Source organism: Pseudoalteromonas sp. GutCa3 (assembly GCF_002836155.1).
GTDB classification, from domain to species: domain Bacteria; phylum Pseudomonadota; class Gammaproteobacteria; order Enterobacterales; family Alteromonadaceae; genus Pseudoalteromonas; species Pseudoalteromonas arctica.
Window position 1 is genome coordinate 57,672 of sequence record NZ_PJBK01000067.1, and the last position, 230,686, is coordinate 288,357.

At 38.4% G+C, this 230,686-nt stretch carries 207 protein-coding genes and 4 pseudogenes (2 of these 211 only partly in view); 76 read left to right on the forward strand and 135 right to left on the reverse strand.

All coding sequences use genetic code 11. The features are described from left to right. A protein-coding gene (locus tag CXF64_RS10215) for a cytochrome c/FTR1 family iron permease (protein ID WP_101217058.1) crosses the window boundary here: on the forward strand, positions 1-1,600 show its 3' portion. 257 nt of this gene lie to the left of the window's left edge; 1,600 of the gene's 1,857 nt are visible here — the last part of the coding sequence; its start codon lies off the left edge, out of view; the stop codon is at positions 1,598-1,600. A gap of 112 nt (positions 1,601-1,712) precedes the next feature. Here the strand turns inward: CXF64_RS10215 and CXF64_RS10220 are convergent, their stop codons facing one another. Next, complete coding sequence (locus tag CXF64_RS10220) at positions 1,713-1,949, reverse strand: hypothetical protein (RefSeq protein ID WP_101163489.1); 237 nt, start codon at positions 1,947-1,949, stop codon at positions 1,713-1,715. A gap of 419 nt (positions 1,950-2,368) precedes the next feature. Between CXF64_RS10220 and hisG the strand changes: the two genes are divergently transcribed. The 10 genes from hisG to CXF64_RS10270 all read left to right on the forward strand — a co-directional run bounded on the left by hisG (position 2,369) and on the right by CXF64_RS10270 (position 10,300). Continuing rightward, positions 2,369-3,268, forward strand: coding sequence for an ATP phosphoribosyltransferase (gene hisG / locus CXF64_RS10225; RefSeq protein ID WP_007580644.1), 900 nt, complete (start codon positions 2,369-2,371; stop codon positions 3,266-3,268). Positions 3,269-3,273: 5 nt separating this feature from the next. Further along, entirely contained in the window at positions 3,274-4,575 is a 1,302-nt protein-coding gene (gene hisD, locus CXF64_RS10230; protein ID WP_007580646.1) for a histidinol dehydrogenase, read from the forward strand. Continuing rightward, complete coding sequence (gene hisC, locus CXF64_RS10235; RefSeq protein ID WP_101216942.1) at positions 4,565-5,674, forward strand: histidinol-phosphate transaminase; 1,110 nt, start codon at positions 4,565-4,567, stop codon at positions 5,672-5,674. The genes hisD and hisC overlap by 11 nt, the downstream gene beginning before the upstream one ends. After that, a complete protein-coding gene (gene hisB, locus CXF64_RS10240) occupies positions 5,671-6,732 on the forward strand; it encodes a bifunctional histidinol-phosphatase/imidazoleglycerol-phosphate dehydratase HisB (RefSeq protein WP_007580650.1) in 1,062 nt (353 codons plus the stop codon). The genes hisC and hisB overlap by 4 nt, the downstream gene beginning before the upstream one ends. Next, complete coding sequence (hisH, locus tag CXF64_RS10245; RefSeq protein ID WP_002960265.1) at positions 6,729-7,319, forward strand: imidazole glycerol phosphate synthase subunit HisH; 591 nt, start codon at positions 6,729-6,731, stop codon at positions 7,317-7,319. The genes hisB and hisH overlap by 4 nt, the downstream gene beginning before the upstream one ends. A gap of 33 nt (positions 7,320-7,352) precedes the next feature. Beyond that, positions 7,353-8,087: a 1-(5-phosphoribosyl)-5-[(5-phosphoribosylamino)methylideneamino] imidazole-4-carboxamide isomerase gene (locus CXF64_RS10250; RefSeq protein ID WP_010552951.1), complete on the forward strand. Its 735-nt coding sequence runs from the start codon at positions 7,353-7,355 to the stop codon at positions 8,085-8,087. Continuing rightward, positions 8,069-8,848, forward strand: coding sequence for an imidazole glycerol phosphate synthase subunit HisF (hisF, locus tag CXF64_RS10255; protein WP_024611092.1), 780 nt, complete (start codon positions 8,069-8,071; stop codon positions 8,846-8,848). Before CXF64_RS10250 ends, hisF begins: the two co-directional genes overlap by 19 nt. After that, on the forward strand, positions 8,839-9,453 hold the full coding sequence (gene hisIE / locus CXF64_RS10260; RefSeq protein ID WP_007580656.1) for a bifunctional phosphoribosyl-AMP cyclohydrolase/phosphoribosyl-ATP diphosphatase HisIE: 615 nt from the start codon (positions 8,839-8,841) through the stop codon (positions 9,451-9,453). The genes hisF and hisIE overlap by 10 nt, the downstream gene beginning before the upstream one ends. Positions 9,454-9,572: 119 nt before the next feature. Next, entirely contained in the window at positions 9,573-10,109 is a 537-nt protein-coding gene (locus CXF64_RS10265) for a hypothetical protein (RefSeq protein WP_101216943.1), read from the forward strand. A gap of 2 nt (positions 10,110-10,111) precedes the next feature. After that, positions 10,112-10,300, forward strand: a complete 189-nt coding sequence (locus tag CXF64_RS10270) for a DUF1289 domain-containing protein (protein ID WP_002960277.1) — start codon at positions 10,112-10,114, stop codon at positions 10,298-10,300. Positions 10,301-10,347: 47 nt separating this feature from the next. On the opposite strand, the gene CXF64_RS10275 is transcribed toward CXF64_RS10270, so the two are convergent. Continuing rightward, the gene (locus tag CXF64_RS10275) at positions 10,348-10,881 is read right to left on the reverse strand and encodes a gluconokinase (protein ID WP_101216944.1); all 534 of its coding nucleotides are present in this window, start codon (positions 10,879-10,881) and stop codon (positions 10,348-10,350) included. Positions 10,882-11,031: 150 nt separating this feature from the next. On the opposite strand from CXF64_RS10275, the gene gntU reads away from it, so the two are divergent. Beyond that, positions 11,032-12,375, forward strand: a complete 1,344-nt coding sequence (gene gntU, locus CXF64_RS10280; protein ID WP_101216945.1) for a gluconate transporter — start codon at positions 11,032-11,034, stop codon at positions 12,373-12,375. Positions 12,376-12,453: 78 nt separating this feature from the next. Here the strand turns inward: gntU and gntR are convergent, their stop codons facing one another. The 4 genes from gntR to CXF64_RS10300 form a co-directional block, all read right to left on the reverse strand. Next, positions 12,454-13,464: a gluconate operon transcriptional repressor GntR gene (gntR, locus tag CXF64_RS10285; RefSeq protein ID WP_101216946.1), complete on the reverse strand. Its 1,011-nt coding sequence runs from the start codon at positions 13,462-13,464 to the stop codon at positions 12,454-12,456. Between the two features lie 205 nt (positions 13,465-13,669). Continuing rightward, on the reverse strand, positions 13,670-15,286 hold the full coding sequence (locus CXF64_RS10290) for a M56 family metallopeptidase (RefSeq protein WP_101216947.1): 1,617 nt from the start codon (positions 15,284-15,286) through the stop codon (positions 13,670-13,672). A gap of 11 nt (positions 15,287-15,297) precedes the next feature. Further along, entirely contained in the window at positions 15,298-15,678 is a 381-nt protein-coding gene (locus CXF64_RS10295; protein WP_002960288.1) for a BlaI/MecI/CopY family transcriptional regulator, read from the reverse strand. A gap of 257 nt (positions 15,679-15,935) precedes the next feature. Beyond that, complete coding sequence (locus CXF64_RS10300; protein ID WP_101216948.1) at positions 15,936-17,207, reverse strand: O-acetylhomoserine aminocarboxypropyltransferase/cysteine synthase family protein; 1,272 nt, start codon at positions 17,205-17,207, stop codon at positions 15,936-15,938. A 342-nt stretch (positions 17,208-17,549) separates the two neighbouring features. On the opposite strand from CXF64_RS10300, the gene CXF64_RS10305 reads away from it, so the two are divergent. From CXF64_RS10305 to CXF64_RS20805, 3 genes are read left to right on the forward strand one after another with little or no spacing between them, the layout of a single operon-like run. Next, positions 17,550-18,206 (forward strand): AbiU2 domain-containing protein, encoded by a 657-nt coding sequence (locus tag CXF64_RS10305; protein ID WP_024591073.1) that lies wholly within the window; start codon positions 17,550-17,552, stop codon positions 18,204-18,206. 29 nt (positions 18,207-18,235) lie between these two features. Then, positions 18,236-18,826 carry a DUF6338 family protein gene (locus tag CXF64_RS10310; RefSeq protein ID WP_024591074.1) on the forward strand — a complete coding sequence of 197 codons (591 nt, stop codon included), beginning with the start codon at positions 18,236-18,238 and terminating at the stop codon, positions 18,824-18,826. 14 nt (positions 18,827-18,840) lie between these two features. After that, on the forward strand, positions 18,841-19,008 hold the full coding sequence (locus CXF64_RS20805; RefSeq protein WP_165783609.1) for a hypothetical protein: 168 nt from the start codon (positions 18,841-18,843) through the stop codon (positions 19,006-19,008). Positions 19,009-19,135: 127 nt separating this feature from the next. Here CXF64_RS20805 and CXF64_RS10315 read toward each other — a convergent pair whose 3' ends face one another. The 3 genes from CXF64_RS10315 to CXF64_RS10325 all read right to left on the reverse strand — a co-directional run bounded on the left by CXF64_RS10315 (position 19,136) and on the right by CXF64_RS10325 (position 25,463). Continuing rightward, positions 19,136-21,307, reverse strand: coding sequence for a S46 family peptidase (locus CXF64_RS10315; RefSeq protein ID WP_101216949.1), 2,172 nt, complete (start codon positions 21,305-21,307; stop codon positions 19,136-19,138). 98 nt (positions 21,308-21,405) lie between these two features. Next, a complete protein-coding gene (locus tag CXF64_RS10320) occupies positions 21,406-23,496 on the reverse strand; it encodes a bifunctional diguanylate cyclase/phosphodiesterase (RefSeq protein WP_101216950.1) in 2,091 nt (696 codons plus the stop codon). A gap of 179 nt (positions 23,497-23,675) precedes the next feature. Further along, positions 23,676-25,463, reverse strand: coding sequence for a M61 family metallopeptidase (locus CXF64_RS10325; protein ID WP_024609154.1), 1,788 nt, complete (start codon positions 25,461-25,463; stop codon positions 23,676-23,678). Positions 25,464-25,667: 204 nt separating this feature from the next. Between CXF64_RS10325 and CXF64_RS10330 the strand changes: the two genes are divergently transcribed. The 6 genes from CXF64_RS10330 (at position 25,668) to CXF64_RS10355 (ending at position 32,763) form a co-directional block, all read left to right on the forward strand. Continuing rightward, positions 25,668-27,203, forward strand: a complete 1,536-nt coding sequence (locus CXF64_RS10330; RefSeq protein ID WP_101216951.1) for a GGDEF domain-containing protein — start codon at positions 25,668-25,670, stop codon at positions 27,201-27,203. 65 nt (positions 27,204-27,268) lie between these two features. After that, positions 27,269-28,612 (forward strand): nucleotide 5'-monophosphate nucleosidase PpnN, encoded by a 1,344-nt coding sequence (ppnN, locus tag CXF64_RS10335; RefSeq protein WP_007580678.1) that lies wholly within the window; start codon positions 27,269-27,271, stop codon positions 28,610-28,612. Between the two features lie 10 nt (positions 28,613-28,622). Beyond that, a complete protein-coding gene (gene xni / locus CXF64_RS10340) occupies positions 28,623-29,396 on the forward strand; it encodes a flap endonuclease Xni (protein ID WP_007580680.1) in 774 nt (257 codons plus the stop codon). 69 nt (positions 29,397-29,465) lie between these two features. Continuing rightward, entirely contained in the window at positions 29,466-29,849 is a 384-nt protein-coding gene (locus CXF64_RS10345) for a DUF3192 domain-containing protein (protein ID WP_024591078.1), read from the forward strand. Between the two features lie 11 nt (positions 29,850-29,860). Next, positions 29,861-31,549, forward strand: coding sequence for a hypothetical protein (locus CXF64_RS10350; RefSeq protein ID WP_101216952.1), 1,689 nt, complete (start codon positions 29,861-29,863; stop codon positions 31,547-31,549). Between the two features lie 206 nt (positions 31,550-31,755). Continuing rightward, a complete protein-coding gene (locus CXF64_RS10355) occupies positions 31,756-32,763 on the forward strand; it encodes an isocitrate dehydrogenase (protein WP_007580684.1) in 1,008 nt (335 codons plus the stop codon). A gap of 66 nt (positions 32,764-32,829) precedes the next feature. Here the strand turns inward: CXF64_RS10355 and CXF64_RS10360 are convergent, their stop codons facing one another. Continuing rightward, positions 32,830-35,844, reverse strand: coding sequence for an immune inhibitor A domain-containing protein (locus CXF64_RS10360; RefSeq protein WP_101216953.1), 3,015 nt, complete (start codon positions 35,842-35,844; stop codon positions 32,830-32,832). A gap of 490 nt (positions 35,845-36,334) precedes the next feature. Between CXF64_RS10360 and CXF64_RS10365 the strand changes: the two genes are divergently transcribed. Together CXF64_RS10365 and ilvN are read left to right on the forward strand one after the other, a co-directional pair. Then, positions 36,335-38,059 (forward strand): acetolactate synthase 3 large subunit, encoded by a 1,725-nt coding sequence (locus CXF64_RS10365; protein WP_101216954.1) that lies wholly within the window; start codon positions 36,335-36,337, stop codon positions 38,057-38,059. After that, positions 38,059-38,556, forward strand: coding sequence for an acetolactate synthase small subunit (ilvN, locus tag CXF64_RS10370; RefSeq protein WP_007580691.1), 498 nt, complete (start codon positions 38,059-38,061; stop codon positions 38,554-38,556). The genes CXF64_RS10365 and ilvN overlap by 1 nt, the downstream gene beginning before the upstream one ends. A gap of 92 nt (positions 38,557-38,648) precedes the next feature. Here ilvN and CXF64_RS10375 read toward each other — a convergent pair whose 3' ends face one another. From CXF64_RS10375 to CXF64_RS10445, 15 genes are all read right to left on the reverse strand, one after another. Next, positions 38,649-38,924, reverse strand: a complete 276-nt coding sequence (locus tag CXF64_RS10375) for an HU family DNA-binding protein (RefSeq protein WP_002962474.1) — start codon at positions 38,922-38,924, stop codon at positions 38,649-38,651. Between the two features lie 210 nt (positions 38,925-39,134). Beyond that, complete coding sequence (locus CXF64_RS10380; protein WP_010552971.1) at positions 39,135-39,674, reverse strand: DUF3833 domain-containing protein; 540 nt, start codon at positions 39,672-39,674, stop codon at positions 39,135-39,137. A gap of 1 nt (position 39,675) precedes the next feature. Further along, complete coding sequence (locus CXF64_RS10385; protein WP_010552972.1) at positions 39,676-40,164, reverse strand: chalcone isomerase family protein; 489 nt, start codon at positions 40,162-40,164, stop codon at positions 39,676-39,678. Between the two features lie 54 nt (positions 40,165-40,218). Continuing rightward, entirely contained in the window at positions 40,219-40,719 is a 501-nt protein-coding gene (locus tag CXF64_RS10390; protein ID WP_007580697.1) for a DUF2878 domain-containing protein, read from the reverse strand. After that, positions 40,697-41,959, reverse strand: a complete 1,263-nt coding sequence (locus tag CXF64_RS10395; RefSeq protein ID WP_101216955.1) for an SAM-dependent methyltransferase — start codon at positions 41,957-41,959, stop codon at positions 40,697-40,699. The genes CXF64_RS10390 and CXF64_RS10395 overlap by 23 nt, the downstream gene beginning before the upstream one ends. A gap of 37 nt (positions 41,960-41,996) precedes the next feature. Further along, positions 41,997-42,734, reverse strand: a complete 738-nt coding sequence (locus CXF64_RS10400; protein ID WP_101216956.1) for a DUF1365 domain-containing protein — start codon at positions 42,732-42,734, stop codon at positions 41,997-41,999. Further along, the gene (locus CXF64_RS10405; RefSeq protein ID WP_007580703.1) at positions 42,727-43,983 is read right to left on the reverse strand and encodes an NAD(P)/FAD-dependent oxidoreductase; all 1,257 of its coding nucleotides are present in this window, start codon (positions 43,981-43,983) and stop codon (positions 42,727-42,729) included. Before CXF64_RS10405 ends, CXF64_RS10400 begins: the two co-directional genes overlap by 8 nt. Further along, positions 43,980-44,690 (reverse strand): SDR family NAD(P)-dependent oxidoreductase, encoded by a 711-nt coding sequence (locus CXF64_RS10410; protein ID WP_007580704.1) that lies wholly within the window; start codon positions 44,688-44,690, stop codon positions 43,980-43,982. The genes CXF64_RS10405 and CXF64_RS10410 overlap by 4 nt, the downstream gene beginning before the upstream one ends. Positions 44,691-44,692: 2 nt before the next feature. After that, positions 44,693-45,121, reverse strand: a complete 429-nt coding sequence (locus CXF64_RS10415; RefSeq protein ID WP_024592207.1) for a nuclear transport factor 2 family protein — start codon at positions 45,119-45,121, stop codon at positions 44,693-44,695. Position 45,122: 1 nt separating this feature from the next. Then, positions 45,123-46,517, reverse strand: a complete 1,395-nt coding sequence (gene phrB / locus CXF64_RS10420) for a deoxyribodipyrimidine photo-lyase (RefSeq protein WP_101216957.1) — start codon at positions 46,515-46,517, stop codon at positions 45,123-45,125. Further along, positions 46,517-47,470, reverse strand: a complete 954-nt coding sequence (locus CXF64_RS10425) for a YbgA family protein (protein WP_007580711.1) — start codon at positions 47,468-47,470, stop codon at positions 46,517-46,519. The genes phrB and CXF64_RS10425 overlap by 1 nt, the downstream gene beginning before the upstream one ends. A gap of 8 nt (positions 47,471-47,478) precedes the next feature. Beyond that, complete coding sequence (locus tag CXF64_RS10430; RefSeq protein ID WP_024591091.1) at positions 47,479-48,159, reverse strand: ChrR family anti-sigma-E factor; 681 nt, start codon at positions 48,157-48,159, stop codon at positions 47,479-47,481. Continuing rightward, a complete protein-coding gene (locus tag CXF64_RS10435) occupies positions 48,152-48,775 on the reverse strand; it encodes a sigma-70 family RNA polymerase sigma factor (protein ID WP_010552978.1) in 624 nt (207 codons plus the stop codon). Before CXF64_RS10435 ends, CXF64_RS10430 begins: the two co-directional genes overlap by 8 nt. Positions 48,776-48,843: 68 nt before the next feature. Continuing rightward, positions 48,844-49,422 (reverse strand): LON peptidase substrate-binding domain-containing protein, encoded by a 579-nt coding sequence (locus CXF64_RS10440; RefSeq protein ID WP_010552979.1) that lies wholly within the window; start codon positions 49,420-49,422, stop codon positions 48,844-48,846. Between the two features lie 235 nt (positions 49,423-49,657). Further along, entirely contained in the window at positions 49,658-49,930 is a 273-nt protein-coding gene (locus CXF64_RS10445; RefSeq protein ID WP_101216958.1) for a hypothetical protein, read from the reverse strand. Between the two features lie 298 nt (positions 49,931-50,228). Between CXF64_RS10445 and CXF64_RS10450 the strand changes: the two genes are divergently transcribed. After that, on the forward strand, positions 50,229-51,920 hold the full coding sequence (locus CXF64_RS10450) for an alkaline phosphatase D family protein (protein WP_101216959.1): 1,692 nt from the start codon (positions 50,229-50,231) through the stop codon (positions 51,918-51,920). Between the two features lie 60 nt (positions 51,921-51,980). Here CXF64_RS10450 and CXF64_RS10455 read toward each other — a convergent pair whose 3' ends face one another. The 3 genes from CXF64_RS10455 to CXF64_RS10465 form a co-directional block, all read right to left on the reverse strand. Then, positions 51,981-53,465 carry a cellulase family glycosylhydrolase gene (locus tag CXF64_RS10455; protein ID WP_101216960.1) on the reverse strand — a complete coding sequence of 495 codons (1,485 nt, stop codon included), beginning with the start codon at positions 53,463-53,465 and terminating at the stop codon, positions 51,981-51,983. Positions 53,466-53,851: 386 nt separating this feature from the next. Continuing rightward, complete coding sequence (locus tag CXF64_RS10460; RefSeq protein WP_101216961.1) at positions 53,852-54,202, reverse strand: hypothetical protein; 351 nt, start codon at positions 54,200-54,202, stop codon at positions 53,852-53,854. Between the two features lie 88 nt (positions 54,203-54,290). Next, positions 54,291-56,642: a TonB-dependent receptor gene (locus CXF64_RS10465; RefSeq protein WP_101216962.1), complete on the reverse strand. Its 2,352-nt coding sequence runs from the start codon at positions 56,640-56,642 to the stop codon at positions 54,291-54,293. A 219-nt stretch (positions 56,643-56,861) separates the two neighbouring features. Between CXF64_RS10465 and trhA (CXF64_RS10470) the strand changes: the two genes are divergently transcribed. After that, complete coding sequence (gene trhA, locus CXF64_RS10470) at positions 56,862-57,491, forward strand: PAQR family membrane homeostasis protein TrhA (protein ID WP_024591098.1); 630 nt, start codon at positions 56,862-56,864, stop codon at positions 57,489-57,491. Positions 57,492-57,625: 134 nt separating this feature from the next. On the opposite strand, the gene CXF64_RS10475 is transcribed toward trhA (CXF64_RS10470), so the two are convergent. Further along, entirely contained in the window at positions 57,626-60,151 is a 2,526-nt protein-coding gene (locus CXF64_RS10475) for a metallophosphoesterase family protein (RefSeq protein WP_101216963.1), read from the reverse strand. A 252-nt stretch (positions 60,152-60,403) separates the two neighbouring features. Between CXF64_RS10475 and trhA (CXF64_RS21065) the strand changes: the two are divergent. The 5 genes and pseudogenes from trhA (CXF64_RS21065) to CXF64_RS10500 all read left to right on the forward strand — a co-directional run. Further along, positions 60,404-60,757: pseudogene (trhA, locus tag CXF64_RS21065) on the forward strand (PAQR family membrane homeostasis protein TrhA); the annotation flags it as partial. Between the two features lie 263 nt (positions 60,758-61,020). Further along, complete coding sequence (locus tag CXF64_RS10485; protein WP_101216964.1) at positions 61,021-61,602, forward strand: hypothetical protein; 582 nt, start codon at positions 61,021-61,023, stop codon at positions 61,600-61,602. 260 nt (positions 61,603-61,862) lie between these two features. Next, complete coding sequence (locus CXF64_RS10490) at positions 61,863-62,051, forward strand: hypothetical protein (protein ID WP_101216965.1); 189 nt, start codon at positions 61,863-61,865, stop codon at positions 62,049-62,051. Next, on the forward strand, positions 62,044-62,526 hold the full coding sequence (locus CXF64_RS10495) for a hypothetical protein (protein WP_101216966.1): 483 nt from the start codon (positions 62,044-62,046) through the stop codon (positions 62,524-62,526). Before CXF64_RS10490 ends, CXF64_RS10495 begins: the two co-directional genes overlap by 8 nt. A gap of 331 nt (positions 62,527-62,857) precedes the next feature. Continuing rightward, on the forward strand, positions 62,858-63,793 hold the full coding sequence (locus CXF64_RS10500) for an HNH endonuclease (protein WP_101216967.1): 936 nt from the start codon (positions 62,858-62,860) through the stop codon (positions 63,791-63,793). Between the two features lie 254 nt (positions 63,794-64,047). On the opposite strand, the gene CXF64_RS10505 is transcribed toward CXF64_RS10500, so the two are convergent. Both CXF64_RS10505 and CXF64_RS10510 read right to left on the reverse strand, forming a co-directional pair. After that, complete coding sequence (locus tag CXF64_RS10505; protein ID WP_024598125.1) at positions 64,048-64,353, reverse strand: MGMT family protein; 306 nt, start codon at positions 64,351-64,353, stop codon at positions 64,048-64,050. Continuing rightward, positions 64,343-65,245 carry a LysR family transcriptional regulator gene (locus CXF64_RS10510; RefSeq protein WP_101216968.1) on the reverse strand — a complete coding sequence of 301 codons (903 nt, stop codon included), beginning with the start codon at positions 65,243-65,245 and terminating at the stop codon, positions 64,343-64,345. The genes CXF64_RS10505 and CXF64_RS10510 overlap by 11 nt, the downstream gene beginning before the upstream one ends. A gap of 122 nt (positions 65,246-65,367) precedes the next feature. On the opposite strand from CXF64_RS10510, the gene CXF64_RS10515 reads away from it, so the two are divergent. Both CXF64_RS10515 and CXF64_RS10520 read left to right on the forward strand, forming a co-directional pair. Then, positions 65,368-66,450, forward strand: a complete 1,083-nt coding sequence (locus CXF64_RS10515) for an efflux RND transporter periplasmic adaptor subunit (protein WP_024591780.1) — start codon at positions 65,368-65,370, stop codon at positions 66,448-66,450. A gap of 2 nt (positions 66,451-66,452) precedes the next feature. Beyond that, positions 66,453-69,521, forward strand: a complete 3,069-nt coding sequence (locus tag CXF64_RS10520) for an efflux RND transporter permease subunit (RefSeq protein ID WP_101216969.1) — start codon at positions 66,453-66,455, stop codon at positions 69,519-69,521. A 109-nt stretch (positions 69,522-69,630) separates the two neighbouring features. Here CXF64_RS10520 and CXF64_RS10525 read toward each other — a convergent pair whose 3' ends face one another. Then, positions 69,631-69,963: a PBPRA1643 family SWIM/SEC-C metal-binding motif protein gene (locus CXF64_RS10525; RefSeq protein WP_010552992.1), complete on the reverse strand. Its 333-nt coding sequence runs from the start codon at positions 69,961-69,963 to the stop codon at positions 69,631-69,633. Positions 69,964-70,204: 241 nt separating this feature from the next. Between CXF64_RS10525 and CXF64_RS10530 the strand changes: the two genes are divergently transcribed. Next, positions 70,205-70,462, forward strand: a complete 258-nt coding sequence (locus CXF64_RS10530) for a MetJ regulator of methionine regulon (RefSeq protein WP_101216970.1) — start codon at positions 70,205-70,207, stop codon at positions 70,460-70,462. 59 nt (positions 70,463-70,521) lie between these two features. Continuing rightward, on the forward strand, positions 70,522-71,106 hold the full coding sequence (locus CXF64_RS10535) for a hypothetical protein (RefSeq protein WP_101216971.1): 585 nt from the start codon (positions 70,522-70,524) through the stop codon (positions 71,104-71,106). A gap of 22 nt (positions 71,107-71,128) precedes the next feature. Here the strand turns inward: CXF64_RS10535 and rluF are convergent, their stop codons facing one another. The 10 genes from rluF to CXF64_RS10585 all read right to left on the reverse strand — a co-directional run bounded on the left by rluF (position 71,129) and on the right by CXF64_RS10585 (position 86,724). Next, on the reverse strand, positions 71,129-72,166 hold the full coding sequence (rluF, locus tag CXF64_RS10540; protein WP_101217059.1) for a 23S rRNA pseudouridine(2604) synthase RluF: 1,038 nt from the start codon (positions 72,164-72,166) through the stop codon (positions 71,129-71,131). Positions 72,167-72,252: 86 nt separating this feature from the next. Continuing rightward, positions 72,253-73,323, reverse strand: coding sequence for a DUF418 domain-containing protein (locus tag CXF64_RS10545; protein ID WP_101217060.1), 1,071 nt, complete (start codon positions 73,321-73,323; stop codon positions 72,253-72,255). Between the two features lie 30 nt (positions 73,324-73,353). Beyond that, complete coding sequence (locus CXF64_RS10550) at positions 73,354-74,568, reverse strand: EAL and HDOD domain-containing protein (RefSeq protein ID WP_101216972.1); 1,215 nt, start codon at positions 74,566-74,568, stop codon at positions 73,354-73,356. An 89-nt stretch (positions 74,569-74,657) separates the two neighbouring features. Continuing rightward, positions 74,658-76,193, reverse strand: a complete 1,536-nt coding sequence (locus CXF64_RS10555) for a glycogen synthase (RefSeq protein WP_101163453.1) — start codon at positions 76,191-76,193, stop codon at positions 74,658-74,660. An 81-nt stretch (positions 76,194-76,274) separates the two neighbouring features. Then, a complete protein-coding gene (gene glgC / locus CXF64_RS10560; protein WP_002958601.1) occupies positions 76,275-77,576 on the reverse strand; it encodes a glucose-1-phosphate adenylyltransferase in 1,302 nt (433 codons plus the stop codon). Positions 77,577-77,590: 14 nt separating this feature from the next. After that, on the reverse strand, positions 77,591-80,128 hold the full coding sequence (locus CXF64_RS10565; protein WP_101216973.1) for a glycogen/starch/alpha-glucan phosphorylase: 2,538 nt from the start codon (positions 80,126-80,128) through the stop codon (positions 77,591-77,593). Then, positions 80,121-82,184, reverse strand: coding sequence for a glycogen debranching protein GlgX (glgX, locus tag CXF64_RS10570; RefSeq protein WP_101216974.1), 2,064 nt, complete (start codon positions 82,182-82,184; stop codon positions 80,121-80,123). Before glgX ends, CXF64_RS10565 begins: the two co-directional genes overlap by 8 nt. Beyond that, positions 82,177-84,417, reverse strand: a complete 2,241-nt coding sequence (glgB, locus tag CXF64_RS10575) for a 1,4-alpha-glucan branching protein GlgB (RefSeq protein ID WP_101216975.1) — start codon at positions 84,415-84,417, stop codon at positions 82,177-82,179. Before glgB ends, glgX begins: the two co-directional genes overlap by 8 nt. Beyond that, on the reverse strand, positions 84,418-86,412 hold the full coding sequence (malQ, locus tag CXF64_RS10580) for a 4-alpha-glucanotransferase (protein WP_101216976.1): 1,995 nt from the start codon (positions 86,410-86,412) through the stop codon (positions 84,418-84,420). It lies immediately after the preceding gene. A gap of 9 nt (positions 86,413-86,421) precedes the next feature. Next, a complete protein-coding gene (locus CXF64_RS10585) occupies positions 86,422-86,724 on the reverse strand; it encodes an isoamylase early set domain-containing protein (protein WP_007580752.1) in 303 nt (100 codons plus the stop codon). A gap of 383 nt (positions 86,725-87,107) precedes the next feature. On the opposite strand from CXF64_RS10585, the gene CXF64_RS10590 reads away from it, so the two are divergent. Beyond that, positions 87,108-88,040, forward strand: coding sequence for a hypothetical protein (locus CXF64_RS10590; RefSeq protein ID WP_101216977.1), 933 nt, complete (start codon positions 87,108-87,110; stop codon positions 88,038-88,040). A 59-nt stretch (positions 88,041-88,099) separates the two neighbouring features. Here CXF64_RS10590 and CXF64_RS10595 read toward each other — a convergent pair whose 3' ends face one another. Both CXF64_RS10595 and CXF64_RS10600 read right to left on the reverse strand, forming a co-directional pair. Then, entirely contained in the window at positions 88,100-89,269 is a 1,170-nt protein-coding gene (locus CXF64_RS10595) for a cache domain-containing protein (protein ID WP_101216978.1), read from the reverse strand. A gap of 609 nt (positions 89,270-89,878) precedes the next feature. Beyond that, the gene (locus CXF64_RS10600; RefSeq protein WP_002958609.1) at positions 89,879-90,307 is read right to left on the reverse strand and encodes an Lrp/AsnC family transcriptional regulator; all 429 of its coding nucleotides are present in this window, start codon (positions 90,305-90,307) and stop codon (positions 89,879-89,881) included. Between the two features lie 194 nt (positions 90,308-90,501). Here CXF64_RS10600 and CXF64_RS10605 point away from each other — a divergent pair, with 194 nt between their 5' ends. From CXF64_RS10605 to CXF64_RS10620, 4 genes are read left to right on the forward strand one after another with little or no spacing between them, the layout of a single operon-like run. Beyond that, entirely contained in the window at positions 90,502-91,707 is a 1,206-nt protein-coding gene (locus CXF64_RS10605; protein ID WP_101216979.1) for an aspartate aminotransferase family protein, read from the forward strand. 50 nt (positions 91,708-91,757) lie between these two features. After that, positions 91,758-92,792: an arginine N-succinyltransferase gene (astA, locus tag CXF64_RS10610; RefSeq protein ID WP_007580762.1), complete on the forward strand. Its 1,035-nt coding sequence runs from the start codon at positions 91,758-91,760 to the stop codon at positions 92,790-92,792. Positions 92,793-92,799: 7 nt separating this feature from the next. Next, positions 92,800-94,266, forward strand: coding sequence for a succinylglutamate-semialdehyde dehydrogenase (astD, locus tag CXF64_RS10615; RefSeq protein WP_101216980.1), 1,467 nt, complete (start codon positions 92,800-92,802; stop codon positions 94,264-94,266). Positions 94,267-94,302: 36 nt separating this feature from the next. Further along, the gene (locus CXF64_RS10620) at positions 94,303-95,106 is read left to right on the forward strand and encodes a DUF1338 domain-containing protein (protein ID WP_007580767.1); all 804 of its coding nucleotides are present in this window, start codon (positions 94,303-94,305) and stop codon (positions 95,104-95,106) included. Positions 95,107-95,177: 71 nt separating this feature from the next. On the opposite strand, the gene CXF64_RS10625 is transcribed toward CXF64_RS10620, so the two are convergent. Further along, positions 95,178-96,458 (reverse strand): flavohemoglobin expression-modulating QEGLA motif protein, encoded by a 1,281-nt coding sequence (locus tag CXF64_RS10625; RefSeq protein WP_101216981.1) that lies wholly within the window; start codon positions 96,456-96,458, stop codon positions 95,178-95,180. A 146-nt stretch (positions 96,459-96,604) separates the two neighbouring features. Here CXF64_RS10625 and CXF64_RS10630 point away from each other — a divergent pair, with 146 nt between their 5' ends. The 7 genes from CXF64_RS10630 (at position 96,605) to CXF64_RS10660 (ending at position 103,386) form a co-directional block, all read left to right on the forward strand. Then, a complete protein-coding gene (locus CXF64_RS10630) occupies positions 96,605-96,862 on the forward strand; it encodes a DUF3081 domain-containing protein (protein ID WP_101216982.1) in 258 nt (85 codons plus the stop codon). Continuing rightward, positions 96,862-97,167 (forward strand): hypothetical protein, encoded by a 306-nt coding sequence (locus tag CXF64_RS10635; RefSeq protein ID WP_007580773.1) that lies wholly within the window; start codon positions 96,862-96,864, stop codon positions 97,165-97,167. Before CXF64_RS10630 ends, CXF64_RS10635 begins: the two co-directional genes overlap by 1 nt. 409 nt (positions 97,168-97,576) lie before the next feature. Then, positions 97,577-98,152 carry a transcriptional regulator BetI gene (gene betI, locus CXF64_RS10640; RefSeq protein ID WP_101216983.1) on the forward strand — a complete coding sequence of 192 codons (576 nt, stop codon included), beginning with the start codon at positions 97,577-97,579 and terminating at the stop codon, positions 98,150-98,152. A gap of 1 nt (position 98,153) precedes the next feature. Then, a complete protein-coding gene (gene betB, locus CXF64_RS10645) occupies positions 98,154-99,617 on the forward strand; it encodes a betaine-aldehyde dehydrogenase (RefSeq protein WP_101217061.1) in 1,464 nt (487 codons plus the stop codon). 11 nt (positions 99,618-99,628) lie between these two features. Continuing rightward, positions 99,629-101,296, forward strand: a complete 1,668-nt coding sequence (gene betA / locus CXF64_RS10650; RefSeq protein WP_101216984.1) for a choline dehydrogenase — start codon at positions 99,629-99,631, stop codon at positions 101,294-101,296. 158 nt (positions 101,297-101,454) lie between these two features. Next, positions 101,455-102,672 (forward strand): BCCT family transporter, encoded by a 1,218-nt coding sequence (locus tag CXF64_RS10655; RefSeq protein ID WP_024592192.1) that lies wholly within the window; start codon positions 101,455-101,457, stop codon positions 102,670-102,672. Positions 102,673-102,681: 9 nt separating this feature from the next. Beyond that, positions 102,682-103,386, forward strand: a complete 705-nt coding sequence (locus CXF64_RS10660) for a TorF family putative porin (RefSeq protein WP_007580783.1) — start codon at positions 102,682-102,684, stop codon at positions 103,384-103,386. 79 nt (positions 103,387-103,465) lie between these two features. Here the strand turns inward: CXF64_RS10660 and CXF64_RS10665 are convergent, their stop codons facing one another. The 4 genes from CXF64_RS10665 to fdxA form a co-directional block, all read right to left on the reverse strand. Next, positions 103,466-105,376 (reverse strand): putative bifunctional diguanylate cyclase/phosphodiesterase, encoded by a 1,911-nt coding sequence (locus CXF64_RS10665; RefSeq protein WP_101216985.1) that lies wholly within the window; start codon positions 105,374-105,376, stop codon positions 103,466-103,468. 211 nt (positions 105,377-105,587) lie between these two features. Beyond that, a complete protein-coding gene (locus CXF64_RS10670) occupies positions 105,588-106,046 on the reverse strand; it encodes an Sbal_3080 family lipoprotein (RefSeq protein WP_007580787.1) in 459 nt (152 codons plus the stop codon). A 26-nt stretch (positions 106,047-106,072) separates the two neighbouring features. Then, positions 106,073-108,316, reverse strand: coding sequence for a carbohydrate binding family 9 domain-containing protein (locus CXF64_RS10675; RefSeq protein WP_101216986.1), 2,244 nt, complete (start codon positions 108,314-108,316; stop codon positions 106,073-106,075). A 136-nt stretch (positions 108,317-108,452) separates the two neighbouring features. After that, a complete protein-coding gene (fdxA, locus tag CXF64_RS10680; protein WP_007580791.1) occupies positions 108,453-108,776 on the reverse strand; it encodes a ferredoxin FdxA in 324 nt (107 codons plus the stop codon). Positions 108,777-108,970: 194 nt separating this feature from the next. Between fdxA and CXF64_RS10685 the strand changes: the two genes are divergently transcribed. Further along, positions 108,971-110,578, forward strand: a complete 1,608-nt coding sequence (locus tag CXF64_RS10685; protein ID WP_101216987.1) for an NAD(P)/FAD-dependent oxidoreductase — start codon at positions 108,971-108,973, stop codon at positions 110,576-110,578. Between the two features lie 95 nt (positions 110,579-110,673). Beyond that, a complete protein-coding gene (locus CXF64_RS10690; RefSeq protein ID WP_101216988.1) occupies positions 110,674-112,173 on the forward strand; it encodes an amidase family protein in 1,500 nt (499 codons plus the stop codon). A 31-nt stretch (positions 112,174-112,204) separates the two neighbouring features. On the opposite strand, the gene CXF64_RS10695 is transcribed toward CXF64_RS10690, so the two are convergent. The 21 genes from CXF64_RS10695 to dapA all read right to left on the reverse strand — a co-directional run bounded on the left by CXF64_RS10695 (position 112,205) and on the right by dapA (position 130,753). Then, positions 112,205-113,509: a DEAD/DEAH box helicase gene (locus CXF64_RS10695; protein ID WP_002958629.1), complete on the reverse strand. Its 1,305-nt coding sequence runs from the start codon at positions 113,507-113,509 to the stop codon at positions 112,205-112,207. Positions 113,510-113,599: 90 nt separating this feature from the next. Next, positions 113,600-114,829: a beta-ketoacyl-ACP synthase gene (locus CXF64_RS10700; RefSeq protein ID WP_024591754.1), complete on the reverse strand. Its 1,230-nt coding sequence runs from the start codon at positions 114,827-114,829 to the stop codon at positions 113,600-113,602. Then, on the reverse strand, positions 114,829-115,554 hold the full coding sequence (gene fabG / locus CXF64_RS10705; protein ID WP_007580797.1) for a 3-oxoacyl-ACP reductase FabG: 726 nt from the start codon (positions 115,552-115,554) through the stop codon (positions 114,829-114,831). The genes CXF64_RS10700 and fabG overlap by 1 nt, the downstream gene beginning before the upstream one ends. Then, positions 115,551-116,006: an ApeP family dehydratase gene (locus CXF64_RS10710; RefSeq protein WP_024591752.1), complete on the reverse strand. Its 456-nt coding sequence runs from the start codon at positions 116,004-116,006 to the stop codon at positions 115,551-115,553. Before CXF64_RS10710 ends, fabG begins: the two co-directional genes overlap by 4 nt. Beyond that, entirely contained in the window at positions 115,999-117,168 is a 1,170-nt protein-coding gene (locus tag CXF64_RS10715; protein ID WP_101216989.1) for a beta-ketoacyl-ACP synthase, read from the reverse strand. The genes CXF64_RS10710 and CXF64_RS10715 overlap by 8 nt, the downstream gene beginning before the upstream one ends. Beyond that, positions 117,165-117,725, reverse strand: a complete 561-nt coding sequence (locus CXF64_RS10720; protein ID WP_101216990.1) for a DUF3261 domain-containing protein — start codon at positions 117,723-117,725, stop codon at positions 117,165-117,167. Before CXF64_RS10720 ends, CXF64_RS10715 begins: the two co-directional genes overlap by 4 nt. Then, positions 117,713-118,951 (reverse strand): NAD(P)/FAD-dependent oxidoreductase, encoded by a 1,239-nt coding sequence (locus tag CXF64_RS10725; protein ID WP_101216991.1) that lies wholly within the window; start codon positions 118,949-118,951, stop codon positions 117,713-117,715. The genes CXF64_RS10720 and CXF64_RS10725 overlap by 13 nt, the downstream gene beginning before the upstream one ends. A gap of 1 nt (position 118,952) precedes the next feature. Next, complete coding sequence (locus CXF64_RS10730) at positions 118,953-121,193, reverse strand: MMPL family transporter (RefSeq protein ID WP_101216992.1); 2,241 nt, start codon at positions 121,191-121,193, stop codon at positions 118,953-118,955. A gap of 46 nt (positions 121,194-121,239) precedes the next feature. Then, positions 121,240-121,749: an outer membrane lipoprotein carrier protein LolA gene (locus CXF64_RS10735; RefSeq protein WP_101216993.1), complete on the reverse strand. Its 510-nt coding sequence runs from the start codon at positions 121,747-121,749 to the stop codon at positions 121,240-121,242. Positions 121,750-121,772: 23 nt separating this feature from the next. Further along, a complete protein-coding gene (locus tag CXF64_RS10740; protein ID WP_007580812.1) occupies positions 121,773-122,201 on the reverse strand; it encodes an acyl-CoA thioesterase in 429 nt (142 codons plus the stop codon). Then, positions 122,194-123,738 carry an HAL/PAL/TAL family ammonia-lyase gene (locus tag CXF64_RS10745; RefSeq protein ID WP_101216994.1) on the reverse strand — a complete coding sequence of 515 codons (1,545 nt, stop codon included), beginning with the start codon at positions 123,736-123,738 and terminating at the stop codon, positions 122,194-122,196. The genes CXF64_RS10740 and CXF64_RS10745 overlap by 8 nt, the downstream gene beginning before the upstream one ends. Continuing rightward, a complete protein-coding gene (locus tag CXF64_RS10750) occupies positions 123,731-124,699 on the reverse strand; it encodes an LpxL/LpxP family acyltransferase (protein WP_101216995.1) in 969 nt (322 codons plus the stop codon). The genes CXF64_RS10745 and CXF64_RS10750 overlap by 8 nt, the downstream gene beginning before the upstream one ends. Then, positions 124,689-125,438: a glycosyltransferase family 2 protein gene (locus CXF64_RS10755; protein WP_101216996.1), complete on the reverse strand. Its 750-nt coding sequence runs from the start codon at positions 125,436-125,438 to the stop codon at positions 124,689-124,691. Before CXF64_RS10755 ends, CXF64_RS10750 begins: the two co-directional genes overlap by 11 nt. Continuing rightward, complete coding sequence (locus CXF64_RS10760; RefSeq protein ID WP_024606158.1) at positions 125,431-125,796, reverse strand: ApeI family dehydratase; 366 nt, start codon at positions 125,794-125,796, stop codon at positions 125,431-125,433. Before CXF64_RS10760 ends, CXF64_RS10755 begins: the two co-directional genes overlap by 8 nt. After that, positions 125,780-127,144, reverse strand: coding sequence for an AMP-binding protein (locus CXF64_RS10765; RefSeq protein ID WP_101216997.1), 1,365 nt, complete (start codon positions 127,142-127,144; stop codon positions 125,780-125,782). Before CXF64_RS10765 ends, CXF64_RS10760 begins: the two co-directional genes overlap by 17 nt. Continuing rightward, positions 127,137-127,703 (reverse strand): hypothetical protein, encoded by a 567-nt coding sequence (locus CXF64_RS10770; RefSeq protein ID WP_101216998.1) that lies wholly within the window; start codon positions 127,701-127,703, stop codon positions 127,137-127,139. The genes CXF64_RS10765 and CXF64_RS10770 overlap by 8 nt, the downstream gene beginning before the upstream one ends. A 4-nt stretch (positions 127,704-127,707) precedes the next feature. After that, complete coding sequence (locus CXF64_RS10775; protein ID WP_002958648.1) at positions 127,708-127,953, reverse strand: acyl carrier protein; 246 nt, start codon at positions 127,951-127,953, stop codon at positions 127,708-127,710. Between the two features lie 21 nt (positions 127,954-127,974). After that, on the reverse strand, positions 127,975-128,232 hold the full coding sequence (locus tag CXF64_RS10780; protein ID WP_007580830.1) for a phosphopantetheine-binding protein: 258 nt from the start codon (positions 128,230-128,232) through the stop codon (positions 127,975-127,977). Continuing rightward, positions 128,229-129,011 (reverse strand): lysophospholipid acyltransferase family protein, encoded by a 783-nt coding sequence (locus CXF64_RS10785; RefSeq protein WP_198551137.1) that lies wholly within the window; start codon positions 129,009-129,011, stop codon positions 128,229-128,231. Before CXF64_RS10785 ends, CXF64_RS10780 begins: the two co-directional genes overlap by 4 nt. Continuing rightward, positions 129,004-129,717, reverse strand: a complete 714-nt coding sequence (locus CXF64_RS10790) for a beta-ketoacyl synthase chain length factor (RefSeq protein ID WP_182196527.1) — start codon at positions 129,715-129,717, stop codon at positions 129,004-129,006. The genes CXF64_RS10785 and CXF64_RS10790 overlap by 8 nt, the downstream gene beginning before the upstream one ends. A 118-nt stretch (positions 129,718-129,835) precedes the next feature. Beyond that, complete coding sequence (dapA, locus tag CXF64_RS10795) at positions 129,836-130,753, reverse strand: 4-hydroxy-tetrahydrodipicolinate synthase (protein ID WP_024591739.1); 918 nt, start codon at positions 130,751-130,753, stop codon at positions 129,836-129,838. 171 nt (positions 130,754-130,924) lie between these two features. Between dapA and CXF64_RS10800 the strand changes: the two genes are divergently transcribed. Both CXF64_RS10800 and CXF64_RS10805 read left to right on the forward strand, forming a co-directional pair. Continuing rightward, positions 130,925-131,578, forward strand: coding sequence for a DUF6058 family natural product biosynthesis protein (locus tag CXF64_RS10800; protein ID WP_101217064.1), 654 nt, complete (start codon positions 130,925-130,927; stop codon positions 131,576-131,578). 103 nt (positions 131,579-131,681) lie between these two features. Beyond that, the gene (locus tag CXF64_RS10805) at positions 131,682-132,542 is read left to right on the forward strand and encodes a delta-class carbonic anhydrase (protein ID WP_101216999.1); all 861 of its coding nucleotides are present in this window, start codon (positions 131,682-131,684) and stop codon (positions 132,540-132,542) included. A 76-nt stretch (positions 132,543-132,618) separates the two neighbouring features. On the opposite strand, the gene CXF64_RS10810 is transcribed toward CXF64_RS10805, so the two are convergent. From CXF64_RS10810 to CXF64_RS10850, 10 genes are all read right to left on the reverse strand, one after another. Then, positions 132,619-133,383, reverse strand: a complete 765-nt coding sequence (locus CXF64_RS10810) for a 2-keto-4-pentenoate hydratase (RefSeq protein ID WP_101217000.1) — start codon at positions 133,381-133,383, stop codon at positions 132,619-132,621. A 138-nt stretch (positions 133,384-133,521) separates the two neighbouring features. After that, positions 133,522-133,926: a hypothetical protein gene (locus CXF64_RS10815; protein WP_002958658.1), complete on the reverse strand. Its 405-nt coding sequence runs from the start codon at positions 133,924-133,926 to the stop codon at positions 133,522-133,524. Positions 133,927-134,035: 109 nt separating this feature from the next. Continuing rightward, complete coding sequence (locus CXF64_RS20810) at positions 134,036-134,194, reverse strand: hypothetical protein (protein WP_007378675.1); 159 nt, start codon at positions 134,192-134,194, stop codon at positions 134,036-134,038. A 188-nt stretch (positions 134,195-134,382) separates the two neighbouring features. Then, positions 134,383-134,727, reverse strand: coding sequence for a hypothetical protein (locus CXF64_RS10820; RefSeq protein WP_002958659.1), 345 nt, complete (start codon positions 134,725-134,727; stop codon positions 134,383-134,385). A gap of 95 nt (positions 134,728-134,822) precedes the next feature. After that, entirely contained in the window at positions 134,823-135,044 is a 222-nt protein-coding gene (locus tag CXF64_RS10825; protein WP_007580848.1) for a hypothetical protein, read from the reverse strand. 98 nt (positions 135,045-135,142) lie between these two features. Then, positions 135,143-135,433, reverse strand: a complete 291-nt coding sequence (locus CXF64_RS10830; RefSeq protein WP_101217001.1) for a hypothetical protein — start codon at positions 135,431-135,433, stop codon at positions 135,143-135,145. Positions 135,434-135,540: 107 nt separating this feature from the next. Then, positions 135,541-135,951 (reverse strand): hypothetical protein, encoded by a 411-nt coding sequence (locus tag CXF64_RS10835; protein WP_101217002.1) that lies wholly within the window; start codon positions 135,949-135,951, stop codon positions 135,541-135,543. Between the two features lie 342 nt (positions 135,952-136,293). Then, the gene (locus tag CXF64_RS10840; RefSeq protein ID WP_101217003.1) at positions 136,294-136,581 is read right to left on the reverse strand and encodes a putative quinol monooxygenase; all 288 of its coding nucleotides are present in this window, start codon (positions 136,579-136,581) and stop codon (positions 136,294-136,296) included. 79 nt (positions 136,582-136,660) lie between these two features. Then, the gene (dkgB, locus tag CXF64_RS10845; RefSeq protein ID WP_024591732.1) at positions 136,661-137,476 is read right to left on the reverse strand and encodes a 2,5-didehydrogluconate reductase DkgB; all 816 of its coding nucleotides are present in this window, start codon (positions 137,474-137,476) and stop codon (positions 136,661-136,663) included. Between the two features lie 463 nt (positions 137,477-137,939). Continuing rightward, a complete protein-coding gene (locus CXF64_RS10850; protein ID WP_101217065.1) occupies positions 137,940-139,067 on the reverse strand; it encodes an MFS transporter in 1,128 nt (375 codons plus the stop codon). Between the two features lie 116 nt (positions 139,068-139,183). Between CXF64_RS10850 and CXF64_RS10855 the strand changes: the two genes are divergently transcribed. Beyond that, positions 139,184-140,071, forward strand: coding sequence for a LysR family transcriptional regulator (locus CXF64_RS10855; RefSeq protein ID WP_101217004.1), 888 nt, complete (start codon positions 139,184-139,186; stop codon positions 140,069-140,071). 22 nt (positions 140,072-140,093) lie between these two features. On the opposite strand, the gene CXF64_RS10860 is transcribed toward CXF64_RS10855, so the two are convergent. Beyond that, a complete protein-coding gene (locus CXF64_RS10860; RefSeq protein WP_101217005.1) occupies positions 140,094-140,573 on the reverse strand; it encodes a hypothetical protein in 480 nt (159 codons plus the stop codon). Between the two features lie 169 nt (positions 140,574-140,742). Here CXF64_RS10860 and CXF64_RS20960 point away from each other — a divergent pair. Further along, positions 140,743-140,990, forward strand: a pseudogene (locus CXF64_RS20960) (LysR family transcriptional regulator); the annotation flags it as partial. A 264-nt stretch (positions 140,991-141,254) separates the two neighbouring features. After that, entirely contained in the window at positions 141,255-142,295 is a 1,041-nt protein-coding gene (locus tag CXF64_RS10870; RefSeq protein ID WP_101217006.1) for a metal-dependent hydrolase, read from the forward strand. Between the two features lie 74 nt (positions 142,296-142,369). Here CXF64_RS10870 and CXF64_RS10875 read toward each other — a convergent pair whose 3' ends face one another. Next, complete coding sequence (locus tag CXF64_RS10875) at positions 142,370-143,332, reverse strand: sensor domain-containing diguanylate cyclase (protein ID WP_024593037.1); 963 nt, start codon at positions 143,330-143,332, stop codon at positions 142,370-142,372. A 328-nt stretch (positions 143,333-143,660) separates the two neighbouring features. Next, positions 143,661-143,930 carry a hypothetical protein gene (locus CXF64_RS10880; protein ID WP_007580861.1) on the reverse strand — a complete coding sequence of 90 codons (270 nt, stop codon included), beginning with the start codon at positions 143,928-143,930 and terminating at the stop codon, positions 143,661-143,663. 241 nt (positions 143,931-144,171) lie between these two features. Here CXF64_RS10880 and CXF64_RS10885 point away from each other — a divergent pair, with 241 nt between their 5' ends. Together CXF64_RS10885 and ykgO are read left to right on the forward strand one after the other, a co-directional pair. Further along, positions 144,172-144,438, forward strand: a complete 267-nt coding sequence (locus tag CXF64_RS10885) for a type B 50S ribosomal protein L31 (protein ID WP_007580864.1) — start codon at positions 144,172-144,174, stop codon at positions 144,436-144,438. Next, positions 144,435-144,569, forward strand: coding sequence for a type B 50S ribosomal protein L36 (ykgO, locus tag CXF64_RS10890; protein ID WP_002958669.1), 135 nt, complete (start codon positions 144,435-144,437; stop codon positions 144,567-144,569). The genes CXF64_RS10885 and ykgO overlap by 4 nt, the downstream gene beginning before the upstream one ends. A 63-nt stretch (positions 144,570-144,632) precedes the next feature. Here ykgO and CXF64_RS10895 read toward each other — a convergent pair whose 3' ends face one another. Further along, on the reverse strand, positions 144,633-145,019 hold the full coding sequence (locus CXF64_RS10895) for an OsmC family protein (protein WP_024591728.1): 387 nt from the start codon (positions 145,017-145,019) through the stop codon (positions 144,633-144,635). An 83-nt stretch (positions 145,020-145,102) separates the two neighbouring features. Beyond that, entirely contained in the window at positions 145,103-145,492 is a 390-nt protein-coding gene (locus tag CXF64_RS10900; RefSeq protein ID WP_101217007.1) for a cytochrome b562, read from the reverse strand. A 556-nt stretch (positions 145,493-146,048) separates the two neighbouring features. Between CXF64_RS10900 and CXF64_RS10905 the strand changes: the two genes are divergently transcribed. Both CXF64_RS10905 and CXF64_RS10910 read left to right on the forward strand, forming a co-directional pair. After that, positions 146,049-148,889: a TonB-dependent receptor plug domain-containing protein gene (locus CXF64_RS10905; RefSeq protein ID WP_101217008.1), complete on the forward strand. Its 2,841-nt coding sequence runs from the start codon at positions 146,049-146,051 to the stop codon at positions 148,887-148,889. Between the two features lie 548 nt (positions 148,890-149,437). Continuing rightward, positions 149,438-152,278 carry a TonB-dependent receptor domain-containing protein gene (locus CXF64_RS10910; RefSeq protein ID WP_101217009.1) on the forward strand — a complete coding sequence of 947 codons (2,841 nt, stop codon included), beginning with the start codon at positions 149,438-149,440 and terminating at the stop codon, positions 152,276-152,278. 60 nt (positions 152,279-152,338) lie between these two features. Here CXF64_RS10910 and CXF64_RS10915 read toward each other — a convergent pair whose 3' ends face one another. The 17 genes from CXF64_RS10915 to CXF64_RS10990 all read right to left on the reverse strand — a co-directional run bounded on the left by CXF64_RS10915 (position 152,339) and on the right by CXF64_RS10990 (position 167,579). After that, positions 152,339-154,117 carry a sugar phosphorylase gene (locus CXF64_RS10915; protein ID WP_101217010.1) on the reverse strand — a complete coding sequence of 593 codons (1,779 nt, stop codon included), beginning with the start codon at positions 154,115-154,117 and terminating at the stop codon, positions 152,339-152,341. Positions 154,118-154,172: 55 nt separating this feature from the next. Next, positions 154,173-155,393, reverse strand: coding sequence for a glycosyl transferase (locus tag CXF64_RS10920; RefSeq protein WP_002958673.1), 1,221 nt, complete (start codon positions 155,391-155,393; stop codon positions 154,173-154,175). After that, positions 155,386-157,131: an HAD-IIB family hydrolase gene (locus tag CXF64_RS10925; protein WP_101217011.1), complete on the reverse strand. Its 1,746-nt coding sequence runs from the start codon at positions 157,129-157,131 to the stop codon at positions 155,386-155,388. The genes CXF64_RS10920 and CXF64_RS10925 overlap by 8 nt, the downstream gene beginning before the upstream one ends. A 145-nt stretch (positions 157,132-157,276) precedes the next feature. Continuing rightward, the gene (locus CXF64_RS10930; RefSeq protein ID WP_007580880.1) at positions 157,277-158,515 is read right to left on the reverse strand and encodes a uracil-xanthine permease family protein; all 1,239 of its coding nucleotides are present in this window, start codon (positions 158,513-158,515) and stop codon (positions 157,277-157,279) included. Between the two features lie 9 nt (positions 158,516-158,524). Beyond that, the gene (upp, locus tag CXF64_RS10935) at positions 158,525-159,154 is read right to left on the reverse strand and encodes a uracil phosphoribosyltransferase (protein ID WP_101217012.1); all 630 of its coding nucleotides are present in this window, start codon (positions 159,152-159,154) and stop codon (positions 158,525-158,527) included. Between the two features lie 146 nt (positions 159,155-159,300). Further along, on the reverse strand, positions 159,301-160,257 hold the full coding sequence (locus CXF64_RS10940; protein ID WP_101217066.1) for a phosphotransferase: 957 nt from the start codon (positions 160,255-160,257) through the stop codon (positions 159,301-159,303). A 666-nt stretch (positions 160,258-160,923) separates the two neighbouring features. Then, positions 160,924-161,529 (reverse strand): DUF998 domain-containing protein, encoded by a 606-nt coding sequence (locus CXF64_RS10945; RefSeq protein WP_024591784.1) that lies wholly within the window; start codon positions 161,527-161,529, stop codon positions 160,924-160,926. 122 nt (positions 161,530-161,651) lie between these two features. Beyond that, entirely contained in the window at positions 161,652-162,002 is a 351-nt protein-coding gene (locus CXF64_RS20815) for a hypothetical protein (protein ID WP_165783608.1), read from the reverse strand. 111 nt (positions 162,003-162,113) lie between these two features. Further along, on the reverse strand, positions 162,114-162,902 hold the full coding sequence (locus tag CXF64_RS10950) for a trypsin-like serine protease (protein WP_101217013.1): 789 nt from the start codon (positions 162,900-162,902) through the stop codon (positions 162,114-162,116). Between the two features lie 89 nt (positions 162,903-162,991). Next, a complete protein-coding gene (locus CXF64_RS10955) occupies positions 162,992-163,474 on the reverse strand; it encodes a GNAT family N-acetyltransferase (protein ID WP_101217014.1) in 483 nt (160 codons plus the stop codon). 94 nt (positions 163,475-163,568) lie between these two features. Continuing rightward, positions 163,569-164,171, reverse strand: coding sequence for a DUF998 domain-containing protein (locus tag CXF64_RS10960; RefSeq protein ID WP_165783611.1), 603 nt, complete (start codon positions 164,169-164,171; stop codon positions 163,569-163,571). Between the two features lie 112 nt (positions 164,172-164,283). Continuing rightward, on the reverse strand, positions 164,284-164,655 hold the full coding sequence (locus CXF64_RS10965; RefSeq protein WP_101217015.1) for an energy transducer TonB: 372 nt from the start codon (positions 164,653-164,655) through the stop codon (positions 164,284-164,286). Between the two features lie 83 nt (positions 164,656-164,738). Further along, a complete protein-coding gene (locus CXF64_RS10970; RefSeq protein WP_101217016.1) occupies positions 164,739-165,251 on the reverse strand; it encodes a hypothetical protein in 513 nt (170 codons plus the stop codon). Positions 165,252-165,323: 72 nt separating this feature from the next. After that, entirely contained in the window at positions 165,324-165,650 is a 327-nt protein-coding gene (locus CXF64_RS10975; protein WP_133120268.1) for a hypothetical protein, read from the reverse strand. Positions 165,651-165,834: 184 nt separating this feature from the next. Next, positions 165,835-166,242, reverse strand: coding sequence for a hypothetical protein (locus CXF64_RS10980; protein WP_101217018.1), 408 nt, complete (start codon positions 166,240-166,242; stop codon positions 165,835-165,837). 104 nt (positions 166,243-166,346) lie between these two features. Beyond that, on the reverse strand, positions 166,347-166,931 hold the full coding sequence (locus tag CXF64_RS10985) for a M23 family metallopeptidase (protein WP_101217019.1): 585 nt from the start codon (positions 166,929-166,931) through the stop codon (positions 166,347-166,349). 117 nt (positions 166,932-167,048) lie between these two features. Then, positions 167,049-167,579: a hypothetical protein gene (locus CXF64_RS10990; RefSeq protein ID WP_101217020.1), complete on the reverse strand. Its 531-nt coding sequence runs from the start codon at positions 167,577-167,579 to the stop codon at positions 167,049-167,051. Between the two features lie 243 nt (positions 167,580-167,822). Between CXF64_RS10990 and CXF64_RS10995 the strand changes: the two are divergent. Continuing rightward, positions 167,823-168,503, forward strand: a pseudogene (locus CXF64_RS10995) (integron integrase); the annotation flags it as partial. A gap of 279 nt (positions 168,504-168,782) precedes the next feature. Continuing rightward, positions 168,783-169,049 (forward strand): annotated as a pseudogene (locus CXF64_RS11000) (tyrosine-type recombinase/integrase); the annotation flags it as partial. A 190-nt stretch (positions 169,050-169,239) separates the two neighbouring features. On the opposite strand, the gene CXF64_RS11005 reads toward CXF64_RS11000, so the two are convergent. From CXF64_RS11005 to CXF64_RS11025, 5 genes are all read right to left on the reverse strand, one after another. After that, complete coding sequence (locus tag CXF64_RS11005; protein ID WP_024592148.1) at positions 169,240-171,495, reverse strand: acyl-CoA dehydrogenase; 2,256 nt, start codon at positions 171,493-171,495, stop codon at positions 169,240-169,242. A 339-nt stretch (positions 171,496-171,834) separates the two neighbouring features. Continuing rightward, positions 171,835-172,863, reverse strand: coding sequence for a zinc-binding dehydrogenase (locus CXF64_RS11010; RefSeq protein ID WP_101217021.1), 1,029 nt, complete (start codon positions 172,861-172,863; stop codon positions 171,835-171,837). A 10-nt stretch (positions 172,864-172,873) separates the two neighbouring features. Further along, positions 172,874-174,286 carry a TolC family protein gene (locus CXF64_RS11015; protein WP_101217022.1) on the reverse strand — a complete coding sequence of 471 codons (1,413 nt, stop codon included), beginning with the start codon at positions 174,284-174,286 and terminating at the stop codon, positions 172,874-172,876. Further along, positions 174,279-177,431 carry an efflux RND transporter permease subunit gene (locus CXF64_RS11020; protein WP_002958688.1) on the reverse strand — a complete coding sequence of 1,051 codons (3,153 nt, stop codon included), beginning with the start codon at positions 177,429-177,431 and terminating at the stop codon, positions 174,279-174,281. Before CXF64_RS11020 ends, CXF64_RS11015 begins: the two co-directional genes overlap by 8 nt. A gap of 9 nt (positions 177,432-177,440) precedes the next feature. Next, complete coding sequence (locus tag CXF64_RS11025) at positions 177,441-178,610, reverse strand: efflux RND transporter periplasmic adaptor subunit (RefSeq protein ID WP_101217023.1); 1,170 nt, start codon at positions 178,608-178,610, stop codon at positions 177,441-177,443. A gap of 119 nt (positions 178,611-178,729) precedes the next feature. On the opposite strand from CXF64_RS11025, the gene CXF64_RS11030 reads away from it, so the two are divergent. Continuing rightward, positions 178,730-179,668, forward strand: a complete 939-nt coding sequence (locus tag CXF64_RS11030) for a LysR family transcriptional regulator (RefSeq protein WP_101217024.1) — start codon at positions 178,730-178,732, stop codon at positions 179,666-179,668. 10 nt (positions 179,669-179,678) lie between these two features. Here the strand turns inward: CXF64_RS11030 and CXF64_RS11035 are convergent, their stop codons facing one another. The 7 genes from CXF64_RS11035 to CXF64_RS11065 form a co-directional block, all read right to left on the reverse strand. Next, positions 179,679-180,716, reverse strand: coding sequence for a GGDEF domain-containing protein (locus tag CXF64_RS11035; RefSeq protein ID WP_165783612.1), 1,038 nt, complete (start codon positions 180,714-180,716; stop codon positions 179,679-179,681). Between the two features lie 169 nt (positions 180,717-180,885). Further along, positions 180,886-181,857 (reverse strand): GTP 3',8-cyclase MoaA, encoded by a 972-nt coding sequence (gene moaA / locus CXF64_RS11040; protein ID WP_007582018.1) that lies wholly within the window; start codon positions 181,855-181,857, stop codon positions 180,886-180,888. 186 nt (positions 181,858-182,043) lie between these two features. Next, positions 182,044-184,335, reverse strand: coding sequence for a xanthine dehydrogenase family protein molybdopterin-binding subunit (locus CXF64_RS11045; protein ID WP_101217026.1), 2,292 nt, complete (start codon positions 184,333-184,335; stop codon positions 182,044-182,046). Between the two features lie 12 nt (positions 184,336-184,347). After that, positions 184,348-184,836: a (2Fe-2S)-binding protein gene (locus tag CXF64_RS11050; RefSeq protein ID WP_007582016.1), complete on the reverse strand. Its 489-nt coding sequence runs from the start codon at positions 184,834-184,836 to the stop codon at positions 184,348-184,350. A gap of 199 nt (positions 184,837-185,035) precedes the next feature. Beyond that, positions 185,036-185,629 carry a nucleotidyltransferase family protein gene (locus CXF64_RS11055; RefSeq protein WP_007582015.1) on the reverse strand — a complete coding sequence of 198 codons (594 nt, stop codon included), beginning with the start codon at positions 185,627-185,629 and terminating at the stop codon, positions 185,036-185,038. Then, positions 185,623-186,651 carry an XdhC family protein gene (locus CXF64_RS11060; RefSeq protein WP_101217027.1) on the reverse strand — a complete coding sequence of 343 codons (1,029 nt, stop codon included), beginning with the start codon at positions 186,649-186,651 and terminating at the stop codon, positions 185,623-185,625. Before CXF64_RS11060 ends, CXF64_RS11055 begins: the two co-directional genes overlap by 7 nt. Before the next feature lie 85 nt (positions 186,652-186,736). Then, a complete protein-coding gene (locus tag CXF64_RS11065) occupies positions 186,737-187,600 on the reverse strand; it encodes a DUF6279 family lipoprotein (protein WP_101217028.1) in 864 nt (287 codons plus the stop codon). Positions 187,601-188,287: 687 nt separating this feature from the next. Between CXF64_RS11065 and CXF64_RS11070 the strand changes: the two genes are divergently transcribed. Continuing rightward, positions 188,288-189,013 carry a tetratricopeptide repeat protein gene (locus tag CXF64_RS11070; RefSeq protein ID WP_007582012.1) on the forward strand — a complete coding sequence of 242 codons (726 nt, stop codon included), beginning with the start codon at positions 188,288-188,290 and terminating at the stop codon, positions 189,011-189,013. Positions 189,014-189,165: 152 nt separating this feature from the next. Here CXF64_RS11070 and CXF64_RS11075 read toward each other — a convergent pair whose 3' ends face one another. The 12 genes from CXF64_RS11075 to dnaK all read right to left on the reverse strand — a co-directional run bounded on the left by CXF64_RS11075 (position 189,166) and on the right by dnaK (position 202,609). Further along, positions 189,166-190,584, reverse strand: coding sequence for a coniferyl aldehyde dehydrogenase (locus CXF64_RS11075; protein WP_101217029.1), 1,419 nt, complete (start codon positions 190,582-190,584; stop codon positions 189,166-189,168). A 456-nt stretch (positions 190,585-191,040) separates the two neighbouring features. Then, complete coding sequence (locus tag CXF64_RS11080; RefSeq protein ID WP_101217030.1) at positions 191,041-192,516, reverse strand: SLC13 family permease; 1,476 nt, start codon at positions 192,514-192,516, stop codon at positions 191,041-191,043. A gap of 9 nt (positions 192,517-192,525) precedes the next feature. Beyond that, positions 192,526-193,482 carry a porin gene (locus CXF64_RS11085; RefSeq protein WP_101217031.1) on the reverse strand — a complete coding sequence of 319 codons (957 nt, stop codon included), beginning with the start codon at positions 193,480-193,482 and terminating at the stop codon, positions 192,526-192,528. Positions 193,483-193,656: 174 nt separating this feature from the next. Further along, the gene (locus tag CXF64_RS11090; RefSeq protein ID WP_010553935.1) at positions 193,657-195,021 is read right to left on the reverse strand and encodes a sigma-54-dependent transcriptional regulator; all 1,365 of its coding nucleotides are present in this window, start codon (positions 195,019-195,021) and stop codon (positions 193,657-193,659) included. Next, on the reverse strand, positions 195,014-196,744 hold the full coding sequence (locus tag CXF64_RS11095) for a sensor histidine kinase (protein WP_010553936.1): 1,731 nt from the start codon (positions 196,742-196,744) through the stop codon (positions 195,014-195,016). Before CXF64_RS11095 ends, CXF64_RS11090 begins: the two co-directional genes overlap by 8 nt. A 170-nt stretch (positions 196,745-196,914) precedes the next feature. Beyond that, a complete protein-coding gene (locus CXF64_RS11100; RefSeq protein ID WP_010553937.1) occupies positions 196,915-197,178 on the reverse strand; it encodes a CBU_0592 family membrane protein in 264 nt (87 codons plus the stop codon). A 203-nt stretch (positions 197,179-197,381) separates the two neighbouring features. Then, positions 197,382-197,633, reverse strand: coding sequence for a hypothetical protein (locus CXF64_RS11105; protein ID WP_010553938.1), 252 nt, complete (start codon positions 197,631-197,633; stop codon positions 197,382-197,384). A gap of 146 nt (positions 197,634-197,779) precedes the next feature. Next, positions 197,780-198,148, reverse strand: a complete 369-nt coding sequence (locus tag CXF64_RS11110; protein ID WP_010553939.1) for a response regulator — start codon at positions 198,146-198,148, stop codon at positions 197,780-197,782. Between the two features lie 91 nt (positions 198,149-198,239). Beyond that, positions 198,240-198,644 carry a DUF1761 domain-containing protein gene (locus CXF64_RS11115; protein WP_101217032.1) on the reverse strand — a complete coding sequence of 135 codons (405 nt, stop codon included), beginning with the start codon at positions 198,642-198,644 and terminating at the stop codon, positions 198,240-198,242. Positions 198,645-198,794: 150 nt separating this feature from the next. Next, complete coding sequence (ybaK, locus tag CXF64_RS11120; RefSeq protein WP_007585460.1) at positions 198,795-199,256, reverse strand: Cys-tRNA(Pro) deacylase; 462 nt, start codon at positions 199,254-199,256, stop codon at positions 198,795-198,797. Positions 199,257-199,353: 97 nt separating this feature from the next. Further along, the gene (dnaJ, locus tag CXF64_RS11125) at positions 199,354-200,493 is read right to left on the reverse strand and encodes a molecular chaperone DnaJ (RefSeq protein ID WP_101217033.1); all 1,140 of its coding nucleotides are present in this window, start codon (positions 200,491-200,493) and stop codon (positions 199,354-199,356) included. 202 nt (positions 200,494-200,695) lie between these two features. Beyond that, positions 200,696-202,609 (reverse strand): molecular chaperone DnaK, encoded by a 1,914-nt coding sequence (gene dnaK, locus CXF64_RS11130; protein ID WP_008171317.1) that lies wholly within the window; start codon positions 202,607-202,609, stop codon positions 200,696-200,698. Positions 202,610-202,849: 240 nt separating this feature from the next. Here dnaK and CXF64_RS11135 point away from each other — a divergent pair, with 240 nt between their 5' ends. Continuing rightward, positions 202,850-203,647: a thioesterase family protein gene (locus CXF64_RS11135; RefSeq protein ID WP_101217034.1), complete on the forward strand. Its 798-nt coding sequence runs from the start codon at positions 202,850-202,852 to the stop codon at positions 203,645-203,647. Here the strand turns inward: CXF64_RS11135 and CXF64_RS11140 are convergent. Further along, positions 203,636-204,175 (reverse strand): substrate-binding periplasmic protein, encoded by a 540-nt coding sequence (locus CXF64_RS11140; RefSeq protein ID WP_423810672.1) that lies wholly within the window; start codon positions 204,173-204,175, stop codon positions 203,636-203,638. The two genes, CXF64_RS11135 and CXF64_RS11140, sit on opposite strands and share 12 nt — an antisense overlap. A 360-nt stretch (positions 204,176-204,535) precedes the next feature. Here CXF64_RS11140 and CXF64_RS11145 point away from each other — a divergent pair, with 360 nt between their 5' ends. The 3 genes from CXF64_RS11145 to CXF64_RS11155 are packed head-to-tail and all read left to right on the forward strand — an operon-like array spanning position 204,536 to position 207,962. Next, positions 204,536-205,702, forward strand: a complete 1,167-nt coding sequence (locus CXF64_RS11145; RefSeq protein WP_010553945.1) for a paraquat-inducible protein A — start codon at positions 204,536-204,538, stop codon at positions 205,700-205,702. After that, positions 205,699-207,354: an intermembrane transport protein PqiB gene (pqiB, locus tag CXF64_RS11150; RefSeq protein WP_007582433.1), complete on the forward strand. Its 1,656-nt coding sequence runs from the start codon at positions 205,699-205,701 to the stop codon at positions 207,352-207,354. The genes CXF64_RS11145 and pqiB overlap by 4 nt, the downstream gene beginning before the upstream one ends. Then, entirely contained in the window at positions 207,354-207,962 is a 609-nt protein-coding gene (locus CXF64_RS11155) for a PqiC family protein (protein WP_007582431.1), read from the forward strand. Before pqiB ends, CXF64_RS11155 begins: the two co-directional genes overlap by 1 nt. Here CXF64_RS11155 and CXF64_RS11160 read toward each other — a convergent pair. Further along, positions 207,959-208,465, reverse strand: a complete 507-nt coding sequence (locus tag CXF64_RS11160) for a GNAT family N-acetyltransferase (RefSeq protein ID WP_101217035.1) — start codon at positions 208,463-208,465, stop codon at positions 207,959-207,961. The genes CXF64_RS11155 and CXF64_RS11160 overlap by 4 nt on opposite strands. Before the next feature lie 317 nt (positions 208,466-208,782). Between CXF64_RS11160 and CXF64_RS11165 the strand changes: the two genes are divergently transcribed. After that, positions 208,783-210,165 (forward strand): Na+/H+ antiporter NhaC family protein, encoded by a 1,383-nt coding sequence (locus CXF64_RS11165; protein WP_007582429.1) that lies wholly within the window; start codon positions 208,783-208,785, stop codon positions 210,163-210,165. A 248-nt stretch (positions 210,166-210,413) separates the two neighbouring features. Here the strand turns inward: CXF64_RS11165 and CXF64_RS11170 are convergent, their stop codons facing one another. Beyond that, positions 210,414-213,296 (reverse strand): insulinase family protein, encoded by a 2,883-nt coding sequence (locus CXF64_RS11170; protein WP_101217036.1) that lies wholly within the window; start codon positions 213,294-213,296, stop codon positions 210,414-210,416. A 238-nt stretch (positions 213,297-213,534) separates the two neighbouring features. Here CXF64_RS11170 and CXF64_RS11175 point away from each other — a divergent pair, with 238 nt between their 5' ends. Then, the gene (locus tag CXF64_RS11175) at positions 213,535-213,951 is read left to right on the forward strand and encodes an MAPEG family protein (protein WP_101217037.1); all 417 of its coding nucleotides are present in this window, start codon (positions 213,535-213,537) and stop codon (positions 213,949-213,951) included. Positions 213,952-214,018: 67 nt separating this feature from the next. On the opposite strand, the gene CXF64_RS11180 is transcribed toward CXF64_RS11175, so the two are convergent. Next, a complete protein-coding gene (locus CXF64_RS11180; RefSeq protein WP_101217038.1) occupies positions 214,019-214,759 on the reverse strand; it encodes a peptidylprolyl isomerase in 741 nt (246 codons plus the stop codon). A gap of 248 nt (positions 214,760-215,007) precedes the next feature. On the opposite strand from CXF64_RS11180, the gene CXF64_RS11185 reads away from it, so the two are divergent. Together CXF64_RS11185 and ushA are read left to right on the forward strand one after the other, a co-directional pair. Then, on the forward strand, positions 215,008-215,193 hold the full coding sequence (locus tag CXF64_RS11185; protein ID WP_101163566.1) for a hypothetical protein: 186 nt from the start codon (positions 215,008-215,010) through the stop codon (positions 215,191-215,193). Between the two features lie 87 nt (positions 215,194-215,280). Then, complete coding sequence (gene ushA / locus CXF64_RS11190) at positions 215,281-216,912, forward strand: bifunctional UDP-sugar hydrolase/5'-nucleotidase UshA (RefSeq protein WP_101217039.1); 1,632 nt, start codon at positions 215,281-215,283, stop codon at positions 216,910-216,912. A gap of 26 nt (positions 216,913-216,938) precedes the next feature. Here ushA and CXF64_RS11195 read toward each other — a convergent pair whose 3' ends face one another. Both CXF64_RS11195 and CXF64_RS11200 read right to left on the reverse strand, forming a co-directional pair. Then, a complete protein-coding gene (locus CXF64_RS11195) occupies positions 216,939-217,883 on the reverse strand; it encodes a hypothetical protein (protein WP_101217040.1) in 945 nt (314 codons plus the stop codon). Then, the gene (locus tag CXF64_RS11200; RefSeq protein ID WP_029751213.1) at positions 217,876-218,742 is read right to left on the reverse strand and encodes a hypothetical protein; all 867 of its coding nucleotides are present in this window, start codon (positions 218,740-218,742) and stop codon (positions 217,876-217,878) included. Before CXF64_RS11200 ends, CXF64_RS11195 begins: the two co-directional genes overlap by 8 nt. Before the next feature lie 251 nt (positions 218,743-218,993). On the opposite strand from CXF64_RS11200, the gene CXF64_RS11205 reads away from it, so the two are divergent. The 3 genes from CXF64_RS11205 (at position 218,994) to CXF64_RS11215 (ending at position 226,521) form a co-directional block, all read left to right on the forward strand. Further along, entirely contained in the window at positions 218,994-219,848 is an 855-nt protein-coding gene (locus tag CXF64_RS11205) for a S1/P1 nuclease (RefSeq protein WP_007582418.1), read from the forward strand. A gap of 43 nt (positions 219,849-219,891) precedes the next feature. Further along, a complete protein-coding gene (locus tag CXF64_RS11210) occupies positions 219,892-223,065 on the forward strand; it encodes a TonB-dependent receptor (protein ID WP_007582416.1) in 3,174 nt (1,057 codons plus the stop codon). Between the two features lie 336 nt (positions 223,066-223,401). After that, positions 223,402-226,521: a TonB-dependent receptor gene (locus tag CXF64_RS11215; protein WP_101217041.1), complete on the forward strand. Its 3,120-nt coding sequence runs from the start codon at positions 223,402-223,404 to the stop codon at positions 226,519-226,521. Between the two features lie 52 nt (positions 226,522-226,573). Here CXF64_RS11215 and CXF64_RS11220 read toward each other — a convergent pair whose 3' ends face one another. Then, positions 226,574-227,005: a MarR family winged helix-turn-helix transcriptional regulator gene (locus CXF64_RS11220; RefSeq protein ID WP_101217042.1), complete on the reverse strand. Its 432-nt coding sequence runs from the start codon at positions 227,003-227,005 to the stop codon at positions 226,574-226,576. Positions 227,006-227,156: 151 nt separating this feature from the next. On the opposite strand from CXF64_RS11220, the gene hmgA reads away from it, so the two are divergent. Both hmgA and maiA read left to right on the forward strand, forming a co-directional pair. Further along, positions 227,157-228,458 (forward strand): homogentisate 1,2-dioxygenase, encoded by a 1,302-nt coding sequence (gene hmgA / locus CXF64_RS11225; protein ID WP_101217043.1) that lies wholly within the window; start codon positions 227,157-227,159, stop codon positions 228,456-228,458. Positions 228,459-228,460: 2 nt separating this feature from the next. Further along, on the forward strand, positions 228,461-229,090 hold the full coding sequence (maiA, locus tag CXF64_RS11230) for a maleylacetoacetate isomerase (RefSeq protein WP_076925654.1): 630 nt from the start codon (positions 228,461-228,463) through the stop codon (positions 229,088-229,090). A gap of 11 nt (positions 229,091-229,101) precedes the next feature. On the opposite strand, the gene CXF64_RS11235 is transcribed toward maiA, so the two are convergent. Continuing rightward, on the reverse strand, positions 229,102-229,335 hold the full coding sequence (locus CXF64_RS11235; protein WP_007582405.1) for a TIGR02647 family protein: 234 nt from the start codon (positions 229,333-229,335) through the stop codon (positions 229,102-229,104). A gap of 138 nt (positions 229,336-229,473) precedes the next feature. Here CXF64_RS11235 and CXF64_RS11240 point away from each other — a divergent pair, with 138 nt between their 5' ends. Then, positions 229,474-229,776 carry a DUF1496 domain-containing protein gene (locus tag CXF64_RS11240; RefSeq protein ID WP_101217044.1) on the forward strand — a complete coding sequence of 101 codons (303 nt, stop codon included), beginning with the start codon at positions 229,474-229,476 and terminating at the stop codon, positions 229,774-229,776. Between the two features lie 54 nt (positions 229,777-229,830). After that, on the forward strand, positions 229,831-230,139 hold the full coding sequence (locus CXF64_RS11245; RefSeq protein ID WP_010553962.1) for a VF530 family DNA-binding protein: 309 nt from the start codon (positions 229,831-229,833) through the stop codon (positions 230,137-230,139). Positions 230,140-230,189: 50 nt separating this feature from the next. Here CXF64_RS11245 and CXF64_RS11250 read toward each other — a convergent pair whose 3' ends face one another. Next, positions 230,190-230,686 carry the 3' end of a diacylglycerol kinase family protein gene (locus CXF64_RS11250; RefSeq protein ID WP_101217045.1) on the reverse strand. The gene runs 1,123 nt beyond the window's last position, so only the last 497 of its 1,620 coding nucleotides appear in the window; its start codon lies beyond the right edge, outside the window; it ends in the stop codon at positions 230,190-230,192.

A 230,686-nucleotide genomic window follows, 5' to 3' on the forward strand; every position in this document is an offset into this window, starting at 1 on the left:
CAATAAAGCGAGTGTTGCCGATGTACGTGCAGCAAGCTCAGCGCTTCGTGAGTCGCTACTGACCTTTATGCCGCAACTATCGTTACCTACATCACTACTTCCTGTCGAGCAAACTAAAGCGCTTTTTGCTGCTAACTGTTCAATGTGTCACGGCCCAAGTGGTCAAGGCGACGGCCCGCTTGCAAAAAACTTATCGCCAGAGCCTACCAACTTTACCGATGAAGAACGCGCAACTAACCGCTCATTAATGGGTTTATTTGACGCTGTAAGTAATGGTATTAACGACACGCCAATGGTTGCTTTTACTCAATTTAATGAACAACAACGTTGGTCTTTAGCTTTTTATGTAGGTAGCTTGGCATTTAAAGATGTTCAAAAACCACAAAATCTAGAGCAAAACATTACCGCTTCGCAGATTGTAAACTTAAACCCTGCACAATTATCGGCAGGTCAAAGTGAAGCACAAGCACATTACGTTAAATGGCTTCGTGGTAATCCAGAGCAACTATTTACCGGTAAAAAGAATCCGATAACGGTTACTCGCACGCAGTTACTTGCAGCGCAAGCCGCGCATGCTAAAGGCAATTACTCACAAGCAAGTGATTTAGCAATTAGCGCTTACCTAGATGGCTTTGAGCTTGTTGAAAACAACTTAAATGCCTACGACGAAACACTGCGTAAAAACATCGAAGTACAACTGATGAACCTGCGCCAAACATTTAAAAACGAGAAAGATACAGCCATCGTTGGCGAAAAAGTAAGTGCAGCGCTAGCTCAACTCGCTAAAGCAGATAGCATGCTAAACGAAACCAAACTAACTGATGGTGCACTCCTCTCAGCGAGTTTAGTTATATTACTACGCGAAGGCCTAGAAGCACTCCTCGTTATTATTGCCCTTATGACCGTACTTATTAAAACTAAACGCCAAGACGCACTTAAATATGTACATGTTGGTTGGGTAACCGCACTTATTGCTGGTGGCTTAACGTGGGCTGCGGCGCAAACATTAATAGAAATAAGTGGTGCAAGTCGCGAAGTTATGGAAGGTGCTGGTGCATTGTTTGCCGCTGTAATTTTACTTTATGTTGGCGTATGGATGCACAGTAAAACCAGCGCGCAGCAATGGCAAAAATACATCAAAGACAATATAGATAAGCGTCTTGAGTCGGGTACATTATGGGGTTTAGCAGGGCTTTCGTTTATAGCCGTATACCGTGAAGTATTCGAAACTGTATTGTTCTATCAGTCTTTATTAACGCAAAGCTCGCCTGCCCAATATTCATCTATTGCTTCGGGTTTTGCGATAGCTGTAGCAATACTGGCTATTATTACGTGGGTATTAATTAAGTACTCAATTAGATTACCGGTTGCTAAGTTTTTTGCCATTACCACTTACCTATTATTTGCACTCTCGTTTGTGCTTATGGGCAAAGCCGTTATTGCATTACAAGAGGCCGATATAATAGGTATTACTCCGCTACCAATGAGCTTTGATATTGCATGGCTTGGTATAAAGTCAACATGGCAAGGTATTGTGGCTCAAGTATGTGTGTTCGCTATATTTAGCTTTTATATATTTAAAAGCAAAAACCAAGAGTAATGCCTATCTGCTTAAGAGTTTAAGCTAATTGGCATAAGCAAAATACATAGTAAAAAGGCCCGCAAGGGCCTTTTTGAGTTAATTGCTTATGTATTTAGTAAAGTTGGTATTATCAAGCCCATGTATCTAAATGGGTGTTTTCGTCATCATCTACGTTAGACTTTTTTTTACTATTTTGATCATCAAGCATATTGAGCTTTTTCTTTTTTTGTAACTCACGCCTTTTTTTATTCTCTAGTTCAACTTTTTCAGCGGCAGCCCCACTTTGCACACCCGCAATATGAAAAGCACTTTTTGACTCAACTTCTAGCCTAGTTATTCTTCCTAAATAAGGGATCATAATATCCATAAGTACTTCCTTATTTTTTCATTTTATTCATTAACCACTTGGTTTGAGTGATAAACAACCAATTGTTGGCGAAAATTGCGCTTATTATCTTAATATTATCGACAGTTATAACATATGCTTTAATTAAGCTAAAAAAAACTTGCCATAATATAGCTGTTTATGTTTTTATGAATGCGAAATTTATTTAAACAGATAACAACTGAACGTTACTATATCAACGAGCAGTTACATAGGATAAAAAATGCGCTTAAACCTGACAACAGTACATCATCACCACCATTCACCGGAATAACCTGTCAGGTCTTTCGCTGAGAGGTTATTCCTAAAAGGAACCTCTGGCGATTCAAATAACATTGATTCATTTTCGCCCTGAGGTTCCCCTCGGGGTTTTTAGTTTTTAAATTAAAGGAAAATGAATAATGAACAACAGTAATCGTCTACGTATCGCCATCCAAAAAGGCGGCCGCCTATCTAAAGATTGTCAAGATCTGCTTAAACAGTTAGGTGTTAAACTTAACCTTCGTGAACAACGCTTAATTGCACACTCAACTAATATGCCAATTGACGTACTACGTGTGCGCGATGACGATATTCCGGGTTTAGTAATGGACGGTGTATGTGACTTAGGCATAGTTGGCGAAAACGTACTTGTAGAAGTTCAAGCAGAACGTGAACGACAAGGTGTTCCAAGTGAAGTAACCAAACTTTCAAAACTAGACTTTGGTTACTGTCGTCTTGCACTTGCATGGCCACAAGAGCTTGGCGCTCGCGATAAGAGCTGGTTTGAAGGCAAACGTATTGCGACTACCTACCCAGAAATCTTAACTCAGTGGTTAAAGCGCGAAGGTATTAACGCAAGTACAGTAATGCTTACGGGTTCTGTTGAAGTAGCACCGCGTGCGGGTTTATCTGATGCAATTTGTGATTTAGTATCTACTGGCGCAACACTTGAAGCTAACGGCTTGATTCAAGGCGAAACAATTTTAGAATCAAACGCGTGTTTAATTCAAAATAAAGATCTTCAAGATGCTGACAAACTAGCACTAATCAATAAGCTTATGCCGCGCCTACGTGGTGTTAGACAAGCTAAAGAAAGCAAATACATCATGCTACACGCACCAAAAAACAAACTTGATGAAATTTGTGAAATTTTACCAGGTTCTGGTCAACCTACTCTACTTGCCCTTGCTGGTAACGATGAATACGTAGCACTTCACATGGTAAGCAGCGAAACATTATTTTGGGAAACAATGGAGCAGTTAAAAGCCTTAGGCGCTAACTCTATTTTAGTTATGCCAATTGAAAAAATGATGGAGTAAGTGCCATGCTTCGTTGGAATGAGGAATCTTCACAAGTACAAGCAGCGGCGCTAATGCGCCCTGCAGTTTCTGCCAGTGCCAAGGTTGAAGCTATATGCAAAACTATTTTAGCTAACGTAAAAGAGCAAGGCGATGAAGCCTTACTTAGCATGGCTAAAGAGTTTGATAATAGATCTAACCCTCGCTTATGTGTTCCGCTTGATGAAATTAACGCATCAGAGCAAGCACTGAGTGCAGAGCTTAAATACGCAATTGATACCGCTTATGCAAACGTTAAACGTTTTCACGAAGCGCAATTGCCAAAAGATATTAAATTATCGACCCAACCAGGCGTTGTATGTGAACTGAAATATCAAGCCATCGAAGCAGTCGGTATTTATGTACCCGGTGGCAGTGCTCCACTGCCATCGTCGGTTATTATGCAGGGTGTATTAGCGCAGTTAAGCGGCGCAAAAACCGTTGTACTTGCTACACCAGTACAAGGTGATAAAGCGATTAACCCTGCTATTTTATATGCAGCTAAGTTATGTGGCATTACTACTTTGATAGAAAGTGGTGGCGCAGGCGCAATTGCAGCAATGGCTTATGGCACCGAATCGGTTCCTAAAGTGAACAAAATATTTGGCCCAGGTAATAGCTTTGTAACAATGGCTAAACAGCTCGTTGCGCAAACTATTCCAGGTATGGCAATTGATATGCCAGCAGGTCCGTCTGAAGTACTTGTTATTGCAGATGAACGTGCAAACCCAGAATTTATAGCCGCCGATTTACTCTCACAAGCAGAGCACGGTGCAGACTCGCAAGTTATTTTATTATGTAACAGCGAAAGTATAATAGAACAAACTCAGCAGGCACTTACACGCCAGTTGGCTAATTTGAGTCGCAAAGAAACAGCCGAGCAAGCGCTCGCTAATTCATCGCTTATTTTAGTTGATTCAATTGAGCAAGCATTTGATGTATCGGCGCAATACGGGCCAGAGCACTTAATTTTACAACTAGGCGATGCAACACCATACCTAGATAAGGTTAAAAATGCAGGCTCAGTATTTGTAGGTGACTACACGCCAGAATCTGCAGGCGATTACGCATCAGGTACTAACCACGTGTTACCAACATATGGTTACAGTGCAACATATTCTAGCTTAAACTTGCTTGATTTTTTTCGTACATACACAGTGCAAACAATTACTAAAAGTGGTTTAACACAGCTTTCAAAAGCTATTTTACCACTTGCAGATGCAGAAGGCCTTGATGCCCACGCTAATGCGGTTTCAATTCGTTTAGAGGCAATTAAAAATGAGCAATGAGAGCGCACAAGCGTCTAGCTTATTACCTAAGAATATTGCAGCCCTTGCTGCATACAGCTCTGCAAAAAGTGAAAAGCTAACCGGTACTACGTGGCTAAATGCTAACGAAAGCCCGTATGCTAAAAACCTTGAACTGAGTATTGAAGATTTAAATCGCTACCCTGATCCTCAACCGCAACTGGTTATTGACCGTTACGCAGCTTATACAGAGCTTGAAAGCGAAAATGTATTAATGACGCGCGGCGCAGATGAAGGCATTGAGCTTTTAGTGCGCACATACTGTGAGCCAGCCAAAGATAGTATTGCGCTATTTTTACCAACCTACGGTATGTACAAAGTAACCGCCGATACACACAACGTTGGTATTAACGCGCTTACCCAAGAATTATTATTAAGTGGCAGTGCTGACGAAATAGTTGCAGCTGTTGGCAGCTCAAAACTGGTATTTATTTGTAACCCAAATAATCCAACGGGCAGCCTAACACCACTTGATAAAGTAAAAGCGATTGCAACAGCACTTGCAGGTAAGGCACTGGTTATTGTTGACGAAGCCTATATAGAGTTTTGCCCAAAGCAAAGCGCGACTAAGCTTATTAATGAGTTTAGTAATGTAGTGGTTTTGCGTACGCTTTCTAAAGCCTTTGCGCTAGCGGGGCTCAGAACGGGCTTTACGCTTGCACAAGCGAGCGTACTAGCGCCAATTCGTAAAGTCATTGCGCCGTATCCGGTATCGGGCGTAGTAGCAAGTATTGCAGCGCAAGCAATTGCACCTGATGCAATTACATCAATGCGCCGCCAAGTTACTATTTTAAATAGCTTAAAAGCTAAGTTAGTGGATTGGCTAAACGCATCCCCTGCTGCATTAAAAATTCTCACTGGTGAAGGTAACTTTGTTACTTTAAAATTAGCCGATAAAAACTACTTTAAAATTGCACTTGAGCAAGGTTTGGTTATGCGCGCTTTTACGCTATACGGTGAAGACGACTGGCTACGAATTTCAATTGGCAGTGAACAAGAACTTGAACAAGTAAAAATTTGGTTAGATGGCTTACAAACGCCAGCTTCCACAGCATCTTTAGCAGGAAACGAAGTATCATGAGTAACCCCTATTTATTTATCGACCGCGACGGCACTATCATTGAAGAGCCAATTACCGACAAACAGGTAGATAGCCTTGAAAAGCTAGCATTTTTACCTGGTGTTATTCCTGCGTTGTTACAATTACAAGCTGCAGGTTACCGTTTAGTTATGGTATCTAACCAAGATGGTTTGGGCACAGATAGCTTCCCTACTGCTGATTTTGACATAGCACAAGACAAAATGATGGACATAATGCAAAGCCAAGGCATTAGCTTTGACGAAGTATTAATTTGCCCTCACTTTAACGAGCAAAACTGCGATTGCCGTAAACCTAAAACAGGATTACTTACCGAGCTTATGCGCTCAGGCAAAGTAGATTTAGCACGCTCTTTTGTTATTGGCGACCGCGAAACTGATATTGGCCTTGCTCAAAATCTATGTTGTGAAGGTATTTTATACGACGGCGATTGGAGTGCGATAGTGACTAAATTGACCACCGCAAACCGCGAAGGTCGTGTTACACGAAACACTAAAGAAACCCAAATTGATGTAGCCATAAACTTAGATCAAACTAAAAATGGCAGCATAGACACCGGTCTTGGCTTTTTTGATCACATGCTTGACCAAATTCGCACGCACGCAAACATTGGTTTAAACATTAAAGCCAAAGGCGATTTACACATAGATGAGCACCACCTGGTTGAAGACATTGGTATTGCTCTTGGTGTCGCACTTAAACAAGCGCTTGGCACTAAATCACAAATTGCACGCTATGGTTTTGCTCTTCCTATGGATGAATGTAAAGCTGAAGCACAAATTGATTTATCAGGTCGTGCATCATTTGTATTAAACGCTAACTTTAGCCGCGAAAAAGCCGGTGATTTAGACGTACAAATGGTTGAGCACTTTTTCAAAAGCTTAAGTGATAACGCCGCCATTAGCCTTATTTTATCGGTAAGCGACGGGAACTGCCATCACCAAGTAGAAGGCTTATTTAAAGCGTTTTCACGTGCACTTCGCATGGCAGTAGCACAAGATACGACCCAACAAACAGCCAGCTCTAAGGGATGTTTATGATTGCCATAATTAATACCGGTTGTGCCAATATAAATTCAGTACGTTTTGCGTTTGAACGCTTAGGGCAAACGCCAACAGTAATTACTTCACCAGAGCAATTAGCGGGTTTTGAGCGCGCTATATTACCAGGTGTAGGTCATGCGTCGGTTGCTATGAAACGCCTAGTCGATAACGGCTGGCAACAAGCTATAAATGAATACCAGCGCCCGCTTATGGGTATTTGTTTAGGTATGCAGTTACTGTGCGAAAGCACCGAAGAAGGTAACGTACAGTGCCTAGGTAAAATACCAGGGCAAGTAAAAGCGCTTGATGTAGGCAATTTAACGTCGCCGCATATGGGTTGGAATAACTTAAGCGTTAATAAAGAGCATGCATTAACTAAAGGGCTGACGCTCGATGAGCAAGTGTATTTTGTTCACAGCTTTGCGCACACCGTAAACGACGCCACACTAGTGAGCGGCGAATATGGTCAAACCTTTTCAGCCATTGTTGCTAAAGACAATTACGCAGGCATGCAATTTCACCCAGAGCGCAGCGCAAAAGTTGGCGCACGTTTATTACAAAATTTTGTTGATTGGCAGTTATAAGCTGCCCATTAACTAACAAAAAAGAGATTATTTGTGATTATTCCAGCATTAGACGTATTACAAAATCAAATTGTGCGCTTGTATCAAGGTAAATACGACACAGCACAGTTTTACCCTTTCGAACTTGGCGCGCGTTTAAAAGAATACGCCGACAGCGGCGCAGGTAAACTACACCTTGTTGATTTAGAAGGTGCACGCGATCCAAGTAAAAAGCAGTGGAAACATATTCAAGCTGCAACCAAAGCACTTAACGTACCATATCAAGTGGGCGGCGGTATTCGCTCAGAACAAGATGTAAGTGATTGGCTTAAAGCCGGTGCAAACCAAGTTGTTATTGGTTCAATGGCAGTAGAAAAACGCGAACAAGTAAAAGCCTGGATTGAACAATTTGGCGCAGAGCACTTTGTAATTGCCCTTGATGTAAATAAAACAGCCACGGGCTGGGCACCTGCTACACACGGTTGGTTAAGTGAATCTGAATTTGGTTTACTTGAGCTGGTAGATTTTTACGTGGGCTTAGGTGTTATTGACTTTTTATGCACGGACATCAGTAAAGATGGCACCATGACGGGTCCATCGTTTGAGCTTTACGAAGACTTAACTCGCCACAACAGCACAATTAAAGTGCAAGCCTCAGGGGGCGTAAGCTCACTTGACGACATTAAAAAGCTTAAAGAGCTAGGTGTAGGCGGCGTTATTTTAGGTAAATCATTGCTTGATGGCGCATTTAGCGTTGAGGAGGCATTGGCATGTTATCAAAACGCATAATCCCATGTTTAGACGTTAAAGACGGCCAAGTAGTTAAAGGCGTTAAGTTTAAAGGTCATGAAGTTGTTGGCGACATTTTGACAATGGCTAAAGCCTACAGCGAAGCTGGCGCCGATGAACTGGTTTTTTACGAAATCAGTGCAAGCGTTGAAAAACGCCTACTTGATGTAAACTGGGTAGAAAGTATTGCACGCAATATCGATATTCCATTTTGTGTAGCCGGCGGTATTAAATCAGTAGCTGATGCAGCGCGTGTTTTAGAGCGCGGTGCTGACAAAATAAGCATTAACAGCCCTGCTATTGCGCGCCCTGAACTTATTAAAGAATTACACGATGAGTTTGGCAAGCAATGTGTTGTTGTTGGCATAGACAGCTTTTTTGATGAAACGACTGGTGAATATTTAGTTTACCAATTAACTGGCGATCCTAATGCATCAAGCCGTACGCGTTATAAAACACAAGAATGGGTTAAACGCGTACAAGACTTAGGCGCCGGCGAAATTGTATTAAACTGTATGAACCAAGATGGCGTTCGTAACGGTTACGACAACGAGCAACTCAGTAAAATTCGCGAGCTATGTAACATTCCTTTAATCGCCTCTGGCGGTGCGGGTAGCATGCAAGATTTTGTTGATGTATTTAAACAAAGCAAAGTAGATGGTGCATTAGCCGCCAGCGTTTTTCATAAAAATGTGATTAACATTGGCGAACTAAAACAATTTTTAACAGATAACCAAGTGGCAGCAAGATTATGCAAGTAACACAACAAAACCAAGCTCAAGTCGATTTCGCTAAAAGTGAAATGATCCCTGCTATTATTCAAGATGCCCGCTCGGGTGTTATTTTAATGCAAGGCTTTATGAACAGCGAAGCACTAAACGTTACGCTTGAGAGTAATAAAGTAACGTTTTACTCGCGTTCAAAATCGCGTTTATGGACTAAAGGTGAGTCATCAGAAAACTACTTAAACGTAGTATCTGTGCATACCGATTGTGACTACGATTCAATTTTAGTACTTGCCAACCCAGAAGGCCCAACGTGCCACTTAGGCACACAAAGCTGTTTTGGTGATGAAGCAAAACCAAGTTTAAGCTTTTTAGCACAGTTAGAAGATGTGATTGTTGCGCGTAAAAATGACGACCCTGAAAAAAGCTACACTGCCTCATTATTTGCAAAAGACTTAAGCCGTAGTTGTCAAAAGGTAGGTGAAGAAGGCGTAGAAGTTGCCCTTGCCGCTATGAAACACGATAACGATGAGCTAACTAACGAGTCTGCTGATTTAATTTATCACCTTACCGTATTGCTACAACGCCAAGGCTTAGCCCTTGAAGATGTAGTTAAATGCTTGCAAGGTCGCCATAAATAGCACCTGTTACAGAAAATTACAAAAGGCTCATATTTTATGGGCCTTTTTGTTTTTCGCTTTTAATTGAGTAAATTATGTATGGTATAGTGCGAGGCTCAATTAATCGGTTACTGTGAACTATGAAAAACTATATTATTCCTTCTATTGTCGCATTTATTTTAGCAGGCTGTACCAGCAAAACTAATCAGACTACAACTACAGCAACCACTACTACAACGAATCAGTCTGTAAAAACCACAGTAACACTCGATGAATGCAGCACCATAAATAACCTAATAAATGGTTATGAGTCTGGTTTTAATTCAATCAAAACAGATAAAGTAAATAACCAGTTTACTAATCAATGGCGTACTAATACTCATATTATTGGAGCAACCTGTACGGTTACTTTAAATAAGTCAGAGCAAGCAAGCTACCAATGCCAAACACCTGTTAAAACACAAACGCAAACAGTAAAGTCTCATCAAAAACTGGCTAAGCAATTACGCCAATGCTTAACCACAACAGGTTGGTTTGAAAGCCAAAAAGAAACAGCAAGTTCAATTTACAGCACCTTTGTACTTGATACTAAAACCCCTGTCATTACACTCTCTACCAATCAAGAAGGTAATGGGTTCACTACTCGCTTTGAAATTGCACCACCATTAGGGCTTTAATAATGCGCCAATTAAATCAAAACAAAAAACCATCTAAATTTAAAACTGATTGCCTAGGAATATGCGAAAGGCGCAGCGGTTACTGCACAGGTTGTGGGCGCACAAATGAGGAGATTTTTGATTGGATAATATTATCTGAAGATGAAAAAAAAGCGATTTTAGAAACACCACGAGCAGATGCTAACTCATAACAAATAAAGCCCCTAAATGTTAAAAGTAACAGTTAACTAAAAACTTTTTACTTGTTGTGGCTATTCATTTTAGTTGCGCTAATACAGCTTTCGACTACTTGCTCAAATGAGTTATTAATATCTATATTTATAACATTGGGCTCATCTTCTTTTGGAACTTCTAGCGCTTCAAATTGGCTTTTGAGTAAATCAACAGGCATAAAATGCCCTTTTCTGTCCTGCATACGGCTTTTAACCAGTTCAAAATCACCATAAAGATGTAAAAAGGTAATACTTATATTTCCGTCACATATTTGTTCTCGGTATTTCTTTTTTAATGCAGAGCAGACTATTACCGCAATTTCATTTTTCTTTTCAATGCTAAATGCAGCATCACGTATTCTTTCTAGCCAAGGCACACGATCAGCATCGTTTAAAGGCTGCCCAGATGACATTTTTAATATATTAGCCTTGGGATGTAAGTCGTCTCCGTCGATAAATTTAGCGCCAATGCGCTTTGCTAATGCATCACCCACACTTGACTTTCCTGTGCTTGAAACCCCCATTACAATATAAACACGACCTACATTTGTGTTACTCATGTATTTACCCTCGCCTTAATTTAATAATTAATTATTTTCAATGTATATATTATATTGAGTTACGGGTAACATGTTACCCGTAACAAATACGAAAGTGAAGTTAAACACACACTAAACATCATAATTCACACTGAATATAAGTAGGGAAAAATGTCAGATTTATCATTAATACTAACAGCGGCAGGCTCCATATTTTTATTGCTTTTCTTAGTAATGAAAGTACGACTACATGCTGTCGTTTCTTTGATCCTTGTTTCTATGATTGCAGGATTATTCTCAGGAATGAGCCCTGAAATAATTGCCGCTACAATTCAAAAAGGAATGGCTGGAACACTAGGCTTTGTAGCGGTGGTGGTCGCTTTAGGCGCCATGTTTGGCAAAGTAATGGAAGAAACCGGCGCGCTGGATCGTATTGCCCACACACTTTTACACCGTTTTGGAGAAAAAAACGCTAATTGGGCGCTTACCTTTACGGGCTTTATTTGTGCCCTCCCCCTGTTTTTTGATGTAGCCGTTGTACTTTTAATCGGTATTGTTTTTGCGGTGGTAAGAAAAGGCGGTGGCAGCGTTGTTAAAATTGGTATTGGGCTACTTGCTGGGATAGCGTCTTGTCAGGCGTTTCTTATTCCTGCGCCAGGGCCGATTTTGGTTGCCTCTCAATTAGGCGCTGACTATGGTTATATGATTTTATTTGGCCTTATTGCTGCCATACCAGCAATGATCATAGGAGGTCCAATTTGGGGCTCTATTATTTCTAAATCTATTCATGTAGAACTCCCACAGCACGAACAAATCGACGATAACCAAAGAGTGGGTAAAGGCACGCCTAGTTTTGGATTAGCATTAGGTTTAATTGCTCTGCCATTAATTATGATTAGTTTAAATACTATTGGTAGCCGCTTTGTTGAAAAAGACTCTGATTTATATAATTGGTTAGCTTTTATAGGTCATCCATTTACAGCAATTTTAGTTGCCTGCCTAATGGCATTTTATTTGCTCGGTGCAAGGCGCGGTGTCCCTAATGCTAGCATCATGGAAATTTGTGGTAGTGCCTTACAACCTGCAGGAATTATTATTCTTGTCACTGGTGCCGGTGGGGTATTTAAACAAGTATTAGTTGATTCAGGAGTAGGTACGGCACTGGGTAATTACTTAGCTGGCTCAGGCTTACCGATTGTAATACTCGCTTTTGTATTATCAGCCGCTGTGCGGGTCATTCAAGGCTCTGCGACAGTAGCTATGCTTACAGCGTGTGGCTTAATTATTCCAATGCTTCAGCCTTTAGGCCTTGATGGAGCGCAGCTTGCCGCTGTTACCATCGCTATTGGTGGGGGCTCTATTGTGCTCTCCCATGTAAACGACTCAGGATTTTGGTTAGCGAGTCGCTATCTCGGTTTGAGCGAAATGCAAACTCTTAAAACATGGACAGTAATGGAAACCATTATTGGTACTGTTGGCGCACTTGTCGCTATGATTATTTCTCTGTTTTTGTAAATTTACAGTGCGTAGAGCTATCACACATATAAAAATTACCTGAGCCTTTTGTTATTTAGGCTCATATAATTAGAGTATTTAAACACTTTCACCTAGATGTACTATATAACCAGTATCAATTACTTGCTTATAATTCATGCTAGTATCCAAATCGGAATTAATCCGGCACAACAATTCTCTTCCCGCAACATTACCTATCTGATAACGAGGGGTGATCACACTTGCTAATTGAGGCACCATTGCTTGGCCAATATCATGACCATGAAAACCCACAACCCCCATTTGGCTAGGCACTAAAATGTTGTTTCGCTGGCACTCAAAAATAGCCCCAATTGCTAAATCATCATTAGTACAAAACAAACAATCAGTATTTGGGTAGTCAGTACGCGCTTTTTGTAAAAGTTCAGCACCTAAACTGTAAGATGAAGCTTGATCAGTCATCACACTTTTAGGCGTAAAGCCTTTAGCTAACATAGCTTCTGAATAACCTTGAAATTTTAGGCGTGTTCGTACATCGAGCCTTGCACCTATATAAACAATATTTCGATAGCCTTTATTTAAAAGTGCTGTCGTCATATCAAAAGCTGCTTTAACGTTATCAAAACCAACCGCTTGCTGCATAGGAGAGTGATGAGTATCCATTATTTCAATCACAGGTACACCTGACATTTCAATCATTTTTAGCGTTCTGTCTGTATGTGTGGTTTCTGATAAAATTAAACCATCAACGTGGTACGACAATAAATACTCAACCCGTTTTTCTTCAATTTCAGGGTTATAACCATAATGGGCCAACATTGTTTGATATCCTGCAGGCCCTGTTACATCTTCAATACCTCTTATAACTTGAGCAAACACGTGATTCGTTAACGATGGAACTAGTACACCAATAGAGTAGCTTTTAGCATTAGAGAGTAAATCAGGGGCTTTATTTGCAATGTAACCTAGCGTATCAATAGCTGCACTAATTTTAGTGCGAGTAGACTCTGATACTTTTTCGGGATTACGTAAATAACGACTCACCGTCATTTTGGTTACACCAACCGCATCGGCGATATCTTGAAGAGAAGAACGTTTGTTTTTTTTCATCACACACAATTAAATAAAATGTTACTTGTAACATACCAACTATTGTGAAAAATCACTACTTTTAGCCATTTTTATTTAGGTTATCGCTAAGCGATTACCCAAGAGATTTAAATAACCTAGATCTATTTTAATGAATAAAACTGTATTTGTACCAATAACATTAAACAGAGGCTCAGATACTCCGAGCCTCATCGTAATTAAAAACTTATAGCAATCTCAACAATTGCGAACCAGGTACGCCGCTTTGTGGTAATAACGCGGGGGTAACTGCAAATACTTCTGGGATTTTACTTTTGATTTCATCCATCTTTTTACGGTTATTTTGTTTATCATAAACATAATATTTAAGGATATTTCCGTATACATCGTCTTTTGCATCAACCTGCTCTAGGGTTTTTAACGCTTTATCGTAATCATCAAGGTAAATGTATGCCAGTGCTAAGTTATCAGCAGAGCCAACATGCAGCTTACCTTCAAGCTGTTTTGATAAATCTTCAAGCTCTGCAACAGCAAGCTCATAACGCCCTAGCTGTATATAGGCCGTTGCTAGTGAATTTTTTAAAAAGTAAGGTGGGTTACTGCCCGGCTCGTACCATTTTTCGTAAGCACTCAATATGTCTTCATATTGCTCAAGTTTAGAGTAAACGTGATTTAGCAGCCTAAAGCTTTGTAGTTTGATTTCAGCTTCTTCAAAACCAGTAAGTTTGTCTCTATTCAAGTGCCAATCTTGAATGCCTTGCGCAGCTTGGTTTAACAGTTCAGGTGTATCACTTTTTGCCCCAGCAGCGCTTTTTAGAAGCTGTGCAAGTTGTTGTTTATATTCTTCACTTTTAACAGGAGCCTGAGACGTATTATTACTTTGCTGTTTGTTATCTGAACTACCGTCTACAATTTGCGCTGCAGCTAAAGCACTAAAAGACATTGCCGCCGCAACCATAACCAAATATTTACTTTTCATTGTTTTTTCCTTGTTTAACATTTTGATCCTCTGAATATTAAAACTCTTAGAATGAGCAATATTCAAAAGTGGGGGGGTAAAAAAGTTAGGCGAGCTTCCAGCACTTTGCTCTTGTAGCAATAAACTTGCTAAATCCAATTGGTATTTACCTTTTAGCTTTTGCATACACAACTCATCACAGCTAAGTTCGAGTTGCTCTCTTGCTAAACCAGTTAACTTTAAGCAAATAGGATTCCACCAAAAAACGCTTTCTATAAAACAAATAAGCCACGTCCAATAAATATCACCTTGTTGTAAATGAGTTACCTCGTGTTGAATGACTGAATCTAATTCTTTACGGTGTGTCATCGTCGACTCTAACCAAATAACAGGCTTTATTAACCCGGTAGCAAAAGCAGGTTCTGTATGGGTTGTTAGTCTAATTAGATACTGATTGTTGATGTGGTTAAGTTCAGGACTTGGCTTTGAGTTAATGTATAAATTTTTTATAAGCTTTACATATAAGCCCACGCGTAATAAAAACAATCCAAAACCAGCTAAAACTAAAACCATAAAAACATTACTAAGTGATGGCAATAAGTCCCATATAACCATATCGCTTTGTAATTCGTCCTTAGTTGCTACTTGTTCAGCATTTGGTATTAATGCTTTAACATCGGGAATCAATTGCGCCACGTTAAATGTGTAACGATTTGCCCCTTCAAATAACGGTAACTGGGAAAAATATTGCCAAGGGACAAACCAACATGCCAAGGCAATCATTAAAATGTAAAAGTTTAATCGTGCTGGGGCATTTTTAAGCCCTTTTACTGTAAGCAAAATACATAAGCTAATAAGTGTGCAAGTTAGTAAATAATCCGTCATTACCCTCTCCTTTAATCTAACTTCTTATTTTTTAAAAGCGTTTGTAAATATTCTATATCTTCATCATTTAGCTTTTCTTCTTTGATAAAGTGGGCAATTAAACTACGAGAATTACCTTTAAAAAATCGTTGCATAAAACTAGGCATAGCTTGCTCCGATAATGTGTCTTGAGTCACGATTGTTCTAAAAACAATAGCTCGCCCTTCATGTCCACAACGCTCAATCGCTCCTTTGTGTTCTAACCTATCTACAATAGTTTTAACTGTTGTATAGGCTACTTTTTTATCTTTTTGCTTATCAGCTAAAAGCACCTTATGTAGTTGACTCGCGGTACAGGGTTCTTCCTGCCAGAGCAGCTGCATAATATCCATTTCAAAATCACTAAGTTTCATTGTCGCTCCTATTACTACATTTGTAGTGGTACTGTTACAAATGTAGTAGTAAGTAATCTTAGTGTCAATACAAAATTAACATGTGAATAAAAAACAAACGGTAGAAATATAAAAGCCATGGGAAGGTTTTATAAAAAAGGTAGATAAAATAAAGAGGTATACTTATTAATAGATTTTAGAAAAACATAAAAAACGATAGTTTATTTTCAACTAACGCTTTTTATGCTTTAAAGTTTTTATGGAAGGTAGTGAGGTAACTATGCTTTATCGAGCGCTTGGCTTACATCGGCAATTATGTCTGCAATGTTTTCAATACCGACCGACAAACGAATTAAATCGCGGCTTACGCCCGCATTAGCAAGCTCTTCATCATTTAATTGGCGGTGTGTAGTTGACGCTGGATGGCACGCAAGCGACTTGGCATCGCCAATATTAACTAAGCGTAAAATCATGTTTAGCGCATCAATAAAACGAGTACCTGCTTCTAGGCCACCAGCAATACCAAAGCTTAAAATACCCGATGCTTTACCACTGGTAATTTTTTGACTCATTTCGTTATACGGGCTTGATTCAAGCCCTGCGTAATTAACCCAAAGCACTTTTGGATGATTTTCTAAATACTCAGCTAACTGCTGTGCATTTTCGCAGTGGCGATCCATTCTTAAGCCTAAGGTTTCAAGGCCGATTAAAATGTCAGATGCGTTTTTAGGGGCAAGCGCTGCGCCGGTATTTCTAAGTGGCACTACTCTGCAGCGACCAATAAATGCAGCTTCAGCAAAAGCTTCGGTATAAACCACATTGTGATACGACGGATCGGGCTCGTTCATCATTGCAAAACGTGTGGCATTCGCTTTCCAATCAAATTTTCCTGAGTCGACAATCATGCCGCCAATAGCAGTACCGTGCCCGTTTATATACTTTGTAAGTGAGTGAACCACTATATCGGCGCCCAGCTCAAATGGGCGGCATAAATACGGCGTAGCCACGGTATTATCAACAATAAGCGGCACACCTTTGCTATGTGCAATACGTGCTAAACGTTCAATATCAACAATATTACCTGCAGGATTACCAATAGATTCACAAAAAACAGCGCGGGTGTTGTCGTCAATTGCATTCTCGAACGCGGTAAAGTCATCGGCCTTTATCATGCGTGCTTCAATACCTTGCCTAGGTAAGGTATGTGCAAATAAGTTATACGTGCCACCATATACTTGGCTGGTGCTTACAATATTAGTACCGACTTCACACAAACATTGAATAGCATACGTAATAGCAGCCATCCCAGAGGCAACAGCCAGCCCACCAATACCTCCTTCCATTGCAGCAATACGTTGTTCAAGTACGGCATTGGTTGGGTTCATTATGCGGGTGTAGATATTTCCAGGTACTTTTAAATCGAATAAATCAGCGCCATGCTGTGTATTATCAAATGTATAAGAAGAAGTATTGTAAATAGGCACGGCTGCAGATTTAGTTGTAGCCTCAGATTCGTAACCGTGGTGCAGTGCTAATGACTCTAATTTCATAATTATTTCCTTCAATTAATTTACCACTAACCTAGCACTTCTAGGCTATAAAATGCACATGAAATATTTTAAAGGATGTTGAAGAGGTTTGATTTAAGTTCAGGGCGGATAAGAGCGATAACCGGACACTGAAAAAGTTAAATTTATTCCTGTGTTTTGAGTAGAAGTCTAATTTTGTCCAATATCATTATTAAACGCCGTTTTGTGGCAAAATAACATGCTTAATTTCTAGCTGTTTTAATTACTTGTTTACAAAAGTAATTATTGGTGAAATTATCATGATGTGTAATATACGCCATTTTGGTGTGTTATAAACCATCAAAATAGTGTTAGGAGGACTCAATGAGTATCGATAAACCCGAAACTCGAATTTATGCTTCATATGATGAGTTTTGTAAGGAAAGAGGACTTCCTTTACCACACCGAGTTGAATTCGATCGAACTAAAGTAAATCAAGACGAGCTAAAGGTAATAAAAGAATACTTTACCAACTTATGCTTAGACTTAACGATTTATAGTGATCTATTTACAGAACAACAATCTATCGATGCAATGAATGAATTCAATTCTTTGGTGTTTAGCCGAATTCAAAAAGCATATATAGAGAAACTTTGCCTTAGTCTTGCTTGTTTGCTAGATCCGGCACAAACAGGAAAAAATAAAAATTTATCATTAGCTAGAGTTATAACTCAATGCGAGTGCCCTGAACTTGATGGTAAATATTCTGAGCTACTTAAACTTTATGAGTTCACAGGTATTAAAAGTTGGCGTAGTAAATTATTAGCTCATAATGATCTAAATACTTTAATGGGTAAGAAAAAGTTAGATTTGAAATTTGAGCATGATGACATCGAAAGTATTATTGAGCTAATCCAAGAAATCTTTGATGATATCTCAGATCCTACGGTTCACACGGATATCAGAATTATATTACCATTTGAACAAGATGTTAATCAGTTTGTAAGTAAATTAAAGTTGGCATCTAATAAAAATGCATAATAAGTTGCTTAAACGGAAAGGAGTATTCATTGAACATTTGGGAAGTTGATAAACTTTTTCTTTTTATAGGATTTGTTATTCCTGGATTTATTTCCATAAAGCTATTTGAGCTATTATTTCCTGGTCAAATAAAGGAATCATCAAAACAATTAGTTGATGCTGTCGCATACAGCTGTATAAATTACGCGCTATTGTTATACCCCATTTATTGCGTTGAGAGTAGTGACTTATTCAATAACCACACAAACTTATATGTCATTTTTTATGTGTTTGTTTTATTCGTTGCACCAATATTCTGGACATACATTTGGAAGAAACTTAGAGAAACTAATGCGTTTCAAAAAAATGCTCCACACCCAATACAAAAACCATGGGATTATGTTTTTTCTCAAAGAAAATCATTTTGGGTTATTGTCACCTTAAAAGATCAAACTCAAATTGCAGGCTTATTCAGTGGTAACTCCTTTGCTTCCAGTGCTCCAAGCCCCGAACAAATATATTTAGAACGGTCATGGAAATTAAATGGTGATGGTGGTTTTGAAAGAGAGCACAATCAAACTGACGGTGTAATTATTATCTCCTCAGAAATCAGCCATGTTGAATTATTTAAACTTACATAAAAAAGGAAAATTATATGTCTAAAACTCCAAAGCAAGTGAATAACGGTTATGTACCAGATAAAAGTAAAGGATATCAGCCAGCACCTTCTGGTCAAGGTACTGATGGACGTGTACAAGGTGGTTACCAGCCACCGTCTAGTGATGGTAATAATCCAACTAATACTCCCCCCAATAAAAAGTAATACGCATAACCAGAGTCTAGGGGTACGACAGTCCGCTTATGGCTGTGAGTTCACCCATTCGAATCAAACACCAACAAAAAAGGCGCTTCCTTTACGGTAAGCGCCCTTCTGTTATCTCACTAATTACTTATTTTACGATTGTCATTTCGTCTAACAAGTTTTGTGCATTATCTACTTTATCCATTACCCACAGCATGTAGCGTGAATCAACGTGGATTGAGCGATTAAGCTCAGGGTTGTAATCCCAATCACCAATAATACTTTCGTAAACACCGTCGAACAGTAAGCCTACAAGCTCTGCTTTACCGTTAAGTGTTGGCGAACCTGAGTTACCACCGGTAGTGTCTACATTTGATAAAAAGTTAACGGGTACTGTATTCATGCCGCCCGTGTAATCACCATAAAGTTTGGCTTTAATTTGCTCTTGTAACTTTTTAGGTGCATTAAATGGGTCAACATCGGTGTTTTTAGCTAGTAATCCTTCAAGCGATGTAAAGGGTGTTGCTACCAAGCCGTCTTGAGGTGAGTAGCCGCCTACAGTGCCATAGGTTACTCGTAATGTGCTGTTGGCATCGGCGTATACAGGTTTGTTTTTAGCTTTGTTAAACGCAATTATTGCGCTCATTAACTCTGGGCGAGCTGCTTGTAATTTACCTGCAAGTGCTTTTGATTTATCTTCCTCAGCTTTCATTACTTTAAATATTGCTTTAGCGTACTGCACAAATGGGTCTTGGCTTTGATTTAGCTGGCTAAACGATTGCTCAAATAATGAATTGCGAACAGTGGCATTATCGAGTCTTGACTGTTCATACATGCTATCAAGTAACGCGCTTTGGGTTGCTTTATCAAACCCATTTTGTACTTTAAATACGTTATCAACCTCGCTAAAACGCTCTTCTTTTGGAAGTGCTGCATACAGCTCTAAAAAGTGCAGTAAAATAGCTTTATCTACTTTGCTATCATAACGGCGCGTCATACGCTCAAGCCCTGCTTTAATGCGAGGTAAGTCACGTTCTTGATAACCAGATTCACGTTCGCTATTTGGCTTTTGCTTTTCATAAGCTAGGCGGTATAAACGTCGTGCTGTGCTGATCATTTGTGAGCGATGTACATAACCTAACATTCGGTCGCGTTCACTGTGCTCTTGTGATTGCGCAATTAGCTCAGATAGCTCACCTAATACGCTTCCGTATTGCTCTTTACGCTCACTGTCACTATTGATCCATTGTGTTAACTCTTGCTCAAACTGTTTTTTGCGCTCAAGCATAGTGCCTTTTTTGAAGCTTTCGATCATCGAACCATAGTTTTTAATATAGTTGTTATAACCTGCAATGGTGCTTTCGTAAGCAATACGCGCTTTACTGCCGTCTTCTGAATTTTCTTCAATAAGCGACACGTATTTTGAGTTATGAACGCGTGCTTTAGGGTAGCTGTCGTTAAATACGTTATCTACCTCTGTTGCAATGCGGTATCGGTTAGTACGCCCTGGGTAGCCTGTAACCATTACAAAGTCGCCTTCTTGCACGCCTTTGGCACTTACTTTTAGGTAAGAGTCAGGTACGTAAGGTACGTTGTCTTCGCTGTACTCTGCAGGTTTTCCATCTTTGCCTACATAAGCGCGGTAAAAACCAAAGTCGCCTGTGTGGCGCGGCCACATCCAGTTATCTATATCGCCGCCGTATTTACCTACGCCCATTGCCGGTGCATAAGTTAAGCGTACGTCTTTAATTTCAAGTGACTTAATTAGGTAAAACTCTAAACCACCATGAAACGAATACACGTTACAACGATAGCTTTCGTCGGCTTCACATTGGGCTACTAGCGCTTTTTCATTTTTTTCGAGTGCGTCGTAGCGTGCTTTTGCTGTTAGCTCGTTAGTACCTTTAATTACTTCATCTGTTACATTGGTAACCGTTTTTGTTACATAGACGCGTGAGCCCGGCGCTGCAGGTAAATCTTCTGTAGGACTTTTAGCTAAAAAGCCATTTTCTAAAATATTGTTTTCAGGTGTTGAGTTGTATTGTACCGAGCCATAAACACAGTGATGGTTTGACACAACTAAACCCTTAGGCGATACAAACGATGCTGTACAGCCACCTAGGCTAATTACCGCATTCATTGGGAATTCGGTTAATTTAGAAATAGATTCAACATCAATTTCAAGCCCTTTGGCTTTTAAAATTGATTCTAACTCTGGAAGTTGGTGCGGTTGCCACATGCCTTCGTCGGCTATGGCACTACTTGAAAGTGATAAAGAAAATGTGGCTACTAATGTAGCTACAAGAGGTTTTAAACGCATTATAGAATCCTTTTTATTTGTTTCTATAACAGGTTACTCGCGATGGGACAATAAGGTCAATAGCCGTGCAATGAATTGTTACAATCGAGTGTTTAATCTTACTTTTTATCAAAATTCATCGAAAAATCAAGAAACTGTTTTGCTGGTATGGGTTTACTAAAATAGAAGCCTTGCATAAAATCACAACCCAATTCGTTCAATAAAGTATGCTGCTCTTTTGTTTCTACACCTTCGGCTACCACTGTCAGTCCTAAGCTGTGCGACATAGCAATAATTGCCTTTACGAGATTACAATCTTCATTGTTTAGTACAATACCGTCAATAAAACTTCTATCTATTTTAAGTACATTAAAAGGGTATTCTCTCAAATAACTTAATGATGAATAACCTGTACCAAAGTCATCCATTGATAAGTTAATGCCTAATGCAGTAATTTCAGTCAGTATATCAACAACATTAGTGTGGCAACTCATCAATACTCCCTCAGTTATTTCAAGCTCTAAACTTTCGGGGTTTACGTTTGCTTCACTCAATGAGTTTTGAATAAAACTGAGCAACCCTACGTCTCTAAATTGGCGAGGAGATAAGTTAACAGCCATGGTGTATTTTTGTTGGCGTTTACAGGTACTTTGCCATGTGTTTAAAAAGTGTAATGCTTGACTAATTACAAACTTACCAATAGGTACAATTAATCCTGTATTTTCGGCAATAGGTATAAACTCATCGGGTGTTACATTACCTAGCACAGGGTTATGCCAGCGTAATAACGCTTCTGCACCAATGATGTGTTTATTTTTGGCGTCAAATTGGGGCTGGTAGAATAACTCAAATTCATTACGCTCAAGGGCGCCACGCATCTGCTCTTCTATTACTAGTCGGCGCTGAATAATTACGTTCATCTTTTTAGTAAAAAATGAATAAGTATTACGACCATATGATTTTGCTTGATACATTGCAGTGTCAGCATTTCGTAATAAATCAGCAACGGTTGTACCATTTTCTGGGTATATGGCTACACCAATACTCGCTGTTAGTATGTGTTCCCGGCCCTCAATTTTAAAAGGGGCTCTAAAGTTATTGACCAATTTTTCAGTAATTTTTAGCGCTGCATGGTGATCAGTTATACCTCGTAGTAATACGATAAACTCATCTCCACCTAGGCGCCCTACCGTGTCGTCTTTTCGCAGTGCCTCTTGTAGCCTTTGCGCTGATTCAATTAAAAGTTTGTCTCCTGTTTCATGGCCTAAAGAGTCATTTATTTTTTTAAAATCATCTAAATCCAAAAACAGTACTGCCGCTTTCTCGTTATTTCTTTGTGCTTCAATAAGTAATTGCGACAAACGATCAAGTGCTAAAAAACGATTTGGGAGTAAAGTTAGACTATCGTAATACGCTTGATGTCTAATTATTTCATCTGATTTATGCTGTTCTGTAATATCTCGAATAATAACCATTAACTGGTTATGTTCTGTTATTTTATTTATTCTTGCTTCAAAAAAAACGAGCCCATGGGGCAAAGCTAGCTCGTATTTAAAGCTCATCATCTGCTCTTTTTCTAATACAAGGCTGATATAGGTTTCAAATTTTTTGGCTACATCTTGAGGGAGTACATCACCCATTTTTTTACCAATAAATTGCTTTGGCTTGGTGTAGAGATTGGTCTCATTACTGGCATGATACTCAATAATAGTTCCATCATTTTCCATCAAGAAAAATAAGTCAGGAATTGCTCCAAAAATAGTTTTTAGCATATGCTCATTAAATGACGCATCTGCTTGTGCCTTTTTAACCTCAGATAAATCAATATCAATACAGTACATTTGTTTTGTATTATATTGATTTGTAAACATAACATGGCTGGAAAAAACCGATACATTGTTTCCATCTTTGTCTTGTAAGATAATTTCAGATGCTGGAATTTCTATATCTTTTTTTACCCAATCACTATGTGCGTTAATAACTAATTCACACATTGGCTCTGGAATTATAAGGTCTTCTATTTTTTGTCCTATGGCTTCTTCTTTGGTATATCCATAAAGTCGCTCACTGCCTTCATTCCAATAAATAACACGACGTTCATTGTCATAACCTTGAACAGAAATAACATTTACCGCATCAAATAACTGATGCAAATAGTCGTTAATTACAAATTGATGGGTTAAGTTTGAGGTCGGGTTATCTAATTTCATTTGAGGCTATATCCATAAATAATTTTATTTAATAATAGAGAAATACTAAATAATAATTAAATTTAATTTTAATATTAAATTTCCATGTACATTATATACGCCATTATACAAAACAAAAAAAGAGCCGAAGCTCTTTTTTAATAATTGTTAACTATATTTAAACGCTATAAAAACTGAATTTATTTTTTTGTCACATCATTTGGATGTTCCACGCCAATCCATGCTTTGAATAGTGCTTTTTGCTCAGGCGTTGCCTCTTTATCAGCAACTACTTTTTTAGGCTTATCAAAATCTTCTGATAGTACTAATGTTAAGCTTTCAAGAGCATCGCGACGAAGATAGTCAATGGTTACTTTATCGCCTTTTTTAAACGTTTCTAAGCTGGTTTTTAAATCTTTACCTACGTGATGTTTGTTTATAGCGACAATTTTATCATCGGTAGTTAAACCTGCTTTCCACGCACTGCCACCACGGCGAACGTAACTTAACGTAAGTAACTCGCCTGTGTTTTTAGCGGTAGCATCAATGCTTGCAAGCGCTTTTGCTTTTTCAGGACGTTCAAATTTCAAGCCTACTTTAGTAAGTAAGTCGTCAAAGTTAATACTTGCAGGCGACTCAACATTTTCTTGCCACCAGCTTGAGTAATCACGCCCTGTTAAATCTTTTAAGATATTAAGTACATCTATATCTGTAAAACCAGCTGGCATTTTATGATTGTTATAAAGTGCTTTGTGTACGTCGCGATAGCTTATTTTACCTTGGCTTTTTTCTAGCAAGTCGATATCTAAAACTAATGAAAGTAATGAACCTTCTGAATAAATATTAGTGCTGTAGTTACGTGCATGATCGCCACCTTGGTTAATCCATTTATCAAAGCTTGTTTCGCTTGCGCTTTGCACTTCACGGCCCGGTGTTTGTAAATGACGATTAATGGTTTTACTCATCACTTTAAAAAATTCATCTGTGGTTTCAATACCAGAGCGAACCATTAAATGATCTTCAAAATAACTTGTTGAACCCTCTGCAATCCAAAGCAGTTTAGAGTAATTCATATTAGTGTAATCGTACGGCACTAAACCTTGAGGGCGGTATGCTTTAACATTCCACGTATGAACAAACTCATGCGCAGCGGTGCTAATAAAGGCTAGGTAATCTTCGCGGCTACCAAATCTATCGCGTGGACGTTGAATAATTGTTGAGTTTAAATGCTCTGTTGCACCACCAGCACCCGACGTAGCATGAACCATAAATACATAACGTTCATACGGATAGCCATCCCAAATTACATTACCAGTAGCAACTAATTTTTTAAGATCGGTAAGCATTTGCTCTACATCGTAGTTACCGTCGCCCCATATAACTAAATCGTATTCACGGCCATCTACTTCAAATGTGTGTAGTTGGTTAATACCCGTTTCAATTGGTGAATCAACAAGCACGTCGTAATCTGCTGCTTTAAATGAATTTTTGCCTTTTAAATTATCCATACCCGATACAGAGCGCCACTTTTTAGGCACCTCTAAATTAACGGTTACTGGCTCTTGGCGAAATGATTCACTAAACATAAAAAAGCCTGATGCATCTATAAATGCATGGCTGTCGTCAATGTGGCGAGCGCGCTTACCAAGCTCATTTGCATACACCTGGTAGTCAACATTAACTTCTGTTGGCTCATTAAGGTGTACACGCCATGTACTATGGTCAATTTTTTCCCATTTTAACTCTTTGCCATCTTCATCTTTAGCTTTGAAGTAACGAATGCCATTGGCAAGGTTTAGCATTTCATAGCGACCCGTTCGCCATGCAGGAAGTTTTATATCAAGATGTGCTTGCGCTGTTTTTGGAAACTCAACACTTACATCGCCTAAATGATGTTGTGGTTGTGAGATTTCTAAAGAATAATTTACATCGGCAAATACAGGTGCTGAACATGCAGCTAAAATAGATAGGGCTAATAACTTTTTCATAGAGACTCTTAGTGGAAACTTAATTGCCTGCAAGACTAGCAAGCCCCTATTTAAAAGTGAATTAAATACGACAAATTGCCCCGTATACGAGTTTATACGTAGTAGCTTATTAAAATTTCTAAGTTTTTTACTAGATAACTACACATAATAAAAATTTGTTGTAAACTGAAGATAATAAAATTAATTTGATGGCGGTACGCTTAGGTGTCTGAAAGATCTAATCCAACAGATAAAAAACTCAAACAAGCAATTGATGCTCGTATGGCTATTGAGAGTGCACGCAAACATCAAGTGGATATTTTGTGCGACTTTGCAGCTAAACTTTCGCTAAGCTGTAAAGGGCTTGATATTGAGTTAGATAATCGCCTTGCTAAATTTAGAAGTGCACTCAATAAAGGTATGAGCTTTGAAGACCTCTCTCCCCTTGTTAGTGAAACTTTGATATTACTTAAAAATCAAGAATCGATTCAGCAAGCTCAGCAACGTGATTTATTCAACAGTGTACAAAATGCAGGTAAACAGTTACAAAAAACTAAAGGTTTACCAGACGATACTCGCAGAGCCCTGAGAAATTTACTCGATCAAGAGATTAATAACGTTCAATCAACCCATGGTTATATTCCGCTACTTGATCAACTTATTCTCTTTTATCATGAAGCATTGCTAACTAAGCAAGACCCTCAAGCCGATAATCAGGGCCCTGTAAAACAGGCTCGTGCAAAAAAACTACTTGAGCTAGCTAACGAACTTATACTTGAAGAAGAAGCTACACTACAAATTAATAGTATAAAAAATAATATTACAGAAAGTGACACAATCGACGCATTACTCGATGTTGCGATTAACATAATTGAAGTTGTAGTAAAAAACATTAGCAAAGAGCGCAAATCTGCACAAAGCTTTTTAGTTTCATTAAATCAAACCCTCGAAGATCTACATAATTCTATTGTCTCTACTAGTAGACACTCAGAATCGATGAGTATTGAGTTTGATTCGTTGAATAAAAGCATTGAACTAAAAATTAAAAACCTCAACGAACAAACACAAAAAGCAACGTCAATCTCATCTTTAAAAGAACTCGTAGATAACGAATTAAAATCACTAAGCGAAGATTTTCTAGCAAAAGAAAAGTTAGAACGAAAAGATAGAGAAATGCTTAGCACTAGCTTTAGTGAAATAAACAAACGAATTGTTACTTTAGAAGATAAGTTAACAACGTATAAAAAACGCTTAAACGAACAGCGCTTTAAAAGTTTACTTGATGGGCTTACAAAACTGCCTAACCGAGCTGCATTTGATGAACGTTACAATCACGAAATGCATTTGTTTAATGTGCAGCCATCAGATGTTACGCTTGCGGTTATTGATGTTGACCACTTTAAATCTATCAATGATAGATTTGGCCACACCGCAGGTGACATTACCTTACAGGTTATATCAAAAGCGTTGCAAAAATCGGTAAGAAAGTCCGATTTTATAGCGCGTTACGGCGGTGAAGAATTTGTATTGTTAATGCCAGGTGTATCGCTAGAAAACGCAACATTACCTCTGGATAAAGTAAGAAAGGTAATTAAAAATATACCTTTTAAATTTAGAGAAAAACAAATTGAGATCACTATCTCGGTAGGTGCAACTCAGTTTAAAAAAGGCGATACTCTGTTAAAGGCATTTGATAGAGCAGATGATGCTCTTTACGAGGCCAAAAACTCAGGACGAGATAGACTTTGTACCAGTAAATAATGTCATAGCCATTATAGATTTTATGACAAGTAGTTTTTTACGATTTAGCAGTAAGGAGAACGTCTATGTTAATACAGTTAAACCCAACTGGGGTTTTAGATTTACTGTCGCAATTAGAAGTTGATTTATTAGAGCAATCTTCTGCTAGTGAGCGTTATAAGTTATTTAGAAACTGCGTACTAGCAGTGCTTAATGTAGGTAGCCATACCGACGAAAGTAGCGATATATACGACAAATACAAAGATTTTGATATTCGTTTAGTAAGCCGCGAACGAGGTATTAAAATTGAGCTTGAAAACCCACCCGAAACCGCATTTGTTGATGGCGAAATAATTACCGGAATTCACGAGCATATATTTTCTGTTATTCGCGATATTTTGTTTATTTGTCAAAAATACGAAAAAGATTTAAAAGAGCAAAAAGCCATTACTCATATGGTGTTCGATATGCTCAGAAATGCAGGTGCTTTGCGTGTTAATAGCGAACCAAGTATGGTTGTTTGCTGGGGCGGACACTCAATAAACGAAGTTGAATATAAATACACAAAACAAGTAGGTTACGAACTGGGCTTACGTGGATTAAATATTTGTACTGGTTGTGGCCCTGGTGCCATGAAAGGCCCAATGAAAGGTGCCACTATTGGCCATGCAAAACAGCGCAATACCAATAACCGTTACTTAGGCCTAACAGAGCCAAGCATTATTGCTGCAGAGCCACCAAACCCTATTGTTAACGAATTAGTTATTTTACCTGACATTGAAAAGCGCCTTGAAGCTTTTATAAGAACAGCTCACGCTATTATCATTTTTCCTGGAGGCGCAGGTACTGCTGAAGAATTGCTATATTTATTAGGGATATTACTTCATCCAGATAACACCAAACAATGTTTGCCTGTTATTTTAACTGGCCCTAAAGAAAGTGAAGCGTACTTTAAAGAGCTGTGTGAATTTGTTGAAATGACGCTTGGTAAAGAAGCATTAGATAAGTTTGAAGTTATTATTGATAATCCTGAGTTAGTTGGGCAAAAGCTAAGATCGGCTATGGCCAATGTTCGTGATTACCGTAAAAGTGAAGGCGATGCCTACTACTTTAACTGGACGTTAAAAATCGATAACGATTTTCAACAACCTTTTGCACCAACACACGAAAATATGGCAAGTCTTGATTTACATCTTGATCAACCAAAGCAGTTATTAGCGGCTAATTTACGCAGAGCTTTTTCAGGTATTGTAGCTGGAAATGTAAAAGACGAAGGCGTTAAAGCCATTAAGCAAAACGGTCCATACATTTTAAGTGGCGAGCCTGCCCTTATGGAAAATATGGATACGTTATTACAAGCATTTGTTGATCAAGGCCGTATGAAACTCCCTGGCAGCAAATACATTCCGTGTTACAAAATAAAAGCATGAGTTTTATAGTTTGAAACCCCATTTACTTCTTATTGATGCGCTTAATTTAATTAGGCGCATTTACGCCGTTGACGCTAATCAAAAACATCACAGCGATGAGCAAATGATACAAACGTGCTGCGCACGTGTAGCTCATGCGTGTAAAAAGCTTTTAGATACAAGTAATGCAACCCATGCGATTGCGGTATTTGATGGTGACAAAAGCTGGCGTTATCATTTTTATAAAGACTACAAACACTCCCGTGCCCCAATGCCTCAAGTGCTAAAAGATGCCTTAGAGCACTTTAAAACCGCAATAGAAGAAACTGGTATTGTTGTATTTGAGCCTATTAACGATGAAGCCGATGACATTATTGCAACGCTTGCATTTAAGGCATCAAATAATCAAATAGCTAATACTGTTGTCTCTACTGATAAAGGCTTTTTACCCTATTTAGGCCCCTACATTACAGTTTATGATTACTTTAAAAAACTCTATTTAGATGAGACAAGTATAAAAGAGCGTTTTGGTGTTGAGCAAAATAAGCTCGTTGATTTTTGGGCTTTGGCTGGTGATAAAACAAATGATATTCCGGGAGTAAAAGGAATAGGTACTAAGTCTGCGCAGCAAATAGTTAATAACTATAATTCAATTGAGCATGCGGCCGAAGATGAGTCTCTAAGCCCGAGCATTAAAGCAAAGTTAGCCGCTAATATGGATATGTACGTAATCTCAAAGCACTTGGTTAGTTTACGCACCGATATAAATTTAGGCTTTAGTTTAAAGCAGTTAAGACTTAATTAGTCGCAAGTTAATAGCCTCTAAACATTACAAAACGTATACTATTATTAGTTACCGGAGTCAGAGTAAACCATATTGAAAAAATTTATCCGATATTTAATCTTAGGTTTAGGGCTATATGCACTGATAGCAGCGTTGGTGATCACCTTTTATAAAGACGATCCTCAGGCTATGATCTGGCAAGACCGAGAAGCTTTTAATAAACGTTATATCGAAAAACTATCACTTGAGCAGCCAACAACACTAAATACTGTGCTTGATTATTTAGGCAGCCCCGACCTTACTTATGCCAAACGAGATGGTGAACAGGTATTTCAGATTGTTTTTTACCGTACACAGCATAAAACATCTGACGGTATAACCACTATGGATGAATGTACTGGGTTATTATTTAAAAATGGGCAGCTATTTTTATGGGGTCCTAGTGCATATAATAAATATCAAGAACAAAATTAGGTGAAGGTTTAATGGATGAAGCTGTTTCAACTACTTTAGAGCAGCTGCTTAATAATACGCAGCTGTTTTTAAGCTATTATAACAATAAACAAAAATGGACAGCCTTATACCCCATGGCAAGTAAGCTAGCTGAGCAATATAGAGTGCTCTATAGCGAACAGCCATTCGCATTACAAGCTCGTTTAACACTTTATAATCCTAATTATTCTTATGCCACCAACTTAGTTGTTAGTCAGAGTGTAATAACCGCTGCACTTTGTAAATCTCAACACTATAACAATGCCCTAAGCGAGCTATACATAGCGGCTTCACTCATTGAGCATTTATGTGTTGGAGCGCAATTAAACAAGCTCTGTGAGCAAACACCTTTTCAAGACTCTGATAAAAACATATGGAAAATGCGTCATCAGTTAGCTGCTAAAGTAATGTTATCCAGTGGCGATTCTGCCAAACCCGTTACGCAATTATTAGCTAAGTTAAGTAAATATAAACAAGCATTGGTAAGTGCTCCTAAAATAATGCTTTACGATGGGGGCATAACACTAATTGCTTTAGCAAATATTATTAGTATGAACATTACTAGTAATACGGCTAATAAACACATGAGTTTATTTAAAGCACTTACTGACTTGTACATTCGCACACCAAATTTGTTTGCACTGCAGCTAATCAAATCACTTATAGCCCATTTGGGGCCACTATTACCGGGAAGCCGCGTTTTTTATGCCGAGCAAACCATGATTTATTTAGCGACTGATGCGCAGCAAAAACATATTTTAATTAGTACCGCTAATCCAAATAAATTGGCTTGGTTTAGCGTTAAAGCAACGCTTAACGACAACCCAAAACAATGGCATTGCGCTGATAAAACCATTAGCTTCAAAGTGTTTAACAGTGAACATGTTAAGTCAAAAAGTGTGGTTGACGTTGATAAAGCACAGTCTTTACTTGAACTAATAAGTAATATTAAGTCACAGCACGAATATAGCTATAAAGGGCTAAGCCAGCTAATGGCGGCTCACCCTCAGGTAGTTGCTAATTTATGTGAGGCAGTAAAACCTTATAATAAGGAGCATCAGGCCGCTAAAGACTTAAAGCATAGTTTATCGATGGTCGGTTATTATAATGCGCCTGCGATAATTCAAAGAGTTGTTTTTGAGCAATTAGTTAATGTCACCCCACACCCTCTGCAAGCCTACGTTACTAACAGATTAAATGGCTTAGTGAAAATAATGGCCTTATTAGTTAGTAAAAATAAACATGACCAGTTTGAACACATTACATTACCTTTATATGCTTATGCTCATTTTTTATTAACGCAATGCAGTACACAGCTTTCTCGTAAAACGCTGATTGACGACACACCAAATAAAACATTGAGTGCCCCTATTTGCTCATTTTTTGGTGTGGATTCAATTAATAACGAGCAACTAACGCAACAGCTTACTCATTTATTAAGTGACAACCCATGGACAACGGCACTTTTAGAAGCAGAGCAAACACCTAAAAAACACTTAACTGATTCTCATAAACTCTGGATCACACTTAAAATTGTTGCACAGAGTGTTTTTAAACCAGAACTTGCGCTAACAGCGTGGCAACTGCAAACATTAAACGAACAGCTGAAAATACTAAATTGGCAAAACCCAACTGATTTTAATCAAAAATTAGAATCTCTCGCGTTATTTAATAGTATTTAATTTATGGGACCCTATTTAACGTCTTTATACCCATTATAACTTTGGTGTATACCCAGTATTTCTTGTATAAACTAGCAAAATGGGTGATAAGTTGATATAAATGCGCCCTTAAATTTTCAAGCACGTTCACATAAATGATCTAACAAGCGATTACTCTCTCAGGGTAATAATTTATGTGCAAATCAAACTCTTTAAAGGAAAAGTCAATGGCCAAACAAACCATCACAGTGATCAAAGGCGACGGCATCGGTCCGAGCATTATCGACTCAGCACTTGAAATATTAAAAGCCGCAGGTTGCGACTTTGATTATGAATTTGTTGATGCTGGCCTAGCTGCACTTGAAAAAACAGGTGAGTTACTTCCACAAGACACGGTTGATACAATAGCTAGAAACAAAATCACTCTTAAAGGCCCATTAACAACGCCTGTAGGTGAAGGTTTTACGTCTATTAACGTAACACTTCGTAAGCAATTTGGTTTATACGCTAACGTACGCCCTGTTAAATCATTTGTTGGCACTAAAGCACGTTACGACGATATTGATATCATTACTATTCGTGAAAATACGCAAGGTATGTACTCAGGTGCAGGCCAAATAGTAAGTGAAGACGGTAATGAAGCAGAAGCAAAATCGATAATTACGCGTGAAGGCGCAGAAAAAATCGTAACTTTTGCATATGAGCTAGCGGTACGTGAAGGTCGTAAAAAAGTAACTGCTGTTCATAAAGCTAACATTTTAAAATCAACATCTGGTTTGTTTTTAAAAGTAGCACGTGAAGTAGCTGAGCGTTACCCACAAATTGAATCAAATGAAATGATTGTTGATGCAACGTGTATGAAACTGGTAATGACACCTGAAGAGTTTGACGTAATTGTTACGACTAACTTATTTGGTGATATTTTATCTGACCTTTGTGCTGGTTTAGTTGGCGGTTTAGGTATGGCTCCAGGTGCTAACATTGGTGAAGACGCTGCAATTTTTGAAGCTGTACACGGTAGTGCACCAGATATTGCTGGCAAAAACCTAGCTAACCCAACATCTGTAATTTTAGCGTCTATCCAAATGCTTGAGCATTTAGATATGGGCGATACAGCAGAGCGTATTCGTAGTGCTGTTGCTGATGTAATTAAATCAGGCGACCGTACAACTCGCGATTTAGGCGGCAGCCACGGTACAACTGATTTCACTCAATCAGTAATTGACCGTTTATAATTAATATTTGTTATTAATTTAAATAGCCCGCTAATTTAGCGGGCTTTTTTTATTTGTTAATTAAGCTTATACCAACCTGCTTATATAGTTAGTATTGAACCTAAATAAACTTAACAGTAGTAATCCTAATAAACCTGCCAATGATCCGCCACTTGAACCCGAACTACTTTGTTGCTTTTGCACTGTAAGAGATAACTCTTTAGCAAAAGTGTCATTTGTTTGAGTGTCAGTAACATTCAACGTTACACTAAATGCCCCGTCAGTTTGATAAGTATGCCTTGGGTTTTGTAAGTTTGATACCGCACTGCCATCACCAAAATCCCAACTGTAAGTATAACTATTAAAGCCGCCGGTTACTTGCGCATTAAATTGAGCGCTTAAATCATTTACTGTAACGTTTGCGTCTATGCTAAGCGGAACAGTTGCAGTTACATCAACCGCTTTAGTTTGCTCCGTGCCTTCGTTATCTGTCACTGTAAGCGTTACTTGGTAATCACCAGAGTATAAATAATTATAAGTGAGCGATTGAGTCGCTAAAGTACTTCCATCCCCTAGCTGCCAATTATAAGTATACGGTGCGACTCCACCTGTAAACGAAGCTTGAGCTGTTAATATTCCTTGGTTTATTTCATATTCAATTTCATTTACAGATAATGGCTCAGCTAATGTAACTTGAGCTACAGCTACTTGCTGTGAAGTATCATTACTTGCCATAAACTCAACGCTATAGGTGCCATAGTCTTGGTATTCATGAGTAGGCGTTAACTCTGTGCTTGAGCTACCATCGTCAAAATTCCACGTGAATTTATCCGCTGGCGTGAGTGCAAAACCTTCTACATTAAAATTAACGATTAAACCTGTTTTGGTAAAATTAATACCTTTAGTAACATCGTAATTAAGCTCTACTTCTATATCTTCACTATCAGCTGACTGGCTTATAATATTAAACCCAAAGCCAACCTGTGGAAGCACAACGCCCGATGGCTGTTGCGCTGAAAAACTATAGTCGGTTTTATCAGTAAACTCTGTAATAGCTGATAAATCATCATCACCTAACCCAGCTCGCTGTGGATATAAACTAAAAGCAGCATCACGAATTTGAATTGCTGAAGCAGCCGGAGTTTGCGTACTGCCTTTATTTATCGAGCGCTGATCAGCATCTACCACTAATGCAAAACCACTACCTGGATGCTCTGTCGTGTTGTTATCGGCTTGAGATTCATTGCTATACCACAATAATAATCCCGGTGAGTACTGCTCTGCTTGCAAACTACTGTCAACACCTGTGTATGAACGCAATTGTAAATAGTAATGTGATGGCGATGCATATGTGTAACTACCTATTTTTTCAAAGCCATTAAACTCGGTGTTAATTTGATCTTGTGCATTATTTTGCCAAATTAAGGTATCACTTTGCTCAATACGCATATCATCCACAACAAAACCATAATAATGTGTGTTCGCATCTGTTATGTATTCAATTTTTAGATCAATTATTTGCCCAGCATAAGCTGATAAATCAAACTTATGAGTTAAATAGCCGTTAGGCTGCTTAGCATCACTATTAAAAAATGAATCACCTGATATATACGGACCAATGTCACCATAGTATGGGTTAATTGCTTGGGTATAATTACTAGCAATAGGCTCCCCATTTACTTTTACCTGTACTAAATCATAGTCGCGCTCAATACTATAATAAGCAATAAAGCTTAAAGTAAGTGCCTCAGTTGTGTTTGGTAGCGTTACTGTATTAACTAAGCTGTTACTAACATTGTCGCCCGTATTTGAATAGTATTGAAAATCGCCTTCTACTGGCGTTTTAAATTTTTCGAGTCGAGATGGCAGTGTTATTTTTATTTGGCTTTGTAGTTGTGAAGTACTCGCAGTATTAATTAATGTTTGCTGTGCGTTAGCATCTATCTCATCCATATCAAGCGTGAGCTGATTAACCCAATTACCCTGGTATCGATTTTGTAAATATTCAAGCGCATAAGGACTAAACATAACAGGCTCTGAACCTCGTGGCGAACCTGCCCAACTTCCTGTCGACATAACTGACCAAGACGCAACAGGCTCACCTACCGTGTTAGATTGTAAGTCGTATTCATCCAATAATCCCAAGTCATGTCCAAACTCATGTACCACCACGCCAATCCCAGCATCAATTGGATTAATTGTGTAACCAAAGAGTTTAATACTGCTGCCTGCAATCTCGCTCGGCCCACTATTTTCATCAAATACATAGTAGCGGTGCGACCAAATAGCGTCGGTGCTTAGGTAACCGCCACCTGACTCCTCACCAATACTTGAATGAAAAATCATTACATGATCAATAATTCCATTAGGCTCGTTGAGGATGCCATCGCCATCAACATCATCTAAATCAGTTAAATCATAGTCCGCTAAATTAATATTAAACTTTGCAACCGCCTTCTCCACAGCCTCTTTGACTAAAGCGGGCGCATTTTTATCACGTGTACTGCCTTGGCGTTCACCATATATTTTTGCATTGCTATCAGCGGTTACCCAGCCATATACCTGCCCGTTAAAGTTTAAGCTATTACCAGATGCTGCTTTATAATAATCTGTAGCCGTTGATAAGCTTTGTCCATCAGGGCCCGCATAACCTTGAGTATTAAAAAGCATTTGCTGATAGTGTTCAGTTGAATAATCAGCGTAAAACATGTCTGTGTCTTGCTCTACAAGTCGATTATCGTCATGTTTGAGGTCAGGAAAATCAATTAAGATAGCTAACACTTTTACATCATTAACGCTTTGATCAGGCACTAGCGACGTTGAAAAAGCGGCTTGTTGTTTATTTGTGTTTGAAAAATCCGTAGAGGAAGATTTAAATCGCCTAAAGCCATTTTTAATTGAGTGATTGGCAACGTCTTTGTTACTCATATATGACTTAAATGAACTATCTAACTCACTAGAGGATATTTGGTCTCTTTTTTTAAGCCAATATAAAATACGTTCTTCGTTAGTTATACCAACATCATGCGGGCTTAAATTATTAGCCGCTACTATAGGGCTTAATAGCGTAGTTAAAAGCGCAATTAACGTCACTTTTTTCACTGTGTTTTCCTCAAACATAATTATGTAGTAATCATACCTAATAATAGAAATTTAAACATGCGATAAAAACATATAGTTAACATGTGCAATAAAAATTAATGGTCTTTCACACTCTTTTATAACTAAAATCAAACACACAACCTAAAACGCATAATTTCTGCTAGTTAACTCAGTTAAATACAGTATTTCTGAAGATTTAAATTAAAAAAAGCTACAAAACGAATTTAAAATGCAAAAAACCACTTTCAAGGTTGACATAAGAGTTCAAAACCCTTAAAAATAAACCTATACAGAATTTTTAATTTAAAAGCAGTGTTTTGCTAAGTAGAGTAAAAACTATGAACACACAAATTAACCTTTTAGTCGTACTCGTACTGGTCTTAGTTATAAGCCCAGCGGGGATGTATTAAAAGGTGATACTGCTTTTTAAAAACCCTCGCACTACGCGGGGGTTTTTTTATGCATAAAAAAAGCGCACAGAGGAATGAGGATGAGCAAACAAGAATATAATGGCTCTGAACTAGTAGTTCAGGCATTAAAAGAGTTAAAGGTAAAATACATATTTGGCTACCCCGGTGGTTCGGTTTTAGACTTATATGATGCACTTTTTCAGCAAGATGATATTGAGCATATATTAGTACGTCATGAACAAGCTGCCACACATATGGCTGATGGTTATGCTCGTGCTACTGGAGACGTTGGTGTTGTACTTGCAACCTCAGGCCCTGGCGCTACAAACTGTATAACGGGTATTGCAACGGCCTACATGGATTCAATTCCTATGGTTGTATTATCAGGCCAAGTGCCTACAAGTTTAATTGGTGACGATGCATTCCAAGAAACTGATATTGTTGGCTGTTCTCGCCCTATAGTTAAACACAGCTTTAACTGTAGAAGTGCTAAAGAAATCCCAACAATCTTAGCTAAAGCCTTTTATATAGCCAGTACAGGTCGTCCTGGGCCCGTTGTAGTTGAGCTTCCTAAAGATATGCTTAACCCTGCTATAAAGTTTGAATACGAATTTCCTAAAACAACAGAGCTAAGAACATACAGCCCTAATACTAAAGGGCATTCAAAACAAATTCGTAAAGCGGTAACAACTATTCTAGAGGCCAAAAAACTGGTTATCTACTCTGGCGGTGGTATTGTTATTTCAAATACGTCAGAGCAATTAACGCATTTAGTTGAATCGTTAAATGCACCCATTACCAATACACTAATGGGGCTTGGCGGCATATCAGGTGTACATCCAAACTTTGTAGGTATGCTAGGCATGCACGGTACGCTTGAGGCCAACAAAGCAATGGCAAACGCCGATGTGATTTTAGCGCTTGGTGCTCGTTTTGATGACAGGGTAACTAATAACGTTAAAAAGTTTTGTCCAGATGCCACAATTGTACATGTAGATGTAGATCCAACTTCAATTTCAAAAACAATCAAAGCGCATATACCGGTTGTAGGTTGCTTAGCAACAGTACTAGAACAACTACAAACGGGTATTGATAAAAGCCCAATTAAAATAGATCGCAGCGCGCAAGAAGATTGGTGGCGCCAAATTATCAGCTGGCGTGAACAAAAATGTTTAAGCTACAACACAGATGGCGACAAAATTAAGCCACAAGCCGTAATTGAAGCTGTTTATAAAGCCACTAATGGCGATGCTTACGTAAGTTCTGACGTTGGTCAGCACCAAATGTTTGCAGCGCAATATTACCCATTTAAGCATCCTCGTCAGTGGATAAATTCAGGCGGCCTAGGCACTATGGGCTTTGGCTTACCTGCTGCTATGGGCGTAAAATTAGCCTTTCCGGATAAAGAATCTGTATGTATTACGGGTGATGGCTCTATTCAAATGAATATTCAAGAGCTATCTACCTGCTTGCAGTACAACCTAGCTGTAAAAGTTGTATCACTTAATAACCGCTCTTTAGGTATGGTACGCCAATGGCAAGATATGGTTTACGGCGGTCGTCATTCATCATCTTACATGGACTCACTGCCTGATTTTGTTAAGTTGGTTGAAAGCTACGGGCATGTGGGTATTAAAGTAAACACACTTGATGAGTTACAACCTGCAATCGATAAAGCTATGAGCATAAACGATCGTTTAGTCTTTTTAGATATTCTTGTAGACGAGAAAGAACATGTATACCCAATGCAAATCAAGTTAGGTGGCATTGATGAGATGTGGTTACGTAAAGGAGTAAAAGCATAATGCGTCGGATTTTATCTATTCTATTAGAAAACGAACCAGGTGCACTGTCACGTATTGTTGGGCTTTTTTCACAACGTGCATACAACATTGACAGCCTAACTGTTGGCACAACTGATGATCAGTCGTTATCACGTATTACCATTACCACCATGGGTGATGACAGAGTGGTTGAGCAGATCACAAAACAAGTTAACAAATTAGTCGACGTGCTTAAAATTATCGATTTAACAGAAATGAGTCACATTGAGCGAGAGTTATTGCTTGTTAAGGTATTTGCTCAAGACGAGACGACTCGTGCAGCGGTTACCCGCGTAGTTGATGTGTTCCAGGGTGTTATTTTAGATATGGGCCGACAAAGCTATAGCCTGCAACTAGTGAGCAGTACAGACAAAATAGAATCGTTTTTAGACACACTTCGTCATGAAACCGATATTATTGAAGTTGTACGTTCTGGTGCTGTTGGCATTGGCCGAGGCGATAAAGCCTTAAAAGCATAAATTTATAATATAAAGGCATCAGTTGATGTCTTTATTAAACATAAAAAAAAAGAGCTAAATAGCTCTTTTTTTATTTTAATTCGTTAAACCTATTAAGGGTTTACTTGGTCTTTAAGACCTTTACCTGCTTTAAAGCTTGGGATAGTTGCCGCTGCGATTTGGATCTCAGCACCCGTTTGTGGGTTACGGCCAGTGCGAGCTGCACGTTCTTTTACTGAGAAAGTACCAAAACCAACTAATGCTACTGAATCACCTTCTTTTAAAGAAGAAGTTACAGCACCTGTAAACGCGTCAAGAGCACGAGTAGCAGCGGCTTTAGAGATTTCTGCATCAGTAGCAATTTTTTCAACTAATTGAGCTTTATTCATTGTTAGATTCCTATTCGTTATTATTTTGCCTTCGCAAAACCTATCTTTATGCATTTTTAAAGAGTTAGCAACAGCAAATTGCATTTTTTGCTTAAATTCTTAAAAAATGAGTAAAATTTAAATAATTCTCGGTAGAATACAGCGTGTTGGGTTAACAAAGACTTAATTTGAGTACAATTTTGGCGCAAGTTAAGCAACTGGGTAAATAAGCTATATTTTTTCGATAACTAAGGTCACTTCCCCGACCTCGACTCCAAACTTAACAATAGATGTGCGGTTTATCAAGCGCGATTGTGTAACCAGGTACATCCAATCGTCAAAATTCACTTCTAAAGTACTGCCATCGTATGGAAGCTCTACATCATAATTCCAATGAAATACGCTGCCGTCACTTTTGCCTTTTGCTGTACCTATAACATCAGCTGCTGTCCCCGTTAAACTATTGTCTTCATTTAACGTTATTTTCCAGATTCGCTTTTGGGTTTCGCCATCATCATAAACAAAGTCTTCTTCAATAACGCCCTGGTTACCGTCCCAAGTCGCATTCATATCTACGACAAGCTTTCGGGTCAATTCGCCTTTAAAGTCTTGTACAACACCATAGGCTTTCAAATTTCCGCTAAAAAACGTTTTAAAGTCGAAATTTGGCGATGTATTTTTATAATGTTCAACATTTGGTGCCGAACAGCTAATTAAAAGTAGAGCCGAGAGGCTCATAACAGCTGCTTTTAACGTGTTTAATATGTTCATATTAATTCCCTAATAATTGCTTTCGTAATTTTGGTTCAGAGGTTTTTTCATCAAGCCAAATAGCTAAAAAGTCACTCGAAAATTGAGGTTCATCAATTTCACCCATTTTTTCATCATTATGATAAAAAGTGCTCATACCTTGCTCATTTGTCACTAATGTTAGTGAGTCACCCTTTTTTATATCAGGCCAAATAGACAACAATTTACTGTCGTATTTATCTGCCAGCCCTGTTTTTCCAAGATGTTCCCACTGCTCATTTGTTGCTTTTACTATTTCTTTAGCGTCAAAGTCACGTAAATAGGTAAGCTTAAACTTAACAGGATGTGTTCCTGCGCTGTAATTACCTGAAGGGGTAAATAGCACAGCGTCATATACATCCCAAAATAAATACTCCATTCGTGCTTCGCCTACTTTATTAAATTGTGTGTTAGCTAAAACAATTGAAGTGGTAAGCAAATAAAAAGTAACTGCCTTTAGTAAAAATTTCAAAATAAGCTCCCTTTGAGTCAATGGGTAATGTTACGAAATAGAAATTGTGGAAGATCAGCGATTGATAAATAACTTGATTTTTTGGTTTATGAAAAGAATAACAGTAAACACTGTAGACCAAAGCGCCCCGTAAACGAGCCAGAATTGCCATAAAGGTAAACCTAAACTTATTACTTCAAAGCGCGCTCCAGCCCAATAACTTGCTGGCGCAAATGCCATACATACCAAAAAGGCCTGCCAAAGCTTTAATTTACTCAAAAAAACCATTGAGGTATTTAAAGAAAGTAGTAATGCAGCCCATAAAAACACGAGCCATAGAGGGAAGGGATAAACTTTAAATTCTAACAAGCCTAACTTTACCGCTATAAATTCTAACAATAGTGCTAAAGGTAGGGCTTTAATTAATAGTAAGGAGTCTTGTTTTTTCTGCTTTGACAAACAAAACATTAAAACAATAATCAAGCCACTAAAAAGTAGCGAATTGGCTTCAAGCAGCAATGATAAAAACCACACTGCTTGAAATAGAACAAAATTAGTAACCGAGCGCAATATCATCGTTATCACTCGTAAAACGAGGTTTACGCGCCATTAAATGTACCGTACTTGTTGCTCTGGCTCTAAACGCACCTTCACAATAAGCAAAATAAAATAACCATAAACGATAAAAGCGTTCATCAAATTTAGAGCGGTCTAAATCAGGCCAACTTTTTATAAAACGAGTTCGCCAGTCTGCTAATGTTCTTGCGTAGTGAGCACCAATATCATTAACAGTATGAATAACCATATCGGTATTATTTTTAATCTGCTCACTCATTTCGTTAAGCGATGGCAAACATCCGCCCGGAAAAATATACTGCTGAATAAAGTCAGAGTTTTTTAAGTAGTGCTTATAACGCTGATCGCCAATAGTAATTGCTTGAATAAGCATGGCGCCATCTTCTTTTAGGAGCTCACCACACTGAGTGAAAAAGCTCGGCAAATAATCATGACCAACCGCTTCTATCATTTCAATAGAAACAAGCTTGTCGTATTTACCTTTTAGTAGTCTGTAATCGAGCTTAAGTAATGTTATTTTACTTTCAAGACCAAGTTCAACAATCTTGTTAGCTACATAATCATGTTGCTCATCAGATATGGTTGTTGTTGTTACATGGCAATCGTAATGTGTGGCAGCATATATAGCAAATGCCCCCCACCCTGTACCAATTTCGATTACTGAATCATTTTTTTGAAGCTCAACTTGCTCACAAATGCGTTTAAGCTTGTATTGCTGAGCCTCTTCAAGTGTGGCTTCTTTTGTAGGATATACAGCACTTGAATAAAGCATTTCTTTACTTAAAAATGATTCGTACAAATCATTACCTAAGTCGTAATGAGCAACAATATTTTTCTTAGAACCCGATTCTGAATTTTTGTTTTTTATGTGATTAAATCGGTGTGCGATATTACTAAAAAATGCGAATTTTTTTTCAAACTCATCGAGTTGCTTTTCGTTTATAGCAAATATCTCAATGAATGAAGTTAAGTTGTCACAAGACCAATGTCCCAAAATATACGCTTCACCAGCGCCAACGCTCCCAGATAACGCAAACGCTTTATACATAGCTTTATCATTAACTGTTACTGTTGCTTTTAACGCAGACGATACATCACCAAAAACTGTACGCTCATTTCCTTCAATTAAAACAACTTGACCTGTTTCAATTGACGAAAAGGCTTTTGTCACTAATTTTTTATATATATTAGTTAACCAACTAGTGCTTTGTTCGCAATTTAAGCTCGACACTTTATCCATTGAAATACCTATTAATTGTCCTGACTACCTATGTGCTTTATGGCTTACCTGAGTGACCTAAAAAAGGCACTCGCTTTATAAACAACTTTAATGCTTGATAATAAATACCTTTGAAAATAGACCATGTCATGGCCGGAAAACGTTTAAACAACTTATTAATCTCTTCGTTAGTGAGGTCTTTACGTTTCAAGCGAAGTGTTGCATCAAATAATAACTCTTCATTTCGCTTATTTTCAATGTGTATCAATGTTTTATCAGGCGATTGTTTAACATGCCAATGATAGTTCATATCCAGATTCATAAAAGGTGATACGGAAAAAACCTTCTTAAAGTTCACTTTTTTTTCTAAAGGGACTAAATAATAATGACGTTCGTTCCATGGTGTATTACTCACTTCAGCAATCATGTACTTAAAACGGGTGTCGTTGTGGCCAAAAAAGTAAAAATTAACAGGGCTAAAATACACACCAAAACAACGAAACTGCCCTAACATGTAAATATGAGAAAAGGTTTCAGTAATACCTAAATTGGCAAGTTGATCATGCGCACGCTCAATAAGAGGTCGTTTAGCAAGTTCTGAGGTGTCTTTAAGATAATCAGCTTCATTAAATTTTAACGCTTTTAAGCCTGATGTACCTATGTGCTTATGCACACCATTTAGTTGTTGAGGATTATTTAAATCTACCCACATCATATACAAAGGGTAACTAAAACGATGTTCTTTAACAGCAAAACGGCGATGTTTTACATCGCCTAAATACACTGCACTAGTCAAATTCGACCCCAAGTTGCTTGGCTACATCTACACCACTGTGTACGCCATCTTCATGAAAACCATTGTACCAATAAGCACCACAAAAATAACTATTGTTTTGTCCATCAATACTGTGTTTAAGCTTTTGAGCAGCAATTGACTCTTGGTTAAATACAGGGTGATGATAAGTAAACTCGCGCAAAATTTTACTTTGGCTTATTCCTTCAAGATGATTAAGCGTTACACAAAACTGTGTATCCGATTGTATACCTTGCAAAATATTCATTTGGTAAGTAACAACAGCTGCTTTATCAGTGTTGTTATTAAGTAGGTAGTTCCAACTTGCCCATGCCGCTTTTCTATCAGGTAAAAGGTTTGTATCGGTGTGCAGCACAACTGAGTTCTCAGTGTAAGCTATTGCACCCAATACTGACTTTTCTTGCTCAGTCGCATCACCAAGTAGTGCAAGCGCCTGATCTGAATGACAAGCAAATATTACTTTATCAAACTTACTTAATTCACCATTGGCAAACTCTATTGTTACTTCATCATTTTGACGCGTAACAGATTTAATATCTGTATTAAGTTTAATTTTATCAGCAAAACCTCTGATCAGTGGCTTAATATACTGACGAGAGCCACCTGGTACTACATACCACTGTGGTCTGTTTGTTACATCTAAAAGGCCATGATTAAAGAAGAACTTAACAAAAAATTCAACGCCTACATTTTCCATTTCTTTAATACTGGTAGACCAAATAGCTGCGCCCATCGGAAGAATATAATGGTATTTAAAAAAGTCATTAAAGTGATTGTCACTAAGCAGTTGCCCTAATGATTGATCAGATTGGTAATCATCTTTTTCATGTAGTGCTTTACACAGTTTGTTAAACCTAACAATGTCGTACAATAATCGCCAAAACTTAGGTCTAAAAATATTACGACGCTGTGCAAACAGGCTTGTAAACGTATGGCCATTGTATTCAAAGCCAGTGGCTTCGTTATGAACACTAAAGCTCATTTGCGTTGTTTGTTTATCTACACCAATACGCGATAGTAACTTTTCAAAGTATGGGTAAGTTCTGTCATTAAATACAATAAAGCCAGTATCTATTGCGTATTTTATGCCGCATACATCAACATCAACCGTTGCAGTGTGCCCACCTATATAATCATTTTTTTCAAATACGGTTACATCGTAATGTTTATGAAGCAAATGCCCACATGTTAAACCAGATACACCAGTTCCTATTATTGCTATTTTTTTCAACGGGCTAATCCTTTTGCGATTTTAAGCCAAATTGGGAGTGGTAAAATACGTAATGCTTTTAATATAAGTGTAAAACGGTACGGAAAGTGAACATCTTTTCGGCGCTTATGTATCCCCTTAATCATATAGTCTGCGGCTTTTTCAGCGGTAACAGCCATAGGCATCGGGAAATCATTTTTATTAGTAAGCGGAGTTTTCACAAAGCCAGGGTGAACTAAAGTCACATCAACATCATCTAAATCAACAGCTAAGCTTTTTGCTAAGTAACTTACACCCGCTTTTGATGCACCATAAGCTTCTGAACGAGGTAGCGCAAGATAGGTAACACTTGAGCTGACCAAAACAAGCTGACCCCCTGAATTTATTTTAGGAAGTAGCGCCTCAAGGCAATACCCCATAGAGAGTAAATTTACGTTTATTACACGCTCAAACAATGCACTATCAAAGTTTCGTGCGTCATCTATGTATTCACAGTTACCCGCGTTTAAAATAACACGGTCAAAATGAGGAAAGCCAACTGTCGACTCTTTAATGTCTTGTAGATTAGTTGCATCAAATTTACATGCTTGAATATTGTCGTATTTAGCAAGCTCAGCGAGCTTTTCACTATTACGGCCACAAGCTATAACAGTGTCTCCCAACTGCGCATATTTAATTGCTAACTGCTCACCAATACCAGAAGTAGCACCCGTTATAAGTGTGATCATAATTAACCTGCCCTTTTATCAATTAGCTTTATAACACTACCAAGTAAAGGAATATGTTTGTACAGCAACTCGCCCACATTAAAGTAGTCTCTGTGCTTGATAATTTTGCCATTTTCAAAAATAAGCTTGCTATGACCTTCTACCGAAATAGTTTTACCTGATGAAAGCTTTGGATGTGCATAGTGCATAGTCCAATAGATAAAAGCATTGTTGCCGCTATCAAACGAATCATTAATATCAAACTGACAATGCTTAACATTGCTATATAAGTTAGCAAAGTACCTGCGCAATTCTACAATACCGTTAATTTCATGCATCGGGTCTATAAACTGTATGTTGTCACAGTAAATATCACTCAATAAATCAAGATTAGTGCTATCAAGCTGTTGGTATATTTCAACAAATTTATCTACTGGTAACTGGTTATCCATATCACACCTTAAATGCAGCAAGTGCACGTTCTCGTGCCGCTTTATGATCAACTATTGCTGGCCAGTAACATTCCTTATCTTTACCTATTGCGGCTAAATAAGTGTGTGGAAAATGAATGTGTTTATCTGGCACGTTTTCAAGCTCTGGCAAATACTTACGGATAAACTTGCCAGTTGGATCAAAGCGCTCGCTTTGTCTGATAGGGTTAAAAACTCTAAAGTAAGGCTGAGCATCACACCCGGTACTTGCAGCCCACTGCCAGCCACCATTATTTGAGGCTAAATCGCCATCAATTAGGTGCTGCATAAAAAAGCGCTCACCTTCGCGCCAGTCTATTAATAAATGCTTAGTTAAAAAGCTAGCAACAACCATACGTAAACGATTGTGCATCCAACCGGTTTGCTTTAGTTGTAGCATTGCAGCATCCACTAACGGGTAACCTGTACGCCCTTCACACCATGCTGTAAATTCATTTTCGCTTTTACGCCACACTACGGCGTTGTACTTTTCGTTAAAGTTATCACCGCGCGAAAGCTTCGGAAATTCAGCAATTAAATGCCTGTAAAATTCGCGCCAAACGAGCTCGTTAATCCACGTAAACGTTTTACTTTTTGACGTAGTTAAAATATCAGGATAACGCTGCTGAATATTAATAAGAAGCTGTTTTGTGCTTACAATACCAAGTGCTAAATACGGGCTTAAACCTGATGTGCCTTTTACGCTGGGTATATCACGCTGATCGTCGTAGCTTGTAAGTTTGTCACATATAAAATTATCAACTACGGTTGAGAGTGTTTCGTCGTCAACCGGCCACTTATCTGAGCATCCATCACTTTTTAGTAAGCCGCTTTCATCAAATTTTGTTGGCTCAGAAGTTAAAGGCCATTGAGGCAAACTAAAGTGTGTATCTTGATACTGCTTTAACCATGCTCGCTTAAATGGAGTAAATACTTTATACATTTCATTACTTTGATTTTTAACCGTTCCGACAGGTGCAATTAAATCACCTTCGTACAAAGTAAAAGTAATAGAAAGCTCATCGCATTTATGCAAAATTGCTTTATCGCGGTTTACTTCATTAAGCTCATATTCTGTATTAGCAATTACGTGTTTTATATCGTTTGCTTTACAAAAATCAATAAGCTCACGCGTACAATCACAAAAGCTTGGCGCTTCAATAATATGTAAAGTAATACCGTAATCAGCAAGTTGGGATTGAAGGTAAGTAACTCGGCGCTTGAGTAAGTCAATCTGAATAGGCGCAGTTTGGTGTTGTTGCCACTGTTTTTCAGACACAAAAAAAATGGCGTGTTTAGCGCCATTGTTTAGCGCTTGAATTAACGCTTCGTTAGAAAAAAGGCGCAAATCGCGCCTAAACCAAAATAATGTATCCATTAAATACCAAATCGTAGTTTTAAATCGTGAGGGTAAGGGTTAAAAAACACTTGTTTTTCAAGGTACTCATTTGGGTGAACCTTCAAATGATGTTTTAACAAGGTAAGTGGTACATATAATGGCACCAAACCTTCGCGGTATTCATCTATCGCATCACGAAGTTCTTGTTTTTCAACCTTCGATAAATCAGTTTTAAAGTAACCTTGTAAATGCATTAGCGTGTTGCAATTATTTCTGCGAGAAGCTGGCTTTTTAAGACCCGTCATCAAACCTAAAATATATTCATCAGCAACTGCATTTATATCGTCGCCTACATAAGTTCCCAGCAGGTTACCCAAATCACGATAAGCTTGATAGTTATGAGCCATCAACAAGTACTTATACTGAGAGTGAAATTGAGTAAGCTTATGAACCGTAAGCGGCTCTTGTACTAATTTTTGCCAGTTTTTAAATACGTAAATTCTCATTACAAAATTTTCACGTAAATGCATGTCGTTTAAACGTCCGTTTTCTTCACATGGCAATAATGGGTTGTGCTTCATTATTTGCTCAGCAAAAAAACCAACGCCTTCAGAGGTATTACCCGTGCCTGCTTCGTTGTATATTTTAATGCGCTCCATGCCGCAGCTTGGGCTTTTTGCACAAAATACAAATCCGCTTAATTCTTTAGCTTGTTCAGTTGCAACTTTTTTACCATATTCAGTAAGTTGTTGGCCTACTTCGCCGGTGCCATCTGGTCGACAAACTTTAATAGTATCGCCCACTTTAACCTGGCGAATAGTTGGACGAGGTATTGGTAAACCAACAGCTACTTCCGGACAAAACCGTGTGTATTCAACGTGTTTACCTAGCTCGTCCATACAAAAATTTGACTTTTTATGTCCTGTGTCAAATCTAACTTTTTCGCCTGCTAAGCAGGCGCTTATACCTATTTTTATTATATCTGTGTGCATATATTCTCTTAGTAAATCAAATTACCTATTGGATTTAGTAACTTGCTGAAGCCCTTATTAAAATGTAGCGCACTACTGACAACTGTAAAGCATAAACATCCATCTTTCGTTAAAGGTGTGTGTTGATGACTACCATCTTGCCAAATAAAGTCGCCTGGTACGTAATTACCGTCTTCATCACTAAACTCACCGTCTAGTAGTAAAGTAACTTCAAATCCGGTATGTGTATGCTCAGGAATTTCGCCACCAGCATCAATATGTAGCAAGCTAGAACGCAGCGCACCATCATCAAGCGAAACGCGAGATCGTGCCAGCTTACCAACTTGTGTAAATTTGCTATGAGAAATACGTGTTAAAGCACGTGGAAGCTGATAGTTATGCTCATTCACTTTAATAGATACAGGCTCTACTTCGTAAACTTCATCAATAGAATCATCAGACATGATCATATCGAGAACATTTAGTTCAAATTCTTCAAGTAAATCAGATTTCTCAGTTTGAGGTTTCTCAAATTGAGCAGGCTCTTCACTAAATAATGCATTTGCATTACTTGCTTCAATTTTAGCTACTTTAGCTTGGCACACAGGGCACATGTCTACGTGAATAGAAACGGCTAAACTCAATGATGTAGCAAGTGATGCATCGCAATACTGTGTCAGTAAAGTTTCACTCGGGTGATGTTTAATCATGCTGATCTCCCATTTCATTACGTAATTTTTGCAAGGCCAAACGTAACCGTGATTTTACCGTGCCTACTGGAATATTAAGTTGATGTGCAAGTTGCTCTTGCGACATATCTTGAAAATAAACGCCTCTTACCACTTCGCGTTGAGCAATTGGTAATTTGTCTAAATAACGCTTAATTTGCTTATCTTCTAAATGATCACTGTATTCGTGATGCGTATCTTGTGAGTCGTTTAGTAACGGCCAAATATCTTCGCTTATATTTTCTTCTTTATTACTTTTCATTTTACGAAGCATATCGAACGAAGCGTTACGCATAACGGTATAAACCCACGTAGTCGCAGCGCCTTTTTCACTATGATACAAATGTGCTTTACGCCAAACAGACGTTAATGTCTCTTGCACAAGCTCCATGGCTTGGGCTTCAACACCAAACTGCTTAATTCCAAAGCGTTTAATTTTTGGCGCAAAGTATTCAAATAAATATGAAAACGCTTTTTTATCGCGTGATTGCGCAACATCTATAAGCGCTTGCATGAGCTCTTTACTCGGCGTTTCTGGCATGGCAGTGTACTTACCTGTATTAGGTTCACAACGTGGTGACTGTTGTTGACTTACCATAATAATTTATCCCGTTATTGCTTTTGTATTAAGTAATACGGGCAATAATTAATTTAGGATCATAAAATTTAGGCAAATTCGTTATTAATCACAGTATGGAGGAAATTCAGTAAGTTATCAAAATTCGTTTCAAACGCAAGTTGCTGTTTTTTCTCAATAGAAACAGGTAGGAGTTCAAGCCAACGTGCTGCAATCCAGGGAAGCTTGTCAAAATGAGTTTTTTTGTACAACAAATTAAGTTCCGGATTACCATCAAACACGTTTTTAAGCGCGTCGTGTAGTAGGTAATGTTCACCAATTTGATTGTTAGAATCTTTGTACCAATACGGCGTATTACAAGGCGATACCAAGCCATGACGTAATTCGTCTTCGTCTTGATAAACATCATTAATTTGCACATTTTGCGATGCAAATACATCAATTAATAATACATCGTTATCGTCTTGGTCAAAATCAATAATATCAACAAGGCAACCTTGCGCGCTTATATTAAAAGGCGTGTCATGCTCAAAAGTACAAAGCACAAACCCTGTATTATTTTTTAATGCGGTTTTAACCATATTTAAGTAGCGAGGCTCAAATATGCGTAATCGCGTATAACCTTCAGGTAACATAAAAATGGGTAATGGAAAAATCGCACGTTTCATAAAGTCTACTTATTTCAAACACTCTGCCTTTATTTACGTGCGCTTTTGCTAAGTCGATCAGCTTTGTATGAATCGAATTAATTACCAGCTATATAATTGGCTAAAGATTAAACCAACCTCCCATAGCTTTAAACACTTGAACCGAGTAATAAGCGCTAATCATACTGACTACGGGTGCTAACATTAATGCAAATAATCCAAGTTCACTGCTCATCGTTTTAATCCTTTAAGTGGTTTATTTTACGTTTTTAACGCTAGCGTCAGTATTTTTAAGCGCTGTGCTATCTGTTAAAACGGGCTCATCTAATAAACCCTCTAAAACAGATTTAGCATCAAAATAAAGCGTTTCCTTTAGTGATTTTTCAAGCTCGATTGTGGTTTGCTTAACATAGCTTGCTACACTTTGAGTTAATATATCAGTTACATCTAGGTCCACTTCTGTTGCGTGTACTTGCGCAGAACCTAATACTAATAAACTTGCCATAGCGATTTTAATTGAATGTTTCATAATGGTATTCCTTGTTTGTGTATTGTTTAGACGTAGTTATATACTCAAGGGTTGTGCCAACATAAAAATAAATCTTAACCAATTGTAATTAAACAACTTTACACGCATTACTTTAATTTAAAAAATTCATCTCTCGTTAATTTAACCATTTAATTTAATTTTTTGACTACTTTTTAGTTAATAAATAAAATGGTTTAAAGGTATTAATACCGTCACACTAAATACATTTAGCGTTTATAAAAACGTCATATCTACCCGCTAAAGTGCACACCACTATAAATAATTCAAAAAGTGCAGTATGACTCTTTCATCACGTCGAAATTTTTTAAAAACCTCAGCAGCAAGCATATTTACCGTCGCAGTATCGAGTGCCATTACAGGTTGTGCTCAAACATTAATAAACAAACCTCTATCGGCTATTGAATTTAAACACGGTGTAGCGAGTGGCGACCCGCTTAGTCATGCTTTAATAATTTGGACACGTGCAACTCCTTCTCAATCAAATTTTAAAGTTACTGTTGCTTGGGAACTGGCAGGTGATTCTCAATTTAAAAACATTATTCGCAGCGGGCAAGAACAAACAGATAAAAGCCGAGACTTTACAATAAAAATAGATGTGCAAGAACTTGCTCCAAACACAGAGTACTTTTATCGTTTTATAGGTTTGCAAACACAAAGCCCAATTGGCCGAGCTAAAACACTACCAATAAATAACATTGAACAAATTAAAATGGCTGTTGTGTCGTGCTCAAACTACCCTGCTGGGTACTTTAATGCCTACACAGATGCCGCTAAGCAAAAAGATTTAGATGTAGTACTGCATTTGGGAGATTACATTTACGAATACCCAATGGGCGGGTACGCTACCGAAAATGCTAAAAGCATTGGCCGCCAATTAGCAGCTGATAACAGCGGTGAAATTATTACCCTTAGCGACTATCGTAAACGTTATGCTATTTACAGAACAGACCAAGGCCTTCAAGCACTTCACGCTGCAGCGCCTTTTATCGCAATATGGGATGATCACGAAGTTACTAACGATACCTATAAAAGTGGTGCTGAAAATCATACCCCTGATGAAGGTGACTTTTTTAAGCGTCGCGCAGCAGCTATTCAAGCCTATTACGAATGGCTGCCAATTAGACCGCCTATGGGCGAACAAAGCCCGCAAATATATCGCACCTTCGATTTTGGTAATTTAATAAGCTTACATATGCTAGATACGCGCGTAATAGCACGCGATAAACAACTCGCTTACAGCGACTACAAAAACCCCGAGACCAAGCAAATGGATGTTGCGCGCTTTGCCAGTGATTTAAATAATCCAAAAAGGCAGTTACTAGGTAACACACAACTAAACTGGCTCACCAGTGCAATAACTAAATCAAATGCAAAATGGCAAGTATTGGGCCAGCAAGTATTGATGACTAAAATGTGGCTACCTACTGAAATATTCTCGCAATCCGATCGCACTAAAATACCTCAGGTGTTAAAAGAGCTTGTTACCATTAAAAAAGCAGTGTTAGCTCATAAAGCGGTAACACCCGAGCAACTCGCACGCGTAAATACTTTAATGCCTTATAATTTAGATGCGTGGGATGGTTACCCAAGCGAGCGCGAAGCATTATACAAAAGCATTACCGCATTAAATAAAAAGTTAGTCGTGGTTGCAGGTGATACGCACAATGCGTGGCATGGCACATTAAAAAATGCAAAAGGCGAAAGCGTAGGAGTAGAGTTTGCAACACCTGGTGTTACATCCCCGGGTATGGAGCATTATTTAGCGCTTAATACAGCACAAGCAAAGCAAATGGCTGACTCGCTTACATTGTTAATAAACGATTTAAACTATTGTGACTTATCACACCGTGGGTATATGCTACTGACTATTACTAAAGAGCAAATCACAACCGATTGGCGCTATATAGATAACATAAACTCACCAAGCTACAATATTGTTGACCAACACCAAAGTGTTTATAAAGGCTAATACTTTTAAAAAGAAGGTAAATGTATTATTTACCTTCTTTGTATATTTTATAAAACGTGCTTAATTACAAGTATAAAGAAGCGTCCACGAAGCATCACTTCCTGGAAGGCTATTTGTATACCAATTTGCGCTGTATGCATTGCCTTGATATTGCATTTTATCGTCGGTGTTATTGTGAGTAAACGGGCCACCTGAGTAATCTTTGTTCACCCAATTAGGGTATGTATTAATGCCATTACAATCGGTTGAACTTACAACACTGCATCCGTTTGTATCAACATTTGTACCTGCGGGTGTATCTGGGCACTGATCAATATCATCATTCACACCATCGTTATCCGCATCGCTTTGTGGTTCAACTACTTCAACAACACAACCTATATTATTAACAGTTTCACCTGCAGGTGTATTAGGGCATTGATCAACATTATCGCTAATACCATCGGCATCGCTGTCAGTTACTGCACAACCAATACTATCAACCGTTGTACCTGCGGGAGTATTATTGCACTGATCAAGGCTGTCACTTACGCCATCCCCGTCGCTATCTAAATCAACATTGCTACTACCACCACCCCAACCTTGAATGATCTCTTTAACTTTAGAGCCTGACGATGTTAGTGAATTCCAACTACCGCCTGGAGTAAATAACGATGCACCTTCGTTTTTATCGTTTAAAGCCCAGTTAGCGTGGCTAATATTGTTTGTTTTAAAAAATGCCATCCATGCATCGGTTTCATTGATATTAACACCCCCATTGCCATCAGCATTAACTGTTCCCCACTCTGTGGCGAATAGTGCAATGCCGTTATCGAGTGCTGTTTGTGCTTTATTTCGATACGATTGACCATGCGTGCCAGCATAAAAATGCAGAGTGTAAGCAATATTGGCACGATCAATTGGGTTTTGTGATGCCACATCAACATCTTGTGACCACGTAGGCGTACCAACCACAATTAAGTTATCAGGGTCGATTGCTCTAATTTTATCAATAACTGTTTCTGCGTAAGGCTTAATATCGTTAACCCACGAGATTTGTAAAGGCTCGTTATAAATTTCATAAATAACATTGTCGTACTGCCCATATTTGGTAGCTACGTCTTCAAAAAAGCGAACTGCAGTTGCTTGATCGGTATGTGCTTCATGGCTATGAAAATCAATAATAACGTACATATCTTCGCTAATAGCTGCGTTTACAACAGTATCAAGACGGCTCATATTGCCCTCCCAATCAAAGTTCAAACTACCACCAGTACTCGTACCATGACCAATAGCTGCACGAATTAATGTTGCATTAAATTCAGTTTTTGCCTTTGCTACTGTTTCTGCTGTATAAAATTTTTCTGCGCCCCACCCCGTATTACTCCAAAATAGGCTAGGTCCTGCAAAGCTTGTGTTTTCTCCACCCGCAAGAATTTGATTTCCACTCACCGTTAACTTTTCAACAGCGGCATTGGCCATTGTTGAGCATTCTAATAATAAAGCTAACGATAAGCTCGCCACTTTAAAATCCTTTCTTTTGTGATTATTTGAACTGTTATTCATCGTATTTCCTTAAATTGAAATTATCAGTCGTCATTGCTTGACGTAATAAATTGATAGCAAACCAATACTTAATAATTAAACAAAGTTAATTTGGCGAGCAGAAAGTATCATTTATTTATTAACATTAAATGAATAAAAAGGTACAAGGAGAAGGATTTTAATTAACTAAATATCAACAAGTGAGCGATTTAACGAGGTTTGAGGATTTTACTGGGTATATACAGGCATTTACACGATATTTACATGATGCGGGCAAAAAATCTCGGTTACAAAAAATATGTATAAAAATGAAAGGCGGTAATAATAATTATTACCGCCATCAATAATAGCTAAATATCAGGGTAAAATATTAATAAGCCAACCAAACCGAGTTCTGATTAAGTGGCTTATTTTTTAGTGGGCAGCGCTTTTCTGCCCAAACGGTATGCATCCATCATGCTCAGCACCCAAATTATAATCATTAAAGGTAAATACTTATATTCAGCGAGTTTAGCGCAGGCGTCAGAAGGTTGTTGCGCGGCTTTTAAAATGGCCGTAACCGACATGGGGATTTTTCCGTGTACAATTTCATTTGCAGTACACTGTGCAATCGCAAATATATCTTGAAGGGTTAAAATTAAAAGAACAGAAAATACGCCCGCAAAAATAGCGCCTATAAGGTGTTTTTTTAGAGAAAAATGCCCCGCTCCAGGATAAACAATGGCGGTAAGTAAAGCAGCTTTTAGATCTTGTTTCATTTTTACCTAATATAAATTCACTTTAACGTGATCACATAAAAAAGCCACTTTGCAGTGGCTCAATTAAAATATCAAGTAGTTAAATGTATTATTGTCCACCAAACCCGAGAGTTAACTCAATACCAACAAAGCGAGGTGCTCCTGCAACAAATGTTGGGTTGCCAAATCCCCCTCCAGTATTACCTGCATCAACTAAATACTCTTTATCTAATAAGTTACTAGCAAATACACTAACAGCCCAGTCATCACCATTTGCGATACCTAAGCGCGCACTGACTAATCCAAGCCCAGGTTGACTAATATCTAAGCCTGATATTGGCGCATTTGCTGGCTCAAAAAACACTTCAGAGCGGTAGCTATATATTAAAGAGCTCGTTAAATTAAGTGAGTTCGACAATTCTGTTGAATAAAACAGCCCCGTACTAAACGTCCACTCTGGTTGTAATCTAAATTTATTGCCTGCGAGGTTACCGTTATTACTATCATCATCTATTTCAGCATCAAGGTAAGCCGCATTGGCAAATACCTCAAACTCATTATTAATTAACGCCCTTACTTCAGCCTCTGCGCCAACATTAGTGGCAGAGCCCGCATCAGCAGAAAACGCAACGCCTTCATCATCCTGTAACGTAACCTGAAAGTTAGAGTAATCTTGATAAAATACAGCGACAGAGTAATCTAAACGCCCGTCAAGCGCTTTACCTTTAATACCGGTTTCGTAGTTCCAAATAATTTCCGCTGGAACTTCTGATATAGAGGCTTCAACATTTCCTTGTTCGTTGTTAGCCGAACTTACTTCAAGTACTTCCGAACGACGTCCTTTTGAAATAGTCGCATACATATTTGTAGTAGGGTTTATTATATAAAGCGCATTAAAACGTGGCAGCCAATCATCATAATCAGCATCGCCATAGAATGTTTCACCATTTGTATCTACCGTAAACAATGGCGCTTGTGTTAAAACACTATTGGGTGCAGCAGAGCTATAACCACTGCGTTTGTCTTCTTTTATATAACGAAGACCCGCTGTTAACTCTAATGCTTCAGTAGCAGCATAAGTTACATCAGCAAACGCTGAGTACGCTTTGTTTTCACCATAGTTTGTAAACTCTAGTGAATATGGCAACTCGTTTACTACGCCACCTGTTAATGCTGGCGTTAAAATATTAACGCTACCATCATTATTAATACAAGGAACACCAGAACCCAATACGCCTAAGCAATTTAAAAATATAGACTCTTCTGTACTAAATGGAATGTGTTGGCTACCATCTTCTTCAAAGTAGCTCACACCAAAAATACTGGTAAATTTGTCTTGCGTATAAACAGCACGTAATTCTTGGCTAAATTGATCGCCCTCAGCAGCTTCTGCAAATTCTAAAAACCATGCTTGCGTACCATCAGCATCAAACACTTCTAAAGAGTCAAAATTACGCCCTGCAGTAATTGAGGTGATTGTTAAATCGTTACTTACATCCCAATTTACAGTCAAATTTAAATCGTTAACTGTGCGCTCTACACCTAAGTCTTTTTTTCCAAACACAGACTCTGCATACGGACTACCTGGCATTTCAACAAAGCTATATGGACTTGTATCACCACCGGTTGGTGCATAAAGCCCATTTTTAAAAGATGTACCCGAGTCATCATTTTTTTCATACGTATACACCAAGTCAATCGTTACATCGTCACTTGGTGTAATACGTAAAGACGGACGATAAGAAAAACGCTCAATAGCATGCATATCATCTTGCTTAAACCCAACCGGATTTTGGGAGTTACTATCTCCTGCAATATTTTTTATAAACCCATCACGTTCACGATAAGTAAAAGCAACACGGCCTTGCATTAAATCATTACCACCCGTTACAAAGCCACTAGCACCTTTAGCCGAGTAATTACCAACGGATGCTTTTAATTGAGCCGAAAAATCTTTTTCTGGTTTACGTGTTGCTACACTAATAGCACCTACAGAAGCTGCTGTTCCAAACAGTGTCGCTTGTGGTCCCTTAACAACTTCAATCCCTTCTACATCAAAAAGCTCAAAGTATGAGCCACGAGAGCGTGATACATCTGCTCCGTTATAATAAATAGACACACGAGGGGATGATTGAGACGACCCACTATCAGACGTAATACCACGAATTACAAAGCCCGGGTTGTTAGGGCTTTGCTCTTGAATAACAAGCCCTGGTGTTATTTCAGATAAAGTGTCTAGTTCACCTATACCCAAGCTTTCTAAAAAGTCGCCATCGTAGGCGCTTATTGTTACGGGCACATCTTGTATTGATTGCGCACGCTTTTGAGCAACAACCACTATTTCATCAAGTTCTTTATTTATGGTTTGATCTGCAAAACTATTTGTTGATGTAACGCAAATCATCGCCACAGACAATTTAGTAAGTTTAAGAAAAGGCCGTGTCGTTAATTTATTTTTCATGTTTTTCACTGTTCGTCCGGTTAATTGTTTTTAGGAATTACCAGTAATCTAACGAACTATTACGACTTTTTTACGTCTTATTAATTACGCATTGGTTAAATTGATGTTTCAACTTTATGAAAAACAATAAATTATTGTATTCATATAAAAATTATAATATTGAAAAACTCAGCGTACACTTGTACACTAAAATTCATTCAAATAGTGGTAGGATCTGTTATGTCGTTAGAAGCGCCCTATTCTAAAAAAGAAGAACAACTAAACGTAATTAGCCATGCACTTGGTATTGTATTTGCCGCATTTGTTATGTGGGATTTATTTAGCCAAGCCACCAGCACTAAAGCGTATGTAAGTACTGTAATTTATGGCAGCAGTCTATTTGTACTGTTTTTGTCGTCCACTTTGTACCATGCCAGTATTCAACCGCGCTTAAGAGCCTTTTATAAAAAGTGCGATCACTGCGCCATATATTTATTAATTGCCGGCACCTACACTCCCTTTTTATTAATCTCATTAACTGGTGCTTGGTCATGGGCCACACTTACATTTATTTGGGCGGTGGCACTAGCAGGCGTTGCGTACAAAGTATTTGTAAAAAACGGCAATAAAAAAATATCACTCGCCACCTACTTACTCATGGGTTGGTTTGCACTGGCTATTGTATATCCGCTCTACTCTAGTGTTGATGTAAAAGCACTTTACTGGCTACTTGCCGGCGGTATTTTTTATAGTTTAGGTACATTATTTTACAGCGCTAAAAGCACCCAATTTAGCCACGCTATTTGGCACTTATTTGTTATTGCTGGGTGTGTTTGCCATTATATTTCAATTAGCAATTACGTTTATTGATAACGACTTAAAGTGCACAACAAGCAGCACATCGAAATATTTAGAGGATCACATATGTAAAATCGATATAAAGTCAGGCTCTATATCGATTTAAAATACACTAAATTATATAAATTCAAAAAATAATGAGGTCTTTACCCAGCATTATCAACTTTTAAAACCAAAGCAAATCGACCGTCTTTATGTGTAAAACCCCAAACAGAGTTATTGTTATAATTATAACCCCACAAATAAGTCCCACAACTGCTGCTTACATCACTTGGGGCACTACCAGCACCCGATTGAAACATAACGCTAAAGTCATCCGAGTAAGAGGTAGCAGTAAAGCAGTTTTCATCTAAAAACGCGTCCCAAACACCCGTTTCTTCATTGTATCGACCAATAGTTAAAGTAGATAAATCAACGCCTTCGGGAGCTGTTATTGCAATCGCCATTGCATCAGCGTCATCTTCAGCGGTGATCACACCATCTCGAATAACATTTGTTGGATTATCGGTTTCCACTGCATCTTTATCAAAAAACAACTCTGAAGGAGAGCTGGTTTGCACAAATCCGTTTGTGTTTTTATATGAGCCATCTTGGTTTAAATTACCATTAATGTACAAAACATCAGATACAGTTGTAGCATCCTCGTCAGTAAACCAGCTTAATGACAACAATTCATTCATTGCTTGCTCTTCTCGAGGAATACTATAAGCATCAGCAAAGATTGTATATTCACCTTTACCTGTCCCTAAATCATCTTGATAGTTTGCATCAACGCCCACCTGCTTTTTATCTTGGGTATCGGTAGTTAACATTTCAACACTGTTATACGTTAAATTAAAACCATCTAAAATAGCCGCTTGCGTACCAATATAACCGGCTTCATCAGGTGTTTTTGTTGTTGCCCAATAAGATTCGTAGGGAGAAACAACACGCTGTAGCGCATCGCTCGTATAGCTTGCACTATCACCTACACTCCATTCAATAGGGATAATTTCTTCAATGGTTTTGCCTGCTGAATCAACATCATATTGCACCCAAGCATTTTGAGGTTCATCCCAATATGTACCCATGTTCATATCTGCTTCTGAGAAATTAACCGGTGCATAATAGTTTTTAAACGTAATTTGACGACCATTAACTTCAACAATCACGAATGATATTTTGTTTGATTTTTCATACTTAGTTAAATCTTTAGTGTACTGACTATTTGTTCCTTCGTAGTCACCTACTTGAGCAAAATTATCCTGCGCTAAACCCGTTTCATATTTATCATGAATACCATAACGATTGTTGTACGCTTTCCAAGATGCATTACCAGCAACAATTTGCGTAAAGCCAACAGATGGATTCGAATTATCTGGATGAATTAAGCTACGAGAGTATTGATGATCGTGGCCAGCAATATAGTTAACTTTATATTCACTCAATAAATTAAGGACGTTATCCATTAAGCCAGGTGAAGACTCATCTTGCAGCTGTAAATAACCTAATTGACCAGTATCAAGCCCTAATATGCCTGGCTCAGTTTCATCCTCATCTCCACTTGTTCCATCGCTTTTTAACGAACTAATATAGTCAAAATATTCATCATAATTATAAACAGACGGACGCTTTTTGGTTGATAAAGCTTCATGACCAAACATAACGATATGATCAACCGTAGTCCCTTTTGTTTCTAAAACATTTTTTAACCAATCATAAATAAGAAGCCAAGTACCTTCATAGTTAACAGACACTAAATCACTGGCATAAAAGTCTATAGCAATAAATAGGGTATTGTTTTGAACGGTATAGTACATAAGATCTTCAATACCTTCGTAGCCGACTATTTCGCCGCTTTCTAACCCTTTTCTCAATAGTTTTCCTGGGTATTGTTGATACAAATTGTACCCTTGATCGAATTCTTGTGAATCTGCATCGGTATATGCATCAATACCATTATACATATTATTAACAGAGCGATTGTCTGTCGTATCCACTGAAGTAGTAAACCAACTTAGCCAATCATAACCGTCTACAATTTCGTGATTACCACGCACAGGTAAAACAGTCATTCCGGCTTCAGTTAAAGGCGTGCCAACCTTATTCATCCATTCAACATATTCATTTTCTGTGCGTACATCGGTCATATCACCTACGGCGAGTACAACTGAAACCCCCTCTTCTTTTATCTTAGAAACAATAGGGTCCACTAATAAAGCAGGAAGGTGTTTAAAATCATAAGGCGTATCTGAACGTTCACTACTTGCGATTTCGACCGGCAAGCCGCCAGCAACAAGCGGATCTCCATTTTCATCAACAAAAATAGCGTTATAAGGGTCAGATACGTCAATCTTCCAACCTTCACCATCAAAAATGTCATCATTATTAACGTCATAACCAATATCGACAGATAACGTTATACCATCGTAGGTATGTGTAATTGTTTGTTTATAATCATCATCATCTCGACCTTGAGTATCGGGTATAACCGCAAAGCGCCAAACATTATCACTATTATTTTCTGCAAGTTTATTAGCTCCTTGCGTCACCGTAGTACTTACCGTAGTACTTACCGTACTTTCATTTTCAACTTGATCAGAATTTTCTGTTGAATCTAAATTATCAGAACCACATGCAAAAAGAGCATTGGAAATAACAACTATTAAAGCGGTTTTGCTTAAAGCCTTCATTAGGGTATTTACCTATTATTTAATTATAATTTTATGGCAACTTAGCTTCACAGCTGCCAAATAGAAATAAAGTAAATAAGGTACAGGGGAAGTATTACAATTTTATGGAAATTAACGTGATATAAACCTGAAGTGAAAACTTATTAATTTGGGGACAATGAGTAATACGCAAACAAATTAAATATCAATTAAGCAAGACAGCCACACCAAAATTTATGATGAGTGTCATTGTTAATTTGCCGGCACCTACCCCCCTTGTTATTAATATCATTAGCTGGTGCTTGGTCATGGATTTATTTGGACTGTGGCACTGGCAGGCGTGGCGTGGCGTGGCGTACAAAGTATTTGTAAAAAACGGTAATAAAAAAATATCACTCGCCACCTACTTGCTCATGGGTTGGTTTGCACTGGCTATAGTGTATCCACTTTATTCTAGTGTTGATGTAAAAGCACTTTACTGGCTACTTGCCGGCGGTATTTTTTATAGTTTAGGCACTTTTTTTTTACAGCGCTAAAAGCACCCAATTTAGCCACGCAATTTGGCACTTATTCGTTATTGCTGGGTGTGTTTGCCATTATATTTCAATTAGTAATTATGTTTATTAGGCTGGTTAAGACAATTAGAATGGTCTGGTTTGAGCGATAACCAGACACTGAAAAAGTTAAATTTATTCCCGCTTTTTTGAGTAGGAGCCTAATTTTGTCCGATAACATTATTAACCGCCGTTTTGGTGTGTTATAAACCACCACAATGGTGTTCAATAAGCTGTTATGTTTTAGCTCATCACAAAAGGAGTTCTAGATTGCGATATTTGTTTTTATTGGTTTCTGTGGCGCTGATAAGTCCATTGTTACTGAAGCTTTATACTATGTTTGCACCTGGAGAAATGATTGGTTCAATTGATGGTTGGCTAGGTTTCCTTGGAGGATATTTTGGTGGAATTTTGTCATTTGTAGCCGCAATAACTGTTTTTAAAAACCAAAGACGCGATAGTTTAAGGCCATATATTAAATCAGCCCCAGAAGCTAAAAATAGCAAAGCAACTCAATGTTTGTACTCGTTAAAAAATACTGATGTTACATTTAATCCCGAGACGTTTGAAACTAGTGATTCAAACCGCGATGAGAAGTTTATTGATTTTGCAATTAAAAATATTGGTATAGGGCCAGCTTTAGACATTGTCATATTTAATAAAAAAGGCAGAAAACTAGTTTTAGCTGATTCTCAAAAAAATATATTTCAAGAGTTCAAATCACTTACTGATTTAGAGGTGGGAGAGTCAATTAGTTGGGTCGTATGTCTAGACCTAAACGAGAGCACAGAGGGTAGTACCTACACAGAAGAGTGGAAACTACATTACAAAGATATTCTAGGAAACACCTACAAAGAAAAGCTTCATGTGTTTTTTAATACGGAACATGCTAAAGCAGGTATAAGTATAAAAACATAACAAGGCACTTAAACGGAACTAAAACAGTGGGTTACGTTTCAATTCGCTACACATTTTAACCCACAATTTTAGTCCGCTTAGTGCGGCGTTGAGGCTGTAGAATTACTCATTTTTAAGAAAAGCAGCCTGTTTTATGGGCTCCAAATTATTACATTATCTAATGCTTTAAAAACGCTTGGGGTTAATTACAGGAACTTGTTTTTTAATTGAATTTGACTGTTAGGGTTATTCCACAGTGTCGTTATGTGATAAGGAGGCATATGTTCAATATTTTCATTCGTAAAAGTAGAGCTCAGCGTATTCAAGAGCGTATTGATAGCGGGAACGCTCCTTCAGGGCTAGCGGTGGACGTAACTGGTAATATTACTGCTAAGAAATACAACAAATTAATCAGAAAAGCTGTTAAAGAATATAACAGTGAGCATGACAGGAAGGTGTTCATTGAGTAACCAATATAACAAGGTATATGAAAAGCTTGTTAAAAGCCAAAATGATTACACCGGTATGATTGCTTATTGTATTTACAAAGATGAAAAAAGAAAATGGATACAGGAAGGTCATAAAGCTGAAGAGTTTGTTCGTCTTAAATTAATGAAACATGAGCTAAAGAAATACGAAAAATCAGCAGATGAGTTACTTACTAAAGTCTTTCAAGCAAATGCTGATGAAGAAGCTGACAAAATACAAAAGCTGTTATCCCAAGAGATGGTCGCTGTTGCTCGTAAGTCGATGAATAAAAGCCGAGGTGCAAAATTTTGGTCGTGGCATAATAGTGGTGCAGCAGGTGTGTTTGGAAATTTTTATACTGGTGCAGTTGTTGCCATTTTAGTCTGGATATTATCTACACCTGAAGCTTGGGCTTCAGCGATTTATAGCGCAAAAGAAACAGTGATGAGGTTTATATCCACTAATGGTGGTGGTTAAAATAACATAAGCTATTTTATTGCCTCTAAATGAGGCATTACTAATGTCCGCTCATGGCACTTTTGCGAAGTTCGGCTGTGAGCGAAAACCAGTCATTTAGATTGGCTAAATATCATCGTTAATTGATTGGTCAAACTGCTTTTTGCTCATATATTCATGAAAATGAGCTGCTCGCGCATATTATTCTATTTAACCCTACTTTAAAGTTTGAGAAAACTTTGTGATAGTAATACCTTAGGTTATTTGTTAAAACAAATAATGTAGATAAATGAGCGTGGAGTCGGTAGAAATATGCGCGACGAGCGCACTATTAATTGTTAAGGGAATACATATGGATCAGACTAACTATTTTGATAAAAACTACGACCTGATCAGTTCATATATAAATTTGACTAAGGGAGGAAAGGTTTATATCGGTACGAAAGAAGACAGAGTTTGCAGGTTTTGTGATAGGTCTTCCCCTGATGTCGATTTTAAAAATATTGCACATGCAATCCCTGAGTTTACAGGCAATAAATCTCTCGTAGCATATGATGAATGTGATGTTTGCAATGAGAAATTTAGCAGGACAATAGAAGACCATCTAGCAAAATACCTTGGCGCGCAAAGAACATTGGCTCAAGTTCATGGGAAAAAAGGTGTTCCAACTTATGTCGGCAAAGATGGAAAAACTAGAATATCAATGAAAGAGCATGGTATCTCATTAACTAGCTATGAAGAAAATCCGATATATGAAATTGACGAAGAAAAAAAATCTATAAAAATAACTGCTCACAGACAGCCATATATTCCAGCAGCCGTATTCAAATGTTTGGTAAAAATGGCTATATCAGTTGCACCTAAGCAAGATCTAAGTAGCCTCAAGCATTTAATAACATGGATTGGTTTAGATGCTCATACTTATGAGTCACTACCTTACCGACCTTTCATTGTTTTTGAACAATTTACACCTGGGCCTATGCCATATAGTGGAGTAACTATTTTTCTATTACGCCGAAAAGGTGCTGTAAACGATGTTCCGTATATGCAATTTGTAATAGCATTTGCTAACACAATGTTTCAAATAGTATTACCAATGCCAAATGAAGACAGTGAAATAATGGGTAAGCCAATTCAACTAACATTATTTCCAATTCCGTTTAGCAAAGACTACAAGTATGGAAATACATCAACAAAAGAATTAGATATGAGTTCTTTTGAAACTATAAGAAATGAAGAGCAGATTTTGTATATGGGTTATGAGAGTCTTGAAAAAAACACCCCTTAACAAGGCCAAGCAACATCAGTCGCTGCCGTTGTTGGCAGCGTTAACGTCCGCTTCTGGCACTCTCCAGCTACTCGACAACATAAAATATTGATAATAATTGATAAGGTATTTTACCGTGTCGGATGGCATGGCTTCGCCACTTATCCGACCTACGTCAAAATGTAGGTTGGTTAAGCCGAAGGCGCCACTCAACAGAGTATCGATTCACGCCTTGAAGGCCAGCAAGTGGCACTTACCTGCCAATAATAGTCACATCACTCCCACCGACACTCGCGCATATTCACTTTGTCGTTTTTAAACAGTACACCTTCTGATAAAAGCTTTTCGCGCTGTTCTTGGTATTTTTCGCTACCTGCAGGAAACGATATTTTACCTTGGCCATTCACTACCCTGTGCCAAGGTATAACTGAGTCGTTTGGCATCACTTTTAATAAGCGCCCGACCAACCGTGAGTTTTGCGGATAACCAGCAAGAGCTGCAACTTGCCCGTAACTTGCTACTTTGCCTACTGGTATGCCTGCGATAACAGTATAAATAAGTGTTTCTTTATCAATATCCATTGTTGTTAGAATATTCCTTACTTAATTGTTTAAATTGCTCCCAAATAGTACGCGCTACAGGGCCATGGTGCACTGCATGCTGCCTAAAGGCTCTAATTTGCGCACTAAATTTATGCTCTCGATCAGTAATATGTATTTCTTGAAGTAAGCCTGCTTTTATTTCAGGGTCGCAGTGCTCTAGGCTCATCATTGCCCAACCCGCGCCTGAGAGTAAAAACGATTTTAGGGTCGATACATCATCAATTTTCATCATGGCGGAGCCTTTTGAGTACGATAGCCTGTCGCTGTCGATACTCAAGTCACTTTCAAACATGGCTAAACACGGATACGTTTGCAGTTCGCTATAGGTGAGTTTTTGAGGAAGTACGCCTTTAGCGCTCACAATGCCAATATCGAGCCTGCCTATGGGCACACTTTCTAAATCGCCTGTCGCATGAAATAAATCAAACCACGGGCCAATACCTAATTCGGCTTGCCCACTGTTTACTTGCTCTAACGAAATAAAGCGCTTCCCGCTTGTTAAGCTAAACTCTGTGCTGGTAAACAACCTAAAAGTATTACTTATGATCTCGTTGTAACTCTGCATATGACAAAGTTGCTCGTAACAAACTCTAAATTGGGGTTCATTACCTAATGCCAATTCTTTAGCGAGCTGTGCTAGCTCGTCGTTGGCATGCAGTAGTTGCTGCGCTTCGCGGTGAAAAACACGCCCTTTTTCAGTAAGCTGTAATCGGTACTTACTTCTGTCTAGTAACTCAAATCCTATTTTGGCTTCTAAGTTTTTGATGGCGAGTGTAAGCGCGGGCTGCGTTTTATGTAGCTTTAGTGCTGCTCCGCTTAAGCTTGCGCTTTGCACTATGGCATCTAAAATTATTAATTGATTCAGCTTCATATACCGCCCTGCAACATCATAAATAAAACTTATTGAGTTTCTAAAATTTAATGATTTTTATTTTATATGTTTGCAGCGTATGCTGCACTTAATTATTTTGCCATCATTGCAACGGAGAAGACATGAAACTCTTTCGTCTATGTTTATTAACAACGACCTTACTTAGCTTAATAGCCTGTTCTGAGCCAGAACAACAAGTTAAAGAAGAGCCTATTCGCCCTGTTAAATTATTCAACATAGGTCATGATACGCAAATTAACATTCGTAGTTTTCCTGCTGAAGTTGTTGCAAACCAAGGCTCTTACCTTGCTTTTAGGGTAAACGGCGAACTTGTTAAGTTTCCGGTTCTTGCTGGTGAACACGTTGAAAAAGGTGATTTATTAGCAAAACTGGATCCAGAAGATTTTCAATTACAGTTTGACGAACGTAAAGCGCGCTTTGAATTGGCAAAGTCACAACTTGGCCGTATTGAGCAATTGTTTGAGAAAAAAATCACCAGCCAATCAGAATTAGATCAAGCCACTGCTAATATGCAAATTGCTGAATCTGCATTTAGAATTGCACAAACGAACCTTGAATACAGTGAACTACGCGCACCATTTTCAGGCACTGTCGCTAAGGTGTTTGTTAAAAACTTTGAAAATATTCAAGCAAAGCAAAATATATTACGCTTAGAAACACGCGATTTAATGGATGTAGAAATCCAGGTTCCTGAAAAAATAATCGCTCGCCTTAAAAAAGGCACCGATTACCACCCTACTGTAAAGTTTGATGGCTTTGACGATAAAGAATACACACTTGATATCAAAGAGTGGGACACCCAAGCTGACCCTGCAACGCTTACCTATAAAGTTGTGTTTTCGCTACCAGTACCTGAGGACTTTAATTTACTAGCGGGTATGACGGGTAGCGTGCTTATAGATTTAAGTAAAGTAACACGCTCGCAAGTTGCTTATACAATATTACCTATCGAGTCGGTGTTTTCTGAGCCGCAAGAATCAATTGAAGATAACGCCTACGTATGGCTTTTTGATTCAAAAACTAGCCAAGTGCACAAACAAGCTGTAAAGGTTGGCCAGTTGCACCGCGATGGTATTGAAGTATTAAGCGGTATTGAAGAAGGCCAAATTGTGGTTTCTGCCGGTGTGCATTCACTAAAAGAAGGCATGAAAGTAAGAGCATGGAATAAAGAGCGAGGCTTATAATTATGAGCTTTGCACAACTCTCCATAGAGAAAAAAGTAATCAGTTGGATGTTTACGCTGCTGCTATTAATTGGCGGTAGTGTGTCGTACTTTGATTTAGGGCAACTAGAAGACCCTGAGTTTACGCTTAAAAAAGCCATGGTTATTACCATGTACCCTGGCGCTTCGCCGCAGCAAGTTGAAGAAGAAGTTACTTTTCCGATTGAAAACGCGATTCAGCAATTACCTTATGTTGACTACGTTACGTCTATTTCATCTAACGGGAAATCACAAATTACTGTTGAAATGAAAAGCACTTATCGTAAGGAACAACTCCGCCAAATTTGGGATGAAATGCGTCGAAAAATTAACGACCTTTCTCCGTCATTACCCAGTGGTGTTTACCCAAGCACTATTTTGGACGACTTTGCCGACGTTTACGGTGTTATGTATTCGGTAACCGGTGATGGTTATTCGTATGACGAGCTTAAAGATTACGTCGATTTTTTAAAGCGCGAACTGGTATTGGTTAAAGGCGTAAGTAAAGTAACCGTTGCGGGGCAACAACAAGCGCAAGTAATGGTTGAAGTTTCTACGCGTAAACTTGCTCAATTAGGGATTGCGCCAAGCCATATATTCCAGTTATTGCAATCGCAAAACACGGTATCTAACGCGGGTAAAATTCGCGTGGGCGATGAATCAATTCGCCTGCACCCTACCGGTGAATTTAAAGATGTAAAAGAGCTCGAAACCTTACTAATTTCAAAATCAGGTGCCAATGAGCTTATTTACTTAGGCGATGTTGCAAAGGTTTACAGAGAGTATGCAGAAGTACCAAATAACATTATTCGTTATAACTCTCAGCAAGCTTTACTTATTGGCGTGTCGTTTATGTCGGGTGTTAACGTGGTTGATGTGGGTAAAAACATAGACGAGCATTTAGCATCACTTGAATATCAACGCCCCCATGGTATTCATATAAATTCTGTATACAACCAACCACAAGAGGTTCAAAAATCGGTTGATGGTTTTATTATCAGCTTACTTGAAGCCATTGCGATTGTTATTGTTGTACTGCTGTTATTTATGGGTTTAAAAAGCGGTATTTTAATTGGTGGTATTTTACTGCTTACCGTACTGGGTACGTTTATATTTATGAAGTTGTTTGCTATCGACTTGCAACGTATATCGCTTGGAGCACTTATTATTGCGCTTGGTATGCTGGTTGATAACGCAATAGTCGTCACCGAAGGCATACTTATAAACCTTAAACGTGGCCAAACAAAACTCAAAGCGGCTGTTAATATTGTTGAGCAAACAAAATGGCCTTTACTAGGTGCAACAGTAATTGCAGTCACTGCCTTTGCGCCAATTGGTTTAAGCTCTGATGCCAGTGGTGAATTTGCCGGTAGCTTGTTTTGGGTGTTGTTTATTTCGCTTTTATTAAGCTGGATAACAGCAATTACGCTAACGCCATTTTTTGCTAATTTAATGTTTAAAGAAAACGAATTTAAAAACGAAGAAGGCCAAGAAGATGAAGACCCATATAAAGGCTTTATTTTTAATGGTTACAAAGCGATTTTAGATTTAGCGCTGCACTTTAGAAAAACCACGCTTATATTAATGGTTGTTTTACTGTGTACAGCGGTTGTTGGTTTTGGCTCTGTAAAACAGTCGTTTTTTCCTGCCTCTAATACGCCTATGTTTTATGTAGATTACTGGCAAGAGCAAGGTTCTGATATTCGCTCAACCCTTGAGGGCGTTAAAAAACTTGAACAGTTTTTATTAAAAGAACAGCTTGTTGAAGAAGTAACAAGTACAACAGGCCAAGGTGCACCGCGCTTTATGCTTACCTACGCGCCAGAAAAATCATACCCAGCGTACGGGCAATTAATTATTCGTGTTTCCAACAGAGAAGCCGTAGCAACTGTAATGCAAACAGTGCGTGATTACTCACACAATTATGCACTCTCTGCACAGCTTAAAATTAAACCTATGGAAATTGGCCCCTCTACTGATGCAAAAATAGAAGCTCGTTTTTCGGGTCCTGACCCCGTGGTATTAAGGCAGTTATCCGCTAAAACCAAAGAGATATTAGGCAAGGACGACGGTGCATTCAATATTCGAGATGACTGGCGCGCACGTACCAAAATGATTCGCCCGCAATTTAACGAGCAAAAAGCACGTCGATTAGGTATTAGTAAATCAGATTTAGACAATGTATTACTAACGAGCTTATCGGGTAAACAAGTGGGCGTATATCGCGATGGCACGCAGTTGCTACCCATTATTGCCCGTTCTCCCGCTAACGAGCGCTTAAACGTAGAAAGCGTACACGACCTTCAAATATACAGCCCAGTATTGGGTGTATTTGTACCAGTGACTCAGGTTGTAGACGAATTTGATGTGCAGTGGGAAGACAGCCTAATAATGCGCCGCGATCGCAAACGTACTATTACAGTAATGGCCGATAATAATGTATTAGGGGATGAAACACCTGCAAAACTATTTGCCCGTATTCGCGGTCCGATAGAGAACATGGAACTACCGCGTGGTTACCAACTAGAATGGGGCGGCGAGTTTGAGTCATCAAGCAAGGCGCAAAAAGCAATATTTGGCTCATTACCGCTGGGTTATTTAGCGATGTTTGCAGTCACGGTATTACTTTTTAACTCACTTAAACAGCCACTTGTTATTTGGGCAACTGTGCCTTTGGCTATTATTGGTGTAAGCGCGGGCTTGTTAGCAATGAATGCTCCGTTTAGCTTTATGGGTCTACTTGGTTTGTTAAGCTTAAGCGGTATGCTAATTAAAAACGGTATTGTATTAGTTGATCAAATAAATCTTGAATTAAGGGAAGGTAAATCGCCCTATGAGGCCGTATTTGACTCTGGTGTGAGCCGTGTACGACCGGTTGCAATGGCAGCTATAACCACTATTTTGGGTATGATCCCGCTGTTATTTGACGTGTTTTTTCAATCAATGGCGGTAACGATTATGTTTGGTTTAGGCTTTGCTACAATTTTGACTCTAATTGTAGTGCCAGTACTTTACACGGTTATATTTAGAATTGATTACGAGCCACGTAAGTAGTTAAACATATAATTGGTTAACATTAAAAAATGCCACTGGCTCAAGGTCAGTGGCATTTTTATTTAATACCGATGAAAAAAGAAAGGCTACATATTTAGTTGTTAAGAAACTAACCGCAACACTTTTTATATTTTTTGCCACTACCACATACACAGGGTGCGTTACGCTCTGGTACTTTATCAAATACTTGTGGTGTTGACTTGCTAAGCGCAAAGTCTAGTTCGCGAATATCTTCTGGTACGTCTGCTTTAACTTCAATTGAAGCAAACAGCGAATGCTCTTCTAGTATTGCTTCTATTTCTGATTGTCGTTCAGCTGAGTTTACAATTAGCGTTAACGGGTGTAACTCTGTGCCGACCTTTGCGGTACGATTTGGCGCAAATCCATTACTGTTATTTTTACCCATTATGTCGGGCTTACCCATAAAGAAAAATTTTGACATGTTACTTCTATAACCTTTCTACATTATTAAGACGGCGCATCTTAACAGCTTACCCAACATATAACTAAGTGTACTTGCTAATGCACAATATAAATCAAGCTTTAGCGTATATACGCCTAATATAGCGACATAATGAGACCATTTAATGGATTTAGGCAAAATTTGAATTCGAAATATAGTAAAATTATCATGACTCAACTTAGTGCCGTTTTAGTATCTAACTCAATATTATGGAAAAGCATTGGAAACCTTTAAAATTGCAGTACTAATAGCAGGCAGTCTTTTTATACTTTTTGGTTATTTACGCTTTATAACTGACGATAGTGGTAACGTGAACTTAAACAACTACCGTTTTACAGGGGGCATACTACTGGTTATTTCCGGTATGGTTGATGGCACACGCGACCTTGTTAAGCGCTTGCGTTCTAAAAACGCATTATCGGCGATTGCAGTTTATTTAGGTATACTCTTATTTTATATTGGCTTTAGCATTCAATAGCTAAACATTAAGCGCTAATTTGGGCTTTATACAAGCAGCATTTTATAAGTGAATCCCCTGTGACCTTTAAACAACTATTCAACAGCGCCTTATTACTTTTAGTAACAGCACCTCCGCTGGTTTTACTTGCATGGGATGAACAAGCCGATCCCGCTTTTATCCCCAACGGTATATATAACACCTTAACATTTACGTTATTTCCAATAATAACGATCGTGTTATCGGTTGCTTTATTTAGGCACCTATATAAAAAATACAATAATAACTTTGAATTTAAACATACGGTTAAAGATTATATTGTTGAGCACGGGAAATTCCGCTCAGTATTTATACCAATCGGTTTACCTATTTTAATTTACTTATGGTTGTGGACGTCAGTATGTATTTCAGTAAAGTTACTGGCTAATAAATACGGCGATAATATATGGCAGCAAGAATATCAGTTACTCGAAGTAGGTACTTGCCCAACTGATTATGAATACAGTTGCGCAAAACTGACTGTACTGGATTTAAAAAGCTATAAAAAGCACACTTTTAGATGGTATTTAGATAAAGGTAGATTGGTGGGTTTGCAAAATAACAACGTAAACTTAGTGGGCGTTAAAAGCCCACTTGGTAATATAGTACAAGAAATACAGTGGTAGTAGAATACCACTTAGCTGCACATTATTTTTTTAGACTGAGAATACGGTCCGAGCTTGGTTTTGAGTCTGATTTAGCATTAGACGACTTGTTCTCTTTAATGCTTTTTGGCTTACCCACATACGTTGTAGAACGCTTTTGGTAAGGAGTATTACTGCGCTCATTTTTGCGCTCTGTGTTAGCGTTGCTGCGCTCAGAGTTACGATTTGTATTTCGCTCAGTACTACGCTCACTATTTCGATCACCATTATTAAAGCGTCGTGGGTTTTCGCCCTGAAAATCGCGTTTTTTAGGTGCTAAAGGTGCATTATTTTCTGATTGCTTATTAGTATCAAGCGAGTGCTCTTGAGTTTTACCAGAATCAGAAATTGAATCGTTTATTTGCGCCATTTCAATATCTGATAGATGACGCCACTGTCCTACTTTTAAACCTTTAAGTGTTACGTTCATTATGCGCGTACGTTTTAAGGTTACCACTTCGTAGCCTAAGTATTCACACATGCGGCGTATTTGACGGTTTAAACCTTGAGTAAGTACTATTTTAAATTCTTTGGGGCCACTTTGCGTTACTTTACATTCTTTAGTAACGGTATCTAAGATAGGCACGCCATTCGCCATTTTTGTAACAAACTGACGATTAAGCGGTTTATCTACCGTAACAACGTATTCTTTTTCGTGATTATTGCCTGCACGCAAAATTTTATTAACGATGTCGCCTTCGTTAGTTAAAAATATAAGCCCTTCAGACGGTCTATCTAAGCGCCCTATTGGGAATATACGCGTAGGATAATTTACTGCGCGAATAATATTACTTTGAATTTTACTTTCGGTAGTACACGTTATGCCAACGGGTTTATTGTAGGCAATGTAAACGCGCTTCGGCGTGGCTTTAAGAGGCTTACCATCAATTAATACAACATCGGTAGCGGCTACTTTTACGCCCATTTCTGGTGAGTAGCCATTAACGCTGACACGACCTTGCTCAATATATTTATCGGCTTCGCGGCGTGAACAAAATCCTGTTTCACTAATAAATTTATTTAAACGTTTTAATTCGGTCATGGCACTTATAGCGTAGTAATTTTTAAGGCGAGTAGTGTAAACCACCCACACTATTTTTTCGCCCCTAATTTACTATTTATAGGCGTTTAAGCACTAATTTTTACTTTAGTTAATTTACGCCATACACATTCAAGCGGACCTTGATTAAAATAGCGGCTGTATAAAAAGGTAAATATGAGCTGCAGCGCAACTAATGCCGTTGCAACTAACCAATAGTCAATACGATCAAAACTGAGCACCCAGTGGGTAAATAGCACTTTATATAACAACAGTTGTATGAGTGTTTGGCTAATATATAAAGTAAATGCTAAGCGCCCTGCTTGTTGAATAAGCATGCCGACGTGTGCCCTGTTATTGCAAAATTTAACAATTAAATGAATATATAGCGTAGCCATACCTAGGGCCGCAAACATATTTACAAATTCTTGCACCCCATATCCTAAGCTGCCATTAAGCTGTGATGCATAAAGCCTGATTCCACAAAAAACAAGGGTCATTGCACCGCAAACTATTAATTGCTGAGTAGTTAAGCCTTTACTAAAAACCTCTTGTTTATATAAATAAATGCCAATGAGCATAAGGCCCACGCACATCCACATTGTCATTATTGGCACCATAACAAGCATCAATGTGTTCATGGCGAGGTTACTAATAAAGTAATCAATATAGTGTGGGTTATATAAATCTATAAACTGTGCTGAATCGCGGTAAATCACTTCATCGGGTACGTTAGATACAATAAGCACTGTAGCTACACCCGATAACAAAATAAACTCAAGTCCTCTTTTTAAAAGAACAGTGCTATCACTCTCTAAATATTTAATAACAAACCAGCCAGATACACCGTAAACAAATAAAATATCACCTGCCCAAAGTAAAAAACCATGTGCTAAGCCAAAGAGGATTAACCAATAAAGTCTGCTTTTTAACTGCAATTCAGACTTATAACGTTGCCACTGAATGTAAAGCCCGGCACCAAAAAGCAAACTAAACAGTGTTCTAAAACGCCCGTCTACAAACACGCTGCTAAAGGTGTGAATAATTGAGTCGCTAACAGGAGGATTAGTTAAAGAGGTATACCCGTATTCAAAAAGGCCGAAGGCGTAAGCATTCATGTAAACTAGGCCAAGCACGGCAACGCCGCGAATAAAGTCCATATTATAATTGCGCATTAAAGCTATTATCCGTTAAATATTATTCTTATAACTGTCAGCCCAATCGACTGACTGCTGGTAAAGTGGAGGAAGTATAGCACTGTCTATATTTAGCAAAAGTACAGCTTGTTCAAGTGCCCACCAGCTTCCTGTTTCATATGCTTTAACAACGTTTAAAATATAATAAAGTGTGTTTTTATCCCCTAATAATGCCGTTTTTATTTCATCAGGGAAAGGTAGTTTTTCAACAAGCAAGCTCATTGGTTGATCAAGGATTGCATCCAGCAGTGAAAATAACCCTGTTAAAAATGCTTCGCCTGACTGACTTTTATCAACATTTTTTGCCAAAAGCTCACAAAAACGCGCGCGTACAACACACACTTGCATTAGCTCTGCAGGTTTTTTACCCGCTGTATGAGCAGTAACAATAAGGCTCACAAACTTTTTAAGGCGTTCATGCCCTAAATACACAAGCGCTTGCTTTAATGACGATATTTGGCTTTGTATAGGAAAAACACCGCTGTTAATTAAACGCAGTAATTTATATGCAAGTGCAGCATCAAGCTCAAACAGTCCAGATATAGCTTTTATATCTGGACTGTTTTTCATTATTTCGGCGTAAATAGCGACGACTAAACCATAATTATAATCAATGTCATTTTGTTTGATCATGGTAGGTTTTGCAAAAAAATAGCCTTGAAAATAATCAAACCCCATATCAAAGGCGAGCTTATAGTCTTCTTGTGTTTCTATTTTTTCGGCTAGTATTTTTATTTGTTTATGTGTTTGTAACTTTTTAATTATGGGCTGTATTTCGCTAAGAGGTGTAATTGCAATATCAAATTTAATGAGCTTCACAAGCTTTAAAAAACGATCCCACTGTGGTTTATATACAAAGTCATCGAGTGCGAGTTTGTAGTTACTATGAAATAAACCTCGGCACAGTTCATAGTTATCGTCGGTGGGTTCAATGGTTTCGAGCAACTCAATAACAACATCTTGGCATGGTAAAAAAGCACATAAATCGAGTTTTAATGATTCAGGCCCTATATTAATAAGTGCTTTTTTGCCTGATGTAATATGGCGTGTACCTAAATTTAATTGATTTTCCATAATAAGCCTTGCTGTTGCTTGGCCTTCTGCAATATCTGGAAAATAATTTTTTGGACTATCACGAAAAAGTAGCTCATAGGCTACTACTTTTTTACTTCGATTGAATATTGCTTGCCTTGCAACAAATACAGACACATTACCTACTTCTTAGTTTTTATATAATACTAAGTAATTAAACCCTAAGCAGGTACATTTGTCACTAAACTTTAAAGTACAGCAACGATTTACCGGTATAAGGTTGTTATATAATCAGTTGCCACTTGTGGCCACGAAAAACGCATTTGCTCTGCGCTGTGCTTAATTTTATGCCACTTTTTAGGATTTTGCTTTTTAATTAAGAGAGTTTCGTCTAAACAGCTAATTAAATTACTCGTTTGTGTTGCTAACGTGTCGCCATTAAAGCTAAAACCATTTTCATGATGTTTAACTGTATCTTTTAATCCGCCAACACTGTGAACTAAACAGGGTTGCCCGGCACGCATTGCTAGCATTTGGCTAATACCACAAGGTTCAAACGAACTTGGCATTAAAAATAAGTCACCTAGTTGATACATTAAATCGCCAACACCTTGACCATAGCCCTTCAAAAATAAAAGATTAGAATTACGCGCCATTGCTTTGGTAAATATGCTTTCGAGTTCTTTGTCACCCGAACCTAAAACAATGAGTCTGCCGTTATATTCATTAATAACTTGGCACACTTTATCAATAGCTAAAGCCTCATTAACCTGCTGGCACAATAACAACACTTTTTGCTCTGTAAGTCGGCCAACGCTTGTAACTAATGGGCCATTATTAACCGTTGCTTTAAATTGCTGTAGTCGTTGGTGGGCAATATAGTAACCGCTTTGTAACTGCTCGCTATTTGCCATCCAAGTAAATAAAGTGTTCTCGGCTTGGCTATAAAAATCGGCGAGAGTTGCTCCTTCAAGTGCATTGCTTGGATATTCGCAGCCATTTAAAATACCGACAAGCTTACCTTGGCTTGCTGCATTTTGCAGATCTTGCTCAAGCCCTTCGCCACCAAAAAAACCATGCTCGTAATTACTAGGTTCAAGAACCTCTTGGCTGTAGGTTGGTGATACAACATGTACTTTATCGCACAGATTTATTGCACTGCGCATAGGGTTAAAGCAATGTGGATAACGCGGGTCACATAGTTGCTGGCCATTATAACTAAGTGACGGAAACCATGCCTCTAAGCTTGAATCATCATGCTTAAATGGTCTTATACCTTGCAGTGCAATATTGTGCACTGTGTAGGCAATGGGTAAAGTGTTAAGTGAGCTATAACGGGGCTCAAATTTGAGTAAAACTGCAACACAAGCGCTGTGCCAATCATGTAAATGTAGCGCTGTAGGGCGCTTTAATACACCTTGTAATAATGCTTCGCAGACGGCTGCATTAAATAAAGCAAATTTTGTCGCGTCGGTAGCAAAAGGTCGCCCTGGTGCATCGTTACAATATACACTGCCTGACTCACTAAATAGCGGGTGGCTAATAACAATTTGGCTTACATTATTTTGGGCTTGTTGTACTTCAAAAACTTTTAATACATGGGGTTGAGCATTAAATGCAACGGTTACTTCACCTATATAAATACGCTCAAGAGGCTCAAACCCGTAGTCAGGAATAACAACGTCAACCGTTATACCTTGCTTTACGAGCGCCCTTGGGGCATCGCGTACTACATCTGCCACACCGCCTACTTTCGCGCCTGGTAACGCGTCATTTTCTGCTGCAACCATTAATACATGCATTAATTTACTACTTCCTTTAACCTGTGTGGGCTTGCTCATGAATGAGCAAGCTTTGTTGTCGTGCTTAATATTTAACGTGTTTTACGCTAGCTTTTTATTCTCACGCGCTTGGCGCTCTAACTTTTTTGCAAGCTCAGTGAGCATATCACGAGTAACAAGAACGATGCCTTTCTTAGATACCCTAAAGCCGTTTTCTTCATCTGTTTTTTTGTCAAAACCGATTTCGAGACCTGCAGGTATTTCACAGCTTCTATCTATAATCGCACGCTTAATTTTACAACCTCGATTTATAACCGCACCGGGTAAAATTACCGACTGCTCAATAGTACAAAATGAGCGAACGTGGACATTAGAAAACAAGAGTGACTTTCTAACCGCAGAGCCCGAAATAATACACCCACCCGACACGGTTGAGTCCAAGGCCATACCGCGCCTATCTTCGTCATCAAAAATAAACTTAGCAGGTGGTAGTTGCTCTTGATATGTCCATATTGGCCACGTTGGGTCGTATAAATCGAGTTGTGGTTCTGGCATTACCAATTCCATATTAGCCTCCCAGAACGAATCTAGCGTACCTACATCGCGCCAATAAGGCTGCCCTTCTTGGTTTGGATCTCTAAATGGGAAAGCAAATACATTATGCTCTTCTATAATCGCTGGAATAATATCGTGACCAAAATCTCGGCCAGAGCCTTCATTCTCAGAATCTTTTTTAAGTTGCTCAAACAAAAATTCAGTATTAAAAATGTAATTCCCCATTGATGCTAAACATGTACCTGGCTTGCCGGGTACGGAGCTCGGCATTGCTGGTTTTTCATCAAAACGACACACTCTGTTTTCTTCATCAACGGTCATTACACCAAACGTGTCTGCGGCTTCCTCTACGGGCACTTCAATACAACACACTGTCATATCTGCGCCCTTTTGCACATGTTCAGCCAATAAAGCACCATAGTCCATACGGTACACATGATCTCCAGACAAAATCATCACATATTTAGGAAGCTCGTGACGAATAATATCTATGTTTTGAAAAACAGCATCTGCGGTTCCACAGTACCAATCATCACCTTGGCGCTGAGATGCAGGTAGTATTTCAACCGACTCACCCAGCTCTTTTTTAAAGTGCCCCCACGCGCGGTTTACATGGCGTATTAATGAATGTGATTTATATTGTGTGGCAATACCAACGCGTCTCACACCCGAGTTAATGCAGTTTGATAGTGGAAAATCGATAATTCGATGCTTACCACCAAAGTAAACTGCTGGCTTTGCTCGCCAATCGGTTAACTCATGCAGGCGAGAACCGCGACCACCTGCCAGTATTAACGCGTAAGTTTCTCTGGTTAGGCTACTTATGTAGCGATTTGCATAATTAGGCATAATACTCTCTCCATTTAGTCTAGGCTGTTAGTGGCATGGCTTTTAGTTGTCGTTAAGTCTGTTTCACTAATATTGAGGGGTTCTAAATGCCAAATATCTTCACTGTATTGGCTTATGGTTCTGTCACTTGAAAACATACCACTGGCTGCCGTATTTAAAATACTCATTTGTGTCCAGTAGGTTTGATCTGCGTAAGCTTTATCAACTTCTTTTTGTGCTGCTACATAACTTTCAAAATCGTGCGCAACAAGCCATGGATCGTGCGGGCTCTTAATTGCATTTGTTATATCGTCAAATAAGCATGGTTCAAACAAGTTAAAATGGCCGCTTTCGAGTAGTTGCATTACATTATTTAAATCGCTATTTTGCGCGATTAAATGCTCAGGATTGTAACGCGATTTAATATCATCAATTTGATGAGCTTGTGCCCCAAACAAAAAGAAGTTGTCTGCACCAACGGCGTCTCTAATTTCAATGTTTGCACCATCCAGCGTGCCGATCGTCAATGCACCATTCATCATAAACTTCATGTTGCCAGTACCAGACGCTTCTTTGCCTGCGGTAGATACTTGCTCTGACAAATCGGTTGCAGGACAAATCACTTCCATAGCGGTTACGTTGTAATTAGGTAAAAAGGCGACGCGTAAATACGGGGCTGCTAACGGATCTTTATTTATAACCTCTGCCACGTTATTAATAAGCTTAATAATTTTTTTAGCCATGTAATAACCCGGTGCTGCTTTACCACCTAATAAAACACAGCGAGGAACAAGGCCTTGGGTATCACCACGGCGAATACGGTCATATAAATGAATCACATGAAGTATGTTTAATAGCTGACGTTTGTATTCGTGAATACGTTTTACTTGTACGTCAAACATCATCGATACGTCAAAATCAACATCGCAGCGCGCCTTAACTAAATCAACTAAACGCTGTTTGTTTTCGCGTTTAGCATTTTGCCATTGCTCATGAAATGCTTTGTCGTCGTAAAAGCGACGTAGGTCGCTAATTGTTGAAAAGTTTTTAACCCAGTCATGACCAATTTTTTCGCTGATTAATTTACTTAAAACGGGATTACAATGTGCAAGCCAACGTCTTGGGGTAACACCATTTGTTTTGTTATTAAACTTATCTGGCCACAGTGCGTAAAACTCTTTAAATAAACCCGCTTTTAACAGTTCGGTATGCAGTGCTGCTACGCCATTTACAGAGTAACTCCCTACAATGGCTAAGTAAGCCATACGAATTTGCGGCTCATCGCCCTCTTCAATCAACGACAATGCACGCTGTTTATTAACATCACCCGGCCATTGCTGTGCAACTTGTGCTAAAAAGCGTGCGTTTATCTCGTAAACTATTTCTAAAATGCGTGGTAATAATTTTGAAAACAACGAAACAGACCACTTTTCAAGCGCTTCAGGAAGTAGCGTATGGTTTGTGTAGGCCATTGTTTTAGTAGTGATTTGCCAAGCATCGTTCCAATCAAGTTCGTAATCATCAATTAAAATACGCATCAGCTCTGCAACAGCAATACTTGGGTGCGTGTCGTTTAACTGAAAAACATGAAAATCAGCAAAGTCGCTAAAGTTCTCGCCATGTTGGGAAACCCACTGATCAACTACGTCTTGAATACTCGCAGATGATAAAAAGTATTGTTGGCGCAATCTAAGCTCTTTACCATTTTCGCTGCTGTCGTTTGGATACAGCACCATGGTAATTTGTTCAGCTAGGTTTTTTTGTGCGACGGCTTCTGAGTAACTGCCTGCATTAAATTCGGTCAAATTAAATTCATCTGTCGCTTCTGATTTCCATAAGCGTAGCGTATTTACAATATTGTTTTTATAACCTGGGACAGGTACATCGTAAGGTACAGCTAATACATCTTGTGAACTCATCCATTGACGATGCTCTCGGCCGAATTTATCTGTGTAACTTTGCACGTAGCCGCCAAATTTCACACGTTTTGCATGCTCTGGCGCGCTTAGCTCCCATGGGTGCCCTTCGCGCAGCCAGTTATCTGGTTGCTCAATTTGGTTACCATCTTTAATTGATTGGTTAAACATCCCGTATTCGTAACGAAGGCCATAACCAATGACAGGTAACGCTAGACTTGCACAGCTATCTAAAAAGCAGGCAGCTAGGCGGCCTAAACCACCGTTACCTAAACCTGCGTCGTGCTCGGCATCTTCAAGCGTTTCTACTGTTGTGCAGTATTCTTGTAATGCAGCAGCAACTTGGTCGTCTAAATCTAGGTTTAGTATTGCATTACCTAGCGCACGTCCCATTAAAAATTCAAGAGAAAGGTAAGCCGTTTTACGGCGTTTCTCTTGCTTAATTTGTTGATTCGTTTCTCTGCAGCGGGCAACAAGTCTGTCGCGAATAGTCAGCGCTAAAGCATGGTATAAATACAGTCTTGATTCGCCGACCTTATCGCGACCTAGGGTATAATAAAAATGCCGTGTTAAGTCATCTTTAAGCGTACTTTCATCTATAACAGGACCTTCTTGCCAGCCCTTTACTACACACACTTGTTCACTTTGTTTAGCCATGACTTACATCCTCTAAATTAGCACTAAAAACCCAACTACTTTGTGCTGAAATTTCAACCATCGCATCTTCATTACTACTCACAGATGCATTATTTACACTTGATAAAACCATTTGCCACGGCGCATTAATAGGCGAAGGCGGCATTTGGCAAAAAACTGTTTTTTTACTGGCATTAAATACCATCAGTAATGCATGATTATTTTGCTTATCAAGTAAGCTATACATTAAAAACTGTCTGGTATCTTCATGCCAATGAGCGTCGGTCATGGTTTTACCTTGTTCAGTAAACCACTTAACGGTAAAACGCTCGTCTATATCATCTAAAAATACACTGTGTTTGAACGCGCTGTGCGCGCGTCTAATTTTTAAAGCATCATCAATAAATCGTGTTAGCGAATGATTAAGTTGAGAATCTTTCCAGGCAAGCCAGCTAGTGCGATTATTTTGGCAATAAGCATTGTTATTACCCCCTTGAGAGTGCGCCATTTCGCTGCCAGCGGCAATCATGGGTACACCTTTTGAGAGTATTAAAGTAAGTAAAAAGTTCTTTTGTTGTTGCAAACGCAGTACGTTTATTTTTGAGTCACTGGTAAAGCCTTCTACTCCACAGTTGAACGAGTGATTTGCACTGTGCCCATCTCTGTTTTGCTCACCATTGGCTTCGTTATGCTTTTCTTCATAACTCACTAAATCGGCAAGCGTGAAACCATCATGACTCGTTATAAAGTTAATGCTATTAAGTGGTCCACGTTGGCTATGCTCAAAAATATCAAACGATCCATGCAAACGTTTTGCAACGTTGGCAATAATGCCCGTTTCACTTTGCCAAAAACGTCTAATTACATCGCGGTATTGATCGTTCCATTCTCGCCATGGCGGCGGAAATGCCCCAAGCTGATAGCCACCAGGACCTATATCCCAAGGCTCACTTATTAGCTTAACCTTATTCAGCACAGGGTCTTGGGCTACTGCTTGTAAAAAAGTATGTGCAGAGCTAAAGCCTGCTTTTGAGCGCCCTAAAATGGTCGCTAAATCAAACCTAAAACCATCAACTCCCATTACCTCAACCCAATAACGAAGGCTATCAAGTACAAGTTGCAGCGTTTTAGGGTGATCAATATTTATGGTATTTCCACAGCCGGTATCGTTTATATATACATTAGGCTGACCCTCTACTGTGCGGTAATACGCTAAGTTATCAAAGCCTCTTAGCGATAATATAGGGCCATCGGCCCCCGCCTCTGCGGTATGGTTATAGACAACATCTAAAATAACTTCTATGTCGGCAGCATGAAGCTCGCGCACCATTTGCTTAAACTCGTTTATATCGTCGTTTACTAAATAGTCTTTATGGGGGGTAAAAAAGTTAAGCGTGTTATAACCCCAATAGTTTTGCAGCCCTTTTCCTGTTAAAAATTGCTCACTAATAAAAGAATGAACAGGTAAAAGCTCAACTGCTGTAATGCCAAAGCTCTGTAAATGCTCAATAAAGCTTGGGTGGCTTAACCCTAAAAACTTTCCTTGTAGAGATTTAGGTATTTTAGGATGACGACACGTTGTGCCTTTAACATGGCACTCGTAAATAACCGTGTTTGACCAACGGTGGTTTGGCTTTTTATGCGCATACAACGTAGGGGGTGCTACTTTTGACTTAGGTATATCAATCGCATTATTTACGGTGCTTTTAGTGCCAATTGGCATTTGCCCATAATGGCGTTCGCTCCATGTAAACTCACCAAACAAGTCTTTTGCGTATGGGTCTATCAGTAGTTTATTTTCGTTAAATAGTTGACCATTTTTAGGGTTATATTCACCCTCAACTCTAAAGCCATAAAGTGCGCCGGCGCTTAATGGCGAAATATGAATACTCCAAATACCCCCTTCGTTAATATTCATCGCCATTTTTAGAATTTCTGAATGGCCACTTTTATCAAACAAACACACATAGGCTTGGCTTGCACCTGGCGCATAAAGCGCGAAGTTAACCCCATTATTAATAACACTAGAACCTAGCGGTTCTACATTACCGGGGGCTACATCAAATTGGTTACTCATCATCAACCTTTTGTAAGTAAATAGTTGTTAAGCCACCAATGGCAATTGAAATACTGTGTTTAAAGCCATGATTTGATTCATTTATTGCCTGAACTATCTGCGATGAATCTTTAGTTACTTCAACGCCAGAGCCAAAAAACTGAGTATCGTCTGTATTTAAAACAACTTTATAACGCCCTTTACTCGGTACGCCAATAACGTAGTTTTCATATGACGCGGGGGTAAAATTAGCAATAACAACCACAAAGTCTTTTGCGTTTTTAGCATAGCGAACAAAGCTTAAAATGCTCTGCTGATTATTATTGTTATCTATCCAGGTAAAACCAGCCGCGCTCGAATCTAACTCATACAACGCGGGTTGGTTTTTATAAACGGTATTGAGCGCTTTTACGGTGTGCTTTATACCGCTGTGGCTTTGGTGCTCAAGTAAATGCCAATCGATAGAATGATCGTGTCCCCACTCTTTTCGCTGTGCAATTTCACCGCCCATAAACAAGAGTTTTTTACCCGGGTGTGCCCACATAAATGCGTAGTAAGCGCGTAAATTTGCAAATTTCTGCCAATCATCGCCTGGCATTTTTTCAATTAACGATCCTTTACCGTGTACTACTTCATCGTGGCTTAATGGCAATATATAGTTTTCGCTAAAAGCGTATACCATCGAAAATGTCATTTCATGATGATGATGCTGACGGTATAAAGGGTCGTGCTGCATGTAATGCAAACTATCGTTCATCCAACCCATATTCCACTTATAGCCAAAGCCTAAGCCGTTGTGCTCAACACTTTGGGTGACACCCGGCCACGCTGTTGACTCCTCAGCCACCATCATAATGCCTGGGTTGTTTTTATAGCTGCGCATATTGACTTGCTTTAGGCACTCAATTGCACCTAAGTTTTCGCGCCCGCCATAACAATTAGCAATCCACTCGCCTTCTTTTCGGCTGTAATCTAAATACAACATAGAGGCTACGGCATCTACACGCAGACCATCTAAACCAAATTGATGTAACCAATACATAGCATTTGAAATCAAAAAGCTTTTAACTTCAGGGCGGTCGTAGTTATAAATGTAGGTATTCCAATCAGGGTGAAAACCTTGGCGCTTATCGGCATGCTCATATAAATGGGTGCCATCGAATCGATGTAAGCCATGCGGATCGCTTGGAAAATGTCCAGGCACCCAATCAAGTAAAATACCTAAATTAGCTTTGTGGCATTGCTCAACAAAGTATTTAAAGCTGTTGTAATCGCCAAAACGGCTGGTAGGTGCAAATAAACCAACAGGCTGATACCCCCACGAACCATCAAACGGGTATTCACTTATTGGCATAAGTTGCAGATGGGTAAAATTCATTTCAAGGGCGTAGCTAACCAGTTTGTCAGCAAGCTCTGTGTAACTTAAATAGCGGTTGTTTTCAGCGCGTTGCCATGAGCCTAAATGCACTTCATAAATACTAATTGGCGCATCAATATGATTACGCTTTTGTCTGTTTTGAAGTGCCTGAGCGCCGAGCGTTATAGGCTCTGGTTTATACTGCAGTACACTTGCAGTACCCGGTGCTTGTTGCATTTTAAATGCATAGGGGTCGGCTTTCTCGAGTACTTCTCCACTTTGGGCGGTAATTGCAAATTTGTAGCACATGTCGGCTTTAAGGCCTGGTACGAATAACTCCCATACACCACTTGCAGGATGAAAACGCATAAAGTGGCGATTAGCTTGCCAAAAATTAAACTCACCAATAATAGAGACACTTGCAGCATTAGGCGCCCATACACAAAAGCGCACACCCTCTACATATTGTTGAGTGCTAAAATGTGCACCAAAATGAGAGTACGCATGTTCAAGGCTGCCTTCGTTAAATAAATACATTGCCTCTGCATCAAGTGTGCTTTCAAAGCTGTATTCATCATAAAAGGTAACGCTGCTATTTGTGTACTGAGCAATGCATTGATAAGGCGCAGTGGGCAGCGCATCAACTTTGACTATAAATAAGTCACTTTGTTGGTAGCGTTGCGCTTCAATGTTTTTATTATTTAATGTAACGCTTACGTTTAATGCAGTTGGTAAGTAAAGACGGATTTCAACTTCGGCATCTGTTTTATGTGCCCCTAAAAAGCTAAATGGGTCTTTAAATCGTCCTGTATTTAATGCATGTACTTGTGCATCATAGCTATTTTCATGTACTGAGCTGTCCTGTGCTGACGATTTTTTATTAATTGTACTGCTCATTTAACTTTTCCTTATTGAATCGATAGCAGCTAAAAGTGAGCCATTTTTAGTAAATATTTTTTCACTGGTATGCGTTAATACACGTCGCCAATTAGGATATTCTTTATCTGTCCCGGGGATATTAACCGGATATTTCTGCTCATCTAAATCATCTATTTGAATTGCAAATAGACGCGATTGAGAACCTGCCAAACACAATGCAAGTGCGTTATATACTTCGACTGAATTACTATGTAATAAAAGCTCGGTTGTATTGGTATGGCGATTAATAAATCGTAGTATCCTATGCTGCTCTTCTACTCGTTGTTGCTTTAATTGCTCGTATTCACTGCAAGTTATAAGCTTGTATTGTTGCTTAATATTTAAATCAGCATGCTGCCACCAACCTGTAAAAGGCGGTACATCATGATTGGCTATCATTAACAAACACTGTGCTGCTAGCTCATCTGTCGATAAAAACTCACCACTGTGTTGTTTTTCAAAATAAAATAAGCTGTTAGAAAAAATACCGCTAGATGCCAAAGCCTGCCTTACCTCTGGCGGCACAACGCCTAAATCTTCTCCAATAACAATACTCTGATTAATATGTGATTCAATTTTTAAAATGGCGAGTAAGTGCTCAAACGGGTAGTAAACATAACAGCCATCTTGTTCACCATTGCTTTCAAAGCACCACCATAGGCGCCTAATAGCCATTACGTGGTCAATTCTAAGTCCACCTACATTTTGCATGTTTGCGCGAATGAGCGAGCGATAGAATTGGTAGTGATTATTACTAAGACTTTGAGGATTTAGTGCTGGAAGCCCCCAGTTTTGGCCAGCTTCGGCCCATGGATCTGGTGGAGCACCTACACTTGCACCTTGGCTAAACAGTGGCTTTTGATTTTTAAACTCGGCCCCATCACCCGCACAACCAACAGCTAAATCATTGATTAAGCCAATAGCCATACCTCGCTCTGCACAACTTTGTTGACACAGTGCCAATTGCGTATGCGCTTGCCACTGCAGGTAATAATCAAATGTTAAGTTATCTGATTCGAGGGTATTTAACGTAGTTGAATGAGTATTACAAAAATCAGTAAACGCTTGGCGACGCTCATCACTTGCCGTTAATTCAAACTGATTATAAAGCGCTTCAAATAACGCATACTTTATATGGCTTACATTTTCATAATCTATAAATTGATCATTACTTTTTATAAGTGTAATTACATCGTCTCGTTGCATGAGGTCATGCAGAACTGTGTTATTTTGTGCGTCTTCGCTTAATACTATAGAAATATAAAGAGGGTTTAATAAAGCCCGACTACTAGGGCTATAAGGGCTTGCACGCTCTGGCATATCAGCAAATAACAAATGCAGTGGATTAAGTAATATGTAATCCATATTTTGCGAGCTGCATAATTTTGTAAGCGTTAGTAAATCGTCAAAGTCGCCAATACCTAAATGCGCTTTATTTTTTAATGTGTAAAGCTGAATAGATAACCCTGTGCGCTTTGTGTCTTCAACTTGATAGACTTGCTCAGGCACGCACCAAATTTGTGTAATAGCGTGTTGCTCACCTACCTGAACATTAGCGTCATGATAGCCAATTGGCATAGTTTCTATGGGTAGTGCCAGCTCAATATAGCGAACGCCATGTAAGTAATATTCACCTGTAACTGCCAAATTATAAAGGTTCTCAACCGCTATATTAATCCCAAGAGAAGGGACATTAATGTTGGCGGCTAAATACTGCTGACGTTCGTCTATACGAAGCTTTAAAGCGCATTTTTTTTGGTCAACCAAACTCACACTGGGTACTAAATCCAGCCAAAGCGATGCATCTAAATCATAAGTTAGTTGAGTTATTTCGGCTTCGTTATTTGTATCAACACCGCAACATTGCAAAGCACGTTTACGCGTGTCTTCGCTAAAAAACACCTGTTCACCTGTATACTTAGTGAATTCAAAGCCAATACCATGCAGGTAAAACAACTGCGAAAGAGCATCCATTGAATCGCCTTAATTAATGCGTTGAGTATTTACTATGCTGTTTTCTGTGCCAAATGTATTGCCAATATAACCATCAGCTTGGTGGTCGTTATCCCAAATGTCTCCATTTATTAAATAACGAAAGTGAAATTGTTGATCGATAGGTAAGCGTTGTTTAAATTTAAACACACCTTGTTTTTTATTAAGCTTCATTGGCACAGGTTGCCAATCATTAAATTCGCCTAATAAGCAAACTTCTTCAGCCTCTGGGTGAGAAAATTCAAAGGTTACTTCAGCTTCATCTTTTGTTTTAAAAAAACGTTTATTCAACATAGCAGGCTCCAACTAAACCAAAAAGGGTACTTAATCTTTGCCACAGGCCATACAACTAAACAAAAAGGCGATGTGGATTCCATTCAAAATCATTAAACACGTTGTAAGTTAACCAAAACTTTATTTACGCATTATTACAGTGCAACAATTCATTTTTTCTGCACTTAAAAAGTGCGGTTAGTATATAAACAATCTTTTTTAAAAAGCTCAGTAGTACAGAGCAATATTTGAACCAACTAAGCGTACATCACATATTATTTATTTAATCGAATTTAAAGTTAAATAATCCAAAAGTATTGCCTAAATTTATAAAATTCTTTTGTTCTGTACTTTCATCAGCGATAATACACAGCATCTTAATACTCTGAAATATCATAATTTTCATGTTGAAAAAAAGCATTTTAATAACTATAGCCATCATCTTTTTAATAATAGCCACACTTGTTGGTTCTTCAATCTATACCCTTTATAGTAAAAAAGAAATCTCAGTTGATCCTAAATTAAAAGAAATCTCAGGTATTGAATTTGATAAACAAAAACGTCTATGGGCTATTAACGACGGAGGCAATGAACCCAAGCTTTACCGCCTTAACAAAGATGGTTCTATTGCCAAAGAAATTTTGGTTGAAAACGCTAAAAATATTGATTGGGAAGACATGACCCAAAACAAATTTGGGCACTTTTTTTTAGGGGATTTTGGTAATAACAAAAACGATCGTAGATGGCTCACTATTTATAAAATAGAAAACCCAATAGATATAAAAACAAACACAACCCAAGCCGAAATAATTAAGTTTACCTACCCTGAAATGGATGGCAGTCCAATAAAACCCAACGACCGAAATTTTGATTTAGAAGCATTTGTAGCACTAGGTCGTCACTTATATTTATTTACTAAAAACCGCACTGAACCTTTCGATGGTATTACTAAAGTGTATAAAGTGGGCGATCATGCAGCAAATTTTGATGCTGAGCTAATTGACTCTTTTAAAACGTGTACCACGCTTGAAAAACTATGCTGGATAACCTCTGCGGCGCTCAGCCCCGATCGTAAAAAATTAGTCTTACTTGATTCAACCAGTCTTTGGTTATTTGAAAACTTTGAAGGTGATAAGTTTTTCTCTGGTGATGTATCAAAAATAGACTTAGGGATAGTTACTCAAAAAGAAGCTGTCACCTTTTTTGATGACAATACGATTGTATTTACAGATGAAGAGTTTAAAGGCATAGGCGGTAATGCTTATTTTATAAAGCTTGATAAAGCCAAAAAAGAAGTTATAAGAAAAAAACCTATTTCAAAAAAAACACTTCCATAGCATCTAGTTAGCTAACCTAAAGCATTAAAGCTTAGCTAACTTATGTGAAAGGTAATGAGTTAATTACTCTTTTCGTTTGACGAATGAAGTGCTTTTTCTACATCAACACCTAAAATCAACACTCCAATATGACTATTATTATCATCTAAAACAGGAAAACTTAGCTGAACTTGAAAATGATGTGTTGATGCATCATATGTGACGCTATCAAAGTTAAAATCTTTTGACTGTTTAAATGTTTTAGTAAACTTATTTTCATCTCCTTGCCAGTAGTCACTGGTTAGCTTACTAATAGCGATGTTTTTTCCTTGGTTATCAGTCAATATTAGCTCAGTAACAACACCTTTGAATTGAGATTGCCATTTTTTAAATACTTTAGATAACGGTAAATTAAGCATAGCTAATCCATCAGGGTGCTTTACTTGTTTACTTTCTTTTATCCATAGCTGGTCTAGTCTTTTAATTTCAGATTCACTTAAGGGAGACTCATTACTTATTTGAACTTGTTCTACTAAACTAGGTAAGTTTAGTAAGGTTTTAGCACTACTGGACAACCTATCAAGTATTTGCTTTTCTTCACTTTTTGATAGTGAAAATGGAGCCTGCGCGCAAGTATTTATATTTTCATCAAACTGCTGCATAAATTTTGGGAAGCGTTTAATAAGTGAATGCGAAGCAAATAATCCCAAAGGTACATACCTAAAAAATTCTCTTTGATACTCATCTTCATTAATGCCTAGCTTAGAGGCTGCTAATTCAAAATCGTCTAAATCAAGTAGAATTCTATCAATCCGCTTATGGTGCATAACATTTACTATTTCTTCTAATGAATTTACTTCTACCTCAGCAATAATATTCTGAGTTTTAAACCAATTAGCCTGGTAGCTCCCTCTTACTGCACCATAACGCATTTTATTTTTTGGTTTATTAATGCTCTCTGGATGAGTAAACCAGTACCAGCTTTCTAAAAAGATGGGGGATGATATGCGCCCATAGGCCTTCATTTCAGGCATTAAGTGAGTTGTGAAATAACCATCTAAGCGGTCTAACTTTACTTCTCGACGTGCGCGTAACCATGGCAAGGTTTGTAGCTGAAAAGGGGCTCCCATTTCAAATAAAATACACTCAACTTGGTTGACTGCATTATCAGGTGCAGTGGTGGGTAAGTTTGTTCCAAACTGAAGAGGCTCAGTTAAACCCAATAAGAGGGTAAAAAAATATGCAGGCATAATCCATTACTAAATATTGTACAAATTAAAATGAGTATAGTCATCCATATTAAAAAAGCATAAATTCTCCTTACAAAATTTTGTATCTTATCAATGGCTTCAATATTTAAATCTATGTTCTACTGCTATTAGCTTATAAAAAGTACACTTAAATATTTAAATTAATGCATTTATATCTAGGGTCTGTTGATCTTTGAGGATTAAAATTCGTTCAAACTAGGCGCTATTTAATCGCGGCGCGAGATTTGTAACCTAGTGGGCTCAATAACTGCTCCTGCGTTGTTCTAATGGCTTACATCCATGTAAGAATAAGTAAAAACCGAGCAAAGCTTCCGCGTCTTGCTCACGCCCCTTACCTGCATCCATGCAGGCAACAAAGAGTAAATAGCTCCTAGGAAGAACCCTTTGAGCAGCGCCTGTTTGGCATTAATGCTACGTTATCGCCCATTTATGGGGAATAACTACACTGCATAGGCTCTGCCTTGCCTGAATACTAAACAGGCTACTGAAAATTCAACCTTGAAAGATCAACAAACCCTAGCCTTTTTATTACTTACCTAAAGTATACCGAGTGTTCACTTAACGACTAAAACAAAAAACTCACTGACTCTAGCGCTTAAATTTAGTTTCTAAAATAACAGAAGATGTTGTGCGCTCGACTCCATCCAGATTTCCTATATCGTCTAGTAAATGGCTAAGCTGCTCTAAATTTTGAGCCTGTACTACAGCAATTAAATCAAACTCACCACTTATGGCATAGAGCTGCGAAATTGCATCAATTTGCTTAAGCTCGATATTTGTTTTAGTTGTTAATTTTTGTCTTACTTTTATAGACACATGAGCTGATACCATTTTACTGAGGTAGTCGTCACCATAATCAACGCTATAGCCTTTAATTACACCCGTTTCTTCTAGTTTGAGCATACGGCTTTGTACAGTTGAACGAGATAAGTCAAGCATGCGAGCAAGATCAGAAATACTCGCTCTAGCGTTTGTTTTTAGTACAGAAAGTAGCTTTTCATCTTGTGGAGTTATCATAATGGTTATTTTCTTCGTTATTTTGTCTTTTATTTTAATCATTTTTCACAAAATAGCACTGCAATTTTAATAGCTAACCTTCGATAATGACCTCTACAAGAAATAATAACGTGTTTGCTGAAGAATAAAGGCTATATTCTTCTTTGAGTTAGCAACTAATCTTTTATCTAAGCCCATTAAATTTAGGTGTAAAAATGCAAGTAACAAGAGACTTATTTAACGACGTAATGGTACCAAACTATAATCCATCAGCAATCATTCCAGTTCGTGGTGAAGGTTCACGCGTTTGGGATCAAAATGATAACGAGTTTATCGATTTTGCTGGTGGTATTGCCGTTAACTGTTTGGGTCACTGTCATCCTGCATTAGTTAAAGCATTAAAAGAGCAAGGCGAAAAAATTTGGCATTTATCAAATGTTATGACTAATGAGCCAGCACTTCGTTTAGCTCAAAAAATGGTTGAAGCAACATTCGCTGATAAAGTTTACTTTGCAAACTCAGGCGCAGAAGCAAACGAAGCAGCCCTTAAGCTAGCGCGTCGTTATGCACTGGATGTATATGGCGCTGAAAAAACGCAAATTATTGCATTTAATAAAGGTTTTCATGGTCGCACATTCTTTACAGTAACTGTGGGCGGGCAAGCTGCATATTCTGACGGCTTTGGTCCTAAACCTGCTGACATAGTACATTGTGATTTTAACGATATAGCAGCATTTGAAGCGCTGATCAGCGATAAAACATGTGCTGTTATGATGGAACCATTACAAGGTGAAGGCGGTATTATTTCACCAACAGATGAATTTGCTAAAAAAGTACGTGAACTTTGTACTAAACATAACGCGTTACTTATTTTTGATGAAGTACAAACGGGTGTTGGTCGCACAGGCGATTTATACGCTTATGAAGGTTTAGGCGTTGTTCCTGACATTTTAACAACGGCAAAAGCATTGGGTGGTGGTTTTCCAATTGGCGCTATGATCACTCGTACACCAATTGCTGAGCATTTAAAAATTGGTACTCACGGTTCTACTTATGGCGGAAACGCACTTGCTTGTGCGGTAGCCGAAGCGGCATTTGATACAGTAAATACACCTGACGTACTAAACGGTGTTAAAGAGCGGGAGCAATTATTCCGTGACGGATTAAACGCAATCAACGAAAAATACAACGTATTTAGCGAAGTACGTGGTAAAGGCTTATTAATTGGCGCAGTACTAAATGACAAATTTGAAGGACGTGCACGCGACTTTTTAGTAGCCAGTGCTAATAATGGTTTAATGAACCTTGTAGCGGGCATAAATGTAATTCGCTTTACACCGTCTTTAGTTATCCCGTTTGAAGATATTAAAGAAGGCTTAGCGCGCTTTGAAAAAGCCGTTAGCGATGTAGTAAACGGTTAATATAGTTTAAATTAGCACGCCTACTGGCGTGCTATTGGAGCAAGCAATAAATGCAAGTATTACGTCCTATTACTGCCAATGATTTTGACGCGCTTAAACAAATAGCGATTGAGTCCGGTCATGGGTTCACCTCTTTACCTGTGGACGATGCACAGCTTAAAGAAAAAATTGAACGTGCTGAAAAAAGCTTTGCCAAAAACATTAACCAGCCACTTGATGAAAGCTATTTATTTGTTTTAGAGGACAGTGAAACAGGTGACGTTATTGGCACAACCGCTATAGAAGCCGCAGTAGGTTTATCGGTGCCTTTATATCATTATCATTTAGGTAAAACAGTACACCACTCGCCTACTTTAAATGTATATAACACCGTTGATATTTTAAGCATGTGTAACGACTACACAGGTTGCTCTGAAATATGCACATTATTTTTGCGCGAAAATAGCCGTAAAGGTTTAACGGGTCGATTTTTATCGCGTTCACGCTTTTTGTTTATGGCTCAGCATAGCGAGCGTTTTGCCGATACTGTTATCGCAGAAATGCGCGGTGTTAGCGACGAAGACGGCCATTCTCCTTTTTGGCAATGGCTGCAAGAGCACTTTTTTAGTATTGAATTTCCAGAAGCTGATCACTTAGTTGGCTTAGGCGATAAGGTATTTATTAGCGAGTTAATGCCTAAATACCCTATTTATGTGAACTTGCTTAGCAAGAAAGCCCAAGCAGTTATTGGGCATGTGCATGAAAAAACAAAACCTGCGCTAAAATTATTAGAAAAAGAAGGTTTTGAGCACAGAGGCTACGTTGACTTATTTGACGCAGGCCCAACGGTTGAAGCAAAGCTTGGTAATATTCGCAGCATTCGCGACTCTCAAGTTTGCCCTATTACTATTGGTGAGCTTGATCACATATCACAAAATAGCTCTGATACGCTGGCTGTATGTAATCAAGGCGTAAGTGGCTTTAGAGCAACATTTACCAAAGACGCACATTACAATCATGCAAAACATACTCTCGTCATTAGCCAAGATGTGGCTAAAGCACTTAATTTAAGTCAAGGAGATGCAGCGCGATTTTTCCGCCTGTAAATTATTTATGAATACACACCTAATTAATAACCAGTGGCATGCAGGGCAAGGTCCAGCATTTGAGTCAATCAATCCAAGTAATGGCGATGTGGTATGGCAAGGTAATGGCGCAAACGCTGATCAAGTAGATTCAGCTATAAAAGCAGCCAGAGCAGCACAGGTACAATGGGCAGATAAGCCGCTTGAAGAGCGTATAGCCATTCTTGAAAACTTCGCAGCTCAATTAAAAGAACACAGTGAAGAATTTGCGACCATAATTGCACGCGAAACAGGTAAGCCATTATGGGAAACCCGTACCGAAGTGGGCGCAATGACAGGCAAAGTAGCTATATCTGTAAAAGCGTACCATGAGCGTACCGGTACAACCGAAAACCCAATGCCCGGTGCTAAAGCGTTTATTAGACACAAACCGCATGGCGTTGTGGCTATTTTTGGCCCGTATAACTTTCCGGGGCATTTACCAAACGGGCATATTGTTCCTGCAATTTTAGCAGGCAACACCGTAGTATTTAAGCCATCAGAACTAACACCGCACGTTGCAGAATTCACCCTCTCACTTTGGTTAAAAGCGGGCTTACCAGCGGGTGTTATTAACCTTGTCCAAGGTGAAATTGAAACAGGCAAAGCGCTTGCTTCTCATAAAGATATAGATGGATTGTTTTTTACCGGTAGCTCAAACACAGGTCACTTACTACATAAGCAATTTGCAGGGCACCCTGGCAAAATTTTAGCACTTGAAATGGGCGGTAATAATCCTCTTATTGTAAAAGACGTGAGTGATGTAAGCGCTGCTGTGCACGATATTATTCAATCAGGCTTTATTACCTCAGGTCAGCGCTGTACGTGTGCACGCCGCTTATTTATTGAAAAATCGCTCAATGGCGATGCTATTTTAGAAAAGCTAATAAGCGCGACTAAAAACATAGTTGTAGACGACAGTTTTGCTACAGAGCAGCCTTTTATGGGTGCAATGATAAGCGAAAAAGCAGCACTGGGTATGGTCGCTGCGCAAAGTGAATTAGTGTCAAAAGGCGCGCAAATCCTTGTTGAACTTAAGCAATTAAAATCAGGCACCGGTTTTGTAAGCCCAGGTATTATTGATGTAACAAACATTACCGACATGCCAGATGAAGAGCATTTTGGACCGCTTATTAAAGTGTATCGTTACAACGACTTTGACAGCGCAATTATTGAAGCTAACAACACAAGCTTTGGCTTATCTGCAGGTTTACTTAGCGACAGTGAAGATGATTACACTCACTTCTTAAAGCGCATTCGTGCAGGTATTGTTAACTGGAACCGCCCTATTACGGGTGCCTCTAGCGCGGCTCCATTTGGCGGCATAGGCGCCAGTGGTAATCACAGAGCAAGTGCCTATTATGCCGCCGATTATTGTGCATACCCTGTGGCATCTGTTGAGTCAGACAAAGTGAGCTTACCGCAAACCCTAGCGCCAGGCTTGGTAATTGAATAAGCAATAAAACCAAAATTTTAGATTTAAGGATTTAACATGCATACTGATGTAAACACATTATTTGAGAGCCTTTGGAAAAACTACTTAAACGTAACACCATCGGCAGACAAAATTCATGACCTTTTAGGGTCAACGCAAAAAGATGACATTATTAACGATCATATTGCGCTGCGTACGTTTAATATTGAAAAAGTGGGTCTTGAAAAGCTCGCTGCTCACTTTTTAGCTATTGGTTACAAAGAATGTGGTGAGTACCATTTTGAAGCTAAAAAACTCTATGCAAAGCACTACGAGCATAGCGATCCTAACCAGCCAAAAGTGTTTATTTCTGAGCTATTAGTTGAAAAATGCTCGCCTGAGTTACAAGCCATCGTAACCGACATGGTTGACAAAATTGATGAAAGCGCAGTAACAGCTGATAACTTTTTGTATTCAGGCACGCATTGGCAAGTAAGCACCGATACTTATAAGCAGCTGCTAGCTGAAAGCGAGTATGCAGCGTGGATGTCGGCGTGGGGTTACCGCGCCAATCACTTTACAGTAAATATTAATACGCTTGCTAAGTTTGATAACATTCATGATGTTAACCAAGCCCTAAAAGACGCCGGCTTTTCGCTTAATACGTCAGGCGGTGAAGTTAAAGGCTCACCAGAGGTGTTACTAGAGCAATCGTCAACACTTGCTGATGAATACTCTGTTACCTTTAGTGACGGTGATATGAGCATCCCTAGCTGTTTTTATGAGTTTGCTATTCGTTACCCTAAAGCCGACGGTGAGCTTTATACTGGTTTTGTTGCAGCCTCAGCTGACAAAATATTTGAAAGCACCAACGCTCGATAGCAAAACCTAAAATACTTTATTTAAAAAGCCCGTTATGGGCTTTTTTTATGTCGGTAAGTTATGTTGATTAATTATAAAAATAACGGTTTATAATCGTTTTCTAACTTTTCAAACGATAAATCGCCAATAAAGCGGCCAAAGCTCAACCAAGTTGCCAAACCGCGTAAGTCTTTAAAGTGTGGTGGCACAAATTGCGGGCTCTCAATTACACCTAAATCATGAAGCTGCGATATTAATCTAAAATCATCTATCGATATTTTACCTACCAGTAATAAAGGGAGTCTATCGATTCGACCAAGCTGTATTGCAACGCGTATTAAGTTATAAACCAGTACAAAGCCTTTAATGTAGGCAATATCTTTTGTAAAAGGCAGGCCTGTTGGCGTACTGCCTCTAAATACACGCTGCGCGAGTGTGTAGCTGTCATCTTTTGATAAACCTTGCGCTACATAGTCACGGTAAATATCTACAAATTCAGCGCCATCTATTACCTTTGTAACCGCTTGAATACGGTTAACTAATTTAGATAAACGCCTTGGTGTCGATTTTAAAGTAATAATTTCGGTTAATACTGCTAAGCCTTCTTGGGTAATAGTTGAGCTAGGCGTGCCTTTACTCAAACATGTTAAATACGGCTGTGCTAAACCATTTTGAGTGGTACCTACGTGTATCCACCCTTCGTGAACTTCTAAAATATCAAGTTCACGCTGAGAAAACTTAACATCTTGATTAAGCTTTATATTATTAGCACCTGCGGCTGCATCACTAACAATACCATCGCTAAGCATTACCTCTACGTTTATCCCTGTCATACTGGCATTTACTTGCTCAGACAAAATACGCACAGCATCAACAGCATCAATATTTTTAGGGTCGTCAGGCAGTATGTCGGCTATAAGTAAATTTTGCAGCGGTTTATCTAGCATATTAGCTAGCTCAGAAAGTGAGGGCTCACCAGCATGGAATAAGTCTTTAGGGTGACCAAATAACTCCACCGATAAGTCATGAAACTCTGGCGTTCCACGATACTCAAGCATACTTAATACCGTTTTATACTCGGTGCACATTTTTCCCATATATTGAGCAATCGGATTTAACTGCCCCAATTGGTTAATAATGTTACGGTGCAAAGTAGAAAATGCTTGGCGTAACTCGCTAGGTACAAAACCAAGGTCGCGCTGTTGATAATATGCACGATCGATGAGTGGGTTTTTTTGACATTTCTGTCTAAAAAACTCCTCTTTAGTTTGTTTATCCCAATTAATAGCATCGAGTATCCTAATTGGAGTTTGCAATGCAATTAATTGATCCGATAACTCACGAGTTTTTAGTAGTAACGCCTTGTCTATCATGCTCTAAGCTCAACAATAAATGAGTTTTGAGCATAATTTAAAAAAGCGAAATTACAAAGTAATATCACACTTTTTTAGCTATTGTTTTTAAGATGATCGACCCTCATATCTGTATCGTATGAGTTACTAAAGGAAGGGCATAAAACATGAAAAACGAAATCGATAACAAACAGATTTTGGCTGTGTATGAACGTATCATCCAAAAAGGTGAAATGACTAATGAAGGTAAATATTATCAGGGTGTTACAGCTTATTCAGACGTAGATGGCTATACGATATATTTACAGGGTAGCGGCGTTGAACTGCGCTTTGGTTTTCATAATACTTACCACCTTGACTACGAACATGAAAAGCATAAAGACGACTTTTTGAAAAAATTATATAACATTGCAAACGAGAGCTAATGCAACCACGAAAACGCAGACACCGCCCTACCAGTAAGCTCAATACTACTTTTATAAACCAAGTAGTAGAAGAGCTTAGAGCTGATCCAAGCAAAGTCTCAATTATTCAAGAAAATTTAGAACAGTACCGTGCTCAAACTCATTTAAAGCGTGGTTTTTTACTGGCTATAGAGCGCTTTGATTGGGTTTTTGAAGCAAGTAAAGATATAGACTTTATTTGCCAGCAAATTTTAGCTGATGACTATATTGGCAATAGACTAAGACGTTACCCCCTACTTTTTAAAGGCGTTATTAATAATGCCTGACCTTTCAAAACCAAGCGCTTTAAAACGATAAAACCACAAAGTTTACTCTCTATATAAATTTATTAGAGCACTAAGCAATTGCAGGTTTAGTGCGCTTTTGTATTAAATCAATACTATTAGTACTCTAACTATTACTGCACTAATGATTATTGATCATTTTATTCATTTATTGCTGTAAACAAATCATTACTATTATTTAATTTCAAAATAAAATTCACAAGCCTTTGTTTTAAATAAAATAAAACAAAATAAAACCTTATCTTCTTTATCGCATTAGTTGCGCTTTTATTAATGATTAATCTACATTTTGGCATCTAGATATTTACTTCAGCCTTGAATTGTTAGAGCTATTACCTTAAGCTTATGTTTATTGAACGTTCAATTAATAAAAATTATGCCTAAAGTCGGAATGGAACCTGTCAGACGTCAGCAGCTAATTGACGCGACTATAGAGTCAGTTGCAACTAATGGACTACAAGGCACAACTATAAACAGCATTAGTAAAAATGCCGGTTTATCGTCAGGCATTATTAGTCATTATTTTGGTGGTAAGCAGGGGTTAATTGAAGCCACTGTTAGATACTTACTAACAAGCTTAAAACAAGGCTTGATAAGTAAAGTAAATAACCAAACGAATGCCATTGAACGTTTAATGATTATTATCGAAGCCAACTTTGCGCTTGTACAACAGCGTAATGATACAACCCGAACGTGGTTAAGTTTTTGGGCGCAATCGATGCATAATGAAGAATTACACAGACTACAAAACGTAAACAGTAAACGCTTGCAAAGTAATTTAGCATTTTCTTTTAAGCAATTAATGCCTATTGAGCAAGCAAAGCAAGCTGCAGAACTTAGCGCCGCAATGATCGATGGCCTATGGTTAAGAGCAGTACTGAGTAAATCAGACAATAATCAGTTTAAACACAGTGAAAAGTTAGCAAAAAGCTACGTACTTTCACTTACCAAGCAATATGGAGCCTAGCGTGACTACACCTGTCTATCAAAATTTTATTAACGGCCATTTTCTTGCAAACCAGAACGGCAAAACATTTGATGTAACAAACCCAGCAACGGGCGAGGTTATTTACGCAGTAGAAATTGCCGACGAATTTATTCAAAACGCAGCCATTGCCAGTGCAAAGCAAGGTTTTGCTCAGTGGTCAGCAATGACACCCATTGAACGTAGCCGCATTTTATTAAAAGCAGTCGCTATTTTACGCGAGCGCAACGATGAGCTTGCACTTGTAGAAGTACTCGACACCGGTAAACCAATGCAAGAAGCAAATTGTGTTGATATTGAAACCGGCGCTGATGTAATTGAATACTTTGCAGGCCTTGCGCCAGCACAAGTAGGCCAACAACAAATGGTTGGTGATGACTTTTACTACACACGTAAAGAGCCATTAGGTATTTGTGCGGGTATTGGTGCATGGAACTACCCACTACAAATTGCATGTTGGAAGTCGGGCCCTGCCCTTGCAGCTGGTAATGCATTTATATTCAAACCATCTGAAGAAACACCACTTGGCGCAATTAAACTTGCAGAAGTATTTGTTGAAGCTGGCGTACCTGCAGGTGTGTTTAATGTTGTTCAAGGCGCGGGCGATGTAGGCCAGTGGCTAACGCAGCATAGCGATATTGATAAAGTATCGTTTACGGGTGAAGTAGGCACAGGTAAAAAAGTAGTGGCAAGTGCTGCAGGTACTTTAAAAGATGTCACGATGGAACTTGGTGGTAAATCTCCATTATTAGTATTTGATGATGCCAACATTGAGCAAGCAGTTAGCGCTGCTATGTTAGGTAACTTTTATACGCAAGGCGAAATTTGTACTAACTGTACACGTATTTACGTTCATAAAAATGTATATCAGCAGTTTATTGATGAGCTTAAAGCGCGCACTGAGAAAAACATTATTGCTGGCGACCCACAAGATTTAAATACTAACTTTGGCGCACTTATTTCTAAAAAGCACCAAGAACTAGTAATGAGCTACGTTAATAAAGGCATCGAAGAAGGTGCAACGCTATTAACCGGTGGTACAACGCTTTCACCTAAATCTGCACCTAATGGCTATTTTGTAGCACCGACTGTGTTTATTGATTGTAATGACGATATGACTATCGTTAAAGAAGAAATATTTGGCCCTGTAATGAGCGTGCTTGTTTTTGACGACGAAGACGATGTTATTGCACGCGCTAACGGGACTCACCTAGGCTTAGCTGCAGGCGTATTTACTAGCGATATTAAACGTGCGCACCGCGTGATTCATAAGTTACAAGCCGGTATTTGTTGGATTAATGCATACGGTAACTCACCTGCTGAAATGCCAGTTGGCGGTTATAAGCAATCGGGTATTGGCCGTGAAAATGGTATACAAACTCTTGATCAATACACGCAAACTAAGTCTATTTATGTTGGTATGGCCGACATAGAAAGCCCATTTTAAGGCGCCCTACTATGAGTAATCATTACGACTATATTATTGTTGGCGCGGGTTCGGCTGGTTGTGTTTTAGCAAACCGTTTATCTGAAGATTCAAGCAACCGCGTGTTACTACTTGAAACTGGCGGTAGCGATAAAAGTATTTTTATAAAAATGCCAACCGCGTTATCTATTCCTATGAATAGTGACAAATACGCATGGCAGTTTCATACGCAACCTGAGCCTCATTTAGATAACCGTGAAATGCATTGTCCTCGAGGCAAAGTATTAGGCGGCTCGTCATCTATTAATGGCATGGTATATGTACGTGGCCACGCAAAAGATTTTGACGAATGGCAGCAACACGGTGCAAACGGCTGGGATTACCAATCGTGTTTACCGTATTTTCAAAAAGCAGAAAGCTTTTACCTTGGTGAAAATACTTACCGTGGTGGCAAAGGCCCGCTTGGCGTTAATAACGGCAACGAAATGAAAAACCCGCTTTACCGCACCTTTATAAAAGCAGGTGTACAAGCCGGTTATGCTTCTACAGATGATTATAATGCGTCGCAGCAAGAGGGTTTTGGCCCAATGCACATGACCGTAAAAGACGGCGTACGCAGCTCTGCTTCTCGTGAGTATTTAGACCCTGTTAAATCGCGTAGTAATTTAACAATTATTACAGGTGCACTAGCACAACGCGTGATTTTAGATGGCAAAAAAGCCACCGGCATTGAATACAAAGTAAATGGCGACGTTAAAACTGCACATGCTGCAAAAGACGTTGTACTAAGTGCAGGGCCAATTGGCTCTCCACATATTTTACAACTCTCTGGGATTGGTGATACTCAAGTGCTTGAAAAAGCAGGCGTTGAAGTACAGCATCATCTACCAGGTGTTGGTCAAAACTTACAAGATCATCTTGAGTTTTACTTTCAATACAAGTGTAAGCAACCTATCACGCTTAACGGCAAACTAGGCATTGTTTCAAAAGGGTTGATTGGCGCGCGCTGGTTATTAACGCGTTCAGGTTTAGGTGCAACGAATCATTTTGAATCGTGTGCGTTTATTCGCTCAAAGCCCGGTGTTGAATGGCCAGATATTCAGTATCACTTTTTACCAGCAGCTATGCGTTACGATGGTAGAAGTGCATTTGCAGGTCATGGTTTTCAGGTACATGTTGGTCATAACAAACCAAAAAGTCGCGGTAGTGTGACTATTGCTTCTGCGAATCCTGAGCAACCACCAACCATTTTATTTAATTACCTTGAACACCAAGACGATATTGAAGGTTTTAGAGCGTGCGTTCGCTTAACACGCGACATAATCGAACAAAGTGCCTTTGATGAATACCGCGATGAAGAAATTCAACCTGGTAAACATATTCAAACAGATGAAGAAATAGACGCCTTTGTACGCCAAGCCGTAGAAAGTGCCTACCACCCTTCTTGCTCATGCAAAATGGGTGAAGATGATATGGCCGTTGTTAACTCAAATACGCAAGTACATGGTATTGAAGGACTACGTGTTGTTGACTCATCTATATTCCCAACTGTTCCTAACGGAAACTTGAATGCGCCTACTATTATGGTTGCCGAAAAAGCAGCTGACATAATTTTAGGTAAAGACCCATTACAGAAATCGGATGTGAATGTTGCCATAACAAAAAACTGGCAAGAAACACAACGTAGTACGGAGATCTAACTTTAGCCACATGCTTAGGTTTAGTCTCGTCGGGCTAAACCAATGCGTGCCTTGCAGTGGCACACGATGTAAATAGGTTACGTTGTGTTAATGCGAGAATAAAACAATAAAATACGGAGTGCTTATGAATTATTTTTATTCATTACTGGAGGGTAACAATGACTATTTGGCTTAATGCAGGGATCATTTTTACCTTACTTGCCATTATCACTATTTTAATTAAATGGGGTAATGTTCGCGTAGTAGGTGTAACACCAGTTCGAACCTTTACGTTTATAGCAATACTATTTACTTCTGGCCTAGATGTTGGCCTTATCATGTTTCCTTTAACTGAGTTTGCAGGTTATGCAGACATAAAAGCAAGCCCAGAATACGCGTTTGCAAATCCACTGGCTATTGAGTTTGGCTACTGGGGATTTTTGATCTGGGGATTTTACTTTCTTACGTGCTTTTATTTCTGTGTAATAGAACCTAAAGTGAAATTTTTCGAAATTCCTTGGGTTAAATTTATCAATAACGTTGTAATTATTGGTACATGTGCATTTACCGCTTATTTGCTGCTTACAAACCTACCGTGGTATTTACCCGAACTAGGTGATGGAACAAGTATAGTTTCTGAGTTTTACTTAATTGTGTTTGCGGCTATCTGTTTTGCTGTGTACTCAAGTACTGATATTAAATATGTACGTATTTTAAGTATTTCTACTACGTGGTTATTTTTAGCTTTAATCGCCTTTATGTGGGCTGGTGCATTTGTGATTGGTGATAGTCAAATGTCAGCATTTACAGATAACTTAGGTTCTATTGGTACTTACTTTGCAAACATTAATGAATTTGTTTTACCGCTTAATGATTACCATGAGTTTTACTTATTCTGGTGGTTTGCGTGGAGCATAATGATTGGTCAATTTACATCACGCTTTGTTGGTGGACTTAAAACATACCAAGTATTAGGTGCTATGTTGATTTTCCCTTCTATTCCTATTGCGATTTGGTTTAGCGTACTTTACCACTACCATGAAGCCGGCATTCCAACGCAAGGCATTAAAAACTTTGCAATGGTATTTGTAGGTATTGTATTTGTAATTAACTCACTCGATTCGTTAGTGCGTTTATATACAGATAACCTAAACTTTACCGTAAAGCGTTTTGGCAAAATGAAATACATGATCGGAAATGTTGTCGCTTTATCGTTACTTACACTATTGTTTAAATTAGAATTTTTACAAATTCAGTGGGTAGGCGCATTGGTTATTGGATTGTTCTTTATCTGTGCTGGTTTTATCGGATACAGCAAGTTTAAAACAGTTACAAACATAGACAGCTCACCAAAAGCAAACGAAATTGATTACACAAAAATAGACACAGTACACTAGGGATTAATAATGAATAACAAACTAAAACAACTTGTAGTAGCACTACCATTTGCAGTTTTATCAACAACCGCAGCTGCTGATTGGTCAACAACAATCACCGCAGCATCTGACTACACTTTTAATGGTGTAACACAAACAGATAGCGATCCTGCAATTCAAGGCAGCTTAGACTATGCCTTTGATAGCGGTGTTTACGCCGGTGCATGGGCTTCAAACGTAGATTTTGGTGACGACACTGATTTTGAACTTGATGCTTACGTAGGTAAATATGTACAACTTGATGAGCAATTTAGCGTTGATTACGGTATCGCTTATTACACTTATCAAGGTAATAACAGCGATGGTAACTACGCTGAAGCTTACACTAAATTTGGTTATGCAAGTGAATACGGCCAAACTGAGCTTAACTTTTGGTACAGCTGGGATTACTTTGGTTACGATACAGGCCACGTTATTTCGATGATCGCTCACACTTATGAGCTGGCTCCTAATCATGCACTACGTGCAAGCTTTGATATTTCAAACTCACTTGATGGTGATAAGTTTGAGTGGGATCAAGCTAAGGGAGACAAATCGTATTATCACTACCGTCTAGCATATCAAACAAGCTACGAAGGTTTTGGTATTGAAGTAGCTGCTGAAAACACAAGCTTAGATTACGATTATGCTGATGAGCGTATTGTACTTGCTGTTTCACGCACATTTGATCTTTAATACAATAATTACTGATTAAACAAAAAATGCCACTCTACTTAGAGTGGCATTTTTATTTGTAAACTAACTAACTAACTAACTAACTAACAATATCCCAAGCACTTGTACCCGATGCTGAAAGGTTACTGGTGTTATTGCGTAATACTTTATTACCTACATTAGCTGATGACTCAGGTCGACTTACTAAATAACCCTGAACAGAACTCACACCCATTTTTTTAACAAGTTCAAACTGCCCTATTTCTTCAACGCCTTCAGCTACAATTTTAAGGCCAAGCTTTTGTCCAAGCTCACTAATTGTATTTAATATATCATTATATTTTTGGCTTTTATTAGCTTGAGCTATAAACGAGCGATCAATTTTAATAACATCTATTGGTAAATCCGCTAATGTACTTAAAGAACTAAAACCTGTACCAAAGTCATCAATAGCAATAGTGATACCCTCTTCTCTTAGCCTGCTCAGCTCTTTAATAATTCTTGGACTGGCTTTAATGAATGTTGATTCTGTAATTTCAAGCATTAAAGACGTAGCGGGTAAACCGGTTTTTTTGAGCTTCTTCATTATCCAATCATAAATGTCACGGTGCTTTAATTGAATGCCCGAAACATTTACTGATATTTTTACTTTACGCATACCTGCATTGTGCCATGCAGCCATTTGCCTACATGATTCAAGCATAATCCAATCGCCAAGTTCTAATATTAAATTAGACTCCTCTGCTATTGGAATAAATTCTGAAGGGGGGATCATGCCCTCAACTGGGTGGTCCCATCGGGTAAGTGCTTCGAAATAATCAATCATACAATCTTCAACATGCACAATTGGCTGAAAAGATAAGTAAAAATCTTTACACGCGACTGCTAAACGCAGCTCTTCAAGTAAATAATGGTAACGGCGCATTTTGTTACCCATTTCTGGCGAGTAAACTTTAAATATTCCCTTACCATCACTTTTAGCTCTATACATAGCTACATCGGCTAATTGTAAAAGCGCTTGAGGCGTTGATGCACTTTCTGGGTAAGCCGCAATACCAATACTGGCACTAATTTTTACTATTTTATTGCCAAGCACAAAGTCTTTTTCAAGCTCACTTAGCACATGCTTAGCAATTTCAACGACTCTGTCGCTATCATCAAGTAATTCTATAAAAATGGAGAACTCATCCCCTCCTAACCTTGATAAGTTTTGCTCTAATTGGTTAGCACTATTTATGTTACTTAATTTATGGTGGCGTAATACATTCGCAAGTCGGCTAGCAACTTGAACTAATATTTCATCACCAAAACTGTGACCAAACGAGTCGTTTACTTGTTTAAAGCCATCAAGGTCTATAAACAGGAGCGCACACTTGAGATCTTCTTGATTAGCATGATTAATTTGTCTGTCGATATGTTCAATATATGCATGACGGTCAATTAATAACGTCAGTTTATCTTGGCATATACTGGTTTGAGTTTGTTTTACATAATTAGCCACATGCGTATTTAAACTATTTATTGATTGGCTTAAGCTGCTTACACCCAAAGGGTTCTCTGCCGATTTTACTTGCAAATTAAATGCAGTGAGTAAGCTATTGGCTTGAAGATTAAGCTCCGCTATTTGATTTTTATAATGACGCTTTCTACGCTCTCTGCGTAAGTACAGGCCAGAACCAAATATTAAGATACATAAAAGTAAAAAATTAATAGGTGATGCAAGTGTCATTATAATTAACTTACTTGAATCAGCAGCTACAAACTGGGTGTCAGTGGTTTTAATAAGCAAAAAGTCAGCAGTGGGCTGCTCAATTATATAGTGGCCATTTAAGATCGGATTATACCAAGGAGCTATATCAAGAGTGGTATTCGTTATTTCGAAATTTCGTATATCAATACTGGTACTAAATAAATTTATACGATTAATCTGATTCGTTAACTCTATGTTTATGCAAAAACAAAATAGAATTATGATTAGGAAAATAAAACCGAGCGGCTTAAGTTTACTCATAAAAAAAATCCATCTACTTTGCTTCTCCTATCAAACCTATTACCAAAAACGGATTATATCGCTTGCATTTAGTACTACGCAAGCATTGATATAATCCTAAGCCATTAGAATAACAAAAAATTGTAACAATAACGGATTAACTAATTATATTTGATATATAGTATAGGTGGGATTAACAAAAATAAACAAAAAGGTTCTAATTGTTTAAAATTTAATACATACCGTCAATAAGCTCTATAATTTTTTCTTCAGCGTCTATAAACTTATCCAATCCACCACCGGTGCGATAAGATGCTTGTGCTATTTTTTCATTCGTTTCAACGTCTTTAATCCAAATATTTGCGTATGCCATATAGAGCGCTATATCCCAACGCCAATTTGCTACGTAGTAAGCCACTGCATTACATCCTGTCGTATCTGCACCTGGTAATTCGGTCTGGTAGTCTTGGTGTTTCAATACATAATTGGCTGGAATTACCCGAGTTTCAACATCATGCTTTGCAAAACCTTTTTTCATTGCATCTATAACACCAGCTTTAACAGCCTTATGTTCAGCAATACATACTGTTTTAGGTATGTTTGTTTCAAATCGAGTAATGTCTTGCTTTGCAGCACAACCGGCCAAGGTGGCAACCATTGCTGCTGCAACTGTTATTTTTAACGTATTCATATTTATTCCTTTTTTATTTTTAATATTTAAAGCTGCCATGCATAGCTAACTTTTGTAAAAAATGTACGCTGATCTCGCTCAATATTTTTAAGAGAATCGTCTTGGTAACCTCTATCTGAGTAACCCAAATAAAACAGTGTTTGCGCATTAATTTTATATGAGTAAACAAGCTGGCTCCCGTAGTCTTTATTGATTTGACTAACTTGGTAAAAGTAGGCGTTTTCGTCTCTATCAATGTCTTCAAATTGTAAAATTAATTTAAGAATTGAACGCATGCTAAATTTATAATGAAGCCTAAAGTCGACCAAGTTAGCAGTAAATACGCGATCCCCTTGCGGGTTATCTAATTGACTGTAGTTATGTTTTACATCGAGCTGCCAATGGTCGTTAATGTCCCACACCAATTGGGTTTGAGTGTCAAACGCGTCGCCTAATTGCTCATTTGCATAATCAATGCGGCTAGCGTATTCAATATATAACGAAAGCTTTAAATCTTTAGTGGGTTTAAAGCCCGTATAAATAAAACCAATATTTTGATTATAAAAATTGTCGTTATAGTTTTCATAGCGGTGCACTAAACCAATTTCAAAAATAGATTGTTTTTGGCCTTTAAAGCTTAAAAAGCCTTCGTATTCTTCTTCAAGTAAGTCGCCGTTTTGCGCCCACGTTTTATCCCAGTCAGCTTCGTATGACCATGAGGTAAGTAAATCAGATTCATCTCTGTACCATGTTTGTCCGCCACCAAAGCCTACTTTTTCATAATCGACTTTAGCTTGATAACCTAAATCAGTTCGGTAGTCCTGCCCAATATTTTCATAAGATGCAAATAATTTGTAATCACGTTTATCGCGGGTAAGTTCCAGGGCATATGCTTCATCTGACTGAGTTTCAGATAAGTTATAATTTTGAATTAAAAATTCAGAGTTACGTGTATCAGCAGATGATACTTGATACAAAAGAGTATCCGATTGATTAAACCAGTAGCTACCATCCACTGATAATACAGTGTTGTGATAGTCATCACTTTCTCTGTGCGTGCTTGAAAGGCCAATAGTACCTTGCTGACCTAAGTCATATTGATAACGCCCTGCGGCAGCATTCGTTTTTTCGTTTAAGCTTGCAAAACCAGAGCCCTGATTCGTTGGCAGTAAAATATTACTATTGTCGTCATCAGCGAGCATTAACGCATAACTATGATCACCCGTTTTACCCGTTAATTTTGCACCTAAAGTAGGCTCTGCAATTGTACGTGTATATAAAAGCTCAAATAAGCTGCTTTTAAAGTAAGAAGCTCCATCTAAAAAGAAAGGACGCTTTTCAGCATAATAAATAGAAAAGGTTGTATTTACATCGAGCTCTAAAGAGTCTGTTTCTACTTGCGAAAAATCTGGGTTGATAGTCGCATTTAAAACAGCGTCCTTGGTTAAACCCCAGCGCAAATCTAAGCCCACTTCGGTATCTATATCACCATTATCCCAGTTATCCGGTAATTCAGATTTATTATCGTTACGAAGTGCTGTCAATGTAGGTGTTAATTGAATATTTTTACTCGATTCAATATCGCTAAAACCCACTAACTTATCAAACTGACAAAGGCTACATTTTATATTTCTATCAAATCCCATATTTGATAGCTGATATAAAACATCACGTTGGTAGTTTCTCATGACTGAAAAACCCCACGTTAGCTCTTTTTTATTTTCAGGAAAGCGCAGTGCCTTAAAAGGAATACGCATTTCAACAACGTAACCTTTGTCGTTAATTTGTCCTGCGCTATCCCAAATAGCATTCCATGAGGTATCTGAGCTCCATCCATCGGTATCGGTCATTCTTATATCGCCTTGTGCACCAAGGGGATTCACATGAAATTCATAACCACTGCGTTCATCATTAAATGTATCAATAACAAGAATGACTACGTCGTCTTCCCATAGCGTATCGCGGTCACGAAGTGATGCACGAATTTGTTCAGGGTTTGGATCCTCTGCAATAAAGGCAACATATAAGTTTGTGCCATCTTCGTAAATAAAGGCATCAGTTTTTACAGGAGGTGTGCCTTTTTCGTTAGGCTCATCTTGGTAGAGTAGAGGTATACGTGTCGCATTTTGCCAGTGCGCTTCATCCATAACACCATCAATAGTGATCTTTGAATCAATACGAGATAAGGATACTTGCTGTTTACTAGCCGCTACATCAAGGCTTGAGAGTAATAAAACGAAACTTAAAAATAGGAAGGTAAACTTTTTTATTATAATTATAAAGTACTGCATAAACATCCATTTAGACTGTAATTACTCATAGGGAGTAACTTAAGCTGGGGATTGTAATTTATCCAGGTACATTTGTTAATACTTTGAAATAAAAAATTAACTATTTAATGATAAAGGAGTAACTAATTGTTACGTATTATGTTTCGAGTAGTTTAAGTTTATCGTCTATGCCATTCCATATATCAGCGTCCTCTGGTGCAGGTTTAACCTCTGTAATGCGCGGCCAGACCAGTGCAAGTTCAGCATTCAATTCAGTAAACTCTTTTTGAGATTCTGGTAATTCATCTTCTTGGTATATAGCATCAGCTGAACACTCAGGGACACATAAACCACAATCGATACAATCAATCGGGCTAATTGCTAAAAAATTAGGGCCTTCAAAAAATGCATCTGCTGGGCACACTGATACGCAATCGGTGTACTTACATTTTATACAATTTTCGGTGACTACAAACGCCATACTATTTTAATACCTAAGATTTTAAACAACAGTTGTGGATCATACCCATCCACTCCAAAAATACAATAAATAAGTGCCATATCACCCTATTTTAACGTAAAATACGCGCCTTATGTTTGCACACCCGTTGTGCCCTGCATCCCCTTATTGTGAGCGGTAATAATACCCCGCTATGACACCTAAAAGAGATATAAATGATACGTTTAACCGAAATAAAGCTGCCACTTGATCATGACGAAGATGCAATTGGTCAAGCAATTGTAAATAAACTAAAAATCCAACCAGAACAATTGCACAGTTTTAATGTGTTTAAGCGTGGTTATGATGCACGTAAAAAATCAGCTATTTTACTGATTTATACACTCGATATAGAAGTTGATAACGAAGCCGAGCTACTCGCGGCATTTGAAAAAGACCAACATGTAAAAGTAGCGCCAGACACAAACTATAAATTTGTAGCCCAAGCCAGCGAAAATATAACAGAGCGCCCTGTCGTGATTGGCTTTGGCCCTTGTGGTTTATTTGCAGGCTTATTACTTGCTCAAATGGGCTTTAATCCCATTATATTAGAGCGCGGTAAAGAGGTACGTGAACGTACAAAAGACACGTTCGGTTTTTGGCGTAAACGCACACTTAATACCGAATCAAATGTACAATTTGGTGAAGGTGGCGCAGGTACATTCTCAGACGGTAAGTTATACAGCCAAGTAAAGGATCCAAAACATTACGGTCGTAAAGTCATTACTGAATTTGTAGAAGCTGGCGCACCCGATGAAATTTTATACGTAAGTAAGCCACACATTGGTACGTTTAAACTTGTCACCATGATTGAAAAAATGCGCGCTCGTATAATAGAACTAGGCGGCGAAATTCGCTTTAGCACACGTGTTGACGATATTCATTTAGACGACGGGCAAGTAACAGGTTTAACGCTTTCAAATGGCGAGCAACTAAACACTCGCCATGTTGTATTAGCCGTTGGTCACAGCGCACGCGACACGTTTGATATGATCCACAAAAAGGGGATTTATGTTGAAGCAAAGCCATTCTCAGTCGGTTTTAGAATCGAACATAAACAATCAATGATCGATGAATGTCGTTTTGGTACAAATGCAGGAAACCCAATTTTAGGCTCTGCCGATTATAAACTTGTTCATCATTGCGACAATGGCCGCACAGTTTACAGCTTTTGTATGTGCCCAGGTGGCACAGTAGTCGCTGCAACCTCTGAAGAGGGCCGCGTTGTTACCAACGGTATGAGCCAATATTCACGCAGTGAGCGCAACGCTAACAGCGCTATTGTGGTAGGCATATCACCGGAGCAAGATTTCTCAGGTAATCCACTTGCCGGAATAGACTTACAACGTAAACTTGAAGAGCAAGCGTATGAGCTTGGTGGTAGCAACTACGATGCACCAGCCCAGTTAATTGGCGACTTTTTGAAAGGTAAATCATCAGAAAACTTAGGTGAAGTACAACCCTCTTACACACCCGGTATTAAGTTAACCGACTTGAGTAAAGTGCTACCACAATTTGCAATTGATGCTCTTCGCGAAGCGATACCAGCGTTTAATAAACAAATTCGTGGCTTTTCAACTAACGACGGTTTATTAACCGGCGTTGAAACACGTACTTCGTCGCCTATTAGTATTAAGCGTGATAAAACATTCCAAAGTATTAACACCAAAGGGCTTTACCCTGCAGGTGAAGGCGCAGGCTACGCTGGCGGTATTTTATCAGCGGGTATTGATGGTATTAAAGCGGCTGAAGCGGTCGCACTGTCTATGCTAGAAAACGCTTAAACCTCTTTTTTAAGCTGTTTATCGAAAAGCCTCACTTTGTGAGGCTTTTTTGTGCTAAATGTATAGAAAATAATAACACCTTAAGCACCTCAATAATGATCAAAACATTTACCTTTTCGTTGCTTAGTGTATTGGCAATTTTTAACGCTAAAGCACAAGAACTAAAAACCATCGATGAAATTCACAGTGCATATAAAAATAATTCTATTAATGCACAGCAACTCACCCAAAATTATATAGACCGAATTAATAAACTTAATCCACACTATAATGCGGTTATTAGTTTAGAGCCTACAGCGATTGCTCAAGCTAAAACGTTAGATGAACTTGCCGTCAATGGAACTTGGGCTGGGCCATTACATGGAATACCTGTACTTCTTAAAGATAATATAGAAACTAAAGGCACACTTCCTACAACGGCTGGCTCTTTAGCACTTAAAAATAACGTTACTAATAATGATGCTTTTGTTGTTAAACAACTACGTAATGCGGGCGCTATAATTTTAGGTAAAGCTAATTTAAGTGAGTGGGCAAATTTTCGTTCATCCTATTCATCTTCAGGCTGGAGTGCCGTAGGCGGACAAACACATAATGCGCACGATGTAACACGTAACCCATGTGGTTCTAGCGCAGGTTCTGCTGTTGCGGTAGCACTTAACTTTGCGCCCATAGCATTAGGGACTGAAACAGACGGTTCAATTACGTGCCCAGCTTCAGTAAATGGAGTTTATGCAATAAAACCGAGTATGGGCCAAGTATCACGCTCAGGTGTTGTGCCTCTTTCAAGTAGCCAAGATTCAGTAGGGCCGATGGCGCATTCTCTTAAAGATTCGCTGCTGGTTTTATCTGTTTTGCAAGGTGAGGACTCCCTTGATGCAACAACTACAGGGTTTGAATTAAAAACAGGTAATATAAAATCAAAATCGTCACTTATTATTGGTGCACTGCCTAGCGACAAATTTACAGTTGAAACGCAGCGCCTTTATGCCAAGCAGTTACAAGCATTACAACAGGCTGGACACACTGTTATTAATGTAGATATTACTGATAACTTAGATACGCTATTTGTTGATGAATACTATATTTTACTTTATGACTTCAAAGCCGAAATTAATCACTACCTCGCAAGCACTCCAACACAAGTGGCTGTTAAGAGCCTAAAAGCACTTATTAATTTTAATATTCAAAATAAAAAAACAGAAATGCCCCATTTTGAGCAAGATATCCTAGTTCAATCGCAGGCTATTGATTTAACTAAAAAACAAAAATACCAAGAGACTAAAGAACGCTATCGCACTTTAGCAACGACAGCCATTGTTAATGTATATAAAAACAACAAGCTTGATATTGTTATAGCGCCTACAGTATCCCCCGCCTGGAAAACTGACTTAGTTAATGGTGATAATTTTAATGGCAGTAGTAGTTCGTTATCTGCTATTGCTGGCACAACGCACATAACCCTACCGGTCGGCAAAGTAAGTGGTTTACCGGTTGGTTTGTCCATAATAGCAAATAAAGAGGACGAGCAAGCGGCTTATTTATACGCAAACATTATTGATGAGGTGTTATCACCAGGCACAAAAAAACCTGAGTAAACTCAGGTTTTTTTAAACTAAACGGCGTTAACTATGACTTTTTAAGTGACAGTTTTTCGCCTTTTAAGCTTTTACGAACGCTTGAAATACGTGAGCGATTTACTGCTCTCGCTTCACCGGTTGCTTGTCCTGATAACTTGTTAGAACGTGTACGGCGTAAATGCGCTGGTTTTTTACCAATTTTATCAATTAGTACTTCACGGTTACTTACTTCATAACCTTCTAAATATACACGTTTGATTTTTTGGCCGATTAGCGTTTCAATTTCAAACAAAGTGTTTTCTTCTTCACGGCTAACAAATGAGATTGCTTGACCTTGGCGACCAGCACGACCTGTACGGCCAATACGGTGAACGTAATCTTCTGCAAGCCAAGGTAAATCAATATTAATTACACGAGGTAAGCCATCAATATCAATACCACGAGCAGCGACTTCTGTAGCCACTAATACGCGTACCTTGCCTTCTTTAAATTCACGTAAAGCACGACGACGGTTACCTTGAGATTTATCACCGTGGCAAACGCCTGCCGGAATACCATCAAGGTTAAGCTCTTTAACAAGCTCATCAGCTGTTTCTTTCATGTTTACGAAGACAAGCACTTGTTGCCAGTTTTTCTTACCAATCAATTCAGAAAGTAGCTCTTGCTTACGACGTTCTTCAACTGGGTAAACAACATGCTCAACGGTGCTTGCTGTACTGTTAGTTTGATCAACACGGACTATTTCAGCTTGTTTCAATACTTTAGATGCAAATTGTTTAATTGCTGCAGGGAATGTAGCAGAGAAAAGTAAAATCTGGCGCTCTTCTGCACAGCTTTTAATAACGTTTTGCATATCTTCAATAAAGCCCATATCAAGCATACGGTCAGCTTCATCAAGAACAAGGTGCTTAACACTTGCAAGGCTTAAGTTACCTAAACGAATATGATCAAATAAACGACCTGGCGTTGCAACAACAATATCTACACCTTCTTTTAAAGCATTTGCTTGGCCGGCAGTGCTAACACCACCAAATAAGCTAACGACTTTAAGTGATGTATGCTTTGCAAAATCTCTAAAATTATTTGCAATTTGTTCTGCAAGTTCACGCGTTGGAGCAAGTACTAATGCATGAGGTGCATTAGTTGTGCTGAGTTCAGACTCAACCAATTTTTGGATGATAGGTAAAGCAAACGCGGCAGTTTTGCCGGTACCAGTTTGTGCACTGGCTAAAACGTCTTTACCTTTACGAACAGCAGGAATTGCTGCGCGCTGAATGGGCGTAAGGGTGTGATAGTTAAGTTCGTCCAACGCCTGGATGATTTCAGGAGCGAAACTAAAAGATTTAAAATTCATGCTGTATAACCTACGGCCACATTATCAAGGGTCGCAAATTATACAGTAAAAACGAGCTAACAGTTAGTCATAACTTATCTTTTAACGTGTTTAATCTACTTTATAGCGTTTAAATATTAAAGAGGTGTTAATACCACCAAACGCAAAGTTATTACTCATCACGTAATCGGTATTAATCTCACGCCCTTGATGCCTTATGTAATCAAGCTGAGCACATTCGTCATCAACGTTATCTAAATTAATTGTTGGTGCAAACCAGTTATCTGCCATCATATTAATGCTTGCCCATGCTTCTATTGCACCACAAGCACCTAATGTATGCCCCAAATAACTTTTTAACGAGCTAATAGGTTTGCTGCCCAATGCTTTAAACGTTGCGTGAGACTCGGCAATATCACCTTTATCTGTTGATGTACCATGAGCATTAACGTAACCAATTTTTTCTGGTTCTAAATTGGCATCTTGCAGTGCCATTTCTATCGCTAGTTGCATTGTTTTTGATGTTGGTTGAGTAACGTGCTGTCCATCAGAATTACAACCAAAACCAACCACCTCAGCTAATATTGTTGCTCCGCGCGCTTTTGCATGTTCGTATTCTTCTAAAATAAGTGTACCCGCGCCTTCGCCTATCACTAAGCCATCGCGATTTTTATCAAAAGGTCTTGGTGTTTGTTTTGGTGTTTCATTTTTTGTAGATGTTGCATAAAGCGTATCAAATACTGCAGCCTCTGTGATGCATAATTCCTCTGCTCCACCAGCCACCATTATTTTTTGTCGGCCAAACTTAATCGCTTCATAGGCGAAGCCTATTCCTTGAGATCCCGATGTACAAGCAGAGCTTGTTGTTATAACACGCCCTTTTAAACCAAAAAACACACCAACATTTACAGGGGCAGTATGCGCCATCATTTTAATGTAACTCGTGGCTGTTACACCTGACATCGACCCCGTTTCCATCATATTTGCAAAGGCGAGTAATGGCTCAGTAGAGCCAGTAGATGAGCCATACGCTATACCCGTAGAGCCATCTGTTAGACTTTCGTGCTCGAGTAGTTTGGCTTGTTCAAGTGCGCATTCAGTAGCACGAGTTGACATAAGTGACACTCGCCCCATTGAACGGATTTGTTTTCGTTTGTAATGACCTGGTCGCTCAAAGTGTTTAACTGGCGCGGCTAAACGAGTATTGAGGTCGTCAGCTATATCCCACTCTGGCATAGTAACAACAGCATTTTCGCCTTTAATTAAGGCTTGTTTGAATTCAGACCAATCATCGCCCAATGCAGTGACCACCGACATCCCTGTTACAACAACGCGTTTAATCAAACCATGCCACCATTAACCGAAATCACTTGGCGTGTTATGTAAGCTGCATCATCAGACATTAAAAAAGCGACTGTTCCCGCAACTTCTTTAACGCTCCCCATGCGTTTAAGGGGTATCATTTTCATCATTTCATCAATAGGTAATTCATCAGTCATCGCGGTTTCTATTAAACCAGGTGCCACACAATTAACTGTGATTTTGCGTTTTGCCAATTCTAATGCAAGTGCTTTAGTGGCCCCAATAATACCGGCTTTTGCTGCACTATAATTTACTTGTCCTCGGTTACCTGCAATACCTGACACCGATGACATTGTAATTATTCGCCCACCTTTACGGCTTTGTACCATAGGCATTACAGTTGGGTGTACTACATTATAAAACCCATCAAGGCCTGTACGTATTACACAATCCCAGTCTTCCCCTTGCATAGCAGGAAATGCCATATCGTTAGTAATACCTGCATTACACACCACGCCATAATAAGCGCCATGCTGAGCTATATCTTCTATTATTTGTGCTTTGGCCTGCTCTCTGTCACATACATCAAATTGTAATAAACTGGTGGCTCTACCTAATGCATTAATTTCATCGCATGTTGCTTGAGCTTGCTCAACACCCGCTCTGCAATGTACTGCAATATCAAACCCTTGCTCAGCAAGTTTTAACGCAATAGCTTTACCAATACCACGGCTTGAACCCGTAACTAAAATTCTTTTTGTCATTGATTTTCTCTTATAAATTCCAACGGGTTTTCAGGCTGAAATACATTAATTTTTGCTTGGCAAAGTAGAGTTTCACACACGAGTATTTGGCATTCAAATACACTTAAACCTGACTCTTCTTGATATAGCTTTTTCACTTCAATAGTCAGCTTACTGCCGTTTTTAAAACACGGTTGATAAGTTTGATACTTTCGCGTGCCAATTAAAAAACCAATTTTTACAGGTTTATTTTCATCATTCGCTAACGCACCAGCGTAAGCGGCAATAGACTGCGCCATGTACTCAACACCAATATAGCTAGGTACGCCGTTAATTGCAGGACTAAAAAAAGGGCTTTGCTCAGTTATAGTAACGCCGCATTGAGCTTCATCTTCGCTGTGTGTTAAAAGGCTATCTATTAAAATCATAGGCGCATCATGCGGGACTACTTGCTCTATAGGGTAATTAGTCAACGTTAACTCCCAATATTAAGCTGGCATTATTACCGCCAAACGCAAATGAATTAGATAAGCAGTATTTAAGAGCGGGCTTAAACGCTTGTTTTATTATTTTTATATCAGCCAAATCACTGCCTTCTTTAATCGCGTTATACGGCAGCATATGTTGGCCGCTATCTTTTAATAATAACCAACATATACCGGCTTCAATGGCGCCTGCAGCACCAAGAGTATGCCCTGTTAAATGCTTACTTGAGCTAAGCGGGGTATTGTTGCCAAACACGCGATTAATTGCAAGTGCTTCCATTTCGTCATTTTTTACAGTAGCCGTACCGTGAGCGTTAATATAATCAATATCACCACAGGATAACTTTGCGCTTTTTAGTGCTTTTTCCATTGAGGCTTGGGCGCCCATCCCATTAGGATCGGGGGCTGACATATGATGCGCATCTGAGCTTTCGCCACTGCCTAGTAACATAACGCCGTTATTTGTTATTGGCGTATTTTTAGTCATTACAAATAAAGCGGCCCCTTCACCAATATTAATGCCGTCTCTGGTGCTAGAAAAAGGCTGGCATAAACCCGAGCTTAAAGAAGCGAGCGAGTCAAAGCCATTAATTGTTAATTGGCACAAACTATCCGCACCACCACAAATTACCACATCGGCTAAATCAGCATTTAGCAAAGCTCGGGCGCTAATTAACGCTTTGCTACTCGACGTGCACGCAGTAGAAATACTGTAACAAGGCCCTAGAGCCCCTATTTTATGTGCAATGTAATGAGCGGGTGTTGCTAACTCTTGATCACTGTAACTAAAGTCATCAGGCCAGAGTTTTGTACTTTCATAGCTTTTACGCGCTCTTTCGCCATCATGAATACCTGATGTACTAGTACCCATTACAATTGCGATACGCGACTTATCAATATGCGAAAGTTTATCTAAGGTTGGCTTAATCTGCTCTAAAGCTAGATCAATAAATGTATTGATACGTTTATTATTTGATAAAGCAATAGACTGAACTTGCCCGACATACAGCGGGGTTTGCTCAGCACTTAAACTTTTATTTAAAGTTAATAAAGGAGTTGCAGGGTTATATTTATTTAAGCTTGTTGTGGTTGCATCTTGGCCTATGCCCATCGCACTCACAATGCCTAAATCATTCAGCCAATATGTCACTGTTCTACCTTTTTAAATGTTATTTGATACTGATGTAAAATATTGTTCAACGTTGTCGACTCATCACTATAGTCAATGGTGATAAATGTACCCTCATCGTTAAATACCTCCCGACTAGAGCCAACCTGCTCTATTGAAGCACCCTCTAACTGCTTTTGTAAAAATGCTACTGGCCAATGTACTAATGCAATATCCGCCAAAATATAATGAGGGTCTATACCTTCTACCGCCAGCATATTTCGTGTTTTTACGGGGCCATTTAAAGGTTTTTCAAGCTCCATAATTGGAAAGCCTTGCACTGTCATTAACAATAACTTAATTGCACCTTTGTCATTTATAGCTAATTGGGCAAATACAGTGTGTGTGTTTTGCTGATTCGTAATATACAAAACATGCTGCCAAGACTTATCAAACATTTGTGCTGGCACGCTATTAATATTTAATTGAATATTAGGTGATAGATACACTCTATTTTTAGATGCTGTAAAACTCGTACATGCGCTCAATACAGCAAATATAAATACACTACACACCGCATACTTAATTAATTTTGACATAACTGAGCCAACACATTTAAACGGCGTTCACTTTGTGCAACAAATGGGTTATTTGTATCCCATGCGTAACCCGCTAAAATAGCACTAATCATTTCTCGCACCTGAGTATTTTGTTCAGAGTAAAATATCACATCCTGAAAACGCGTATCGTACCACCCTGTTACAAATGTTCTAAAACAATCGACTCCAGCTTGTAATGGCTGTGCATAGTGAGCGTCAAAATCGACGACTTCGTTTTTTAAATAGCGATCAACAAGTGGGGCAATTAAATTTGCAGATTTGAGTGCAATTGTTACACCTGATGAAAATACCGGGTCTAAAAATTCTCCCGCATTACCCAATAAAGCAAAGTGCTTACCATATAACTTACTCACATTTGCCGAGTAGCCTTTTATATTTTTTGCTGGAGTTAATAACTCACGCTGTGCTAACAGTGTTTTTAAATAAGGGTCTTGCTCTATAAATTGATTTAGTAAATCGCTAGATTCATCATCATTAAAACGTTCTGACTGTGCCACAACCCCAATACTCGCAGTACCATCACTAAAGGGAATAAGCCAATACCACACGTCAGAATATTGAGGGTGTACGGTAATCAAAATTTTATTACGATCGAAGCTTGCATCACTAATATTGTCTTTAAAGTGACTAAAATAAGCGCTGCGAACAGGAAAGCTAGAGGGAAGCTCTAAATCTAACAATTTTGGTAATACACGCCCAAAGCCACTTGCGTCCAATACAAATCGGGCATTAACGCGGTAAGCTTGTTGCTGCTCATTGTGTACCACTAATGATGCACCATTTGGCTCATCACAGTAGTCAATCACCGTGTGCTTATATCTGATTTCTACGCCTTGCCCTTGTGCTTTGTCTGCTAATAATTTGTCAAAGTCGGCTCTTTTCACTTGATACGTAGTGCCTGGGCCTTTAGTAAATTTTTCGGTGAAGTTTATAGTTGTATTTTGCCCTGCCCGATGAAAAGCAGCGCCATCTTTAAACTGAAAACCTAAAGCCGCTGCATTGTCATGTAATGTATCGATTAAGCCCGCGTCTTCTAAGTACGCCATACATTGCGGCAGTAAGCTTTCACCAATTGAAAAACGTGGAAACGCCTGCTGTTCAAGTACCAGTACCCGCCATCCCTTTTGAACTAAAAGACTACTAGCCAATGCACCCGAAGGCCCAGCGCCAATAACAACAACATCGTACTGCTCAAGGTTATTCAAATTATTGTTCCTTTTGAGGCTTTAAAACACTCAGCGGTGATAAAAAGTAAATAGCTAAAATCCCTACCATTACACTCAGCCCAAAGCTAAAAATAGCGGGTGTATCAGATGCACTCAACATGCCAAATACCCACATTGATGACGCAGCCGATAAGCTAATCGCTAACACATTTTTGGGCTCTAACTTATTTATTTGATAAAAAACGAGGTAATCAATTGCTAAGGCAATAACAAGTAACGCACCGAGTAAATTAAATAACGACAAGCTACCTTGAATCGCATTACATACCCAAAGCATGCTCAACACCACAACAGATAAAATGGTCACCTGCAGCAGCGCTATCTTAATCGTAAATCGCCAACTAAAAAGCAGCCAACTAATAAAACCCGCAAGCACTAGGCTTAATAGTAAATATTCACGGTAATCACTTAATAAAGCACTAATTTGTTTAGGTTTATTATAAAGGTAAATTCCATTGTTTTTTTCAACCTCATTAATTAGTTGATCAGATGAAATACCCGAAATAGACACCCACGTTATCGATTGTTCTGACTCAACAACCATTTGAGAAAGCAGTAATGGTTTAAATGTACTCGTGGCGAGTGTTTCATAAGTTAATAACGGTGCCTTTGTACTTACTAACGCTTGCCCTGTAATGCGCTCTGCAATATCCAAAGTCCCTTTGTTTTTAGCCTGTTCAAACAAGGCTTGGTTATCCCTCTGCTTTTGTAAACTAGGCAACCAATGGCTAATGCTATTATGTTTAAAATTAGGGTTTAGTTGGGTTAAGCGTTTTAAAAACTGTTCTTGCTTTTGTAATAGCGCTTCGTCGCTATCTGCAAACATAAAAACAATTTGGCTATCCCATTGCCCAAGTAATAACAAATGCTTTTTTTCGTTTAGCATTAAATGTTCGGAGCTTGCATTTAATAGCTTTACATCGTCATTAAAGCTAATAGGTTTTATCAAAAATAACGCACTTATAAGGACTAATAACGTAATGAGTATTGGTTTTTTTAAACTATTGCAGTATAAAAAAACCTTAATGAGCTTTTGACTCATCAATAAACTCGAAGGCGATAACGTGAGTGTAGATTGCCACAATGGCAAAACTAAAACTGTAAATAGCCAAGCACTCACTAAACCCGCAATAACAAACACACCAACTTGAGATAATAACGTTAGTGGCGCACCTAGTAAGCAGCAATAACCCAACATAGTCGTAATAAGAGACAATAAAAGCGCAGATTGTGTCCCTTTGCTGTAGCCTTTTTCATGCTCTTTTTTGGCTAAATCAGTCATACCATGAAATGCATAATCAATGGCAATACCAATCAAGGTAACTGCAAAAACAAGCGTTAATAAATGAATAGTATTAAACAGCAACACCATAGCGATAGCGCCACCAATAAGTGCGCTCAGTACGGTAAAGCTTGCTAATAAAATACTGTTTAAACGCCTAAATACCCAAAATACCATACCAATAAGGGCTAATAAGCTAATGCCACCAAACAGGCTCATCTCGTATTTAGCTTGTTTAGCATTTTCAGCCGTATGAAATAGCACACCAGAGTAAGTAATGGTTAAATCAGGGTAGGTTTTATTAAGTATATTAATCTGTTTAATTATCGCGCCAGCTAAATCAATTGATTTATTAATCCCTAAATTTTCAGGCGCTAAGTTTGCCAAAATGACACGGTATTCAACGCCTTTTAAACGTCGAGTTAAACGACCTTGTTCAAGCGTAAACAATTGGCTTTGTTTTAAGTTGTCTTCTATAAAGGCCGCTAAGCTCAAACTTGTATCTTTGCTTAAGGTAGCACTTACAAATGGGTTGCCTAACTGATTTAGTTGCTCAAGGTAATAATGTTCAAACGTTGTTTTTTTGCTTAATATTTGCTTGTAAGTATCACTGAATAACGCATGTTTGAAAGGTGAGAATGTTTGCGCTAAATCGTTAACGGACGGAAAGTTAAATGTGCTTTTAATTGCATTATCGCCGAGCCATTTTTGGAAATCATCAAATGCTTTATTTTTATTATTTCCTGCAAACGAGAACATAATACGGTTAGCATTTTGCTGAAAAAAAACATCTTCCGCATGTGCAATTTGGGAATGCGACTTTGGCAATAAGCTAAACATATCGGCGCTAAACGTTGGTTTAGACAGCCAAAAAGCTGCAGCAAAAAGTAAAATTAAACTGCTAAACCACCCTACAATAACGGTAATTCGTTTTGTCACTGCACTATTCCCTTAATTAACCACTGCATTATTTAAAAACATAATTTTATTTGGAATAAGTAAACTCAATTTTTGTGTTATTTCCTGAGTGCTCATTTAGTGTAATACTGCTCACTTGCTTAGCAGTTTCACATAAAATAAAATCACTAAATAATTGCTGTAGCATCGCTTCTTTTGGTATTAACTGTGTGCAACTGTCTTGCATTTTAGCAATGTCAAAACGTGTTTCCAGAGCACTCATATTTACGCTAAGTAAGTCACTCAGTAATCCTACAAATTGCTCGCTACCGGGTTGTGGTATTAACTCACCATTGGCATTTTGTGCAAGCACTTTGCCGTTTTCTATTATGAGCATACTCTCAACAGGCATTTTCACTTGCCAAATTAGCTTTTCATCAATTAACGAAAACACACCCGACGAAATAAAAGGCTTAGCAAATCCATTAAATTGCTTATATTGCTTAAACTCACCTTTAATAGCTGCTGCATTTACTACAGAGCAAAACAGTAAAAAGCTAATGGCTATGCTCAATGTAAAACATTTTAAAAAATTCATTTAATCGCCTATAAAATAAAAATTTAATTCAAAACCGCTTTTAACTTATTAAATAAAATAGCGGGTGATTCAAATTGCATTTCTTTGGAGCTAACCTCAACCGCAACTTGCGTGGTTGAGGCTTTAGTAAGGCGCTTATTAGTTAGCGAGTCAGTGATTACGTAATCAATCCGTAGTCGGTTCTCGTATTCTTTTAAGTAAGCCGCTACTTTAATTTTTTGAGTAAATACCGCTGAGGCAACATACTTTATTTGCATATCAACAATTGGCCACGCGTAGCCCGATTCATGCATTTGCGGGTAATCATAATCAAATAAACGCAGTAACTCGCAGCGCGCTACTTCTAAATAACGTGGGTAATTACCATGCCATACAACATTCATTGGGTCGCAGTCATGAAATGGAATTTCAATTTCTACCACATGCGTTAATAATGCACCTTTACTATTCATACAACGCCCAACGTTTAGTTTGAATATACCCTATTGTTTGCCTTAGCACGGCTTCCATTGGTCTATCCTCAGTGAGGTTTTCAAAGTAATCAGTTATATCGGTATACATGTTTTGCATATCTTGCGTTAAAGTCGAAAACTCAAGATCGCCTTGTTTTATACGCAATCTAACACCTTGAATACTGGCTAATAACGTACTTGCTAACACTTGTTCTGTTAGCTGCAAAATACGTAAACAATCGCGAGACGCAATAGTCCCCATACTCACTTTATCTTGATTATGACACTCCGTAGAGCGAGAAAAAACGCTGGCCGGCATGGTTAGTTTTAATGCCTCTGCTGTGTAAGCACTACAGCCAATTTGAACCGCTTTAAAACCATGATTAATATAACGGCGCTCTGGTGCGCTATCAGACAAGTTTGAAGGTAGCCCATTGTTGTACTTAGTATCAACCAAAGAAGCGATTTGTCTGTCGGCTAAATCAGCAAGGTTTGCAACGGCTGTTTTCATGCTATCCATTGCCATTGCAATGTGGCCTCCGTAAAAATGCCCGCCGTGTAATACATGCTCACCTTGGCCGTCAATTATTGGGTTATCGTTTGCTGAATTAAGCTCGTTTTCTATCATGTGCCTAAAAAACGGCAGACTGTCTTGCAGAACACCAATAACATGGGGTGCACAACGGATTGAATACCTATCTTGAAGTCTGTCTGCATTACGAGGGTGATCGTGATGGTTTAAATCGTCTCTTATCCAACGTGCAATTTGCTGCTGCCCAGGATGTGGCTTAACTGAAAATAATATCTCATCAAAATGATGGCTATTTCCTTTAAGCGCTAAGCTTGATAATGCAGTAATACGGCTCGCCAGTTTAGCTAAGTAATTAGCCCTATCAAACGCTAAACACGCTAATGCAGTCATTACCGCTGTGCCATTCATAACGGCAAGACCTTCTTTTGGCCTTAGTGTTAGTGGTTCTAAGCCAACTTCTTTCATAACTTCTGCACTGTTACGTACTTGGTCTTTGTAAAACACATCACGCTCGCCTACCATCGCACCTGCAACGTAAGATAACGGTGTTAAATCGCCACTGGCACCTACTGACCCTTCTTGCGGGATCACAGGCACTATATCGTTATTTAAGTAATCTTTAAGTAGGTGCAGCATTTCCCAGCTAATACCAGAGTAGCCCTGTGAAAGTGATGTTAAGCGGGTCGCTAAAATTGCACGCCCTTGCACTTTATTAAATACATCCCCGAGTCCACAGCCATGAAAGCGAGTTAAATGCAGAGGTAATTCATCAACTAAATCAAGGGGTACAGCCACCGTTACAGAATCACCGTAACCAGTAGTAACGCCGTAAATCACGCCATCTTCTTTTAAAAGTGTGTCTAAAAAACGCAAAGCGCTATTAATTTTAACGCTAAAATTTTCACAGCTATTTAATTGCACTTGTGTTTCATTAAAGGCAACTCGAACAATATCTTCAATTGATAATCGCTGATTGCCAAAAAGCTGTATATTTTGTTCAGTCACACTTGTTCTCCATTGATTGATCGCGCACTACCTGCTGATCACTTTTCCAAAAATCGTAAAAATTAAACCACTGATAAGGATATAAAGCTGCGTAATAACTCAAACGCTGTGCATAGTCAGTAATAATAAGTGTTAGCGCCTGCTGTCGCTCTCGTCGAGGCATTTTTAATGATTGGCTGTAATGTTCAAATATCACTTGATACTTTTTGCTTTTTTTATCTTTTAAACAAAACAAAAAGTAAACAGGGCAATCAAGCAGCGCGGCTAATATAAAAGGCCCCTGTGAAAATGGGGCATTTTTGCCTAAAAATGGTACCTGTACCGACCGAGAAGCCGTTGTTGTGCTTGTTCTGTCGCCAACAATAACGATTATTTCTCCCTGCTCTACTTTTTCTTTTAGTAAAATAGCTAAGTCAGGCCCCATATCAGTCACTTGTATTAAATTAACCGACACATCTGGGTTAATCTTTTTAAGCATTTTATTAAATTCAACAGCGTGATGGGTAAACACCAGTACATTTATTTTTTTACTGCTGCGGTGCTGGCTAAGTGCCCTGCACACCTCTAAATTACCCAAGTGAGAACCTATAAAAATAGCCCCTTGATTTTGCTCATCTAGCTCAGCAAATAAATGCTCATTAGTGTATTTAATATCACGTTGGGTTATTCGCCCAAGCCAAGCATCAATTTTATCTAATGCGCTATCTGCAAAACTGCAAAAGTGCGTTAATTGCATTTTAAACGTAACAGGTTGTTTGCAGCCTTGGTAAACATTAACCTGCGCTAAAAACGCTTTAGATGCTACACGCGCTACTTTTCCTGTTAAAAAAAGATAAAAAACCACAGGAAACAAAACAATCCACAGCCCTTTTCTACCCAGTAATTTATGAGCAAATAACAGTATTTGAATACCTAAGAAATTACCGCGCTCTTGCATTTTAGACCAGTGTTTAGCGGCCATAACGCCTCTTTAATTTATGCCAAATTAACACAGGAGAGCGAATCAACATTCCAAAAAACAAGCGGGTGTGTAACCACGAAATACGCACGTTATCGTGTAATGGCTGAAAATGAGAAAGCCCATTTTCGGGGTAAATTACTTGGCTAGGTAAAAATACAAAAGGCACATTGCGCCAATATAAACGCACTAAAATTTCGGGGTCAAAATCCATGCGTTTTCCAAGCGATACCTCATCAATTAGCTTTGTACTTGGCTCAAGCGGATATACTCTAAAGCCACACATTGAATCTACAATTGTAAAACTTAACGTTTCAATCCATACCCAAACATGCGTTAAATAACGTGCTAAATAACGGTGTTTAGGCACTGAATCGTCATATATTGGGCAACAGCTTATAAGCGCTTTAGGCTGAGCGTTTGAAAGCGCTATTAGTTTTTTAATGTCAGATAAGTCATGCTGCCCATCAGCATCAACCTGTATCGCATGCGAAAAACCTAGCTTATGCGCCTGCTTTAAGCCTGTCTGTACCGCGCCGCCTTTACCTTGATTATCGTCGTGGGCAACTACACTCAACTGCGCGTATTTTGCATCAAGCTTACTGAACACATTTTTAGCTTCGACGTTGCTTGCGTCATCAACCATAATAATAGGAAGGTTAAATGACGATAGTTGGCTCAGTACATCATCAATAACCGTAATGTGATTATAATTTGGGATAACAATACAAAAATTATTCATTTATTAGGCTATCAAAAACAACACGGCCAGATGCATGCTGTCCTTTGTTTGAATTATACGAAAAGGTATATTTATTCTCTGCTTTTTGCTCAAGCAATAATTCGATTGTTATACCTGGGGTAATCACTACCTGAAACTTTAATACTTCAACATTTTTAACAGGTTGCTGAACATTATAATATTTACAAATTGCAGCCACAGCCCAGTCTAATTGCACAACACCTGCGAGTATTGGGCCATCCGTAAAATGTCCTTTGAAATAATCTAAATCATGAGGAACTAGTAAGCTTAATTTATACTTTTGCTCTGCTTTTTCACAAGACAGTAAATCAGGCTGTGTTTTAGTCAACTTTTGCAAAAAGACTCTCCAATGCTTTTAAATTTAACTTTGCCTGTGAGTTGTATGGTAATTGATCTACAAAACGCCACTTTTTAGGGATACAAATTCGCTCAAAGCGCGCTAATGCATGCGCTTTTAATAAATTATTTGTAGCTAACTTACCGTCACCATTAAAAAACATCTGCCCTTTATGCGTAAGCACAACAATAGCGCCTACAATTAATCGCTCACCAGGCAAGGCGATTACTTTAGCTTCACTTACCCACTCACTAGTACACAAATGTTGTTCTAGCTCATCTAAACTTAATCGCTTTTCTTCTAATTTTATAATTCGGTCGAATCGGCCTAATAGTCTAAATTGACCATTTTTAAGTACTTCGCCTCTATCATCTAAAGGGTAATTTTTGTCGCGAACGAGCGGTGAGTTTAAAATTAAACGCTGATCGTCCAAAGCCCGTACTTTAATACCCGAAAAAGGCTGCCAAAGGCTAACCTTTTCAAGTGAAGTAACTTGTCGATATGCAATACCACCGGTTTCGGTACTACCAAAAACTTGTGTAACTGGTTTATTTAATTGCGTAAACAATGATACAGCATCTTCGTTTAATAGCGGTCCACCTGATGAGAAAATCCATTGTAAATGAGACTTATCATCCACTAAAACATTATCAATACATAACCGTTTTAACTGCGCTGGGCTTGAAACAAACACTACTTTTTTAAATAACTTGAGCTTTGTAGCTATATGTTCTGGGTAATGCAATAGTTCTGTATTTACAACCTTTCCTGCACGTAATGGCCACAATAATCTAAACAATAAGCCGTATATATGCTGATGCGAAACACTCGCTATAAAAATAGGATTATCAATCAGTGCGTAGCTATTAATTAATGTACTTAATTCTTTATTTATTACCTGCCACGTTTTTACAATTGGCTTTGCTTTACCCGACGAGCCCGACGTGTAAAAAACAATTGTGCCTTCTTGAGGCCACTTAATTGTTTCAATAGATACAAAGTGAGGTTGATTGACTAAGGTGCCTATATCTAAAAAATCAGCCTCTAAATCGGCTACTAATTCAGACTCACCAATAAAAAAAGGTGTTTGTTTAAGCAAGGAGTTTAACGTTGCAGGTTGCCCATTAGGCGGCAAAATCACTGTGTTTCCGTGTAGTGCCAAAGCAAATAAGTACACGGCAAATTTGTAGGTGTCTGTGGTGTATAAAACAACCGATGATTTAGCATTTAACGTTGATAGCTTTGCTAAAACTGCGTTTATATCACTAACAAACTGACGCTCCGAAATATCATTATCAGTATGATTAAAACATGTTCTTATCGCATTACTTTGAAAAGCATTAAACACCGGCGTTCCTTTTTACTTTTTGTCTGACTAGCCACTCTATAGCAAACAATGTGCCCATAGCTAAGTAAGCAATAAAACCATTATAAAAAGCCCAGGTTTCTAGGCTACTAAAAATACTGGTGTACAGGGCAATGCCACCGTTTAATACAAAAAAAACACACCACACTAGCGTTACTTTTTTTGTATAAATTACACCGTTTTCATCAAGTGAGGGCTCAGTAATGCGCGCAAAGGTTTCAATAATAGAAGGCCCTTTATACAAAGAATACGCAAACACAACTAACATAACTAAATTAATGATTACGGGATACAAACGCAGCCCTAAGTCGCTATCCATTACCTTGGAAATCAAAATAGTAATAGCTGCTAAAAATGTAGCGGGCTTTAACCACGGCATTTTATCAAACAAGGCTCTGCTTAACCAAAGTCTAAGCCCGAGTATAAATAGCAGTAATACTGTAATAATCTGACTATTAAAACGCGTAAGGCCTACGTACACAATAATAGGGTAGCAAGCCAAGCAAATCATAATTAACGTTGTTAAAACTGCTTTTAACATAGTATTAGTTAACTAACTTTTCTATTTCGGTGACTATGTCTTGCACTGTGCGCACAAGTTTAAAGGCATCAGGCTCAATTTTTTTACCTGTGATTTCTCTTAATTTCACAACTAAGTCAACTGCATCAATACTGTCTAAATCAAGATCTTGGTACAGGTTAGCCTCTAAGCTAATATCTTCTGGGTCTATTTCAAATTCGTTTTCTAAAATGCCGTGTAATACATCATAAATTTCAGCAGCGGTTTTCATCTTTCTTCCTACTTTTATATATTAAGAACGTGCTTGTTCAATAAATTTTGCTAAAGAATTAACTGAGGCAAAGTGCGCTTTAGTTTGATCAGAGTTTGCATCTATTTTCACATCAAATTGCTTCTTTATCGCAAGGCCAAGCTCTAATGCATCTATGCTGTCTAGCCCTAGGCCATCTACAAATAAAGCGTCATCATCTTGTATGTCAGCAGTGGTCATGTCTTCAAGGTCAAGGCTTGAGATAATCAGTTGTTTTATTTGTTCTTTTAATTCGCTCATATATTTTTTAGCTCTTGTGTAAAATAATGTTGTAAATCTTTAGTCAATTGGCGTGATTGCATCGCAGGCATATCGCTGTCGTACGTTGCACAATTAAACTGCTGGCTCGCAAGCCCCATTGTAAAATGCGCCTGATATGGCGCGACCTTATACCAAGGTGTGCCTTTGGTTAAAGTGTTTGGCTTCATTTTAATTAAAAAAGTAGTAATGGGCGCATGACATCTAATTGCAATATTTGCAGCGCCTCGTTTAAACTTTAATGTTTTGTGAGGCTCTGTCCGTGTCCCTTCAGGAAATACAATTAAGTTATTACCCTTTTGCAAACTGCGCTCGCATTCTCGTAATAGCTCCTGCGGATCGTCATTACTTATATAGCCGGTGCTTTTAATAACGCCGCGCATAAAAGGATTTTTAAATAAATGCGCCTTTACTACGCAATCTGCATTTTTTACTACCGAAATTAAAACAACAACATCAATTAAAGAAGGATGGTTTGCTAATATCAGTTGCCCTTTTAAGCCTTCAATTTTTGCTTTATCGTTGACATGAAATCGAATAACGCCCGTTACATGCATTAAATTAACAAACAATTTGAAGCTGTAATGTACTGTTTTTCGAGCCTTAAGCTTTTGTTTAACTGAGTCACTTTGAAATAGGCGCTGAGCAGGAAAAACAATAAAGGCTAATACTAAACCACCAACCCCAAAAACTGAAAAGCAAAATGCAGTAGCAATAATCCGCCAAATCAATCCACATAGCCTTTGTGCATTTTTAAGCATGGTACGTAAGCTGCCAATCATGCTCAAGCGTGTTATGCACAAGTAATATATTGCTTCGCTCATACAAAGCTTTAGCGCATTGAATACTCATTGGTAAGTCGCTTTTTTCCATGCCCGTATTAAATACTTTGTTTAAACTAAAATGGGGTTCGCCTTTTTGCGGCGCTCTTATTATTAAACCAATAGAGTGTGCTATTTGCTGTTCATCGGCGTACTGAGCGTAAATATCGGGGAGAGTCTCATCGGTATGAACTATTAACATGTGTTGCTGATCGTTATCAGCAAGTCTTACAAAGCCATCTACGAGTGCATAAATAAAGCTTTCGGCTCCTGCAGCAATAGCATTTGTAGCACTTGTATTACCCTGTATTATCCCAAAAAGTCCCGATGCGGCATTGTGCACACTTAACCCAAAACCAGTGGGCGACAGTGGCTGATCATTTACTACATCAACAAGTAAGTTAGACGTTTTGTGAAAATCGCCGTGGCGAGAAGAAAAAACACTCGGTAAATTAACATAGTTACCTTGAGTGCTTACTTGATGAGCACTAAAGAGTGCCATTTTAATAAAGGAAGTCATTCGGCGTCGCTGCATAGCAGGCACCCAACTAAGATTTAATACGGAGGAATCAAACCAATTACTCTCTTTTATTTGTCGCTGTTCGGGCTTTATCCATATAGCGAGTTCTTCAACAACAAATTTCACAGCTCTGCATATTTTATAAGATATAAGGGAAGGAATTTTACCGATTTTAGCAATAGAAGTAAATAATCATTAACAAAAAGCACTGAACTAACACTTTGTTCAGTGCTTGCTCATATTGCTAAGAAAGTAGGGCTATATCGTCCTGCTTTATACACTTAGCTGTGCCGCCAACAACATCGTTGTTATTTAACTCATTAATTAATACTTCGCCTTGGGCTTGCTGCTCATCACTAAGCGGTAAATACGGTAATCTAAATACAGGGTTTACTGCACCTGTCATCATCAACGCGGTATTAATAGCAATCGGGTTTGGTTCACAGAACAACCAGTTCATCAATGGTTGTAACGACGCATTTAGCTCGTTACTTGGCGTATCCATTAACTGACGAAATAACCCAGGTATTAAGTTAGAAGTAACCGAAATAACACCGTGCGCTTTATGTGTGTGGCGCGCATCGTGACTTTCATCATCGTTACCCGACCAACATGCAATACCTTGTTGTTCATAATGGGCAATACGTTCATTACCGCCACACTCTTTAACACCAATAAAATATTCATGTTTAGCGAGTGGCTCAATAATATCAGGTGTTAGGTCTTGACCTGTTCGCCCTGCTACGTTGTAAATAAAGGCAGGTCCAATATCAAGTACGCGTTTAAAGTGCTCTTTAACACCCGCAATAGACGTACGTCCGTAATATGGATTAATTTGCAGTGCTGCATCCATACCGCTGGCAAAGCCATATTTAGTTGCTTTAATCGCTTCACGGGTGTTGTTACTACCGGTATTACCAACAATAACCAGTTTGTCACCATACTTGTTTGCACTGTGCGCTATAAGCATTAAATGCTCTTCCCAGTTCATTAACTGGCCTTCGCCTGTTGTGCCACCAACTACAATGCCGTCAACGCCTGCTGCAATTTGTATTTCTACGAGTTCATCGTACTTTGCTAGGTCTATTTCACCGTTTGCTAAGTATGGCGTTTTAATAGCTGTAATAAGGCTTGCTTGTTTAATTTGGTCTAGGGTGCGCATAAAAAATCATTATTTATAAAACTTGCGCTATTTGTAACATAATTGCCGGTACTTTTGGAGGTGTAAGCCTACATTTAATTATAAAATTTCTTGTGTTATTAAGTTTGGTAATACAAAATGAACAACTGTATATATGAACAGTATTTTATTTTTAACGATACCAGAGGCTTTATGCGTTTATCTGACTACTTAGCAACTCATTTTTATAACACCGATGAACTGTGCCAAGCATTAAATATAGATGCAGATACACTTTTAGCTTGGCAAGAGCGAAGTGTTTTCCCAAAACCAAGTTACTGTATTAAAAGTCAACTTAGCTGCAGCTCATATTCAGGTTTGTATGAATGCGAAGAGTATGACGACTATTACCCGCGCGGCTGTGTTAATTGGGGTCAAGGTCTTTTAAAACAAAAAATAGAATCATCAAGCCATGCTTTTAATTATTTTGCACAGCAATATACTGCAAACCTAACTAAGCTCGCTCAGCAAGGATTTACGTTTAGCGAAGAGCTATTTGGCTGCGAAATAGACGAGCACTTGCAGCAAATTTGGCAACAGTTTTTATGCAGTAAGTACGGCGTGCTTACTCAAAATGGATTAATAGACGAAATAGTCTCGGTAGATATTGGCAGGCTATTAGTTGACGACATTACAGAACTGCGCAGTAAAGCGAGCTTAAACCAAGAAGAAAGAGCGCTACTGCACCCCGCCATGAAGCTTTTAAACAAAGCATTAGGGCATGGCGCCGATCATGAAAAACAACACACATTACGCACCCGCTATATAGATGCACTTATTTTAAAATACGATTTATCTATAAAATAGTTTTGCATTAGTTTGATTATTTATCATTTTAGGATTATTTTACGAAAAACAAGATCTGTTAACTTAATTGTTACGTAAAACATGATTTAAAGGCACTGACTCAATGACAATCAAAACAAAAATAAGTGTAATTTCTGCTGTAATCACTATCCTGTCTTTTAATACGCTAGCTAAAGTTAACCACGAAATAGCAAATGACGACATAATAAAAATGCAGCGTGCAGCACTTGCTAAAAACACTGCGAATAAAGGCTTTGGCCCACAATCTCCACGCAATATTGATAATTATAAAGGCGAAAACACCGTAGTTCTCTCTCATGCCCCAACTTCATCAAATATGAACTTATGTAATATACACTTTCATAAAAATGCTGAACATGCCGGTGGCGAGTTTAGTAAATATGCCGGAAATGGTAATGGAAAAGGCTTTAAAAGTGGCTACTTATATTCAGGCTCTTTAACTAAAAGTGAAAGTAAACCAGCAAAAATTGAAATTTGTCCAAGCGATCACGGCGCGCTTTTAGTTGGCGATACCATTGAGGTTCATAACGTTCATACGTCAGCAATTGTAAAACCAGGCCCTACCTTGGGTAGCTGTTTAAGTGATTCGATTAAAAATCCGCAACTACGTGTTGAAGCTCAAGTATATGTATTAGTAAACGATGCTAACGCACTTGATTTTGCTGAAATAAGCTCCGTGTCATCTGTTAATGGTTACTATCAAGCTATTGCTACACCTACAAATACGGGTAAACCTGTTGTTTATAGCGGTTCAACTACTGGTCCTAGTTACAACGAAGCAGGCTCTCCTTTTCAAGTAACATGGTCAGTTAAACCAAAAGTAGCAAAGGTTGATATAAACAGTGTTGGCAAATGGTGTGAAAGTAACACCTTTAATGAAGATCACGCTCACGGCGTACGAAATCTCGTAATAAATCCTGCACTACTCTCTAAAATCAAATAATTAAAATTTAGCCAAATAAAAACAACCCACTAATTAGTGGGTTGTTTTATTATGACCGTTAAAATGAGTATTACGCTTAATGGGATAAAAATGTCACATTAAATGTATTTAAATCTTCATATGTAATACATGTTTGCTCATTGGTATTAAGCTCAACAACACCACAATAAGAGCCTGTTATAAACACTTGCCCTGCTTTTAAATTAATTCCCTTTGCTGATAAGTAATTAACCGCCCAATAAAGTGGAAGCTGCGCAAGTTCTGCAGGATGCACACCTGCCAAGTTTAACTCCAGCTCAGTTTGCTTAACGTTAATATTTACAGTATTTGCGTTATACGCTTTGGCTTTATCTATTTGTGGGCCTAAATACACGCCTTGATTAGATAGGCCATCAGCCAGCTTTTCAATGTGAGTGCTTGGAGTGTCTTCATCAAACCTTTTTTGAATAAGCTCAAGTGCTAAATGGGCGCTGGCAAATGCCGTATCCACGTCTTCATTTGTATAGGTTTTATTACTTGGTAAATCGCTTTGTAAAATAAATGCAATTTCTGGTTCTATCAGCGCTTTGTTATTTGTTGTATGCAGTGGGCAATTTTCAGCTTGTTTTATAGGTGCATGTAAAAGAGGCGCTAATATAATTGAGCCATCATCTAAAGGCAGCATACACTTCCAGCCATATACAGTTTGATCATTTAAATAAATCATCAGTTTTTGTACTTCTATTGCATCGTCAGTCGTGTCTAGTACTAACTCTTTAGGAAAGTTTGAACGCGCTGGGTTTTCTTCTCTTTGTGCTAATAAGTGAGTAGCAATTAGTTTTAGCTGTATTGAGTTGTTCACATAAATCTCTTTAAAATACATTACTGGTTAAGCAGTAAATAGGAAGGATTACATTATTAATGTATTAGCTTAAGCATTAGAACATCATGTTAAATGCCTATAATTAAAATTGTATTTAAAACAAAGCGTGGTAATTATTTAAGTATCAATAGATTTAAGCGATCGTAAAAACAGCCCTAAGCCGCCAAACGCTAAAATTATAATAACAATCAAATCAAACGACGTCATAGTTCGCATACTAAATCGAACACTAGATATAACGCCAAATATTAGTGCGGTTAACGAACCTAGAGATAGCACCCAGCCTAAAATATTTTTAGAATTGTAAAAAATCAGACCCACACCAAAAATAAATGGGATCATAACCATGCCGCCTGTAACGCCAAAGCCACCTAAAGCATTAACACTATAAATGCGAGAACTTAGTCCAAAATTAGAGGTCACCGAAATTGCGTTTAGCAGCATATAAAAGCCACCGCACATCATAATCAAACCAATAAAAAAATGCCCAATACCACCAGAGCTTCCACCCGCACCTTTCATTATTAATTATTCCTTTTATATTTTTAACTTAATCGTTTTAAATGGTAATTACTCGACTATTAACATTGACCGCGGTCTACATAATCAATCAGTGCACACGCGAAAACACTTATCGCGTAATTACATGCCAAATAACATAAAACCAAGATAAAAAACCGTGCAAAATTGCCCATAACACAGACTCATTAGCACTCCATGAAATAGCAATTGCTAGGGCCGTACCAAAAGATACTCCATATTTTACTATTTCATTTCTTGAGTTTCTCATTAATTACATTCCTAATTTTTAACTTATACCAATCTGCTTATATATGGGGTCTATTTAACGTTAAGAAAATTACGCTAGAACTAGGCAAAAATTTTTATATCTAGTTGTTCTAAATAAAAAATTTTTAACGACGTTATAGTGCAATTTAATTCGTTAAATTGATCAAAGATTTATGCAGGTTGGTATTATTAGCTGCTTGATTTGCTTACTAAAACTGAAAGCTCTTTACCATCAATATTGATACTTGCTTCTTTGTCTAGTTCAACAACTAAAGAAGGTGCCATATGTTTTCCACCTAGTTTTAGGTCAGTTGCTAAACTAACAGTAGAATCATCAATTGGCGTTACTGTAAGAGCAAAACTATACGAATTATCAACTGAAACTGATGCCTCTTCGTTTGAATTTACAACTAAAGTAGGTGAACCAATTAAGTTTTTATTATCATAAAATTTGGCATTCACTATAAAACTATCATTAGCTTGTGCAAATGAGGCAAAGCCTAACAACGCTACTATTGCGATTAATTTTTTCATTATTATCTCCATATAAATTATACAGTTTAAAGCTGTTAAGGCTTTATTGGCTGTGATTTTTTAGCTAGCAATTTACCAGCTAATGATTAAAAAACTTATGTTTTAGCTCTGATGAAGTAACCAACACCCAGTGAACTAATATAGAACAACACTCCAAATACACTAATATCAATGAGTAGCTTTAGAATGTCAAAAGTATCTGTAAACACAAGATACTCAAAAGCAAATAAGTGAAATATAACTTTTGATCCAAAATACGCAGTTAATAAAGGAATTACAAAAATAAGAATAGATTGATTTGATTTATTAATTTCCATACCCAAGTCTCCATTATTGGTTTAATTAACTCAGCTGTAAAATAGGTAAGTACTGAAGGACGAAAATTGCCAGCGGCTAGCCTCCCTTCTCGCCTTAATTACTTATACGGTGCTACCTTGAATTCTCTGCTTTGTAATTCATGGTAGTTATTTATCTTTGCAACTGCATTTTTGACTTGATCAAAAGTTGCACTTTTACAGAAGTATAGAACATATCCTCCCGTAATATCTTTATTAGAACTGAATGCATATTCAAGACCGAACTTTTCACACAATACGTCTTCAATATAATCCTTGTGATCGTAATCAATTAATTCAATTGATGCACCCCATTCAACGTGTTCTTTAACTTCAATTTTTGACAAGATATATCTGAATTCATCAAACATGTCACGTATACCTTACGTCTTATAATAGAAAGTGGTTAGTTAAAATATGCAGAAGTAAGGAGCCTATTAACAACTACCAGGCTTATAGTTAAATTACTACCTAAGATTTACCCTACTCTAATTCCCATCGTCATAGGTGGATAAACATGTCTGATAACAAAATTTTTTTCATTATCAAAAGTTAGTGTAAATTGATTTACTACGCCTTCACCTAAATGATCACTTTCAACAATGTCGCATATTCGGCTCGGCAGTTTTGAAATATTAAAAGGGTAAAATAATTCAATTCTTTCTAAAGGTTCTATACTCAAGCCTAAACTTGGGTAATAACCAATAGCGTCAACTTCACACGGTTTAATTAAATAAGTTTTGCCATCTTCAAATTCTAAGGTTATTTCATAGCAAATCAAAAAACCTTCATTACTCTTATCTTGCCATGCTAGGTGAACTTTTTCGTGAATATGACTTAATGAAACAGCTATAAGAACTTTTCCTTTCAAACTATTCAAGTCGAACATATATGCTTAATGCCTTAAATTACATCTTTCTATATTTACACCAGAGAATTTTAATGTAAACAACAAATTAAATAGGCTATTTATTAGAGTGGGTTGTGATATCAAAACGACTTTTAATAAAGTTATGAACCTCTTTTGATTTCGACGCACTACGAATGCGAATTAACAAAAAAGAGTCCTAATAGGTTTCATTGATATTGGCGAAGTTGGGTATTTAGGCAGGTTGGAGTATAAGAATAAAAGGTGATGTAAGTTAACAGCACCTATTTGAGTATTTACTTTATGAGATGTAATTTAGCTAAGTATTTTAAAATGTACCATAAAAGGCACTATAAAAAGAATTTAACCAATTGATTTATATACATCAATACTACTATTGGTTAAAAGTCCAGTAACTTGCGTACCAAACGCTTTAAAGTGTGGCTCGTTTTTATGCGCTTCAAAGTGCTCATCAGACGCCCACTGTTCGCTAACAACGTAATCGGTATGTTCATCATCACTTTTTACAGATAGTTCATAACGTAAGCACCCTACTTCTTGGCGCGATGACTTTTGTAAGTTTTCAAGTGCTGTAAGCATCACATCTGCATCAATATTTTTGCACGACAGTGCAGCTATAGCCGTTAACATGTGTATTCCTTTTTAAAAGTTAAGGTGTAGATAATCTACACCTTAAAATATTTAGTTTAACTTTGCGTTTGAGGTAAGTTTACTGATCCCACTGCGGCGCAAATTCTGGTGTTGCTTGGCGGTCGCCACAATCTAGGCCATCAATGCGGGCTATGTCTTCATCATCTAATTTAACGTGGTCGTTAAAGTTATCTTCTAAGTTTTTACGCTTAGTTGATGATGGAATTGTCGTCATGCCGCTTGCGTTAACCCATGCTAAAACAACTTGTGCTGGACTTGCATCGTGCTTTTTAGCAATGTCGATAATGGTTTGATCTTTAAGTACTTTACCTACTACAAATGGCATGTACGCTGTCACGTGTATATCGTGCTGAGCACAAAATGCACGCAATTTAGTATTAGTTAAATATGGGTGCACCTCAACCTGATTGGTAAATATTTCACGCGAGTCAAGCGTTTGCATTGCTTCATTTAAGTTTGCAATGGTGAAGTTTGATACACCAATGTGCTTAGTTAAACCAAGCTGCTTCGCTTTTAGTAATTCAGTGAGGTATTCACTCATTGGCTCGTCGTTAGCAGGCGATGGCCAGTGAATTAGCAGTAAGTCGACCGAATCAACTTGTAGCTTTTCAAGTGACTTTTTAACGCTTGGGATAAAGTCGCTTTTATTTAATTTGTTATTCCACACTTTGGTAGTTAAGAATATTTCACTGCGCGGAATATTACTATCTTTTATGGCTTGACCTACTTGCTCTTCGTTGCCATAAATTTGTGCGGTGTCAATATGGCGAAACCCAACTTCGAGCGCCATTTTTACTGAGTTATAGGCCGTGTCGCCCTCTAAGCGGAATGTTCCCATACCGAGTTCTGGCATTTCTATTACACGTTTTGTCATGGTTTATCCTTATAAAATAATCGGTTTGAAATACAAACTTCACTGAAGTTTTACGAAATACACCTTTTACTTCTTATTACGACTGTCACTTAAAAATCTATGACCTCATAACAGGTATGAGGTCATTAATTTTAGTTTCAAGGTTAGGGTCTGTTAATCTTTAGAGATTACATTTGCAGCAGTGTATTTGGTATTTAGGCAAGGCAGAGCCTATGCAGTGTGGTTGTTCCACATTAATAGGCGATAACGCAGCATAAATGCCAAATACGCGCTGCCTGTAGGTTCTTCCTAGGGTGGATTTACTCTTTGTCCCTCGATTTTTACTTAGCCCACTAGGTTACAAACCTCGCTCCGTGATTAAATCCTCCCTAGATTGAACAAATTTAATCCTAAAAGGTCAACAGACCCTGCTAAGACTTTATGCTTGCTGAATTTCACGTTTATCAAGCATACCGCTGTACCACTACACACCGAGTGCTAAAACAGAGATAACGGCGCCTATCCATGCTGTATCTTGCAGGGTCATGTTCTCTACTACGCTACCACCAATAATTGAGCCAAGTGCAATACCAATATTAAATGCGGCTATGTTTAAACCTGATGCAACATCTACCGCATTTGGCGTGTGCTTTTGTGCTTGCTTTACTACATAAAGTTGCAAGCCTGGCACATTACCAAAAGCAAATGCGCCCCATACTAAAATAGTAAGTACAGCAGCAATTTTTGATTCCATCGTAAAAGTAAATATCAGTAAAATAATACTCAAAGCGCTGAATATAATGCTCAGTGCGCTAATTGGGCCGCGTTTGTCGGCCAACTTTCCACCCCAAATATTACCTATCGCTACCGATACACCGTAAACAAGCATTATTAAAGCAATAGCCGAAGGCGCAAAACCTGTTTGTTGCTCTAAAATAGGTGCTAAATAAGTAAACGCTGTAAACGTGCCGCCGTATCCCAATATCGTCATTAAATACACGAGTAATAAACGCGGTTTTACAATTACTTGTAGTTGTTCTTTAAACGTGGCTGGTATTGATTGTTTTAAGTTTTTTGGCACTAAAATAGAGCTGCCGATTAATGCAATTAAACCTAATACCGACACAACTAAAAACGTTGCACGCCAACCAAAGTGTTGTCCAATCCATGTACCTAGTGGCACACCAGTTACTAGTGCTACAGTAAGCCCGGTAAACATAATGGCAATTGCACTGGCTTCTTTGTCTTTGCTTACTAGACTTGTGGCAATCATCGATCCGATTGAAAAAAACACACCATGGGCAAGCCCCGTTAAAATGCGCGCAAGTATTAATGTTTCGTAACTTGGCGCTTGCCAAGCAAGTAAGTTACCCAATACAAATAAGCCCATTAAGCTTATTAGTACCACTTTACGATTCCAACGACCCGTTAAAGCTGTTAGCACCGGCGCACCAATGGCAACGCCAACCGCATATAAACTTACAAGCAAACCTGCTGAAGGTAGGCTTACGCCTAAGTCGTTTGCAATGGTGGGTACTAATCCCACTATTACAAACTCAGTTGTTCCTATTGCAAATGCGCTTAAGGTAAGCGCCCACAAAGCCAATGGCATAGTTATATCCTCATTAATATTTGAAGAATGTAGTTTGGCTAAAATATCGTTTGCAAAAAATAGCATTAGTGACAAAATACTTTTGTTAATAATGCAAAGATGGTGTTGATATACTTATGGCGGTTCATTCAAAAACTGAAGATTTAGAAACGTTTATAACGGTAGTAGATTGCGGAAGCTTTTCGGGGGCGGCTAATTTGCTCGATCAACAGGTGGCTAAAGTGTCGCGAGCTGTATCACGCCTTGAAAATACACTGCAATGTACTTTGCTAAACAGAACAACACGCCGATTAGAGCTTACCGAAGAAGGCCATACTTTTATAAAATTTGCGCGCGAAGGGTTAAATACGCTTTATACCGGTGAAGAAGCCATAAAGCTTTTAAAACAAGCGCCAAGTGGCAAGCTGCGAATAGATGCGGCAAGCCCTTTTGTATTGCACCAACTTACGCCTTTAATTGACGAATTTGCCAAGCATTACCCCCACATAACGCTTGATATAACCTCACACGACAGCATTATTGATTTACTTGAACATAAAACCGATTTAGCCATACGCATTGGTGATTTAAAAGACTCAAACTTACATGCTCGTAAACTCGGCAGTAGTCAGTTACGTATTGTAGCCAGCCCAGAATATATAAAAAACAACGCAGCAATTATACAAATAGATGACTTACAAAATCATAAGTTAATTGGTTTTAGTGACTCCCCAAAATTAAACACTTGGCCGTTAGTAAAGCCCGCTTTATTTACGTTTTCGCTTAGCGCAAGCAGCGGCGAAACAGTGCGCCAACTATGTATTGCAAACCAAGGCGTTGCGCTACTTTCTCACTTTATGATTGGCAATGACCTAAAAACAGGTAAATTAGTTGAAGTGTTACCCAGTGCAGTTAGCTCTCCTAATAACCGAGAGGTTGTACAAGCCGTGTATTATAAAAACAGTGCGGTATCGTCTCGAATTGTGGCTTTTTTAGATTTTATAAAGCCACGACTAAGCTTATAACTATATTAAAAAGCAAGTTAAATTATGCTTGGTTATTAAAAAGCAAACCTGAATTTTTATTATCTGAAGATGATGAAAACATTGAATCCATTAAAGTAGATACATTTTTTCGCACTGTTAATTGTATCGACGATAGCTCACTATCGAGTTGCTTTTTAAGTTCGCTTAGCTCTTCTACCGCTTCCCCTGTGGGCGTATCAGAACTATTGGTCATTTCTCTTATTTTACTCTGTAAATCTTTAATTGACTCGATCGCTTTATTCATTTGAACTGCTGAATTGTCACTCGAATCTTCTGTTTCGCTGCTAATGATAGACTTTGCGTCTTCAGTAGCTGCAGTAGAGCTCGTAGTTTTTTCGGCGTCTTTATTTAAAGAAGAGTCTGCTTTAGCCTCTGGACTTATACTAGGATCATCCGTTTTTACAGTGTTTTTATTTAAATTACTTAGGTTTGAATAGCCATTGTCATTGTATAACTGCGAAGAAAGAGTTCCAAAATTCATTTTTGCCTCATGTGTCTAAAAATTGACGACTTCATTTTTATAATTAGAGGCAATTATCATTCCAAATATGGTAACAAATTGACCATCCGTATTTTAAACGGGAACAGGACTTATAAGTCGCCACGGGGTATTATTTTGCTTAATTTAAAATGCGAGGAAAGCTATACTTTTAAAATACGCCTGCGAAAGGCTAAATATTTTATGCACAGATGAAAACGCCATAAAGCTTTAAAACAAGCGCCAAATGGCAAGCAACTAATAGATGCGGCAAACCCTTTTGTATTGCATCAACTTACGCCTTTAATTGGTGAATTCGCTAAATAATACCCTCACATAACGCTTGATATAACCTCACACGGCAGTACTATTAATTTACTCGAGCATAAAACAGACTTAGCCATACGTATTGGTGATTTATAAGATTCGAACTTACATGCTCGTAAACTTGGCCGTTAGTAAAACTCATTTTATTTACGTTTTCGCTTAGCGCAAGCAGCGGCGAAACAGTGCGGTATCATCGCGAATTGTGGCTTTTTTAGATTTCATAAAGCTTAGGCTTAGTTTATAAGCTCTGTATATTAATATTAATATGCTTATTAAATGTTTTAACCGATTTTTTGACGCTTTTTAATAATCAAAAAGTATAAATAATAAAAGTAGTAATTAAAGGTATTAATTAAAATGGATTCTTTAACGCAGGTAGCATTAGGCAGTGCTGTAGGTTATGCGGTGTTAGGCAATAAAATAGGTCGAAAAGCCGTTTTATGGGGAGCAATTTTAGGCACGCTCCCTGATTTAGATGTATTTTTGCCATATGGCGGAACCTTAGAAGCATTTACTTATCACCGTGGCTTTAGCCATTCGTTATTAATACATTTATTAATTAGCCCGCTCATTGTATGGCTAATATTAAAAGTACACGCGGGAATGCAAATTTATAAAGTGCGCTGGTTTTGGCTAGTATTTTTAAGTTTATCTACACATGCCCTATTAGACAGCCTAACGGTATACGGTACACAACTACTCTGGCCTTTTACTGAGTACCCCTTTGCGGTTTCTAGTGTATTTATTATTGACCCTGCTTACACGCTTCCTTTATTAATTGGCGTAATATGTACGCTAATACCCAAAATAAAAGCAGCAACGGCTTATCGTATAAATGCAGCGGCTTTAGTTTTAAGTAGTCTATATTTATTTTGCGCTTTAATTTTAAAAGTAAATATTGATGACAAAGTAAAAACGGCTCTCAACAACAGACAAATACCAGTAAATGCGTATGTTAGTATGCCTGCTCCGCTAACCACTTTGCTGTGGCGTATTGTTGTGATGTCTGACGGACAATACTACGAAGGTTATGCATCAGTATTTGACGCGCCCAACGATGTTACATTAACGGCTTATCAAACAACGTCTTCACTGTTAAATAATATTAGCGATGAATGGCCTATAAAACGCTTGCAGTGGTTTACTAAAGGGTTTTATTCGGTGCGCCAACAGCAAAGCAATATTGTACTTTCTGATTTACGTATGGGCATGGAGTGCAACTATGTGTTTAATTTTGTAGTGGGTAAAAAAAATGATTCAGAAGTGAGCATTGGTAACTTTGAAAAAATAAGTCAAAGACCAAACTTAAACAATCTTCATAAAATATGGAACAGGATTTGGCAACCAAATGTGTCTTTAGCATCACCCGCTGCAAAAAATGACTGCAATAGCGAATAGCGGCATATTATAAAATTCGTACTAGCATGAGGAAGTTAAGTGAAGTTCAAGCAGCAATTAAACTAAATAGCTCACTAAAGTGATTGCTGCTTTTTTTGCTGATACATTGCAACATCAGCATCTTGAATCATATCCTCAACCGATTTACCTGTATCGTGTTTAAAGTGTGTTACTCCTACACTGTAGTCAATTTTGTATGGCTTATTTAAGGTATTATTAGCATGCGCTATTGCATCCGCAAACCTTTGTAAAACAAACTCTGCTTTTGTCTCGTCTGAGTCGCTTAACATCGCAACAAATTCATCTCCGCCAAGTCGACCTATTACTTCACAATCACGAAATGAACTAAGCATAATTTGTGCAAATTTATTTAATACAAAATCGCCTTCGTGGTGTCCATAAATATCATTAATTTGTTTAAACTTATTGAGATCAAACAATATAAACGACATTGATACTTTATTTCGCCTACATACATTTAGCGTATGTTCGGCAAGGTTTAAAAAGCCACGTCGATTAGAGATTCTTGTTAACTCATCAATTGTGGCTAGTTGAATTGATTGAATTTCTCGCTCGACTAACGTGCCTAAATCTCTTAGTAATTGTTTTTCTTCATCATTGAGTTGTCTAGGTTTATTATCGGCAAGGCACAAAGTGCCTATAATGACTCCCTCCCTTAATTTTAAAGGAAAACCTGCATAAAAGCGTACTTTAGGATCGCCTGTAACAAAGGGGTTATCAAAAAACCTTTCGTCTTGAGCTGTATCTGGGATTATTAATAACTCGTCTTGATTTATGGTGTGGCCACAAAATGAGGTTTCGCGAGGAAGCTCAGGCGCATCGAGCCCCTGTCTTGATTTAAACCACTGGCGGTCTTCGTCAATCAAAGTAACCAATGAAATAGAAACATTAAACATACGCTTGGCAATACGAGTAACACGATCAAATCGCTCTTCATGAGACGTATCTAGAATTTTTAATGCTCTAAGCGCGTGTAATCGCTCAGCTTCGTTATTTGGAATCTCAGGTTTAATCATTAAAGCTCTATTAATTTTAAATGTTTTATAAATTACGAAACTGGAGCGAATATTTTCGAGTATATAATCCGATAAACTTATTTAAACTATAAACAGTCTGCCTATTCAAACTAGAACATTACCTAAAAATAGCAATAAATAAATATTTATAAATATCAGTAAGTCGTGCCTAAATAAAGATAAGATTCAATCCGCAAAAAATTATGATTTAAACAGGTGGGAGTAGTGGTTGATACAACATAGCTACTCTTTAATGAAAAAGTAGTAGTGGCTATTTAGTTTTATTTAAATAACCACTGGATTTGGCATACTTACAAAAATAAACACTTTAATTTTGGTGCTCATATTGTCCACGGTAAACTTCAAATACTTTTAAAACAGTATGTTGCTCTTTAGTTAGGTTATCAAACCAATCATCAAACAGCTCATCATCTTCTTGCTCGCTTAGTGCCATATACCTTGCTAGTAACTCTACAATATCATTGTGGTTGCAGGTTAAAGGATTTACTTGTTGCGCCAAGGTACTGTGGTCGCGCTCTCTTAGGGTTTCCATCACCCCTTGATCAATTTGTTCTTGTTGTTGTGTTGCGTCACTCATACATAACCTCTGTAATAACTTTATAACCGTATTTGTTAACGTTTTAACTCTTAAATATAGTTATAACAGCCTAAACGCCAATAGCCAGCATTTTTGATTCAAGTGCTTATTTTTTGATTTGTTTGCGCAAATAGCCAGCAATTACGGCCTTTTTGAGGAACATTTAAATAATTTGCAATGGGAGAATAAATACGTTAAATTAAAATGATATACTATCACATATCATTTATTGAGGCGTATTATGAAACCAAATATTCATCCTGATTACCACGTGGTTGCTTTTCACGATACCGCTGCCGATTCTTACTTTATTATTGGCTCAACCATAAAAACGAGCCGCACAGTAGAAATAGACGGTAATACATATCCATACGTACCTATTGATGTATCAAGTGACTCGCACCCATTTTATACAGGCAAGCAAAAAACAACCGCTACAGATGGCCGCGTTGCGCAGTTTAATCGTCGTTTTAAAAGTTTATCGACTGTTAAAAAGGAAAAGGTATGAAAGTATTAAGCTCTCTTAAAAGTGCTAAGCAACGTCCGGGGTGTCAAATTGTAAAACGCAAAGGCCGCGTATTTGTAATTTGTAAAAACAACCCACGCTTTAAAGCAGTACAAGGAATGAAAAAGAAATAAGTTAAACGGGGATGCTCAACATATAATTAGGTAGCTTGCTTAAGCTACCTAATTTAGGGGGGACTATTTTACCACGACTGAAAACTCTGGCACTGCCTGAATTACTTTTTTTACCGTACAGGTATTAACGGCTGCAATAAGCGCCTTTTTATATTTATCAGGGAAGCCTTCTGGTAAGTTAATCTCAATTGAAAATAGCTTTTTACCGTTGTCATCTACATTTTCGTTATTTTGAGTAAGCGTCATACCTTGCGTTGAAATATCACGCTGCTCGCAAAACTTACGCGCATAAAAACCTGCACATAAAACCATACTTACTAAAAAATAATCAAACGGTTCTGGATACTCTGCATTGCCACCAGCGTTTACGCTTTGATCGCTTATTACTTCTAGGTCGCCAAATTTAGCGCTTTGCTTTTGGCCTTCTAACATTGAAACTGAAATTTCCATTGTGTTTCCTTATATTTATTGCTGCAGATACCTTTAACGCAATTAGCTTAAAAGTAGCTACTAAAGACACATATAGTCTAGGTTTATGAACCGAACAGTAATTCAAAGAACCCTGGAGGCTCGTGTAACTCATGATATTTTTTACGTAAATTATCTATATTTTTCAGTGGTTCTTTTGCCGCACTTAGCCCCTGCTCGTTTGCTGCTTTTTTTGCAAGTTCAGCTTGAGCAATCACTTTATCAAGGCCCTGCAATGACTGCTCAGGTTTTTTGTAAAACTTACCTGTTTTACTCACTTTAACCAGCTTTATAAATTCATCAATCGCAGTATTAAATTCACTAAGTTGAGTTGCCTGCACCGCTTGTTTATATGCAAGGCCCGTGTTTTTCATATTTACTTCAAGATCGACAGGTTCCTCGGCTAAAACCAATGAGCTAAATAATAACGCAATATTTAATAAGAAATATTTCATGAACAACCTTATGAATGAAAGACGCCTAATTGTATCAATTAAAGTAAAAAAAGTAACTCTACTACTCTGAACTTTGGAAGCTATCTGTAAAGCCCCTTTACAGTTTGTATTAGACATAAAAGACAGAGCTTAATCTTTAAACTTATGGAAATGGGTTATCACGCTATACCGCTAAGATATAAAACCTTAAAAGTCACAAAAAACAATCCCATAAAACACAACAACTAAACCAAAGATAAAATTAGACTCCTATTTATATCATTAAAAATCAACAGCTAAAAAAATAAAAAAAAGGCAAACAAGATAAAAAACAAAAATACATTGCTAATAATATAAACCAAAAGTTAACTGAAACACTTTAAACCATTGTTTTAACTATATTTTAACAATCGTCTTATCTTCTTTTTTTGTAGATTCAGCGATAATTTATTGCCTAAATACCTGCAAGTGTTAAACATGGGTACGCGATGTAAATTTTGTATACAAATAATTACTAACATGAATTTTATATTGCACTTAAGTTTTAAAAAAACAAATAATTCATCTAGGGGATAACATGAAATCTTATAACCAACTCTCACGCAGCATAAAAACAGCTCTTTGTTTAAGTGCAATTGGTTTGTCACATACTGCTATTGCAGCAGATGCTAAGGATACAAAAATAGAACGAGTTGAAGTAACTGGTTCAAAAATTAGTCGAGTAGGTGCAATTGCACCGGCACCAGTAACTGTAATTACTGGCGAACAACTTCTTAATACCGGTGCAGTAAATATCGGTGAAGCGTTAAATAAACTACCTGCACTAGGTAATACATATTCTTTAGCAAACTCAGGCCGCTTTATTGGTACTGCAGGCCTAAATATTCTTGATTTACGTAACATGGGTACTGACCGTACGCTTGTACTTGTTAATGGTAAACGCCACGTTTCGAGCTCAGCTGGTTCACAATCTGTTGATACTAATACCATACCGAGCGTATGGGTTGAACGTGTAGAAATTGTAACTGGCGGTGCTTCTGCTGTTTATGGTGCTGATGCTGTAACAGGTGTTGTTAACTTTATCTTAAAAGATAACATAGAAGGTTTAGACTTTACTGTAACTAAAGGCGTTTCTGATCTAAGTGACTACAACAATGAAAAGGCAACCTTTTCATATGGTAAGAACTTTGATGATGGCCGTGGTAATGCTGCATTTGCAGTTGAATACTCAGCTCAAGACTCTTTAAATGCATTAGATCACCCTTGGACTGACGGTTCATACTCAAGCCTACGTAACCAAGCTCAAAACGATTCAAATAAAGACGATCCAAATTTCCCAGATAAAATTTATACATCAAATGCTGGTTACTATGCGATTAATAACGCAGGTGTATTTAACCTAGGTAGTGGTTATGTAAATACATTTAATGCTGATGGCTCTCAACGTGATATTTATACCGGTGATAATGTTGACGGTCTTCTATGTGCAAATTGTGATTCGTTTAACCTAGCGCAGTTTGATGAAATACAACCAAAATTTGAGCGTTACAACGTAAACTTTAAAGTTAACTATGATGTAACTGAAGATATTAATGCATATTTTGAAGCTAAATATGTGAACAGCGAAGGCGAAAGCATTGGGCAACCTGCGTTTTTCTTTGGCGACCCTCGTAATACAATACAAATAGACAACGCATTCTTGGATTCTAGCGTTAAGACGCTTATGGAAGAAGCTGGTGTTGAATCAATAAATGTACTTCGTATGATGACTGATTTAGGTCGCCGCATTGAAAACAATACACGCGAAACAACTCGATTTGTAGCAGGCCTTAAAGGTACGGTATTTAATGATTGGGATTTAGATGCATCTATTGTACGTGGTAAAACAGAATTAGAGCGCGTTAATGGCGCTAATATGATTCTCGAAAACTACTCTAACGCACTTGATGCCGTAGATGATGGCAATGGTAACATTGTGTGTAGAAGTGAAGCAGCACAAGCAGAGGGCTGTGTTCCTGTAAATATCATGGGCTTTGGTGCGCCAAGTGATGCTGCAATTGACTACATTAATACAGTTTCTACAGGTACATCAGAAATCACTCAAACTGTAGTATCTGCTTCTTTAGCCAATGGTGCATTATTTGAATTACCTGCAGGTTATGTAGGTATGGCTTTTGGTGTTGAGTACCGTAAAGAAGAAAGTGAAACGAAAGAACCAAACAATGCTGAAGGTACTTTCTTTAATGCACTTGGCGAAGACAAAGGCGACTTTGATGTAAGTGAAATTTTTACAGAAGTATCAATTCCACTACTTTCTGATATGCCATTTGTTCAAGACTTAGTCTTAGATGCTGCTGTACGTTATGCTGATTACAGCACAATTGGCGATGCAACTAGCTGGAAATTAGGACTTGATTGGACTCTAAACGATGAACTTCGTTTTCGTTTAACTCAATCAGAAGCGCTAAGAGCGCCAAATATTGGTGAAATTTTTGGTGCACCGAGCCAAACTTTTTACAATGTTGACGATCCTTGTCAAGCTGACAACTTAAATGATTTACAAAACAGTAGTACACGCCGTGCCAACTGTGCTGCATTAGGTGTTCCAGAAGGTTTTGATTCTGACTATGACTCACAAACACTTGAAGGTTTACAAAGTGGTAACCGTGATGTAAAAGGTGAAGAGTCTACAAGTACTACTATTGGTTTAGTGTACCAACCAGAGTTTATTGAAAACGCAACACTAACTATCGATTACTGGAAGATTGAGCTTGAAGATGCAATCTCGACTATCAGTGCACAAGATATCCTAGATCGTTGTGTTGATAGCGGCTCAGGTATTTCGAATCAATATTGTAGCCTTATTACACGTGATGCAAACAGTGAGATTTCGCTAATTCAAAACTCAGTACTTAATGTATCAGGTCAAGAAGCATCTGGTGTTGACTTTGAGTTAGGTTACGACTTTGATGCGCTTGAAGGTAGCTTTAAAACGCGCTTTATTGGTACATATTTGATTGAGCGTAAAGAGTTTCCATTCCAAGATGAACCTAGCGACTACATTGAATATGCAGGCGTTACAGGTGAAGCGCAATGGCAAGCTAACTTAAATATCGAATACAGCTACGAGAACTTATACACATCTTTAAGCACTCGTTATATCGAAGAAGTAAGCTTATACACAGACCAAGATTTAAGCGATAACCCTAACCCAAATAGTTTAACTACTTTTGGTACATACATAATTACTGATATGACAGTTGGTTATAACTTTGACAATGGTGTTGGCTTAAAAGTGGGCGTTGATAACCTATTCAATCGTGAACTACCTTATGGCACACGTGGTGATGGAAGCGGAAGCGCTAGCTACGACAATATTGGACGTTTTGGCTACATTACTTTTTCATATAGCATGTAAGTTTAATTGTTAATATAAAGGCCCTTAATTGGGCCTTTTTACTTTTTAAAGATGAAATTTACTCATTTTAGATTTATGAGTAACAAAAGATACGTATTTAAAATCACTTTATAAAAACAAAAAAATCACACAAATAAAACATTAAAGTTCAATAAGTGTTCTTTAAAAGATTTTTAACTAAATAACCCTTCCCTAAAAAGTAATGATAACCCCCCTACAAAGTTCATTATTAACACGCCAATGAAAACAAAAAACATTAAATGATAATGAGAAGTATATATAAAAAACAACAACCCTTCTTAATTACAAATTTGTAGCAAATAATTAAAAAAATATTAGTGTTAAAAATGCAACAAAATGTACTTTATAAAAATTGATACAGGATTAACTTATTAAAATCCATCTAGATACCTCCCTTCTATTACTAGTTTTACCGTGCAATAATCGCCGCCCTCATAAAAAAGTTATAGGGCTTTATCCAAATACAAACTGCATTTGGATAAAACTACATTGTATTTAATTACTATAAAATGTTCTCTGGGAATCAAATGAAACGTCATAATTTACTTTCTACTAGCATTAAATGTGCATTAATTACTGCTGCTGCAACAGCAAGTAATTCTGTGCTTGCACAAGATGAGCAAACAACAAAAATTGAACGTGTTGAAGTAACGGGTTCACGTATTTTACGTGAAGGTGCTATTGCGCCTGCACCGGTTACAGTCATCAGTGGCGAGCAGCTAATGAACACTGGCGCAGTAAACATTGGTGAAGCGCTAAATAACTTACCTGCACTTGGCAATACATATTCTATGGCTAACTCAGGCCGTTTTATTGGTACTGCGGGTTTAAATATTCTTGATTTACGTAACATGGGTACAGATCGTACTTTGGTACTTGTAAATGGCAAGCGTCATGTATCAAGCTCTGCAGGTTCTCAATCTGTAGATACCAACACTATTCCAAGTGTATGGGTTGAACGTGTAGAGATAATTACCGGTGGTGCATCTGCTGTATACGGTGCTGATGCGGTAACAGGTGTTGTTAACTTTATATTAAAAGACAACATTGAAGGTATGGACTTTAGCGTTACACGTGGTTTTGCCGATTTAAGCAGCTACAACAACGAAAAAGCGACGTTCTCATACGGCTCTAACTTTGATAACGATCGTGGTAATGCAGCTTTTGCTATTGAATACTCAGGCCAGGATTCATTAAACGCGCTTGATCACCCTTGGACTAGCACTTCGTTTAGTAGTTTACGTAATCAAGCCCAAACAGAAGTAAACAAAGATAGCGCAGCTTTCCCTGATAAAATCTTAACACCTAATGCTGGTTATTACGCTATTAATAACGCCGGTGTTTATGCACTTGAAGATGGATATACTAATAGCTTTAACGCCGACAGCAGCGCTCGCGACTTATACATAGGTGATAATGTAGATGGCTTGTCGTGTGCAAACTGTGATTCGTTTAATCTTGGTCAATTTGAAGAGATTCAACCTGAGTTTGAGCGCTACAACGTAAACTTTAAAGTTAACTACGATGTTACCGACGACTTAAACATTTACTTTGATGCAAAATACGTAAACAGCCAAGGCGAAAGCATAGGTCAACCTGCGTTTTTCTTCTTTGACGATGAAAACAGCATCAAAATCGACAACCCTTACCTAGACCCAGCCATTAAAGCACGTATGGAAGAGGAAGGTGTTGATTCGATCATGGTTAACCGCATGATGACCGACCTTGGCCGCCGCATTGAAAACAATACGCGTGAAACAACGCGCTTTGTTACCGGCTTAAAAGGTACTGTATTTGAAGATTGGGAATTAGATACATCAGTTGTTTATGGCCAAACTGATCTAGAGCGTGAAAACGGCGCTAACATGATTGTAGCCAACTACTTTAATGCACTTGATGCAGTTGAAGATACAAATGGTAACGTAGTATGTCGTAGTGCTGCAGCCCAAGCTGATGGCTGTGTTCCTGTAAATATTATGGGGTTTGGTTCGCCATCTCAACAAGCCATTGATTACATTAATACGGTATCTGTTGGCACATCAACTATTAAGCAAACAGTTATTTCTGGCTCACTTGCTAATGGCGCTATTTTTGAATTACCAGCGGGCTATGTAGGTGTTGCATTTGGTGCTGAGTACCGTAAAGAAGAAAGCGAAACAAAAGAGCCAGATAACGCTGAAGGTACTTTCTTTAACGCACTGGGCGAAGATAAGGGCTCGTTTAATGTTCGCGAAGTATTCTTTGAAGCGACGATGCCAATTTTAACTGATTTACCGCTTATTCAAGATTTAGTGTTTGATACTGCAGTACGTCATGCTGACTACAGTACGATTGGCGAAGCAACTAGCTGGAAACTTGGCCTTGATTGGACTGTAAATGATGAGCTACGTGTACGTGTAACTCAATCTGCAGCACTTCGTGCCCCAAACATTAGTGAAGTATTTGGTGCAGCAAGCCAAACTTTCTACAATGTAGACGACCCGTGTCGCGCTGAAAACTTAGGTGACTTATCAAACGGTGCAACACGTACTGCAAACTGTGCCGCATTAGGCGTAGCGAGTGACTTTAACTCAGATTACGATTCAGCGTCATTAGATGGTTTAAGCAGTGGTAACCGCGATGTAAAAGGCGAAGAGTCAACAAGTACAACTGTAGGCATTGTTTACCAACCAGAGTTTTTAGAAAACGCGCTACTTACTATTGATTACTGGGAAATTGAACTTGAAGATGCAATTGACACAATTAACGCTCAAGACATTCTTGATCGCTGTGTAGATAGCGCAACAGGTATAAACAATCAGTACTGTGACTTAATTACACGTAATGCTAATGGTGAAATTACTTTAATTCAAAACTCTGTATTAAATGTTGCTGGCCAAAAAGCATCAGGGATAGATTTTGAACTAGGTTACGATTTTGACGCGTTTGAAGGTAGCTTTAAAACACGCTTAATTGGTACTTACTTAATTGAACGTAAAGATTACCCGTTCCAAGACGATCCTAGTAACTACATTGAATACGCAGGTACTACAGGTGAAGCTAAGTGGCAAACTAACTTATCTGTAAGTTATGTTATGGACAACTTTTTCTCAACAGTTGAAACACGCTTTTTAAGTGAAGTCGATTTATACACAAATGTTGAACTTGAAAACAACCCAAATCCAAGTAATCAAATGTCTTACGGTAAATACTTTATTACCGATATGACTGTTGGTTATAACTTCGATAGCGGTTTAGGCGTTAAAGTAGGTGTTGATAACGTATTTAACCGTAAACTTCCGTACGGTTCACGTGGTACAAGCGCGGGTAGCGCAAGTTACGATAACATTGGCCGCTTTGGCTACATTAACTTAAGCTACAGCTTATAATTAATAAAATAACTTATTAGTTAAAACAAAGGCTCGCAGTGCGAGCCTTTTTAATAGGTCTTATTTAATATTACTCAGCCACACGCTTTGGTATGGTTCTAGCTCTATCGTTAATTGGCTTTCTTCAATCGTTTTATCTGCCACCAAATCAAACCACTTTTGGGTGTTAATTAAGTTTAAGTCGGCCAATGTGAGCGTTTGTGGTTTATCGCTAATGTTATAAACACAAAATATACTTTGGCGCCTGTCAATGCTTTGTCTCCAAAAACCAAACAATCCACCTGCTAAATGCAGCGTAAACTGTGTAGCATTGGGGTGAAAGGCACTCTGCTTTTTACGTACTGCCAATAAACTTTTTATGCCGTTAAACACTTTATGATGATGACTATACTTTTCACCAATTGCCGCCAGTAGCTTTGACTCTTGCCAACGATGGCGATTTATAGCGCGGTTATGCTGTGAATTTTCAAATCGGTCGTAATCGTTAGTTGTACCCAACAAACTATGAATATAAAGCCCTGGGATACCTTCAAGCGCAAACATAATTGCGTGAGCACACATAAATCGCTCAAGGCCAAACTTATCGGGGCCATTGTGCGTACCTTGCATTGCATCAAATAAAGCAATATTTAGCTCGTACGGTGTATGTGTGCCATCGTTACTGGTACGCATAGATACACGACCACCAAACTGCATGGTTGTACTTACTAGTGAGGCCACTTCGCTGGGTTGTAGTAAACCTTCAATTGGTCTGAGCCCTATTCCATCGTGCGAGGCTATAAAGTTAAAGTATGCCGTCCCATTTTGCGCAGGCGGCATGCTCATCATCCAATGCTTTATTGCAGTACTATCACCACTAAGTAATGTATGAAGCAACAATGGCGGCAATGCAAAGTTATAAATACTGTGCGCTTCGTTAGCGTTACCAAAGTACGATAGGTTTTCTTGGTTTGGAATATTGGTTTCGGTAATTATAACTACGCTGGGCTCTGCGTGCTCAATAAGTGTTCGCATTAGCCTTACTGCTTCATGTGTTTGCGGCAAGTTAATGCAACTTGTATTAAGCTGTTTCCACAAAAATGCAACCGCATCAAGCCTAAACAAACGCACGCCATTGTCTAAATAATGCCTAATTATTCCCACAAACTCTTTAAGTACATCAGGATTGCCAAAGTCAAAATCAACCTGATCGTGACTAAACGTACACCACACATGTTTTTCGCCGCTTGGCGTAGTTACAGTATTTAATAACGATGAGGTTCGCGGGCGTACAACTTGGCTTAAATCATCCGTTAAGCTCGCCGTTTTGAAGTAGTCTTTACCCGGGTGTAAATCATTTAAAAAGTTCTCAAACCATACACTTCTGCTTGAGCAATGGTTAATAACTAAATCTGCCATTAGCTTTACGTCTTCAGCGATATTTTGAATATCTCCCCAATCACCTAACGACTCATTCACTTGCACGTAGTTCATTACGGCAAAGCCTTCATCTGAGCTGTACGGGTAAAATGGCAATATATGCAGCGCATTTAACTGCATATCACATTGCTCTTTTATAAACCTGTGTAGTGTTTTAAGCGGTGCCTCCATTGGGCTCGATACGGCAAATTCACTATCATCGTGTTTAATAATAGAATCGCCATAAGCAATCAATACTATATCTTGTTCATCCCATCTGTTTGTATGGGGGGTCGGGTCGCGCAGTGCATTGCTACCTAATATAATTTTAATGAGTTGCTGAGCTAGCTCAGTAACCGATAAAGGCAGCTCAACCCCCTCATAAATAATATGAAGATGTTGCTCTACTCGTTGTAAAAATAATTCGCTAACTGTGCTCACATGCGCCCCTAATATTTATTGTTTAGACTTATAGGCTAGTTAACCTGCACGCAGGTTAACTATATTCTTCGTTATCTAGCTCTACGGCTTCTTTTAAGCGCTCAAGTACGTCTGGCATTGCTGATACAACACGGTTCCAACTTGGCACAAATGGCGCTTCCATTGGGTTTTCTAAAAAGTGTTGCCCTGCTTCCATAATATTTTGTGCAAACATTTCTACTGCTTTTTCTTCTTGGTGTACATCAAGCGTTAACCCGTTCATAAGCGCATCGTTGTGATAGGTTTCAATAAAATCTAGCCCGATACGGTAGTAAGTCGCTTTTAATGAACGAATTGTTTCGCTGGTAAAAGTAACACCTTGTGTTGCCAGCTTTCTAAACAATGCCTTAGTAATATCAATCGACATTTTAGACAAGCCTGCGCTTTGGTCATCAAGTGAAAGTTCTTGGTGCTTATGATCGTAATTATCTGCAATATCTACTTGGCATAAGCGGTTATGGGAGTAATTACGATACATTTCACTCAGTACGCCTATTTCAAGGCCCCAGTCACTTGGAATGCGAATATCGTTTAAAACATCGCGTCTAAACGAAAACTCACCTGCAAGTGGGTACCTAAAAGAGTCCATATATTCAAGGTAGTCGGTATTGCCTAAAATTGTTTTAAAGGAGCGAAGCAAAGGCGTTACTAATAAGCGCGATACACGGCCATTAATTTTGCCATTCGCAGTACGCGGGTAAAACCCTTTACAAAATTCATAGTTAAAACGCGGGTGCGCAACGGGGTAAATTAAGCGAGCAAGTAAGCTTCTGTCGTAGGTTAAAATATCACAATCATGCAGCGCGATAGATTCCACTTCCGCTGTTGCTAATTTATAGCCCATGCAGTACCACACGTTACGGCCTTTACCCAGCTCACGTGGTGCAACGCCTAGCTCTTGTAATTCTTTATCAAGTGCTTGTAAGCGTGGGCCGTCGTTCCATAATACTTTATGGTTTTGGTTTAGCTCTTTAAAAAAGCCAAGTGCATGGCGGTACTGTGCTTCGTCGGCTCTATCTAAGCCTATAGTAATTTGTGACAAATACGGTACTTCGCGTAATTCGCTAACTATATTTTGCAGTGCAGGGCCTTCGAGTTCACTAAATAACGAAGGAAGTATTAATCCCATTGGGCGCTGCTTGCTAAAAGTAAGTAGCTCTTTTTCTAGATCTTCTATTGGTCTGTCGGCAATATTATGTAATGTTGTAATAATGCCATTTTGATAAAAATCAGCCATGAGATGTTTGCTCCTCAGAAATACTTAAAATACTGCTAATGCACGGCAACGATGTTATTTCTTCAATCCAGCCCAGCGGTGCTGGCGATTGAGAGTATCGTGCTTTATTGTGCGACAATTTAACCGGCTTTTTACTCGCCGGATTGGCGATAATAATGGCGATATTTGCATGCTCTAACATTTGCTTATCGTTATCGCTATCACCCAATGCAATGACCGTGAGAGGCTTTCTGAAATGATGGGTAAACTGTTTAACTAACCACTGCTGTGCAGCGCTTTTATCGGTATTTTTGGCAATATGAATGAAGCGCCCACCAATTTTTATATCGTAGCCGAGTGCTTCAACATCGTTTACAAAGGCTGTGAGTAATTCGTCGTTGCCATACCAATAAAGAGGGTCTGAATAATCGCGGGTTTGTGCGCGTCTTGCTTGCGCATCATCGAGGCCTGTAAGTTCTGATATTTGCTCACTCGATAAGTCACTAAACAATTTGTAATGCGCTTTGTAATCCGCTTTTAAAGTATTTAGATCATCTAATAAACTCGATAGCGGCTTTGCCATTGCGTAGCACCAGTAAGCGCCTATTTTTTTGCAACCAATAGGCTTAAGTTCAAAATAATCTTCTGGAATAAATACCGCTGCACCGTTTTCAACAATAAAAGGCTGCTGAATGTTTAAATCGTTTTTAAGCTCTATAACTTCGCAAAAAGTTTTACTGGTATTAAACACCACAGGAATATGTGCATTTTGCAGCTGCTGTAATAACTCACTGATATTATTGGTATTGTAATCGGCGTGATCGAGTAATGTACCGTCCAAATCTGTAAAAATAATGGGTTGAAGTGTGTCATCACTCGTTAGGTGCATACCGCTAATATCGCGGTTGCTATCAAGTTCAATTAAAGCGTTTGCTTTAACGCTCAGTGTGTTTAAGTTCTCACGCGTAATACGCTCAAAATGAGAAATAAAATACACCAATTGCTCGTTAGTCATGGTGCCTGAGCCTTCACCTTTTTTGGCTATTAACTTTTGTTCTTGCTCTTGTCGCCATGTAAAAACATCACTAAAACTCGGTGCTTTTAGCATAACGGTATAATCAATTAGGTTAAAAACGGCTTTATATTCGTTTGCCAAACAGCTGTTTACACAGCGGCGCCAAACGCCTTCTTTATCAAATTGTTGCTCTAACTCGTTAAGCGGCTCACTCAATGAAAACAACGGTTGTGGCTCACTGCCTACACACCACCCTTCTAAAATAACAATATCAACTGGCTTTTCGTTTGTTAGCCAATCACTTGCTGGCACGCAGTCGTCTTCGTGTTTATTAAAACGTGGAAGCGGTACGTTTACCTCTCCTGCCAGTAAGTTAGTTATTGTGCTATTCATTAACGCTACATCGTGAGTACCCGGTACTCCGCGAGTAGTAAAAAGAGGATGTACGTCTTTGGCAAGTTCACTACGTGCTTGTTTTGCTAAATAAAAGTCATCAATAGACAATGCAACACTGTTAAGTGGTGTGTTTTTAGAAAACCAGGTAACTAAAAAATCAGCGAGTGTTGTTTTTCCTGAGCCTTGGCATCCATTTATGGCAACAAAAATAGGAGTATTTGTTTTTTTAGATTCGAGGATGTCATGCGCGAGTGGAACAAAATATTGCTCACTCAAATATTGATACTTTAAAGGCAGTTGGTGTTTTGCTAAAAACGGGGTTATATCCACAATATTGGCCTCTGACATAGTAACTCCTTTGCATACAATGCGTTCTGGAAGTTAAATGCAGATACTAGACCATTATTATTTTTGCATATTTATTAACAAGTTAAAAAAATAGCGCATTAAAAATGCGCTATTATGGTGCAATCTATTTAGCTAATGTGCAAAATTAAACTTTTTCAGGTTCTGCTTTTGGTAATACTAAGTTAAGTACTATTCCTAAAATAGCGCAGAGGCTTACGCCCTCTAAACTAAATTGGCTACCACCAATATGCATACCACCAATACCGCACACCAAAATAAGCGCAACAATACTTAAGTTACGCGGCGCGGTTAAATCATCGCCCGACTTAACCAGTGTATTTAAACCCACTACAGCAATAGAGCCAAAGAGTAGGATCATAATTCCGCCCATTACAGGTACAGGAATAGTTTGCAAACCAGATCCCATTTTAGCTACAAACGCTAAAATAATGGCAATAACAGCTGTCCACATCATTACTTTAGGATTGAAGTTTTTGGTAAGCATAACTGCCCCCGTTACTTCTGAGTAAGTAGTGTTAGGCGGGCCACCAAATAATGATGCCGCAGAAGTCGCAAGGCCATCACCAAACAAAGTACGATGAAGCCCAGGCTTTTTCAAAAAGTCTTTATTGGTTACTTGGCTAATAGCCATCATATCGCCAATATGCTCAATTGCAGGTGCTATTGCTACAGGTACCATAAACAAGATAGCCTGCCATTTAAACTCAGGCCAAGTAAAGTTTGGTACAGCAAACCACTGTGCGTTAGTCACTGCGTCAAATTGCACAACGCCCATACCAAGTGATAAACAATAACCCGCTACAACCCCTGCTAATATAGGTATAAGCTTAAATACGCCTTTTCCCCATACTGCAAAAATAAGCGTAACCACTAACGAGAACAACGAAATATAAATAGCGCTGGTGTAATCAATAATTTGAATACTGCCGTCGCCACTTTTACCCATCGCCATATTTACAGCAACAGGTGCAAGCGCTAAACCAATAACCATAATTACAGGGCCTACAACCACAGGCGGTAAAATTTTATGAAGCGTTGCAACGCCTTTAAATTTTACTAATAAACTTAAAAGCATATAAGCAAAACCCGCCACCATTAAGCCGCCCATAGTGGCCGGCACGCCCCACATTTGCACAGCGGCAATAATAGGTGCAATAAAAGCAAACGATGAAGCTAAAAATATAGGCACTTGGCCTTTAGTCACTACCTGAAACAGCAAGGTACCAATGCCTGCGGTAAAAAGCGCAACATTAGGATCCAAGCCCGTTAAAAGCGGCACTAATACCAGCGCACCAAATGCTACAAACAGCATTTGCGCGCCCGTTAAAATAGTTTTTATTGAAAAGGTGTCATTATTTTGCACTTAAGACTCCTAAACAGTACCGAATATTTTGTCGCCCGCATCGCCTAAACCAGGGATAATATAGCCCTTTTCGTTTAAGTGGCTATCTACTGAGGCTGTAAATATTTCTACATCTGGATGTGCTGAAAGTGTTCTTTCAACACCTTCTGGTGCTGCAACTAGTACAATTACTTTGATTTCTTTACAGCCTGCTTTTTTAAGCATATCGATTGTGGCAATCATTGAGCCACCCGTTGCAAGCATAGGGTCAATAACTAAGCTTAGGCGCTCATCAATATTACCTACTAGCTTTTCAAAATATGGTACTGGCTCTAGTGTTTCTTCGTTACGTTCAAGACCAACAACACTCACTTTAGCGGCTGGTAATAACTGCATAACACCATCCATCATGCCAAGACCAGCACGCAAAATAGGCACTACGGTAATTTTTTTACCTTTAATATGCTCTACTTTTAATTTATTACCATCCCAGCCTGTAATTTCGTTATCTTCTAACTGTAGGTTTTTAGTTGCTTCGTAAGTTAATAAGGTTCCAACTTCAGAACATAATTCACGAAAGCTTTTAGTACTAATACCATGCGCTCGCATTAGGCCTAGTTTATGTTGAACAAGAGGGTGAGAAATAACGTGAATTGCCATGATATAAACCTACTGATACAAGAATTTGCAGTATTTTATATTAAAAAAGGTCATTTGACCTGTAGTTTTAAAGAGATTTTCATACATCGTGCCAAAATGTATTGTTTTGCTTGGTATTTATGCAAGCCATCAACCCGTTGTGTTTATTAAATGTTACTCGCTAACCAGCTGTTTACTTGCTGTTGCATATAACTATTTATTTTTTGGTGCTCGGGGCTCCAGCCAGCTAAAAATCGATAAAAGTCAGCCCATGCAGCAGGCCATAAAGCGAGCCAATTGTCAGCTATTTTACCTGCTGGTGCTGTAGGATGATAAGTAGTAATAGCAGTCTTTAAATTGTCAAAATAATACGCAAGGTACTCATCAGCGCACTCGTGTAATTGTGCATCACTTAAGCAACTGGTCATAAAATACATTACATCAATTATCCCGCAACCTGCACCTATATACTGAAAATCATAACCGAGTATTTCATCGCGCTCATTTGCTGCAAAGTTAGCAAGTTTTGCATCGCCATGAATCAGCGTTTTATAGGCACAACGTTGTAGCTGCTCATCTATTTTATGTGCAGCATTTTTAATATCGGACTTTTTATCAAGGTTATCTTTTAGTTTATTAAACTCATCTGGGCGTGTGCTTAAATGCCAGTAGTTGCCTTGCTGCCATAACCCTTCAGCGGGTTTACTTAAGTTAAACGCATGAAAGTGTGCAAGCCACCTTAATATAGCTTTAACATGTTGTGGCCCTGCTTGAGTAAACCCATGTTTGGTGAAATCCTTAAACACCAGCGCATATTCATCATCTTTATTAATTGCACTTATACATTCAATACTGTGCGCATGTACTGGTAAATGCTGGCTATAAAGCTTATAAAATGTGTATTCAACACTATAGGAGTGCTGCTTTCTTTTAAGCGCAAATTCGCTTTGTTTAATTTTAGGATGGTGTATATAACTGGGTATTTTAATCACTTTAATAACGCAGGCTTTATCATCAAGCTGGCACTGCACAATACTGCCACAGCCACTCCAAAGGGATGTAAGCGTATCGCCAATTTCAATGTGCTTAAAGTGAGGTTGTAATAAAGGAATGTAAAATGCCATAGCTATATTAAGTAAGTAAGTTTTTTGTAGTTTAACATTAGTGGGCATTTTTAATAAAACTAAGGCATAAAAAAGCCCCACTTGGTTTTATACAAGTTTGTATGTAAATAGTGGCCAAAATCACTATGCCACTACACACTAAGAGGCAAATGATAGTTGGCTATAATAGAGAGCGAAGCGAACAAAGCCAACTGTTATTTGTCCTGCTTGAGTGGCTTGTTATGTGTAATCTACTTCGCTTACGCCAATATAAAATAAAATAAGGAAACACTGCAACAGGCCCTGCCATAATTAATGACCAACCCCATAATACTGCTTTTGAACTTGTTTTTATTTCTAAAGAAGTCAGAAAGCATCCAAGCCCAAAAGATAAAAAAGGAAGGAAGGCATACTGAGATTAAAATTATTTCCAATATATTGAGTTCAATTGATGAAGCTTGCTCTCCGTAAATTATATTCTGTAGAAACATATAAGAAACTAGCAAAAAAGAATTAAATGCTAATCAATGCACAAACATCGATGAATTTACTTTAAGCAAATTGACTCCAAAATATCATTTACACATAACGCCGCAATAAGCGGAAAATTATAGTTGGCTAAAATGTTTGAGGAACGAAAAACAGCCAACTGTAAATTTTCCGTTTGATTGCCTTGTTAGTTTACAATTACACCAACACTAATGAAAAGACACTTAGCCAAATTAGCTGAAAGCCATATGAAATACGTTGATGAATGCCAGGATTACTTTGATTTTTTACGGCTTTAGCCATAGCGAATAGATAATAAACCGCAGCGATAACAGAAATAACTGAAAAAATACGGAAATATAGAGGGATAATTTCTGTTGTTGGACTTATAGCTACTAATATTGGTGCTACAACTAGCGAAAGTAACATGATAAAACCAGCCCAAGAATGTACCTTACAATTAAAAGTTGGATTCTTAGTAAATGGATCTGCGTCCATAGGGAAATACCCAGCTACCCATGTACCAATGCCATGAGCTATGACCAACCAACCCGCAATATTCACTAAGATTGAAACGCTTGAAAGCTGCGCCAAATACCAACCGAAAAAGCAAAAGAGAAAGCCTAAAGGGTAATTATTAATTAAGGGTGACAATTTTTCTGTTGGGCTACCTGTTGCACCTAACTCACTACAAAATTGTTTAGAATGGCTGTAACCAGCATAAAATCTACTTGCTACGTAAACACCAATGAAGATCCAGATTGTTGCAATTAACCCTGAATAGATCGCAATACTTTCAAACACTACCAAAATCCTTTTTGTAAACTAACGCCCTAATAATGGGCAAAAAATTGTTGGCTAAAATGTTGAGGAACGAAAACAGCCAACTGTTTTTTGTCCTTATTTATTAGCTTGTTAAGTTGCATTTACACACCGTAAGCTAACATAACAGCCATTGCAAGAGGCATTAAAAGTAAAACAATAAACATAACAACCTCCAGCCACTCTTTAGCTAGAGTTACAGAATACCAAAACGAATTTATTGAGGTACTTGAGTCGAGCTTTCCGAAGTATTGCAGGAAGCCGGCAATGAAGAATGCCTCTGCCCCTAATATTGCAGCTAACATAGCGGCAAATGATAGGTATGGAGTTTGCTGACTCATATTGCCCAATATAAAGAAGAGAACAATAAGAACAACAGTTGAAATAATAAATGATTTTTTCAACTGAGCATATTTCACAGCTAACTCATTAAATCCTTTTGGGGAGAATATCACCCGAACTCCTTTTGCAATTTAACGCCCTGTTAACAGGCAATAAAATAGTTGGTTAAAATAAGCAACGAAGGAGCAAAAACCAACTGTTTTTTGTCCTTGTTTAACAGCTTGTTAGCTACCCAATACACCTAATATCCAGTCATGGTAATTTGACACCCTAACTTGATAAGCAGTAGTACCATACAAACCACCTTTAAAATCAGATATATCGCCACGCCCTAACTGCCAACTTGATAAACCAACAAGAAAAGGGACACCTTCTTGAAAGATAACAGAAGCACCACCGCTATCTCCTGAACCATGCATACCTTCAAGTGGTAATGCGTTTCCTGGTTCGTCAAAGTTAAATGCTAACCAGTTACCTTTCGCACTTTCAACAATATTTTGAAATTGGTTCATCACACGAAGTGATTTAGTATCTGGGTCTTCCCCAGTTAATCCGTTCCCAGTAGCTCCCCTACCATAGACTGTAATTGTTTTGTCTTTTTCACTTTTACCAGAATATATACTGATTGGTTCTACACCACTAACAGTTGAAGTTAATTTGATTAACGCTATATCACTCCTAGATTCGAAAAAATTCATTAATGGCGCTAAATCACCTTTAAGTAAATCTTTATTAGGTTGAGTGTAATCTGGGTGTATATGAACGCTTTCAATTTCATACACTTTTGAACCAATTAATAAATCCTTACCAACATAATCATAAAATATAGTGTGTGCTACAGTTACAACCCATTGTGAATTTATTAATACACCATGTCCTTCATGGGGCATATCTATTAGATATTCAGGAATTTTGTCAATGACATAATTTTCAGGGGGAACATCATGCCTCTTCACTACAGCATTGCTGCATGTAGAAAAGAAAATAATTGATAAGATAAATAAAACTTTCATATTACGTCCATGTTCATTGATGGGTAGCTAACGCCGCCTTAAGCGGTGAGTAATTGTTGGCTAAATGTGTAGCGAAGCGGAACCAACTGTTACGAATCCGATTTTAAGGCCTTGTTAGCTGTATTTAACGACTTACCTAAGAATACAACTGTGGTTTTACCCAAAACCTCTTCCTTAATACGCCTGTACCCACGGCGCTCATACATACCAAGGTTGACTTTACTATTAATACCAGTAAACAATTCTACATGGTTTGCTTTAGGATAAAACTGCTCTAATGCACTAAGTAGCTTGGAGCCAATCCCCATACCTTTAAAGTCAACTTTCACAGCCATACGGCCTATATAGGAAGTTGAACCATTTAATTTAACTTGTCCACTTGCAATAATCTGATCGTTCAAAACAATTTTTAAAATACATTTATTATTAAATTCAGACTCAAGTTCAGCTAAGCTCTGAGTTAACGGGGGTATACTAAAATCATTATGTAATTCAGCTTCTGAAATATACGCTTCCTTTTGAATTTGAAGAATAATAGGCGCATCTTCAATTTTTGCTTCTAAAATTTCCATTTGCACGAACCTATATTTATACAGCTAACGCCTAAATAACAGGCTAAGTAATTGTTGGCTAAAATTGTGTAGCGAAGCGAAACGTAGCCAACTGTTACGTGTCCTTGTTGATTTTCTTGTTAGCCAAAAATTGGCAACATGCAAGTTTATACGCTGCAACACCAAACCAACCCATTGTAGGAATTGCCCACAACCTTTGGATTAAACCATTAATTTCTTGAGGAATAAACCCTGCGTAAATAAGCCAAAACATAAAAACATGCAATACAGTAACAGCAACAGATAAACTTTCAAATACACTAGATTTAATTATATTTTTAAACTCAAGAGCAAAAGCCATAGGAGCAATAATCATGAATATTGATAAGTTATACAAAAGATGAAGCGGAGTTTCGAGTGTCCAAATTCCCGCACTAATCATGCTTATACCAAATAAGGATGTTGCTAACATTGCGGTAGAAAATCGATTTAGCGAGAGTGATTGCATTGCAAATGCGAAACCACACATAGATAACCCAATGATAATGTCAGCTATACGGTGGGTATAAGCATAAATTGGATCTTCTAATGCAACATAACTAATACTTTTTGCAACGAAATCAAAATCAGGAATGACAACTCCAAGCCCTATATTTACTATTGAAGCGATCCAAATGATATGAGCTTGTTTCAGTAACCAGTAGTTTAGATTTTTCACCGTACTTCCTTTTTCGGCTAACGCCCAATTAACAGGCAAAAAGTAGTTGGCTAAAATAAGTGAACGGAGTGAACAAAAAGCCAACTGTTTTTTGTCCTTGTTTAATTTCTTGTTATATTTTAAATTCCACGGTTTCTTCTCTGTAAACTTTTACCGTTTTACCATTCAAAAGCGCTGGTTTGTACAACCACTTACCAAATGCTCGTTTTGCTTCTGATTCGAATATACCTTTTGGTTGTGAATCAATAACCTTTATATCCGATACTTTTCCATTTTCAGTGATAACCGCAGACATTTTAACCCAACCTTCAATCTGTTCTTCTGCAGCTTTTTTAGGATAAATAGGTGATATATGAATAATCCATTTAGTAGGTGCATCAACTTGATCTAGTTGATATACAGTCTGATCTGCGTTTTGATCAATTTGAGTTGAAGCACAGCTAAATAAAATTGAACATATTAAAATAGTTAGAAATTTACGCACGAATCATCCTTAAAATATAACGCCTCACTAAGAGGCAAATAATAGTTGGTTAAAATAAGCGACGAAGGAGCAAAAACCAACTGTTATTTGTCCTGCTTGAGTGACTTGTTATATTTTTTTAGCTCCTCACATAACTCAAAATAACTTCTATCTTCTGTTATTGACACTTCGCCGTCAGCAAAAACCTTTAATAGTTTGCTATTCGGAACATACTCCGTTCTACCGTTACAATTAACCTTATTAGGAGCTCCGTAATAGATATTAAACTCAAAATATTTAGCACTTCCATCTTCATTCAAAGCCGCATCTTTGATAATGAACTCAATATCTTTTACCTGAACCGATGTCTCTTTTCTTAAAGTTTCTATATTAGGAGTAAACCAACCATGTTTAGCCGTAGAAATTCGTAATTCTCGGATCCTTCTATCTGAATCAGTTGTTGGATAAAACTCTAATATAGTTTCACCGAAAGGATGAGGTATAGAAACTTCATAAGTGATTTTTTTAAGTGGCAACCATTTAAAATCCAGTTGAACACTTGCATTAAGCGCACCTGAAAAAGTAAATAGCAATGTAAATAATGCACGATTCATCATAAAAATATAACGCCTAAATAACAGGCTAAAAATAGTGGGCTAAAATGGAGCGGAGCGAACAGCCCGCTGTTTTTAGTCCTTGTTGATTTTCTTGTTATATACCCGTTGATACACAGCTACAGCCTGTTTTGCAGAACTGCTCTTAGTTAACAGATAGTTGACTATAAATATTAAAGGAAGGAGTAGCAAGAAAACTAAGTCGCTGGCATCACTTTTAGAAACTGATGACCAAACGGGAAGACTAAAATTACCACTTAATAATAATGTAGAAATGAAAAAACTTTTTAGGTATCCGTCAGTTTCTTTGTAAATATTAAAGTTTCGGAAAAAAAATAAAGCGGCAACCAAAGCAATTAGACTTGAAACGGCAACCTTTTCGTAGTTTCCATTAGCTAACATTGCAGCTAAAAAACCAGGGTACATTGCTAAGATGGCACAAGGCAGCGCAATTATGTTTATCGGCTTAATGATGCACCTCAACTTCCTTTTAGGGTATATAACGCCCAAATAATGGGCTAAAAATTGTGGGCTAAAATGGAGCGAAGCGAACAGCCCGCTGTTTTTAGTCCTTTTAATTTGCTTGTTAGTTGCCGATTACAGGCAACCCTTTTGAAACATGTAATACATCAGCTACCCAAGAACCATTTTCTTGGCTTGATAAATAGGTAGATGACAACTGGCTCTTTAAATGTAGAATTTGATGTGACTCATCAGTAAACACAAAACTTATATCTTGCCCGATTAAATCGCGCCAAACTTTCCAGTTAGTTGCATCAATAACATGATCAGGTTCATTGTCGTTGAACCTTTCAGATTTAAACCCAATACAATATTGAACTGGTTCGTTACACCAAGAGAAATATAATTTTTCACCAGCTTCAAATTCTAAGTAAATTTCACGATCTATTTCATGAGATTCAGAATCTGACTGCCCCTTCAGCGAACCAAAGTCAATTTCAAACAATTCGTAAATTACACGCTTAAGTTTCATAGGCAACTAACGCCCTGTTAACAGGCAAAAAATAGTTGGCTAAAATAGCGACGAAGGAGCAAAAGCCAACTGTTTTTTGTCCTTGTTTAACAGCTTGTTATGCATTACTCACCGCTTTCTTCACGAGATTTTAAGTCTATTGTTTTTTGGTCAAAACGAATTTGCAGAGGTTGCTTTTCCTTCCATGCAGCAATATGTAAATGAGGGTTACGGCTATAGCCATTATTACCAATGGTCGCTACAACTTTACCAGCTTTGACAATGTCTCCAGTAGATACATTGATGTTATCAATATGTGCGATAAGAACTATAGTTCCATCAGCTTTTTTAAACGATATTGAACCCGCTCTGCCAGGAGTCATAATTCCTGGTTCATTTGTTATATTATTTTTATTAATAGATTCAACAGTACAATCACATGGAGCTAATACATTCTTACCAAAGCCATACCAATCTTCATTTTTATGTCCGTTGTCTTTAAATGTTCTCATAAATAAACGTTCACCTGACTCGTAAAAGTCTTGGACTACACAGTCAGTACCTAGAGCATCCCCCGCATACTTAAATTGACCATCCCAATGCTCAGTACAATTAAATGACTCTGCGACAGGAGCGTGAATTTTAACAATGTCAGTAGCGAATACCTGAAAAGAAAAAAACAAACTTATTAATATAAAATACGGCTTCATTGAATATCCTTATATGCATAACGCTTTGCTAAGCGGCAATAAAATGGCTGGCTAAAATTAGCGAGGAACGAGCAAAAGCCAGCTGTTTTTTGTCCGTTTAAGCAACTTGTTAGAAAATTATTTAAACCAGCCTTTCATTGTTAACAACATAACAATTGCTTCTTTAATGCTCTGGTTTGTATATATTTGTTTATTTTTATCAATTGATTCTGCTGGTTTGAATGCAGCGTCCAATTCCAGAACTAACTCTTGAGCTAATGGCTTAATATCTTGAACTGATGATATTTGATTTTGCAGCTTAGCTGAAAGCATTTCCTTTTGATACATAGCAGCAATTAGGTCCGCACATGTAGCAAGTTTATTTTTATAAGTAGCTTGTTGCCATGCTACAGCATTTTCAGAATGAAGTGTTCCACCTTCATACCAATTAGAAGTCTGGGATATTTTTTGTTCCGAGTCTGATTTAGAAGTATGTTCAGGATCGTCACTGGAACATTGAGAAAGCAAAAAGCCTAGAAAAATAATAACACCAAAACCAATTAAATAATCTTTAGGTTTCATTCCTGGATTTTTAACACCACATTCGGGGCATAATTTAGCAGTTGTTGATACTTCATGGTTACATTCCTTACACGCTACGAGTGCCACTTAACTCTCCTTAATTTTCTAACAACTTTGTCTACGACATTTGTCGTTTTATAAACCGACAAATGTCCATATATTACAATGCATTTATCTTAACCATCAAATAAACACCTGTAAACAATTAGTTAACTGAAAATTATTTTTAATCAGTGCGAAAATGCACCGAAATGGTGGAGATCAGTAATATTGGACAAAACAACAAGCACTGTCTATATACACAGTTAACTTTTGCTAGAGATTCATATCATGAAATCACCTTTTTTAACTATGATAGCCGAACAAATGTATCTAAAGCGTTATGCTAAAAGTACCGTTAAAGCGTATTTATACTGGATAGCTTCGTTTATTCGATTTAACTCTATGAGGCACCCAACAACGATGGGAGACAATGAGGTCGAACTTTTTTTAAACCACCTTGTCAACCAACAAAATGTTGCTCCTAACACTCAAGCGCAAGCCTTAAATGCATTGAGCTTTTTATTTAAAGAAGTGATTAAAAAACCACTTTCATTATCATTAGGTTTTATTAAGAGCAAACGAGCAACTAAACTACCGGTAGTTTTAACGCAGCAAGAAATAAATAATTTTTTTAAAGTGTGCTCTGCAAAGCATTATTTACCCTGTGGATTACTTTATGGTAGCGGTATACGCTTAATGGAGGTACTGCGTTTACGGATACACGATATTGACTTTGACTATAACTGTATTCGAATTTGGGATGGCAAAGGAGGCAAAAATCGTGTTGTAACGCTTGCAGTAGAGCTCACACCGCAATTACGTTCTCAAATACAATTAGTTGATAGTTACCTGCAATTAGATTTGAAAAACCCCTTGTATAGCGGCGCTTACATGCCTCATTTATTACGTAAAAAATATCCAAACCACAATAGACAGCTGGGCTGGCAATATTTATTTTCATCTTATAAATCAGGGCCTGTTGACCTTTCAGGATTAAAATTTGTTCAATCTAGGGGCTATTTAATCGCGGCGTGAGGTTTGTAACCTAGTGGGCTAAGTAAAAACCGAGCAACAAAGAGTAAATTGCCCCTAGGCAGAACCCTTCGGGCAGCGCATGTTTGGCATTTATTCCACGTTATCGCCTATTTATGGGGAATAACCACACTACATAGGCTCTGCCTTGCCTAAATACCAAACACACTGCTGCAAATTTAACCTCGAAAGATAAACAGGCCCTAAGTCTTGATCGAGAGTAAGCAATTAAGACGTCATCATATCGATGAAAAACAATTACAACGCGCTGTTAAAAAAGCCGCTTTTGATGCACATATTAACAAACATGTTACGCCACATACTTTGCGTCACTCTTTCGCTACGCATTTGCTGCAAAGCGGCGCTGATATCCGCACAGTACAAACACAGCTAGGTCACAGTGATGTGCGTACTACACAAATTTATACCCATGTATTGCAGCAAGGTGCTAATGGGGTTATTAGTCCTTTTTCAAGATTATAAGCGTCTCTTTTTAATCCTCTACAGATACATACTCGCTTACAAATCAATACCGCTATCTATTTCTACTTTAAAAAACACATAAAAAAGCCCCGCTTGTTTTTACACAAGCGGGGCTCCACACTAATACTTTTCAACAATAAAAGCGCCGATACTGCGGGCGCTTTGCATTATTGAATTTAATTACTTTAACTTACTGATTAACTACGCTTTTAAGCGGGTTAATCGGCTGTGCGTTATCGTCTAGTAGGTTCATATCAAAATCGAACTCATCTACACGAATCGCTTTTTCACGTTTGATGTTGTAATCAATTAACTGAACGTGTTCAGCTTGCGTGATTACGTTTGCCGCTAGTGCGTTATCAAGCGTGATGTTAAAGCGTATACCTGGTTTAATTACTTTAGCACGTAATGCTTTTTTAACTTTAGCCAGTTCGCCAAGTGATGCCATTTTAGCTTTGTAAGCTTGCTCATTAATATGATGGCCATCGCCCACTACTGGTTTAACTAAATGCGTGATTTGCGCTTTAAATGCGGTATCTAGCTGAGCTTGCTTAGCTAGTTCGCGGATTAAATCATCGCTAATTTTTGGCATTTTAGTTGAGTAGTTCATTGTAATGAAACGAATAAACTTACGTGTACCGCTTGCAGGGAAGTTATCTAAAAACTTATGCAATGCTTCTTCAGCACTTTGTAGTGCAAAACGAGTCGCGTAATGGAAATACGGTGCTGCTTGCTCACGGTCACTACTTGATACTTTTTGCTCGTAGTATTTAATTGATGCCATAGCTGCATATAAGAAGCTCATTACATCGCCTAAACGTGCCGATAGCATTTCTGCTTGTTTTAACTTACCGCCAAGTACAAGTAACGAAAAGTCTGCGTACACTGCAAGTTTTGCAGATAATTTATGTACTGCTTTTTCGTAGTCGCGTACTTCTGGTAATTCAGAATTAGCACTTGCTGTAAATGGTAAAACACCTAAGCGGAAAGCACGTAAGCTGTTTGCTGTGCTGTAGCCAATTGTTTTACGTAAAATACCGTTAAATTCTTTATCTGCGCCTTTGTCTTCGCTGTGAATTGACTCAACCATAGATTGTAAATATGGGTGACAACGCATAACACCTTGACCAAAGATCATTAGGTTACGTGTAAGAATATTCGCGCCTTCTACCGTAATGGCAATCGGCTGAGCAACATAACCACTTGCTAATGTATTTTGTGGACCGTTTTGAATCGCTTTACCCGCTTGAATATCCATTGCTGAATCGAGTACGTCGCGACCAAGCTCTGTCATGTGGTATTTAGCGATTGCGGTTACTACTGATGGTTTTAAGCCCATGCCTAAGCCTTCAGTTGTAAGTACGCGCATTGCTTCTTGTAGGTATGTTTTACCTGCAATGTCAGCTAGTTTTTCTTGAATACCTTCAAACTGGCCAATGGCTAAACCAAACTGTTCACGCACTGCTGCGTATTCAGATGCTGATTTAAATGCAACTTGTGCTGTACTAACACCTAGCGCAGGTAATGAAATACCACGGCCAGCACCTAAACAGCTAACCAGCATTTGCCAACCACGGCCGATATTTTTCTGTCCACCAATAACAAAATCCATTGGTACAAATACTTTGTTACCACGTGTAGTACCGTTGTAAAAACGAATACCCATTGGGTCGTGACGATTACCAAGCTCTACACCTGGGTGCTCTTTTGGAATAAGTGCACAGGTAATACCCAAGCTTTCTTTACCACCTAATAAACCATCAGGGTCCATTACTTTAAAAGCTAAACCAAGTACGGTAGCAATAGGTGCAAGCGTTATGTAGCGCTTGTCCCATGTGATTTCAAGGCCAAGTACTTCTTCGCCTTTATACATGCCTTTAGTAACTGTACCAATGTCTGGAATGCCACCTGCATCAGAACCCGCTTCTGGGCTTGTTAATGCAAAACATGGAATGTCTGTACCATTTGCTAGGCGTGGTAGGTAATGTGCTTGTTGTTCTTGCGTACCAAAGTGAAGTAATAGCTCACCCGGGCCTAACGAGTTAGGAACCATTACGGTTACCGCAACTGCTGAGCTTTTAGTCGCAATTGTGCCAACAATAGTAGAGTTTGCATAAGGGCTAAACTCTAAACCACCAAACGACTTAGGAATGATAAGCGAGAAAAAACGCTCTTTTTTCAAAAATTCTAAGATGTCATTTGGTAAATGAATGCCGTTTTGAATCACTGAATCGTCAATCATGCCCAATAACTCTTTTACTGGACCGTCTAAGAATGCTTGCTCGTCTGCGCTTAATGTAGCAGCAGGTACGTCGCGAAGTGCACTGAAATCAGGTTTACCTTGATAGATAGACCCTTCAAGCCATACATCACCCGCGTCTAGCGCTTCTTGTTCTGTGATAGAAATACTTGGTAATACTTTTTTTAGTTTTGTACGTAAACTCATGATTGAACTCATCCGACCAGCTAAATAATAACTACATTACGTCATAAAAAATCGTTTAGATCAATTACTCTATTCAATTAATTAACAGTTTTTTCAATTTATTTTCTTTACCTGAACGTAAACTGTTGAAACACAAAGGCTTACAGTTGTACGCTGAAAAAAAGTATTTTAGCTAAAATGATGAATAAAACAGCAAAAGCTCTAGCGCTGTATCTATTTTTTTATGGGCATAAAAAAACGCAGCACAAATAGGCTACGTTTTTATTCAATTTGTAGAGGCTACATTATCAGTTAATCTAGCTAAAACTACTTAAATTTAAATCAAATTGTATAAGCGCTTCACTTAGCAACTTTAACAACTTGCTTGCCGGTAAAACCACCAGCAAGTTGTTTATTAAGTGCTTGCGATACTGACTCCGCACTAAAGTCTACGGGCGTTATTTCTGGGTGTTTAATGTCGCCACTAACAGCTCCTTCAAGTAACAGGTTGCCCATAAAACTCAAACGTTGTTGTGCACATAAACTATTAGCAAGCCATGCACCACCAATTGATACAACGCTAATGTTGGGCGCTCGGTGATACATTAAGTCTTGATCAAAACAAGGTAGCGGATTTAAGCAGGCAATACGTCCGCAAAAACGCATTAACTCAATATTACGCTGAGTACACTCACCACCTATCGTATCAATAACCGCATCAAAGCCTTGCGGGCCAAGTTCTCTGCGGATTTTTTCGCATAGCTTTTTATCGCTATAGTCAAAAATCACATCAGCGCCTAGCTGCTTAACCAATTTATGGTTACGCTTTGATGCAGTGGTAAATACATCTGCACCACGCTGTTTTGCATATTGAATAGCAAACTGCCCTACCGCTCCGGCTCCGCCTTCAATAAAAATAGTATCGCCTTCACTAATGCCTATTTTATCTAAGCTAATAAGTGCTGCCATACCGGCGCATGGAAGTGTTGCTGCAATGGCCGGATTTAAACCGCTTGGCACAACCGACACTGCAAAGTTAGGTACTTTGGTGTATTCGCTCAAAGCACCTTGCTCACCAATGTTGGCATGCCACATAACGCGCTGGCCAACATTTGGAAACACACCTTTATTAGCTTTAACCACAACACCTACGGCATCTAAGCCTAAAATGTGTGGATACTGCCATTTACAAAAGCCTGTTTTAGCAAATTGACCATCAACTGGATTTAAACCAACGTACTCTACTTTTACAAGCAGCTCGTTATCTGCACAAATAGGAACAGGCAGCTCAGCATCCGCTAAGTCAATTGCTTCATTTGGTTCTGGCAGTACAATAGCGCGCATCGTTTGCGAGATAATGTATTCATGTAAATTTTCAGTATTTGGCATCAATATAACTCTACTTATTAGTGTCGTTTAACGCATAACTCCATTGGCCATTAAATGACTGGTAAGCATTTACTTTGGCAAGCAGTGAAGAAATTGTTGTTTCAACAGCATTTTCTTGTGCTATTAAAACATCCTGGCGCGCATCTAACAACTCAAGGTAAGGAATTTGACCTTCTTCGTACATTGCTTGTGCTTGTAAAAATGCTTTATTAGCAAAGTCATAGCGCTCATCGGCAAAGCGTTTTTGCTGTGCTTGATTGACCAACAATTGCAGTGAAAGTTCACTTTCACTTAGTGCAGTTAATACTACTTGTTGATAATCGCTGTAAGCGGCTTCACTTAAAAACTGCTGCGCGTCGCGCTGTGCTAATAATGCTGGGTAGCTTAATAACGACCATTGCAATTGCGGCGCTACTTGCCACTGTTGGTCGGTATTTTTTAAGCCTGTGCTATCTATACTCACAACCCCTGCAAATGCAGATAAGCTAATATCTGGTAATAACGCTTTGCTAGCTGCAACACTTAAACTATTTGCCTGGCTAAAATCAAACAATGCACGGCTAATATCTGGACGTAAGGCAATCGCATTATTAGCGTTTTTTAGTGCTACGCTAAAGTCACGTTCAAGCACGCCTTGCTCGTTTTCAATAGCAATATTTTGCGCTAACTTACCGCTTAGTACTGCAAGAGCAGATAAATCGCTGTATTTTGCATACTCAATAGCAGGCATTAATGCTTGTTGCTGCCTAAGCTGCGCCATCGTACGGTTTAAATCAAGCTCGTTTGCCACGCCTTCGTCAACACGGGCTTGAAGAACGTCAATACTTTGCTCAAGCGCTTCAATTTGAAGTGTAACAATGTGTTGTTTTTCAACATTGCCTTGATAACTTACAAAGCCTTTAACGACTGACGAAACTACTTCAATTTGTAATAAGCGTACTTGCTCTGCTTGGCTCATGGCTGATGCATTTGCAGCATCAACCAACGCTGTTATGCGACCAAATAAATCTAGCTGCCAATCAAGTGCAACGTTTGCACTTGATTGGCGGTCAAACACGCTTGGTGCATCGCTTCGAGCTGCGCCAACATTTACGCCACCTTGCGGAAGGTACTGGGCTTTTTGCTCTCCTAGTCGCGCTAATGCACTTTTAAGTGTTAGCTGGCTTGTTTGCAAATTATAGTTATTTGCAAGCGCACCAGTAACAAGCTCATTTAGTTGATCAGAATTAAGCTTTTTCCACCAGTTTGTTTCATCAGCAACGCTAACGTTACTAGCAATATTAGCTTTGGCAACAAATTCGTTAACGGCTTTTTGCTCGCTCATGGTGTCTATTTTACTCGCACACCCGGCTAAAAACGCAGCGACTAATACCGCACTGGCAGTCAGACTTGTTTTAAGTCTTTTTTGCATTAATTTAGTCATGAGTATTCTCCTGCGCTTTCTCTTTTTTGTTAGTCACTAACATATAAAATACCGGCGTAAACAATAGGCCAAACACGGTTACACCTATCATCCCTGAGAATACTGCGTTACCCATTGCGTGTCGCATTTCGGCGCCTGCACCGGTGGCAAGTACTAACGGTACAACACCTGCTGTAAATGCAATTGAGGTCATTAATATTGGGCGCAAGCGCATACGACATGCCTCAAGTATTGCCTCTAAGTGCGATAAGCCTGAGTCGTGTCTATCTTTTGCAAATTCAACCATCAATATTGCATTTTTAGAGGCCAACGCGACCAGTACTATTAACGCTATTTGGGTGAATATGTTGTTGTCAGAGCCAACAAACCACACACCTAACAAGGCTGAGAAAATAGTCATTGGTACAATTAATATAATTGCCAGTGGTAAACGTAAGCTCTCGTACTGCGCTGCAAGTACCATAAATACAAGTAATACAACTAACGGGAATACATAAACCATGGTGTTACCGGCAAGTACTTGTTGGTACGTTACTTCAGTCCACTCATATTCAATACCTGTTGGTAGTGTGTCTGCGAGTACTTTTTCAATAGCAACTTGTGCTTGATCAGAGCTATAACCTGGCGCTGGGCTGCCATTTAGTTCTGCACTTGGGTAACCGTTGTAATGCATAACACGGTCAGGACCAATTGTTGGTGTTACTGTTAATACAGAGCCTAGTGGCACCATATTACCTGAGCGGTTACGTACTTTTAAATTAAGTATTTGATCAGGATCTAAGCGATAGTCAGCATCAGCCTGTGCATTTACTTGGTACGTACGACCAAACATATTAAAGTCATTTACGTACACAGAGCCTAAGTAAATTTGCAGTGCGTTAAATACTTCATCAAGTGGAATACCTTGAATAAGCGCTTGCTCACGGTCAATATCAATATCCATTTGTGGAACTTGGATACGGAAACTTGAGTACAAGCCCATTAATGCAGGGTCTTGTTGCGCCTTACCAATAACGGCTTGCAGGCTATTAAATAATGCTTCAAACCCTTTATTAGCTCTGTCTTCTATTTGCAGTTTAAAACCACCTGTTGTGCCCAATCCTTGAATTGGCGGCGGTGGAAATACCGCTACAAATGCCTCATCAATGGCGGCAAAACGTTTATTCAACTGCGCCGCTATCGCCATAGCTGATTGGCTTGGGTCGGTACGTTTGTCAAAGCTTTCAAGTGGTGTAAATACAATGCCGCTGTTAGGGCTATTCGTAAAACCGTTCACTGATAAACCAGGGAATGCAACTGTGTGTGCAACGCCTGGTACTTCTAATGCAATTTGCTGCATTTGAGCAAGTACGTCTTCAGTACGATCAAGGCTTGATGCGTCAGGTAACTGCGCAATAGCCACTAAATACTGTTTATCTTGCTGTGGAATAAAGCCACCTGGTACGGTATCAAATAACTTAATTGTGCCGCCAACAAGTGCAATGTAAGCCACCATTACAACAACGGTCATACGAATTAGTTTTTGTACCAGTTTTTCGTAACCTTTAGCACCACGATTAAATACGCGGTTAAATGGTTTAAATAACCAACGACCAAACAATTTATTAAGTAAACGCGTGAACGCATCTGGTTTTGCATCATGCGATTTTAATAACAATGCAGCAAGTGCAGGCGATAACGTTAATGAGTTAAATGCTGAGATAATAGTCGAAATTGTAATTGTAAGTGCAAATTGCTTATAAAATTGACCTGATAAACCGGTAATAAACGCAGTAGGAATAAATACAGCACTTAGTACTAGCGCAATGGCAATAATAGGGCCTGTTACTTCGCTCATTGCAACGCGGGTTGCTTCAAGCGGCGATAAGCCTTTTTCAATATTACGCTCTACGTTTTCAACAACTACAATCGCATCATCTACAACAATACCTATGGCTAATACTAAACCAAACAACGACAGGGTATTAATTGAGACACCTAACCACTGCATTACGGCAAACGTACCAATAAGTGAAATAGGCACGGCAATTAATGGAATAATTGATGCACGCCACGTTTGTAAAAATACAATAACAACAATAACTACCAGCACAATTGCTTCAAGCAAAGTGGCAATTACCGCGTCAATTGAGCCGCGAACAAATACCGTAGGATCGTACACAATGTCGTATTCAACACCGGTAGGAAAATCTTTAGATAAGCGCGCCATTGTTTCACGTACTTGATCGGAAAGCTCAATAGCGTTTGAACCTGGGCGTTGGAATATTGGCATTGCAAGTGCTGGTTGGTTATCAAGCTCTGCACGCAGTGCGTAAGTGTCTTGACCTAAATCAACACGGGCTATATCAGATAAACGCGTTAACTGACCTTCGTCGCCTACTTTAATAATAACTTGTTCAAATTCTTCAATACTGTTTAAACGACCTTTAACGTTTAACAATATTTGAAATTGACTGTCGTTTGAAATAGGTTGCGCGCCTAAGCTACCTGCTGCAACTTGCTGGTTTTGCGAGCGAAGTGCTGTTACTACATCTGTTGCTGTTAATTCGCGTGCAGCAAGTGCATCTGGGTTTAGCCATACTCGCATTGAGTATTTGCCAGCACCAAACATGCGGATATCACCTACGCCTGGCAAGCGCGCAATTTCATCTTTAATATTTAAATCAGCATAGTTAGATAAGTAAGCTGTGTCGTGCGTTTTTTCAGGTGAGTATAAATGCACTACCATGGTTAAATCTGGTGATGACTTTTCAGCCACAACACCTAAACGTTGTACTTCTTCTGGCAAACGCGGAAGTGCACTGTTTACACGGTTTTGTACTTGTACTTGAGCACGATCTAAATCGGTACCTAACGCAAAGGTTACCGTTAGTGTCATGCGGCCATCACTGGTACCTTGCGAAAACATATATAGCATGTTTTCAGTACCGTTAATTTCTTGCTCCAGCGGTGTTGCTACTGTTTGCGCAATAACGGTAGGGTTAGCACCTGGGTAGTTGGCGGTAACAACAACAGTTGGAGGAACTACTTCTGGGTATTCACTTACTGGTAATTGGAATAGTGATATACCACCAGCAATTAAAATAACCAATGACAGCATGGCCGCAAATATTGGACGCTGTATAAAGAAATGCGAAAATTTCATCAATAAACCTTATTGCTTAGCCACAAGTTGTGCGTTGTCATTTAACAATGTAAATGCCACACCACTTGTATCAATTGTTACTGTTTGCGGAGAGATTGGCATACCAGGGCCTACGCGAGCTGGGCCATTTACAGCAATAACATCACCTTCGTTAAGGCCCGATGTAACCGCACGTAATGCACCGTAACGCTCACCAGTAGTGATAAGTTTGTATTCAAGTACGTTGTTTTCGCCAACCGTTAATACAAAACGATTTTTTAAGTCGGTACCAATTGCACGTTCTGGGATAATAATCGCGTCACTAATAGAGTTGGCTGCAAGCTTAATACGTGCAAACGAGCCTGCGCGTAATTGGTTGTTGTCTTCATTAAATACTGCACGTACGCGTAATGTACCCGTTGATGAATTAATTTGGTTATCAATAAAGTTAATGTAGCCTTTGTATGCAAAATCACTTTGACCGACTTTTTGCATTACAACAGTTTGGTGGCTCGCAGCAGTAACATCATTGAAAGAGCTATTCCATGTGCGCTCATCAACATCAAAATAAGCATACATAGCTTGGTTTGAAACAATTGACGTTAATACGCTTTGACCCGCAAGTATGTTATTACCTTTGGTAATATTTGCGCGAGAAATAATGCCATCAATTGGTGATACTACTGACGTAAACTCTAAATCAAGCTCTGCTGAAGTAAGTTGTGCTTGAAGTGCAGAAAGCTGTGCTTCGCGTTGACGTAGTGTTGAAGTACGCGCTTGTGCTTGCTCAGTAGAAATTGCCTTACGGTCTAATAAGCGTACCGCACGTTTGTCTTCACTTTTAGCTTGCTCTAAGGCCGCTTCTGCGCTGTTGATTTGCGCTTTTAAACTAGCAACCACAGCAGCAAATGGACGAGCATCTAATTGAAATAAAACATCGCCTTCTTTAACCACATCGCCTTCTTTAAATTCAATGCTATCGATGATTCCTGATACACGCGGCATTAAGGCAACTTCCTGTTGAGACTCTAAACGCGTTGTATATGTGTGCCAGCTTTGTACCGGCTTAACAAGCACCTGTGCTACATCAATTGGTTGAAGTTGCTGTGCAGGTGCTGATTGAGCTGTGCTCTCATCAGCACAACCCGCAAGAGTTAAAGATGCCGCAGTAAGTGCAGCAGCAATTAGATGTTTGTTCATGAAGACGCTCCATTGTTGATTAGCCTCGCATAATACGGATTAAACCCGTGTGTAAAAACCATAGATTTTTAAATTCATTAATGCCAAAATGGCATCAATAGGTTAATTAAGGTGTAATAATGGATATAACAAGTCGACTTTTAATGTTACTTGAAGTGGTTGAGCAAGGCTCTTTTGCAAAAGCTGCAGAAATACGCAACATAGATCGCTCTGTTATATCCAAGCAAATTAGTCGTTTAGAGGATGAGTTAGGCGTTAGGTTACTCAACCGAACCACACGTTCATTTTCGCTCACAGCGGCAGGCGCCGAAATGATCAAAAAAGCCGCAGAGCTTAGAGAGCTGCTTGGCGAAACCGTACGCATGGCCGAAAACTACCATTTAGAACCGCGCGGCGTGTTAAAAATCACTTCATCAACACTTATTGGTCGTCGTTATTTACAACCTGTACTTAATGATTTTCAAAAACGCTTTCCTCAAGTAGAAGTTGAACTGCGTTTAGACGATAGATTAGTAGATATAGTCTCTGAAGGATTTGATTTGGCTTTTCGTGTAGGTGAGCCTAAAGATTCGTCACTTATTGCACGTAAAATAGCGCGTAACCGGTTATTAATTTTAGCTGCGCCACAGTTTATTGAAACTTATGGTATGCCAAAAACAATGGAAGAGTTAGCGCAATTACCAGCAGCAAGCTATGCCAGTAATTCTATTCGAGTAGAAGCTATAGATTACTACGATAGTAAAGGTGAACGCTGCGAGCAAAAAATAAAAAGTGTGTTTCGTGCAAACGATGCCGAGTCATTGTTAATGAAAACATTATCGGGCACAACTTACTTTGTCGCCCCTGCATTTATTATTGGTGATGAAATAATACAAGGTAAGCTAGTGCCTTTATTAACAGATGTGAAACTCATGGAGTTTAGTGCGATGTATGCCGTATATCCGCATCGAGATTTACCAGTAAGGACCCGGTTGTTTTTTGATGCTGTGCGCGAGCATTTAGGAAAAGACAAACCGATTTGGGAAAATGGGATCCCCAATTTTGAGCAAATGTACTAAGTGACCCTACTTAAGCAACTACCGTTTCGTAGTCATGTTCTTTTTTAAACTTACAATACACTTTATTGCGACCAAATTGTTTTGCTTTGTATAACTGTTTATCTGCTTGGTTTACAAAGCTTTCCAATGAATTAGTACTTTTAAATTTTGCCACACCAATACTGGTTGTAACATTGATTGCAAGGCCGTCAATGTCAAATGTGGTATTTTCAAAACGTGCTCTTATTTGTTCAGCGGTACTAAGTGCAGCCTCATCATTTTCAAAAGAGCTAAATAAAGCAAACTCTTCTCCGCCTACTCTAAATACATACCCTCTACCAAGCACAACTCTTAGTAAAGTGGCCACTTCGATAAGTACTTGGTCACCGACACCATGGCCATGCTCATCATTTATCTGCTTAAAAAAGTCTAAATCGAGTAAAAACAAATATAACTGTGACTTATCTTGTAGTTCTACTTCAAAGTAGTGGTTCATTGAAAGGCGATTGCCTGCACCCGTTAATGGGTCAAGTAACGCTAAATTTTTAAGTCGCCTTGAAAAGTGTGAACGACTTCCTTCAAAAACATGAGAAATCGCCCAAATACTAAAATAAGCACAGAGTAGATTAAGGGATAAGTTAAAAGTTTCAAAGGGGGCAAGTGTAGACTTACTCCCTAAAATAAACACTTGGATAACTAATAAATTTGCAGAGAAAATTACACCATATTGTTTACCTAATAACAGGTAGTACAAAATAGGTAATGCAAATGACCATACAAACACACCATTACGAGGCGATGCTAAGGATGTACCTAAAATAACAATTAACGTTATAAGTACACACATTATTAAGGATTGCCAAAACTGTAGTGGACGGCGTATAAGTGAAATATAAGTAAATATACAATAAATAGAAAAACAGATTTCGATGTAGCCAAGCAATGGAAAGTTATTTACAGTTAAATTAAATCCCGCAAATCCTACCGATAAAAAACCAAAACAAAGACACATCCCTCTCAGAACGTCCTTTCTTAATGATTTAGTGCTATTAAGAGCCGCGATATCCATTCTAATCACTTAATAAAAATAAAAAGTAAGTTTAACGTGAAAATACAATTTAACAAGCCTTGTTGATATAAAACCATGTAGATACAACCAGTTATTTACATTTTAGGGATAATGTAGTGTGTTTTAGAAACACGTTTGATGCTTTAATATCACTAAGTGGCTTTAACAACTAGCCACCTAACATGGATAAATTAGTAGTAATACCTGTATTACCTTGGTGTAAAAGGTGAGTTGGCTTTTTGGTTTTAATATAACGAGATAACAATGCCATTAATTCACTGTTTGAACTGTCGTTCATATATTCTCTTAGCGAAATACCCTCTTCAGAAAACAAACACAAGTGCAGATTCCCTTTTGCTGTAACCCTTAATCGGTTACAGGTACTACAAAAGTCGTTGCTGTAAGGCATGATCAAACCAATTCTGCCTTGATAATCAGGATGAGCAAACTCTTGAGCAGGACCTGCTGATGCACTACGCGCAACTTGCTGCCAACCCGTTTGTAATAACTGAGTTTTTAAAACTTGCCCAGAAACATGGTTAGCATCAAAAAAGGCTTTGTTGTCGTTTGTTTGCATCAACTCTATAAAGCGGATGGTAACGGGACGGTGTTTAACCCAATTTAAAAATGTATCAAACTCTTTTGCGTTGTATTGCTTCATCAACACGCTATTTATTTTTACCGAATCAATACCCGTTTCAAGCGCAGTATCAATACCTTTCATTACTGAGGTAAATTTGTCATGCCCAGTAATGGTGTTAAACATGCGTGAATCTAAGCTATCAATGCTTACATTAATGGCGTTTAAGCCTGCATCTACCCAGTCATGAATATTCTTATGAAGGGAAAAGCCATTGGTAGTCATTGCAATTTTTTTTATGCCCGCGACATCTTTTGCCGCTCGAACAACATCTATAAAATCTTTTCTAAGGGTTGGCTCTCCGCCAGTGATCCTTACTTTTTCGATACCATGGTGTGCAAACGCTTTAAGCGTGTTGCTAATTTCATCAATTGTGAGAAAGCCACGGTCATGACCGCCCTGATAACCATCTGGTAAACAATAAACACACTTAAAATTACATACATCAGTAATAGACAAACGTAAGTAACTAAACTCTCGCCCTGTTGGGTCGATTAGCATAAATAAACCTTAACTAATATCAACAAGTAATAACAACCTAATACCAATTTGCAATAATACTTAATCATTTAATTAAGCAAATTGGTATAAACAACGCTACTTATTGATACATAAATAATAATTACATAAATATATTTAATAACTTAAAGGGGCAGCATAAAGCATACCCCTTTAGTTATTTTTGTTTTACGCTTCTAAGCCTTTTTTAAGTTCGCTTGGCTTCATTGGTAGGTCACGTAAACGCACGCCTACTGCATTAAACACAGCATTACCAATAGCAGGAGCAACCCCTATAACGCCAGGTTCGCCTAAACCAACTGGAAACTCATCACTTTGTAAAAATTCAATGTCAATATCTGGCACATCTTGCATTCTTAGTGGTAAATAAGTATTAAAGTTAGTCGCTGATACTTGCCCATCTTTATACGTATTTGATTCATGCAATGCAAGGCTGCTGCCCCATAGTAACGACCCTTCAATTTGCGCCAGTGCGCCATCAGGGTGAACTATTAAGCCTGCATCTACAACAACATAGAGCTTTTTGAGCGTTATTTTACCACTATCACGGTTAACGTGAACATGCGCTGCGGTTGCAAGCCATGCTGGCATAGTACGTTCTTGCCCTGAGCTTACAGAAAAACCAATGCCCTCATCTTTAGCTAATTTAACAGAAGCTACTTTGTCAGACACCGTTTTAAGCACATTACGTAAGCGCAGTGCTCCGCCAACGCTCTCAGGTGCTTTACCCGCTTGCTTGCCTTTACCGTCTAACATTTCAATTCTAAATTGAACAGGATCTTTGCCTTGCTTATGGGCAATTTCATCAATAAACGACTCAAGACTCCAAGCAATCCAACCTGGCCCTACTGAACGTAACCAACCTGGAGTAAAGGTGCTTTGTGCAACTTCGTTATTAATAGCGCGTGCACGATGACTGCTCATGCTATACCAATGATCAGCGCCCGATGCCGAAAATGCATCAAATTTACCTTTACCATCAACACCCGGTGATAAAAACCCTGGTGCCATTGCTTTAGTAGGCCAACCTGCAGCAAATGCATGCTCTAAACCAGTAAAAGTACCATTTTTATCAAACGACGCTGTCATTTTTGCAGCAGATGCAGAACGAGACTGATCGAATAAACTATCGTCTGCTCGTGTAAATACCAGCTTTACTGGTTTACCTACTGCTTTTGCAGTTAGAGCTGCAGGTACAGTCCAGTCACCAAATAATCGACGACCAAAACCACCACCTAAATAATAAGGACGAATAATTACTTTGTTTTGTTCTATATCGAGTGCTTTAGCAAGCGCTGGTAACGTAAGTGACTGCCACTGGTTACCTGTATGAATAATCCAATTTCCGTCTTTAAATTCTGCAACCGCATTTAATGGCTCTAGCTGATAATGACTTGCTGTCGCTGTGGTATACATTGATTCTAACGACTCACTGGCGTCTGCTTGAGTTTTCTTTATATCGCCTTGATCAACAAATAAAGTACCCGAGTCTCGTTGCTCGCATAATCGCTTACCTTCTTTTTGAATATCAGCTTCAGATATATTTGCTGACTCACCCTTTTTGTAACTCACCTTTAAAGCATCTACTGCTTTAATGGCACTTGGGTAACTATCAGCTAATACAACAACCCAGCCTTGCACTGTGTTACTAGGGTCATTTAAAATTTCATAGCCTTTGTAACCTTTAATAGCTTTTGCTGCACTATCGTCAACGTTTGTTACTGTGCTGCCATAACGGGTTGGCGGTATTACTGGTCGCGCGTACAGCATGCCTTCAACTTCTACATCTATCCCATATACTGCGGTACCATTTGTTTTGGCTGGTATATCAAGCGCTTTAAAGTCTTGTTTAAGCCCAGTTAAATGACGTTTATTAGCAGGTTTTAGTGGAAGGTTTGCAACTTCATCACTGGTAAATGTACGATTAAACTCGCCTTTTTTAACTATGTCAGCATAACTAACCGATTTTTCGCCTGCAATAATATAGCCCTTTTCAGCACGACATTTGTCTGCAGGCACGCCGAGCATTTTAGCTCCGGCTTCTATTAATGCAATTCGACCCGCAGCGCCGGCTTGAGATAATGGCTTGAAGCTTTGAAATACAGACCACGAACCACCCGTTACCATAAAGCCCCATTTTTCATGGGTATCTACGTAGGTAATTGATACTTTATCCCAATCACATTCAAGCTCATCAGCCACAATGCGCGCAAGAGCAGTACCAATATGTTGACCCATTTCAGCTTTAGCAATACTCACTTCTACGGCGCCGTCGGTGCTCATAGTCCACCAAATAGTGGGTGAAAAAGCTTGTTGCGCAATTGATTCTTTTGCACTGAGCGAACCCGAAAATAACGCAGGGGCAAACGCCATGACTAAGCCTGCGCTAGCAGTGCCAATCATAAACGAGCGACGATTTAAATTAACGGTTTCGCTATTTTTTTGAAATAATTTTTTCATTATCGGCTCCAGTTAAGCGTCTTGTGCATTTGGATCAAATATATTTACTACACTTTGTGACTCATCTGCAGCGCGTTGAATAGCAGTTTTAATACGTTTATAAGCCATACAGCGACAGTAGTTACCATTCATATGGCTTACTATTTCTTCATCTGAAGGACTTGGATTAGCTGCCAGTAATGTAGCAGCTTGCATTATTTGCCCCGATTGGCAGTAACCGCACTGTGGTACTTGCTCTTCAACCCATGCTTTTTGAAGTGGGTGTTCGTTATTAAGCCCTTCAATCGTAGTAATGTTTTTTCCTGCAATTGCGCCAATTGGTAAAACACATGAGCGAGTTGCTTGCCCATCTAAATGCACCGTACACGCACCACACATTGCAATACCGCAACCAAACTTCGTACCTTTTAATCCAATTTCATCACGAATAACCCATAACAATGGTGTATCTTCACTTGCGTGTGATTCAACCACCTTGCCATTAATTGTAAACGTCACCATAGCTTGCCCCTTGATTAAGCTTTATAACTCGTGTTTAAATTATTTAATTTAAACACGAGTTATAACAGTTAAGATTGTTGTAACTACTAATCCATAACACATATAGTTACCGCATCAGCTACATTAACAGCTAAATACCATAACCACTGCACTAAAGCGTTAGCGCAGCTAAAACTTATTTTGCCCTACTAATACTTTTTCACTCATTTTTAGCTATAAAATTACTTAGCTGCTTTTGAGTATCTATGTCTAAACTCGCACTACGTAAACTAATTGTATTGACGACCTCACTGCTGGAGCGCAGTAATTGCTGTGCACCTCTATCTGAAGTTAAGCTTGCAAGCTGAGATAAATCAACCGCTGGGAATATAGCGGGTACACCTAAACGCTCGCCATAGTTTGCGCACCAGCGCGATGGATTACGTGTAAAACCAGTAACTAGCTCACTTAAGTGCGCTACTTTTAGCTCAACCTGATCCGCAAGCATAAATAAAATCCCATCAAAGGACTTATTTTTAAACACTGTTTGAGAAGCTATCGCGATTGAATTACCTAAACCTTGGCTCCATTGCTTGTTCTCAATGAGCTCTATGTTTTTATAACCTGCCAGTGCTTGTGATACTTCTTTATGCCATGCCCCGGTAACTACATACACCGGCGTGTCATCAAGTGCTTGAAGTGTATTTACTGCATGCTCAATCATTGTTTTGCCAAACCCGATATCAGCCGTTAATTTACAGCCGTTAAAGCGAGATGATTGACCTGCGGCTAAAACAACTTTTGCAATTAGCACGCCTCTTGCCCCCAATGGCTTAGCGATTGGGCATTTTTTTCACACAGCACTGCATGTATTTCACTGATCAGCGATAGTGCAATACTCTCTGGCGAGTCGCCGCCTAAATTTAAACCGACAGGCCCAAAAACAGGAGCCTTAATTTGTGATACTCGCGTATTTGCGTGCTCTAAAACTTGTTCACGTCTGTGCTTAGGACCCAATAACCCTATGTATTTAAAAGGAACATCTTTAAATTGAGCCAACGTACTGGCGTCAAGTTCAACGCTGTGAGCCATTAAAATAGCAGCATCTACTTTATTAGTTATGCAATATTCTTTTAACTCACTCGGTGTGAAGCGCAAAATAGCATCAGCATTTTTAAAATATTGCCTTTTTGCATTGGCAGCACGTGTATCCCATACAGTTACACTCCAACCAAGTTGTTTGGCAAATGTATAAACCGGAACTGCATCAGCGCCACCACCTACTATTAATAGATGGGGCGGTGGATAAATAGAGGTTTGCAAGCACGTAGCGCCTTGTAATTCTACCAACTGCGCTTTGCGGTTCATTGATAAACCATGTAACTCATCATTTTGCGTAAATACACCACTACCGGCTGGCAAAATGGGGCTTACTTGTTGAAGATATCGCCCTGGTTTATTCTCATTAAGTGCTTTAGATACAAGCTCTAACTGTAAATAGTCATTAGCCTTATGAATAGGCTGCAGTAAAATATGTACTATACCCCCACAACCAATGCCAAGTTGAAATGTTAAATCGTCTTCATCGGTGGCATCATAACTAATGGTTTTACTGGTTAAAGTACTCATTACTTGTTTAGCGTGGCGCTGTATGTCAGCTTCTAAACAGCCTCCTGAAAGCATGCCCAAGCGCTCGCCTAGGCTCGAAATAAGCATCATAGCCCCTAGTTTTCTGTAGCTAGAGCCTTCAATTTTGTACAAAGTAGCTAAAACCCATTCTTGGTTGTCCCTATTGAGATACCAAGTGTTTAAGATACTTTTCAAATCTGTAACCATATATTGCCCTTTAAAAAGCATTTTTTGCGTTTAAAAACAAACCAGCCTAAACAGCTAATTTAAAACTTAATAATTCACGCACAATTTAGTTTTCTATTATATCGTTTAAGGTCTCAATTAACTCATCAAATTGATCATTAACGCTTTGGCGTTGTTTATCATTTAGAGTTAGGTTTAATTCGTAGAGTAAATTTATATATAAATTTAAGTTTGCTTCATTGCTTTTCAATAGTGCGTCGCTCATATAAAGTTCGCGCTCTTCAATAACCGTACTTAACTGATTTATAAATTCTTTTTTTGTAATTTCAGCATTTGTAAATACCTGTTTGGCTGCATTCAAACGGTTTTGCTTGTACTCTAACCACAGCGCTCCTGCATCTTGATGTTGCTCATTAGTAGATTTAATCAGCGCTTTTTGTTGTTTATTAAGCTTGCCTATCCACTGCTCGTAGTATTCAAATTGCTCTTCTAAACGCTCACTTTTTCGCTCAAGCGGGGTTTGTTCGTTAAACTCTTCGCGTTCGTCGTTAATTTTTATTTGAATATTGTTTAAAAGTTCTTCTCTTTGCTCACTTGATAAGGTTGCCCCAAGTTCAGCTAAAGGCAGCTTTGCGTATCCAAGTAGGTTCTGCCAATGTTGTTTTGCAAGCACAACCTGTGTTTTTAATTGTTTAGCCTCCAATGTTTGGTTAAACAATACTTTTATATTTTGTATGTCTTGTCTGTAGGCGGGTAACTGGGTAGTTCGGTGCCAATTTTGTGTTGTTGTAATTATGTTTTTTAGCTGTGTATTTTGCTTTTTATTTAAATCAACATAATCGTCAACCCAAAACGATGAAAGCCAACTCAAATTATTGTAAGTAAAAGATGCCGAACAACTACATAAAAACAACATACTTACAGCAAGGCATATCTGTTTTAGTTTTTTTGCTTTGAAATTATTAAGCATAACCTTCTCTATTATTTAGATTGTGGCAAAGCTCAAAACTCATTTGATAATAATTATCATTTAAGTATTGACTTGCATTTAGATCTAACTGATAATCGTTCGCACAAACACAGTGTAACGACCTCAGTGCCTACGGAAGAATATTCAGCAAGGATGCTGGCACATTAAAAGAAGAGCGTGCCGCTTCGTGTTATTACTTACTCGACCCAAGTAATAACATCAAATATCAAATTTACTTGCTACATTGCTCATATTAGTGACGGTTAATATGACTCAAAAAAGCCCTAACGGGCTTTTTTTATTTCTTTAAATTTTCTATAAAATCTGTATCTTACACTTCTTAAACTCGTTTACTTACCTTAAAAGCCCACCGCGCTATTATTTACATTTTATACGCACGATCTGATAAGATATCGCCTTGCGTTTGCGCTAAAGCTGGCGTAAAACATAACAGTAGACACCCTTTTTTGCATCTATTTATAATAACCGATTTAGTCTCTACTTAAATGCATTGAGTATTAAACGTTTAAAATGCGCAAATAGTGCAAAAATTTAATAATTTAGCATTTAACTAAAGTCTGTTTACCTTTCGGGATTAAAACTTGTTCTATTTAGGCGCTATTTAATCGCGGCAAGATATACTGGCCCTAAAACCTATCGTAACTATTACTAATTGGAGACATTAATATGTCACAGTTTAATTTGAAAGCACTCGTTCTTGCTGGCGTTTTACTTGCCAGCCCTTTCGCTCATGCAACATTAGAAGATGGCATAAGAGCAGCTAACGAAGGTGAATTTGCAGTCGCCCTAAAAGAATTTCAATACCTTGCCGATAAAGGTTTTGCACCAGGAATTTACGAACTAGCTAAATTATACGAAGGTGGATACGGTGTAACACGCGATTACCGCAAGGCAGCTGCGCTTTATCAACAAGGCGTTAAAAAGAACCATCCGGATTCAATGTTTGCGTTAGCTGTTTTATACGACGAAGGTAAAGGCGTAAAGCTTGATCACCAAATGGCTGTTACCTTATTTGAAAAAGCAGCCAATAAAAACCTGCCTGCGGCTCAGTTTAATTTAGGTGTAATGTATTCCAATGGCGTGGGCGTTACGCGAGATTATGAAGCGGCACGCAACTGGTACGAAAAAGCAGCTGCAAACAATTACTCTTTAGCACAATTCAATTTAGCCCTCATGTATTTTGAAGGGCTAGGTATGCCAAAAGATTTAGAAAAGTCATACATTTGGAATACTATCGCTGAGTACAACGGCAATATGCAAGCGAGTCATAGCCGCAAACTTGATGAGCGTAAAATGCTGCCTAAAGAAATTGAAGAAGCTAAAGAAAAAGCCGATGCCATTTATGCAAAAATACAAGTGGGTACTTATGCTGGCGAAGGTCGCTTATTTTAAAGTCTTATTTTAAAGTTTAAGAGTTTAAGAGTTTAAGACCTTAGTTTGAAACTAATCTAAAAAAGGCTGAATTACATAACGTAATTCAGCCTTTTTAATATCTTGATTTAGCAAGTTCAAAATCTATTCAACTTTACAAAATCAACATACTCTTATTTTATGTAAAGCCACTTTAGTAGCTTAATAAGAAGTTTGCTTTGTTTTAGCAGCATAACAATACGAGGATTAAACGAGCCCGATACTAACGTGTTTTTAGCATGGCTAAACGTTAAAAACCCTTCTATGCCATGATAATGCCCCATTCCTGAATGCCCTACACCACCAAAAGGGGCATCGTCAGCAGTTACTTGCACTAACGTATCGTTTATCGCTACAGTGCCACTGATTGTTTGCTTCATAATGTATTCTTGAGCGTGCTTATCTTGCCCTAAAATATAAAGCGCTAACGGGTGGTGATGGGCTTTAATATAGTCAATTGCGCTGTCGAGCGTGTCATAACTCATTATTGGTAGTATTGGGCCAAATAACTCATCTTGCATAAGCTGCATTTCGTCAGTAACTTGAGTCACTAAGTGCAGCCCCATACGATGTTTTTGCTCATCTTGCTGGTTTTGCTCAAGTGGCTTAATAATGTTTGCGCCAAGCTCTTGGGCTTGCTCTAAGTAGGTTGCTAAACGTTTATAGTGTGCATCGCTAATAATAGAGGTTAAGTTTTTACCTTCAACACCGTCTTTAAAGTGCTTTTTATAAAGCTCGCATAATTGCTGAACCAACTGATGCTCAAGCTCTTTGGGTACAAATACGTAGTCGGGAGCAACGCATATTTGCCCTGCGTTGGCCATTTTTCCAAACAGTAAAGCTTGCGCCGCTTTTTTAATATCGGCATTTTGCGTAATAATAACTGGCGATTTACCACCGAGTTCGAGCGTTACTGGTGTTAAATTACGACTCGCTGAAGCCATTACTAATTTACCAACGGCCGATGACCCCGTAAATAATAAATGAGCAAATGGCAGTGATGAAAACTGCGCGGCTACGTCGCTACCGCCTTGTATTATTTTGCAATGCGTTTGCATGTCGTCTTTAAATATTTTTTCGATAACGACGTTTGTGTGAGGTGTAAACTCGCTTAATTTGAGCATAACTCTATTACCAGCAGCTATGGCGGTAAGCACAGGTACTAACGCTAACTGAATGGGGTAATTCCACGGTGCAATAATACCAACCACACCTTTAGGTTGGTAATTAACACTTACTTTTGAAGGCCACAAACTTAAACCTACAGAGCGATTACTTGGCTTTGCCCATTTTGGTAGCTTTTTGATAATGTGCGCGAGTGTTTGAACCGTAGGCAATATATCGCCAAGTAGAGTATCGAAAGCGGTTCTGTAACCAAAGTCTTTTGAAGCAGCATCCACTAGCTCTTGCTCAAGTTCAACAATACGTACACGGAGCTTTTTTAATAAAACGAGACGTTTATCAATTGGAAAGTAAGGTGTTTCGAGAAAGCTTTTTTGCAATTCATCAAATTGGGGAATTAAAGGCATTGCCTGTGATGTGTCGGTGCTCAAAATAGATTACTCAATTTTTAAAGTTACCGCAGACTATAACCTTGTTCTGTTTTTCGAGCAATAACACTAATTATCTAAAAAAGAGCTTCTTGAGCAATATAAATAAGTATAAAGAGTAGTTTTGTTTAAAACTGTAAGTATAAACAAAACTACTCTGGTATAGGTTAGGGCGTGTTGATTTTTGGTGGGTGAATTTGCAGCAGTATGTTTGGTTTTTAGGCAAGGCAGAGCCTATGTAGTGTGGTCATTCCCCATAAATAGGCGATAACGCAGCATAAATACCAAACATGCACTGCCCTTTGGGTTCTTTCTAGGGACGATTAACTCTTTGTTGCTCGGTTTTTACTTAGCCCAGTAGATTACAAACCTCGCGCCGCGATTTAATCGCCCCTAGATTGAACAAATTTCAATCCACAAAGATCAACACGCCCAAGTTGGAACTAATTTAGTACAGTTTTAAAAGCCAAATACTTGCGCTGCGATAGTCATTGTCACTAGCGTAATTAATACAATGGCGACAATATTTAGCACAAAGCCGGCTCTTATCATGTCGCGCATTTGAATTTGCCCTGAGCCAAACACAATCGCATTAGGTGGTGTTGCTACAGGCATCATAAATGCGCAACTACACGCAATAGCAGCAGGAATAACCCATACAAGGGGTGAACCTGTTATCGATTCAGCAACAGGACCTAATAACGGTAAGAAACCTGCAGCGGTTGCTGTATTGCTTGTAATTTCAGTTAAAAATGTAATTAAAGCAACCACAACAAGTACGCTCATAACAAGAGGAATCGCACTTGCGCCTTCAATCATGTGAGCAATAAACTCGGCAAGACCTGACGATTTAATTTGAGATGCAAGCGTAAGTCCGCCCCCAAACAATAGCAATACGCCCCAAGGCACTTGTGAGGCGTTTTGCCAATCAAGAATACGCTCATCACTGTCTTTATTAGCAGGCATTACAAACAGCAGTAATGCAGCAGCAATTGCAATTGTAGTATCTGAAATTTTAAGACCTGTTATATCACCCAATAAAGGTCTAAATATCCAGCAAAGTGCAGCAAGCACAAATACAAACAATACGCCTTTTTCTGCGCGTTGCATTATTCCAAGCTTTTTTAACTGCGTTGAAAACACCGCTTTTGTATCAATTTTTTGATCGTTTTTAACATTAGCATCTACTTTATACGCAAATTTGGTAAGCCAAACCCAACTAATAATAAGCATACTTAAAGACAGTGGTACGCCTACAATCATCCACTGAGCAAAGCCTATTTCAATTTGGTAACTGTCAGATAGGTATGCAGCCATTAATGCATTAGGCGGTGTACCAATTAAAGTAGCAATACCACCAATGCTTGCACCATAAGCAATTGATAGTAGCAATGCTTTGCCAAACCCTTCATTACTTGGGTCTGATTGCTTAACCAAATTGGTAATTGAAAGTGCAATAGGCAACATCATTACGGCTGTCGCAGTATTAGACATCCACATCGACAAAAAAGCAGTTACAAGCATCATAGCTAAAATTTGTAAACTTGGTTTTTTACCCGCATATAACATGGTGCTTAATGCAATACGTTTATGTAAACCCCAACGCTCCATAGCAATTGAGATTAAAAATCCGCCTAAAAATAAAAAGATTAACGGGTGTGCATATGGCGCAGCCACACTTTTTATTGCTGCTATGTCAGCCAGTGGTGATATTACCAGTGGTAGCAATGCAGTTGCCGGAATTGGTACAACTTCACTTACCCACCACGATGCCATCCAAAACGCTAAACCTGAGGTTTTAAATGCCGCAACCGACATTCCTGTTGGCGGATCAAGTAAACATGTTAATAGCATTACTAAAGGGCCCAGTACTAAAAAAAGCCATTGAAAATGTCTGTTCTTATCTGGTTCTTGCGTCAATATATTATCTGTCATGGCTAGCCTCTAAAACTTGTATTTAAGACCAAGCGCAACACTGCTGTCGTCTTGTTCTTCTAAATTAAGATCGGTATATAAAAGATAAGCTGTAGTTTGCTTATCAAATACATAATCAAGGCCTGTGCTCCATTGCGTTGCCTCAGATGCTTGACGAAGAGTTGAGTCATCTTTAGCAAATTGAATTTTTGGCACCCACTTATCAAGTGTATAACTGGCACTTAATACGTAACCATTGCCCGACTTTGTGCCATCTACTGATTCTGAATGTTGGTATAACGCACCAAGTTGTAATTGTTCGAACTTATAAACACCGGCAATTCTGCTTGCAGTAATATTATTAAGTGAATCAACATGGCTTAACGATAAGTAATATGGAGTATTATTTAAATTACGGTCGCCATAAATAAGCGTAGCAGCAAAGCCTGCTTTATCGTCTTTATTGTCATCTTTTGGCGCATAAGTAAACGAAAACTGCATATTTTGCCAATAGTTTGATGTGTAAGTGATAGTATCACCGAGGCGGTCTTGGCCTGCAATAACTTGCGCTATATCTGCCTGCGTTTCGTTAAAGTTATCGAGTTTACCTTCAGAATATTTAAAACGAGTGTCGTTACGACCTACAACAACTTCACCAAACGCACCTTTTAAACCTAAGTAAGTATTACGTGCAGTAAAAGGCTCTTGCGTATCATCTTCTTCAAAACCTTTAACTTGTACCTCATATTTAAAAACAGCACTTAAATATTCGTTAAGTTTATGATCGCCCTTAATACCAATACGCGAGTATGGCGCTTCAATTTGAGTACCCTCTTCGGCATAACGCATTATGCCCGTATCAGTACTGGCAATTTGTACTTCGGCTTTACCGTATACAGCGTACTCTGCAGCAAAAGATGTGTGTGAAAATGTAGCTAAGCAACCATAGGATAGAAATAAAATACAGGTGTGTGTAGTTTTTGTCATCGTGTGCCCTAATTATTAGAATCTACTTGTAGTAGCGCTAATAAGGCAACTTTACTGCCAAGTGTATAAAAGTAATCTATTTCAATAGCTTACTAAAATAAGTCGTTTAATTTAAATAAAAGCGTGTGAATTACCACACATAAGAAAGTGGGTCTTGTCACCAAACCCACACATTTAGTCAGTAAACATATCTCTATTAAGATTGTATTTACTCATTTTATCGTAAAGTGTTTTACGAGCAATTTGCAGTGTTTCCATGGTGTTTTTAATACTGCCGTGGTTTTGCTCAAGCGCGTACTCAATAAGTGACTGCTCATAAAAAGAGACTTTTTCAGATAAGCTTAAATCGGGAGATAAGCCACCTAATTGTTGTGTTTTAACTTCAGCAAAAGCAAGCTCAGCACCAAGTAATACAGCTCGCTCTGCTTGATTTCTTAGCTCTCTCACATTGCCAGGCCAGTCATAGGCAACTAACCGCTGTTGTATTTCGTAATTTACTGCCGCCGGCGGCTTATGATAGCGAGTTGCAGCAATAGAGCTAAAGTGTTTAAACAAAAGTAATATGTCAGCTTTTCGCTCTCGTAATGGCGGAATATTAACGTTAACCAAACTAAGTCTGTAGTATAAATCAGCTCTAAAATCACCCTTTTCAACTAACGCAAGTAAGTCTACTTTTGTAGCTGCAACAATTCTGATGTCTAAATCAATTGCTTTGTTATCGCCTACAGGTGTTACTTTTCGCTCTTCTAATACGCGTAATAACTTAACTTGCAGTGCCATTGGAGTGCTTTCTATTTCATCTAAAAAGACCGTACCACCTTGTGCATATTCAAACTTACCTTTTCGACTTTGAGTAGCCCCTGTATAGGCACCACTTGCTGCACCAAACAATTCGCTTTCTATTAACTGCTCTGGTACTGCGCCACAATTAATAGCAACAAAATTACAGCTAGAGCGATTACTCTGATCGTGTAGATACCGCGCTACAAGTTCTTTACCTGTGCCAGTTTCACCTTCAATCATTACATCGGTTGGGGTATCTATAATTGTGTTTAATAAGTGCATCATGTGTTGCATTTTAGGTGTGTCACCTAGTATGCGTACACCTGGGGCTGAGGTTTTCTGTACAGCCACTTTTAATGCGCGGTTCTCCATAACAAGGCTTCGTTTGTCGCACGCTCGTGCTATGCAATCAAGAAGATGTTCGTTAACTGGTTTTTCAAATAAATCATACGCACCTAATTGCATCGCTTTAACTGCTATCGATACATCAGCGTAACCAGTTAAAAATATTACAGGGAGCTCACTATCAAAAGCCGTTATTTGCTCTAAAAGCGTTAAGCCATCCATGTTCGGCATATTTATATCGCTCAGCACAACTCCAGCAAAGCGCCTATTGAGTTTGCTAAGAGCGGTACTTGCGTCATTAAAGCACTCAACGGTGTATCCTTCGAGAGTGAGCAATTGCTTTAAAGAGTCTCTGATCATTGCTTCATCATCAATGACTATTATGTGATTACATGGAGAGCTGTCAATCATCTTTATTTTCCTGCCTGTTAGAGAGGCTAATTATAAATTCAGCCCCGCCTTCAACTCGATTGTGCGCGCTCAAACAACCATTAAACGAATCTATTATTTGTTTTGATATAGATAAACCAAGGCCTAAACCTTTACTTGATTTAGTACTATAAAAAGGTTCAAATAAATTACCAAATGCATGTTGCTCAATACCAGAGCCAGTATCTAAAATCGACAGTTTTACTCGCTCTTCAAAACACTCCAGCTGAAAACTTAAGTTACGAATAATTGCGCCATTCATAGCTTGGCTAGCATTAGTAATTAAATTAACGAGTACTTGTTCAAATTTAAGCGAATCGACCCACACAACGACTGTTTCATCAAACTGAGGTGGCTCTACTTGTACGTTATCTTGCTTTAACTGCGCGCTAGAAATCATTAATGCGTTATTAACAAGCCCTGCAAGAGGGTAAGGTCTGAGCTGCATTTTTGAAGGTTTACTAAAATGCTTTAACTGACCTACAATTTGGTGCACTCGATTAACTAATCCCTCAATCACTACTAAGCTTTCACCAAGTGCTGAAGTATTTCCTTTAGCTAATAAACGCTTTGCCGAAGCTAAATAAGTATTAATAGCACTGAGCGGCTGGTTTATTTCGTGGTTGATTCCTGCACTTAGCTGTCCTATTGTCGCAAGCTTTGCAGACTGCACTAAAGCCGTTTGTACTTTTTCCAAAGCCTGAGTGCGCTCAAGGACTTCAAGTTCAAGGCTATGTCTGGAGTACACCAGCTTTTTATAACCCGCAAACCGAGTTAATAAAATATAACTAATAATAATAACTAAGCTACAGATAATAAATACCCAAAATAAGCGTGGCAGTTGAGCTGAATTAACTTTTGTTATATCAACGAGTACGTTCATTGTGGCATTAAAATATCGTAAAGGTCTTTGCGACATTACGTAAAGTTTTTTATCTATTTTTAAATGTTTAATACCTTCATTAGAAAATTGAAACTGCTTAATATACAAAGGCTGATGATCTAAATAAGCCCGACGAGATTTAATATCTCTGCGCATAGTTATATCAAGTTCAGTGAAGCTGTTTAATCGCCACGTTTGCATATCTGACATTGCAATTACCTCATCTGCAAGCTGCAAAAAAAAGTGACTACCCTTTGAAGTATTTAGAAGCTCTCTGTCATCCTCAAATTTACTTACATTCACTTTTAACACAACAACACCAATGGCTTTATTGTCGCGATATACTGCTTGTGAAAAGTAAATACCACGCTCTTTAGAGCGCATGCCTAATGCAAAGTACGCTACTTTTTCGCCTGCAAATGCACGTTTGAAATAAGGTCTAAACGCAAAGTTGCTACCTAAAAAAGTATAATCTGCTTGCCAATTACTACTGGCAATAACTTCGCCTTGAGTATTTAGAACAAAAATATCTGAGGCACCGCTAGCTTGTTGAATATCAGCAAGGTAGTTATTAATAGCGTTATAGTGCTGTGGCTGCGCATCTACAAAGTCTATCATTAACGAGTTATAGGTAAGTAACTGGGGAATAGCAGAAAAACGAGCAAGCTCAGTATCAATATAGTTATTTAATTGCGTAACTTGGCGCTCAGCCTGGTAGGTTGCTTGCTCAACATCATGAGAACGACCAAGCCAAAACGTAACAACTAATATAAGTACGAGTAACACACAAACAGTAATGATTTTTTTAGAAAAAGAAAACATGAAGAACTCGCAAAAAATAGCCAAGAAAATTTTAGGGCGCTAGTGTAACGGCTAATCTCTAGCAGAGATATAAACTTTTTGTTAACAACAGTTTTAAAGTGTTTAAAAACAAAAATCGCCGTAAACAACTATGTTTACAGCGATCTGTTTAGCATTAAATTAAAAAACAATTAATTTGTAGCTAATGTTGATCTATTTTTAACATATTTATATAAGCCAATTAACGACGCTGCAATCCAAAATATCTCGATTACAAAGCTCGCTAAATTAAAGTTATAACAAAGGCTAATTAACAGTAAAATTGCCCCTGTTAAATTCATCATATTATACGTTAAGCTAGCTGGAGATGTTTTACCTAGCTGCAGTAAAAAAAATGAACCAACTACTAAAAAAGTACCTGTCATGCCTATGATGTCAAATAAGAGTGCTATCACGAAACTATCCTTTATCCATTTTTAAATAACCCAATAAACTGGCCCGATCCATGGGGAGGGTATTTTTTCATTCATTGAAACAGCAAACCAGGCGATTCTATCAATATGGTAAATTCTAACAAGGCCATATGTCCGCATGCACAAGGCTTTATACTTATTCGCTTAATTAAGTATTATTGCGGTTTAGTATTACTTCATATACCTTATTTAAAGGTTACTTTGCCGCCAATTATTTTATAGGCCGGCGCACCGCGAATAATCGCTTCTCGGGCAAATGGCCGGCTACAGTTAGGGCAAATACAAGCCTCTGTTGTAAAGTCTTGGCTAATACGCTCTTTAAAGCACTTAATTAATGCTCCTTTTCCCCCTTTTCGATATTTAAATAAAGAGGCTTTACAAGCAGAGCAAAAAATATCAACCGTTTTAGTAGGGCCTTTTTTGTTGGGTTTTGCCATTACGTCCTGCGGTATTATATAAAGAGTAATTAGCAATTATATCAGTTTAGATGGGTAAAGGTTACCACCTCTGACTTAGAATTTAGATACGGCAGACTTAATCTATAAAGCCCCATTACATATAACCTTTATAAAATAAACACATCCTAATCTTTAAAAAAGAAGCGGTTTAACTGAGATGACAATACATTCATATTAAAAGGTTTGACTATAAACCCTGATACTTTAGCTGCAATAACTTGCTTAACTTTATCTGTACTGTCTTCACAAGTAACCATTAAAACGGGAATATCAGCGAGTTCTTTATCTTTTCGAATGTTAGTAAGTAAACTAACGCCATCCATTTTTGGCATATGAAGGTCAGTAATAACCAAATCGAAATGCTGGTTGCGCAGAAATACCAAAGCTTGCAATCCATCAGTTGCTTCAACGATATTGCTATACTCTAGTTTTCTAAGCATATTAATTAATACGTGTCGCATGAGTGGCATATCATCAACAACTAATATTTTCATTAGTTTCTTTACCAAATTGTATAATGGGATTATATAAAACTACTCTACTCGTAGATAAGGATCAAATTTGGATTTGCTGATTATTTAAATCTTACGGCCATATCCCTAAAATGAGCCCCATTAACGAAAATTGTAAAATATGGTACCCCCCGTTAATTAAAAAAAGCTTTAGAGGGCGTTGCTCAAATATATAACTTAATCCTAATGAGCTACTAATCCAAAAAAAGCCGATCACGAAGCCGGCTCCTATACTTTCACCTACGCTTGCATCCTTACCTAAAAAAAGAGATAGCATTAAAGCCGCTATAAAAACTAAAAAAAAACTGCCACCAAATATCAACTTAGGGTTAGCCGATTGTAAATCCAGATCAGTTAAGCCAATACTTTCTAGCCATGCATTTTTAAAGAGAGCTTTTGAATACCATATACCGCCAAGCATAAAAGAAGACAGTGCAGCCACTAGTATCGCAAAATAATCTACATCTAAAAGGTTCATACAAACAGCCGTATACAAAAAGTGTAATACCGTTTGGTATTAAATATTAACGGTATAAAGATACTCCCAATGTAGTTATAAATAGGGGATTGAGCAAATAGCCTAACTTAAATTAATTTTTGGTATAGAAGATAATTATAAAAATAAAATTTATAAATCGCCAAATTTTGCATTGGTCAATAAGGCTAAATCAGTTGGCGAGAGTGCTATTTCTAAGCCTCTTTTTCCGGCGCTCACATAAATAGTGTCAAAGAGAGAAGCACTGCTATGAATAAACGTAGCTAGACGTTTTTTTTGTCCAAGCGGACTCACCCCTCCTAAAATATAACCGGTACTAACTTGTACTTTTTGTGGGGCAGCCATAATTACTTTTTTAGCCCCACATAATTTAGCTAACTGTTTTAAATTAACTTGTTGAGATACAGGCGTTACAGCAACAATCAGTTGCCCTTCATGTGTTTCAAGTACTATGGTTTTAAATACTTGTGCACTGTCTAAATTTAACTTTTCAACGGCTTCAAGCCCGTAGTGGCTATTATTCTTATCGTGCTCATAACTGAGTACTTCAAAGGTTTTTTTTTGCTTTTTAAGTAGATCTATTGCTGGTGTCATGCTGTTTCATCTTTTTTATTCACAGTAACAAAAATTAAGTTTAAAGCAAAAAAAACGACGCTAAAAGCGTCGTTTTTTGGTTCATAATAATTTAAATTTATTTAGTTAAATCATCAAAAAACTTTTTAACACCGTCAAAAAAGCCTTGCTCTTTAGGACGGTTTTTAGAGCTATCTGTGCCCATGCTTTCATCTAACTCTTGAAGTAGTTCACGTTGACGCTCGTTAAGATTAACTGGCGTTTCGATTACCACTTTACAAATTAGATCGCCTTGTGCACCACTGCGTACAGACTTAACACCTTTGCCACGCATACGGAACATTTTGCCCGTTTGAGTTTCAGACGGTATTTTAAGTTTTGCACGACCATCAAGTGTTGGCACCTGAATTTCGCCACCTAGGCCTGCTGTAGTAAAGCTAATTGGTACTTCACAATATAAATTATTCGCTTCACGTACAAATATTTCATGTTCACGAACCGATACTTGCACGTACAAGTCGCCCGACGGCGCGCCATGCATTCCGGCTTCGCCTTCACCCGTTAAGCGAATACGGTCGCCTGTATCAACGCCAGCTGGAATTTTAACTGAAAGCGTTTTAGTTTTTTCTACGCGGCCTTGTCCATGACAACTGTTACAAGGGTCTGAAATAATTTGACCTTGTCCCTGACACGTTGGACACGTTTGCTGAACAGCAAAGAAACCTTGGCGCATTTGCACCTGGCCAGCACCATTACATGTAGTACATGTTTTAGGTTTAGAACCCGCTTTAGCACCACTGCCATCACATGGCTCACAACCAACCCATGTAGGTACTTTAATTTCAACTTCTTTACCACGAACAGCTTCTTCTAAGCTTAAGTCCATGTTGTAACGTAAATCAGATCCACGTTGTTGACGAGATTGACGTCGACCACCGCCGCCACCAAAAATATCGCCAAATACATCGCCAAATACATCACCAAAGTCGCCATGTCCGCCACCAAAACCACCGTGACCACCGCCACCACCTTGTTCAAAGGCTGCATGACCATGTTGGTCATACATTTGACGTTTTTGATCGTCGGTTAGTATTTCGTACGCTTCTTTAACTTCTTTAAATTTTATTTCGAGATCTTTATCGCCTGCGGTACGATCTGGATGATATTTCATCGCTAAGCGTTTATACGCTTTTTTTATGTCTCGCTCACTCGCATCTTTGCTTACGCCGAGGACTTCGTAATAATCGCGTTTTGACATATCTATCACACTACTCTTTTCTGTTTACAGCGTAAGCTGCTGGATAAACCGATAAATCGCATCGATTTATCATTGAATTTTTAAACCTTGAATACATGCAAAAGGCGCGACAAGCTATTGCTCGCGCGCCTCAATTGTTCATCCTAACCTAAACACCTAACTGAGTTAAGTGTTTTTGGCTAGCGAGAAGCGGTAGCAACAATTACTTGTCGTCTTTCACTTCTTCGAACTCTGCATCAACAACGTCGTCGTCTTGCTTAGTTGACTGTTGTTCGCCAGCGTCTGCTGAACCTTGCTGTGCTTTCGCTTGAGCAATTTCCATTAGTTTTTGAGACTTTTCAGCAAGAGCTTGAGTTTTAGCTTCAATCTCTTCTTTATTGTCGCTCTTAATTGCAGCTTCTAAATCTACAACAGCAGCTTCAATTGCTTCTTTGTCTTCGTTTGGTAATGCATCGCCAGCTTCTTCAATTTGCTTACGTGTACCGTGAACTAAAGCGTCAGCTTGGTTACGAGCAGCTACAAGTTCTTCAAACTTTTTATCGTCTTCAGCATGTGCTTCTGCATCACGAACCATCGCTTCAATTTCGTCATCGCTTAAGCCTGAAGATGCTTGAATCGTAATCTTTTGCTCTTTACCTGTATCTTTATCTTTCGCAGATACATGTAAGATACCATCGGCATCAACATCAAATGTTACTTCGATTTGTGGTGTACCACGTTGTGCTGGACGAATACCTTCTAGGTTAAATTGACCTAGAGATTTATTGTCGCTTGAACGTTTACGCTCACCTTGAAGTACATGAATTGTTACAGCAGATTGATTATCTTCAGCTGTTGAGAAAGTTTGCGATTTCTTAGTAGGAATCGTCGTGTTTTTCTCAATCAATGCAGTCATTACTGAACCCATTGTCTCAATACCTAGAGATAATGGAGAAACGTCTAGTAATAGTACATCTTTAACGTCACCAGCAAGTACACCACCTTGAATCGCTGCGCCTACGGCTACTGCTTCATCAGGGTTAACATCTTTACGAGGCTCTTTACCGAAGAACTCTGCAACGATTTTTTGTACTAAAGGCATACGTGTTTGACCACCAACAAGAATAATGTCGTTGATGTCGCTTACTGATAAATCAGCATCAGCAAGTGCACGTTTAAGTGGCTCAATTGTTTTAGTTACTAAATCTTCAACTAGTGACTCAAGCTTAGCACGTGTTAGTTTCACGTTCATGTGCTTAGGACCAGATGCATCAGCAGTTACATACGGAAGGTTTACTTCTGTAGACTGTGCAGATGAAAGTTCAATTTTTGCTTTTTCAGCAGCTTCTTTAACACGTTGCATTGCAAGCGGATCATTTTTAAGGTCTAAGCCTTGATCTTTCTTGAATTCAGCTACTAAGTAGTTGATTACGCGGTTATCGAAATCTTCACCACCTAAGTGAGTGTCGCCGTTTGTAGCAAGTACTTCAAAAGTGTGCTCACCTTCAACTTCATCAATTTCAATGATTGATAAATCGAAAGTACCGCCACCTAAGTCATATACTGCAACTACGTTTTCGCCACGGTTTTTATCCATACCGTAAGCAAGTGCCGCAGCCGTTGGCTCATTGATAATACGTTTAACTTCAAGACCCGCAATACGACCAGCATCTTTCGTAGCTTGACGTTGTGAATCATTAAAGTATGCAGGTACTGTGATTACGGCTTCAGTTACTTCTTCACCTAAGAAGTCTTCAGCTGTTTTCTTCATTTTTTTCAGTACTTCAGCAGAAATTTGTGGTGCAGCGCGTTTTTCGCCGCCCGCTTCTACCCATGCATCGCCGTTATCAGCTTTAACAATTTTAAACGGCATGATGCCGATATCGCGTTGTACTTCTTCGTCTTCAAAGCGACGACCAATTAAACGCTTAATTGCAAATAATGTGTTTGTCGGGTTAGTAACCGCTTGACGCTTAGCAGATTGACCTACTAATGTTTCGCCGTCTTGCGTATAAGCAATAATAGACGGGGTTGTGCGATCGCCTTCCGCGTTTTCAATAACACGTGCTTTGCCACCATCAAGTACTGCAACACAAGAGTTTGTAGTACCTAAATCTATTCCAATAATTTTACCCATGAAATCTCTCCAACTTCAATATTCGTTAAACGTTCGATGACTAGTAAATAGGGTTGCTCCAAACTTATTTCAACTGTAAAAATGAAAAAAAATTCATTTTTTGTGATTTATTTACAAAATAACCCTAATAATTGTAAGGAATGGTGATTTTTACACCGCCAGGGACGCCTTTAATTACTGGTCTGACTAGTTTGATTGTGTTATAAATTTATTAAATCGCACTACAAAAGGATATCTTCTATGCATTTTAAGCAACTACTTCAACAAGCGGAAAATACAGAACAATTAAATAGTACAATGCAATTTCCAGAAAACTGGTGCCAAGGCAGAACTGCTTTTGGTGGGCTTTCAGCCGCACTGTTGTATCAAGCAATCAGAGGCAAGGTAACGGATGATCGTCGCTTACTTTCACTCAGTACTAATTTTGTAGGGCCATTACTTGCCGATACTCCTTTTTCATTGTCTGTTGAAATACTGCGCCAAGGTAAAAGCAGTACACAGGTACTCGCCAAAGCGATTCAAAATGAACAAGTGTGCGTAATTGTACAAGCGTGTTTTGCTAAAAGTAGAGAGTCGGGTATTAATGTGCCTGTTTCGAAGTCTTTGGGTTTAAAGCCAGTAGATGAGCGCCACACGTTACCTTTTATAAAAGGTCAGATGCCTGAATTTTTCCAACATGTTGATTTATGCCCCCAACAAGGTGCTATGCCATTTAGTAGTGCAGAAACTTCTCATTTAGGTGGCTGGATGCGCTTTAAACATACGCCCGAACAAATAACTGAAGCCCATGTGATTGCACTTACCGATGCATGGCCGCCAACACTTTTACAAATGTTTAAACAACCCGCTCCTGCAAGTAGCATGTCGTGGTATTTAGAATTTGTGCAAGAGCCAAACTTAACACCTGGAGAATGGCTTGGCTTTGAAGCAATCACTCATCATTCAAAAGATGGTTACGGTTTAGAAGATGGCTTTATATGGTCGCAGTCGGGTGAGCTAATAGCGCTTACACGTCAAACAGTGGCTTTATTTGATTGATGAATGGGTTTGGCCTTCATCAACAATCCTTTTATAAGTACCATTTTGCTTGATGAGCGCCAAACCAATATCAAACTCAGTAGCTAAAACGAGGTTATTAAAATAAGCAGGTCGATCTGCTTTTGGAAATAATGTGTAAATTTGTACAGCTTCGGGGGATTTATGTTGATTGTAGTAATAGTAAAAAATACGCTTATCTAACACAATTACATCAACCCAACCTTTTAACAGCTTATCTACCTGCGCTTTTTGATTAATAACCTCTTGATATGAGCTAAAGTGTTTAACATTCCTTTTAAATATAGGAGGCAGATATGCCGTTGCATTTTGAAAAGCAAGAACGTTTTTATTAAACATGTCTTCTATTTTATCAATGTTATATTTATTTCGCTTGAGTGTAATAGCTACATTTTCATAACTAAGTACCGTTTTACTTGGATAAATACCCGCACTAATTCCTCCAGCATAATTTAAAAGTATATCTACTCCTTTATTATGTAATTGATGCTCAGCGCGTTTGTTCGACATATATTGCACATTAATATTAGCAAAACTATTGGCCTTTAACGCGGCTTTTATTAAATTTAGGTGTATACCCGAGTCCGTTTTTACAAAAACATAGGGTGGAATTGATGCGCTCGCAGCGATCATTACCTCTCGCTCTTTATTAATAGCCACAGCAAATAAAGAGCCACATTAATATGTAGTAAAAATAATATTTCACACGCTTCCTTTATATAACGAACAGCTTGATGGCAGAACGCGTTGTATTAATGTATTAAATATAGCAAAATTGAAGAAATATTCTTCTTGCTTGGTATTAAATTGCAAACTGTATGCCCCTGCTGCGATCTGATCATAGATATACCTCGCATAATCGCAAAACAAATGGCGATATGCCCACATTGTCACCATAAACTTTGCGAAGCCGATGTTAATCACGATAGTCGTATAGTTGCACTAAGCTTTAGCGCACTATTAATGCTGCTGAGCAGTATGTTTTACCCTTTTATTTCTTTTAGCAGTAGTGGTATTACTCAAACTATTACTCTGCCCGACGCGGCTCGAATTTTATTTAATTACGATAGTGAACTGCTTGGCTTATTTATTGATTTAAGCATTATTGCTCTGCCTATGGGTTTGCTTCTTATTTTAATTCCTTTGCATCTTGGGCTTTTAAAAACATTACCAGAGGGCATAGCAAGGCGACTACTAAAGTTCACCCTTGCGTTAGAACCGTGGATTATGTCGGAAATATTTTTAATTGGCGTACTTGTTAGTATGGTTAAAATCATGTCGCTGGCTGATATTAGCTTTGGCACGAGTTTTTGGGCTTATGTGGGGTTTGTTATTTTATACATAGCCGCGCTTGTTCACTTAAATCGCCCACGCTTATGGGCTCAAATAAAGCCTGTAAAAGTACTCGAAGGCGCAGAGCATGCTAAACGTGCAATAGATGAAAATATTAAAGCCTGCCATGTGTGCCACCAACTATGTACCGGTAATATTTGTCAGCGTTGCCATACAAAAACGCACGTTAGAAATCCTTACAGCGTACAAAAAGCAGCAGCTTGGCTAATTACCTCTGTTGTTTGTTATATTCCAGCTAATGTTTTGCCTATTATGCATACCACTAGTCTTGGGGATGAATCCCCTTCGACTTTAATTGGTGGTGTTATTACTCTTTGGAAAAGTGGCTCCTACCCTATTGCCGCTATTATATTTTTAGCCAGCGTTGTGGTGCCACTTGCTAAAGCTTTTGTATTGAGCTTTTTATGCTTTATGGTAACGAGACCTGCCAATAGACATACAAAAAGTTACACCCGAATTTATCAACTGACTGAGTTTATTGGAAAATGGTCGATGATAGATGTATTCGTGGTTGCTATTTTAGTTGCCTTAGTTCAACTGGGTAATTTAATGTCAGTAACACCAGGATTAGGCATTGTATTTTTTACAGTTATGGTAATATGCCAAATGATGGCTGCCCATGCCTTTGACCCACGCTTGTTGTGGGATTCCCCTAAAAACAAAAAATCAGAGAACAAAGCATGACCGAAACTGCCGAAATAACAAAAGAACCGAAAATTTCCGCTATCTGGATCATTCCGGCAATTGCGCTGTTAGTGGGCATGTGGATGTTATACCAATACCAAGCAAATAAAGGCCCTACAATTTTTATCGAAATGCCACAAGCTGAGGGCATTATTGCAGGTAAAACTGAAATAAAAGTGCGCAGTGTAAAAATAGGTCAAATTGATCATGTTCGACTATCAGACACCCAAGACAGCGTTATTGCCCGTGCGCAAATAGACAAAAACTACAATAACTTATTAACCGATGATGCCAAAATTTGGGTCGTAAAACCACGCATTGATGAAACGGGTATTAGCGGAATGAGCACGCTATTGTCTGGTGTATATTTAGAGTTTTCACCCGGTGAAAGTAAAGAGCTAAAAGAGCGTTTTAAATTACAAGACGAACCCGCCCTCATTGGTAAAGATGTGAAAGGTGGCCGTTTCAAATTAATGAGTTACAACGCTGAAGTGCTTGATGTGAGTACCGGTATATTTTTCAAAAATTACAAAATAGGGCAAATAGAAACCGCCACTTTTGATTGGGAAAACCAAGCAATGAAGTACGGCGTATTTATTAAAGAACCTTATCAAAATCTCATCACCATGAACTCTATTTTTTGGGTGAACGCAGGGATTGAAATTGACCTATCTGCCGATGGCATCAATATTAATACGGGCTCTTTAAGTAAACTTTTAAAAGGCGGTATTTCGGTTGGCTTACCTGAGCAACAGGCCCCGGGTGAAATAGCACAAGATGGGCATAGCTTTTCATTAAGCCAAAGCTATAAAGAAGCGCTAGAAGAGCGCTTTTACGATTTTGATTACTACCTCATTGAATTTGAACAATCAGTTCGAGGACTACGCACAGGTGCTCCTGTCGAATATAGAGGTATGCGTGTAGGTACTGTTGTTGAAACCCCTGCCAATGTAATTATTGACGGTAAACCTGCCCACTTTAGAAACCATAATACGGCGGTTCCAGTACTTATAAAAGTAGAATACGGACGCTTGTATCACGACAGTGCCTCAGCTAAAGAGTATTGGCAAGGTAGTTTAAAAGGCTGGATTGAAAGTGGTATGCGCGCCTCGTTAAAGCCTGGTAATTTATTAACGGGTGCAGTATACGTTGATTTTGATATATACCCAGATGCACCGCAAGCACACCTAGGTAAACTTGTGCAGTATGATGTTTTTCCGAGTATTTCTAGCGGCATAACCGTATTAGCAGACCAAGTCTCTGACGTACTTAATAAAGTAAATAACTTAAAAGTTGAAGATAGCTTAGAACAAATGCAAGCCACATTTACCGATTACCGAGCGCTTGCTAATGAAATGCGAGAGTTACTAAGCCAAAAAGATACACAAAACTTACCAGGCGACTTTAATCGTAATTTCGAAAAGATGACAAAAAGTATGGAGCAGTTTGAAGTAACTATGCGCCAATTTGATAAAACCATGGCCAGTTACCAAGCAGGCTCTGAACTTCATCATCAAATACAGCAAACATTAAAAGAGTTTAAACGTTTAAGCGAGGGCCTACAGCCTCTAACTCGCGGATTAAACGAGCAACCTAATATGCTAATTTTTGATAAATCATTACCAGCAGATCCAAAACCAAGGAAGCAATAATGAAATCGTTATTTTTAACTGCAAGTTTATTATTACTATTGGCAGGTTGTAGTTCATCAATACAAACTGCGACACAGTATTACCAGTTTGAGCAGCCTATTGGTGCCTCGTCTCGAAATGTGACAGACACAGACGCACAATTAAGAATACAAACAGTTGTACTTAGAGGTGCTTTAAATAATTTAGGTATTGCTATGAAAATAGATAGCAACCAAATTCATGCCGCAAATTACAACCTGTGGGGCGAATCGCCGGATGTAATGCTCACTGCAACAGCCCAGCAAACTCTTTTTAATGCTATGCCAAATTGGATGGTAATAAAGGGCTTGCCGGTCATTACTGAACTCGATCAGCAAACGTTTTATGAGCTTGAATACGAAATTCACCACTTTAATGGCGACATGGAAGGTAACGCTGATATTTCAGGGCTTTGGCGTTTATATTACACACACCCTGAAACAGGCCGACGTCTTATAAGTATTCATAATTTTTCAAACCTAGTGCCTATAGATGATGATGGATACGACGGTTTAGTTTCAACGCTTGAAGCAACATGGCTAAATATAAACCTAAATGTTGCAAAACAAATAGAACAAGCAAGACTTTAATCATTAAGCGAAAATATAATTACGGCGGTTTGATCATTATTGATAACCGCCTTGCCCTCTATTTTAAAGCCCAATTTTAACAACACATTCTGCGATGCCCTATTATCTGGTGATGTTATTGCACACAATTTTGTAATTCCAAATTCATGCTTATGGCGCAAAAGTGCGCTGGCCGCTTCAAAAACATAGCCCTTTTTTTCAAAACCGCTTACAAGTGCAAAACCTAAATCAGGTTGTTGTAACGCTGCTCGTTTATAAAACCCAACAACGCCAACCACTACAGCATTATGCAAAGTAATAACATAAGGCCCAAAGCCTTGGTATTTATGAGAAGCAACAAATGACTGATTGATGTATGACTTGGCATCATCAAGGGTATAAATTGCTTTATCACCAATGTGCTCTATAAAACTAGCCTGATTAACTAGCTTAAGTAAAATAGCTGCATCAAGCTCATTTGCATGGCGTAACAACAGACGATTTGTTTTAAGTACGGCGTTCAATGTAAGTTCCTCTAAAAAACTTTGTTTAGCATGTAAATTTTTGTTGACTGAAATTAAAAAGCGGATTATTTTTGCGCCGATGTTTTTACAGGCACAACAATAGCGGTTTGCACTCCTTGCACCGTCTGGCGCCAAAGCCAACGCGTTTCATTTAAACAGCTATTTAACATAACTGTTTATGTGTCCCTCCCACGCGTACAAAAGCAGTGACTTGGAAAATGATTTAACAACAAACTTATCATCTTCTTTGTTTTTGTATAAGCAGCTTGAAAATTAATTTAATTTTGATGCATGCTTTTAATTTTGTGAATACTTAAATGCTTGAACCTTCTGCGTTGAGTTTACTACCACCGTTAGTGGTGGTTGTATTGGCTGTTGTATTACGCCGCCCTATTTTATCTTTACTTATTGGTGCTTTAGTTGGTTTAGTTATAGCCGATCCTGCACAGGTACTTACTAACTTTGCGAGTACATCGCTAAAAGTGATGACAGACGAAACCATCGGCTGGCTAATACTTGTATGTGGTGGTTTTGGCGCTTTAATCGCACTGTTAGTGCGCACAGGTGGCGCATCAGCTTTTGGCAAGCTAGCTCTTAAGTACACCAAAGGTAAGCGTTCATCGTTGTTTATGACCTTTTGTTTAGGTGTGGTTATTTTTATTGATGACTACTTAAATGCGCTTACTGTGGGTGAGACCATGAAACGCATTACCGATAAATTTAAAGTTAGCCGTGAGATGCTTGCCTATGTTGTAGACTCTACTGCTGCACCAATTTGTGTGCTTGTCCCTTTATCTACCTGGGCGGTATTTTTTAGTGGCTTATTGGTAGATAACGGTATTGCTGAAGAAGGCAAAGGTATTGCTGTTTATATTCAAGCTATTCCGTACATGTTTTACGCGTGGTTTGCAGTGCTTGTTGTTTTACTTGTTGTGTTGGGTGTTATTCCTGCGATTGGTCCAATGAAAAAAGCAGAACAAATGGCGCAAATTGAGCAAGCTCAAGTCGATCCAGCTCAATACAATAACGTTCAAACAGCAGATGAATACGCAGTAAAAGCAGCTGAAGAAAACTTTGAAGACGCTGATCCTAAAGGTAAATTACGTAACTTTTTAGTACCGATTATTTTACTGGTTGCGTTTACGGTTTACTTTGAAATAGACGTATACAAAGGCTTACTAGCAACAATGGCGGTCACTCTCCCGTTTTATGCGCTACAAAAATTAATGAGCGTAAGTGAAATGATTGAGCGCATGCTTGATGGCTTTAAAAGTATGATCCCCGCGATTGGTACTGTTATAGCGGCGTTTATATTCAAAGACGTATGCGACTTAATTGGTTTGCCTCAGTTTGTTATTGGTAGCTTAAGCCCTTATATGACCGCAGCATATTTACCAGCCGTGGTATTTATTTCAATGGCTATTTTAGCGTTTGCAACAGGGTCTAGCTGGGGTATTTTTGCTGTATCAATTCCGATTGTTATGCCACTGGCAAATGCGGTTGATGCAAACATACCACTGGTCATTGGTGCGCTATTATCGGCTTCTTCTTTTGGTAGCCAAGCGTGTTTTTACTCAGATTCAACCGTACTCGCAGCGCAAGGCTCTGGTTGTAATTTAATGAGCCATGCCGTTACACAATTGCCTTACACGCTAATTGCTGCGGCATTAGCTGTTATAGGCTTTTTAATAATGGCTTAAATATTATACCAATCCGCAATAATACTTAATCATTTTGCGGGGCTAAACGTGTCGCTACCTGCGTTAAAAAATTTTCATTTAGAACAACTAAATAGCGAATTTTTTGCCTAGCTATCAACACGTTTTTCCATCCTCAAAATAGATCACTTAATTAAGCGAATTGGTATTATTAGTAAATATAGTGAGATAAATAATAAACCCCAATGTATTACTACATTGGGGTTTATTTTTAGCTGTATAAATAAAGCTTATTTTTGTAGTTTAATACCATTGTAATAGGCATCAAGCGTTGTGATTTTAGTTTGATTTGGTAAATCGGCAAAGTCACTTTCTATAAACTTAGTACCACGTAATTGCACATTTAAACGTGCCGCATTAGGATTAAGCATTGTTTGCTTGTAGTAGTCTTTTATACCTGCAAGCGTTACTTTTTCAACTTCATCAATCAGCTTTTGCTTAGAATCAAAGGTAAAATTTTCACGGTACCAATCGTTTATAAGTGGGCTCATTTCGTCACTTAAGTTTTTAGGCTGCTCTTTAAGCGATACTAGGGTTGAATTTTTAAGCTGCTCAAAAGTCTCTTCGCTCATGTTATCAAGTTCAACTGCGTATTCTTTTTTAAACTTATCAAAACGAGCTTGTATTTCTTTAGGACCTTTAACCGGTGTTTGAATATACAAACCAATTGCTGAGTAATCCTCGATTGGGCGAGCTAATGCACCTACTGCGTATGCAAGTTGCTCCTCAGTACGCATTTTATCAAACGCAACTGTTCTAAAGTGGCTTTGTAATACAGCCGCTTCTGCTTTTTGTTTGTAACCCGCAACAGGGTGAACGGTCATATCAACCACCGCTACATCGGCTACATCAATATCTTTTTGCAGTACCAGCGTTTCGCCCGGTTGTGGCAACCATGCTTTGCTTCGCGCAAATTCACTGCGTTTATGGTTGCTTGGTAATGTTGCACTTAATTCGTCTGCAATCGCGTCTATATCTTGCTGATTGTAGTTACCGTAACTAAATACGCGTAAATCGTTTTGTGCAAACGTAGCTGTTTTTAATTGTGCTAAGTCGGCAACACTCACTGAGTCAGCGGCTTTAATAAGCGCGTCTGTATCAAAACCACCTGTACGCGTTAGTTTTGAATACTCGCCAAATGCTTGTGCATAAGGAAACTGTTTTTGTTGGTTTAGTAAATTACGTTTAAAGCGATCAACTGCTTGGCTAAATGCTTGTGCTGTTTCATCGGCTTTTAATCCGGTTAAAGCTTGTTTAAGCAATACATCTTGTTTATCTGTGAAACCACTCATAGATAAAACAAGACCATTACTCGGCGCAAGGCTTACACTCATACCAGCGATTGCTGCTTCGGTACTTAACTGACTTTGTTGAATATTGTATAAATCAGCCCAAACAGAATAAAGTACTTCTGCTTTAATATCGTTCAAACCTGGTTGAGTATTTATATAAACTTCAACAAGCCCTTTTGGCTGCTCTGCAAATTTTTGACTTGCTTGGCGCCATACTTTTACACCATTTTTATCGTAAGCAAGCTCAGGGTGTTTTTGCTCTTTAAATGCTTGAGTTTTTATTGCAAAATTTTCAGGCAATAAATTGTTTACAGTTGGTAGTGCTAACTTAAATTCGCTTGGTTTTTTCCAGCTGGCAATTTCATCATCGCTAATATCACTAATGCGGTATTTGCCGTCGTAAAAGTGTAGTTGCGAGTCAGTCTCTTCTTGTTGCGATACATACCAAATACGAAGAGTATCGGCATTTAACTGCTCAAGTACTTTATTTACAGCATCAGCGTCAAATTTTGCATAATAGTAAGGTGCATTAATAGCGTGATTTAACGGATAGTCTTGCATGCTTTGCGTAAGTGAACTTACATAATTAAACTCATCACCTTTTTCTAAAAACTTAAACTGGTTATTTAGTGATGTACGAATTTCGTTGAAGTACTTGCTATCAACGCCCTCTTTTTTAATTAAATCGATGTACTGCATAATAGTCGCAACTATTTCGTCACGATTTTTCATGCCTTCATCTGTAAGCTCTGCGTTTACGTTTAATGACCCGTAGTTACCATATTGATTTGGTGCAGCTGAAGCTGACAACTGAGATACCCACCCTTTGTCACGAAGTAGTTGCGCTGGGCTGCCCGGCATTTCATTACTTAGTAAATACGCTACAAATCGGTTTGGTTTAAGCGCAAATTCGCTATTATTATTAGCAATGGTGAAATCAAGTTGTAGCTGTTTTACATCTTCATTTGGTGCATAAAACACACGTTTTCCGCCAGCGTCATCAAAATCAACTTTTGCAGTCACTGTTGGCTTTTCTATGTTTTTATTTTTTATATCAGCAAAGTATTTTTGTGCTTTTTGCTCCATTTCAGCAATAGGTAAATTAGAAATAAGCGCTACTTTCATAACATTTGAAGAGTAATATTTATTGTAAAAATCAACGGTTTCTTTGTGAAGCGAACTGTTTTCTTTATCGCCAAGCGTTTCTAGGTTACCAATTAAAAAGCGATTAGCTGGGTGATCGCCCATCATTTTACGCGCGAGTTTAAATTGACCAAAAAAGTCCATTTCGCGGCGCATTGACCACTCTGCGTTTACTGCATTTTTTTCTTTGTCTGTGTATTCAGGGTATAACTTAGGTGCTTTGAAAAAGTCGGCAAAACGGTCTAGCCCTTCATCAAACGCGTCGTTATTAATTTTAAACATGTAATTAGTAATATCGAGCCAAGTATACGCATTGTGCGCGCCACCATTTTTGGTCATAAAATCAGAATACCCTTTTGTATCTGGGTAACGATCAGTGCCTAAAAACAGCATGTGTTCTAAATAATGCGCCATACCCTGTTGCGACATCGGGTCGTGTAGTAAACCTACACCTACACTTAGTGCCGCTGCTGACTTTTCAGCACCAGGATCAGACACTAAAATAACTTCAATGTCGTTTGCTAATTTAAGTGTTTTATATTCGCGGTTATCGTTAGGACTTACAACTAACGTGTCTGATAATAAAGAGGTCGGAGGCGCCACAGAAACCGAAGCTGTATTTGAACAACCACTTAAAACTGCAAGTGCGATAGCACTAAAACCAATAATCTTTTTCATTTTTGTTTTCCATTAAAAAGTATTGCGCAAAATAGCATGCGCCAATTCAAAGCAATATAGTTAAGCTAAACTAACATTTTCAATTAATAACTTTCTACAAAATAACGCTATTTTGTGTAACACATTGTGAAAAATGTCTTCATAATCGGCTATTAGTTGCGAGTCTGCCAACCTTCGAGATTAAAAATCATTCAATATCAAAAGATACACAAACTCTAAATAATAATAAGGAAAAACAATGGAAAAAATCATCATACTTGCCATGTTTGCACAAGTTACGCTTTCACTGGTTGTCATGCTCATTATGGGTAAAAGGCGCTTTGCAGCAGCTAAAAACAAACAACTAGATTTAAGCGATTTTAAAACAATGCAATTAGATAAGGCTGGCGACACTATTAGGGTTGCAGATAGAAACTTTTCAAATCAGTTTGAAATACCTGTGCTTTTTTACGCGGGGTGTTTACTTGCACTACAGCTTAATAGCGCCAGTACACTTGTGGCTATACTGGCCTGTTTATTTGTAGCAACACGTATTGTGCATAGTGTTATTCATTTAGGTGAAAATAACGTACGAGCACGTTTTAAAGTGTTTTTACTAGGTTGTGTTTGTGTGTTTTCAATTTGGCTTGCGATGATTTGGCGAGTGTTACTTTAAATAGCAAAGTTTAATAATGGTAATGTGGGCGGCTGGTTTACGCCATCCACATTACCGTTAATTTTAATTATTTAGCACGTTTTAAACGAGGAACCGCAAGTAAAAAAGCACCTAAAAGCCAAATTAATCCGCCGCCAGAACTGCTACCTGAATCTGTTGATGTGTCAGAATCAATTAGCGTATTTTCAGTAACAGTAAGACCTGCAGCTGAATTAGGATCATCATCCATTACCGCCACGTTTTGAATAGTCACTAAATTAGCACTGCTAATTGTTACATCAGTGCTTGCACATTGTTCAGCAGTAATACCAACAACGGGTGTTTCACCACAGTCTACTAATGCTGCAATTTTATCTAACGTTGATTGGCTTGCTGCAGTAATTTGTCCAAACACAGTAAAGCCACCGTTTTGGGTATCAAGCGCAGCACTGTTATCTGTGATATTAAAAAACCACTGGCTTGTTGCACTATCAGCATCACCCGATAATTTAGCCATCGCAATGGTGCCCTTAACATTAGAAAAAACGGGTTCATTTTCTACAGCAGGTTTTGTGGTAATCGCATCTAGCGAGTCAGAAAATGTAAATCCCCCCCCTTGAATAACAAAGTTACTAACAGAGCGGTGAATTACTGTTTCGTTATATGAATCGTCTTGAACGTAGCTTAAAAAATTTGCAACTGTTTTAGGTGTTTGTTGATCAAACAAGTTAATTTCTATGACACCTTGGCTCGTGTTCATTTCGACAATAGTGGCAGCACTTGTAAAGCTTGCTGCGGCGAGTACTGAGCCAAGTAAAAGTTTTTTCATGTTGTATTCCTGTTGTTATATTTTTAGATAATTGTTAATGCGTTAACACATTAATGCCATAGGCGATTAAAATCGATTCTAAAGTGCGAGTTGATACAAATTAGACCGTGTTGATAACAAATTAATTACATATACCATTGCTTATATTCTTTTTAGCTATATAAATCTAATTATTTAAAATTAAATCATCTTAAGAGTATGGCTACTTTTTGTTACCTTTAAAAAACACAAAACAACAGGATCTTATAATGTCACACACTAAACATGCAATTTGCGACTTTGGTTTACACAAAGGCGAACCCTATACAAAACTGCCAGCAAGCTTTTTAACCTGGATGATAGGTACTAATCACCACAAGCGAGAGTATGCGAATACGGAGTTGAAGCGTCGTGAACGTGCTGCCACAAACCAATTAACAGCCCCTTCCAAATAAAATGTAAATAAGTACGTTTTTTTAGCATGGAACTAGTTTAAACTAGCTGCCTGATAAATTAAGTAGACCTTAATCCATAGGTATTTTATGCGTATAATTATTTTATTTTCGGTTATTTTTAGTGTACTCGGATGCACATCTCCTGCTCCTGAATCCGTGTTTAGCGCTACCCCGACTAAATATTTAACTGTTCTTCATACTAATGATAACCACGGGCGTTTTTGGCAAAACGAAAAAGGCGAATACGGTATGGCCGCTCGCAAAACGTTAATTGACTCTTTACGCAATAAAGCTCAAAAGCAAGGTCATGCAGTATTACTACTCTCTGGTGGTGATATAAATACAGGTATTCCTGAGTCAGACTTACAAAAAGCAGAGCCTGACTTTAAAGGTATGTCGCTGATTGGTTACGATGCAATGGCATTGGGTAATCACGAATTCGACAACCCTATTGATGTATTGAAGCAACAGCAAAAATGGGTGAACTTTCCTTTTCTATCAGCCAATATATTTGAAAAAGAGTCAGGCGAACACGCGTTTGATAGCTATAAAATATTCAAAAAGAATGGATTAACTATTGCTGTTATTGGTTTAACAACAACCGACACAGCTAAAATTGGTAATCCTCAGTATATTGGGCACTTAGAGTTTAAAGACCCTGTTGACGTTACAGCAAAACTAGCGAAAGAAATAAAAGCTAAGTACAACCCTGACATTACAATCGCCCTGACTCATATGGGTCATTATGTTGATGCTAGCTTTGGTATTAACGCACCCGGTGATATAACACTTGCTCGCTCACTTCCTGCAAACACGCTAGATATGATCATTGGTGGCCACTCTCAAGAACCTGTATGCATGAGCGATACAAATGTAAATGACGATAGCTTTAAACCAGGTCTTGCCTGTAAACCAGACCAACAAAACGGTACTTACATTATGCAAGCCCATGAATGGGGTAAATATGTTGGTAAAGCTGAGTTTAAGCTTGAAAACGGAAAATTAACGTTACTAGACTACAAACTGATGCCAGTTAATTTGTATGTAGATAAAGTACAAGCTGATGGCTCAACTAAAGAAGTGTTAGCAAACGAGTACATTAAACCAGACTCAAAACTTGAATCTTATTTAGCGGTATATCAAGCAAAAGGCGCTAAACAAATTGAAGGTACTATAGGTGAAGTAGATGCTCGCTTAGAAGGTGACAGAAACAAAGTTCGCTACCAACAAACAAATCTTGCACGCGTAATTATTCAAGCTCAAATGGATGTAGTAAATGCAGACTTTGGACTAATAAGTGGTGGTGGTATTCGCAGCTCAATAGAGGCTGGTGAAGTGAGCTATAAAGATATTTTAAAAGTACATCCTTTTAAAAATCGTATTACTTACATGGATTGGCAAGGCAGTGATTTATGGGACTATTTAAATACAGTAACGAGCTTCCCACCGGATGCTGGCGCTTATTTGCAATACCATAAACTATCGTTTGAGCGTAAAAATAATCAGTTAGTTAATGTTGTTATTAACGGCCAACCTTTGAACAAAAATAAAACATATAGAATGAGCTTAAATAGCTATAACGCATCAGGCGGTGATGGCTATCCTGCGCTTACAAATAAAAAAGGCTTTGTTAGTACAGACGAAACAGATGCCCAAGCACTTCAAGATTTTATATCAAAAAACAGCCCTCTTAAAACGGCTGAATTTACTCCTAAATAGCCTCTAATAATAGGAAAGTAACCTTGTTACTTTCCTATTATTTCAATACTGCCCTTTTTAATATTTGCCAGCCCATAACTATGCAGACGAGAGCGAGAACCCTCCCCGTATGCTTTAGGTGGATAATATAACTCTTTTTCTTCAGGATACTCACTGAGTACTTCATCTAATGCAGCACGTACTTCGCTCAGGGTTTTTTCTAGGCTATTATTAAAGTTAGGCCTTTTTCTAACCGTATGGCCGAGTTCGACCAACCTATAAAAATACTTGTTAGCAAGCTCTAGCAGCTCCTCTGGCACATCTTTATTATGACTAAGCGCTACATCATCGTTATTTGTACAATACTCTACAAGTGCTAAATAAAAGCACAATGGCTTATTGGCTAAACACATTTTTTGTTCTGTATTACAACTACTTGATAATGTTTTATCGTTAAGGTCAACAATAAGTATCAGCGGCGTAGGTTCTTCAATTGATTGATGCTGTGCATTATTAAACCGCTTATTGCTTTGTTTAATAAACGCAAATTTCACCCAAAAACTAATCAACACACTTAATACTAAAAATATAAAATAGTAAATAAAATGACTCAATGTAAAGTGGGTTTGTTGGACGTTAAATACAACTAATACGAACCCATTACTAGTGCTCAAACTACGTATTATTTGGTGTGAGTTTACAGGTGTTACCATTTCGTTTTTTGGTGCAATAGCAACAACTTTGAGCTCGTTCGAATTAATGTAGCTGTTTAAAGTTTTAATGTAGCTGTTAACTGCATCTTTATTACCTGAATGCTTTAGCAGCTCATTCGATAAATCGAGTAATGGTAAGTCGAGTGCTATTTGCCTTTCTATCTGCGTAATTTTTTGTTTAGCTACTTGCTGGCTTTTTTGAGTTACAGAAATATAAAAGACTGACGATAAAATAAAAAATAAACTTATAATAACAAGTAGTTGCTTATACTTACTCATCACCAGCCTCCTCTTTTAAGCCTACTAAGCTGGCACCACAGCGCCAAAATGGTTGGACATTTTGATAGTAATGCAAACTTTGATCTTTAGACATATCAAGCAAATTTTCCTGCACTGCGCATAATAAATCTGTGTTGTTTTGCTGCATTTTTAAATACCATCTTGTTCCAGAAATATTATTACTCAATGGCGTAATATAGTTTTTTGAAAAACGTTTTTCGTCGCTCTCTTTCCAAAACGAAGCAATAATATCTACTTTTCCATTAGCGAGTAAATCACGTAATTCGTTATGAGAGCTAGCATAAGTGATTTTCAAATTGGCTAAATTAATATCCAACTCTTTAAACGTTTGCTTTGGTAAAATATGCCCTGATCGGCTGGTCGGATAATCAAGCAAACCTATGCGCTTATCTAAAAAGTATTGTTTAGTGACTCGAGGTTTTTCTTTAGAAGATATAAAAAAAGCCGTGTAGTCAGAAAAACCAACAACGGGCTGGTAGTTATATGTCGACTCTGCTTTAAAGGCTGCCATAATATTGTTTTTAGCCAAAATTAAGTCAGCAATTCCTTTACCCACAAACTCAAAGCTGTCTGCCGTTCTATACCCCCAATACCCTTTTACAGAGCCATATTGCTTAGCCACCACGTTATCAGAGCATAACTTTTGTGTTAATAACTTAGCTATTTTTTTTGATTGCGTAAAAACAATTAATTGGCCTTTGTTACTTGTTGCAGTTGTTTGACACTCTGTTGAGGTTTCGATCATAACTGGAAAGTGTAATTCATCATTGTATACACTAACTTGACCGCAAACCCACGTAACGACCAACAATAGAAACAAAAATGTAACAATTAACATTTTGTGCAACACGATATTTTTAAAATTCAAAGCAATGCCACTCAAAAATAGACTATATAGTGCATTTGAACAATTTCGCTTACTTATTACAACAAGTAATTTTACCTGTTAAACATAACCTATTGATTTAAAAGTAATGTGAATAAGAAACTATGAATTTTAATGAGTCCTTCCTATCAACACCAAAAGTAAGGACAATTGACCGCATTAGCCTGTAGCAACGCCATGAAATATTCATTAAGGAAGTTCTAATGCATAGCAATATAAAGTACTCGATATCTTCTGCGCTTTTGATTAGTGCAATATTTACAAGCACTGACTCACATGCTTGGGGTCAAAATGGCCACCGCATTGTAGGTAAGATTGCAGAATCTCATATAAGCGAAACAACTAAAGCGGCAATACAACCCTACCTTGATGGTGAATCACTTGCACAAATATCAACGTGGCCTGATGAAATGCGCTCTGCCCCTGGCGAGTTTTGGCAAAAGCAATCATCTCGTTGGCATTATATTAATGCAGCACCAGGAAAATCTTTCAGCTTCAATCACGATCACACTAAAAACAAAGAATCTGTAAGTAATATCCTAGAAGGCATTCACTATTCAATGCAAACGCTCACTGATAAAAATAGCACCTTAGATGCTAAACAGTTCAGTTTACGTTTTTTAGTACATTTGGTCGGCGACAGTCACCAACCATTTCATGCTGGTCGAAGTGAAGATAGAGGTGGCAACCGTATTAAGGTTTCATTTTTTAACGAAGAAACAAATCTTCACAGCCTTTGGGATACAAAGTTAGTTGAGAACGAAAATTTATCGTTTACTGAGTACGCACAATTTATTGATACAAATAACAGCGAGTTAATTGCTGAGTATTTACAAAGCTCACCTATGACATGGGTTGAAGAATCTCATAATTTAGCCACAAAAATTTATAAATATACCAACAACGAAATTGGTTATAGCTACATATATAACAATACTCCAATTATAAAGACGCGCTTACAACAAGCGGGTATTCGATTAGCTGGATTACTAAATGCCTTATTTGACCCTTCTGCAAAAGAGTTAGAAACGGCACTGAAAATGACGACTGACAAATAAACTGTATTAAATTTATATAACCTACACACGGGAAATCAACATTATGACTAAGCTTCGCCTTTCGAAATTAACTGGAGCGGTAATTTTAGCTCTAGGTGTTTCTACAAGCGCAATGGCTGCTGATACTTCATCTGCAATGCGTGGTAAAATTACAACGCCTTCAGGTGGCAGTGCTGCAAACGTTAAAATCAAAGTAATTCACCAACCAACGGGAACTATTAGCGAACTAACTACAAACGAAAGTGGTACGTTTATCGCTAATGGTTTACGTGTAGGTGGTCCTTACATGGTTATCATTGATTCTGATACGTTTAACGATACCACTGTTGAAAATATATACTTGAACCTTGGTGAAACTTACCGTTTAAGCTCGCAGCTTGCTCCGCTAAACATCGAAAAGATTGAAGTGTCTGGTTATAAGATTGTTCAACAATCAGGTGGCTCTAGCAGTACATTTGGCTCTGACACTATAGAAAATATGCCAAGCTTTAATCGCGACATTAAAGATATTGCGCGCTTAAACCCACTTGCCAGTATTAATGGCAATGGCGAGCTAACGTTTGCAGGTAGTAACCCACGTACAAACGGTTTAACTGTTGACGGTATTGGTCAAAATGACGACTTTGGCTTGAACTTTGGTGGTTACCCTACTTCTCAGCCTCCTGTTGCACTTGATGCTATTGAGCAAGTTTCTGTTGATGTATCTCCATTTTCGGCTTCTAAAGGTAACTTTGGTGGCGGTACTATTAATGCAGTAACAAAATCTGGTACAAATGAGTTTAAGTTCTCTGGCTTTTATGAAATATCTACTCCTGAGATAGCTGGTGATGTTGATAATATTGTACAAGAAGACGATCTTGATGAGCTAGGTCATAAAACTTACTCTACAAATAAAGTAGAGCCAATTAAAACTGAAGAAAGATTTGGTTTTAATGTCGGTGGAGCGATTATTGAAGATGAGCTGTTTTATTTTGTTAACTATGCAGAATGGTCAAGTGAATTAGATCTAGATTACGGCTTTGACGGTTCTGGTGCTTCAAATGAATTTAATACTTCTGAAGCTAACTATAATCGTTTCATTTCTATCTTAAATAATGAATACGGCTTAACTGATTCATTAGCCGGTGCGCCAGAAGATACAAACAAAAACTTGCTTGTTAAATTAAGCTGGAACGCAAGTGATGACCATCGTTTAGATTTCACTTATCAATGGCAAGACGACCAAGATGAGCGTAACTCTAGCACAGGCGGTGATAATATAGCCTTAGTTTCAAGTACTTATGCATACGTAACTAAGTTTAATAACTTTTCATCTAAACTTTACTCTGATTGGACTGAAAACTTTTCAACAGAAATTGGTGTGTCGTATAAAGATGTTACCTCTGATAGCGCAACTCGCTCTAACTTAGGAAGCATTACTGTTGAGGAAGACGGTCGAAATGGTCCTTCTTACAACTTTGGTACAGATCAATACCGCCATGCAAACCGTTCAGAAACACAAAACCTAACTTTTACGTTAGACGCTACGTATTTAATGGATGAGCATGAAATAAACTTTGGGGCTCAGTACGAGTCACTTCGTTTATATAACTTGTTTGCTCAAAACTCTCTTGGAACGTGGAAATTTGATAGCTTAGAAAATTTTGAAAACCGTGAGATTGGTTCTTATGATTTCTCTTATCAAAATGCTTACACTAATGATTCAGCTGATACAGCATATGATGTAAGACGTAACCAGCTAGCGCTTTACATAGAAGATACTTTTTATGTAGGTGATGATTTAGAAGTTACAGCAGGTATTCGTTATGAGCGCTTATCATCTGATGATAAACCAACTCTAAATGAAAATTTTGCTAATACGTATGGCTTTACTAACCAAGAAAATCTTGATGGCCTAGACATTATACTTCCTCGTGTTGGCTTTAAGTACTACGTAACAGAAGCGCTTACTATTAATGGTGGTATTGGTCGTTTCCAAGGCGGTATTCCAAATGTTTGGTATAACAATTCATTCCAAAGTGATGGCATTACTTTAGTATCAGCACAAAACGATGTAATTAATGATTACTATGCAAATAACACAGCTGATATTACTCAGGTTCCTGATGAAATAAAAAATACATTAGAGCAAGGTGCTGGTAGCGTTGCGTATATCGACCCAGATTTTAAATTGCCTTCAAGCATTCGTACTCAAATAGGTTTTGAATATGAGTTTGATTCTGAACTATTGGGTGATGGCTTTAAATGGCAAGCAGAAATTGCTTACCATAAAAAAGAGAATGAAGCGGTATGGCATAATTCGTCAATTAACCCAGTAGGCTTAGCTGCGGACGGCGAACGTGTTATCAATCAAAGTATTTACAGTGGCGATAATGTTGACATAGAAATGACTAATTCATCGGATGATGGTCGTTCAATTATTATTTCAACGGGTATTGCTAAACAATGGGACAATGGCCTGTTTGTATCGGCAAGCTATGCTCACCAAGATGTTACAGAATCATCAGCAGGTTCAGCTTCTCAGGCAGAAGGTAACTATAAGCACAATATTACAGTAAATCGTAATGAAGATATTGCAGCACGTGGCTTTTACGAAGTTGAGCACAGCTTTAAAATTAACTTAGCGTATAACACTGAATTTTTTGAAGGATATGCAACCAAGTTCAATGTTTATTTTGAACGTCGTTCAGGTCGCCCATTTAGTTACACAATGAATATGTATAAAGATGAAGACTTAGGTGATACTAGCTCTTTATTCACTAATGGTGCTTACTTACCTTATATCCCTACAGGTGCTGATGATCCGAATGTAAATTGGGCTGATTCTAAAATGACTTGGGCTGAGTTAGAACCGTTATTAGAGCGTGCTGGTATATCTCAACGTGGTGGGATCTTAGGTAAAAATACAGCAACGCAACCTTGGGTTACTACAATGGACGTTAGCATTAAGCAAGAAATACCTGGCTTTGCTGAAGGCCACACCGGTGAGGTTTATCTAATGATTGATAATTTCGCAAACCTTCTAAACAGCGACTGGGGTGTAGAAAAACGCTTAGGTTACTCTAACCAAACTATTTATGACTTTGGTGGCCTTGATGACCAAGGCAGATATAAAATAGACAACAGCTTTGGCGGTGCAGATGTGCGTAATTACTCACAAATCAGTTCATCGTCATCAGCTTGGCAGGCTAAAGTTGGTATTAGCTACAAGTTTTAAGTCTTAATAGGTAAGTAATAACATATTAAGTTATTTGTTAACAAAACCCATTGCAAAATTGTAATGGGTTTTTTGTTTTTCACCCCCCAATTTCACATGTTTGTCATAAAGCCCACGTAATATATACCCCGATATAGAGTTATTGCTCGAAAAAACACTCAAATAGACAAAAATAGTACTATTTATTAAAAATATATTGCAGTTGTATTTTATTTGTAACGAATAAATAAGGTACACTAGTAACGGATTTTGAATAAATGAACTTTAACTGTTTATTTTGCAAAATTTTAAAATAAAAATATAAAAATTTAATTAATAACTACACGGGAAAATTAAATGAAAACTCAATTACGCAAAACAGCTCTTTCACTTGCTATTGCAGCATGTGTTGGTGTAAGTGGCGCTGCAATGGCTAACGAAACGACCTCTGCAATTAAAGGTCAAGTAATGGGGCCTAACGGCAACCCAGCAGCCGGCACTAAAGTAACAATTTTACACGTACCTTCTGGATCAGTAAAAACAACGGAAGTAAATGACGCTGGTTATTTCACAGCTAAAGGCCTGCGAGTTGGCGGTCCTTATAAAGTAGTTGTTGATTCAGATGTATATGCAGACCAAGAATTCAATAACATTATTCTTAATATTGGTAACGATTACCCAGTAAACGTTTCTCTTGAGTCACAATCAAGCATGGAACAAATTGTAGTTTCTGGCGCGCCAATTAGCTCTATGTCTGGTGGTACTGGTCCGGCGTCTACATTTACGCTAACTGATCTTGAAAATACACCAGCTATTAACCGTGATTTAAAAGACATTATTCGTATCGACCCGCGTATCACAATTGATGATAGCCGTGGTTCAATTAACTGTGGTGGTGGTAACCCTCGCTACAATAGCTTAACGCTAGACGGCGTTCGTATGAACGATAACTTCGGCTTAAGTTCAAATGGTTACCCTACTATTCGCGCCCCTTTCTCTTTTGATTCAATTGAACAAGTTTCAGCTGAACTTGCACCGTTTGACGTTCAATACGGTGGTTTTACATCGTGTAACATCAACGCAGTAACAAAATCTGGTGGCAATGATGTTCATGGCGCTGTTTTCTACGATTACACTAGTGACTCTTTCAAGGGTGATAAAATTGAAGGTGATGACGTTGATAACGGTAATTACACCGAAAAACGTTACGGCTTCAACGTAGGTCTTCCACTAATTGAAGATAAACTATTTTTATTTACTTCATATGAAAAACTTGAAGGTGTTCAACAGTTTAACTACGATGGTTTAAGCAGCGGCAGTGTAACTGCTGATGATATCTCGCGTATCACAAGCGTTGCTCAAACTGTATATGGTTACGATGTAGGCGGAATGCCTTCAAGTATGCCTGTTGAAGATGAAAAAATCTTAGTTAAACTAGATTGGAACATCAACGAAGATCACCGTGCAAACTTAATCTATAACTACAACGATGGTAATACTGTTTCACAGTCTGATACTGGTTCTAGCCGTGTATCACTATCTAATCACTTTTATGACCAAAGTGCAGAATTCACTTCAATCATTGCATCTGTTTACTCTGATTGGTCAGATGACTTCTCTACTGAAGTTCGTATTGGTAAGTCTGAGCTTGATGCAACAGTACAATCACTAGATGCAGCAAGCAGTTTTGGTGAAATGCAAATTCGTACCGAAGATGGTGGTACAGTTTATATTGGTCCAGATGACTCACGCCAATCAAACGATTTAGATTACGATACAACTACATTTAAAGTTGCAGGTACTTATTACCTAGATCAACATACAATTACTGCTGGTTACGAGTTTGAAGAGTTAGATGTATTTAACTTATTCGTTCAGCATACTGAAGGTGAGTACCGTTTCAACAATGTTGATGATTTTGAAAATGGTATTGCAAGTGCTGTTTACTACAACAATGCTGCTGGTACAAATGATCCTAACGATGCAGCTGCAAGCTTTTCGTACGCTCAGCATACATTTTACGTGCAAGACGAGTATTCATTCACTGATTTAGATGCAAACATCACGTTTGGTCTACGTTATGACAAATATACAAGTGATGATGTACCTAACTTAAATCAAAACTTTACTGACCGCTATGGCTACAGTAACCAAAGTACATTTGATGGTATCGATTTAATTCAACCACGTGTAGGCTTCCAATGGTACGCTACAGATGCACTTGAAGTACGTGCAGGTGTTGGCTTGTTCTCAGGCGGTAACCCTAACGTTTGGTTATCTAACTCTTACTCAAACGACGGCATTACAAACATTAGCGCAAACCAGTTTGGTTCTATCGACTTGTTCGCAACACCTAATGTAAATAATGGTACTCCAGGATTTGAAGTACCTCAGTCTCAATTTGATGCAGTAGCTGACACAGTAATCGGCTCAGGCGATTCAACTGCAAACGCTGTTGACCCTGACTTTGAAATCCCATCAGAGTGGAAATACTCACTTGGTGCAACATACACAACTGAAAACGAGTACGTAATCTCTCTTGATTACTTATATTCGAAGAAGAAAGACGCTGCGTTAATGCGTGACATCGCACTTCAAGATTCTGGCGAAACTACATTTGATGGTCGCCCTATTTACGAATCAATTGAAGGTCGTGAAAACGAATACTTACTAACAAATGTGAGCGGTGATAGCGGTGATTCATCTGTTATCTCATTAGCTGTTAGCAAAATGTTTGATAATGGCGTAAGCGTTAACTTTGGTTATGCATATACAGACTCAGACGATGTTAACCCAATGACAAGCTCTGTAGCTGGTTCAAACTACGGTAACATTGCACTAACTGATCCAGGTAACCCAGGTGTTGCTTCATCTGATTACGAAATCCCACATCGCTTTACTATGACTCTTGGTTATAGTCATGAGTTTGTTGATGGATTTGCTACTCGCTTTAACTTATTTGGTGAAGCATATAAAGGCTTACCATACAGCTACACGTTTGATGGAAGTGATGGTACTTTTGGTGACAACAACTGGAATGGTAACCGCCAACTATTGTATGTTCCACTTGAAAACGATCCTAACGTTGTTTACGACATGAGCGCTGCTGATATCAATGAATTCAATGATTTTATCGCATCAAATGGTTTAGAACGTGGTCAAACGACTAGCCGTAACGCAGAAAACTCTGATTGGTTTGTTAAGTTTAACTTTAAGTTAACACAAGAGCTTCCAGGCTTTATGGAAGGTCACAAAGGTGAAGCATTCTTCGTAATTGATAACCTTACTAACCTGTTAAACGATGATTGGGGCGTACTTAAGAAAGGTCCTTTCGTTGGTGCTAGCATGATTTCAACATCACTTGATGATCAGGGTCGTTACGTTTACTCTGACTTTAATGCGAATAATGCAAATACATCTGTACAATCAGATGCATCTGTATGGCAAATGCGTGTAGGTCTTCGTTACACTTTCTAATTTAGAACTGTAACCTAAGACATCTTTTAAAAGCCCACTTTGGTGGGCTTTTTTATGCCTTTAATTTGTTATTTAACTTTTCAAGTATACTCACTAGCACCTCGTATTCTTCGTTGGTTAAAGTGCTCAGTAATTGTTTTTCCCAATTTAGTGCATCGGGTGTTATTTGCTCATATAAGCTTTGGCCTTCTTTACTCAGTACAAGTAAGGCCGCGCGTTTGTCTTGCTTATTTAATTCACTTCTCACTAAGCCTCTATCTATTAGTACTTTTACCGCGCGCGACACTGTCGATTTATCCATATTTGCTTGTGTGCATAAATCCTTTGCGTTGCTTTGCCCATACTGCGCTAAATTAGCAAGTATTCGCCACTGGGGAATATTTAAACCGTACTTAGTTTGATAAACCTTGGCAAAATCGTTACTTACATGTGTTGCTATATTCGTTAATTGATAAGGTAAAAACGTTGCTAAATCAATTTTCATTTTTGGTTATCCCAGCTTTGTAAGGTTTACTTTGGTGTTCATTAATATTTACACAGATGCGTAGTTGCACATTTGATATTAGTCTCACTTGAGAGTACCTTAACTGAAATAATAATAATATTAAACCAACCCCCTCTCACAGGAGTCAGTAATGGCGACACAATTAAGTTATATGACAGGTTTTGGGAATGAATTTGAAACACAAGCGCTACCTGGTGCATTGCCAATAGGACAATTTAGCCCACAAAAGGTTAAATACGATTTATACACCGAGCAATTTAGTTCGACTGCATTTACGGCTCCGCGTGCTTCAAATCGTCGCACTTGGTTTTACCGCCTTCGTCCTTCGGTAGTGCAAGGTGATTACCAAGAAATTGATAACGGCTTAATAAGAACAGCCCCAATCACTGAAGCCGTAACACCACCAACAATGCTACGTTGGAACCCTATTGATATGCCTTCACAGCCTACTGACTTTATTGATGGCTTGGTAACAATGGCAGCTAATGGCAGTGCCAATGGGCAATCGGGTATTGGCATTCATGTATATGTCGCTAATCAGTCAATGCAAGGGCGTTACTTTTGTAATGCCGATGGCGAAATATTGTTCGTCCCTCAGCAAGGTGAGTTATTAATTCACACCGAGTGCGGTAAGTTAAGCATTAAACCAGGTGAAATTGCTGTAATTCCCAGAGGAATTAAGTTCGCTGTTGATTTAATTGACGATACAGCCCGTGGTTATATTTGTGAAAATTACGGCCATGCGTTAGAGCTTGCAGAGCGAGGACCTGTTGGTGCCAATGGTTATGCCAACGACAGAGACTTTCAATATCCCGTTGCTGCCTTTGAAGATAAAGAAGGTGATTTTGAGTTGGTTTCTAAATTTAACGGTAATTTATTCAGCTGTGAAATAAAACACTCACCTTTTGATGTTGTTGCATGGACGGGTAATAGCTCCCCCTATAAATACGACTTATCGCGTTTTAATGTAATGAATACAGTGAGCTTTGATCACCCCGACCCGTCTATCTTCACTGTGCTAACCTCTCCTTCGGCTACTGAGGGTATGGCAAATGTCGATTTTGTGATATTTCCACCTCGTTGGATGGTAGCCGAAAATACATTCCGCCCGCCGTACTACCACCGCAATATTATGAGCGAATTTATGGGCTTGATTGAGGGTGTATATGATGCAAAAGAGCATGGTTTTGTACCTGGTGGCGCAAGTTTACACAATTGTATGTCGCCACATGGACCTGAAGCCGACGTATTTGAAAAAGCCTCAAACGCTGAGCTTACACCACAAAAATACGAAAACACATTGGCCTTTATGTTTGAGTCGCGCTATATAATTTCACCGACAAAATATGCACTAGAAGGTAAAGAACGCCAACCAAATTACACCGATTGCTGGCGTACTATAAAAAAACAATTTACAGGTGCAGAGGATTAGTTATGAAATTATACAGCTACTTTCGCTCATCAGCGGCTTATAGAGTGCGTATAGCGCTTAACTTAAAAGCAATCGATCATAAACTTGCTATTGTTAACCTTTTAAAATCGGAGCAGCTTGGGGAGGAATACTTAGCAACTAATCCCCAAGGGTTACTACCTGCACTTGAAACCGATGATGGTGTTTTAGCGCAATCGCTTGCAATACTGGAATGGCTTGATGAAACTTATCCGCAATCGCCATTAATTACAGGGACTGCGTGGCAAAAAGCACAAATAAGAAATTTAAGCTTTGCCATTGCCTGCGATATTCATCCTGTTAATAATTTACGCGTGCTGAAGTATTTATCAAGCGAATTAGGTGTTAATGACGAGGCTAAAAATAAGTGGTATCGACATTGGATAGAAGTTGGTTTTGAAAAAATAGAACTGATGCTAAACAAAAATGATGACTACTGTTTTGGTAACCAACCAACACTTGCTGACATTTGTTTAGTGCCGCAAGTATTTAATGCACTTCGTTTTAACGTAAATATGAACGTTTATCCAAAAATTGCAGCCATTTACGAACATTGTAATAAATTAGCTGCATTTAATGATGCTGCACCGCAAAATCAACCCGATGCAAATTAAACTAATTTAGTCTAACTTTGTAGCGCACTATGAATAACCGTAATATGCTCAATTAAATCTAAGCCCAGATCAGTTAAATATCCGCCATCTGGGCTATCTATAATCCCTTTTTCAAATAAACGTTGCGCTGCACTAAGTAAGCTTGGTTCTGCGTCTGAGTGTAATTTAATACCCTGCATTTTACTGTCGCGAGGAAATTTTGCTAATAGTGTGAATTCTTCGATCATTGTTTGATTAAATTGCATTGTGTGCACCTTTTTATTTGAATCTGAGTTGTTCTGTGTGTAACTAAGTTTATAATTAAAATCACTTTGTGTACTTTACACTAGCACGTTTTTTAGCTTAATGTATTATTTTTAACCCACCCTATCTAAAGGCCTCTAATGCGTAACTTTTTAATTCTATGCTTTTGTTTTAGCAGCTTATCGTATTCAATACTTAGTGAAGCAACAACCCTTAAAACCCATTCAATTATTGATGCAAACCAGTTTGTAAATGAAGAATCAAACTGTTGGTACGACAACAAACGCTATAGCGAAGGCGCATTAATACAAATTCACTCATTTACACTTTTGTGCGGTGCTAAAACACTCCAGCACAGTAACAGCCAACTCATTTGGCTTAAAATAGATAAACAGGGTAATGCTATTTACCCAACAGCTCCTAAAACAATCACTGTGAATTAGCGCTAAAAGCTGATTTGAGCTACAATGCACGCAGTTTAAATAAGTAGTATGGCTATGGATAATCAACCTAAAAACCCTTTACATGGGGTAACGTTAGAACAAATACTTGTTGAGTTAGAACAGCGACTTGGCTGGAGAACACTTGGCGAGCAAGTAAAAATTAAATGCTTTACTGATCAACCGAGCATTAAATCGAGTTTAAAGTTTTTGCGTAAAACGCCTTGGGCTCGCGACAAAGTGGAAGCACTTTATATTCACACTATAAATAACAAACCTATTCGTAGACCAAAAAGTGCACCGAGAGAAACATCTTCTCAAGCGCCGGATACAACAGGGTTTGTTTGGCCATCAATTAAAAAATGATGTAAAAAAGGAGCTAATTTAGCTCCTTTTTTGATTGTAAATAGCGCGATTTATTGCTCTTTGCAAATCACATTTAATGAGGCCGGCTCAATAGTAATAACGAGTTTGTGAGCAGTTTTAACTTCACCGTCAAGTACGTACTTAAGCTCTCCTTCGCCAGTCACCTCGACTCTTTTAGCATTTGTATGATGCGAATTTATAGCTAAATGTGTTTGCGTTAAACTGCTAAACATTAGTTCTGCAATACTCAATATTGTCGTAGAATTTTCATTATTTGGTGTTAGCCAATTTACATCAAGAAGCCCGTCACTATGATCTGGCTGCCCACCACCTTGAGCCAATAACGTTGTAAAAGGTGCAGCATTAGCCACAATAAAGCTATTTGTACATATTTCTTTCGGCTCATTATCATCGAGTTTTACACTAAGTAGCTGTGATTTCTGCTCGCCAAACGCTTCAAAAAAACCATTTAAATAGGCAAGTTGCCCCGACTTATTTTTCGACTCTCTATCTGCTTTTTCAATCATTGATTGCTCAAAACCAATGC

Coding starts and splice junctions, on each gene's coding strand:
- CXF64_RS10220 (WP_101163489.1), bottom strand. CDS start 1,949: ATGGATATTATGATCCCTTATTTAGGAAGAATAACTAGGCTAGAAGTT.
- hisG (WP_007580644.1), top strand. CDS start 2,369: ATGAACAACAGTAATCGTCTACGTATCGCCATCCAAAAAGGCGGCCGC.
- hisD (WP_007580646.1), top strand. CDS start 3,274: ATGCTTCGTTGGAATGAGGAATCTTCACAAGTACAAGCAGCGGCGCTA.
- hisC (WP_101216942.1), top strand. CDS start 4,565: ATGAGCAATGAGAGCGCACAAGCGTCTAGCTTATTACCTAAGAATATT.
- hisB (WP_007580650.1), top strand. CDS start 5,671: ATGAGTAACCCCTATTTATTTATCGACCGCGACGGCACTATCATTGAA.
- hisH (WP_002960265.1), top strand. CDS start 6,729: ATGATTGCCATAATTAATACCGGTTGTGCCAATATAAATTCAGTACGT.
- hisF (WP_024611092.1), top strand. CDS start 8,069: ATGTTATCAAAACGCATAATCCCATGTTTAGACGTTAAAGACGGCCAA.
- hisIE (WP_007580656.1), top strand. CDS start 8,839: ATGCAAGTAACACAACAAAACCAAGCTCAAGTCGATTTCGCTAAAAGT.
- CXF64_RS10265 (WP_101216943.1), top strand. CDS start 9,573: ATGAAAAACTATATTATTCCTTCTATTGTCGCATTTATTTTAGCAGGC.
- CXF64_RS10270 (WP_002960277.1), top strand. CDS start 10,112: ATGCGCCAATTAAATCAAAACAAAAAACCATCTAAATTTAAAACTGAT.
- CXF64_RS10275 (WP_101216944.1), bottom strand. CDS start 10,881: ATGAGTAACACAAATGTAGGTCGTGTTTATATTGTAATGGGGGTTTCA.
- gntU (WP_101216945.1), top strand. CDS start 11,032: ATGTCAGATTTATCATTAATACTAACAGCGGCAGGCTCCATATTTTTA.
- gntR (WP_101216946.1), bottom strand. CDS start 13,464: ATGAAAAAAAACAAACGTTCTTCTCTTCAAGATATCGCCGATGCGGTT.
- CXF64_RS10290 (WP_101216947.1), bottom strand. CDS start 15,286: ATGACGGATTATTTACTAACTTGCACACTTATTAGCTTATGTATTTTG.
- CXF64_RS10295 (WP_002960288.1), bottom strand. CDS start 15,678: ATGAAACTTAGTGATTTTGAAATGGATATTATGCAGCTGCTCTGGCAG.
- CXF64_RS10300 (WP_101216948.1), bottom strand. CDS start 17,207: ATGAAATTAGAGTCATTAGCACTGCACCACGGTTACGAATCTGAGGCT.
- CXF64_RS10305 (WP_024591073.1), top strand. CDS start 17,550: ATGAGTATCGATAAACCCGAAACTCGAATTTATGCTTCATATGATGAG.
- CXF64_RS20805 (WP_165783609.1), top strand. CDS start 18,841: ATGTCTAAAACTCCAAAGCAAGTGAATAACGGTTATGTACCAGATAAA.
- CXF64_RS10315 (WP_101216949.1), bottom strand. CDS start 21,307: ATGCGTTTAAAACCTCTTGTAGCTACATTAGTAGCCACATTTTCTTTA.
- CXF64_RS10320 (WP_101216950.1), bottom strand. CDS start 23,496: ATGAAATTAGATAACCCGACCTCAAACTTAACCCATCAATTTGTAATT.
- CXF64_RS10325 (WP_024609154.1), bottom strand. CDS start 25,463: ATGAAAAAGTTATTAGCCCTATCTATTTTAGCTGCATGTTCAGCACCT.
- ppnN (WP_007580678.1), top strand. CDS start 27,269: ATGTTAATACAGTTAAACCCAACTGGGGTTTTAGATTTACTGTCGCAA.
- CXF64_RS10350 (WP_101216952.1), top strand. CDS start 29,861: ATGGATGAAGCTGTTTCAACTACTTTAGAGCAGCTGCTTAATAATACG.
- CXF64_RS10355 (WP_007580684.1), top strand. CDS start 31,756: ATGGCCAAACAAACCATCACAGTGATCAAAGGCGACGGCATCGGTCCG.
- CXF64_RS10365 (WP_101216954.1), top strand. CDS start 36,335: ATGAGCAAACAAGAATATAATGGCTCTGAACTAGTAGTTCAGGCATTA.
- ilvN (WP_007580691.1), top strand. CDS start 38,059: ATGCGTCGGATTTTATCTATTCTATTAGAAAACGAACCAGGTGCACTG.
- CXF64_RS10375 (WP_002962474.1), bottom strand. CDS start 38,924: ATGAATAAAGCTCAATTAGTTGAAAAAATTGCTACTGATGCAGAAATC.
- CXF64_RS10380 (WP_010552971.1), bottom strand. CDS start 39,674: ATGAACATATTAAACACGTTAAAAGCAGCTGTTATGAGCCTCTCGGCT.
- CXF64_RS10390 (WP_007580697.1), bottom strand. CDS start 40,719: ATGATATTGCGCTCGGTTACTAATTTTGTTCTATTTCAAGCAGTGTGG.
- CXF64_RS10395 (WP_101216955.1), bottom strand. CDS start 41,959: ATGGATAAAGTGTCGAGCTTAAATTGCGAACAAAGCACTAGTTGGTTA.
- CXF64_RS10410 (WP_007580704.1), bottom strand. CDS start 44,690: ATGATCACACTTATAACGGGTGCTACTTCTGGTATTGGTGAGCAGTTA.
- CXF64_RS10415 (WP_024592207.1), bottom strand. CDS start 45,121: ATGGATAACCAGTTACCAGTAGATAAATTTGTTGAAATATACCAACAG.
- phrB (WP_101216957.1), bottom strand. CDS start 46,517: ATGGATACATTATTTTGGTTTAGGCGCGATTTGCGCCTTTTTTCTAAC.
- CXF64_RS10425 (WP_007580711.1), bottom strand. CDS start 47,470: ATGCACACAGATATAATAAAAATAGGTATAAGCGCCTGCTTAGCAGGC.
- CXF64_RS10430 (WP_024591091.1), bottom strand. CDS start 48,159: ATGATTAAACATCACCCGAGTGAAACTTTACTGACACAGTATTGCGAT.
- CXF64_RS10435 (WP_010552978.1), bottom strand. CDS start 48,775: ATGGTAAGTCAACAACAGTCACCACGTTGTGAACCTAATACAGGTAAG.
- CXF64_RS10440 (WP_010552979.1), bottom strand. CDS start 49,422: ATGAAACGTGCGATTTTTCCATTACCCATTTTTATGTTACCTGAAGGT.
- CXF64_RS10445 (WP_101216958.1), bottom strand. CDS start 49,930: ATGAAACATTCAATTAAAATCGCTATGGCAAGTTTATTAGTATTAGGT.
- CXF64_RS10450 (WP_101216959.1), top strand. CDS start 50,229: ATGACTCTTTCATCACGTCGAAATTTTTTAAAAACCTCAGCAGCAAGC.
- CXF64_RS10455 (WP_101216960.1), bottom strand. CDS start 53,465: ATGAATAACAGTTCAAATAATCACAAAAGAAAGGATTTTAAAGTGGCG.
- CXF64_RS10460 (WP_101216961.1), bottom strand. CDS start 54,202: ATGAAACAAGATCTAAAAGCTGCTTTACTTACCGCCATTGTTTATCCT.
- CXF64_RS10465 (WP_101216962.1), bottom strand. CDS start 56,642: ATGAAAAATAAATTAACGACACGGCCTTTTCTTAAACTTACTAAATTG.
- trhA (WP_024591098.1), top strand. CDS start 56,862: ATGTCGTTAGAAGCGCCCTATTCTAAAAAAGAAGAACAACTAAACGTA.
- CXF64_RS10475 (WP_101216963.1), bottom strand. CDS start 60,151: ATGAAGGCTTTAAGCAAAACCGCTTTAATAGTTGTTATTTCCAATGCT.
- CXF64_RS10485 (WP_101216964.1), top strand. CDS start 61,021: ATGTTTGCACCTGGAGAAATGATTGGTTCAATTGATGGTTGGCTAGGT.
- CXF64_RS10490 (WP_101216965.1), top strand. CDS start 61,863: ATGTTCAATATTTTCATTCGTAAAAGTAGAGCTCAGCGTATTCAAGAG.
- CXF64_RS10500 (WP_101216967.1), top strand. CDS start 62,858: ATGGATCAGACTAACTATTTTGATAAAAACTACGACCTGATCAGTTCA.
- CXF64_RS10505 (WP_024598125.1), bottom strand. CDS start 64,353: ATGGATATTGATAAAGAAACACTTATTTATACTGTTATCGCAGGCATA.
- CXF64_RS10510 (WP_101216968.1), bottom strand. CDS start 65,245: ATGAAGCTGAATCAATTAATAATTTTAGATGCCATAGTGCAAAGCGCA.
- CXF64_RS10515 (WP_024591780.1), top strand. CDS start 65,368: ATGAAACTCTTTCGTCTATGTTTATTAACAACGACCTTACTTAGCTTA.
- CXF64_RS10520 (WP_101216969.1), top strand. CDS start 66,453: ATGAGCTTTGCACAACTCTCCATAGAGAAAAAAGTAATCAGTTGGATG.
- CXF64_RS10525 (WP_010552992.1), bottom strand. CDS start 69,963: ATGTCAAAATTTTTCTTTATGGGTAAGCCCGACATAATGGGTAAAAAT.
- rluF (WP_101217059.1), bottom strand. CDS start 72,166: ATGACCGAATTAAAACGTTTAAATAAATTTATTAGTGAAACAGGATTT.
- CXF64_RS10545 (WP_101217060.1), bottom strand. CDS start 73,323: ATGGACTTTATTCGCGGCGTTGCCGTGCTTGGCCTAGTTTACATGAAT.
- CXF64_RS10555 (WP_101163453.1), bottom strand. CDS start 76,193: ATGCATGTATTAATGGTTGCAGCAGAAAATGACGCGTTACCAGGCGCG.
- glgC (WP_002958601.1), bottom strand. CDS start 77,576: ATGCCTAATTATGCAAATCGCTACATAAGTAGCCTAACCAGAGAAACT.
- CXF64_RS10565 (WP_101216973.1), bottom strand. CDS start 80,128: ATGGCTAAACAAAGTGAACAAGTGTGTGTAGTAAAGGGCTGGCAAGAA.
- glgX (WP_101216974.1), bottom strand. CDS start 82,184: ATGAGTAACCAATTTGATGTAGCCCCCGGTAATGTAGAACCGCTAGGT.
- glgB (WP_101216975.1), bottom strand. CDS start 84,417: ATGAGCAGTACAATTAATAAAAAATCGTCAGCACAGGACAGCTCAGTA.
- malQ (WP_101216976.1), bottom strand. CDS start 86,412: ATGGATGCTCTTTCGCAGTTGTTTTACCTGCATGGTATTGGCTTTGAA.
- CXF64_RS10585 (WP_007580752.1), bottom strand. CDS start 86,724: ATGTTGAATAAACGTTTTTTTAAAACAAAAGATGAAGCTGAAGTAACC.
- CXF64_RS10590 (WP_101216977.1), top strand. CDS start 87,108: ATGTTGAAAAAAAGCATTTTAATAACTATAGCCATCATCTTTTTAATA.
- CXF64_RS10595 (WP_101216978.1), bottom strand. CDS start 89,269: ATGCCTGCATATTTTTTTACCCTCTTATTGGGTTTAACTGAGCCTCTT.
- CXF64_RS10600 (WP_002958609.1), bottom strand. CDS start 90,307: ATGATAACTCCACAAGATGAAAAGCTACTTTCTGTACTAAAAACAAAC.
- CXF64_RS10605 (WP_101216979.1), top strand. CDS start 90,502: ATGCAAGTAACAAGAGACTTATTTAACGACGTAATGGTACCAAACTAT.
- astA (WP_007580762.1), top strand. CDS start 91,758: ATGCAAGTATTACGTCCTATTACTGCCAATGATTTTGACGCGCTTAAA.
- astD (WP_101216980.1), top strand. CDS start 92,800: ATGAATACACACCTAATTAATAACCAGTGGCATGCAGGGCAAGGTCCA.
- CXF64_RS10620 (WP_007580767.1), top strand. CDS start 94,303: ATGCATACTGATGTAAACACATTATTTGAGAGCCTTTGGAAAAACTAC.
- CXF64_RS10625 (WP_101216981.1), bottom strand. CDS start 96,458: ATGATAGACAAGGCGTTACTACTAAAAACTCGTGAGTTATCGGATCAA.
- CXF64_RS10630 (WP_101216982.1), top strand. CDS start 96,605: ATGAAAAACGAAATCGATAACAAACAGATTTTGGCTGTGTATGAACGT.
- CXF64_RS10635 (WP_007580773.1), top strand. CDS start 96,862: ATGCAACCACGAAAACGCAGACACCGCCCTACCAGTAAGCTCAATACT.
- betI (WP_101216983.1), top strand. CDS start 97,577: ATGGAACCTGTCAGACGTCAGCAGCTAATTGACGCGACTATAGAGTCA.
- betA (WP_101216984.1), top strand. CDS start 99,629: ATGAGTAATCATTACGACTATATTATTGTTGGCGCGGGTTCGGCTGGT.
- CXF64_RS10655 (WP_024592192.1), top strand. CDS start 101,455: ATGACTATTTGGCTTAATGCAGGGATCATTTTTACCTTACTTGCCATT.
- CXF64_RS10660 (WP_007580783.1), top strand. CDS start 102,682: ATGAATAACAAACTAAAACAACTTGTAGTAGCACTACCATTTGCAGTT.
- CXF64_RS10665 (WP_101216985.1), bottom strand. CDS start 105,376: ATGAGTAAACTTAAGCCGCTCGGTTTTATTTTCCTAATCATAATTCTA.
- CXF64_RS10670 (WP_007580787.1), bottom strand. CDS start 106,046: ATGAATACGTTAAAAATAACAGTTGCAGCAGCAATGGTTGCCACCTTG.
- CXF64_RS10675 (WP_101216986.1), bottom strand. CDS start 108,316: ATGCAGTACTTTATAATTATAATAAAAAAGTTTACCTTCCTATTTTTA.
- fdxA (WP_007580791.1), bottom strand. CDS start 108,776: ATGGCGTTTGTAGTCACCGAAAATTGTATAAAATGTAAGTACACCGAT.
- CXF64_RS10685 (WP_101216987.1), top strand. CDS start 108,971: ATGATACGTTTAACCGAAATAAAGCTGCCACTTGATCATGACGAAGAT.
- CXF64_RS10690 (WP_101216988.1), top strand. CDS start 110,674: ATGATCAAAACATTTACCTTTTCGTTGCTTAGTGTATTGGCAATTTTT.
- CXF64_RS10695 (WP_002958629.1), bottom strand. CDS start 113,509: ATGAATTTTAAATCTTTTAGTTTCGCTCCTGAAATCATCCAGGCGTTG.
- fabG (WP_007580797.1), bottom strand. CDS start 115,554: ATGACAAAAAGAATTTTAGTTACGGGTTCAAGCCGTGGTATTGGTAAA.
- CXF64_RS10720 (WP_101216990.1), bottom strand. CDS start 117,725: ATGTCAAAATTAATTAAGTATGCGGTGTGTAGTGTATTTATATTTGCT.
- CXF64_RS10735 (WP_101216993.1), bottom strand. CDS start 121,749: ATGAATTTTTTAAAATGTTTTACATTGAGCATAGCCATTAGCTTTTTA.
- CXF64_RS10740 (WP_007580812.1), bottom strand. CDS start 122,201: ATGAATAGTAAAGGTGCATTATTAACGCATGTGGTAGAAATTGAAATT.
- CXF64_RS10750 (WP_101216995.1), bottom strand. CDS start 124,699: ATGGCCGCTAAACACTGGTCTAAAATGCAAGAGCGCGGTAATTTCTTA.
- CXF64_RS10755 (WP_101216996.1), bottom strand. CDS start 125,438: ATGAATAATTTTTGTATTGTTATCCCAAATTATAATCACATTACGGTT.
- CXF64_RS10770 (WP_101216998.1), bottom strand. CDS start 127,703: ATGTTAAAAGCAGTTTTAACAACGTTAATTATGATTTGCTTGGCTTGC.
- CXF64_RS10775 (WP_002958648.1), bottom strand. CDS start 127,953: ATGAAAACCGCTGCTGAAATTTATGATGTATTACACGGCATTTTAGAA.
- CXF64_RS10780 (WP_007580830.1), bottom strand. CDS start 128,232: ATGAGCGAATTAAAAGAACAAATAAAACAACTGATTATCTCAAGCCTT.
- CXF64_RS10785 (WP_198551137.1), bottom strand. CDS start 129,011: ATGCTTAAAAATGCACAAAGGCTATGTGGATTGATTTGGCGGATTATT.
- dapA (WP_024591739.1), bottom strand. CDS start 130,753: ATGCGCACCCTAGACCAAATTAAACAAGCAAGCCTTATTACAGCTATT.
- CXF64_RS10800 (WP_101217064.1), top strand. CDS start 130,925: ATGCGTTTATCTGACTACTTAGCAACTCATTTTTATAACACCGATGAA.
- CXF64_RS10805 (WP_101216999.1), top strand. CDS start 131,682: ATGACAATCAAAACAAAAATAAGTGTAATTTCTGCTGTAATCACTATC.
- CXF64_RS10815 (WP_002958658.1), bottom strand. CDS start 133,926: ATGAAAGGTGCGGGTGGAAGCTCTGGTGGTATTGGGCATTTTTTTATT.
- CXF64_RS20810 (WP_007378675.1), bottom strand. CDS start 134,194: ATGAGAAACTCAAGAAATGAAATAGTAAAATATGGAGTATCTTTTGGT.
- CXF64_RS10820 (WP_002958659.1), bottom strand. CDS start 134,727: ATGAAAAAATTAATCGCAATAGTAGCGTTGTTAGGCTTTGCCTCATTT.
- CXF64_RS10825 (WP_007580848.1), bottom strand. CDS start 135,044: ATGGAAATTAATAAATCAAATCAATCTATTCTTATTTTTGTAATTCCT.
- CXF64_RS10830 (WP_101217001.1), bottom strand. CDS start 135,433: ATGTTTGATGAATTCAGATATATCTTGTCAAAAATTGAAGTTAAAGAA.
- CXF64_RS10835 (WP_101217002.1), bottom strand. CDS start 135,951: ATGTTCGACTTGAATAGTTTGAAAGGAAAAGTTCTTATAGCTGTTTCA.
- CXF64_RS10840 (WP_101217003.1), bottom strand. CDS start 136,581: ATGTTAACGGCTATAGCTGCACTGTCGTGCAAAAATATTGATGCAGAT.
- dkgB (WP_024591732.1), bottom strand. CDS start 137,476: ATGACAAAACGTGTAATAGAAATGCCAGAACTCGGTATGGGAACATTC.
- CXF64_RS10850 (WP_101217065.1), bottom strand. CDS start 139,067: ATGCCATTGGCTTTGTGGGCGCTTACCTTAAGCGCATTTGCAATAGGA.
- CXF64_RS10855 (WP_101217004.1), top strand. CDS start 139,184: ATGGCGGTTCATTCAAAAACTGAAGATTTAGAAACGTTTATAACGGTA.
- CXF64_RS10860 (WP_101217005.1), bottom strand. CDS start 140,573: ATGAATTTTGGAACTCTTTCTTCGCAGTTATACAATGACAATGGCTAT.
- CXF64_RS10870 (WP_101217006.1), top strand. CDS start 141,255: ATGGATTCTTTAACGCAGGTAGCATTAGGCAGTGCTGTAGGTTATGCG.
- CXF64_RS10875 (WP_024593037.1), bottom strand. CDS start 143,332: ATGATTAAACCTGAGATTCCAAATAACGAAGCTGAGCGATTACACGCG.
- CXF64_RS10880 (WP_007580861.1), bottom strand. CDS start 143,930: ATGAGTGACGCAACACAACAACAAGAACAAATTGATCAAGGGGTGATG.
- CXF64_RS10885 (WP_007580864.1), top strand. CDS start 144,172: ATGAAACCAAATATTCATCCTGATTACCACGTGGTTGCTTTTCACGAT.
- ykgO (WP_002958669.1), top strand. CDS start 144,435: ATGAAAGTATTAAGCTCTCTTAAAAGTGCTAAGCAACGTCCGGGGTGT.
- CXF64_RS10895 (WP_024591728.1), bottom strand. CDS start 145,019: ATGGAAATTTCAGTTTCAATGTTAGAAGGCCAAAAGCAAAGCGCTAAA.
- CXF64_RS10900 (WP_101217007.1), bottom strand. CDS start 145,492: ATGAAATATTTCTTATTAAATATTGCGTTATTATTTAGCTCATTGGTT.
- CXF64_RS10905 (WP_101217008.1), top strand. CDS start 146,049: ATGAAATCTTATAACCAACTCTCACGCAGCATAAAAACAGCTCTTTGT.
- CXF64_RS10910 (WP_101217009.1), top strand. CDS start 149,438: ATGAAACGTCATAATTTACTTTCTACTAGCATTAAATGTGCATTAATT.
- CXF64_RS10920 (WP_002958673.1), bottom strand. CDS start 155,393: ATGGCTGATTTTTATCAAAATGGCATTATTACAACATTACATAATATT.
- CXF64_RS10925 (WP_101217011.1), bottom strand. CDS start 157,131: ATGTCAGAGGCCAATATTGTGGATATAACCCCGTTTTTAGCAAAACAC.
- upp (WP_101217012.1), bottom strand. CDS start 159,154: ATGGCAATTCACGTTATTTCTCACCCTCTTGTTCAACATAAACTAGGC.
- CXF64_RS10940 (WP_101217066.1), bottom strand. CDS start 160,257: ATGGCATTTTACATTCCTTTATTACAACCTCACTTTAAGCACATTGAA.
- CXF64_RS10950 (WP_101217013.1), bottom strand. CDS start 162,902: ATGAAAGTTTTATTTATCTTATCAATTATTTTCTTTTCTACATGCAGC.
- CXF64_RS10955 (WP_101217014.1), bottom strand. CDS start 163,474: ATGGAAATTTTAGAAGCAAAAATTGAAGATGCGCCTATTATTCTTCAA.
- CXF64_RS10970 (WP_101217016.1), bottom strand. CDS start 165,251: ATGATGAATCGTGCATTATTTACATTGCTATTTACTTTTTCAGGTGCG.
- CXF64_RS10975 (WP_133120268.1), bottom strand. CDS start 165,650: ATGTTAGCTAATGGAAACTACGAAAAGGTTGCCGTTTCAAGTCTAATT.
- CXF64_RS10980 (WP_101217018.1), bottom strand. CDS start 166,242: ATGAAACTTAAGCGTGTAATTTACGAATTGTTTGAAATTGACTTTGGT.
- CXF64_RS10985 (WP_101217019.1), bottom strand. CDS start 166,931: ATGAAGCCGTATTTTATATTAATAAGTTTGTTTTTTTCTTTTCAGGTA.
- CXF64_RS11005 (WP_024592148.1), bottom strand. CDS start 171,495: ATGAGTTTACGTACAAAACTAAAAAAAGTATTACCAAGTATTTCTATC.
- CXF64_RS11010 (WP_101217021.1), bottom strand. CDS start 172,863: ATGCCAAATACTGAAAATTTACATGAATACATTATCTCGCAAACGATG.
- CXF64_RS11015 (WP_101217022.1), bottom strand. CDS start 174,286: ATGACTAAATTAATGCAAAAAAGACTTAAAACAAGTCTGACTGCCAGT.
- CXF64_RS11020 (WP_002958688.1), bottom strand. CDS start 177,431: ATGAAATTTTCGCATTTCTTTATACAGCGTCCAATATTTGCGGCCATG.
- CXF64_RS11025 (WP_101217023.1), bottom strand. CDS start 178,610: ATGAACAAACATCTAATTGCTGCTGCACTTACTGCGGCATCTTTAACT.
- CXF64_RS11030 (WP_101217024.1), top strand. CDS start 178,730: ATGGATATAACAAGTCGACTTTTAATGTTACTTGAAGTGGTTGAGCAA.
- CXF64_RS11035 (WP_165783612.1), bottom strand. CDS start 180,716: ATGGATATCGCGGCTCTTAATAGCACTAAATCATTAAGAAAGGACGTT.
- moaA (WP_007582018.1), bottom strand. CDS start 181,857: ATGCTAATCGACCCAACAGGGCGAGAGTTTAGTTACTTACGTTTGTCT.
- CXF64_RS11045 (WP_101217026.1), bottom strand. CDS start 184,335: ATGAAAAAATTATTTCAAAAAAATAGCGAAACCGTTAATTTAAATCGT.
- CXF64_RS11050 (WP_007582016.1), bottom strand. CDS start 184,836: ATGGTGACGTTTACAATTAATGGCAAGGTGGTTGAATCACACGCAAGT.
- CXF64_RS11060 (WP_101217027.1), bottom strand. CDS start 186,651: ATGGTTACAGATTTGAAAAGTATCTTAAACACTTGGTATCTCAATAGG.
- CXF64_RS11065 (WP_101217028.1), bottom strand. CDS start 187,600: ATGCTTAATAATTTCAAAGCAAAAAAACTAAAACAGATATGCCTTGCT.
- CXF64_RS11070 (WP_007582012.1), top strand. CDS start 188,288: ATGTCACAGTTTAATTTGAAAGCACTCGTTCTTGCTGGCGTTTTACTT.
- CXF64_RS11080 (WP_101217030.1), bottom strand. CDS start 192,516: ATGACAGATAATATATTGACGCAAGAACCAGATAAGAACAGACATTTT.
- CXF64_RS11085 (WP_101217031.1), bottom strand. CDS start 193,482: ATGACAAAAACTACACACACCTGTATTTTATTTCTATCCTATGGTTGC.
- CXF64_RS11090 (WP_010553935.1), bottom strand. CDS start 195,021: ATGATTGACAGCTCTCCATGTAATCACATAATAGTCATTGATGATGAA.
- CXF64_RS11095 (WP_010553936.1), bottom strand. CDS start 196,744: ATGTTTTCTTTTTCTAAAAAAATCATTACTGTTTGTGTGTTACTCGTA.
- CXF64_RS11105 (WP_010553938.1), bottom strand. CDS start 197,633: ATGGCAAAACCCAACAAAAAAGGCCCTACTAAAACGGTTGATATTTTT.
- CXF64_RS11110 (WP_010553939.1), bottom strand. CDS start 198,148: ATGAAAATATTAGTTGTTGATGATATGCCACTCATGCGACACGTATTA.
- CXF64_RS11115 (WP_101217032.1), bottom strand. CDS start 198,644: ATGAACCTTTTAGATGTAGATTATTTTGCGATACTAGTGGCTGCACTG.
- ybaK (WP_007585460.1), bottom strand. CDS start 199,256: ATGACACCAGCAATAGATCTACTTAAAAAGCAAAAAAAAACCTTTGAA.
- dnaJ (WP_101217033.1), bottom strand. CDS start 200,493: ATGTCAAAACGCGATTATTACGAAGTCCTCGGCGTAAGCAAAGATGCG.
- dnaK (WP_008171317.1), bottom strand. CDS start 202,609: ATGGGTAAAATTATTGGAATAGATTTAGGTACTACAAACTCTTGTGTT.
- CXF64_RS11135 (WP_101217034.1), top strand. CDS start 202,850: ATGCATTTTAAGCAACTACTTCAACAAGCGGAAAATACAGAACAATTA.
- CXF64_RS11140 (WP_423810672.1), bottom strand. CDS start 204,175: ATGTCGAACAAACGCGCTGAGCATCAATTACATAATAAAGGAGTAGAT.
- CXF64_RS11145 (WP_010553945.1), top strand. CDS start 204,536: ATGGCGATATGCCCACATTGTCACCATAAACTTTGCGAAGCCGATGTT.
- pqiB (WP_007582433.1), top strand. CDS start 205,699: ATGACCGAAACTGCCGAAATAACAAAAGAACCGAAAATTTCCGCTATC.
- CXF64_RS11155 (WP_007582431.1), top strand. CDS start 207,354: ATGAAATCGTTATTTTTAACTGCAAGTTTATTATTACTATTGGCAGGT.
- CXF64_RS11165 (WP_007582429.1), top strand. CDS start 208,783: ATGCTTGAACCTTCTGCGTTGAGTTTACTACCACCGTTAGTGGTGGTT.
- CXF64_RS11170 (WP_101217036.1), bottom strand. CDS start 213,296: ATGAAAAAGATTATTGGTTTTAGTGCTATCGCACTTGCAGTTTTAAGT.
- CXF64_RS11175 (WP_101217037.1), top strand. CDS start 213,535: ATGGAAAAAATCATCATACTTGCCATGTTTGCACAAGTTACGCTTTCA.
- CXF64_RS11180 (WP_101217038.1), bottom strand. CDS start 214,759: ATGAAAAAACTTTTACTTGGCTCAGTACTCGCCGCAGCAAGCTTTACA.
- CXF64_RS11185 (WP_101163566.1), top strand. CDS start 215,008: ATGTCACACACTAAACATGCAATTTGCGACTTTGGTTTACACAAAGGC.
- ushA (WP_101217039.1), top strand. CDS start 215,281: ATGCGTATAATTATTTTATTTTCGGTTATTTTTAGTGTACTCGGATGC.
- CXF64_RS11195 (WP_101217040.1), bottom strand. CDS start 217,883: ATGAGTAAGTATAAGCAACTACTTGTTATTATAAGTTTATTTTTTATT.
- CXF64_RS11200 (WP_029751213.1), bottom strand. CDS start 218,742: ATGTTAATTGTTACATTTTTGTTTCTATTGTTGGTCGTTACGTGGGTT.
- CXF64_RS11205 (WP_007582418.1), top strand. CDS start 218,994: ATGCATAGCAATATAAAGTACTCGATATCTTCTGCGCTTTTGATTAGT.
- CXF64_RS11210 (WP_007582416.1), top strand. CDS start 219,892: ATGACTAAGCTTCGCCTTTCGAAATTAACTGGAGCGGTAATTTTAGCT.
- CXF64_RS11215 (WP_101217041.1), top strand. CDS start 223,402: ATGAAAACTCAATTACGCAAAACAGCTCTTTCACTTGCTATTGCAGCA.
- CXF64_RS11220 (WP_101217042.1), bottom strand. CDS start 227,005: ATGAAAATTGATTTAGCAACGTTTTTACCTTATCAATTAACGAATATA.
- hmgA (WP_101217043.1), top strand. CDS start 227,157: ATGGCGACACAATTAAGTTATATGACAGGTTTTGGGAATGAATTTGAA.
- maiA (WP_076925654.1), top strand. CDS start 228,461: ATGAAATTATACAGCTACTTTCGCTCATCAGCGGCTTATAGAGTGCGT.
- CXF64_RS11235 (WP_007582405.1), bottom strand. CDS start 229,335: ATGCAATTTAATCAAACAATGATCGAAGAATTCACACTATTAGCAAAA.
- CXF64_RS11240 (WP_101217044.1), top strand. CDS start 229,474: ATGCGTAACTTTTTAATTCTATGCTTTTGTTTTAGCAGCTTATCGTAT.
- CXF64_RS11245 (WP_010553962.1), top strand. CDS start 229,831: ATGGATAATCAACCTAAAAACCCTTTACATGGGGTAACGTTAGAACAA.